The organism is Plantactinospora sp. CA-294935 (assembly GCF_050936445.1).
Classification (GTDB): Bacteria; Actinomycetota; Actinomycetes; order Mycobacteriales; family Micromonosporaceae; genus Plantactinospora.
In genome coordinates, this window is record NZ_JBNJMU010000001.1 from 2375338 (window position 1) to 2606023 (window position 230686).

The window sequence follows — 230686 nt, forward strand, 5'->3', positions numbered from 1 at the left end:
CGGGTGGCTGCGCCAGTATGCGGGCTGTCGGATACGCCTCGCCTGGCGCGTGCACGACTACACCTGGTATCTGCAGCTGGTGACCGGTTGGTCGGCCGATCTCGGCATCGCGCCGGAGGACGTCGAGTACCTCATGTTCGTCGACGCCGCTGAGCAGCAGGCGGCCCGCCGATGGGTTTCCGACGACCGGGTTCGTCTGGCGAAGAGCCCTGTCGTTGCTGAAGCGGCGGCCGTGCTGGAGGCGCTCGATGAGGCGGCAGACGCATTCGCAGCCTTACCGGGGAACAGCGACTCAGCGGACAAGGAGTTCGATCAGGGGATCCGGCGGTTGCGGCTTATCGTGCTCGCCCGCAGCGGGCAACCCGGGGTCGGTCAGGTCGTGGCCGCCGGGGACGACGGGTAGAGGCGCCACCTCGTCGGCCAATCGGTCTGCAGCCACGCCGTTGCGACCTCCTCGACGTTTCTTCACCCAGCCGAACCCTTGAAGGGATGCCGGCGCATTGCCACGCGGGTAGGCGGACGGCGGCTGCTCTGCGGACGTCGGTGGGTACCGGCGGCGAGGCCGTGTTTGCGGCGGTGGGTTCGGCCTTGCCGCTGCAGGTGACGGTACAGCAGCGTCCCTGACTGTGGTCGCATCCACGTCTGGCGCAGGGGATGAGCCTGGGTAGGGGCGAATCGTCCTGCGGATCTATGGCAGCGGCTCGGCGAGGTGGTGAAGCGTGCGTCCGTCCTTGTCACGGAGCCAGCTCTGGGCCCAGACCTGGGCTTTGGGCGGCTGCCCGGTCGCGGTCTCGATGATGTGGCTGATGAGGGCGCTCAGCCGCCAGCGTGCGCCGTCGTGTGCCCATTCGGCGGGCGCGGAGATGTCGTTGTGCCAGCGGACGCGGGCGTGGTCGGGGTGTGCTGCCAGCCAGGTGCGGATGGTGTCGCGGTCCTGGCCGACCTGGTCGGGTACGACGATGGTCAGCTCGGTGCCGTCGGCGATGGTCTTGTGGGCGATGAGCCGCTGCACGGCGGAGGCCCGGCGGGCCTTGGCGGTCTGTGTGGCGACCCGGGTGCCGCTGCTCGAGCGGGGCCGGACCATGTACTCCTCGGCGTCGGGGACCGGTAGCAGCTGCGCCACGGACAGGACGGTCTCTCCTGTGTTGGTGCGGTAGAGCTGGTAGCGGATGAGTCGGATGTCGATGCCGGACTCATACAGGTAGAGGGCGGTGTTGGTGAGGGTGGGGCCGAAGTCGCCGGCCATGAGGATGATCCGTGGCGTGCGTAGTGTCTCGTCGCAAACCCCTTCGGCCCATTCCTTGAGGTGTGCCAGCGCCTCGTCGGTGGGGGTGTCGCCGCCGAGGTGCGCGGCGTGGACCTCGGCGAGGGTGTCGAGGCTGAACAGGCGGGCCATGGCGGCGTAGTTGATCGCCTGCATCGTGACGGTGTCCGGGGCGCGGTCCCGCTTGAGTTCGACGACGACGAGCCGTCCGGTGCGGTCCAGGCCCAGCACGTCGAGCCGGTCAGCCGTCGGCGTACCACCGGCTGCCACCCATCGGCCGTATTCGAAGGTGACGACCTTCATGCCGCTGTCGATGAGTTCGGGGTGGTCGATGACCCATTGCTGGAGGTGTTGGCGCTCCAGTAAGCCGGCCTCGGTCAGCGAGATCCGCTGTGCCGGTAACGCATCGACGCCGTCGACGGTGAACATGATCTCGTCAGGCATCCGCGGTGCCTCCTGGTGAGCTGGTCGGATGGTTGAGCTGCCGGAGGTTCTGGCGTGCGTGCTGACCCGGAGCGGGCACAGCCGGGTCGCGACGGTCGCGATCCGGGTGTGGGGTGCCGGCGAGCCGTGGTTCTGGCAGGCGCCACCTGCGGCCGGGTTTCCGGCGGCGCCTGCGGTCACTGGTCGAGGTCCTGGTCGGTTGTCGCGCCCGGTGTTCGTCGGGTGAGGCGTCGGTCGACCCGGATGTTGCTGAGTCTGCGCCGTAGTGGCGGCCGGCTGGGATGGGCGGCCCGGCCATCGGAGGTGGCGGCGAGGCGATCGCGGATGCGTTGCAGGTCGTCGTCGACGGGCTGGATGGTGGTGAGGGCGATCTCCGGTTCCGAGCCCCGGGATCGCTGCGGTGGGGATGCGGTGCCGACGAACCGTCCGTGGGGTGCGACGATCCGGTTCCACTGCTGTTCCCAGCGGGAGGTGTCCGCGGGGCCACCGCCGCACTCGCGCACGATGGACACCACGAGGGGCAGGGTAGGGGGCCGGCGGCCGGTGAGGACCTCCCACTCGGGAGTGCCGGTGCGGCCGGTGCTCCATGGCCGCCTGCGCTGTGGGCGCCAGCTCTCGATGTCGAGCCGCTTGTCGACGACGAGGTCGACCAGGGAGGCCACGAGGTCGTGCACGGTGCGGGCCTGGGCGAGGCTGGCCGGGCACGCGGGTGTGGGTTCCTCGCGGGTGAAGGTGATGACCTCGGTGTCGGCCTCGCCGCCACGCGGGGCAAGGACGACGGTCTCGGTCAGCGGCGGCAGCGGCGACGGAGGGGTGTCGCCGACGTGCGCCGGGCTTGGGGTGGTGCTGCTCCTCTCGCGGTGGAGTGTTTCGGCGATCTTGTGGTAGGCGCGGCATTGGCTCCGATCCTCGTCGGTGACGGCTCCGCCGCACTTCTGTACGGCGAGGAGGAACTGCTCCACGCTGGGCCAGCCGCGGAAGGTGCCGTCAGCCATGGTGGACAGGGTGTTCGGCTTGACTTGAACGGACTTGGCGAGCCGAGCGTAGGGGATGTCTCCCTTCAGCTCACGCAGTTTCATCGCGAGTTGTCTGGCGGGTTTGCGCTCGGAGATCGGTTTCATGTGGCGCCCCATTGCGCGCGCTCCGATCAGGGACGGGGCGGCTGGGCCGCCGGACCGGACACGGTGTGTCCGGTGTCGGAGGGGAGGACGGACCGTGTGGCCTGTACGGCGAGGGCGGTGATGGCGGCGGTGGTCGCCACGCACACCTCGGGCGCGATCCCGAGGAACAGCATCGCCAGGGTGAGCCCGTAGGTTCCGCCGATGAGGATCACCGCTACACCGGTGTGCGGCCGCCGCGCCGGCGGTTCGAGGTGTGGCAGACAAACCAGAGTCTTCACGGGTTGCTCGCGCCCTTTCAGCATGGGGCGCCCCGGCCGCAGGCGAGCACGGGGCGCCGATCGGGTTCAGGCTGCGCCCGGTCCGGCAAGAGTCCGGGGCCGACTGTCATCAGCCACCGGGCAACCGAGCGCTACGTGAAGCGTAGGCATCCGATGTCACGCGAACGGCCACCTTGCATCGTCCAAATAGGTCAATTATTTTTCAATTGATCAATGTGAAGGGTTGAAGATCGTCGGATTGTTCGAGCAGGCCGGACAGGGGGTCCGCCGTGAGATTTGTCAAACTCGGGCCCGTGCTGTGGCGGTCGGCGGGGTTGACCCGTTGTACTGGTCGTACACATCGAGCAGAGCGACCGATCAACTACGCAGTGTGTTGGAAGTTGATGTGGAAGGTGTCCCGGCTCAGCCCGAATGGGTTCAGGCGAGCGGGGTGGGGTCGCCCGCTGTCACGGGTGACCCCTTGAGTCCGGCGTTCGGCGGCGGGGCCGTCTAGAGTCCCGCCGCCGGACGGCGGACGAGCGCGGGTCTCGTCTGGCTTTGTATCTTTCGTCCACAGTGTCGGACTCTACTTTCCGCGCCTGAGTCGTCGCTAGAGGTAAGTCTCACGTTCTGATCTCAATTGATTACCGAACGATGTCGGGTCGGCTCGGCCTCATCGACGCCTCCTTTGTGGAACGCCCAGGTGGTTGCCCCAGTCGTGGCCGTACCTCCTTCAGCGAGGTCCCATCATCGGCGGACGCGGGTGCGAGCGACCAGGTCGTCGGCGCCGCGACCCCTGCCCTGACCTCGGCCACGCGCCATCACCTGCCGGAACGGCCGGGTCACCTACCACATCGGTGGTAGACGTGCCCGCTTGTCCACAGCAAGGCGAGTTATCCACAGACGTGCCGCACGGGCGTTGCTCGGGGTGGGACGCGAGGGCAGTCTCGGACGCGTAACGCTCCTCTCTCGGCCCTGTTTGACCGTCGGGTCGCGTGACGGCTGGTGAGTGGAGGGTGACTTGTTGCGCATTACAATCGACCCTTGCCCCCGCCGTCGTACCGGAGCCCGCCCGTGACCCGTCGTTACCTGTTCTCCGATGAGAGCGGCGACCTCACCTTCAGCCGCAAGCCGAACGTCTCGACGTACTTCGCCGTCGCCACCCTCGTCATCGACGAGCCGCACCTGCGGACACTGCGCGCCACCCTCGGCGCGCTTCGCGACGACCTGGCCTTCCGCAACCACGGCCTCGACTCGTACTTCCACGCCACCAACGACTCCTACGAGATCCGCCGTGCCGTCTACACCGCGTTGTCGGACCTCGACTTCCAGGTCGACGTCACCCTGCTGGAGAAGGCGAAGGCCCAGCCGCACATCCGGGCGAGCGCGGCGAGGTTCTTCCAGTACGCGTGGTTCTACCACCTGAAATGGGTCGCACCCCGGGTCTTCTCCCCTGATGACGAGGCGCTCATCGTGGCGGCCGAACTCGGCACGAGGCAGACCCGCAAGGCGTTCCGGCAGGGCATCGAGGACGTCATGACCCAGTGCATCAGCTTCCGGGTCAAGCGCAGCCTCGCGTTCTGGCCGTGCTCCAGCGACGTCGCGCTCCAAGCCGCCGACTACTGCCTCTGGGCGGTCACCCGACGGTGGGAGCGGGGCGACGACACCTACTACAAGCTGATCGAGTCGAAGATCCGCTACGAGTACGACCTGTGGGCCAAGGGGGACCGCTACCACTACTGACGGCGTCGTCCCACCAGACACGAACCCCCGCCCAACTAGGCTCTCGCCAGAGCCCAGGGGCTCTTTCGTCGGACGGGGTCGCGTCACCTCCCATGCTACCGGCCGGCGCCGTCCACCTGAACCATCCGTCTCGACCTGTCTCGCCGATCTAGCCGTATGTGACGATGTGGTGGGAAGCAGAAGGCCAGCCTGGCCCGTGCAATGGTGTGGCATCTACCGGATCACGCCGTCTCGCCCTGGTCCCGGCGCCGACGGCGCGACGAGCCGCCCCGGTCTGAACCGGCGTTGTCCGGCCGGTCCGATGACCTGCTGCGCGACGGTGGCCGGCGCTCGGCCTTTTTCCTGACCGAGCCGCCGCGTCCGTTTCGCGGCGGCGTTTCAACGCAGGTCTTGACGCCCCGGCCGCGTCGCTGACGCCGCTGGGTCAGGGTGTTGGCGGCGTCCAGCACCAGCCGGGCGGTCGCCTCGGCCGTCTTCCGTTGCGCGTCGGGCAGCACCGCGGTGTAGACGTCGGCGGTGAACCGCATGCTCGCGTGCCCGAGCTGGTCCTGGACCATCTTCAGGTCGGCGCCGGCGGCGTGGGCCAGGGTCGCGGCGCCGTGTCGCAGGTCGTGCAGCCGGATCGGTGGCAGTCCGGCCCGGTCGACGAGCAACCGAAGGCGCTGGGTGAGATAGCCGGGATGCAGCGGCATCCCGTCCGGGCCGGTGAACACGTAGCCGCTGTCGTGGCAGACCTTTCCGACCACGGCCCGCGTCTTCCGGTGGGTCCGCTGCCGGTGGGCGTGCTGACGTAACACCGCCACGGTGTGCTTGTCCAGGGCGACGGTCCGTCGGCTGGCTGCGGACTTCGGCGGCCCCTCGTACACCTCGTAGCCGGCGGTGGTCCGCTGCCGCACCACCGACAACTCCCGTCCCCGCAGGTCGATTTCCGACCATCGCAGCCCGGCGGCCTCGCCTCGCCGCAGCCCGCGCAGGGCGATCAGCCACCACAGCGGATACAGGCCGTCGTCGCGGACGGAATGCAGGAACTCCGCCAGCTGCGCGGGCGTCCACACCGCCACCACCGGACGCGCACCGGACACCTGCCATTCGGCGACCCGGCCGTCGGTTCACACCCGGGCCGGCACCCGGTCGGGGTGGGGCAACTCCACCCCCCGCGCCGGGTTGTCCCTGATCAGCCCGTCCCGGACCGCGACGCCCAACGCCGCCCGCAGTGTGGTTCTCACATGCTGCAGGGTGCACGGCGTCTGCGGCTGCCCGAGCCGGTTGCGGGTCAGCGCGATCTGGGTGAACGCCGCGTTGAGCTGCCGGATGGTCAGGTCGCCCAGGACGAGCGAGCCGAGATGCGGAATCAGGAACCGTTCCACGTCCCGGGTGTAGTGCATCCGTGTCGTCGGCCGGATCCCGGTCTTGACCGACAGCCAGTACCGCAGCCACCGGGCGACCGTCCACGACCGCCCGGCCTGCTCCTCCTGAGACAGCGCCAGCAAATCGTCCCGCGCCCGCTGCGCCGCGGCGGCGGACTCGAAGCCGCCCCGTCGGACCCGCTCCATCCTGCCCAGCACATTGCGGACCGAACAGTGGAAGTACCAGCTGCCGTGGTTCCGTCGCGTCAGGCGAGGACAGGCGGCGCCGAGCGGCCGCCTCGTCGCCGGATCCAGACAACCGCACCGCCTGGCGATCACACCCTGGTTCTTCATGGCTCTTCCTCTCCACGTGGTGGTTGGTGTTCACACCATGCGGCCGGAGCCTGCACCCGGGGTGTCCACTTACGGGGGAATAAACCTTCTGATGAGTCTTTAGTAAGAAATGGCCTTCTCATGATGTTTCCTGGTGGCTGTGAGTCCCGGTTCCGCCGAGGCGGTCGGCGGGCCGGGTCGGCTGCTCGCCGGACTGTGAACCGGTCCGGCGGCCGGCCTCCGGTACAGGTGGGGTTGGCTCCTCGCCATCGGTAGCGCGGGCAGCGGGGGGCGAGGCGGTGACCGGCGGTCCGGCGGCGCGGGCGGCGTCCACGGACGTCGCGGCGCCGTCCGGGTCGGGGGTGGACCTGCGTGGTCCGTTACCGGAAAGACCGGTTGCGATAGAGATCGCGGCGACCACGCCGGTGGCCGTCGCGGTGGCGCCCAGCGTTGCGCCGGAGCCCAGGAACAAGCCGAAGATGATCGCTGGCGGTACAATCACGCCGGTCCGTGGAACCATCCGGGTCAGCAATTCCGTCGGCAGAAGATCCTGTGCGCCGCGCCATCTCCACAACATCCTGAACGACATTTGACATTCGAAACCTTCACCTTCGTCTTCACCTTCGTCACGTGGCCGGCCTTGGACGTCACCGGCGTGTCCCCTGGCGGTGGGCTGGCTATCCGGATTCGATGGATCAGTCAGATCAACATGATCCGACGGTTCCGGTGGGAGGGGACGATCGGTCACGCCATTACCCTTCTACTGCGCCCCGAGGGCTAGTCCCTCGCGACCATCTCGACAAGATCACTGTGTGTGTCTGCCGCATCACGGACCATACAGCCGCCGGTCGCGGGGGCTGCACCAGGCGGGTCCGTCGGCGAGTTGCTGGATGAAGCGGGCAAATCGGTCGAGTGCTGACGTAGCCTGACGGGATATCTCGATATCCCCAATAAAGATATGAAAGGAGTGGCGGATTGCGAGTGAACGCGAATGAGACTCCGAGTCGACCTCAATGAATCGCATGCCGACCGGCCGGTGAGTATGAAATGCCGGACGGTGTCAAATCCTGACCGGGACAATCGCACAAACTGTCCGTCGTTTCACTTCACAACAGACGAAAGTCATGTTGCCGACAGTGCCAGTCGACAGCCACGGATTAACCTCCTGCGGGCCATCACAACGAATGCTGCGACCACGCACACAGCCATGATCACCGCTCGCACGACGCCGCCCGCGTCGGCGAGACTACATACGGCCACCACTGCCGGAAGGGAACATCGTGATCAAACCGGGAACCGTGCCCCCGCGACCAGAGACCGCACTGGCCCGTGGGACCACATCCCGGGAGCGACGCGAAAGGCCCCGCCCATGACAGACGACCGCGCCGACGCCCCCACCGGACTGACCCCACCACCCGCGATCCCCGCCAGCCGCGACCAACCCGCCGACCCAGCGAACCCGGACCCCGCCGCCGACGCCGGACGCGGCCTGGTCCGGATGACCTTCAACCTCACCCCACGCGGCGCCGACGCCCTCGACAGCGCCTGCGCGAGAACCAAGGACACCAAGACCGACACCATCAACCGGGCCCTCGTCGTATACAACGTCGTACTCGGCCTCATCGATCGCGGCGGCGGGCAACTCAGTTTCCAGCGCCAAGACGGAAACTTCGAAACCGTGCACCTCCTCTGAGCCCGCGCCGAACACGAACCCCGGCGAGGGCCCCACCCACACCCGCCGACCCCGGCCGCAGCCCGTACGACCGTGAACGAGGCGACGCTCGCTCTGCCGCCTCGCCCACCCGACCGTGACGCCCCGCCGCCCGCCAAACTCCGAGCCAAGGCCACCGGCCCGACCGGCCCAGCGCGACTCGCACGTCGAGCCGCCGTAACCTCCGACCAGCGACACCTACGAAGACGTCACCTTCCACCCCGCGCACCGCCCGGACGTCGACGGAGACGAGATCAGGGGGCGTTTTTCTCATCGCCGCCACAGGGACCCACCCTCCGACCGGGCGCGCCGTCAACAAGCTCTCCAGCACCGACTGGCTGACCCACCCCGACGATCACAACGGCGGGGTCGAAGCCGGACCACAGCCGAACGACTGACCAACCACAGAGACACCCCCGGCTCATGGGCAACACCAACGACGCCAGACAGCACCGCCAGCGGCGTACACACCCCCGCCCACCTCACCCTGAGACGTGAAGCCGCCGAGACGTCTACCACCACCAGGCCCGCCTCAACCCCCGAACCCCCGCCGGCACCGACCGCCAGGCACCGGACGGCGGCCCCGACCCGCCGATCCCGCTCCCCGAGAGCGCGCCGCCGAAGCGGGCCGGAACCCTCAGGCCTCGCGCAATTTCCAAAGATCGGGCATCCTGTCACTGTCCTTTCACGAAGAGCTACTCGCGATAGGCCTCCACGCCGCCCAGGTTCTCCAGCCAGACGACGCGGAGGCGGGTGACCCCGCCACCGGCGAGGCAGCGAGAGTCGTAAAGACCTTCGCTGATGACCCGCTTGTCGGGGAAGGTCGATCGACACTCTCCCGACAACGTGTCGGGCGATGGACGAGGACGACACCCATGACCACGGGCCCGGAACCCGAACCAGCCCCACCCCACACCGGCCGGCACCACCGTGCCGTCGACGACAACGAGATCCGCCGCCGCAGCGTCAACACCGCCGCAGCCGACTACACCCTGTACGTCCGACACCTCATCGAGCAGTACCACGGCGTCGGCGGACAGGCCGCCGTGCTGCGCATCGCCAGACGCAAGGGCATCCTGCCCACCGGCTTCACCCGACAGTCACTATCCGAGCAGCTCAACGGCCGCTACAAACACGGCCCCATGTGGTCCACCACCCTCATGGTGATCAACTCGCTGCCCGACGAATGCGACACCGCGAGCATCCTCGCCACCGCCGCCGGCCTCCACGCCCACGCCCGCCGCTCCATCCCGCCCGGCTACGACGGACCCACCAGCTGGCCCCCCGACAGCGAACCCCGACCCGAGATCCCGGAGAGCAACCCCACCATCCCGAAACTCCAGGACACGATCGCCCGCCACCGCCGCCAACACCGCACCGAGATCGAAAACCTCCTCAACACACTCCGCACCGTCCAGGACCGCAGGCGGGAAGCCGACCAGCGCGCCGACCGCGCCGAAGCCCAGTACCTCACCACCCGCGAAGAACTCCTCGCCCTCAAAGCCACCGCCGCCGAAACCGCCACACTCCGCGAGGAATACGCCCGACTCGCCGCCGAGTTCGAACTCCTCGCCGCGCCCGGCCTCCGCACCCACCGGCTCCTCGACCTGCCCGACCTGCCCCACACCCGCCAACGGGTCCGCCTCGGACACCTCGCCCAGGCCATCGACCCGACGGCGCCACCAGCCCGCCGAGCCGTGGCCCGCTACCTCTGCGCCTACACCGAATTCGCCGGAGCCACCACCGCGGAACTGTCCGTCCGCGCCGGACTGCACCCCGCCACCGTCCAGGACATCCTCACCGCCCGCCGCGCACCCACCGACGCCCAAGCCGACGAGATCGCCGCCGTCCTGCACGCCGACCGCACCACCGCCCGACACCTCGCCGCACTCGCCCGCGGCATCTGAAACGACAACCAATCAGCGGGCCCGGCGCTTTGTCGGGTCCCGGACCCGACAAGCCCTCCATGTGTCCCGACAAACATCCGACAACCCGCTTCCGGCCCACCCATCAAACACAGGACGCCCACAGAGCCCGATCCCAGCGGAGGCGACCACAGCAGCCTGCGAACGCGGCACTACCGAAGCGGCCCACCGCGGCAACACCGGTGCGCCTCTTGAAACCGGACGTCGTGGCGACGGCGAGGGTGACGCCGACCTACGAACCAAACAGGCACCTGTTCCGGGAGGCCGCCCATACCGGCGAGAACCACGATCACGCCCGCCACGCTGCGCCGAACCCATCAAGGCTCGGATCGGCTGTTGTCGGCGTACGGACGAACGTGGCTCTGGCAAGATTTTCGTAGTGGAAGATCGTCAGCCAGTCGCGGTGCTGCGCCGTAGGTGTGCGATGAGTACGACTCTTTGGCGTAGGAGTGGGATTTTTGCTCGGCCGGCCATGAGCCGCTTCTGGAGTTTCACGTCGGTGATGCGGCCTTCGTTGACGCCGGAGCTGTAGGGCGAGGTGATGGCCTGCACGACTGCCGGCAGGTCATCGCGGATCACCCTGGCGAAGCTGGGTAGTCCGGGCAGATGGCAGGTTTCGAGTTGGTTGAGCCAGTCTGATAGCGGACCGGGTTCGCCGGTGTCGAACAGGGTGGCGAAGGTCCGGACCAGGCTATGGGTGCGCTCGAGTTCGGGGCAGTGTGCCAGCAGGCGCTGAAGCCGTTCGATGGTGTCGAGGGTTCGGCGTGGTGGGCTGGTGGTGATCCAGCGGGCGGCTTCGCGTGGTGACGGGGCACGCTTGTGCGGCTCGTCGATGGGCAGACCGCGGCGCAGCGGCGCGATCGCCATCTTCACCCGCTGATAGTGGCCGAGGAAGCCCTTGGCTTTCAGCTCCGCATGGAGCACTTTGGCATTGTGTTCGCCCTCATTCCAGCGTTGCTGCAGGTACTGCAGGTAGGGGTCAAGAGCGGACGGGACCCGTGGACGCTGGCGGCGTACGCAGTCCTGCCAGCTGGTCGCGGTCGCGTACTTGCGCACGGTGCGCCAGTTCATTCCCAGCTCGCGGGCGACGGCGTTGTAGGCGCGGCCGGTGTCGGTCAACGCGTGGACGGTTTCGAACAGGTGCCGGGCATGGCTGGCCGATCGGCTGTCGGCTGACCGGGTCGCCTCGGTGTCAGCGGGGGCTGGGCGAGCTGGTTCGGGTTCGGGGTTCGCGGTGGGTAGGCAGCCGCGGTGAACGGTGGTGATCTGTTGCACGCGCCGGGACAAGCCCTGCCACAGGTGAAACCGGTCGCTGACCTGGATGGCCTGGGGGGCGCCGCTGGTGATGCCCTGACGATAGGTCGGTGAGCCGTCCCGGCAGGCGATCTGCACGCCCGGATGTGCCTGCAGCCAGTCACGCAGCGTCTCGGCGTCGCGTCCTTCCCACAAGGTGATCGGCAGCCGGGTGTCGCCGTCGACCAGCAGCGTGCCGTAGACGCGGCCATACAAGGCGAAGTCGTCCACGCCCAGGACTCGTGGGGTGACCGGTGTCGGCAGCGGCATTCTCATCAGATGCGACAGCACGCTGGTCCGGGACAGCCCGGCATGCAGCAGGTGCAGCAGCCGGGCACCGCCGCGGCCGGCGAGCAGAACCCCTGCGATCTGCGTCAGGCGTTGCAACAGCGGCGTGCGGCGCTGATAGCGCACCGTCAGCCCGTCGATCTGTTCGGCGAAGGTCACCTTCGAGCACACCGGATTTTCGCAGTACAGGCGACGGACCCGCAGCTCGATACGAGCCGGCCGCCCGCCAATCGCGGTGTCGGCCAGCCAGCGTGTGTATCGACTGTGGGCCCAGTCGCTCACGCTGCCACAACCCGTGCAGGACGACGCCTCGTCTTCGCGGGTACGGGCACGGATGACCAGCACAGGACCAGAGCCGTCAACCGAGGTGACCACGACCGTGGCCAGATGGGGCAACAGCTCAGACAGCTCGACGTCACATTTGGACAGGATCTCGTAGACGCCATATCCAGTGCTATCACCCGTACAAGTGATCTTCCACTACGAAAATCTTGCCAGAGCCACGAACGTGCACGGTGAGGTACAAATGAACGTACACAGCGTGACGGCGTGTCGGAGTGGCTGCGTCGGTCCAATGAGTCAGACTTCGCCCGTTATATCCGATGGGCGAGGATGGTAGCGCGGCGGTGGTTCTGGACGCTGAACGGTGGTTGGAGCTGCGGCCGTTGCGGGCACTGCTCGACGCTGGCGTTAGCGTTGCGGAGATCGCGCGGCAGACCGGGCTGAACCGTCGGACGGTGAAGAAGTACCTGTCCCAGGAGGCACCGATGTCCGTGCCGCGCCGGGTGGCGCCGGCGGGTCACCGCACGCCGGTGTTGGGACCGTTCGGGCATGTGATCGATGCGTGGCTGCGGGCAGAGTTGTTGTTGAAAGGGACGGTGATCCACGAGCGGCTGGTCGCGCAGTACGGGTTCACCGGCCACTACCAGCGGGTGAAGCTCTACCTGCAGGAAGCCCGGCCGCGGATCGCCGCGGAGATGGGGATCGGTCCGGACGAGTTGGCGGGGCTGCACCGTCGGTTTGAGGTGGTACCCGGCGCACAGGCGCAGGTGGACTGGGGCGACGAGGGCGGCATCCTTGCGCACGTCGGGATCCCGAAGGTCTACTCGTTCCACATGGTTTTGTCGTACTCGCGGGACCCGTTCTGCTGCTTCACGACCAGCCAGGACCTGGCGACGTTCTGGAGGTGTCACCGGCGGGCGTTCGCCCACTTCGGCGGGGTCCCCAAGTCGATCGTCTACGACCGGACCAAAACAGTCGTGCGCCGGCACGTCGCGCCGGGGGTTGCCGTGCCACTGCACCCGGAAGCGGTGGCATTCGCCGGGCACTACGACTTCGACGTCGACGTGCTGGCCGCCTACCGTCCGACTGGCAAGGGCCGCGTCGAACGGCAGGTCACCATCGTGCGCGACCACGTGCTGGCTGGGCGGGGCTTCGCCTCGATCGAGGAACTCGATGCGGCGTTCGCCGCGTGGGTGCCGCTGCGGCGGGCGCGTACCCACCGCACGCATGGTGAGGTGATCGGCGTTCGTGCCGCGCGGGATCACGCTGCCCTGCGCCCGATCCCGCCCCGGCCGTACCGGGTCGCCGAGCGGCATCTGCGCCATGTCGGCAAGGACTGTCTGGTCGCCTTCGCTGGCAACCTGTACTCAGTGCCAGCCCGCCGTGTCCGGCACCGGCAATTGGTCGAGATCCGCGCCACCGCAGGCACCGTCACGCTGCATACGACCATGCCGGGCCCGGGCGGCGAGACGTTGCTGGCCTCCCATCCCCGGGCGGTGGGCCGCGGTGCCCGCATCGTTGACCCCGCCCATTGGGACGGCCTGCCCGACGGACACACTCGCGCGGTCACCACCGGCGACCCACCGGCCCCACCGGCCCGGCCTCGGCCGCCCGCCACGGCTGGCGGCCCGTTGCAGGCGCTGCTGAACCGGGCCGCCGCCGCCCAAGTCACCGTGGACCGCCGTCCGCTGTCGGTCTATGACCAACTCACCGGTACCGCCCCCTTCACCGCACGCTCCGCCTCGAAGGATGCCTGATTCGTGAGCGAACTGGTCAACACCCGTATCCGTGCCACCGCCACCAAGCTCGGCCTGCCTCATCTGGCCGGCTGCCTGGAACAGTTCACCGCCCGCGCAGACAGCGAAATGATGGGCTACCTCGACTTCCTCGACTTGATCCTCGAAGAAGAACTTGCCGTGCGCGACGAGCGACGCTTCCGCAGCGGGCTGCGCCTGTCGAAGCTGCCGCACCACAAGACCCTCGACGAGTACGACTTCGCGTTCCAGCCCGACCTGGATCCACGCAAGGTCCGCGACCTGGCCAGCCTCGCGTTCGTGCAGGCCAAAGCCAACGTTGCACTGCTCGGTCCACCCGGCGTCGGCAAGACCCACATCGCCGTCGCCCTCGCGGTCGCGGCCTGCCGAGCCGGATTCACGGTCTACTTCACCACCCTCGACGACATGGTCCGCCAACTCAAAGCCGCTGACGACATCGGACGCCTGCTCGGCAAGCTACACACCTACCTACGCCCCAACGTCCTGATCATCGACGAGGTTGGCTACCAGCCCCTCGAACGCGCCGAGGCCAACCTTGTCTTCCAGGTCATCTCGAAAAGATACGAAAAGGGTTCGACCCTTCTAACATCGAACAAGAGCTTCGGCGAATGGGGCCAGGTCTTCGGCGACGAAGTCCTCGCTACCGCCATCCTCGACCGGCTCCTGCACCACTGCGACGTCATCGCCATCAACGGCCCCAGCTACCGGCTGAAGAACCGCCTTACCGCTGTCGAAGGCGCCGCAACGACCAACGTCGCCTAACGTCAGATCGCGCTGAGGGTAGCGCGACACCCCGCACGGGCGGATGATCTCGTCGTGGACACCCACGAGCAGCTTCTGCACCTCGCCATGTCTGACAGGTACGCCGAGCGTGTCCGTGCTGGACAACTCCTGAGCCGGTTCGCTGGCGAACCACGCACCGACAACGTCCTCCTGAAGCTGTTGCTCGACTCCACGGACACCGCTGTCACCGACGCCACCGCCGAGACGCTACTCGCCCGTCAGGACACCGCCGGGCTTCGGCTATTCGCCGCCGCCTGGCATCTGGCCCAGCCCGAGACCGGAGAGCACCTCAACAGCGCATGGTCGAGCGCCCTCTATCACCACGCCCGCTACAACCCGGAAGATCAGCAGCGGCTCCAAACCACAATTGCAGCCCTGCGCGACGACCCCAACGAAGCCGCACGCCAAGGCGCGCGGCACCTCCTCAAGACACTTCCCTCCAGCCCTGCCTGACCATCAGAGCTGCCTACCCAACAGGACCAGCCCTGTGCATGTTCATTCGTACCTGGCTGTGCACATCAACAACCCGTACGCCGACAGCTGTGCGGGTAACACACGACCGCGTCGTGGCAGACGCTGCGAGGGTCGAGCCGCCGGCACGGCGGAGGCTCCTGCCGCCGGGGCGCGATCCGGCATGGAGTCCGAGCACTGGGCCGCCGGCCCCTACCTGCCGCTGGCGTCGATGCCTCAACCTGGGGATCGGGGTTGCGGGCGGCGAACCCGGTGGGGCACGCTGGGCCTGCTACTTCGACGGACAGCGATGGCTCGTGCGCTCTGCGCGTACGGCGGGTCCGCCGGGGATGGCGGCATGGAGGCTGAGGGGGACAGCAGGGGTGTTGGGACTGTACGGGGATCCGGACGAACTCGACCGGCTGGCCGGACGTCTACGCACCCGGGCCGGTGAGGTGCGGGAGCAGGCCGCTGATCACGAACGGCGTGGCCAGGCGGCGCGGTGGGTGTCGGTGTCTGCCCAGTCCTTTCGGGACCGGGTCGCGCAGGATCGGGCCCGGGCGGACCGGGTCGCGGACGACCTGGACTGGGTCGCCGAGACTGTGGCCGCCCACGCTCAGGAGGTCCGGGAACTGCTGGCGCTGATCGCCCGGATCGAGGACGAGGTCACCGGCTGGTTCGAGACCGCGGCCCAGCGGCTGCGGGACTACGCGCCGCTGGCGGGCGGACCGCTGCTGAAGGCCGCCGTCGAAGCGCCGTGGGCCGCCTGGCCGTTCCAGCCCGGAAACCTACCCGCCTCCGGAGATCGCAAGTGGCTCGAGGTCGGCGAGTTCATGCGGGGCAAGGGACTCTAGATGGCCACCGCACACACCGTGCTGCCGGCACACCGTCTGCTGCTGTCCGCCCCGGAATGGGCCCTGCTCCTGCACGCGAGCGGACTGCGACCACCACCCGGCTTCGCCCCCGCGGATCCGCCGACGGATCAGCCGCCGGAGACGGCGACCGCGCTGGCCGACCGGGGCATCGTGACGACCGACCCCGACAACCCGACCGGATACCGGCCGGTCGCCCCGGTCGCGACGAACCTGGCAACCCTCGGCGCCGCCCGGGCGATCGTGCAGCTGGAGGTGACCACCGGAAACCGGGGAACACGCGCGGTGATCGCCGTGGCCGGCAATGTGGGCAGCGGCCTGATCGCGCTGGACGACGGCGGTGTCGAGTTGTCGATGTTCGCCTCGGTGACCCTCGCCGCCGAGCTGATCCGCGCCGTGCCGCCCGCACACGAACTCGCCGGCCCCCGGGCGACGCTGCTCGACCAGGCCCTCGGCGGCGCCCGTGGCGGCCGGGAACTGGTGGGGCGGCTGCCGCTGGCCGCGTTGGCCGAATACGGCCAGGCGGGGGACCTGGCTGGGGCGTCCGGACGGCAGCAGGTGGTTTCGGCCCTGGGCCTGACCGCGGCGCAGGCGTGGTTGGCCGAGCAGGTTAACAGCCGCACCGTCGGGGTGCTGCGGGCGGTGGTGACCGGTCGGGTCGGCGACGCGGTGGGGGTGGGTCAGGTGGTGTGGTTGGCCACCGACGACGGCTGGCTCGGCCTGCGCCCCGTCCCCGACGGGTCGGGGCGGCGGATGGTCGTGCTGGAGTCGGTCGGCCGGGAGGACATCGGGGTGTGGCTGGCCCCGTACCTGGCTCAGATCCTGGCAGACGCCGATGAGTGACCCGCAGCTTCAGGTCAGCGGCGGCGCGGGCGGCACGAACGCCCGCTACGAGGACATCGGCCTGCTCGCCCAGCACAGCGACGACCTCGCCGGCGACCTGGCGGCGATCACCGCCCAGGGGCACGGGATGCTGGTCGACCCGGACCTGCTTGCCTCCGCGGTCCTCAACCCCGACGGGTTCGCGAAAATCGAAGCCGGCCTCCTCCAAGCGCTCGACGGCCCGGACGGGCTGACCGCCCTGTCCCTCGACTTCGGCCAACGGGCGATCGCGCTGCGGACCGTCGTCGCCTCCTACCAGGCGGTCGACGAGGCACAGGCCCGAACGATCGACACCCTGCGCTGGAGCCTCGGCTTCGGACTCGGCCTCGGCCTCCAAGGCGCGGTCGCGAACCCCCTGGCGGCGCTGCCATTCGCCTCGACGCTCGGCGCCGCCGGCGCCCTGTTCGGCGACGACCTCGACTGGCAGCAACTACTCACCGACCACCCCGGCATCATCGACACCCTGGTCGGAATGGGACCAGGTCTGGTCAGCAGCCTGCCCGGCGCCCCACTCGTCGGCGACGTGCCCGGCGCGGCGAACCTCCTCGCCGACTGGTACCAGGACGGCACCTTCACCGCCACCGCCCCCGACATCAACGGCACCGGCACCAACATCGACACCTCCGACACGATGGTCCGCCCCCCACAAGGCTTCGCCGACCTGATCGCCGGACTCAACTACCGCAACGGTGAAGCCGACGCCGGCCAGCCCGACCAGATCGACGTCCGCGTCATCACCCATCCGGACGGCAGCACGGCCTACGTCGTCGACATCCCCGGAACCAAGGTCATGAACATGCCGTGGGACCCCGCCAGCCCGTTCCTCAACGACATGGGCACCAACGTCCACGTCCTCGGCGGCGACACCACCTCCCGCCAGCACGCCATCGCCGAAGCACTGAAAATGGCCGGAGCGAGCCCGACCGACCCGGTGATGCTCGTCGGGCACAGCCAGGGCGGAATGGTCGCAGCCCAAGCCGCCCACGACTCCGGCACCAGCGGCTTCCCGTACAACGTCACCCACGTCGTCACCGCCGGCTCCCCGATCGCCAACACCGACATACCTACCGGGGTCCAGGTCCTGGCGATGGAGAACGCGCACGACATCGTGCCCCACCTCGACGCAGGCGACAATCCCGACCGGCCCAACCACACCACCGTCACCTTCGACGACCAGAACGGCAACATCGGCAAGAACCACGCCACCGACCTGGCCTACCTTCCCGCCGCACGCGCGCTGGACCAGAGCACCGACCCGTCGGTGGTGGCGTACCGGGACAGCGCCGGCGCGTTCCTCACCGGCGGCGGGGACGGCACGACGGTGGAGTCGAAGGTGTACGAACTACACAGAGTCCACTGATGCAAGTGAGGGGAGGGGGCGCGGATGCGGTGGCCGAGGAATCGTAGGCTGGTCGGCGCTGGACGGCTGGTTGTCACGGCAGCGGTCGCGCTGATCGCCCTGGCCTCCTGTTCCGTGCTGGCCGAATCGCCGCAGGAGCAGGAATCCTCGGACGCGATCGCCGCGCAGATCCAGACAGCGCTCGCCGCACGGCCGGACGTCGTCACCGTCAAGGTCGGCTACCAGAACAACCTCAGCGCAGCCGAACGAGTCGACGTCACCGCCACCCTGACAGCGGGTACCGACTTCACACCCTTCATCGACGAGGTCACCCGCCTGGTCTGGCAGAGCAAACTCCACCCACTCAGCTCCATCAACATCTCCGTGTCCGACGCCGACGACATTCAGCGCAGCACCAGCCGCCACCTCGCCCCCGCGGACGAAGACAAAACTGAACTAGAACGCAAGTACGGACCTCGGCCACCGAAGTAAGCAGACCGGCTAACCAGATTTGATCCGCGACGCGAAGTCCTACAGCCTATCGCCGTCAAAGCTGCAAGCGAGCTTTCACCGATTGGCCGGGCGGATGAGATATCCCCACTGCGGTTCTTGATCGCACGGTGGCCCGAGATAGGGGAAGCGACGGTCGATGCGCTAGCGATATTGAGCGTACATTGCTATCCATTGCAAGAAGTCTGAGGTGATCATGAGTACCTACTTGGGGCTATATTACCCCTTTATTCACTTCCGCGACGAGGCATGGCTGAAGCTGACCTCGCTGTACTGGGATGGGATGGGTCGGATCGTGCCCGCCGGCTACAGCCTACGTGACAGCGGAACAGTCCGAGAGTTCAAGGATGGCGGCTACATCCGTGATTGGCGCCCTAGCTCACAGGCCGAACCGGCACGTGAGTTCAGGGAAATGCTCGACGCCTGTGGCGAACGCCTAGCTTTGCGCTACGGAGTCAGCCTCTCTGAGTCTTGGCCCGACGACCCCGCGACCGTCAATTCTCACGCTGCCCACTTCGGCAATCCCAAGTTGGCTTACATCTTCGGCCCGAAGATTTCCCCGGAACTCGTTGATGACCTTGAGGTCCTCGGCTTGGCTCAACGGGGAGGGCGTCACGACCCCTACTGGATTGGCATGCATCCAAGGCTGGCAGCGATGTACATGACGGCTCTCGCCAACGCAATGGGCAATAGGCGCAAGGCCCAGCCGGTCAGCGACGACATGTACAGCCACGTCGCAATCGGTGACTTATCCGTACACGAAATGGCCGAGACTCTGCTCGCCGATCGGGAGAGTGATATTCGCCCATCGTCGCCCGAGGGGGCCGAACACCTCATGGTCGGCCTCACTCTCAAAATGGTTGTCCCTTCCCACATCGACAAAATATCCCCACGAAAACTGCTCGATTTCCGGGCCCGCTACCCGAGCGAACGAGCGGCTTTTCAAACACAAATTCAAGACATGGTCGCCACCCTTCAGGCCAACAGCATCGCCGACCCCGATGCTCTGCGCGACCACCTGCAAATTCAGTACGAGAAGGTCCTGCAACCATCCCTGGCTGATCTCAAGCACCGCCTCCGGGACGCGCGTGTCGACACCACGACGGGGTTGACCAATATTAAAGTCAGTCTCCCTGCTGGAACAGCCGGTCTCATGATGCTTGGAGGTGCAAAATCGCTCTTTGTCGCAGGACCTATCGCGCTTAGTGTCTGGGAGATTTGGCGTGGCTACCGACAACAGCGAGAGGCCCTGCTCCGTGAGCGACCCGCAACGTCATACCTGTATAAACTGGGCAACGATCTGCGACCACAGGACCTTGCTAGCCGTATAACTCGGTTGGGTCGACGCACCGTGCCACCGCGATCAGTGACGTGAAGGTGCGGCCGAGGTGATCGACGCCTCGGGCAGCGAGGTTGCCACGCACCGTTTGAGGTATGGCCAGGCGATGGCGGCCCGTCTGGCGGCTCCGCATGAAGTATTGGCTCGGATCGTGGGTGGCATCCCGTCTCCGACGACCGAACAGTCGGTGATGAAGCGGGCAACGCGGACGGTCAGGTGCGGCGAAGACAGCCGAGGCATGCAGGCGTAGCGTCAGGCCTCCTCACAGTCCCTGTGCTGCGGACGTTGGGTGTCACGTGGCTGCTATTGGCACGCCGTTCGTCGTGGCGGCGGGCCAGGCCGGTCGACGTCAGCGGCCCTCACGTCGTGTCCCCGCTACCACAGTCCCGAATGACCCTTTCGCAAATCCCGATATTGACCGAGGTGATGCCGAGTTGCCGGTACAACGCGATGCCCTCGGCGGCAGCGGGAACCGCCTCCCCGAACCGGCCAGCCGAACGCAGCGCTTTGGCGAGGATGGTCAGCCCACCGGCAAGGTAGAGCTGGTGGGCGGTGGCGTCTGCGGCGGCCAGCTCACGCCGGACCGTGACGGATTCGGTGGCAGCGGTGACCGCCTCCTCGACCCGACCAGCACGATTTAGCGCGTTGGCGAGGCTGATCAGCGCGTCGGCGAGGTAGGGCTGGTGGGCGGTGGGGTCGGCGGCGATCAGCTCGCGCCGGATGGTGACGGATTCGGTGGCGGCGGTGACCGCCTCCCCGACCCGTCCAGCGCGATCCAGCGTCCTGGCGAGGCTGGTCAGCGCGTGGGCGAGGTAGGGCTGGTGGGCGGTGGGGTCGGCGGCGGCCAGCTCGCGCCAGACTGTGACGGATTCGGTGGCGGCGGTGACCGCCACCCTGACCCGTCCAGCGCGATCCAGCGTCCTGGCGAGGCTGGCCAGCGCGTGAGCGAGGTAGGGCTGGTGGGCGGTGGGGTCGGCGGCGGCCAGCTCGCGCCAGACTGTAACGGCTTCGGTGGCAGCAGTGACCGCTTCCTTGACCCGGTCAGCCGTATTCAGCGCGTTGGCGAGGGTGGTCAGCGCGACGGCGAGGTAGGGCTGGTGGGCGGTGGGGTCGGCGGCGGCCAGCTCGCGCCGGATGGTGACGGATTCGGTGGCGGCGGTGACCGCCTCCCCGACCCGTCCAGCGCGATCCAGCGTCCTGGCGAGGCTGGCCAGCGCGTGGGCGAGGTCGGGCTGGTGGGCGGTGGGGTCGGCGGCGGCCAGCTCGCGCCGGATGGTGACGGATTCGGTGGCGGCGGTGACCGCCTCCCCGACCCGTCCAGCGCGATCCAGCGTCCTGGCGAGGCTGGCCAGCGCGTGGGCGAGGTAGGGCTGGTGGGCGGTGGGGTCGGCGGCGGCCAGCTCGCGCCGGATGGTGACGGATTCGGTGGCGGCGGTGACCGCCTCCCCGACCCGTCCAGCGCGATCCAGCGTCCTGGCGAGGCCGGTCAGCGCGTGAGCGAGGTAGGGCTGGTGGGCGGTGGGGTCGGCGGCGGCCAGCTCACGCCAGACTGTAACGGCTTCGGTGGCAGCAGTGACCGCCTCCCCGAACCGACTAGCCAGAAGCAGCGCATCGGCGAGGGTGGTCAGCGCGCCGGCCTTGTCGGTCGGTGTAGGGGCGTGGGCGGCTCGGCCGTGGGCGATCGCGATTTGGGTTCGGTTGAGGACGTTGCGGTAGTCGGGGAGGAGTTGTTCGAGGGTTTGGGCGGTCTGCCAGTCGGGGTCGGTGTGGTCGATGCAGGTGGCGGTGGCGGCGTCGATCGGGCCGTGCCCGGCCAGGGCGACGCGGATGGCGATCGGCAACAGCCGGGCCGGATCAGCCCGCAGCAGGGTGATGGTGGCGGTATGGGCCGTGGTGGTGTGGGTGGCTGCGCGGGCCAGGACGGTGACCACGGCCGTGGCGTGTTCCGGGGTGTCGGCGGCGAGGCAGACCGCGGCGGCCAGGTCAATGTTGTCGGTCAGGGCGTCGGCGATGAGGTGCTCGGCGAGGGTCGCCGGTAGCTGGGGTCGGGCCCAGAACCCGATCACCCGCGGATACAGGTGCAACCACGTGCAGAGCCGATCGACCAGCTCGGGTGTGCTGTGACGTAGGCCGGGCAGGAGCGGCAGCAGCTGGTGGGCGTCGGCGCGGGTGCGGGCGCCGGTGAGCATGGTGAACGCCAGCAGATCCCGCAAGGTGTCGACTCTGACCTCGGGATAGGCGTCCAGTCCCTGCTCGCTGGCATGGTCGAGCCAGCGTTGCTGCTCTCGGACCATCAGCCGATTGACCGCGTCGCTAACCTCGACCGGGCCGACTTCGCCCTCGCCGGCGCATAGCACCGCCTCCAACGCCGCTGCCTGCAGCAAGATCAGGGGGGTGCCGGCAGCGATTCCGACCAGTTCGATGCCAACCGGGTCGGTGCCGAGATGGTCGGCGAACGCGGCCAGCGCGTGTTTCGCCGCGACCCGCTGACTGGGCACGTCCGCGCCGATCGTGCCCAACCGGGTCCGCCCGGCGATCTCAACCGCCGCTGGCAGGGGCTGCTGCACGTCGGTCCACCAGTCACTGAACTCCCGGGCCACCAGCAGCACCCGCACCGTCTGCCGGCCACCCGGCCGATGCGCCGCGACCAGTAGAGCGGCGAGGTCGTCACGCCCGTCCGTGTCGTCATCACGCACATCCGCGTCATCGACCACAACCAGGACCGGCTGGTCCCAGCCAGCCGCCACCTCGATAGCTTCCCGGCGATGCCCAGCGCGTACCCAGCCCACCGCCCACGGGCCCGTCTGCTGCGTCCGCAGCGCCTGGCTCACCTGCATGGCCAGTCGGGTCTTGCCCGAACCCGCCCCACCTTCCAGCAACCACACCCGACCCCGCTGATGCTCGACACACCACCGGCGGATCGCCCCGACGTCCCGGTAGCGGCGCGTCGCGAACGGCACCACCGCCTCCCACGGCGCCAACCAGCTCAACACGCTCTCGCCCGACCCGGCTCCGCCAGGTCCCGGAGCCGGACCGGCCGTGAACACCTCTGCCCAGCGTTCCGCACGCGCCAACCGTTCCTGGCGCCGATCCCAGCCCAGCCCGGACGCGAACCCGAGCAACGCACCGCCGGCCGCGACCGGCACACCCACCCAGGGACTATCGACGTATTCCGGCATCGCGGCAGCCCCGCCAGCAATGACGACACCGGCCAGGGCGCCCACCACCCGGCCGGACCACCGTCGCTGCCGCTCCACCATGGGACACATCGTGCCGCGACCGCGCCAGCACCATCAGTCACAACCGGACAGACCCGACTGGTACGAATGACCCAGAACTCTCACCCATCGGTCCGCTTCCATGCATCGAATGGTGATCGCCGTAGCACAGGGACGATCATCACCGACACGATCTTGAGGGAATGGCGCTTTCGTCCATCGGGCCAACGTCCCGGACGCCTAGCCATCCATGCCGGGCGTCCAGAATCCTCAGCTCAAACGCTCTGCATCTGCCGAGCTGTCCGGGACACCATCTTCTACAAGAGTTCCCAGCGCCTCGTCGAATCGCCACCCGATGGGCCACACATCGTGCTGCCGGTCATCGCGAAGGAGAACCACGTTGTTGAACCTGGCGCTAGCGTTGAACGTCGCCGCATCGAACCGGACACGGTCGCTGAATCCCGTTCGGCTGGACCCGGCGCCGCTGCTGAACGTCGCATTATCGAACGCGGCGACACCATTGAATGTCGAATCAACGAATACCGCGCCGCCGTTAAACGTCGCCCCACCAAACCCGGCGACGCCGTTGAACGTCGCGCCATCGAACTGGACGCCGTGCTGGAACGTCGCCCCACCAAACCCCGCGACACCGCAAAACGTTGCGCTGCCGAATATCGCCCCGCCGATGAACGTCGCGCCACCGAACCCAGCGACGGAACTGAATGTGGCTTGGTGAAACTCCGCTTCGCTGTGAAACGTCGCGCCATCAAAATGGGCGCCGCTGCTGAACGTCGCACTGTCGAACGCGACGCGGGCACTGAACGTCGCCCTGCCAAACACGACGCCCCTGACGAACGTCGCCCCGCCAAACTCGGCGACGTCGCTGAACATCACATCGTCGAACCGGGCGCCGCTGCTGAATGTCGCTCCGTGAAACCGGGTAGTGCTGCTGAACGTCGTCTCCTCGAATCGGGCCCGGCCGTTGAACGTCACCTCGTCAAACCCGGCGATGTTGTTGAACGTTGCCTCTTCGAACCGGGCGACGCCACTGAATTTCGCCCTGTCGAATGCGGCGACGCTGTTGAACGTCGCTCCATCGAATCCGGCGCCGCCACTGAATCTCGCCTCGCCAAACCCGGCGACGCCACTGAACGTCGTCCGGTGGAATCCCGCGCCGTCAGTGAACGTCGCCTCGCCGAACCGGGCGCGGCCGTTGAACGTCGCCCCGTTGAATCGGGCACCGCCGCTGAACCTCGCCCTGTCGAACCCGGCGACGCCACCGAAGGTCGCGCCATCGAACTGGACACCGTGGCTGAACGTCGCTCCATCGAACGCAGCGACGCCGCTGAACGTCGCATCACCGAACATCGCGATGCCGTGAAAGTTCGTCCTGCTGAAGTTCACCTGGTGAAGGTCGCAGTCACTCAGGTCGATGCTGATGAGAGTGGCTTCGGTCATGTCCAGGACGCGATTCCCCCAGTACAACGGGTCAGGACCCCCGTCCTCGTTGGTCGGCCTGAGGTGCCGGGCGAGGATGCGCTGCGCCGCGAGGCGAACCTGCCGCTCCTCACGCGGGTCAATCGTCGGCTTGCCTACCTTGTCGGCTCCCCCATGTCGAGGCGCCGACGCCACAGACCCGTCACTGTCATGACTTGTGAGTGCCTCAGCCGGGCTGTCCGAATCCAGGGTGAGCAGATCGTCGGGCGGGCTGTAGGGCATGCGGAGGTAGGCGCAGATGACCTCGACGACGCTCTGCCGGTGCGGCGGAGTGTCCTGGGCGAGACGTTCGAGAGAATAGAGGCCGGCGAGGCGCACGGGCGCCTTGTCCGAGCCGAGCTGATCGGCAGCCTTGACGTACAGTTCGGTGACCCGCCGCTCGCCGGCGTCGTACTCGGTGGCCCGCTGCGCTTGCTCGGCCAACTCGTGGGCCTGCTCGGCCAATTGCTGGCGCCGGAAGGCGAGTAGCAGAGCAAACGCGGCTCCCACCGCAGCGCCGACGGACAGGCCGGTACGAATGCCCTCGATCCGTACCTTTTCCCGCTCGATCGGACTCCCACCGGCCGGAATACCATTCTGTAGCCACCACACCGCGCCCGACGTGAGCAGCGCAACGAGCAGGGCTCCGACCAGGATTATCCACGTGCGGATCGGCAGCAACGATTGGTTGGGTTTCTCCACCTCGGCCGGCGCCGGCCGGCGCCGCACCAACCCCAAGGCCGCGCGCCAAGTGGCAGCACGGCCGGCAACCACGCAAGCCAGGCAGACGACCGCCACGACCACCAGCAGCCAGTTCGCTGCCAAGGCGTTCCACCGCGCTACCCACCACGTTGCCGGCACCCGGGTCAGTAGTACGGTCAGCAGACCCAGGACACCTCCCATGGAGATCACCATTCGGAGATGATTCGTCACAGCGGGCAATCGTGCCGCATGTCGGCAACTTCTGCTTTCCACCCACATGCTCGCTGCACGGGATTCGACCGACGAGCCAGGCCGGACAAGCGCGACCGAGGACTTCAGCGGCTGGTAAGCGGTCCACAGGAAGGACCGGAATGACTGTCGGCTCCGCCTAAAAGCTGACCCCGTGGTTTCGGGCGTTGTTGGCGGAGTTCCCGGACATGCCCCGCCGCACCGGGCCCAGACGGGAGTCAGGCCGTCAAGCGCATCCTCGGCGGGCTGTCCGGTATCGCGCTTGGCCTCGGCGAGCTTACGCAACGAGGGCTGGGGCGCGGGCCACGCCGCCCGCCGCACCGGTCTTCGTGCCCGTCACGGCTACCTTGCGGTCGGAGCGGCACACACCTGGTGCCAGGTCATCCTCGACACGCTCGCCGATCCGACCGCACCGTGGCGCACGCACACTGCTGCCGCGACGGCAGGTTGAGTGGTCACTTCCACTGCCTGATCAGTATCGGTGGGGGCGTGGACGGCCAACGCCGCAGGTAAGTCACGCGTTGACCTCCTCTGTTCGAGGGCCTGACGCTTCGGCAGCACCCATTGCGGGGAACGGTTGGTCAGTGCTTCCTCGGTCGTTGGTACCTTCCGAGCCGTCGGCCAACTGGTTACCTTGGGTACGGCAGCACATCCACATAGGTGACGGAGGGTCGGTGCTCAGCTTCGAGGAGCAGAGCTTCGTCCGAGCCATGCTGCGCCGGCTCCTCGACGAGCGCTTCGGCAAGGCGTTCGAGCGGTTCTTCCAGAACCTGATGTGCGCCCGCTATCCCGACTTCATCGACGTCAGGACCCACGGCAAACTCGGTGACATCGGCGCGGACGGGTTGAGCCTGCATGACGGCAAGCTCTACGCGTGCTACGCGCCCGAAGTGCCGGACGTGAAGGCCGTCCGGACGAAGTTCACCGATGATCTGGAAAAGGCGATCGCGAAGCGGGGAGACCACTTCGACACCTTCGTGTTCGTGCACAACGACCTGCGCGGTGTCCACCCGGAGCTGTCCATCCTCTTGAGCGAGGCACGCACCGCGCACCCGAGCCTGCGGTTCGAGCAGCAGGGCCCGCAGCATTTGAACCGGGAGCTGTGCCGCCTGGAGCGCGACGCGGTTCAGGAACTGCTTGGTTGTGAGATCCCAGTGTCGGAGCGTGTGTACCGGATCGGGTTGGAGGACCTGGAGCCCCTCCTGACGCACCTCATCGCCCAGCGGCGTCAGGCGACATCCCAGGCGCCCGCCCGTGAGGTGCCGCCTGAGAAACTCGCCTACAACCGCGTCGCTGTCGAGGACCGCGACGAGATTATCTCCGCCATGCGGTACACCCCGCTGGTCGACGAGTACTACCAGCAGCGTCAGGACGTCACCGAGCGCGACGAGGTCGCGCAGGGCTTCAACGCCTACTACCAGCAGGTCAAAGCCGACTACGACGACCCGGGGGACGTGTTGTGGAAGCTGCAGGAGTACGTCGCCGGCAACGCACGCGGCCGACGCGATCACGAGCGCGCCGTGATGGTCGTCCTGGCGTACTTCTTCGAAACCTGCGACATCTTCGAAGAGCCGCCCATTAACTGGCGGGCCCCAGCCCTACAGGGAACAGGCTGATGATCACGCCGACGAAAGGCATCGCACCACAGCGAGCGCTGCTGGTCGTCGGGGCACAGATCTTGCGGATCCTCGACCAACCGATGACGATCAGCCAGACGTGGACAAGGCTGCGGGAGTGGCGGACCGCCAACGGGCACCACGCGCCCGTACCGTTCTGGTGGTTCGTCCTATCCCTGGATGTCCTGTTCGCGCTGGGAACGCTGGAGCTGGAGCGGGAACTGCTCACGAGGAGGCAGACGGATGTTGCGTCAGCTCGGAGCCGATGACCCTCGGTTTCGGACGCTGACCTTCCACCCCGGGCTCAACATCCTCGTCGCCGACATCACCCCCGGATCACGGGACACCGACAGCCGCAACGGCGCCGGCAAGTCCAGCATGATCGAACTACTGCACTTCCTCCTCGGGGAACGGGCAGACGGATCCACTCTTGCCGCACGTCCAGAACTGCGCGGCATCGAGTTCACCCTGTCCCTCGACTGGCCGCAGCTCACCACACCGCTGCAGGTGAGACGCACTGGATCACGCCCCGGCTGGATACACCTCGACCCGCTGCCGCCAGCCACCGACCGCGGCCAACTCGAACTGAACACCGGCCACCTCCGGCTCGCGGAGTGGCAGCGCCTCATCGAACGCGACCTCTTCAGCCTGCCCGACGAGCACGCCGGGATCAGCGGCCGAAGCCTGGTGTCCTTCCTTATCCGTCGCACCAGCTCCAACGGCTACAACACGGCGGTGCGTAGTCACGGGCGGCAGTCCGACGCCGACGCGACCACGAACCTCGCCTACCTCTTCGGACTCGACTGGCACCTCGCCGACCGCTACCGGCTACTCAAAGCGCGCGACACCGCACGAACGCAGATGCAGAAGGCCGCCCAGGACCCGCTGCTGGGCCGAATCATCGGCAAGGTCGCCGACCTGCGCAGCGAGATCGCCCTAGCCGAGCGGCGGGTGCGCGACCTAGAACGGCAGGTCTCCGAGTTTCGCGTCGTCCCGCAGTACGAGCGTCTGCGTGAGCAGGCAGACGCGCTTGACCAGCAGATACGACAGCTACGCGCCCGCGACGTCGTGGATCGGCGCAATCTCCAGGACCTGGAACACGCGCTGCAGGAAACGACCGACCCTGACGTCAGCTACCTGGAGCCGGTATACGCCGAGCTCGGCGTGTTACTCAACGACCAGGTGCGGCGACGGTTCGACGAGGTCCAAGCCTTCCACGAGTCCGTCGTACGGAACCGGCGCCGCTACCTCGACGAGGAAGCCGCCACCATCCGGCAACGCCTCGCCCAGAGCGAAACCGACCGTCAACGCCTCGGCGATCAACTCGCCGCCACGCTACGTACCCTGCAGGAAGGTGGCGCGCTAGAAGCGCTGACCACACTCCAACAGGTCCTCGCGCAGCAGCAGGCGCTCCTGTCCGCCCTGCGTCACCGCTACGAGGCCGCCCAGGCCCTCGAAGCGGCGAAACGAGAAATCACCCAGGCCCGCCTGACGCTGCAGCAGGAGATGGACCGCGACATCGAGGACCGGCGGGGCTTCATCGACGAAGCGACCGTGATGTTCTCCGAGTTCGCCAGACGCCTCTACGGCCCCGGCCGCACCGCCCACCTCAAGTTCGAAGCCGGCGACAAGAGCCTACGCATCGATCCGCACATCGACAGCGACAACAGCGCCGGCATCAGCAGCATGGTCATCTTCTGCTTCGACCTCACCCTCAGCGTCCTCGCAACCCGGGCAGGACGCGCCCCCGGCATCCTCGTCCACGACAGCCACCTCTTCGACGGCGTCGACGACCGCCAACTGGCCGCCGCCCTGTCACTGGCCGCAGAGGTAACCAGCCGCGAAGGTCTCCAGTACATCGTCACCCTGAACTCGGATGATCTAGACAAAGCGCGTCGGCGGAGCTTCGATGCTAACGAGTTTTTGCAGTCGCAGCGGCTCACGGACCGGTACGACGACGGTGGCCTCTTCGGTTTCCGATTCTGAATGGCGCGCGCCTACAAAGGTGGCTGGAAACGGCGATGCCGAACTCCTGCTGCTCCGCAAACCCTTCCGTCCGACAGTCCATGCCGGATCACAAGAGGTCGTGCGCAGCGCGGTGGGTGCGGTTTGGGCCTTCGTCGTCGCCGCGTCGCGTCTTCATGGCTAGGATGACTTCCCGCGTCTGGGCTCGCTGGGCGGCGACCTCCAGCACGGCTCCGCTTCCAGCCTTGGTGGTGCCTGCGAACCCGCGACGTACGAGGGCGACGAAGGTCTCTCGGGGAAGGTATCGGGTGTTGCCGTAGGTGACCTCGAACCCGGTGCGGGGACCCGTGCGCAGGCTCCCGTCAGCGATGGCGCGTTGGAGGTAGTCGGCCGGGACGTACATGCCCTTGAGCACAAATGGATCACCGGCGGTGAAGCCTTGGCTGCGAACGAACTTGAACCAGAACGGGCTGGGTACCATGCGCCAGTCCCGTGAGTTGACCGGTTCGTTCAAGCCGATGTCCATCCGCTGCAGTTGTTTCTCGAGCTCCGCCTGGCCGGTGTACGCCCACCGCTCCGTGCCTGCGCCTCGACCGGTTACGCGTAGGGTCATGCGTTTGTACTGCACGAGCGTGAAGATTTGTTCGAGTTCGTCGTTGTCGGCGCTCACCGAATGTTCCTGTCGGAGCCTGATTCGCTCACGTAATTGACCTAGTCGTCGCTCGTCGTGCCTGGTCAGGCGCTCGTGATGTTCGCGGAGGATGTGACGAGCGTTCGGCCGCAGTTCTCAAGATCCTCTCTCTTCCTCGTTCATGATCTCCGCCCGACGGCCCCTGGTGGCTGGGGAGCGGATGGCGAGGAGGACCTTCCACGTGATCGATATAACCGAGATCCTGGCGCACTGGTACGCGGGCCGGTCTCAGTACGACGTCGCGGGCTCGTTGGGTGTGGCTCGCGGAACGATCCGGCGTTACGTTGAGCCGGCGATCGCGGCGGGGTTCGTGCCTGGCGGGACACCGCCGATGAGCCAGGCGGACTGGGAACCGCTGGTCAAGCAGTGGTTCCCGCACCTGACCGATACCCGGCTGCGGCAGGTGACCTGGCCGGACTTCGACAAGCACCGCGAGTACATCGGCGAGATGCTGCGGGCCGGGGTGACCAAGGCGACGATCCACCAGCGGCTGCGTGACGAGCACGGAGTGACCGGTTCGGTGGCCTCGTTCAAGCGGTATGTCGCGGCGAACCTGGCCGAGGACGCGGTGCGGGAGAGGGTGACGGTGCTGCGTGCCGATCCCGAGCCGGGGCTGGAAGGGCAGATCGACTACGGGCTGCTGGGTTCCTGGACGGACCCGCGGACCGGCCGGTCGCAGCGGATTTGGGCCTTCGTCATGGTGCTGTCGCACTCGCGGCACATGTTCGTGCGGCCGGTGGTCAGTATGGATCAGGCGTCGTGGACGGCCAGTCATGTCGAGGCGTTCGCGTTCTTCGGCGGCTGCCCTGCCCGGCTGATCCCGGACAACTTGAAGACCGGGGTGGACAAGCCCGACCTCTACGACCCGAAGCTGAACCGGGCCTACGCCGAACTCGCCGCGCACTACGGCGTGCTGGTCGACCCGGCGCGGGCCCGCAAACCCAAGGACAAGCCCCGGGTCGAGCGGCAGATGCCCTATATCCGGAACTCTTGGTGGAAGGGCCGGGAGTTCACGTCCCTGGTCGAGATGCAGGCCTCCGCGCTGCACTGGTGCCGGGAGGTCGCCGGGCAACGCAAGCACCGCGGCCTGGACGGCCGCACCCCGGCGGAGGTGTTCGACCAGGCCGAGGTGGGGACGCTGACCCCGCTGCCGGCCGCGGCGTTCACCCTGGCGGAGTGGTCGCGGGCCACCGTCGGCTCGGATGTCCACGTCAAGTGCGGCAAGGTCCTCTACTCGGTGCCCTGGCGGTTGATCGGGCAGCTGGTCGACATCCGCGCCACCGCGACGATGGTGCAGATCTTCCACCACGGCGAACTGGTCAAAACCCACGTCCGCAAAGACAAAGGCAAGGTCACCGACGTCGGCGACTACCCGCCGGAGAAGATCGCGTTCCACACACGCACCCCGCAGTGGTGCCGCGACCGGGCCGAGCAGACCGGACCCGCGACCGCAGCAGTGATCGCCGAACTGCTCGACGGTCCCGCTTTGCACCGGCTGCGCTCGGCGCAAGCGATCCTCAACCTGGCCGGCAAGTACTCCGACGCCCGCCTGGAAGCGGCCTGCCGCAAAGCCACCACGGCCGGCGACCCGTCCTACCGCACCATCCGCAACATCCTGGCCGCTGGGCTCGAGGACATCGAGCACGACCGGCCCACCGGCGACGCCGGCGCGCCCGCGTTCCTGCACGGCCCCGCCGGCCTGTTCGCCGACGTCATCCCGTTCCCCACCACCGCGGCCGCGTCCGCCGCGACCACGGCCGGCACGACGAGCGTGACCGACTCCGACCGTCGTGACGACGCCGGTGACGACGAGCCGCAAGACGCCGTGTCATGACCCGCGCCCTGCTCACCCCTGCCACGCCGACGAAGGACCAGACGAACCGATGACGATCCTGCGCCCCGCGCTGGCCGACAGCCTCCGAGCCCTGAAACTGTCCGGGATGCTCGAGACCCTCGACGCCCGCCTCGCCCAGGCACAAGGCGGCGACCTCGGCTACCTCGAGTTCCTGCAGATCCTCTGCGACGACGAGATCACCCGCCGCGAGCAAGTGGCCATGGGACGGCGGCTGCGCCGCGCCCGCTTCGACACCGAAACCACCCTCGAAGGCTTCGACTTCGGCGCCAACTCGAAGCTCCCGGCCGCGCAGATCCGCGACCTCGCCGCGCTGCGCTGGCTACAAGCCGGGGAATCGATCATCCTCTACGGCGCCGTCGGCGTCGGGAAGACCCACGTCGCCCAGGCCATGGGACACCTGGCCCTCCGCGCCGGGGCCGAGGTCCGCTTCCACAAGACCAGTCGAATCCTGGCCGACCTCGCAGGCGGGCACGCCGACCGCACCTTCGACAAACGCCTCGCCGCACACCTCAAAGCCGACCTGCTCATCCTCGACGACTTCGCGATGCGCGAGTTCACCCCCGGCCAGGCCGACGACCTCTACGAACTAATCTCCCAACGCATCGCCGAAGGCCGCTCCATCGCGATCACCGCCAACCGGGCACCCCAGGACTGGTATCCGCTCTTCCCCAACCCCGTCGTCGCCGAATCACTGCTCGACCGGCTCATCAACAACAGCCACCAGGTCTTCATGAACGGCCCCTCCTACCGGCCGAACAAACGGCCCAAAGCCTCGGCCACCACCCAGTAGCCGACCCGACCACGACCTCGACGCCGAGGTTCCCGGCTCGACCGACGCCCGGCCGCCGGCCAGCGCACCCCGGAGAGAACGCAGCATGATCACCCCCATCACCGGCGACCCCGCCATCCCCGACCCCGAAGAGCGCGCGGCCCGTAACGCCGCCCTGTTCGCCGACAACATCGAAACCGGCTTCTGGGACGACCAAGGCCGCGTCGCACCCTGGCCCGACGACATCGACGAATGGACATCTGGAACCTATGAACCCCGAACTCCCGATCCCGGACGGCCACCCTTCTAACCAGCACGACCCGAAGACTTGCCGTTACCACTCCCAGTTCCACTCACCCGCCTCGTGCTCCTCCCGCCGAGCTCACTCAGCCGCTCAGCCAAGCCGGCAGCGACACAAACCAGCTGAGCATTGCTTTGCGTCGTGCTTGAATGGCTGGCCGTGACCAGCCTGGCCTACCCACCCCCGCTTCACGATGGAGTTGTCCGCCTGCGCCCGTGGCGCGACACAGACCTGTCGTGTGTCGAACAAGCCTCCCAAGACCCCAGAATCCCGCAGGGCACGACCGTTCCCGCGCACTACACCACCGAGGCAGGCCTGACCTACATCGCCCGCCAACACGCCCGGCTCACCTCCGGACAAGGCGTCGCGCTGGCGATCACCCACCAGCACACCGACCAGGCAATCGGCCACATCAACCTGATCGCGCGCCCGCAGCAGGGCGTCGCCGGCATCGGCTACTGGATCGTCCCCGACGCTCGGCGCCAAGGAATCGCCTCCCGAGCGATCTCACTGACAACCACCTGGGGCCTGAGCCCCGGCAACTTCGCACGCATCGAGGCCTGGGTGGAGCCGGACAACCACGCGTCGCAACGAGCGCTGGAGATCAACGGCTACCTCCAGGAAGGGCGACTACGCAGCTTCCTCACCTTCGGCACCCGCCGCGCCGACGTGCTCGTCTACTCCCGCATCACAGCAGACACACAACGCTGAATGGCCACCCAGCAACCCCAAACAAGCAGGCCGGTACCCCGACAGCACAACGCAGCCTGGACCAATACCGTGAGCCGACCCCAGATCAATTACGTGAGCGCCCACAGTCCGTAGTAGATGAGGTCGACGCCCAGAGCCTTTTCCAGGGGCTTGCGGTTGACGTTGGTGATGGTTAGCGCGAACTGGTCGTCCGTGAATCGGGCAATGCTGGAACTCAACATCTCTAGTTGACCGTGCGGGTCGAAGCGGCGCAGGTCCTCGGCGAGCAGATCGTCCTCGTTGTCGGCCACAATCAACGGGTTGTCCATGAGGTACATCGGGTTGAACGTAGCGCCGAACGCCTCGCCGGGGTTAAGCCCGTCGCCTGGGGCGTACAGCAGGTCGTCGGGCGGCGACACGCCGGAGAAATCGATCGCCAGCGAGACGGCGTCACGCTCTTCACGCAACCGAGCGGCATGGGGTCCGGTTAGCGGCTCGTCGGCTTCATGCAGTGCTGTGATCCACCGGTCGGCCGTGGGTGAGAGCTGCTGAAGCGCGGCGACAACGGCCGCACCGCCTTGCGGGGGCAGCCGTGCCGGCGCGAGGGGGTGCGGTAGCCGGCTCAGCAGGTTGAGGCGTTGCTTCACGTCCTGCGGTAGCGCCGTCAGCAGGCGCTTGATCGGCACCGGTTCGGGAAGGCGGAGGACCGGCGTGACCGAGGTGCGGTCCTTGCCGGTGGCTATCTGCTGTGAGCGGCGGGCGACGCCAATGAGTACCACGGCATCGACATCCTCAGCGCCGTCGCCGTCGATGCCGAGCATGAGGGCGCCGGGCCTCGGCCGGCTGTGCCGGTAGAACACGTCCGTTATCCGGGTTGACGTGCCCCGTTGGTCCTCGTCAGTTATGGCCTCGTCGAGCGCCCACAAGATCACTTCGCGCGCCGGCATCTGCATAGCCTGCCAGCTATCTCTGCTGAGAGCAGCCTACGGCTCTTGCGGAGGGTCGCTCAGGCGTCATTTCGGGTCCCCGGAAAGCCGAAGCCCGCAGTTATGTGTCTGCGCGCGTCGCTGACGAGATTGTCGGCCCGCGTTGACGTGCCCGACGCGGAGGGGGAACGGTGATCGACATCCGAGGTATCGGGTCGCCCCTCCGCCGACTGCTTGGATGAGGCCGAGCCAGGGCGAGCGGCTGAGGCATTCCGCCGCCTGGCCAATGCTCCTGATTGATCTGGGTGGCGGGTCGGCCGCTGGGGCGTTGGAGCTCACGCGAACGGTCTCGGGGGAGCGACGTGATGTGTGATGTCCGGGATCTCTGGCGCTGCGATCATGGACGTCCTTACTCGTGGGAGCCTTCATGTTCGTTTCTGAGATTACGATCAAGAACTTCCGGTCGTGCCGGCAAGTCCGTGTTCAGCTGCGTCCCGAGGTGACCGTCCTTGCCGGCGCGAACAACGCCGGTAAGACCACGGTGATCGACGGCCTGCGTCAGGTCACCGACGCGTTGGACGGCAGGCGCGGCGCGGCACTCGCGGAGAGCGACGTGTTCGACGGCTGCGCGGCGGACGACCAAGTGCAACTGCAGGTTGTTCTGGCGGGCATCGACCCGGATCAGGCCGGCACCTACCGTGACGCCTTCCTGCCCGGTGCGGCGGTCGACGGTAAGCGGTCGGCCTGCTGGTCGTTGACCTATACCCGCCCCCCGCTGGGACGCCGTCGGGGAACGACGACGTGGCACGTCGGTGAAGGCCGGGAAGCGACTGGCGAGCCCGTCTTGCGCACGGTGATCCGCCACGTTCACCTGCCGGCGCTACGCGACGCGGTCCGTGACCTCGGTGTCGCTGGCGGCGCTCGGATCCGGGTGATGCTCGAGGCCCTGCTGGGCGGCAGGGAGCAGGTAGAGAACTTCGTCGAGCGTGCCAGTCGGCATCTCACGGCACTCGCGCAGGACGAGGCGGTCCAGACAGTCAGCGCTGCGGTCAGTCTCCCGCTCGGGGCGATCACCTCCGGCGCGCACCGCCAGCAGGCTGGCCTGACGGTGACGGACGCCAACCTGGCCGCTATCTCTCGGGCACTGCGGATGCTGCTCGGCGATGCGGAGTTGCCCCTCACCGCCTCCATCGACACTTCGGGCCTGGGGTACGCGAACGCCCTCTACATCGCCACGGTCCTGGCCGAGCTTGAGACCGCGCGCGAGTCCGACCTCACCCTGTTGCTGATCGAGGAACCCGAGGCCCACCTGCATCCGCAGCTGCAGACCCTGTTGCTGCGTTACCTCAAGCGGCGGGCGGCGGCCTCTCGCCAGCGCGTCGTGGACAGCCCCTCACAGCCAGCCGGGCACATTCAGGTCGTGCTGACCACGCACTCACCGGTGTTGTCTGCGGCGGTAAGTGTGGAGGACCTGGTCGTGATGACCCGCGGCCCGCGCTTGGAGACCGCGGGGTGGCATGCCCGGGCGGTGGCGGTTGCCGACTTGGGGCTGGCGCCGAAACAGGTTAAGCAGCTCGACCGGTATCTCGACGTCACCAAGAGCGCGATGCTCTACGGGGCGCGGACCGTGCTGGTGGAAGGACTGTCCGAGGCGTTGCTGTTGCCGGCGATGGCTGATCTGGTGCTCGCGGCGGCGCCGGGGGCCAGCAAGCCGGAGCAGCAGGCGGCGCGGGAGGCCATGGATCGGTTCCACGGCTCGACGCTGATCCTGGTCGACGGTGTGGATTTCGACCCCTACCTGAAGGTGCTGCTGACCGCCGTCGAAGGTGTCCGGGTCGGCCAGCGAATCGCCGTGATCACCGACACTGACACGACCACCGAGGATGAGGAGCCGTCCCGGGTCGAGAAAGCGCGGACGCTCGCCCAGCGACTCGGCGCGGATACCGAGGTCGTCGATCTGTTCCTGGCATCGCACACGTTCGAGCCGACCCTGATGTGCCCAGAGAACGAAAACCTGCTGCACCAGGCGTTCCTGGAGTGCGCGCCACGATCGGAGCACCGGTGGCAGCGGGTGATCGAGGCCGACGTCGCGGAGCGGCCGGAACTATTCCGGCTCCTGTTCGTGCCCAAGAAGAAGGATCCCGCAGCCAGCGGAACCCCGATTTCCAAGGCCGAGTTCGCGCACGCCCTCGCCGATCGGCTGGTCCCCGGATGCGGTTTCGTCGTCCCGGACAACCTTGTCCAAGCCATCCGCTACATCGCCGCCGGGCCACAGCCATCGGCGGAGGCTGCCCGCCGATGAGTTCCCTCGTCGAGCAAGCCATCGCGGCACAGGAACGGGCGATCACGGCGCCGGCGCCATTGTTCGTCCGGGCCTGCCCCGGAGCCGGCAAAACCCATGTCATCGTCTCTCGACACCTGCGCGGCCCAGCCGTCGCGCTGCGCCACGGACGCGCCCTGCTCTCCTTCACCCGGGCAGCGGCAGCGCAGATGCGCCGCCGCTGCCACCGCGAGAGCCGGCCCGAGGCGACTGCGTTTCCGCACTACATCGGAACCCTGGACGCCTTCATCTGGGACGTACTGGTCGAGCCACACCTCCCCGCCAGCGCGCCACTGCAACTGCTCGATAGCTGGGAGCGGGTGCATGCCGAGGTGAAACTCGACCGTCAGGTGCCGCTGGGCGCGTTCACCTTCCAACGCGACCAACAAACCGGGCAGGAGGCGATCCGACAGGACCTGCTGTCACGCGAGCACGAACGCCTCATCAGCGGCAGCACCTACCCGTGGGACACCTGGGCGAAGGCGGCGTTCGCAGCCCGCGCAGCGCAGGTGGAGGCCGGTTACGTGACGGGTCACGAAAGTCGCCTGCTCGCGCTGAAGTACCTGGGCCGTGGTGAGAGCGTCACCGGGCCGCTGCGCTCACGCTTCGCGGAAATCGTCGTTGACGAGGCTCAAGACTGCTCCGTCACCGACCTGGAGATCCTCGACCAGCTGCGCCGCATGGGTATCCCGCTGGTGGTCGTCGCCGATCCCGACCAGATGATCTACGGGTGGCGTGACGCCAACCCGCCACGACTGCGCGCGCTCGAAGCCGAACTCGGGCAGACCGTCGACCTTGACGGCAACTGGCGAAGCTCCGCCACAGTATGTCGGCTCGCCGCCACCCTGCGCGCCGGCAACAGACCGCCCGACTCGGCGGTCCGCTCACCACTGCCCGAGCCACCCGTGATCCTGCTGCCCACCGAGTTCCCGAGAGGCGGCATGGCACGACATGTGCCCAGCCGACGACCGGTCGTCGACGTGTTCCTGGACCACGCAGCGAACCACTCGACTGACGCGGCGGATTGCCTGATCACCGCGTACCGCCGCGGGCACCTGCCGGCCAGGACGCGCCGCCCGGCCGGAAACGCGACCACTATGCTCGCCCACGCCTGGTGGGTGGTGCATTCGGCAACAGCCGACCCGGACCTACTCGACGCCGCCTGCCAGACCAGCGCTCGACTGCTGCTGCGGTACTGGTACCCGGACGCGACCCTCCAGGGAACCATGCAGGCACGGTGCGCGGCGTCAGGCGTGGAGTTTCACAACATCATCCGGCACGCCTACGCCTTCCTGTACGCCTTGCCCGAGCCGCACGCCGATTGGCCCAAGGACGTGAACCCGAGGCTCAAGAGCTGGCCGCGACCCCCGCAGGCGGCCCCGCGAGGCGTGGTCGGCCAACTGCGCGGCAAGCCAGAAAAACTCAACATCGCGGGCGCAACGGCCGGCCTGTACCGCGTCGACAACATCCATCAGGTCAAGGGCGACGAACATCCAGGTGTGCTCCTGCTCGTGCCGGACGAGGACGCGACCACCCGATGGATCAGCGGCGACCCAGCAGAAGACGAACTCCTCCGCAACTGGTACGTGGCCGTCACCCGCGCCCAGAAGCTGATCGCCGTTGGTATCAGACCGGACCAACTCCACGCGCTCGCCGAGCACCTACGCACCAGGCAGATCCCGATGCTGATCGGCTGACCGCGGATCGATCGCCCCCCTCAGGCGGCTCCCCGCCGTGAGACTTCAACGCGCGAAGCGGCGAAGCCAGTACCGGAACAAGGGCATGACCGGTTTGGACGGCCGGGCCCGCCATTGGTCTACGACAGGAGTGAAGTGATCCGGCTGTATAAGACCGCCAGCGAAGCACCGTTGACACTGACGCCCGCCGGCGGAGACGATGGGAACGCTCGCCTTCCAGTCGAACCAGCCTGCTCTCTGGGGACTGAATTGACCGGTCCGGGGTGACACGGCACCCAGTCGCCCCCTTGCGCAAGAGTAGAGCCGACCCACTGATGCTGAAGACTCAGGCGGTGGTGGAAACTGGGTCCTCTGCCCGGGACACGACGTCAGTGTCACGTCCGTCACCGAAGCGAGGACGACCTTGCCTAACGACGAACCCCTCTTCGATGAGCGGCGACTCGCCGAGATAGCCGTCGCCGCGCGCGAGCGACTCCAAGCGCAACAGATCGCCCTCGGCCAGGGCGGGGCGCCTTCGCTCTCCGTCGAGGAGTCGGATGGCAACCAGGAGCCCGCGTCGCAGGCCTATCTGGATTCGGTCTTGGCCACTCTTGATGCTCCTGGCCAGTACCGGCCCGAGCAGGTTATCCGACTGGCGTCCAATGATCCGACCCACTTCTCGCTCAACTTCCGTCAGACATTCCCAGGAGAGAATCGGATCCGCGCACTATTCGAGGCAATCGGAGCCACGTACGGGCGGGCGACGGTCGAAAGCCTCATCCTCGTGCGTGGAGACGAGGACTACAACACCGAGCCCCAAGACCCGGGCGGCGAGTTGTCGAATGACGTGCTCGCTCCACCCGACAAATGGATCTTGACGCTATGGAGGTGGGACCGTCCGTTTGACGTCTTCGACAAGGTGGCCGACGTCCTCGCACAAGCACTGAGTCGTAGCGAACCGGCATGGCCCGAGCAGGAGGAGGAGCTCAGGCTACTGGTACGAGACCGCCGTTATAGCGAGGCTGCGGACGTTGTGAAGTCCTTGATCATCCTTAGCTCGGCGAATGCGCAGAAGCTCTCCGACGAGTTCGGCTTCCTTCGGTGGGAGGACCCAGACCGGGATTTCGTCGCTAGGCTGTGGAGCCTCCTCGCGGATGCGAATCACTTCGGATTGCGGGCGGGTGTCTCCGAAGGGCCGGCGATTCATAGGCAGGGAACCAACCCGCGGCAACGTGTCCCCGCTCCCCAGGCAGGCGGCAGATCCACAGTCGCGGCGAAGGGGCCAGGTAGCGGTCGTGGGATCCGTACGCCGGTTCAATCCGGGCAGGTACTCGAGGAGGCGACGGCCCGGCTGTTCGCCAGGTTCTTTGCCCTGAGCCCGGAGAACCGCAGCGACCTGATCAGCGGCATCCGCCAGCAGTACCCGGGCACGCAGTTCGGGTATGACATTAGGGTGACTTGCGCGGTAGCCGAAAACCCCCGAGTTGTCTGCCACGTGGAATGCAAGAACATGGCAAGGCCGATCAAGCCATCGGACATTACCGACAAGCTCCTGCAGCATCCTCCACCACCTGGACTTTTTCGGATGTGTCCGCTTGGCCCACTTGTAGAGCAGCTTCCACATGTAGTTGTCCAGCGCGGAGAACACCTCGCTGGACACCTGGGTCCGGTAGTAGGCGGCCCACCCGCGGATGATCGGGGTGAGCTTGCGCATCACCGCGGCGGCGTTGCCTCCGAGGAGGGCACGCATCTCGGTGCGCAGCCTGTGCCGGATGCGCCTCACGGCATCCGTGCTGGGTTTGATCAGTGGCAGCTTGCCGTGGTAGCGGCGGATGTTGAACCCGAGGAAGTCGCACCCCTGGTTGACGTGGACGATTCGGGTCTTGTCCTCGTTGAACGCCAGTCCACGAGGTGCCAGCCACGCGGCCAGCTGCTGCTTGACCTGTTCCGCATGCTCTCGGCTGTGGCAGAAGGCCAGCAGGTCGTCGGCATAACGGACCAGCACTGGGGCGTCGGGCGCGGTTTCGATGCCGCCCCGACTGCGCTTGAAATAGCGGACCCCGGCCGCCGTTTCCATCCCGTGCAACACGATGTTCAGTAGCAACGGACTGATCACGCCTCCTTGCGGGGCGCCCTGCTCGGTCGGCGTGAACTGACTCTGCTCGACCACCCCCGCCTTCAGCCAGGCCCGGATCATGCCCCGGCCGGGGAACGAGCCGAGCAGACCGAGGACGAAGTCGTGGTCGATGTGGTCGAACGCGCCGTGCAGGTCGGCGTCGAGAATCCATTGCCGTTTCGGGGCCTTGCCCTTCACGACCTGGTAGATCGCCTCGATCGCGTCGTGACATCCTCGGCCCGGCCGAAACCCGTAACTCTTGGGTTCGAACCGGGCTTCCCACTCCGGCTCCAGCGCATTACGCGCCCGAGCCTGTTGGGCCCGATCCAGGATCACGGGGATGCCCAACGGTCGCCGCTTTCCGTTTGCCTTCGGGATGTACACCCGTCTCACCGGTCGGGCTCGTCGCGGCAACCGCTGGATATCGACCACCACGCGTTCCTTGTCCACCGACGTCAACGCGACATGCCCGTCAACGCCGGGAGTGAGACGACCAGCATTGCGTTCGGTCACCTGCCGCACGCTGATCAGCGTGTTGGACAGGCTACGGAGCATCAACTTCTGCAAGCTGCGGACCTTCTTCAGGTCGCCAGCCCGCGTCGCCGCGAAGATCCGTTGCCGCAGCCGTCGTACGTTGTCCTCGGCGGCACGCCAGTCCACAGCGCCCCACACCAGACTCGCGTCCTCGGGTCCGTTCACCCCAACCCCGCCCGCAGGCGCAGTCACGGTGTCCAACTTGCCCCCAGGTTCCAACGACCCAACATCTTTCTCTTCGCAGACCTACCCGGTCCACGTCAGCCCTCTTTCGAGGCAGGCCACCAGGACCTGTATCCGGCCGGTTGTACGACACGACCGCAGAAGGTGCGATCATCGTGCGTCGCTTTCCCGTCGCCTTTCGGCGCACCGGCATTCGCTTCTTGGACCATCCTGTGCCCGCCGAGGACTTCCGCCTCCCTCACGGTCGGCCTACCAGCCACCACCTGCGGCTGGACCTCGACGGGGTTGCCACGTTGCACACGTATGAGACCCGATCGGGGTGGGCGCCTTCTTGACCCCGGGGCGATGGTGTCCACCCGGCAGGAAGGGAATGTCCCCGCCGGCATCCGCCGCTTCCCAGCGGCCAGCCCTACACCTGCACCACAGCAGCCATCCGCGCAGGCCCGTCAGTCACGAGGCATCAACGAAGGTTCACCCCATTCGCCCGTCCGATCTTCCTCTCGCCCGTGGCCTCCCGTGATGCGCGGGGGCCCTCCGGCTTTCCCCTGGGCTTCGCACCCCGCCGTTACCAGCGACGCACGCCAGGGCGAGGACAGGCCATCATGGACACCGACCTGAGATCACATCCCCGGCATCAACCGGACCTCCATCCAACGCGATCCACTCACCACGTGCGCCTTTCGTGTCGCACCCCCGCCTTGCGGCGTGCCGGTCAGGCTCGCCGCGAAACCACCGTGCTGTTCGACAACCCCGGCGCGCAGGAACGCCCGCACCAGCCGCAGCACCTTCTTATCGATGATGCGCTCGCGCACCAGCCCCATGAGGACCTGGTGGTCGACGTTGTCGAAGCAAGCCTTGATGTCGCCCTCGATGATCCACTCGTAGGTCGACGGCTTGCGGGTGAAGTGGTGAATCTCGGCGATGGCGTCCTGGGCTCGTCGTCCCGGCCGATACCCGTAGCTTGCCGGGTAGAAGTCGACCTCGAAGATCGGTTCCAGGACCAACTTCAGAGCCATCTGCGCGACCCGGTCCCGCAAAGTCGGAATCCCGAGGTAGCGGACCTTGCCGCACTTCTTCGGGATCGTCGTCTGCCGCACCGGCAACGGCGTGAAACTACCGTCGCGCAGCGATGAGCGCAGGTTCTCCAGGAACGGGATCAACCCGTCGTCCCGGACGACGGCGAACCGCCTCACCGCGTCCACCCCAGCGGTCATCGCCCCCTTGTTGCCTGCCACCCGTTCCCAGGCGTGCATCAGCGTCGCCCGGTCGCAGACCAAGTTGAACAGATCAGCGAACCGTCGCAGCGGTTCGGTTCGTGCCCATCGGTGCAGCTTGCGTTGGTGTTCGAGTACCCGCGTCTCGGCCTGGCTGAAAGACGGCCACTCCGGGAGCGGTTCGCTGCCATTCGGCGGCGGCTCCTCCGTCGAGCGCATGCTGCTGATCACGCTGTCGCCCTTTCCCATGTGCCGGGCTTTCCCCGGCTCGGAGTACTACGGCGACTCCGCCACGACCTGATGCCATCAGCGGGCGTCACACCTGCCCACCGGACGGCTGGCCGCCATCCGGAGAGGGCGACATCAGATCGCTTCCCACGTTCACTGAGAACCGTTGTAACGGGGATCGGTGCCCAGCTATACCCCGGTGGCATCGCCACGAACCGCACATCGCAGTCTTGGTCCGGGCCTCCAACCGCGCATCCACAGCACTCGGCCGGAGAGGAGGAGCCATCGGCTAGGGCGTCCTCCAGCACCACAAGGCGACCCATCCACCAGGTTCGACAGGTCGCTGACGACTCACGGGCTGAGAAAATCTACGGCGCGTCGTTGGTCGATAAGCGGCGAGGTCTCCGGTAGATGGTTTATCGACCAAGACAGACCATCAGCACGGAGACCTCGTGGCCACTGTAGCGGTGACGAGGCGGCACGACCTGACCGACGCCCAGTGGGCAGCGCTGAAACCTTTGCTGCCCGTGGGCCGCCGGCCAGGTCGTCCGCCGGCATGGAGTAGACGGCAGCTCATCGACGGGATCCGGTGGCGGATCCAGGTCGGCGCCACGTGGCGGGACGTCCCACCCTGCTACGGGTCCTGGCCGGCGTACGCGCTGTTCCGACGCTGGCAACGCGACGGCACCCGGGCCCGGATCCTCACCGGGTTGCAGACGGTGGCCGACGCGGCGGGACGCATCGTCTGGGACGTGTCCGTCGACTCGACCAACACCCGTGCGCACCAGCACGCCGCCGGGGCGCGGAAAAGGGGGATGAACAAGCCGAACCACCAGGCGGCGCCGATACCGAGCCGGCCGACCACGCCCTGGGCCGGTCCCGGGGCGGCCGGACCACGAAGCTGCACCTGGCATGTGAGCAGGGGCGTAAGCCGTTGGCGATCGTGGCCACGGCCGGCCACCGTGGGGACAGCCCGCGGTTCGCCCCGGTCCTGGCCGGGATCCGGGTACCCCGCCTCGGCGGTGGTCGTCCCCAGACCCGACCGAACCGGGGTCCTCGCGGACAAGGCGTACACGTCCAGGGCCAACCGCGGCTACCTGGGGCGACTTGGGATCAAGACGACCATTCCCAGCAAGGCCGACCAGGACGCCCACCGCCGCAAGCTCGGGTCGAAGGGCGGCCGACCACCGGCATTCGACCTGGAGACTTACAAGCAGCGTCACGCTGTGGAGTACGGGATCACCAGCTCAAGCGCCACTGGGTCGTGGCCGTGGCCACCCGGCCCGACAAGCTCGCCGTCCGCTACCACGCCACGTACAGATCGCCGCGATCAACGAGTGGCTCCAACCGATTTCGATACAGGCCTAGTCGCAAGCGGGCTCTGGATCTACTCCGAGGTACTTAGCCGCTGCACGGCGGGCTCTTCGTACTGCACCGGCTGGCCAGCTGAGCCATTCGATCGGTGCCCGGCGTCGCGTCCGCCGCCGGCGAGCAACCCGGCGGCGGCGGATCCGCGCGGTCGTCCGGTCTATCGGGTCATGTCGAGTCCGGCGTCGGGTCTGGATGCCTGATGGAGGATGTCGGGGGCAAGGTACTGGTCCAGCCAGAGGGTCTGGGCCACGACGGGAATCATTTCCGCTCCGTGCTGTTCGATGACCGCGCGGATCTTCGGGTCACGATAGAGCCGGTGACAGGTCTGGCAGTGGTGGGCGTATTGGCCTTCCCAGCGGATGCTGGGATTCTTCTCGGCCGCCCATTGCAGAATTCGGGCCGGTCCCAGAGTGTGGATCCACAGCTTGAGCAGGTCGGACTCGGAAGCCTCGATCGCTCGGTGCAGGAATCCGGGCTCGGCGACGGTGGTGACGTTGAGTTCGTCGAGTGCAGGTGCCGGGGTGGGGGTGGGGTAAGTCCTCGGCTCGATCCGAGGAGGGGTGTCAAGGACAGCGGCTCGTCGGAGCATCCCTCTACAGTGGAGCCGTGAAATCGCCTCAGCCAGGGGATCTTGGTTCCGGTCCGGATGCGGAGCGGATCGCACTCGAAGTCGCGCGCATTAACAGCGAGGCAATTGTCCGAAGCGCCGAGATTGCCGCCGATGGGAGCGCGAGGGCATCACGCAACGCGTCGGTGGGCGTTGTGGTGGCGGCACTGGTGGGCGCCGCTGCCCTGCTCACTCAAGGACATCTCGCCCCACAGGCAACGCAGCCCAGTCAGCCGCCTGCGACGCAAGAGTCCCCGCGACGGCCGGAGGCGGGTACCAACCCCTCACGGCTGGCGACACCGAAGACCGAGCCTGACGGCAGGCGGGTTGTCTATGCCAATTGCCTGGCAGCCGTGGCTGCGGGCGCTGCTCCGATCCCAGAGGGTGCGCCGGGGTACAGCACTTGGCTAGACCGCGACGGCGACGGCTCGGCTTGCGAGTAAGCCCCCAGGTCGAACCGGTCTCGGGTTCGACAGCCGTCCTTACCCTGGTTCGCGTGCTTGCTGCTGACGCACCGAACTACACCGACATCATGCAGGGCTGGGGCAGCGTCCTCGGCGTACTGGTGTCCGGCCTTGCGGTCCTGATCACCGGTCTGCTGCTGTGGCACGAGATGAAGGCACGTCGGGAGGAGCGGGAGGACCAGGAGGCGGTGCAAGCCCGGCTGATCGTCCTCATGTCGGAGACGATCGACGGCGACGAGGGCATGGTCACGCGATGGAACGTCGTAAACCACAGCGCCGCACCGGTGTACGACGTATATGCCGTCCTTGTCTGGCGTGTCGAGGATCCGGTCATTAAGCAGGGATCAATGACCGTCCGGAGGATGAACGCGGGGATGGTGGGCATCCGACAGACCCTGCCGTATCTAGCCCCGGGCCAGACGACGGTCTTGGAGATACCCCTTCAAGATGCACCCATGAATGCAGACGCTCTTAGCTCGATCAACCTAACGGCCACCTACACCGACGCGGCAGGGATCCGATGGCAGCGAAAGGGCATCGACCAACCCGTGAAGGACCGGCAGCCGCCGGATCGCACGCTCGATCCTCATGGCGATCTGAAATTCGCGCCGCTCCTGTGGCAGTACCTGTGGGTGATCTCGAAGCCAGCACGGTGGTTGCGACGGCGAGCCAAGCGGGTTGTCAACGCGATATATAGACACATGCATGTGCGGGTCATGGGGCGCCTATATTCTGTTCCGCTGCACCATGCTGAGGAGATGACCCCCCGCCGTCGAGTCAAGGGACCGCACTCAGTGGACCTCTTCCCGTAGACCCAGTGTCACTTCGACCATCAGCCTGTACCGGTCGGAGCTGACCTCAACAAGTGTGCGAGCCGTGATCACATTCGGCAGCCGGCTCTACCCTGGTGCGCGTGCTCGCTGCCGAAGAGATCCCGAAGATCACCGACTGGATGCAGGCGTGGACCGGCATCGCCGCTCTGATCATGTCCACCTTCGCCGTCTTGTTCACTGGTCTGCTACTGCGACATGAGATCAAGATCCGGCGAGAGGAGAAGAGGGACCAAGAGGCGGCGCAGGCTCGATTGATTACCCTGACCCGGCCCTACGAGGAGACTGAGGAGGAGTTCGTCACGACGACCCGGTGTCAGTTGATAAATCACAGCGCGGCCCCAATCCACGGCATTCAGCTATATGCGCGCGACAGGCGACAGCCTGCGAAAATCGTGGCAATTAAGATGATCCACCTACTCGCCCCCGGTGACACCACTTACTTCGATGTACCCGTCCCAGACGGACCGGCGCATAAGGACACTCTCAGCTTTCTTCAAATAAGGGTCTCCTTCATTGACTCAAATGGCATGGGCTGGGAACGCTACATGGGCGGACAGCCGACTAGAGATCAAAATTTCGTGGGCCGGCGCGAGGCCGGGGAGCCAGAGAATTTCGGGCTTGTCCTGTGGCGGTACCTGTGGCCGGTATCAGAACCGGTGGGTTGGCTGGGCCGGCGGAGGCGGGACCTTGGAAGAAGAATCCGCCACCACATGTACAAGTCGACTACGCGACATGCCAACAAGCATTACAACCGAATGGTTGTCAAGGAGAAGTCTAGAGCCAGCCAGGATAAGGAATAGGCGGCCAGCGCGCGCTGGGCAGGTGTAGATGTGGGCGCATAACATGCATAACGTTATGCGCCACACTTGCTCGTTCGAGGACCTTCTGCGTCAGCTGGGTCAACAAGCCACCCGGACCGACGAGCTGCCGGCCGGTCGAGTCGGCCTGCGCCAGCAAGCTGGTCGGATGTCGTCGCGGTGGCCGAGTTGCGGGGTTCTCTGGCCGACGAGCGGGCCCGGGCGGCCCGGGCCGTACTGTGGTCGCCATCGGGGGGTGGTGGGCCGGTGACCTGCGGCCTGACAGGCGCCGCGCGGTCACTGGTCGAGGTCCTGGTCGGTTGTCGCGCCCGGTGTTCGTCGGGTCAGGCGTCGCCTGACCCGGATGCTGCTGAGTCTGCGCCATAGTGGCGGCCGGCTGGGATGGGCGGCCCGGCCATCGGAGGTGGCGGCGAGGCGATCGCGGATGCGTTGCAGGTCGTCGTCGACGGGCTGGATGGTGGTGAGGGCGATCTCCGGTTCCGAGCCCCGGGATCGCTGCGGTGGGGATGCGGTGCCGACGAACCGTCCGTGGGGTGCGACGATCCGGTTCCACTGCTGTTCCCAGCGGGAGGTGTCCGCGGGCCCGCCGCCGCACTCGCGCACGATGGACACCACGAGGGGCAGGGTAGGGGGCCGGCGGCCGGTGAGGACCTCCCACTCGGGAGTGCCGGTGCGGCCGGTGTTCCACGGCCGCCTGCGCTGTGGCCGCCAGTTTTCGATGTCGAGCCGCTTGTCGACGACGAGGTCGACCAGGGAGGCCACGAGGTCGTGCACGGTGCGGGCCTGGGCGAGGCTGACCGGGCACGCGGGTGTGGCATCGTATCCGCCATCGGACTCGACCCCGCCACCATGATCTCCTACGGCACGGTCGGCGTGCCCCGCAACACCGCCACTCTCGGAATCCGGCAGGCAGACCACATCCACGTCTCTCCCGACGAGGCGATCGCCTACGGCAGTGTCGTAACCCGCGCCGCCGACGTGGCAGCCGAGCTCGTCGCACGTCTCATTGCTGATCATCAAGCCGCTACGGGTCTGAGCTGACGAGCTGCTGACGTCCAAGAGCGGAGTCAGTCGGCGGTGTGAAGAGGGTGGTGCCGATGTCCGTAAGCGTTACCCGTGGGATGAGCCGTTCGAGCTTGGGGTGGGCGTTCCTGCGGGCTTGGGTCCGCGGGCGCTCAGTCGCTCGGTTAGGAGGTCGAATGACGTGGCCTGCTCGTAAGCGTCGCCGTGGCGTAGCCGTTCACCGAGGAGGTCTTCCAGTCGCTGGGCGGTGGCGTTCTGTTCCGCGATGAGGTCCCGTACGACGGCGGCGAGACTTTCGTTGGTCATCTTGGCCGCGCCGCTGGCGACGGGGTTGTCGACGAGTTTTTCCAGGATCGTCAGCCATTGCCGACTCATGCGATCTACGTGCTGTGCGCGCTTGACATCCACGTCGTATTCGCAGTCGAGTTTGATCAGCTGTTCCCAGTACGGCTTGATTGCTTGCTTTACGCCCTCATCAAGTTCGACCCATACGTATGGCTGGCAGGTCACTCGCGCCCCGTAGCGCTCGTACCGCCAGGGCCCGCTATCGGTGATGGCGCGCTGTAGTTCCACCTCGAGTTCTCTGGCCCGGTGTGCGACGACGTTGCGGGCTCGGGCGGCAGCGACACGTGCCAGGGCTCGGATGGCGTATGGCATGAAGTATTGGGCGGATCCGCTGAGGATTTCCCTCGGTATCCCTTCAGATGACCAGATGAATGTGGCGTGGACGCGGAACGTGAAGACGTAGCCGCGTGCCGGCACGATGATCGGTGTCTGCGCGTCCCGGCGTTCGGTCAGTCGGCCCGGCGGCGGCGGTGGCGGGGGCGGTGGTGGCATGGGGATGGGTTCGGGCCCGCGCAGCGCTTCGACGAGACGGCGCCATAGCCTCAGCAGCCATGATCCGAACCGGCGCCAGGCACCGGGAGAGCTGGTCTTGTTGATGGTGTCTGTCATGTCGTCACTTCCTCATCGCGGCGTCGAGCCATCCCGGTAGCCCGTCCTCGAACTGCGCCATCCGGCCTAGGTGGAACGTCATGCGGCGACAAAGGGTCGGTAGGGCGGTGAGGTCGGTGATCAACGCGACGGTCGCCTTACGCAGGGTGTCGTCGGTGTCAGCCGCGGTCATCCAGTGTTCGAAGGTGGTCCATGCCCTCCGCGACAGGTCGGCTGTCAGCAGCGCCACCTGCCAGAGGCGTACGAGGTCGTGGCTGTCGACCTCATGTGCTGCGGCTCTGACCATGAGATCAGGACTGCCGCTCGGTGAGGTGTCGGCCGGTATGGTGGCCAGCTTGAGTAGCGCGCCGCCGGCGTGCAGTTGTAGCTGTCGGTCGTCCGACCACCTTGCTAGCTCGAATATGATTTGATCCGCTCTGTGTGGGGCGTAGAGCTGGTATACGCCCTCGGCGACCGTGTAGGTGTGCTGCTGCATCGGGTCCTGGGCGATGCGGCGTAGGTCGGCGAGGCTCCAACTGAGGTCGGGCTGTTGTAGTCCACTGGCGTACACGCGAGCGGCTGTGTCTCTTTGAAAGTTCCGATGTCCACCGGCCCAGTCCCGAACCTGACGACGGACGAGATGGCCCACCTGGCCGCCCATGTCGGCCGCGACCATCGCCCAAGCCGCTGCTTGCCGGAGCCGATGTTTGGGTGAAGCCGCCCAGGCGTCGATGAGGTCGGCGCAGACCCGCGTGAAGTCGTGGTGCGCGAGCAGGCCGGCTGCCTCGGCGGCCGCTCGCCGCATCGGCTCGTCATCCTTCGAGACCAGGGTGTCCAGCCACTTGAGCAGGGCTGGCCGGGTGCTGTCGAACTCGTGCCATGCTTCATCGATGATGGCGCCTCGTAGGGCGCCGTCGTGCAGCCGGGCCGAGCGCGACGATTCGCCCCGTGACCGCGTGGCTTCTCGTCCCTCCTGCCAGTCGACGTCGAGCGGTCCGAGTAACTCCGACACGGGGTACTGCAATGCCATTCGGCCCCAGTCCACCCGCTTGGCCTGTCCGTCGATCTCCTCAAGCAGGAGGCCGGCCGCTTCGAAGGCGTAATGCAGTGGTTGCCAGGCGAAGACGGCGTACGCGATCCGGAAGGCCCGTTCGTGTTGGTCGGCCCGCCGGGGCCGCCGGCTAGCGCCGCCGACGTCGGAACGCAGAATTTCCGCGGCGCGGGCCCTGCGCCGCGGTTGGGACCTACGGAGGATCTCGGCCAAGGCACTTTCGTCGGCCGGGTGGCTCTGCCCGACTGCCTCGGCGATCGGCACCACCTCTCGAGGTCCGTAGGAGCCGCGCAGGGCATCGACAAGATCGCTGTGGTGGAGATACCCGCGAGTGAACGTGATGCTTTCCTCGTCGGTCAGCCTCAGCTTGTCTCGTAGATGACGGCCGAGGTGAGCGCGGAAGACGGCCAACGGTGCGGGGCGCTGGTGCTGCACCTCGGCGCTGGGCCGAACACCTGCACGCGAGTCGTCATGCCTGATCAGCAGCAGGCTCGCGGACCGTCGTCGGAAAAGATCTGCCAGCAGGCGCATCACTTGGCCGTGCCTGTTACCCGGCAGCCGGAGCACGTACCCGTGATCTTCCTTGACACTGTCGCCCGCCCGGTGCAGCACTTCCGGCGCGACATCCCCCGGTAGCAGGATCTCGTGTACGCGATCCCGACCGTGGCGCCGCGCCAGCGCCACGCATGCGGTGCTGAACCGCCCGGTGTGCGGCCGACCCGCCAGACAAGCCGTGGACCGCTGGCCGAGCTTCTCCCCGAGCTCCTCGTCTGCGGCCGTCTCCGCGTAAACCGCGAGCAGGTCCGACACTCCCACCAGATCTCTGATGACAGGGTTCGCCGACGGTTGACCCGTGTTGTTCACGACGTGAATCCTGTTGTTGTTGCCGAGAGCGTTCACCCCGCGGGCGTTGATCCGCGAGTAGGCGGCTGAGAACTGGCTGCCATACAGCTCCTCACCCACCCGCGGATCTACCCGCAAGGAATCCGGAACGATCTCCTCCTCCTGCGGATCAGCTTCCGGCTCCGACGTAGCCTTCTCCTCTCGACGAACCGGCTCATCTGTTCGCATGGGCAGGGCCCCCTCGTCCTGCCCAACCTCGCCGGACGATGTACTCGACGGCGACGCAACACGGTCAGGAGCCGCGTCACTCATCGAGGCGACCCCCACGAATCGAGGTCCTCCGGGCGACCTGACACGGAGATCGAATTACCGTTGCCAAACGCACCAATTCCCCGCGATCGGATGTCCTGGAACACCTGCCCACCCCCAGCCGGCTGGGGGTGGGGCCCGCGACCGTGACGATCGACACCCCCACCGCCGCCTCCGTCGTTCGGCTGGTCCGAGGCGGAACCCAGAAGATCCGGACGAACATCGATTGCGAGAACACTCTCGCCCGGAACGTAGATCCAGGCGGCGGCCTCGAAGTTCTTCTCAGGCAGCCGAGCCGTCACCTGCTGGAAGTGCTCAGGCCGAAGATCCTGGTACTGCCGGACGATGTCGTGGTAGAGCCGATCCGACACAATCAACGCGACCGCAGCGCCCGGGAACTGCCGTAACGCGGCCTTGAGCTGGGGCGAGTCCACCAACCGGCAGACTGTCACGACAGCGTCGCCCGGGTAGCCGTTCGCCCCGTCGAGATGAACCGGCCCCTCGTGGACACCGACTCGCAAGCGGATACGCGCCTCACTGCTGAGACCACGGTTGTGTTCACGCAACAACCGATCCAGGACCGGTGTCAGCCGCGTCACGACCGCCCGTTCGCTGGTCTCCGGCGGGAGGATGGCCAGCTCACCATCGCCCCCCTGCTGGATCAACCAGTTGGCGCGATCGAAGCCCAGCTCCCCGCACGCCGCCGCCATGACCTCCCGGAAGGCCAGCTGCGCTCGATGCTGTAGGACGTTGTCTCGACCGCTGTAGGACTCCATGTCCACGGCGACCAGAACACGCCGGTCCGGATCCGTGACGTAAGCCATGCTCTCCATCCCTCACTGGGCGACGAGTCGTTCGAGACTTATCTATACAGACCGACTGTGCTGGGAATCCCATACAAATACGGAATCGGTCCCCACAGTCGAGTGGATGACAAGCAGTACTTCGATCCCATGCCACCCGCTGCCCTGGCATTTACTTCATGCATGGGAAGAAGCCGGACAGCGAACAGTCGCATCGGCCAGGATGCCTGGCTCGATCTCCAGGTCGGCCTGGCCACGGCGGCCTCACTGCAAGCCTCCATCCGACATGCCGACGCGAAGGCGCTGGCGCTGCTGACGGCCGAAGGAGGCACGGCATTGACGGTTGCGGACCAAGTCCTGCCAACGACGCTGGACACCAACCTGACCGTTGCCACCCTCACGGTGCTCCTCGCGGCCAGCATGGTGCTATCCATGGCGGCGGCCGCCTATCAACTCGCGCTGTCGCTTCGGCCCCGTCTGACCGGCGCCGGCCGCGCCAACCGTTTCGGGTTTCCGGATCTCGTTGCAGGTGGCAGGCGGCCATCGATCGCCACGGCCAGACAGCACAGGGACGAGGCATGGGACTTCGTGGTGACACTCGCCCGTATCGCGATGGCGAAGCATCTACGGATCCGCCGGTGTATGCCCTGGTTTCTGGTATCGCTGGGCTCCGCCGCCGTCTTGGTGATCTTCAAAGCCTTGGTCGCCACAACCGCCTGATTGCCATCGCATGGTGTAGCGATCTTGAAGCAGAACGTGAAGGATGATCTCCGGAGCGTGGGGAGGTGCACATGGAGGAAGCGGCCTGGCCGCCCGGAACCCTGCTTGGCCGCCTCCGAGCATCGGCGCGGGAACGGCTCTTGTCGGTGGGAGTCCGGCGCTCGGTGAAAGAGGCCCAGGTGCTTCTCCGTGAGGGAGCGCTGGAATCCCACGTGATCCTGCTCGATGACGCGCTCGTCAAGGTCACGGTCTCGCTCTCCGACGGCCGGCACGCCTTACTGGCGATCCGTGTGTCCGGCGACATCGTTGGAGAGATCTCCGCCCTGAACGGCACGCCGAGGACCGCAACCGTCACCACATGCCGTCCGTCAATCATCCGGATCATCCACCGGAACGCCTTCAGAGCCGTCCTTCACGACAACCCTGAAGCCGCCTTGGAGATGGCCGGGATCGTCGCCGACCGCCTCCGGTGGGCCAACCGGCGTCGGATCGACTTCACCTCCTACCCCGTACGAGTTCGCCTGGCCCGGGTTCTGTGGGAACTCGCAGTCGCCTACGGACGACGGAGTCCCCGTGGTTTGATCATCGATATACGATTAACCCAGGACGAGCTGGCTACCCTCTGCGGCGCCGCAGAGATCAGCCTGCAGAAAGCGCTCGGAGGGCTACGGGCGGACGGCATCGTCGCCACGGGCTATCGGGAGATCGTCGTACGAGACGGCAAGGCGCTGCGGTCGATCGCCGATCTTGACTAGGGCTCGGCTGCTGTGGGCAACCACCCGGGCTGCCTGCGGATCAGAAGGTTTTTTAGGGGTTTCGAATCCCTTCGGGCACGCAGGATCATAAGGCGTCTGAACTGCGGAAGTGTAGGTCAGGTGCCTTCGCTTTTTTGTCCCTTGTGGTCGGTTGGGTGCTCGGTGGGTGCTCGTGCGACGAGGATGGCCTCGCGCCCCGCTCCGTCCGGTTGGACGAGGTCCTGTCCGTCTGCGTTTTGATCATCATCCCGCCGCTGCGGTTGGACGTCCAGATAGTGGGACGGGCGTTGCCGGCCCCTCCGGAGGCCGAGCCTTACTGGCGAGTGCTACGGAGGGTCGTCGTCTAGAGCCCACCGACGCAGGGCTCTACACCGCGCCGGTGTCGACGACCGCCATCAGCGAACGGGCCTGGTCGACTTTCAGTGGATGGCCTAGCGCAACTCCCCGTCCGCCCTTGGGTGAATGACGGGGGATCGCATGTCGGCTGCACCATGTGCTGCCGACCGGTGTTGACCGGCACCAGTTGCGTGTCCAACCGCACCGTCGCACCGCCGTCGGACCCCATTCCGCCGTGGTGCGAGCCCGGCATGGCCACCAGCGTCGGCTTGGTCCGCTCCTGGTGCGACTTCCACAGCTCGACGCCACCCACACCACCGAGCGCCGCCCCGCACGCGAAGGCGGTGATCAGGTACAGCAGCGCCCTCCGCCGACCCCTGCCCGCCGTAAGTCTCACCTCGTCCCGTGGCCCATCCTCAGCCACATCCAAGTCGATGACTCCCCGGCCCACCGTCACAACGGCAGCTTAGGGCCCCCACCACCACCAAACCGCTCCAACGAATCGGCCGCGCCCGTCGCGTCTGTACACGCCGCCGTCCGCGCGCCGCCCCAGCCACAATCGTCACGGTTCGTGACCACCCACCGCGACCCGCGACATCCGGATCTGCCGAGAAGAGTATGCCGCCAATCAGCCGATTCAACTTCATTTCAATCTGTTCATATAAAGACGACTTCCGCGGTGGGCTCGATGAAACGAGTTGCATGATGCATCTCGACAAGCTTGACTGCCGAGCGAATTCACCCTTTGGTAGACCTCGGCAATAGGCCCTCTCCGATCAATTCTTGACCGGCCCGAAGCTGCCAGAAAAGTCCCGCAGCTCTCCTTCCCCGGCGGCCAATACTGCCGCGCGGAATGAGCTTCGAGGACGATCGACGGCGCGCGCATCGACCTGCATGTCAACGGGTTATAGGCCCGTGAGGGTCCCACCCCTGTCAATACAGCCAACGACAATCCGTGTGGCGAATTGGCCGATATCACCGCAGTCAAGGAGAATTCAGCGCCAGCCGGACGCTGCTGGCGATTCTGTCAGCGCACCGTCCTCGCTGTTCCGTGATCCGTGATCTACGGCTGCGCGGCGCAGCAAGTCCACGACGGCGTCCGTGGCCGCCACTCAGTTCGAAGAGTGGCGTCAGCGTCCAGGGTGTCGTGGCCGTCGCCGAGCATCCGACGATCACTTGCATGCCGGTCAGGACCGGCGATGGTCCTGGTAGGACTGTTGGCGTCGGGTGCAGTAGACTTTGATGGGATATCCAACCTGACAGGTCGTGCCGCGCCGGCGCGATCCGCTGACACGGTGGGGTGATCAACCTGGCAGGGTCGTCGAATTATGACATGCAGCGGAGCCAGGGCCTACAGATCGGCGGCGGCCAGCAATTCAACTTCTGGTTCCGGCAGGATACGGCCGAGTGGCCGATACAAATCGGCCGTCCACCGGCTTTGGCCAGGAGCTTTCAGCCACGCACCGAGTTTGCCGAAGACGCGAGAATAACCATTGCGACACACCAACCCCTGATTCTCACGCAAGTTGTTGCCGCGGGCGGCGGTGGCGTGGGCAAGACGCAACTGGCCGCGTCGCTCTTCTCTCGGGCGCGCGATGAGGAAGTGCAAGTGCTTGTCTGGGTGAACGCGTCATCTCGCGAGTCGATAATCTCCACCTATGCGGATGCGGCAACCCAGGTGAGAGCCGGCCCCACGCAAGGCGTCTCGGGAGACCAGGCCGCAGGCAATTTCCTCAACTGGCTCAGCGTCACGGCACATCCATGGATCGTCGTTCTCGACGACTTGGTAGATCCCGTTGACGTGAAGGGGCTCTGGCCGGACGGACGCTCGGGCCGAGTGATCGCGACCACCAGACGACGAGACATCGCACCCAGCGGAGCAGCGCATGTCCTCGTAGACGTCTTCACCCCGAACCTGGCTGCCCGCTATCTGATCGACCGCTTCGAAGGGGAAACGGCGAATGCCGTCCACCCGGAAGTGCTCGACGAGGCCGAAGAACTTGCCCTGGATCTGGGTTGCCTGCCGCTCGCCCTGGCCCAAGCAGCCTCTTTGATCGTCGTCCTCGGGATCACCTGCAAAGAATATCGTCGCCGATTCAAGAACCGCGCCCGCCATCTTGAGGAGTTGTTTCCCTTGGACGCCAACGCCGACGAATACTCCGACACCGTTGCGAGCACGTGGTCCCTGTCGATCGAGCGGGCGAACGCCATGGCCCCGGCCGGCCTCGCCTTGCCAGCGCTGCAGATCGCCGCATTCGCCGACCCCAATGGCGCGCCCGAGGCAATCTGGCACACGCAGCCGGTCAAGAATTATTTGATTGGCGCGATAGGGGTGGCGCAACCGACCAATACCGACATCCATGATGCTCTGCGGAATTTGCATCGCCTCAGCCTCATCGACCACACGCCGCATGACGACAGCGCCACAGTTCGGACCCACGCACTGATCCAGCGTGCGGTCAGAGAGAGCCTGGATCAGGAAAAATTCGATCGCCTTGCGCGCGTATTCGCCGATGCCCTGGCCGAAGTGTGGTCACACGCGAGCAACGACACGCACTCGTCGCGGATCCTGCGGTTGAACGCGACGACCCTCACGCGAGGCTCCGGGGACGCGCTGTGGGAGCCCGAGGCGCACAACATTTTCTTCCGGACCGGCGAGAGCATGGCGGACGTCGGGCTGGTCGGGGAGGCCATCAGATATTGGGACGCGCTGGCCCTCGAGGCTAAGGAGCGCCTCGGTCCCGAGCACCGGCAGACACTCCTCGCCCGGCAGCGCACCGCGGAGGCCATCGGTGCCGCAGGCGATGCCTCGACGGCGGCGCGCCAGCTTGAGGAGCTGTTCGAGGACTGCATCCGGATTCTGGGTACGCGAGACACGCAGACCCTGTCCGCGCAGCACGGGCTGGCCTACTGGCGCGGCGCCTCAGGTAACGCCGCAGGAGCCGCCCGGGCGTTCGAGAAGCTGGTCGCCGACCGCCGCAGCGTTCTGGGCGCCCAGCATCTGGAGACCCTCCTGGCGCGCCACGATCTGATCAGATGGCGGAGCATCTCCGGCGACGCATCCGAGACCATCGAGCAGCTCATCGCATTGGTTCAGGATTGTTCCCGGACACTCGGCCGCGACCACCCCGCGACGTTCATGGCGCGGAACACCCTGCTCACCTGGCGCGGAATTCTCGGGGACCCGGAGGGTGCTGCCGCGGAAATGGCGGAGCTCGTGGTCGACCGGACCAGAGCACATGGACGCAACCATCCCATCACCCTGGCAGCCCGCCACGACGAAATTTTCTGGCGGCAGGCATCCGGTCAGACGGCGGGAGCCGCTGCCCGGCTCGAAGAGGTGCTCAAGGACTACACCCGCGTCCTCGGTCCGAGCCATCCCGACACCTTGACGGTGATCAACGACCTGTCTCAGTGGTATGGCGTCGAGGGTGACGCGGCCAAGGCGGCCAGCTCCTTCGACGTCCTCCTACAGGCTTGCCTGCATATTCTCGGTGAAAACCACCCGGACACCTTGACCACGAAACACAACCTCGGCCTATGGCGCGGTGTCGCGGGAGACCGAACTAGCGCAATTTCACTGCTGACGGAGGCCGTCGCCACTTCGACAACGCATCTCGGCGCGGCTCACCCCGACACGCTGGCCAGCCGGCAGGCGCTCGCTGATTGGCGGGGAGTGAGCCAGGGTGCGGAAGTTGCCATCGATGACTACGGTGTCCTGTTGGAAGATTCGATCCGCTTCCTGGATCCACGGCATCCACATATATTTTCCGCAGCGCACAGCCGGGCGGACTGGATAGGCGTGAGCGGAGGAACGGACGACGCGCTGCGCGCGCTGGGTTCGCTGCTGGAGGAATGCCGGGCCAACTTCGTGCCCGACCATCCGCGGGCGACCATCGTGAAGGCGGCCGTGGAATTTTGGCGCACGCCCGAAACCGAGCGCGACTTCTCCCAATTGATTCCACCAAGCTTGCGAGGATTGTCCGCATCGCCTGCGGACCAGCTCGCCACACGCAACGTGGTTGTCTCCTGGCGCCCTCGCCGGGTGCGCCGGAGACTGTCCCGTTGACACCTAACGGACGTGTGTCAGCCGAGAATGCGCCGGAGCATCTCGGCACCTCGCACAGTATTTCCCTAGCCGTCGTTGTTGAATTAAACGTAAACGTCGCGGTCTTGGGGCCTGCCTCTCACGGATGCGACCGACACACCAAGCCAGGCCGCCCCCGCCACCCGCCACGACGTCCACATTGTCACCAGTACAAAACCGGCCAACACAGCGAAGAAGACGAAGAAGCCGACCAGTCCAAGACCACGCCGCACGGGTTAAAGATCAAGCTAGACCATGAAGCGTTACCGGTTTGGACCGCACCTACGGCGGGCCGTGGTGGCGCCAGGTGGCCTTGGATGCCCACGCGTCCTCGCCTGCCGGCTGCGGGACGGTGCCGACTTGGACCGCCCAGGAGTCGGACGGCTGGCCGGCGAAGTAGTTGCTACGGATACCGTGGTGACCGGCGTGAAATGCATGCGCTCCCCGGGCATCCGCCTCAGTCCGGACTAACCGGGGCGATGGTTCGGGGTCAGGAAAAGTTGTTGTGCTGGGTGTTGTGGTCGCCGACCTGCACACCCTTCGCCTCACGCAGATCAATCTGATACTTACCGGCCGCCGACCCGACCGGATCCGTCAACTGCAGCACCCGTCGCGCTGCCGCCACGACCTGCTCGTCGGCCGCAGCACCGGACTCGGTCAATACCTCACCGAGGCAAGTCTCCCCCCAGACACCGGGCGCGGTCTCGTCAGCGTCCAGCGCCTGAACCACCTCATCACCATGACCGCCCAGATGGGCCTTAAGCAACGCCTTCAACCCTGCGTAGGCGTCCTTGACCGCCGCGGACGCGGTGTCCTTCATCCCTGCGCCCGCACCAGCGGCAAGCGCCGCCATGATCACTTCAACCGCCGACATAATCCACTCCCGCTGATCGATGAAATTCCATTCTTACGGACCGATACCAGTCGGTCACATGCGAAGGTTCCTCGCGCTCGTGTACGCAACGGACATCGCGCATGGGTGCGGGTTTCCACATCGGATGTGATGAGACCACTAGAGCCGCAGCACAGCGGTAGGTCTCCAAGATCAAAGATGTCTCTTCGTTGACGCGGTCTTTGACCGCAAGAACTCGCAAGCGGCGAGCATTTATGCGCGGCTGACCCACTACGCGACCAGCGCGTGCCAGCCGGGGGCTCAGCATCAGCTCACGCTGAGCGGCGACACGCACTCAACTGCCGCAGAGCATGCGCGGCAGCCGGCCGCGCACGGTCACAGAGCGTGACGGTGCATGGTTGGGTGCGCAGCGTCCGCTCGTGCCGATGAGAGTCCATCCGGCGGAGCGTGGGGTGCGGCAACGATGCGAATCAGGCGCTCAGTGAGCGTTTTGGATGTGGGTTAATTGGGTGTGTTGAATGTACGGCGGGGGCGGGTCCGCTGCGGGTGAGGCGGTTGAGCATGCCGGTGATCGCGGCCCAGCGGATCAGGTGTTCAGCGGTGGCGGGATCGGTCTCGTAGTCGCGGGCCAGGCGGCGGTGCAGCATCAACCAGCCCACGGTCCTTTCCACCACCCACCTGCGCGGATGGACGACGAAACTTTCTGATCAGCGGGCTTACGCACGATCTCGACCGTGGTGTTCAAGAGGGTCCGTTGCGTTGTCGGTGGCGAAGGTCGAGGCAAGCTTGGTGTGTGAAGCGATCGAGCGAGCGGGGTCGTTGGTCACCGCCCCGGTCGACCTTCGCCGGGTATCGGTTCCCGGCCGAGGTGATCGTCGTCGCGGTCCGTTGGTACCTGCGTTTCAACCTTTCGTATCGCGACGTGGAGGAGCTGCTGGTCGAGCGTGGCGTCGAGTCGACCATGTCACCGTGTTTCGGTGGGTGCAGCGGTTTACGCCACTGCTGGTCGAGGCCGCCCGCTTTGCCCGCCACTCGCCAGGTGACAGGTGGTTCGTCGACGAGACCTACGTGAAGGTCAACGGCATGTGGCGCTACGTCTACCGGGCCCTCGACCAGTACGGGCAGGTCATCGACGTTCTCGTCTCGACCCGTCGGGACGCCGCGGCAGCTCGACGCTTCTTCCAACGGGCGCTACAGGTCCTGAAGGTAACGCCCAGCGAGGTGGTCACCGATGCCGCCCCGGTCTATCCCGCCGTGCTCGACGACCTTGTCCCATCGGCCTGGCACCACGTCGAGCGGTACGCCAACAACCCGATCGAAGCCGACCACAGTCAACTGAAACACCGATTACGGTCGATGCGTGGGCTACGGAGCGACAGCACGGCACAAGTGATCATCACCGGACACGCCTTCATCCAGAACCTACGACGCGGCCACTACGAAATCGGGCAAGACGCGCCGCCCGGCCTCCGCGTCGCGGAGGCGTTTACTGAGCTCGCCCAAGCGATCTGAGCGTAGGCTCCGATCGGGGTTCAACGCGTCCATCGAATCAAGAACGCAACAGTCCCGCTCCTTCTGCTGTTGCTTTGCTCTACTATCTCAGGGTGATTGAATCGGGCATCCGGGACGATCGGGTAGTTTGCCTGCGGCCGACAACGAGCTGTGGAAGACTATCCATGACGAAAGCGGTCGCGAACTCTACTCCCACGCTGCAGTCGCTGCCTATTGCGCAAGCAAGGCGACGAGTACCAGACCTGGACCAACAGTTCGGCATCCGTGCACATGAGGCTCAGCGAAAGAGCACCGTCAGCGGAACCAATCGCAAGGTATAGGCGCCTACCGGGAGTAGTTTCACATGTCACGGGGATTGCCGTTCAAGAGTTGCTCTTGTCGTGATGAGAACAAGAACAAGATCGGCCCCGCATGTCCGAGGCTCCGTCGTGCCTGTGGTGCGTGGAGCGCCGCCCACGGCACGTGGGCCTACCGGATCGAGCTACCGGTGCAGCCCGATGGCAAACGGTGGCAGCTGCGACGTTTCGGTTTCGCTACCCGTGAAGCGGCACTCGTTGACCGTAGCCGCGCACAGTCGCTACTCGAACTCGCTGGTGACGACACCATAGTCGGCAACGAAATCGCGCGCACGCTCAAGGACACCAAGAGCGGCCGACCGTTTCCCGATCGAGATGCCGTCGCCCGCCGCGTCCGCGCCGGGCTCGTGGCATCCTCTGCGATGACCCTGGGTGACTACCTCTGGCAGTGGCACGCCAGTCGTCGCAAGATCCAACCCACCACGGTGGTCAGTTACGCGACCCATATCCGTGTTCATCTCGTGCCGCACCTTGGTCACATCCCGATCGATCGGCTCCGAGTCGGCCATCTCCAGTCGATGTTCGACAGCATCAGCGACCGCAACCTCCAGATCGACATCGCCCGCTGCAGCGATGACGTCCAGGTCCGGGCGTCGGTCAGAGGTGTCCGTAGGACGGGCCCGGCAACGATGCATCGTATCCGCGCGACCCTGCGTAAGGCCCTCAACGATGCGATACGCACCCATCGACTCATCGAGTTCAACCCCGCCGCATACGTCGAACTGCCATCAGTTCAAACACCGAGGGCGCGGGTCTGGACCTCCGCCGCCGTGCAGGAGTGGAAGGAGACGGGACTACGGCCCAGCAGCGTCATGGTGTGGACACCCGAGCAAGCCGGCGCGTTCCTCGATCATGTCGAGGACCATGACTTCGTCGTCTACCCCATCGTCGCCCTCATCCTGCACCGGGGTCTGCGCCGCGGCGAGGCGCTCGGCCTGCGCGAAAGCGACGTCGACCTGGAGGGGAGGACCGTGACGATCACTCAGCAGCTCACGACTGTCGGCTATCGACCAGTGATCAAGATCGTCAAGAGTTACGCCGGCGACCGCACTATCGCGCTCGACGCCTCCACGACCACGGCGTTACGCATCTACCAGCAGTGGCGGAAACGCTGGCGGGCCGACGCCGCCTGGCCGAAGACCGAGTTGTTTTTCGTGCGACCTGACGGTCGTCAGTGGCATCCCGAGCAGGTCAGCGATCGCTTCGAGCGACTCGTCGCAGATTCCGGGCTGCCGCCGATCCGGTTGCACGATCTGCGGCACTGCGCCGCGACGCTCCTCAAGGCGTCCGGATCCGACCTCAAGGACATCCAGGAGGTACTCGGGCTCTCGAGTATCACCGTCGCTGCGAACACCTACACCTCGGTCATGCACGAACTCGAGTCCGAACGCGCCAAGGCCGAAGCCGCCTCTGCCCTAGTACCACGCCGATCAGGCGCCGCAGTCGGCACATCTGCGAGACGCCCGCAGGAGAACGACTCAGGTGGGCCGCCGGGGACTCGAACCCCGAACCCGCGGATTAAAAGCCCTCACGCTCTCGATATTCCAAACTTGAAGCAACGCTCTGACCTGCACAAACGAGGGCTCCCACTGTCCAGAATGGACTTGAGGCGCCCCGTGGGTGCTCCCATGTTGGCAACATGTCGCTACCTTGGGCGAGAAAGACCTCGAGTTCAGTTACGCAGAGCGACGGCGCAGCTCAGTCGAGACCCCCTGAGCGCGGGGCGGTATCTTGTGTATCGCCACCACGCGCCCACTCCATCTGCTATGCGCAAATGAGGCTTGAGCTGCGGAAACGGCGCGCAGCCTATCCCGCGACGGCAAGGGCGCACCAGCAAGACGGGCGCTCTGCTGCGGTCCGGTATCCTGTCTGACGCGGGCTGTTAGCTCAATTGGCAGAGCAGCGGACTTTTAATCCGCGGGTTCTGGGTTCGAATCCCAGGCGGCCCACCGCAGACGATCTGGCTACCCCTCGGCCGGTGACCGGTACCGTCGAGGTACGGCAACCCCGGGTCCGGAGGTAGTGCGCTGCTGGCGGTCGCGATCGGCGTGGGCCTGAGCTTCGTGGTGGCGGGCCTGGTCGGTTGGCGGGCGCGCCCGGGCAACCGGACCGGTCCGCTGCTGGTCGCCGTCGGCCTGGCGTGGTGGCTCGGCAAACTTCCCGTTCCGCTGTCGCTGCCCGACGGTCTCGCCGTGGTACGCGCCGGACTCTGGGCCGCCGTGCTGGCCCATCTGGTGGTGGCCTTCCCGTCCGGGCGGCTGGCGACGCCGGCACCGCGCCTGGTCGTGGGGTTGACCTATCTGGGCGTCGCCGTGGTCGGTGCGCTGACCGCGCTGCGAACCGGGACCGCGAGCGGCGCGGCCGGGACGACCGGCGGAGCCGAGTTGGCCGGTACGGCCGAGCCGGCCGGCGGAGCGGGCGGGATCGCGATCGTCGGGGTACTGCTGGGCGGCTCGGCGGTGGTCGGCCTGCAACTCCTGCGCTGGCGCCGGAGCAGTACCACCCGGCGCCGCTACCTCAACCCGATGTTCGGCGCCGCAGTGCTGGCCGTGGCGATGTTCGTGGTCGTGAAGCCGGCGACGATCGCCGGCCGGGACGTCGCGGTACTCACCGTCGGGCTGCACCTCGGGCTGCTGGCGGTGCCGCTGGGATACCTGGCCGGGCTGCTGCGTCGCCGCGTCGACCGGGGCGGGGTGGCGGACCTGGTCGTCCGGCTGCACGCCGCACCGCGTACCGGGGGCATCGCGGAGACGCTGTCCCGGGCCCTGCACGATCCGACCCTACGGATCGGCTACTGGGCACCGGAGTCCGGCCGCTACGTCGACATCGAGGGTCGTACGGTGACGCCGCCGGAGGAGGGGGCGACGGACCGGGCGGTGACCCGGATCGACCGTGCCGGGGAGCCGGTCGCGATACTCGTGCACGACCGGGCGTTGGCGGAGGAGCCGGAGTTGATCGAGGCCACCTGTGCGGCGGCGGGGCTGGCGCTGGAGAACGAGCGGCTCACCGCCGACCTGCGGGCCCGGGTCCGGCAGCTCGCCGACTCCCGGCTGGCGCTGCTGCGTGCGGGCGAGGCGGAACGGCGACGGCTGGAGCGGGACCTGCACGACGGCGTACAGCAGCGGTTGCTGGCGATCCCGCTGACGCTGGGGCTGGCCGGGTCGGCGTTGCCCACCGACCCGGAGCGGGCCGCCGGGCTGATCGCCGAGGCGCGGAGCGGGACGCTGGCGATCCTGGCCGAGCTACGGGCGCTGACCCAGGGACTGCATCCGCCGCTGCTGACCGAGCGCGGCCTGGCCGGTGCGGTACGCGAGCTGGCGGCACTCTCTCCGGTACCGCTGCGGCTGCCGGACGACATCCCCGACCGGTTGCCGGCAGAGGTGGAGACGACCGCCTACTACGTGGTCGCCGAGGCGCTGGCGAACATCACCAAGCATGCGGCCGCGGCAACGGCCGAACTGCGGATCGGGCGGCGCGACGGGCGGCTGGTGCTGGAGATCGGGGACGACGGCCGGGGCGGCGCGGATCCGGCGGGCGGGTCCGGGCTGCGCGGGCTGGCCGACCGGGTCGCGGTCGTCGGCGGCTCCTTCGAGCTGGCGAGCCCGGCCGGCGGCGGTACCCGGATCCGGGCGGTGCTGCCGTGCGGGTAGCGCTGGCCGAGGACAACACCCTGTTGCGGGAGGGACTGGTCCGGCTGCTCACCGAGGCGGGTCTCACCGTGGTCTGCGGTGTCGAGGACGCGACCGCGCTGCTGGCCGAGGTGGCGCGGCACCGACCGGAGGTGGCCGTCGTCGACATCCGGCTGCCGCCGACGCGTACCGACGAGGGGTTGCGGGCGGCCCGGGAGATTCGACGCCGGCACCCGGCGACCGGGGTGCTGGTGCTCTCGCAGTACGTCCGGGTCAGCTACACCGTCGAACTGCTCGACGGGGGTGCGCGCGGCGTCGGGTACCTGCTCAAGGACCGGGTCTCCGACCTGGCGGAGTTCGCCGCGGCGGTCCGGCGGGTCGGTGCCGGCGGCACGGCGTTCGACCCGGTCGTCATCGACCAGCTCGTCGGGCGGCGGGACCGCGACGACGACCCGCTGCGCGGGCTGAGCGACCGGGAGCGCGGCGTCCTCGCCCTGATGGCCGAGGGGCGGACCAACCAGGCGATCGCGGAACGGCTCGACATCGCCGAGCGGACCGTGGAGAAGCACTGTACGAACATCTTCGCCAAGCTGGCCCTGCCCGCCTCGCCCGACGACCACCGCCGGGTACTCGCCGTGCTGCGCTATCTCAACGGCTGACCGCGCGTCCGACCCGCCGTCGCGCCCGGCCGAGGTACGGGTAGCCGCACCCGCCGGGTACGGCAGGCCCGGTGCGCGGGGCGTACTGGCTCGCTTCCGCCGGGTGCCGCGCAGACGCAGACTCGTCGCCATCGGTAACGGATTTCGGAGGGGATGACGATGGCTGGTCCGCTTGTCGGAAGGCTGGACACGGTGAGGGTGGCCCGGGGCGCCGCCGCCGCGTTGACGGTGGCGATGGTCTGGTATTTCGCGACCTCGGACGCGCTCCGGTCGGACAACCCGTTCCTGGTACCCGACCTGCTGGTGATGGTCTTCGGGCTGGGGTCGTCGCTGCTGCCCCGCCGGGCGGCCGTACCAGCGATGATCTTCACGTTCGGCTGGGCGGCCGGCGTCTTCACCACGTCGCTGTCGCACTACGTGGTCCGGGGCGAGTTCGCGGTGGACCACATCTTCCTGATCCTGCCCAGCGTGGTGATGGCGGTGCTGCTCGGCCGGGTCGCCGCCGCCGGACCGGTGCCGGTGCCGGAGCGACCCCGCCCGGCCCCCGCCCGGGTCTGATCGGAGTCGGGTCCGACCGGAGCTGCTGCCCGCCCGCCCTGGGCTGGTCGGAGCCGTCCGCCCGGGGTCTGGCCGGGCCCCTGCCCGGGGCCGCCGTTGCTCGCCGGCGCTGTCGTCAGCCGAGGGGCAGCCGGTCCACCAGCTTGTCGAGCTGGATCGGCAGAGTACGCAGCCGCAGCCCGGTCGCGTGGTGGACCGCGTTGGCGACGGCCGCCGCCGAGCCGACGATGCCGATCTCGCCCAGCCCCTTGATGCCGAGCGGGTTCCCCCGGTCCTCGTCCGGCACCCAGTACGCCTCGATCCGCTCCACGTCCGCGCAGGCGGTGACGTGGTAGGTGGCGAGGTCCCGGTTCACCCAGTCACCGAACCGCTGGTCGAGTAGCCCCTCCTCGTGCAGCGCCATGGAGATCCCCATGGTCATCCCGCCGATCAACTGGGACCGGGCGGTGGTGGGGTTCACCACCCGGCCGACGGCGAAGACCCCGAGCATCCGGGGGACCCGGATCTCGCCGGAGTCGACGTTCACCCGGGCCTCGACGAAGTGCGCGCCGAAGGAGTACCGGGGGGCGCGGGGGAGTGCGGCGGTCTCCTCGGCGGTGTGGACCCGTACCGAGAGGCCGTCGGGCGGGGCACTGCCGCCGTACCGCTCGTCGAGCTGCCGGCGCAGGCTCCGGCAGGCCCGGTCCACCGCCAGGCCCCAGCCGGCGGTGCCGGTCGAGCCGCCGGCGACGTACGCCGGGGGAAGGTCACTGTCACCGATGCTGATCGCGACCCGGTCGCCGGGCACCCCGAGGGCGTCCACGGCGATCTGCCACAGCGCGGTCCGGGCGCCGGTACCGATGTCGGTGGCGTTGATCCGCACCTGGTACGTCCCGTCCGGGCCGGCCGCCGCCTCGGCGGACGCGCCCGGGGTCCGGGCCGGATAGATCGCGCTGGCCATGCCGGTGCCGACCAGCCACCGGCCCTGCCGGCGTACGCCCGCAGCGGGATCGCGGTCCGCCCAGCCGAACCGCCGGGCCCCGTCCCGCAGGCAGGCCGCCAGGTTGCGGCTGCTGAACGGGAGACCCTCCTCCGGATCGACCTCGGTGTCGTTGCGCAGCCGCAGCTCGACCGGGTCGACTCCGCAGGCCACCGCCAGCTCGTCCATCGCACACTCCAGCGCGAACGATCCCGGGCACTCGCCGGGGGCGCGCATCCAGGACGGCGTCGGCACGTCCAGCCGGGCCAGCCGGTGCGTCGTCCGGCGGTGCGGTGCCGCGTAGAGCGCCCGGGTGAGTACGGCGGTCTGCTCGGCGAACTCCTCGATGGTGGAACTCTGGCTGATCGCGTCGTGGCAGATCGCCGCGAGCCGGCCGTCGGCGTCGGCACCGAGCCGGATCCGCTGGATGACCGGGGTGCGGTAGCCGACCGGGCCGAAGATCTGCTGCCGGGTCAGCGCCAGCCGCACCGGCCGGCCGACCTGCCGGGCGGCCATCGCGGCCAGCACCGGCGTGCACCGGGGCGAGCCCTTGCCGCCGAAGCCGCCGCCGACGTGCTCGGCGGCGACCCGGATCGTCCCGGCGGGCAGCTCGAAGAGTCGGCCGAGGGCGGCCTGGACGTCCCTGCTGCCCTGGCTGGAGTCGTGCACCAGCAGCCGGCCGTCGGCCCAGGACGCCGTCGCGGCGTGCGGCTCCATCGGGTTGTTGTGGTACGCCGGCGTCCGGTACGTCTGGTCGAGCCGCACCTCGGCCGCCTCGTAGCCGCTGTCGAAGTCGCCCACGCAGGTGTCGGTGGGGTACGCCGGGTTGACGTGCTCCGGCTTGTAGAGGCTCGGATGCCGCTCGGTCAGTACGCTGCTGTGCGGCTCGGTGTCGTAGTCGATCCGGACCAGTTGGGCACCCTCCCGGGCCGCCTCCAGCGACTCGGCCACCACCAGCGCCACGATCTCCCCCCGGTAGCGCACCCGGGGCTGCTGGAGCAGCAGCAGTTCCGGGCTCTGCGCCGGGTTCAGCCGGGGCGCCGTCTCGTGGGTCAGCACCGCCAGCATCCCCGGCTCGCGCATCGCCGCCGTGATGTCGATCCGGATGATCCGCCCCTTCGCCACGCTGGACTGCACCGCCCAGCCGTACGCCAGCCCGTTCGCCGGGTGCTCCACCGCGTACCGGGCGGTGCCGGTGACCTTCTCCCGGCCCTCCAGCCGGGGGTGCGCCCGGCCGACGGCGGCGGTCGGCGCGCTCACCGGTACACCTCGGCGGACCCGCTCGCCGGGTCCGCCGGTTGCTCGACCAGCTCCATCAGGGTCCGCACGGTCAGGTTGCGGATCAGCGGCACCTTGAAGGCGTTGTGCGCCAGCGGCCGGGCAGCGGCAAGTTCCTCCTCGGCGGCGAGCCGGAAGGTCTCCTCGGTCGCCGGCTGCCCGCGCAGCGCCGCCTCGGCCAGCCGGGGCCGCCAGGGCCGGTGCGCGACCGCGCCCCAGCCCAGCCGGACGTCCCGGACCAGCCTCCCGTCCAGGTCGATCGCGGCCGCGACCGAGCCGGCGGCGAAGGCGAACGAGGCCCGGTCCCGTGCCTTCCGGTACGCCGAGCGGCGCGCGAACGGCAGCGCCGGGATCCGTACCGCCGTGACCAGCCCGCCAGGGGCCAGGGTGGTCTCCTGGTCCGGCCGCTCGCCGGGCAGCCGGTGGAACTCGGCCAGCGGGATGTCCCGGGCGCCGCCCGGCTCCAGCACCTCCACCACGGCGTCGAGGGCGACCAGCGCGACCGCCATGTCCGAGGGGTGGGTGGCGACGCACTGCGGTGACCAGCCGAGGATGGCGAGTTCCCGGTTCTGTCCCTCCAGTGCCGAGCAGCCGGCTCCGGGCTCGCGCTTGTTGCACGGCCGGCTGACGTCCTGGAAGTAGTAGCAGCGGGTGCGCTGCAGCAGGTTGCCGCCGACGGTCGCCATGTTGCGTAGCTGTCCGCTCGCCCCGGCCAGCAGCGCCCGGGCCAGCATCGGGAACTCCCGCCGAACCGTCGGGTGCGCGGCCAGGTCGCTGTTGCGGACCGTGGCGCCGATCCGGAGCCCGCCGTCCGGCAGCGACTCGACCGAGCCCAGCGGCAGCCGGGTGACGTCGACCAGCAGTCCGGGCCGGGCCACCCCCAGCTTCATCAGGTCGACCAGGTTGGTGCCCCCGCCGAGGTAGGCCGCGTCCGGCTCGCCGGCCACCAGGGCCACCGCCCGGCCCGGGTCGATGCTCCGCTCGTACCGGAAGCTCCTCATCGGACGCCCTCGGCCGCCGCGGCCTCCCGGATCGCCGAGACGATGTGCGGGTACGCCGCGCAGCGGCAGATGTTGCCGCTCATCCGTTCCCGGATCTCCGGGTCGGTGAGTCCGTCCGGGCCGGCGGCCAGGTCGGCGGTGACCTCGCTCGGCCAGCCCCGGCGTACCTCGTCGAGCATGCCGAGGGCGGAGCAGAGCTGGCCGGAGGTGCAGTAGCCGCACTGGAAGGCGTCGTGCTGGACGAAGCAGCTCTGCAACGGGTGCAGTTGCCCGTCCTCGGCCAGTCCCTCCACGCTGACCACGTCGGCGCCGTCCGCGGCGACGGCGAAGACCAGGCAGCTCTTCACCCGCCGGCCGTCGAGCAGCACTGTGCAGGAGCCGCACTGGCCGTGGTCGCAGCCCTTCTTCGCGCCGATCAGCCCCAGGTGTTCGCGGAGCGTGTCGAGCAGGGTGGTCCGGTTGTCGAGGTCGAGTTGGTGCGGCCTGCCGTTGACGGAGAGCCGTACCGGCGACCGGTGCGGCGGCTCGGGAAGGTCGGTACCCGGACTGGTTTGCACCATATGTCGAGATTACCGAGCGGACCTGCCGGCGCGGGACCAATCCGGCGCTTCCGGTGGCCGCCGCTCACTCCGCCGGAGTCGGCTGCGGCGGGAACCGCCAGACCCGTACGTCGCCGACCTGGGTGCGGCAGGCGAACGCGCCGGTCGTCACCTGGCAGGAGGAGAGCGCGAAGGGCAGCGGGTCCAGCGGGCGGACCGCCGTACCCTCCGGATCGAGCAGGCCCAGCCAGGTGCGGAGGCCGCTGCGGGTCCGGCGCAGCAGCAGCAGCGGATCGGTCGAGGAAAAGCCGTTGGCCTCGGTCCATCCGGTGAGGTCCAGCACGGTACGCCCGGTGCGCGGGTCCACCGCCCGGCGGATGGTGCCGTCCAGGCCGTACTCCACGAGGTGGACGCCGTGCGGGGTCAGCCACACCTGATCGGTGAACCGCCACACGGTGTCGCCGGTGAGTGGATCGAGCCCCTCGACGGCCACCGGGTCGTGGCGGTCCAGGCACAGCATCGGTCCGCACACGTTGACGGACCCCTGGTCCGCCGGCATGGCCCGGATCCATCGACGCTGCCGGAGATCTGCCGAATAGACGGCGACGTGCGACTCGAACCGCACCAGCAGCGAGTCGCCGGTGACCTCCGCGTACCGGGGCGGGCTGGCCGCCGGGTCGATCCGCTGCCGGACCGCTCCGGTGCGAAGGTCCCGCAGCTCGAGCCGGCCGTCCCAGTGCCCGGCCAGCAGGGCGGTGGGCCGCCCGGTGGCGGCCGGCACGGTGGCGATTCCGGCGACCAGCGGCGAGGTCCACAGGTCCCGGCCGGTGTCGAGGTCGATCACCCGGCCGGTCTCCCCGAGCGACGGCGCCGTGTACATGCCGCTACCCCCGGACGCGTGGTAGATCGGGGTGGTCACCGGCGGCGGGTTGTCCGGATCGACCCGCGAGCCCGCTGGGAAGACCTCCTCGACGACCAGCGCGACCCGCTCCTCGGGCAGCACGGTCAGATGGGACTGCACCGACAGGCGCGTCTGCCCGGTGTCGGCGTCCAGGACGAGGGTCTGGAAGGGGCGGTTCTGCTGCCGACCCTCCTCCACCACCATCAGCAGCCCGCCGTGCGGATAGAGCCCCACCTGCTGCTCGATCCGGTACGTGCCGCTCCAGAGCCGCCGCCCCCGCACCAGGTCGTACGCGCCGACCCGGTGTGCGCCGCCGCCGAGCGGCTCGGTGACGAAGAGCCGGTCACCGGTCAGCGTGAAGTCGCCGCCGGCGTCCAGCGGCGCCCGGTACAGCTCGGTCAGCAGCGGCGCCATGGGTGCTGCCGCACCGCCCGCGCCGAGCACCAGCGCACCGGCCAGCGCAAGCGCGGTCGTCCGGAGCCGCCGCCGGCGTACCCGGCGGGGCGGGACCGGGGCGGCTGGCGCGTCGTACCGCTCCTCGCCGAGGTCGATCACGGCCACCGCGCCGCCCCCTCCCGCCCGGGCCGGTCGCCGCCGGCCACGTGATGGGGCAATTATTCAACCTGAACGGTGCGGTACGGGCCCCCCGACTTCCACCCCTGGCCGCGATCGGCCGCGAGGGGAGGTCGAAAGAGGTTCACCCGGCGGTCACGTCCGCCACCACCAGCGTCACGTTGTCCGGGGCACCCGCCTGGTGGGCGAGCTTGACCAACTGTCGCGCGCACTCCTCGCGGTCGGGGAAGCCGGCCAACGTCGCGGCGATGGCGTCGTCGTCGACCACGTCGGAGAGGCCGTCGCTGCACAGCAGCAGTCGGTCGTCCGGCTGGGCGATCAGCGCGACCGTGGCCGGCTCCAGGTTGCCGCCCTGCACCACCCGGGTGACCAGGGACCGCTGCGGATGCCGCCGCGCCTCCTCCGGAGTCAGCCCGCCCTGGTCGACGAGCGCCTGTACGTAGGTGTCGTCCCTGGTGAGCTGCGCCAGCCTGCCGGCCCGCAGCAGATAGCCGCGGGAGTCGCCGATGTGCGCGACCGCGAGCCGGCGGCCGGCGAGCAGCATCGCGGTGACCGTGGTGCCCATCCCCTCGGTGGCCTGGTCGGCGTCGGTCACCGCACGGATCCGGGCGTTGGCCGCACCGATCGCGTCCTGCAGGGCCGTCACCGGTTCCGCGTCGGGCGCGGACCGCTCCACCGGGGCCAGGCTGCTGATCGCGATCTCGCTGGCCACCTCGCCGGCCGGCGCTCCACCCATGCCGTCGGCGACGGCGATCAGGCGGCTCCCGGCGAACGCCACGTCCTCGTTGTTCGGCCGGACCAGGCCAGGGTCGCTGACGGCCAGGCTGCGCAGGACAAAGGTCATACCGTGCAGCTTGCCCCGAGATCCACGGCAAAGTCACTACGCAGTACTGCGTAGGGTTGATGCATGATGCCGGTCTCCATGGTCGGGCGTGCCGGCGAACTGGCCGAGTTTGCCGCCGCCTGGGCCACGGTCGCCGGTGGCCGCCCCCGGGCCGGCTGCGTGGTGGTCACCGGCGCCGCCGGGGTGGGCAAGAGCCTGCTGATCAGCGCCGCCCTCGACGGTCTCTCGCCCCGACCGGTGACCATCCTCACCGGTACCGCCCGGGTGCACACCCCGGCCCCGTACGACTGGCTCGCCGCCGCGCTCAGCGGTCGGGACACCACCGAGCTGCCGTTGCCACCCGACGCGCTGGCCTGGCTGGCCCAGCACCCGAACGCGCCCCGGGAGCGGTACGCCCCGGACGCTCTGTTACGCCTCGCGGTACGCACCGTACGGGCCCTGGTCGGTGCCGGTCCGACGGTACTGGTGGTGGAGGATCTGCACGCGCTCGACCCGGCCAGCCTCAACCTGGTCGGCGAGATGGCCGCCGCACCGGATCTCCCGGCCCTGCTGCTGGTGGGCAGCCGGCCACCGGAGGAGGCGGTGTCGCCCCGACTGGTCGCGGCCACCCTGGCCCGGCTCTCCGGGGCACCGGGTGCGATCCGGCAGCATCTCGGTCCGCTGGGCCGGCCGGACGTGGCCGCCGTGCTCGGTCAGGTCTATCCCGGACTGCCCGTGCCGCCGGCCGTCGTCGAGGCGCTGTGGCGGCGTACCGGCGGCAACCCGTACCGGTTGGTGGAACTGCTGGTCGCGGAGCGGGGGCGGCGACCCGAGGAACTCGTCGCCGAGCCGGTCAACCTGCGGTTGCTCGTCGAGCCGCCACCGGCGCCGACCGCCGAGCTGACCGGCCGGGAGATCGAGGTGCTGTCCTGTCTGGCCGCCGGCATGTCCAACAAGCAGGTGGCCCGGTCGCTCGGCATCTCGGTACGGACGGTCACCGTGCACGTCTCCAATCTGCTCCGCAAGACCGGCTCGGCGTCGCGTACCGAGGCGGCGCTCTGGGCGGTACGCCAGCAGCTCACCGACCCGGCCCGGAACGGCTGAGCCGACCCGCGCGGCGCCCCGGTTCGCCGGACGACGTTCCTGGTGGACGGCTCGCCGGAGTGTTCCGCCCGCCTTGACGCGTACGCCATCATTGATGGATAGGCCCGAGATGCGAAGGGGGTGGCCGCGGTGAAACGTGGCACCACTGTGGAGAGGCCGACCAGTGCGGCGTTGACCAGCGTCTTCCTTTGATTCATGCCCGGTCGTGGAGCCGGGGCTACCGCAGCCGGTCGGTCACGTCTCTATCATCGAGGCACGTGCGGGAGCCGCGAGGTCTTCCCGACGCACAACATGAGTGCCGCTCGACCTAGCCGGTGTTTTTCGCGGATGGTGGTGCACGATAGATGAGGATCCAGCCCCGTCAGGAGCTACTGGAGATCTGGGCGGCCACCGTCCGGTCGAGCTGGCAGGACGGAAAGTGGCAGTGGGGCGGGCGAGACGGGCCGAATTCGATCAGTGACGCCGAGCAGTTGCTCTGCATCCTGCTGCCGGCCACCCAGGCGGACTTCGGACTGGACCGTCCGGACGAGACCGCCGAGGAAATGATCAGGGCGCTGCGCCCGCTCGGCACCGCCACCCAGATTCCCCGGGTGCTGATCCAGGTGCTCACCGAGTATTACCAGCGCTACACCGACAAATCGGGGACGCCGGTCTTCTCCGGCCGGACATATTTCCAGACCGACGGCGGCGAGCCGTCCGAGCAGCAACTCGACCTCGACATCGTCGACTCGTTCGCCATGTCGATCACACTCTCCCTGTCCGCCATCGGTTTCGCCCGGGTCTTCCGCACCGCGGTACGCCGCGAGGAGATCCTCCGGGAGATCGACGAGCTGGAGAACATGGCGAGCGCCCGGCTGACCGCCGCCATGGTGGGTCTGCTGCGCAGTTTCGCGGTGAACGTCTTCGACGTCGACTCCGACGAGGGCCAGGCGCTCGTCCGTACCCTCAACCAGAGCAACCTGCCGCAGCGGCAGATCGTGGCGCAGTTGCGCCGCCGGCTGCGGCAGACCATCGCGAGTTTCCGCGAGGTCATGATCGGTTCCGGCCAGGTGGCCGACCTGGACAGTCCGAACCGGCTCTTCGAGTGCGGCTGGTCCTGGGGAATCGTCCGGGACGCGCCGGAGGTCGAGACGACCGAGCCGGTCGGCCAGCAGCCGTCGGGTGTGGCGCCCGAGGAGCCCTACCTCTACTTCACCGTCATCGCGATCGACGCGATCGAGGAACTCTTCACCGAGCGGACCCGGATCCTCGGCCTGCTCAACGAGGAACAGCAGCGGCTGTCCCGGGCGCTGCAACTGCGGTGGGACCTGACCCGGGGCTACTGGGCCACTGTCGCCACCTTCGGCGACGGCCATCGCTGGCCGCTGGAGGACATCCCCTGGCGGACCACCGACCGGGACGCCACCGACTACTACACCCTGCTGGTGACCTCACTGGCGGTCAAGGGTCTGGTGGTCGAGCGCGGCGCCGACGCCGATCTCAGCCGGGTCGGTGCGGTGCTGGAGGAGTTGGCCAACCGAGCGCGGATCACCCGCCGGCCGTTCGACCAGGACCCGGCGCTCACGCTGCACTCTCCCGGCGTACGGCTGACCCTGCAGAACAGCGACAAGCTCGGCGGGCCGACGCTGCGCTGGGCGGTGACCGAGTTCTCCGCGCTGCTGTTGCAGCGCACCGCGTACATCGCCGGCCTGCTCAGCGATGCCGACCAGCGGGCCAGGATGCTGGAACTGGCCGATCGGGTCTGGGACCATCTGGTGCTCCGGCGCCTCGAACGCGGCGCCGGCCGCAGCCTGTGGGACCAGCCGGCCCGGGTGTTCCAGCAGTTCGACGAATACCACGACGAGCCCTCGTGGTATTACACCGAACGGGTGGTGCAGTCGCTGGTCACCACCGTGCGCGTGCTGCGCCGGCCGCCGCTGCGCAGCGACCGGCTCACCATGCACGCGCTGGACCTGCTCAACGAGGCCGAGCACCTCTACGACGTGGAGCTGCTGGCCGGCGCGGCGGAGGCGGGTCCGAAGATGCAGCAGACCCTCCAGGTGGTCCGGGTCAACCTGCGGCGGGCCCGGGAGATCGTGCACGAGCGGCCCGGCACGGCGGCGGCGCTGACCAGCTCGGTACTGCGCCGGTTGGACGAGTTGAACGCGGCCCGGCGCGACGTCGCGGAGGCTGGCTGAAATGTTGATCTTCGCGGCCTCCGACAAGGGCGGCACCGGGCGCTCGGTCACCAGCAGCAACATGCTCTACCGGAGCGCGTTGCAGGGCAGCGACGTCTGCTATCTCGACTTCGACTTCGGGTCGCCGACGGCCGGCGCGATCTTCAACATCGACTCCGCCGTGCACGGCACCACCCGCGGTGGGCTGCACGACTATCTGGACGGCGCCCTGGCCGAGCCGCAACGGATCGAGGTGTGGACCGAGTCCGACCGGCCCAGCCTGCGCAACCGGCCGCCCGGTGCGGGCCGGCTGGTGCTGCTGCCCGGCGACAGCGGCGGCGGGGAGTTCCCGGCCACCCGGGAGCGGATCGAGCGCTGTGCCCGGCTCTTCCTGCGGCTGGAGGAGGAGTTCGACCTCAGCCTCGTCGATCTGAGCGCCGGCCGGTCGTACGCCACCCAGATGGTGCTGGCCGCCACCGCCATGCCGGAGCTGAAGTCGGTACGGTCGCGCTGGCTGGTCTTCCACCGCTGGACCCGGCAGCACGTCCTCGCCGCCTCGGGGCTGGTCTACGGCACCCGGGGCATCCTGGACGCCGGCACCCGGGCCGGACACGACTACGAGGACCTGATCAACCGGCTCCGGTTCGTGCGTACCGCCGTGGTCGACCCGGACTCGCCCGAGCTGGAGGGGCTGCGGCCGGCGCAGGTGGCCTGGCTCCGGGAGTGCAACCAGGACCTGCTGGAGCTGGCCAGCAACAACCGGGTCGGCCGGACGATGCTGATCGGCTCCGTGCCGCTCGACCCGGTGCTGCAATGGCGCGAGCAGCTCATCTCCGACAACGACGTGTACGCGCGCAAGATCGCAAATCTGGAGACCGTGGAGGCCTTCTCGGCTCTGGCAAAACTCATCGTCGACGACGCGGCCTGGGAGATGCTGTGATGAGACCGGATGTGACCTTCGAGGAGACGGCGGCCAGACGCAGCGTCGAGTCCGTTCCGCTCTCGCACCTCTCCGTCGAGCTGGGCCACCTCTACATCGAGGAGTTCGCCGGCGGTATCGACCAGCTCCGCCGGCACTTCGCCCGGGTCGCGCCCTGGGCGGCGGCGGCCCGGCAGGCCTGCGCCGACCGGCTGCCGAGCGGCCGACCCCGGATCAGCACCTGTTTCCTGATCGACGACTACTTCACCCGGTTCAGCACGCCCCGGGTGGTCATGGAGCAGGTACGCGAGGCGGCGCAGGACACCGGGCTGGTGATCGACTACTTCGCCCGGGAGGCCGGCTGCGCCCAGGCCGACGACATCCCGCTCGCCGAGCTGGTGCTCACCCAGCTCGTCTCCGATCCGGTCCCGGAGACCACCGGGGACCGCCCGCCGACCTCGGAGACCGGCTGGCTCTGCAACGGCAAGCGGTCGCCGGTCTCCGGCCCGGCGCAGGCGATGAGTGCCGGCCGGTCCTGGCAGCCGCCGGTGCAGAACGCGGCGAACCGGCACTCCATCTTCATGGACGTCGAGCTGTGGGACTACGAGGAGAACGGCCAGCGGCGCTGGTCCTGCCCGTTCCTGGCGGCCGTCTGGCAGCTCATGCGGCTGGGCCTGCTCCGGCACGAGGGCGAGGGCGTGACCAATCCCTACCAGCTCGACGACTGGCCGGACGACTGGGACGAGATGCCGGCGGTGGTCAAGCTCAACCCGCACGCCGCGCCGTTCAGCGCGTACCGGACCTTCTCCGTGCTCGGCTCGCGCTTCCTGCCGATCGAGCACGCCGTCCGGACGATCCTGAGCCAGGTCTCGATCAGCCCGGCGGTGCTGGACCAGATACAGACCCGCAGCCGCAACGAGCACATCGACCTGCCCAAGGACCTGGTCGAGCGGACGGAGTACGTCTTCGTCGGCGACTGAACCTTTTTCCACCTCCCCTTGCGGTCGGCAGGACCGCAAGGTTGGACGCGGTGCGAGGGCGCCGCGCGGTTCAGGTTGAAAAAGGTTCACTGACCGCACGCCGCTCACCGCCGTACGTCCGGCAGGTGGTCGGGGTCCGCGTCGGGTAGCCAGGTGAGCACCTGACCGGCCCGGCGCCGGAAACCCGGGTCCGGATCGTCCCGGGCGAGTTCGGTGAGAAGTTCCCGGGTCTGGTGGTCGTCGCCGAAGTGGGTGCCGAGGGCCTGCACCGTGGCGGCACGCACCGACCAGTCCTGGTCGCGCAGCCGCTCCACGAAGAGGGTACGCACCTCCGGATGCTCGGCCAGGCGTTCGCCCAGCACCCGCAGCACCTCCCGGCGCACCTGCACGTCCTTGTCGTGGCCGGCCCGCTCGATCAGCAGCTCGCGTACCGCCCGGTCGGCGCCGTAGTGCTCGCCGAGGATGCGTACCGCCACGGTGCGGATCTGCGGATCCTCTCCGGTGGCCCGGGCCATCAGCACCTCGCACTGCTCCACGTCGGTGCCGAGCCGGGTGGCGAGTTCGACGGCGGCCTCGTGCACGAGTTCGGCGTCGGGGTCGTGCCGGATCCGTTCCAGCAGTGCCTCCCGGACGTCGGCGTCGACGCCGACCCGCTGCACCAGCAGGCGTACGGCGGCGAGCCGGACCCGGGCGTTGCTGTCCCCGTGCACCCGCCCGGCGAGCAGGTCGTGCACGTCGTCCCGGGAGGCGCCCCGCTCCACCACCGCCGTGGCGGCGAGCGCGAAGACGCCAGCGTCCGGATCGTGGTGCGCCCGGTCGACCAGCACCTGGTAGACCTGTTCGGACAGTTGCGGCTCCCGGGTCAGCGCCCGGAGCGCGGCGAGCCGCACCTCCGCGTCGGAGTCGTCCCGGGCCCGGTCGAGCACCACCTCCCGGGTGGCCGGATCCCGGCGTACGGTGTCGGCGAGGGCGTTGACGGCGGCGAGGCGGACGGCCGCGTCGGAGTCGTCCCGGGCGAGCCCGGCGAGCACCTCGGAGACGGCGGAGTCCATCCCGACCCGCTCGATCAGGGCCCGGGCGGCAACCAGCCGGATCCGGGCGTCCCGGTCCCGCAGCGCCAGCTCGCCGAGCGCCGCCCCGACCGAGGCCTCGGCGCCGATCTCGTCGGTCAGCGCCCGGGCGGCGAGCAGCCGTACGTCGGCGTCCCGGTCGTGGCGGGCGGCGGTGACCAGCAGCTCGATCAGTGCGGTGTCCCGCTCGAAGTGCTCGACCAGCATCCGTAGCGCGACCAGCCGGATCGTCTCGTCGGTGTCCCCGCCGGTGCGGCTGACCAGCAGGTCCCGGGTGGCGGTGTCCGGGCCGTGCTGGTCGATCAGGGCGCGGGCGGCGGCCCGGAGCACCCCCGGGTCACGGTCGACCCGGACCCGGTCGATCAGCACCGCCCGGACCTTGGCGTCGCCGGCCAGCCGCTCGCCGAGGACCCGCACGCTGGTGCGCCGGGTCACCGGGTCGGTGTCGTCGCGGGCACGCTCGATCAGCAGGTCCCGGACGTGCCGGGTGGCGGCGAACCGCTCGACCAGGACGTGCGCGGCGGTACGGGTCACCTCGGCGTCGGTGTCGGTGCGTAGGCACTCGACGAGCACGTCCCGGAGTTCGTCGTCGCCGCCGTACCGGTCGCCGAGGGTCTGGATCGCGGTACGCCGTACGCTGGCGTGCTCGTCGGCGTGCGCGCGTTCCCGGAGCAGGTCGCGGACGTTCGGCTCGTCCCGGAACCGCTCGCCGAGCGCCTGCACCGCGGCGAGCCGCACCCCGGCGTACCCGTCGGCCCGGACCCGTTCGATGAGCAGGTCGCGCGCCTCGGGGTCGGTGCCGAACCGCTCCCCGAGAGCCTGCACGGCGGCCAGCCGTACCCCGGCGTGGTTGTCGGCCCGGGCGCGCTTGATCAGCCGGGTCCGGGCCCGGGCGGCGGCGGCCTGGTGGGCGGGGCTGTCCACGGCGTTGGTGGCGAGCTGGGCCAGCTCGGCGAGGCCGGCGACCGAGGCGTAGGAGGCCGGGCTGTCGTCCATGGTGGCGAGCACGTCGTCGAAGAGGTCGTCGATCCGCTCGGCCGGGGTGGAGAGCATCGCGGCCAGCCGGGCGGCGTGGGTGGAGACCGGGTTCCAGACGACCCGGACGCCCCGGCGCCGGTACCAGGAGAGGTAGATCTTGCGGCCGGGCCAGTTCGCCCCGATCGCCTTGGCAGCCGGCAGGATCTCCTCGTCGATCAGCCGGGCGGTCTCCCGGTCGTCGATCGAGACGCAGTGCTCCAGCAGCAGGATGAGCTGCCGCAGCAGCGTCTCCGCCGGCTTGGCGGCGGCGCTGTGCAGGTTGCGCACCTCGGCCAGGCACTGCACGGCCAGCGCCAGGTTCCACGGCGGCGGGGCGAAGTCGGCCGGCGGCCAGGGCTGGTTGACCTCGGTGGTGAGCAACTGGATGAGCTGCGCGGTGTGGTTCTGGTGCAGTGCGCCGGCGAGCAGCCGGAGCACCTCCCGCCAGGACAGGTCGGCCCAGTGCTGCCGGAAGAGCTCCTTGAGCTGCTCGAAGGAGAGCACCTGGTCGTGCTGGAACTTGGCCAGGATGGCATCGGCGCAGAAGAACTCCAGGAAGGTGCGGTGCACGAAGCCGTAGACCTGCGGGCCGTACCGGCTGAGGATGAAGTTCCGCTCCCGGAACTGGTCGATCATCGCCAGTGCGATGGTCCGGGCGGTGGCGGCGTCCCGCCGGTAGCGCTCGACGAGGTATTGCTCGAAGACGTCGCTGAGTTCCGTCCGGTCGATGTAGTTGACCGTCAGCCCACGGTCGGCCGACTGCATCCGGTACGCCAGCCGGCGCAGCAGCTCCTTCTTGTCCTCCGGGTCCAGGAAGCCGGCGGCCGGGGACTCCTCCCGCAGGTGCCGGTCGGTGTCCCACTGCGCCACCAGCACGGTGGCGGCGTGGTCGTAGAGCTTCCACCGCTCCCGGGGCAGCGGCTGGTGCTTGCCGATGATCGCCAGGATGGTCAGCAGCAGCGGGTTGCCGGCGAGTTCCCGGATGGCGTGCGAGTGCCGCATCGCGTCCAGCAGCCGGGCCCGCTGGGCGTGCGCGTCCTCCGGCCGGTCCCGGATCGCCAGCCGGTACCAGCTCGACAGGAAGTCGCCGGTCTGCTCCTCGTCCAGGTCCTGCAACGTGTAGTGCACGAACCCGACGCTGGTCAGGATGCGGCGCGAGTAGCCGATGATCCGGGACGTGACGATCATCCGTACCTGGGGGTGGTTGGCGGCGAACCCGGCGATCTGCCGGGCCACCTCCTCCCGGCGGTGCCGGTCGAAGACCTCGTCCAGGCCGTCCAGGATCATCACCGCCCGGCCGCCGACGCCGAGATGCCGCAGCAGGGCGGCCCGCTCGATGCCGAGCCCGTCGGTGCTGGCCCGGTGGTCGAGGTAGTCGACGAAGTTGTCGCACTTGCCCTCGGCGGCCAGGGTGATGAACGAGCGCAGCTCGATCAGCAGCGGCAGGTGGTCGGCGAGCGCGGTCAGCCGGTCGTCGACGGGCCCGCCGGTGAGGCTGAGCGTGACGTACCGGGCCGCGGTCGACTTGCCCGAGCCGGGGTCGCCGAGCAGCACGATCGCCCGCTGGTCCGGCGCGCCGAGTACGTCGAAGAGCCGCTGCAACGGCTTCGCCCGGTACGACTCGTGCAACTGCACCAGCTCGCGGGGATCGACCTCCTCCGGCACGTCCTCGGTGCCGATCCGCCCCTCGGACTGCATCCGGCGCAGCCACTCCCGGGGCAGCTCGGCCGGGGGCGGGTCCTCGCGTACCCACTGCTCGACGAAGACCGACATCAACTGGATCCGGAGATAGTCCTCGGTCTGCTCCGGGGTCAGCGCGTCCAGGTCCAGCACCCCGTAGTGCTGGCGCAGCCGGAGCATGTACTGCTTGAGGGTGTCCCGGCTCAGCGTGTGCATGCCACCGCCGGCCGGCACCCCGGCGTCGGTGAGGCAGTTCGCCACCGCCGCGGTCACCATCGCGGCCAGGTCGGCCGGGTCGCGGAAGGTGCTGCACATGTGCCGGTCGGCCAGCTCCGCCCGGAGCGCCTCGATCCGCTCCGCGTCCCGGCCCCGGTCGACGAAGCTGCGCGGCCAGGGCGCCTCCTCGTCCAGCAGGAAGATCAGGCAGGGCTTGCCGCCGGTCAGCGCCTCCCGGTATTCGAGTTCCGTGATCGAGCGGTCGTAGCCGGCCGGGATGAAGCCGTACCGCCAGGCGAAGATGCCGACGTAGACGTCACATTCGGCGACGTCGGCCAGGCAGCGTTCGAGCGGGCGCCGGTCCTCGGCCACGTACGACTCCATGGCCATGTCCTCGACCCGTAGCCGGCGCAGCGCCAGTTGGACGGCGGCCCGGCACTCCTGGAGATCCCGGAAAGTGGCCGAGACGTAGACCTTGGTCACGGCGGCTCCTAGGGGGCGGCTGAGCGGCGCGTAACGCAACCGTATCAATAGGACGCAAGGACGTGGTTTCCGCTGGTGGGAGGCGCCGGTCGCCGCCTGCCGGAGGTGGCCGGGCGTACCATGGCGAATTGCCGGTCGCCGATCACCGTTCCCGTCGCGGACATCGGTTACGGTGACGCTGTCACGGCGACGCGGCCCCGGTGATGCCGGTCACGGTGCCCAAGAGGTTGCGGAGGAGCGCAATGCTGACCCTGGGCGAAGTCCACACCGGACTCCTACAGAACTCCAGCTCGCTCTCGCTGGAGAACACCGCCCAACTCCTCGACTTCCTGGTCGGCCAGCGGGTCCGCCGGTCCGAGCGCCCGATCGCGTACGCGGTCTCGCCGGACCAACTCACCGGGGTGGACTGCCGGCTGCCGACCCGCTCCGGAAGCCGTACCCGGGGCGTCGGGACGGTGGTCTCGCACGCGGCGGTGACCGGCGGGCACGTGTTGCAGGGCTCCACCTACACCCGGCTGGACCGGGCCGCCAGCAACCGCCGGCTGATCTGGTCGCACTACCTGTCCCGGCCCGGCTGGGTGGAGACGATCGGCAAGGTCGACATCCGGGACGTGGCCCAGGGTTTCCTCGGGCCCACCTACCAGCCGCAGACGCTCAACCTGGGTGCGATCAGCGCCCGGCTGATCGACGCGGTGCAGAGTTCGTCCCGGCTGGACCGCCGCCCGCCGTTCCGGACCAAGCGCACCCGGCTGCGCTGGGCGGTGCTGCCGGCCGCCGACCCGGGGACCGAGGCGCACGGGAAGTTCCGGATCGAGTCCGACACGCTGCGCACCCTGGAACTGACCGCGCCGCAGGAGACCGTACCGGCGCTGGTGGAGTTCTGCGAGGACCTGGCGCTGCACGACTGGCTGCTCACCACGCTGCTGTCGCTGATCGAGTTCAGCCTCACCGGGCCCGGCACCCGGACGCAGAAGATCGACCGGCTCCGCCCGGCGATCGACTGCCTGCTGCACCTCTGGATGCCGGCCGCCCGGCTGGACGAGTCGGTGCTGCCGGTCTGGCGGGACCTCGAACACCGGCCGGGGTTCACCCGGCAGTGGCAGACCTCGGTGACCCGGATCCGCGACCAGGTCACGCTCAGCACCATCGCCCTGCTGGAGGCGTCACCCCGCTGACCGCCGCCCCGCTGACCGTCACCCCGCTGACCGCCAGCGCCGTCCGGTCGGGCTGCGCCGTCCCGTCGACCTCCGCTGTCCGGTAGAGCCGCGCGGTCCCCCGGATCCCGCACGACCCGTGCCCGATCGCTGCGCACCGTCGCCCGCCTGCCCGCCGCCCGGTCGGTCAGCCGGCGCCGGGCGGGCGGGCGGAGAGTTCCCGCCAGGTGTCCGGCCCGGCCAGCAGGGCCCGGACCACGTCGTACGCCGCGTCCTCGCTGTCGAACTCGTAGTACCGGGAGATCCCCTCGGCCCCGCCGGCGCGCTGCTCCACGTGCCACTGGTCGGCATCCGCCCGGAGGTAGACATCGCGCCGTGCCAGGCGCCCCCACTTGCCGTTCCACCAGTGCTTTCGTTGTTCCATGCCGGGACCTTATCGAACGTACGTTCGAGAAGATCACCGGGTGCCGGACCCGTCACCCGGGCAGGTGACGCCGCGGGCTCAGGGGCGGCGCGGCGCCGGCGGGTACTGCTGGCCGAAGCGCTCGTCCGGGCCCTCGGGGTGCCGGTTCGGCGCCCGGCCGGCGGCGACCAGCGCGTCGCGGATCTCGGTGAGCAGCTTGATCTCCTCGCTCGGTGCGGCCGGCGCCGGCTCCTCACCCCGCTGACGCCGCTCGGCGAGCTTGTTCATCGGGAAGACCACCAGGAAGTAGAGCACGGCGGCGGTCATCAGGAAGGTGATGGTGGCGTTGATGAACGCGGCCCAGTCGACCTTGGCGTCGTTGGGCAGTGTCCAGGTACCGGCCTTCAGACCGTCCTCGCCGCCGAACATCGTGATCAGCGGCTTCAGGAACGAGTTGGTGAACTGGCTGACCAGGCCGGTGAAGGCCGCACCGATGACCACGCCGACGGCGAGGTCGACGACGTTGCCCCGCATGATGAAGTCTTTGAAGCCCTTGAGCATTGGCGTCTCCAGGTTGCCGGATTCGTGTCGGTCGACAACCTAGTGCCCAGTGCGGTGCGGACGAAAAGCGGTGGCCGGCGGCCGGCGGAGGACGCCTCAGTCGGTGCCGGCGGGGCCGCCGGCCACCGCCTCGTCCACCGTGGCGTGCGTCTGGAGCACCTCCACCAGGCCACTGACCTCAAGGATGCGCAGCACCCCCCGGCGCGGCGCGGCCAGCCGGACCATGCCGCCGGCCTCGTCGGCGCTGTTCCGGGCGCGGACGAAGACGGAGAGCCCGGTGGAGTCGCAGAACGTCAGTTCGGCCAGGTTGAAGACCAGCCGGGTGTGCCCCTTCTCCAGCAGGTCCGTGATCTGGTCCTGAAGTTTCGGCGCGGTGGCCATGTCGAGTTCGCCCGCGACCGACACGACGACGACGTCGGCCCGCTCCTCGGTGTGCACCGTCAGGGACATTCGCGACCTCCTGGGATATCGGTCGAACCGTACTCCACAACCGGCCCGGTACGCATGACGGGCGGCGGAAGTCAGCCGTCGGCCCGATGCCCGGGCGGTGGAGACGGTCCGCTCTGCGCGAACAGGGGTTACCGGACGCCCCCGATCCGGGCACCATCGCCAAATGCGAACCCTCGTCCTCGGCGGCACCGTGTTCCTCGGCCGGGCCGTTGCCCGGCAGGCCCTCGCCGCCGGCCACGACGTCACCTGCGCTGCCCGGGGCTCGTCCGGGGACCCGGTGGACGGCGTCCGCTTCGTCCGGGTGGACCGCACCGACCCGGCCGGCCTGGCCGCGCTCACCGGCGACTTCGACGCGGTTGTCGACGTGGCCCGGCACCCCGACCAGGTCCGGCACGCGGCGACCGCGCTCGCCGGTCGGGTGGGGCACTTCACGTTCGTCTCGACCGCCTCGGTGTACGCGGACACCGTCACCGTCGGCCAGCGGGTCGACAGCGCCCCGGTACTGGCACCCGCACCCCGGGACGCGGAGGACCCGGAGCTGTCCGCGGAGTCGTACGGCGCCTGCAAGGTGACCTGTGAACAGCTCGTGACGGAGGCGTTCGCCGGCCGGGTCTTCGTCTGCCGGGCCGGGCTGATCGTCGGGCCGGAGGATCCGGGCGGGCGCTTCGAATACTGGGTCCGGCGGGCGGCCCGGGGTGGCGAGGTCCTCGCGCCCGGCTCGCCGGACGACGCGGTGCAGCTCGTGGACGTACGCGACCTGGCCGCCTGGATCGTCGCGGCCGGTGAACGCGGACTCACCGGCACGTACGACGGCACCGGCGCGCCGATGACCCGGGCCGGTTTCCTGGCCGACGTACTCCCCGAGGGCGCCGCCCTGAGCTGGGTGCCGCAGGAGTTCCTGGCGGAGCAGGGGGTGGAGCCCTGGTCCGGCCCGCGGTCGCTGCCGCTCTGGCTGCCGGTGCCCGAGTACGCCGGCTTCCTGACCCGGGACGTGACTCCCAGCCTGGCGGCCGGGCTGCGGACGCGGCCGCTGGCCGAGACGGCTCGGGACACCGCGGCCTGGCTCGCCACGGCCGGCCCGGAGGCGGGCCGGCGGATCGGCCTCACCGAGGCCGAGGAGGCCGAGGTCCTCGCCGCGTGGCACGCCCGTTGACCCGGCCCGGATCAGTACTCGGGCACGCCCGTTGACCCGGTCGGGCCCGCCACGCCGGTCGCCCCGGCTATCCGGTGCGAACCTGGACTCCGGGTGAGGTGGCGGAGGCACGTAGCCGGAGCCGGACGATCCGGGCGTCGGGCGGGATGTCGTAGACGACCGCCCCGGTGACCCGGTTGCCGGGGTTGATCTCGCTGAGGAAACCGAGCTGGTCGGCGTTGGCGAGCAGTCCGGCCGAACTGTCCACCCCGAACCGCTGCCCCGCCGGCCCGTACGCGATCTGCAAGCTGTCCTGGAACGTCACCGGTCGCAGGCCCAGGTTGCGCACCGCCAGGTCGACCACGCAGAACTGCCCGATCGCGAGTTGGCTGACCAGCGGGTCGCCGACCTCGGTGAGCCCGCAGCGCACCTCCTGCACCTGGAACTCGAGATCGCCGTCCCGGGCCGGCTGGTTGAGGCCGACGACCCGGGGGGCCCGGTCGCGCAGCCCGGTGTAGAAGTCCGGCCCCCAGGTCAGCGCGACCACGGCAGCGGCCACGCAGCAGCAGGAGAGGACCGCGGCGACGAGGCCGAGTAGGAACCACCACCGCCGGTCGGTCGGGCGCACGAACTCGGGAGCCTTTGCGGTGCCGCCCGGCGGTGGTCGGCCCGCCTCCGGCCCGGCCCCGCCCTCCGGGCCGGTCGGTCGGGGCGCCCAGATCGGCGGTTGCGGCGGCGGGTAACCGCTCAGCGGCGGGGTGCTGACCCGCGTCTCCGGCGTGGACCAGTCCGGCGGCGGCTCGGCGGGCGGCGGCTCGGCGGGCGGCGGCTCGGCGGGCGGCGAGGACTGCGCTGCGGCGGGCCGTTCGGGACGCGGTGGGGAGGGTGGGCCCGCGCCGGGCGCGACCGTGTCCGGGAAGCGGCCGGTCAACGGGAGCGGATCCGGTACCTCGTCGATGGTCGGTCCGGCCGCCGGATCCGGGGTCGGCTCCCGGGCCGGCCCCTCCGGCGGCGGTGGGTCGATCGCCCAGTCCCACGACTGGGGAACCGGCTCGGCCGGCCGGTCCCCGCCCGTCGGCGGATCGCCGAAACCGGCGTCGGGCCGGTACGGCTGCTCGCCGGGCGGGTCGGGGCTGGTCATCACGATCCTCATATCATCCGGGGCCTCTGGAAAATAGTAGGCTTTAGCCGTATTCATCCCGGTGGGATCGTCATCTTCGTACCCGACGGCGAGGCGGGGAGGGTCCGGCCGAACCGCTCCGGACCGGCGGGTGAGCGCAGTGGCAGGATGATCCGGTGGATCTCGTTACCGTCGACGACGTACGGGCCGCGGCGGGGGACCTGACCGGTGTGGTGCTGCGTACGCCCCTGCTGCCCTGCCGCTGGGACGACCAGCTCTGGCTGAAACCGGAGAGCCTGCAACCGGTCGGCTCGTTCAAGCTGCGTGGTGCGATGCACGCGGTGGCCCGGCTCGACGCCGACCGGCGGGCCCGAGGCGTGGTCACGCACTCCTCCGGCAACCATGGGCAGGCGCTCGCCTACGCCGCCCGGGCCCGGGGCGTGCCGTGCACGGTGGTGATTCCCGAGGGTGCTCCGGCGGCAAAGGTCGACCAGGTACGCGCTCTCGGCGCCGAGGTACGCATGGTCGCCCCGGCCGATCGGCTGGCGGTCGCCGAGTCGATCGCCGCCGAGCAGGGGCGGACCCTGATCCCGCCCTTCGACGACCGGCGGATCATCGCCGGCCAGGGCACCATCGGGTTGGAGGTGCTCGACGACCTGCCCGAGCTGGACGTGCTGCTGGTGCCGGTCGGCGGGGGCGGGCTCGCCTCCGGAGTCGCCACCGCGGTCAAGGCGCTGCGCCCGGGTGCCCGGGTCGTCGGGGTCGAGCCGGCACTCGCCGCCGACGCCGCCGAGTCGTTGCGCAGCGGCGAGCTGCGCCAGTGGGAACCGGCCCGCACCTATCGGACCAGCGCGGACGGGCTGCGGACCAACCTCTCCGCGCTGACCTTCGCACACCTGCGCGCCCGGCTGGACAGCATCGTGACGGTCAGCGAGGAGGAGATCGCCGCCGCGACGACCCGGTTGGTCCGGGACGCCCGGCTGGTGGTGGAGCCGAGCGGCGCGGTGGCCACCGCCGCCCGGATGTTCCACGCGGCCGAGCTGCCCGCCGGGCGTACGGTGGCGGTGGTCAGCGGCGGCAACGTCGACCCGGCGGTACTGGTGGCCGCCGCCGGCCGCCCCGACGCGGGCTGACGGCGCGGATGCGGCCCGAGCGAGCCGACCGGCGGCATTCCCTACATTGGAACCATGGCTGACCGGACCGGTGCGAGCGCTTCGGACAAGACGTTCGCGGTGTTGGAGGCACTGGTCGAGCACAGCCGGCTGACCGACATCGCGGCGGCGACGAACCTGCCGAAGGCGACCGTGCACCGGATTCTCCAGGTGATGGTCGAGCGCGGGCTGGCCCGGCCCACCGGCAACGGGGACTACTTCACCGGGCCCCGGATGCTCGCGCTGGCCGGTCGGGTGATGCACCGGCTGGACCTGCCCGCCCGGGTACGCCCCGAGTTGGAGGAGCTGCAACGGCGCACCGGCCGTACGGTGCACCTGGCGCTGCTGCACGGTGACGAGGCGGTCTACGTGGCCAAGGTGGAGGCGGGCAAGCCGTACCAGCTCGCTTCCCGGGTCGGGATGAGCCTCGATTTGCACAGTACGTCGATCGGCAAGGCTGTCCTGGCGACCCTGGACGACGACCGGGTGGTGGCGCTCGCCGAGCGGACCGGGCTGCGCCGGCACACGCCGGGCACGATCGTCGAGGTCGGACCGCTGCTCGCCGAGCTTGCCACGGTCCGGTCCCGGGGCTGGGCCGAGGACCACGAGGAGAACGAGCCCGGGGTCTCCGCGACCGGCGCGGCGGTGTACGACCACGCCGGGCACGTGATCGGCGGGGTGAGCGCGGCGACACTCAGCTACGAGGCGGCGGACCAGTCGGCGGACGAGGTGGGCCGGCAGGTGGTCGAGGCCGCCGGACAGGTCTCCCGGGCCCTCGGCGCCCGCACCGTCCCGAGCTGACCGCCATCGGCCGGGCCACTCGCGTCGACGGCCGGAGTAGAGTGCGCGAACGGCTCGAACGCGCTGACGGACATCCTTCGGAGGAGACGTTGAGCGATCATCCAGCGGACCGGTTCGCCGCCCGGCGGGCCAACCGGCGGATGCCCCAGATCGTGGTCATCGCGCTGCTCGGGCTGGCGTCGATCGTCGCGGTGCTCGTCATCTCCGGAAGCTCCGACCTCGACCGCTCCGAGGTGTACTCGGCGGCCCGGAACACCGCGTACGAGTTGGAGCGCACGCCGGTGCACGGTCTGGTCGTCGACGTTCATCGGGCGGCCTCGGCGGGCAACCCTGGCGGCAGCGGCAAGTATTCCCGGAACATCCTCTCCGAACTCCGGATCGAGGATGTCGGGAAGGACTCCCGGGGGGATCTCTACGAGTTCACCAACGCGGACGGTGACCACCCGGTCTGCCTGGCGGTGCGGCTCGACCTCAACTTCTCCGACCGGTCGCCCTCGTTTCCCACCGTCACGGTGACGGAAGGTGCCTGCTGACCCGCACCGCCGCGGCCACTGTCACGGCCGCTGTCTGATCCTCGCGGGGCCGAATTGTTTCCGTCCGGTTGCGCTGCTCGGCGTTACCGGCCAGACTGTGACGAAGGTAACTGTGGAACGCTGTTCCGCGTGACGGAACGGCGTGCTCCGGAGGTGACACCAGATGGCGCGCGGCGGGGACCGGAACCGGATCGACGACAGCGCGGCGGCGCATCGTCCGCCGTCCTGGTCGACCGTGCCGAGCAGCCGCGCGCCGGGCCATCCCGCCCGGCCGGCCGACGACGAGATGCCGCCGGTCGCCGTACCGGCGGACGAACTGGTGGAGATCGCCGCCCGGATCCTCACCACCGCCGGCAGCCCGGAGCCGCCCGCCCGGGCCGTCGCCACCTCGCTGGTCGAGTCCGACCTGGTCGGGCACGACTCGCACGGGGTACGCCGGCTGGTTCCGTACGTCGACGCGGTGCGTGGCCGGATGATCGATCCGTCTGCCGACCCCGTCATCCGCCGCCGGCACCGGGCTACCGCGGTCGTGGACGGCCGGCGCGGGTTCGGCCAGCTCGCCGCCCGGCTGGCCGTGACCGAGGCCCGCGAACTCGCCCGGGAGTACGGCGTCGGCGTGGTGACGATCGGCAACTGCAACCACATCGGCCGGCTCGGCGAGTACGTGCAACTGCTCGCCGAGACGGACGCGATCGGGCTGGCCTTCTGCAACATCGACCCGACCGTCGCCCCGTACGGCGGCCGGGAGCGCCGGCTCGGCACCAACCCGCTCGCCTGGTCGGCGCCCCGGGCCGAGGGACGGCCACCGGTGGTGGTCGACTTCGCCACCTCGGCGATCGCCGAGGGCAAGCTCGCGCTCTCGCTGGTCCGGCAGGAACGGGTCGGCGCCGGCCTGCTGGTCGACGCGGAGGGCCGTGACTCCACCGACCCGTCCGACTTCTACTCCGGAGGCGCGCTGCTGCCGTTCGGCCAGCACAAGGGCTACGGCCTCAGCGTGATGATCGAGATCGTCGGCGGGCTGCTCTCCGGCGCCGGAATCTCCAGTCTGCCCGGCTACGACAACACCAACGGCACCGTACTGATCGCCATCGACATCGGGACCTTCCTGCCGGTGTCCGGGTTCCGGACCCAGTCGGAGGGGTTCTGCCGGCTGCTCGGCGACACCGCGCCCGCCGTCGAGCGCGACCCCGGCCCGGACGGCGTGCTGGTGCCCGGTGAGAAGGAGGCGCGCACCCGCGCCAGCCGGATCTCCGACGGGATCCCCCTCGCCCCGTCCACCTGGCGCGAACTGGCCGAACTGCCGGGCGGGCCCGAGCTGCCCGGCGTACCCGTACCCCACCCCCGAAGCCGCGCGGACCGCGCGGCCCCCTCGCCCGAGGAGGATCGTGATGACATCGCCGGTGGACCCCGCGCCCCCGCCTGAGCCCGAGACCGCCTCCGCGCCGTCCGACCAGGAGACCACCCCACCCGCCGAGCTGCGCCGGGTCGTCTCGGCCTCGCTGGTCGGCACCGCACTGGAGTGGTACGACTTCTTCATCTACGGCACCGCCGCCGCGCTGGTCTTCAACGACATCTTCTTCCCGGACGCCGAGCCGGCGGTCGGCACGCTCGTCGCGTTCGCCACCTTCGGGGTGGCGTTCCTGTTCCGCCCGGTCGGCGGGTTCTTCTTCGGCCGGCTCGGTGACCGGATCGGCCGGCGATCCACACTGATCATCACCACCCTGGTGATGGGCATCGCGACCGGGCTGATCGGCCTGCTGCCGACGTACGACCAGATCGGGGTCTGGGCGCCGATCCTGCTGGTGCTGATGCGGATCTGCCAGGGGCTCGGCGCCGGAGCCGAGTTCGGCGGCGCGTCGACCCTGCTCGCCGAGCACGCCCCACCGGACCGGCGCGGCTACTACGCCTCGTACGCCCAGACCGGGGTGCAGATCGGTCTGGTGCTCGGTACCGTCTCGTTCCTGCTGGTCGGGATGCTCCCCGACGACCAGCTCGAATCCTGGGGCTGGCGGATCCCGTTCCTGGCCAGCTTCCTGATGATCTTCGTAACCATCTACGTACGGCTCCGGGTCACCGAGTCGCCGGTGTTCCGCCGGATGGAGCGCAGCCGGACGGTGGTGCAGACGCCGATCCTGGACACCCTGAAGATGTATCCCCGCAACTTCCTGGTCGGGATCGGCGCGCACATCTGCGACACCGCGATCGTCTACATCTTCGCCACCTTCAGCGTCGCCTACCTGACCAACGAACTCGACCAGCCGCGTTGGGTTGCGCTGACCGGCGTGATCCTGATGGGCCTGGTGGTGATCGCGGTCCAACCGGTCTACGGCGCGCTGTCGGACCGGATCGGCCGCAAGCCGCTGAACGTGTTCAGCGTGGTCTTCACCGCCGCCTTCGCCTTCCCGTACTTCTGGCTGCTCAACTCCGAGGTGACGGTGCTGATCTGGCTGGCCCTGATCATCGCCGGTGGCATCGGCTTCGCACCGATGATCGCCGTACAGCCGGCGTTCTACGCGGAGCTGTTCGGCGCCGGGGTCCGGTACACCGGGTTCGCCGCCTCCCGGGAGATCGGCGCCGCCATCTCCGGCTTCTCCCCGCTGGTCGCGGCGGCACTGCTCAGCACCGCTGACGGCTCGCCCTGGCTGGTCGCGCTCTGGATCATCTTCACGGCGGTCGTCTCGCTGGTGGCGTTCCTGGTCGCCCGGGAGACCCGGACGATGGACATCGGCGCCGTGCACGCGTACCAGGAGGAACCGGGCGGGAAGGCGGCGGACGGGCCGCCGACGGCCTCGACTCCGATGGAGACCGCGCGATGAAGCTGGAGAAGACCGTCGCGGTGGTCACCGGCGGTGGTACCGGGATCGGCCGGGCGGTGAGCCTGGCGCTGGCCCGGGCCGGCGCGGACGCCGTGGTGGTCAACTTCAGCCGGTCGCGGGCGGAGGCCGAGGAGACCGTGGCGCAGGCCCGGGAGTGGGCCGGCCGGTCCTGCGCGGTCGCCGCCGACGTCACCGACGACACCCAGGTACGCACCATGGCCGAGCAGGTGCTCGGCACCTTCGGCCGGGTCGACGTGCTGGTCAACAACGCCGGCGGTACCCGGGCGGTGGAGCACCCCGACCTGGACGGGCTGACCGACGAGGTCTGGCGGGACGTGCTCGACGTCAACCTGCTCGGCGCGTTCCGCTGTGCCCGCGCCTTCGCCCCCGCGCTGCGCTCCTCCGGCGGCGCGATCGTGAACATCTCGTCCATCTCCGGGTACCGGGCCGGCGGCTCCTCGATCGCCTACGGGGTGAGCAAGGCGGCGATGCTCCAGCTCACCCGCAACCTGGCGGTGGCGCTCGCCCCGGAGGTACGGGTCAACGCGGTGGCACCCGGCACCGTGCAGCACACCCGCTGGCAGCCCGGCCTGCACGGCGAACAGGGCTTCGCGCAGCGCAGTGCCCGGGAGCGCGAGACGGTGCCGCTGCGCCGCACCGCCGACCCGGAACACGTGGCGCAGGCGGTGCTCGGGCTGCTCGGCATGGACATGGTCACCGGCGAGACGGTCATCGTCGACGGCGGCAAACACGTCGTCTACTAGGTCGTCGGGCGGGGTGGAGTTAGCTCTACCCCGCCCCGGGATCTGGCGCTCCTGACCGTCCGGTCCGGCGCTGGTGTGCTCGACCGGTGAGCACAGCGACCGCCGCCACGGCCTCCCGGACCCGCATCCCCGACCTCGACGCACTACGTGCCTTCGCGCTGCTCGGCATCCTGGTCGTCAACATCACCTTCGCCGCCACCGGCTACAGCATGACCGTCACCGACCCGGCGTACGACTCGTGGCTGGACGACGCGGTGCGCTGGCTCAACTCCAGCTTCTTCGGAATGAAGTTCTACCTGCTCTTCTCGTTCATGTTCGGCTACAGCTTCGTGCTCCAGACGGAGGCGGCGGCGCGGGCCGGGGCGGCGTTCCGGCCCCGGATGGTACGCCGGCTGCTCGGCCTGCTCGTCCTCGGCGCGATCAACATGGTGTTCCTGATCAGCGGGGACATCCTCACCGTCTACGCCCTGCTCGGCGCGGTCCTGCTGGCGATGCGCGGGATACGGGACCGCACGGCGCTGATCGTCGCCGCCGCGCTCTACGGCTATCTGCTGCTGGGCATGGGGTCGAGCATCCTGTTCCTGAACGCGTCGAGCTACTTCGACCACGCCAGTCAGGTCGCCGCCGCCCAGGAGTCGGCCGCGAACCTGGCCGGCGGATTCGGCTCGGTGGTCCACGAGCACATCGCGACCCTGCCGCTCTACGGCCTCTCCCAGTTGACCGTGCAGGGTCCGACCACTCTGGCGATGTTCCTGCTCGGCATGGTCGCCGCCCGCCGGGGGCTGCTGGTCGGGCTCACCGGCCGGGAGCGGTGGCTGCGGATCGTCCAACTCGTCGGTTTTCCGGTGGGGATCGTGGGTGGCGCGGTCTACGCCTCGCTCGGTGGCAACGGCGACACGCTCGGCGTACTCGTGAGTGCGATGACCGCGCCGCTGCTGGCCGCCGCGTACGCCGCGACGCTGGTCCGGGTGGTGCACAGCGATCGTGGCCGGTGGCTCGGCACGGCGTTGGCCCCGGCCGGCCGGATGGCGCTGTCGAACTACCTCGGCCAGTCCGTCGCCACGCTGCTGATCTTCACCGGTGTCGGCTTCGGCCTGGTGGGTCAGGTGTCACCGCTGGAGATGATGCTCTTCGCGGTCGCCATCTTCGCCGGGCAGGTGTTGGTCAGCCGCTGGTGGCTCGCGCGGCACGGGCAGGGCCCGGCTGAGTGGCTGCTGCGCTGGTTCACCAACGCGGAACGCCCTGCCTGGTCCGTCCGCTGACCTCTATCTGGTACGGGCCAGCCTCGGCCTCGCGGCTGGCCTGTTCCCGTGGGGGCGACACCGGTTGCCGTTGACGGGTCAGATGCGACGGGTCGGGAGGCGGGGGCAGCGTCCGGAGCCGGGCCGGCCGCTGCTCCCGTCCGGAGCCGGACCGGTTGGCGCCGTCCATGCCGCGAATCTGGTGTTGCTGCCCCGGGGCGGGGTACGGGCGGGTGTCGGTCGACCCCCGGCCGTCGGGCCGGACGCGTCGGGGCAGCGCCAGCGGGGTCCGCACCGGCAGTAGCGCCAGAGCCGCCGCCAGTCGGGGCGGTGTCGAGGCGCCAGTGATACCGGTCGAGGTGCGCGTCGTGGCCAGTTCATGGCTCGGTCTCCAATCGCCGCTGCTGTCCTGGCTGGAAGCGGGGACCGTCCCCGAGGCGGGGGAGGCGTTCCGGGGACGGTCCCCGCGCGGTTCCGCCCGAGCCGGGCCAGCATCGAACGGTTCCGCTGCCGACACTCTGGACGGATGGTGCCTACGTTCGGTAGACATTGCGGGACACTGGGCGACCGTCCGACTTGTCGGGTGTGGTCGGGTAGCCCCGAGCCGGATGTGGAGGGAGCGTGGGCAGGTCATGGGCATGCTGGCAGACTTCTTGATCGCGGAGCTTCGGGCGGCTCGGGCGACCCGGAAGATGAACCAGGACGAGTTCGGCAAGATCGCGAACTACTCCGGCCCGCACGTGAGCGCGGTCGAGACCGGTGGCCGGCCACCGACCGAGGACTACGTCGCGGCGATCGACGAGGGGCTCCAGACCGGCGGCATCTACACCCGGCTGCTCGCCAAGGTCACCGCCTTCGACGACGCACCGGTCTGGCTGCGCCCTGGCTGGAGTACGAGCGCGAGGCGGTCGCCCTACGCGCCTGCAACCCGCTGCTCGTCCCCGGCCTGCTCCAGACCGAGGCGTACGCGCGGGCCGTCATGGAGACGGCGTTACATGGCACCGAGGAGATGGAGAAGCGGCTCGCGTTGCGGCTGGAACGCCAGCGTGCAGTCTTCGACCGCGACGATTCGCCGCTGACGACCTTCGTGATCGGTGAGGTGGCGCTTCGGGTCGGTGACCCGAAGATGCTCCGCGAACAGCTCGAACACCTGCTCCGACTAAGCGGGCGTCCCCGGGTCATCATTCACGTAGTCCCCGCGACGGCCGGACTCTGGCTGGGGCAGTCAGGGCCGTTCGTGATCGCGTCGTTCGACGAGAGTCCGGACGTCGCATTCTTGGAAGACCACCTACAGGGGCGGGTCGTGACGGATCCCAGGGCGGTTGCCGCCCTGCAACGGTCGTGGGAAATTGTCAGGGCGGTTGCGCTGCCGCGTGACCTCTCCAGGGACCTGATTCTGAAGCTGGTGAACGAGTCGTGACCACCGAGCAGCGCTGGAAGAAGTCAAGCCGGAGCAACGCCCAAGCCGAATGTGTGGAGGTTGCCGACGATCTGGGCGGGGCGGTCGGCGTACGGGACTCGAAGGATCCGGGCGGACCGGTGCTGGCCTTCGCGCCTGAGGCGTGGCGCGCGTTCGTCGCTCAGGTACCGGACCGGCGGCCCTAGCTCCGTCCCATGCCGGTACCTCGGCCGCGCAGGTGGTGGCTGGCGTCGCCGAGGAAGTCCGTGCTGACCCACCGCTCCACGAAGCGCCATCCGGCGTCGCGCCGCTCGAATCGGTCCCGGCACCGCCCACTCGCCACCGCCTGGAGCGGAAATTCGGGCAGCGCCTGGAAGACGGTGACGTAGCAGCGGGATTCGGCGGTACCGGCCGCCTCGTCGACCTCGACGGCGAGGTTGCTGGTGACATGCCTGGTACGCGGCGTCCCGTCGTCGTACAGCATCAGCATGTCGTGGACCAGCCGCTCGACCGCGTCCCGGCCGTCCAGCGTCGCGCCGCTGTCGAAGGTGATACCAGCGTCGGCGACGAGGTCGGCGAGTCCGGCGAAGTCTCCGGCGTCCAGTAGTTCGTAGTACCGGACGATCAGGTTCTCGATCGCCCGGTGGCTGGGCAGCTCGACGGGCGGGGCGTCGGCGAAACGGTCGGTGTCCATGGCTGCCTCCGGGCAGGTGAAACGCCGGGCGGAGGTGGCCGAGGTCAACTGTACTGTCGCGCGCTGTGCTCGGCGGCCGGTCCGGAGTATGGCTGGCCTACCGGCCACCGGTGGGGGCATAGACCTGACACTGTCGAGCTGCCCCGTCTATGCACCCGCTGATGTCGACGGCACCGCCCCGTCTGTGTACCCAGCTCGACAGTCTCCTGGAACAACTCTGCCAGCTCTCTCGCAAGGAGTGCTGTCAGCTCTTCCGTGCCGGGCGGAGCCAGCCGGCGGTCCGGGTGGGACGGACCGGGCCATGCCTGCGGGCTTGCCATGCCTGCGAGCTGGCAATACCTGTGGATCGGGTCATGCCGGTGGACCGGGCGTACCAGCGACCGGCCCCGCACCGGGTTCGGTGCGGGGCCGGTGTCGCGGCGGGTCGGCGTGCCGCCGCGCGTCCGCCGGGTCAGGCGCGCCGCCACTTCTGGTTCGCGCCGCCCGTGCACTCCCAGAGCTGGAGTTTCGCGCCGTTGGCCGTGCTCCGGTCGCGTACGTCGACGCACTTGTTCGCCTGCGGGTTCACCAGGTCGCCGGCCGCACTCAGCACGAACTGCTGGGCGGGATTGCCGTTGCAGCCGACGATCTGGATGTTGGCGCCGTTGGCCGTCGAGCCGTTCGCCACGTCCATGCACTTGCCCATCGCCCGGACCGTGCCGCCGGTGAAGGCCCAGCTCTGCGCGGCGGTACCGTTGCAGTCCCAGATCTGCAACTGGGTGCCGTCGGCCGGGTTCGCGCCCGGCACGTCGATGCACTTGTTGCCGATCCCGACGATCTGGTTGCCGGTGCCGGGGTTGCCGCCGCCACCGGTGTTCCAACCCCAGACCCGTACGTAGTCGACCAACATCTGCTGCGGGAACGTGGTGCTGGCGTCGGGGTAGCCCGGCCAGTGGCCGCCGACCGCGATGTTCATGATCATGAAGAACGGGTGGTCGTAGACCCAGCGGTTGCCGTTCAGGTCCGCCGGGGTCTTGCGGCCGTACTGGATGCCGTCGACGTACCAGGTGATTGAGTCCGGCGCCCAGTCCACGGCGAAGGTGTGGAAGGCGTCGGCGAACGCCTGACCGCCGGGGAGCGTGTAGCGGGAGCTGATCGCGCTGCCGCCGGAGTAGCCGGGGCCGTGCAGCGTGCCGTACAGGTTGCCGGGCTCGCGGCCGATGTTCTCCATGATGTCGATCTCGCCCATGTCCGGCCAGGGCATGCCGCCGAGCATCCAGAACGCCGGCCAGATGCCCTGGCCGCGCGGCAGCTTCATCCGGGCCTCGAACCGGCCGTACGTCTGGGTGAAGCGGTCCGCGGTGAGCAGCCGGGCCGAGGTGTACTGGCAGCGGCCGTAGTGGCACTGGTAGTTGGCCGGGTTCTCCCGGCGGGCGGTGATCACCAGGTTGCCGTTGCCGTCGTGCGCGGCGTTGCTGGTGCTGTTGGTGTAGTACTGCTGCTCGTTGTTGCCCCAGCCGCCGCCGCCGATGTCGTGCTTCCACTTGGTGCCGTCGGGGGCGGTGCCGGCTGGCGCGTTGAACTCGTCGCTCCAGGTGAGCGCGCCCGGCTCAGCGACGGCCGGGCTGGGTGGGGTGACCACCAGCGTTGCGGCCAGCAGGGCCAGGACGAGGGTGGCTCGGCGTGTACGCATGTCAATGTTTCTACGCCAGAGAGCGCTTTCTTGCAAGGTTGTTAACTAAAAAGAAAGTTGCGGAGCCGCAGTCTGTCGAGAGGATCGCCCCTGGATCGAATCGCCCTGCTGTGCGAGCGGGGTCCGTCGTGGACGGTGGCGCGCTTGTGGGGCATCGGCAAGGGCTAGCCAGGTATCGCCGTCTATGAAAATATCTCTCGGAGTAGTTACGTCGACACCCACAGCTCTCTCGGCTGGAGGCGCCATGACGCAACTGTCCTTCTTCGGCCCCGACGAGGCCGGCCCCGAGCCTAAACCGGACAGCGATGCTCCGGTACGGCTTCGGCTGCTCATCACCGTGAAGGCGGCTCCCAACCCGTCCGCGAAGTACGGCGAGACGGTGTGCGTGGCCGCGCTCAGCGTGGACCCGCTTCGGCGAGGATGGGTGCGGCTCTACCCGATCAATCATCGAGACCTGGTGCGGGAGGACCGGTTCCGGAAGTACGAGATCATCTCGATCGACGCCAAGCCCGCGCGGCAGGACCAACGTCGTGAGAGTTGGAGGCCGATCGTCGACTCGGTCACGCGGGAGCTGTTTGTGCCGCCGTGGGAGAAACGGCGCCAACTGCTCGACCCGTACGTCGAGGACTCGATGTGCCGCGTGCATCGGGCGACGGCCGATCGGTCGGACGCACCGTCACTGGCGCTGGTCCGGCCGGTCCGGGTCGACGGGATCCGGGTCACCCCGCACGAGGGCTGGTCTGCTGACGACCAACGCAAGATCGGAGCGTACGTCAGCCAACTCGACCTGCTCGATAGCCGCGACCGGACGCCACTTGAGGCACCCCGATTTCGAGCAACCTACCACTACCACTGCCACGAACCGGGCTGCGGTGGGCACCGGCAAGGAATCCTGGACTGGGAACTCGTCGCCCTGCAACGCAATCTGCGGGGCCGCTCCGACGACGAGGTGCGGCGAGCCGTGGAACAGAAGTTCCTGCACGAACTCTGCGGGCCTGGTCGCGATGTCGCCTTCTACGTCGGCAACCAGGCCAAGCGGGTCAATACGTTCAGCGTCCTCGGGGTCTACTGGCCGCCCCACCGATAGGACGCCGCTCGTGTGCCGCTTGGAGCACCAGGTCCCGGTGACACTGCCGCTGGTCAGCCTCGAAACAGAGCAGCGCGACGAGTTCCCGCTGGCTCGCGGCGGCGAGCGCGTCGAGTGCGTCGACGGCCTCCGGCCGGGCGAGCAGTCCGGCGTAGATCGCCCGGGCCTGGGCGAGCGTTTCCGGAGAGCCGGTGAATCCAGGCCGGTTGTCCTTCGGATTTCCCAGCTCACGTCGGTGTTCGTAGGCAATCCCCGCGTCGCCGAGCGCCTGCCCGAGCGCTGACTTGCTGAACCCCCGCTTCCGGGAGATCGGGGTGAGTCGTACGTCCACCAGACGTGACACGCCCATCGTGACCAGGTCTGCCACGAAGTCCCCGATGTCCCGGCCCTCGTAACCCACGCCGACCAGTCCGGAGCGGTCGCCCGTCAAGACCGTCATGCGAGTCACCCTTCCACAACCTTGCGCTTTACGCGGCCACGCCCAGCCGGTCGAGGATCCAGGCGGCGACGAACGCCTCCTCCTTCCAGGAGTCGTAGCGCCCGCTCGGGCCGCCGTGCCCGGCACCCATCTCCGTCTTGAGCAGGTACGACCCCTGCGGTGCGACGGCCCGGAGCCGGGCGACCCACTTCGCCGGCTCGTGGTAGAGAACCCGGGTGTCGTTCAGGCTGGTGACGGCGAGGATCGGCGGGTAGTCCTGCGCGCTGACGTTCTCGTACGGCGAGTACGACTTCATGTACGCGTACACCTCGGGGTCGGCCAGCGGGTTGCCCCACTCCTCCCACTCGGTGACGGTGAGCGGCAGCGACGGGTCGAGGATCGAGTTGAGCGGGTCGACGAACGGCACCTGCGCGACGATCCCGGCGAAGGCGTCCGGGGCGATGTTCGCCACCGCGCCCATCAGCAGCCCACCGGCCGAGCCACCCCGGGCGACCAGCCGGTCCGCCGAGGTCCAACCGGCCTTGACCAGGTGCCGGGCGGTGGCCACGAAGTCGGTGAAGGTGTTCTTCTTGCTCAGCAGCTTGCCGGTCTCGTACCACCGGCGGCCCAGTTCACCGCCGCCGCGCACGTGTGCCACGGCGAAGACGACGCCCCGGTCCAGCAGGGAGAGCCGGGGGATGGAGAACCACGGGTCCATGCTGGCCTCGTAGGAGCCGTAGCCGTAGAGCACGCACGGCGCCGAGCCGTCCCGGGGCGTGCCGGCCCGGCAGACCAGCGAGATCGGCACCCGGGTCCCGTCGTCGGCGAACGCCCAGTCCCGGTGCTGCTCGTAGCCGGCCGGGTCGAAGGCGCCGAGCACCGGCTTCCGCTTGCGCAGCACCATCTCCCGGGTGACCAGGTCGTAGTCGTAGACCGAGTCGGGGGTGGTCAGCGAGGCGTAGTGCAGCCGGACGCTGGTGGTCTGGTATTCGGGGTTGCTGTCCAGCCCGACGTTGTAGAGCGGTTCCGGGAAGTCGATGTCGTACGACTCGGTGCTACCCACCGGCAGCACCCGGATCCCGGTCAGCCCGGCCGTACGCAGCGACACCACGAGGTGGTTGGCGAAGGCGTCGACCGCCTCCAGCCGGGTGCCGGGAGTGTGCTCGATCATCGGCACCCAGTCCCCGGGCGCGTCCGCCGAGGTGTAGGCGAGCGCGAAGTCCTCCGCGCCGTCGTTGTGCAGGATCAGGAAGCGGTGCCCGTGGTGCTCGATGGAGTATTCGACGCCCTGCCGTCGGGGCGCGATCACCGCCGGGGCGCCGCTGGGATTGCTGGCCGGGATGACCCGTACCTCGCTGGTCACCTTGCTGTGCGAGTCGATGACGACGAAGTTCTCCGAGCGGGTCAGCCCGACGCCGACCCAGAACCGCTCGTCGTCCTCCTGGTAGACGATCTCGTCGGCGTCCGCCGCCGTGCCGACGGTGTGCCGCCACACCCGGTAGGGCCGCCAGCTCTCGTCCACGGTCAGGTAGAACAGCGTGGAGCCGTCGGCCGACCAGGCGCTGCCGTAAAAGGTGTCCGGTACCTCGTCGGCGAGCACCTCGCCGGTGGAGAGGTCCTTGACCCGCAGGGTGAACCGCTCGTCGCCGGCGAAGTCGGTGGAGTAGGCGAGCCAGCGCCCGTCCGGGCTGACGTCGAAGGTGCCGAGCGAGAAGAAGTCGTGCCCCTGCGCCAGCGCATTGCCGTCGAGCAGGATCTCCTCGCCGTCGAGTGGTGCGCCGTCCTCCGGCATCGGCGGGGCCGTCTCGCCGTCCTGCACCGATCGGCGGCAGTGGATGCCGTACTGCTCGCCTTCGACCGTCCGGGTGTAGTACCAGTGGCCGTTCTTGCGGGTCGGCACCGATAGATCGGTTTCCTTCGTCCGCCGCTTCGTCTCGTTGAACAGCGTCTCCCGCAGCAGGCCGAGCCGGGCCGTGGTCTGCTCGGTGTAGGCGTTCTCGGCGGTCAGGTAGCCGATCGTGTCCGGGTCGTCCTTGTCGGCGAGCCAGGCGTACTCGTCGATCACCGTGTCGCCGTGGTGGGTGCGCTCGGTCGGCACCCGCTTGGCGACGGGAGCGGCGGTCGTCTCAGTGGTCACCCGGTCACGTTACCCGTCCGGCTGGCCGGTGGGCGGCCCGGTGCGGCCCGGGGCGTTGCCGAAAGTTAGTACATGTGTACGATGACCAAGGTGGGGGAGATTTCGATAGAACGACGCGGGGGCGCTGACATCGCACGGCGACTGGCGGGCATCTGCGGTGCCCACTTCGCCCGGGCCGCGGGGGCGGCCGACGGGGTGGCCGGCGCGGCGGCCCGCTGGGTCGCGGCGCCGGGCAGTCCGGAGGCGGTCACCGAGGTGGTCCGGCTCGCCGCCGAGCACGACCTCTCGGTGGTCGCCCGGGGGGCCGGCACCAAACTCGACTGGGGCATGCCCCCGTCGCAGGTCGACATCGTGCTGGACACCGGGCGGCTCGCCGGGGTCTGGCAGCAGCCGGAGGGCGAGCTGGTCGCCGAGATCGGGGCCGGCACACCGGTCCGGGCCGCCGAGGCGATCCTGGAACGGACCGGGCGTCGGCTGCCGATCGACGTGCCCTCGGTCGGCGCCACCGTCGGGGGCGTGGTCGCGGCCGACGAGAGCGGTCCGCTGCGGCACCTGCACGGCCGGCCCTGCGACCAGCTCGTCGGGGTGAGCTACGTGGACGCCTCGGGGGTGCTCGCGCACGCCCGGGCCGGCACGACCGGCCGTCCCGGGGAGCGGCCCGATGCGGTGCCGGCCCATCCCGACGTCGCCCGGCTGCTCTGCGGGTCGCAGGGTGCGCTCGGCGTGCTGGTCTCGGCGACCCTGCGGGTGCAGCCGATTCCGGCGAGCCGGAGTTGGGTGGTCCGTTCGGTCTGGACCCCGCTGGAGGTGCACGACCTGGTCCGTGCCGTCCTCGACGCCGAGCTGCGGCCGACCGCGATCGAGGTCGACCTGCCCGGCGGCCGGGCGCCGACGACCGACCGCGGCGTCCGGCGCCCCGGCTCCGGCGGGCACCTTCCGCCGGACGGACCGGGTGCCACGGGGGCACCCGGCCCGTCCGGCCGGGCCGGCGGGCGAGGCTGGTTCGAGTCACCGGGCCGGCCCGGTGTGCCGAGCCGATCCGCGGGCGCAGGCGGATCCGGTGACCGGGGACACCCCGGGCTCGGCGGTGGGCCCGGGCCGCGCGGCCGGTTCGGCGAACCCGGCTCCGGCAGCCTGGCCGTACTGCTCGAAGGCGGGCCGACCGAGGTGGCGCAACGGGCGGCCCGGTTGACCGCGCTGCTCGGCGGCGACGCCCAGGTGGTCAGAGCGGCGCCGGGGTGGTGGCGCCGCTATCCGTTCCAGCCCGACCAGGTGGCGCTGCGCATCGAGGTGCCGATCGGTGACCTGCACGCCGCCGTCTACGCACTGCGGGACGCCGCCGGGGCGCCGGTGCCGGTACGCGGCTCGGCCGGGCTCGGTGTCGTGCACGCCGCGCTGTCGGCCGACTCGTCACCGGAGCGGGTCGGCGCCATCCTGGACGGCGTACGCGCGGTGCTGCGCGCCCGCTCCGGCCGCTGCGTGGTGGTCGCCGCTCCGGCCCGGATCCGGGAAGCCGTGGACGTCTGGGGTGAACTGCCCGACCTGCCGATGCTGCGCCGGGTCAAGGAGCACTTCGATCCGGCCCGACGACTCGCCCCCGGGCGCTATCCGGGCGGCATCTGACCCGACAGGGGAACCCGCACGTCAACGTTGTGCGGCGCGGACGCCGCCACGAGACGGTAAGTAGCCCTCGGGCCGCGTCCCTTGTGGTTACTATGCGTGCTTATGGGGCGAACGAACCTTTCGGTGACTCATGAGACGTTCTTCGAAAAACAAGCAGATATTCGCCTCAACCTGGGCTGCGGACTACGGGCTCCCGCCGGCTGGGTCAACATCGACAGGTCGCCAAGTTTGACTCTGGCGCGCGTACCGGGTGCCAGATCGCTCCTCCGCCGAGCCGGGGTGCTGAGCAAGGAACACATGGTTCCCTGGCCACGGTCCATCAAGCAGTTCGACGTAACCAAGCCGCTGCCGTATCCGAACAGCTCGGTCTCCGCGATCTACTCGTCGCACACGTTGGAACATCTCTATTACGACCAGGCCCTCCTGCTCCTGCGTGAGTGCCATCGGACGCTGCGTCCAGGCGGGATGATCCGGCTCGCTCTGCCGGACGCCCAGGTACTGGCCCGCCGACTTCTCTCCGCCGCAGGTGACGAAGCCGCCGCTGCCGGCCTGGAATTCACCAAGAACCTACTGATGGGTCCACTCTCCCGACCGACCCGCAGAGAGCGAGTGGTCACCCGGTTCTCCAGCTCGTCCCATCGTTGGCAGCCGACGCCGGCACTGGTGCACGAGATGCTGCGCCAGGCCGGCTTCCCGAACCCACAACCACGCGAGTACCTGGTCGGCGCCCTACCCGGGCTGGCCGAGGTGGAGCATCGACCGGACAGCCTGTTCGTGGAGGCCATCCGCTGATCCCGAAGACCCTAGCCGAGAAGGAACGGGGAAAGGTCCGATCATGATCGTCTTCGTCGTCGAGTGTCCCAGCCCATATCACACGCCTGTGCTCAACCGGCTACAGGAGGAGCTGGGCGACCAGCTCTGCGTGTTCTACCTCTACGGCGCCGACACCTCCCACGGCTGGGGCCATGTCGCGGCGACGCACCGCTACATCGTGCTCGACCACCTCCGCGGCCGGGTCGTACTCGCCAAGGCTCTCCTGTCGCCGAAGCTGCGGGCGGTAGGCGTGTACGGATACCGCGGCCTGGCCAGGCTGGTCTCGGCGAACGTCGCCCGGCTGCGTGGTCTCCCGCTCGTGTTGCGGGGTGCGGCCAACGTCCGCGACGAATCGTCTCGCCCGGCGTTCCGCCGACTACTCAAACGCTGGTACCTAAGGATGCTGGTGGGGCAGCCGGAGGTGTGGACGAACGGATCGGCCAACACCGCATACTGGCGGCTGTTGGGCCTGCGACGGCACCATCTGATCCCGTACGCGCTGCAACAACTGCCGGGGAACGAGTCAGGAGCCGCGGCGCTACGAGCCGGGCTGGGGCTCGCCGAGCGTTTCGTCTTCACCTTCGTGGGCAGGCTTGAACCGATCAAGGGCGTCACCGACCTTCTGCGGGCGTACGACGTCGTACGCCAGGCGGTGCCCGCCGGCACCACCGCTCTCGTCATCGTCGGCAGCGGGTCGCTGGAGCCGCAGGTCCGCCAGTACGTCGACGCCCACGACGACTGCCGCTACCTTGGCGCGATTCCCCAGCAGCGGCTGGGCGCCGTGTACGCCGCGGCAGACGTCTTCGTGGCTCCGTCCCACCGCGAGCCGTGGGGTTGGGTGATCAACGAGGCGTTGGGCTTCGGCACGCGGGTCGTCGCGTCGGTCGAAATGGCCTCCGCGGACGATCTGTGCACCGAGGAGACGGGCCGCCGCTGCCCGGTGGCGGACCCGCCCGCGCTCGCCTCCGCGATGCTCGCCGAATACTGGGCCGGTCCGCGCCGCGCTCGACGGCTGGAGTGCCTGGACACCGCCCGGCTCATGGCGGACCGACTGCGCGAGCTGACCGGACACCGGATCTCCGTACGGTTGCAGCGGCTTCCCGAAAACGGCTCTGCCCCGGACGCCGCCACCGGCCCGGAGATGTCACCACCCCCGCAGGGTGCCCGCCAGCTCTGACCACGGTGGAGTTCGTGGGGGCTGCCCGACGCGCCGGGGGAGGTGGCGGTCAGCCGGTCGAGTCGTTGCGGAGCACCAGGATGGCGATGTCGTCCCGGGGTGACTCGACCGAGAAGTTGATCGCCGCCGCGCGCAGCCGGGCGGCCACCACCTCCGCCGAGTAGCCGGCCAGCGGCGCCGCCGCGTCCCGAAGCCGCTCGATGCCGAAGAGCTCCCGGCCGCGCCGCCGCTCGGTCACCCCGTCGGTGTAGAAGACCAGCGCGTCGCCGGGGCCGAGCCGCACCTCCGCGGCCGGCGAGGTGATCGAGTCGAGCAGGCCGAGCGCCGTACCCCCGGAACCCACGAACGACGCGCGCCCGTCGGCGCGGACCAGTACCGGCCGGTCGTGACCGGCCAGGTAGAGCGAGACGGTGAGCCGGCCCGTCCGGTCCCGGTCCACGGCGGCGAGCGCCAGCGTGCAGTACCGGCCGCCACCCCGTTCCACCAGCGTGCCGTTGAGCCGGGCCAACGCCTCCGGCAGCGGCTTGCCGTCGCCGACCAGGACCCGGATCACGTCCCGGACCAGCCCGGTCACCGCCGCCGCCTGCACGCCCTTGCCGGAGACGTCCCCGACCACCACCAGCCAGCGGTCCTCGGACAGCGGTACGACGTCGTAGAAGTCGCCGCCGACCTCGGCCGCGTCCCCGGTCGGCACGTACTCGGCGGCGAACCCGATCCCCTCCACCACCGGCAGCACGGGCGGCAGCAGCGACTGCTGAAGGGTGTGCGCGACCTTGCGCCGTTCGTCATGGATCCGGGCGTTCTCGATCGCCAGCGCCGCCCGCCGGGCCACGTCCTCCAGTACGGCGACCTCGTCCGGGTCGTGCCGGTGCCGCTGGTGCCGGCCGACCGCCAGGGTGCCGAGCCGCTGCCCCCGGGCGACCAGCGGGATGGCGAAGCCGTCCATCGGGGCGCCGATCGGCACCTGCCCCTGGCTGCGGGACGCCTCGCGCAACCGGGACTGCACCGACTCCGGACCGTCCTCCTTGAGCATCTTGTGCAGTTGCGGCAGCACCGCCTCGTCGGCGTGGGTGGCCGCGGCCAGCTTCAACCGCCCCCACTCGTCGGTGACGTGCACCGCGCACCACTGGCCGAGCCGGGGGACCACGAGTTGCGGGATCAGCGCCATCGTCAGCTCGACGTCGAGCGACTGGGCGAGCAGTTCACTCGCCTCGGCGAGGAAGGTCAGCCAGGTCTGCCGGCGTACGTCGGCCCGGCGCAGCCGGTCGTTCTCCAGGTGCAGGGAGAGCCGCTCGGCGACCAGCGCGGCGAGCGGGCGGGCGTACCCCGACGGCGCGGCGTCGAGTTCCAGCTCCCCGGCGTACGGCCGGTGCACGGTCAACGGCACCCGGAGCAGTTCGTCGCCGGGGCGGGGCTGCCGGCCGTACCGGGCCAGCAGTTGCCAGCCGGCGCCGTCGCCCCGGTCGAGGCGTACCGCCCCGCCGGCCGCGCCGACCATGTCGCCGACCCGGACCAGCAGGTCGGCGGCGAAGGTGGGCAGCGGATCGTCGGCGTACGGATCGGGGGCGGTCTGCATCAGCGCGCTCATCGCCCCGGCGCTCGGCGCGGACGGGCCGGGTGGGCTGCCGGCGCCGCCGACGGACACCGCGTGCCCCGCCTCCAGCGGATGCTGCCCCGAGCCGGCCGGGTCCTTGCGGTCCAGCCGGAACCAGACGCCCTTGCCGGTGGCCTGGTGCGTGGTGCCCCACCGGCTGGCGAAGTGGTCGACCAGGAGCAGTCCCCGGCCCCGCTCGGAAACCTGCGAGATGTCCGTCAGGTCGTTTCTGGGCCGGGCCGTCACGTCGTCGATCGGTCCGGCCGCGAAGTCGGAGACCGTCACGGTCAGGCCCGAGGAGTCCGCGACGACCTCGATGTCCAGTTCGGTGCGGGCGTGCTCGACCGCGTTGGTGGAGAGTTCGGTGGTGAGCAGCAGCGCCTCGTTGAGCAGTTCCTCCAGGCCGACCTCGGCGAGTACCGACCGGACCAGGGCGCGGGCAGCCGCCGGGGTACGACGGTCGGCGGGTAGCCGTACCCGGCGCAGTTGATCGCCCGTGCCCCCGGTGGCCGCTCCGCCGGTGCCCGTGCCGCCCGCCTCCGCTGACACCTTCCGTATCCTCCACCGATCCGAGACCCAGGCCACCCTATCCGGGCCGGGCACGTCTGCGCCGCGCTCGTGCCCGGCAGGCGGTCGGAGCAGGGCCGCGCTACGCTGAACCGTGCCCCACTTGACCGTTCTGCCCGCTTTACCTCCTGGCTGGTCCCGCCGACTGCCACTACCGACTCCGGTGTCCGCCGAGGGTGGCATTGGATGGACGGAAGGCACAATGATGGGTGTGGCCGCCGCTCGCGCGGAACCGCGCGGGCGCGGCAGAGCGGATTCGCCGACCACCTGGCGGCGCGGGCCGGCCGGGCTGGCCCACCTCCTTCGAAACCTGAGCGAGGAACGATGACCACGGCGAAACAGATCTCTGCCGAGGAGCGGTCCGCCGGCGAGGACGCGGTGCTGCTCAGCGAACTCGCCGACGCGTTGCGCCGGGTCCGTCGCGGCGATCTGAAGGTACGGCTGCCCCGCCGGGCCGGCGTCGCGGGCGAGGTGGCCGACGCCTTCAACGAGGTGGTCTCCCTCCAGGAACGGCAGCACCTCGACCTGCGCCGGATCAGCCGGATCGTCGGTCGGGACGGCCGGCTCACCGAGCGGCTGGACGAGGAGGGGCTGGACGGCGCCTGGGCCGAGGGGCAGCGGGCGATCAACCAGCTCATCGACGACCTGGGCCGGCCGACGACCGAGATCGCCCGGGTCATCGTGGCGGTCGCCGACGGCGACCTCTCCCAGCACATGGCGCTGGAGATCGACGGCCGGCCGCTGCGCGGTGAATACCTGCGGATCGGCCGCACCGTCAACACGATGGTCGACCAGCTCTCGTCCTTCTCCAACGAGGTGACCCGGGTGGCCCGGGAGGTGGGCACCGAGGGCGAGCTGGGCGGCCAGGCCGACGTACGCGGCGTCGCCGGCACCTGGAAGGACCTCACCGACTCGGTGAACACCATGGCGTCGAACCTGACCTACCAGGTGCGGTCGATCTCGCAGGTGACCACGGCGATGGCCCGGGGCGACCTGTCGCAGAAGATCACGGTCTCCGCCAAGGGTGAGGTCGCCGAGCTGGCGCACACCATCAACGGGCTGACCGACACGCTGCGGCTCTTCGCCGAGCAGGTGACCCGGGTGGCCCGGGAGGTCGGCACCGAGGGCAAACTCGGCGGTCAGGCCGAGGTACCCAACGTCGCCGGGACCTGGAAGGACCTCACCGACAGCGTCAACTCGATGGCGTCGAACCTGACCGCCCAGGTCCGGAACATCGCCCAGGTGTCGACGGCGGTGGCCCGGGGTGACCTGAGCCAGAAGATCACGGTGGCCGCGCAGGGCGAGATCCTGGAGCTGAAGGACACCGTCAACACGATGGTGGACCAGCTCTCGTCGTTCGCCGACGAGGTGACCCGGGTGGCCCGGGAGGTCGGCATCGAGGGCAAGCTCGGCGGCCAGGCCCAGGTACGCGGCGTCTCGGGCACCTGGCGGGCGCTGACCGAGAACGTCAACCAGCTCGCCGGCAACCTCACCTCGCAGGTGCGGAACATCTCCCAGGTCTCCACCGCGGTGGCGAAGGGCGACCTGTCGCAGAAGATCACGGTCGACGCGCAGGGTGAGATCCTGGAGCTGAAGTCGACGGTGAACACGATGGTGGACCAGCTTTCGTCGTTCGCCGACGAGGTGACCCGGGTGGCCCGGGAGGTGGGTACCGAGGGCAAGCTCGGCGGCCAGGCCGAGGTGAAGGGGGTCTCCGGCACCTGGCGGGATCTCACCGACAACGTGAACTCGATGGCGTCGAACCTGACCGCCCAGGTCCGGAACATCGCCTCGGTCACCACGGCGGTGGCCAAGGGTGACCTGTCGCAGAAGATCACCGTCGACGCCCGGGGCGAGATCCTGGAGCTGAAGTCGACGGTGAACACGATGGTGGACCAGCTTTCGTCGTTCGCCGACGAGGTGACCCGGGTGGCCCGGGAGGTGGGTACCGAGGGCAAGCTCGGCGGCCAGGCCCAGGTGCGTGGCGTCGCCGGCACCTGGCGGGACCTGACCGACAACGTGAACTCGATGGCGTCGAACCTGACCGCCCAGGTCCGGAACATCGCCCAGGTCTCCACGGCGGTCGCCCGGGGTGACCTGAGCCAGAAGATCACCGTCGACGCGCAGGGCGAGATCCTGGAACTCAAGCAGACGGTGAACACGATGGTGGACCAGCTCTCGTCGTTCGCCGACGAGGTGACCCGGGTGGCCCGGGAGGTGGGCACCGAGGGCAAACTCGGCGGCCAGGCCCAGGTGAAGGGAGTCTCCGGCACCTGGCGGGACCTGACCGACAACGTGAACTCGATGGGCTCGAACCTGACCGCCCAGGTCCGGAACATCGCCTCGGTCACCACGGCGGTGGCCCGGGGCGACCTGTCGCAGAAGGTCACTGTGGACGCGCAGGGCGAGATCCTGGAGCTGAAGGGCACCGTCAACACGATGGTGGACCAGCTCTCCTCGTTCGCGCAGGAGCTGACCCGGGTCGGCCGCGAGGTCGGCGTCGAGGGCAAGCTCGGCGGTCAGGCCCAGGTGAAGGGGGTCTCCGGCACCTGGCGGGACATCACCGAGAACGTCAACCAGCTCGCCTCCACGCTGACCACCCAGCTCCGGGCGATCGCCCAGGTCTCCACGGCGGTGACCACCGGCGACCTGACCCAGCGGATCGCCGTACAGGCGCAGGGCGAGGTCGCCGAGCTGAAGGACAACATCAACCAGATGATCGTCACGCTCCGGGAGACCACCAAGAAGAACGCCGAGCAGGGCTGGCTCGACTCCAACCTGGCCCGGATCGGCGGTCTGCTCCAGGGGCAGCGGGACCTCGGCGAGGTCTGCCGCATGATCATGACCGAGGTGACCCCGCTGGTCGACGCGCAACTCGGCGCGTTCTTCCTGGCCGACACCGACGAGGCGGTGATGCGGCTACGGCTCACCGCGTCGTACGGCTACGTGGCCCGGCACCACGACGTCACGTTCGGTCCCGGCGAGGGGCTGGTCGGGCAGGCCGCGTTGTCCCGGCGGACGATCCGGGTCGGCGCCCCGCCGAACGGCAGCCTCACGGTCCGCTCCGGACTCGCCGCCACGCCCCCGGCCGACCTGGTGGTGCTGCCGGTGCTCTTCGAGGGGGAACTGCTCGGCGTCATCGAGTTCGCCAGCGTCTCGCCCTTCTCCGACCTGCACCTGGCCTTCCTGGAGCGGCTGGTCTCGACCATCGGCATCGCGCTGAACACCATCCAGGCCAACCGGCGTACCGAGGAACTGCTCTCCCAGTCCCAGCGGCTCGCCCACGAACTCCAGGAACAGTCCGCCGAACTCCAGCGCACCAACGCCGAGCTGGAGGACAAGGCGCAACTGCTCTCCGAGCAGAAGGGCAACATCGAGACCAAGAACCGGGAGATCGAGCTGGCCCGGATCGGTCTGGAGGACAAGGCGCAACAGTTGGCCCGCGCCTCGGCGTACAAGTCGGAGTTCCTGGCCAACATGAGCCACGAGCTGCGTACGCCGCTCAACTCGCTGCTGCTGCTGGCCCGGTTGCTGGCGGACAACTCGGAGGACAACCTGACCGAGAAGCAGATCGAGTTCGCCCGCACCATCCACAGTGCCGGCTCCGACCTGCTCTCGCTGATCGACGACATCCTCGACCTGTCCAAGATCGAGGCGGGCCGGATGGACGTCGAGCCGACCGAGGTGCGGTTCTCCGAGATCCGCAGCTACGTCGAGCAGGCGTTCGCACCGCAGGCCGAGGAGCAGGGCCTGGACTTCCAGGTACGCATCTCCAAGGAGCTGCCGCCGACCCTGGTTACCGACGCGCAGCGGTTGCAGCAGATCCTCCGCAACCTGCTCTCCAACGCGGTCAAGTTCACCGACAACGGGGCGGTGACGCTGCGGATCGGTCCGGCGCCGGAGGGAGCATTCTTCGACGTACCGGCGCTGGCGACCGCGAACCAGGTGGTGGCGTTCACCGTCATCGACACCGGCATCGGCATCTCGGACGACAAGCTCGGACTTATCTTCGAGGCGTTCCAGCAGGCCGACGGCACCACCAGCCGGCGGTACGGCGGCACCGGGCTCGGGCTGTCGATCAGCCGCGACCTGGCCCGCCTGATCGGCGGCACCATCACGGTGTCGTCGGCGCCGGGCCAGGGCTCGACGTTCACCCTCTTCGTACCGGACGTACTGGCCCCGGACGCGGTGGTCGCCCCGGTGCCGGTGCCGCCGATGCAGACGCCCCGGGGCGGGCTGCCCGCCATGCTGCGTACCCAGAACGAGCCGGACCGGCCGATCACCCCGGCGGCCCGGCAGCTCGACGGCGCCACCGTGCTGATCATCGACGACGACGTCCGCAACGTCTTCGCCCTGACCAGCGCGTTGGAGCTGCACGGCATGACGGTGCTCTACTCGGACAACGGGGTGGACGGGGTGCGCCTGCTCGCCGAACATCCGGAGGTGGACATCGTCCTGATGGACGCGATGATGCCCGACCAGGACGGCTACGAGACAACCCGGGCGATCCGCCGCAACCACCGCTTCACCGACCTGCCGGTGGTGTTCCTGACCGCCAAGGCGATGCCGGGGGACCGCGAGTCGGCACTCGGCGCCGGTGCGAGCGACTACATCACCAAGCCGGTGGACCTGGACGAGTTGATCGAGCTGATGGCCTCCTGGGTCAACGGGGGCGGACGGGAGGTCGAGGGGTGAGCGCGGATGACACGGGCACGATCCGAGGCGGGGGGACGTTCGAGTGAGCGAGCTGGCCAAAGCCCTGCTGGTCGACGACCGGCGGGAGAACCTGATGGCGCTCGAGGCGATCCTCCAGGGGCTGCCCGTCCAGTCGGTCGCGGTGGAGAGCGGCGAGGCGGCGCTGAAGCAGCTCCTGGTGGAGGACTTCGCGGTCATCCTGCTGGACGCCCAGATGCCGGAGATGGACGGTTTCGAGACCGCCAGCCACATCAAGCGGCGGGAGCGTACCCGGCACGTGCCGATCATCTTCCTCACCGCCGCTGACCGGGACGCCCAGCTCGCCCTGCGCGGGTACGCCGTCGGTGCCGTCGACTACCTGACCAAGCCGTTCGACCCGTGGGTGCTCCGGGCCAAGGTCTCGGTCTTCGTCGAACTGTGGGTGAAGACCCGGCAACTCGCCGCACAGTCCGAGCTGGTCCGGGAGCGGGACAACCAGTGGCGGACGATGGCCGAGGCGGTGGACGACGCGGTGGCGCTGCTGCGCTCGGACGACCCGGAGGGGCGGGAGCGGGCTGTCGAGGTGTTGGAGCAGGCGCGCTGGGGTGCGGTGGCCTGAGGGTTCGGGCTCGACGCTGGCTGTCGCGGTCGGGCTGGGGTGCGGTGGCCTGAGGGTTCGGGTTCGACGCTGGCTGTCGCGGTCGGGTTTGACGCTGGGCGAATGGTGATCAGCGCCGGGGGCGGGGTGGGGGAGGCTGCTTTCGCGCGCCGTCGTGCGAGGGGTTGGGGGCCGGATCACCCGCTCTGGGCGGTCAGGCTTGATCCCGACGCGGGCGATCCGGCCCCCAACCCCGACCTGGTCGGGGTGGTCGGGTCGTCGGTGGCGTCAGCCGGTGGCCTGTTCGTTGCGGATCATCAGGGCGGAGCGCAGGCCGGTGATGTCCAGCACCCGGAGCAGGAAGTCGCCGACGTTGGTCAGCATCAGCAGGCTCTGCGCGTGGCTGGCCTTACGACTGAGTACGACCAGGGTGCCGAGGCCCTGCGAGTCGCAGAACGTGACATCGGTGAGATCCAGCACGATTCGGGACGGTGCGTCGCTGAGTACCTCGTTGACGACGCTGGACAGCCTGGCGGCGGTGAGCATGTCGATCTCGCCGGCGAGGATGAGTGTCACCTCGTCGGTGCCGCGCTGCACGCCGATGGTCAGGTCCGCCCGGTTCACCCGTTCAGCCTATCGCGACCTAGCCGAACCGGCCTCTGATGGACGTTCGCCCCGCCGATCGCCGAGGGGACCCGGCCCGGGTGATCGGCTGTCGGCGTGACGTGCGCGACGGCCCGAGGGGTGGGTGCCGGGCGCACAGGTAGCGCTGACAGAATGGCGGCACCGTGAGTGAGACGTACCCCGCCGGCCCCGGTCGCTATCCGGCCGCGGCACCGGCCTCCCAGGCCCTGTTCGACCGCGCCCGCAGCCTCGTGCCGGGCGGGGTGAATTCTCCCGTGCGCGCGTTCCTGGCCGTCGGCGGCACGCCCCGGTTCATGGCCCGGGGCGAGGGCGCGTGGCTCTTCGACGCGGACAGGCGACGTTACGTCGACCTGGTCTGCTCGTGGGGGCCGCTGATCCACGGGCATGCCCATCCCGAGGTGGTGGCGGCGGTGCAGGCAGCGGCCGCCGACGGGACCAGCTTCGGCGCCCCGACCGAGGCCGAGGTCGAGCTGGCTGCCGAGATCGTCGCGCGTACCCCGGTCGAGCAGGTCCGCCTGGTCAACTCCGGGACCGAGGCGACCATGTCGGCGATCCGGCTGGCCCGCGGCTTCACCGGCCGGGGCAGGATCGTCAAGTTCGCCGGCTGCTACCACGGGCACGTCGACGCGCTGCTCGCCTCGGCGGGGTCCGGGGTCGCCACGCTCGGCCTGCCGGACTCGCCCGGGGTCACCGGCGCGGCGGCGAGCGAGACGATCGTGCTGCCGTACAACGACGTGGCGGCGGTGGAGGCGGTCTTCGCGGCCCAGGGGTCGGAGATCGCGGCGGTCATCACCGAGGCCGCTCCGGGGAACATGGGTGTGGTGGCGCCCCGGGACGGCTTCAACCAGGCGCTGGCCCGGATCGCCCACGCACACGGCGCGCTGCTGATCCTCGACGAGGTGATGACCGGGTTCCGGGTCTCGGCAGGCGGCTGGGCCGGGCTCGATCCGGTCGACGCCGACCTCTACACCTTCGGCAAGGTGATGGGCGGCGGGCTGCCGGCGGCGGCGTTCGGCGGCCGGGCCGAGGTGATGGGGCGGCTCGCGCCGGCCGGACCGGTCTACCAGGCCGGCACGCTCTCCGGTAACCCGCTGGCCACGGCGGCCGGGCTGGCCTCGCTGCGGCTGGCCGACGCGGCGACGTACCAGCGGCTCGACGAGGTCGCCGCCACCGTGGGCAAGCTGGCGAGCGACGCGCTGGCCGCCGCCGGGGTGCCGCACCGGCTCTCGTACGCCGGGAACATGTTCTCGGTCTTCTTCACCGACGCGGACGTCTACGACTACGACACCGCGCGGACCCAGGACGTCGCGGCGTTCCGGGCGTTCTTCCACGCGATGCTGGCCGGCGGGGTCTACCTGCCGCCCAGCTCCTTCGAATCGTGGTTCGTGTCGACGGCGCTGGACGACGCCGCGCTGGAGCAGGTCGCGGCCGTGTTGCCGGTCGCGGCGGAGGCCGCGGCGGCGGCCGGTCACGGGGGGTAGGAAACGTGGGCAGCACAACGGTCGTGCACGTGCTCCGGCACGGTGAGGTGTACAACCCGGAGAAGATTCTCTACGGCCGGCTGCCCGGTTACCGCCTCTCCGAGCTGGGTGTGCAGATGGCGAAGGCGGCCGCCCAGGCGCTCGCCGAGCGCAACGTCACGCATGTGGTGGCGAGCCCGCTGGAGCGGGCCCAGCAGACGGCGGAGCCGATCGCGGCGCAGTTCGGGCTGCCGGTCGGGGTCGACGAGCGGCTGATCGAGAGCGCCAACTGGTTCGAGGGGAAGCGGGTCTCACCCGGCGACGGTTCGTTCCGGGACCCGCGCAACTGGTGGGTGCTACGCGACCCGGTCACCCCGTCCTGGGGCGAGGCGTACACGCTGATCGCCGAGCGGATGTTCGCGGCCCTGCACGCGGCCCGGATCGCCGCCGAGGGGCGGGAGGCGGTCTGCGTCTCGCACCAGCTTCCGATCTGGACCCTGCGCCGGTACGTCGAGCACAAGCGGCTCTGGCACGACCCGCGCAAGCGGCAGTGCGGGCTGGCCAGCCTGACCTCGTTCCACTTCGACGGTGCCAAGATTGTCGGGATCGGCTACACCGAACCGGCCGCGCACCTGGTCGCCATGTCGCCGACCGCTCGGACGGCCAAGGGGGCATGAGGTGAGTCGCCCCCGGTGGTCCGCCGGCCTCGGCGCGCTGCTCGCCGTCGCCGTGGCGCTGGCCGTGGCCGGCTGCTCGGGCGGCGACGGGGGCGGGAACGACTGGAAGGACGACTGCGCGACCACGGACGGCATCGTCGAGTGCGCGCCGGAGCACCGCCCGGCGGCTCCGCCGGTCTCCGGTGAACTGCTGACCGGCGGGACGTACGACCTGGCCGGGGAGCGCGGCCGGGTGGTGGTGGTCAACTTCTGGGGTTCCTGGTGCGCGCCGTGCCGGGCCGAGGCCGACGATCTGGAGGCGACCTACCAGGCGACCAAGGACCGGGACGTGCGCTTCCTCGGCATCAACATCCAGGACGGGCGGGACAAGGCGAAGGCGTTCGAGGCGGCCTACAAGGTGAGCTATCCCAGCCTCTTCGACCCGCCGAGCCGGCTGGCGCTGGCCTTCGACATCCCGCCGAACTCGATCCCGGCCACCATCGTGCTCGACCGGGAGAACCGGATCGCGGTGGTGATCCGGGCCGGTACCACCCGGGACAGGCTGGAGCCGATCGTCGCCCGGGTGGCCGACGAGAAACCGTCGGGCGGGCCCAACTGATGGCCGGGCGGGCCGAGTTGATCGCTGGGCGGGCCGAGTTGACGGCCGGGCCGGGTGCGGATCGGCGGCCGGCGCAGACGGGCCGGAGCTGCACGGTGCCGGGCGGGGCGGGCTGATGGGCGAGACCTTCGCCGAGCTGGCCGAGAGCGGGCCGGTGCTCCTGGCGATCGGGGCGGCCGCGCTGGCCGGCCTGGTCAGCTTCCTCTCCCCGTGCGTGCTGCCGCTGGTGCCGGGCTACCTGTCGTACGTGACCGGGCTGGCCGGCAGCGACCTGGAACAGCGCCGCGCCGCGACCGACCGCGCTCCGGACGGGCCGGGCGGGGAGTCGGCCGGCGGCGGAGTGGCGGTGGCCACCCGGCCGGCCCGGACGCCCCGGGCGGTCCGGGGTCGGGTGCTCGCCGGCACGCTGCTCTTCATCGCCGGCTTCACCGTCGTCTTCACCCTGACCGCGGTGCTGGTCACCGCCGTCGGGCAGGCGCTGTTCGCGCAGCGGCGACCGCTGGAGATCGGCATCGGCATCGTGATCATGGTGTTGGGGCTCTCCTACCTCGGGCTGGTCCCCGGGATGCAGCGGGAGTTCCGGATCCGTCGGCTGCCCGCGGCCGGCCTGCTCGGTGCGCCGGTCTTCGGGGCGGTCTTCGCGCTCTCCTGGGTACCCTGCGTCGGGCCGACCCTCGGTGCGGTGGTCGGGATGGGCACGGCGAGCGGTCAGGCGGACCGGGCCGCGCTGCTCGCCGTCGCGTACTGCCTGGGGCTGGGGTTGCCGTTCGTGGTGTTCGGGCTCGGCTTTTCCCGGCTGCTCGGACTGTTCCGGGCGGTGCGCCGGAACAGTCGCTGGGTCACCCGGGTCGGCGGCGCGCTGCTGATCGCGATCGGGCTGGCCCTGGTCACCGGCGGCTGGCAGGACCTGGTCATCTGGTTGCAGACCACGTTCGGGGTCGGCGAGGTGAGCATCTGATGTCGACCGAGGAGCGGGAGGCCGTGACCGGGGCGGGTGCCGCGCCGGCCGGCGTCGCCGAGGCCGAGCCGCCGGCCGCCGGCGGCCCGACCGGGGATGCCCAGCCGCCCCGGGTACGCCGTACCCCGCTGCCGCTGGCCCTGCTGCGCAACTCGTGGCGGCAGCTCACCAGCATGCGTACCGCGCTGATCCTGCTTTTCCTGCTGGCCCTGGCCGCGATCCCCGGCTCGGTGCTCCCGCAGCGCAACATCAACATCGAGAACGTCAACCGGTACGCCGCCGAGCATCCGGACCTCTTCCCGATCCTGGACCGGGTCGGCGGCTTCGACGTGTACGCCTCGCCGTGGTTCTCGGCGATCTACGTACTCCTGTTCACCTCGTTGGTCGGCTGCATCGTGCCCCGGCTGCGCGACCACGTACGGGCGCTGCGCGCCGCCCCGCCGTCTGCGCCGAAGCGGCTGGACCGGCTGCCCCGGCATGCGGTGCTGACCGACTCCGACGGTGACCTGGCCCGGATCGCGGCGGTGCTGCGCAAGCGGCGGTGGCGGGTGGTGGTGCGCGGCGACACCGTGTCGGCGGAGAAGGGCTATCTCAAGGAGACCGGCAACCTGCTCTTCCACTTCTCGCTGATCGGGGTGCTACTCGGCATCGGCCTCGGCTCCTGGTACGGCTGGCACGGCAACCGGCTGCTGGTCGCCGGCCCGGACAACGCGCTCTGCAACACGCTCCAGCAGTACGCGGAGTCCAAGCTCGGGCACCGGGTGGACGGGAGTGATCTGCCGCCGTTCTGCCTGGAGTTGACCGACTTCACGGCGAGCTTCCTGCCGACCGGGCAGCCGTCGTCGTTCCGGGCGACGACACTCGTGGAGCAGGGTGACCGGGCACCGTACCGGGCGAGCTTCTCGGTCAACGACCCGTTGCGGCTGGACGGAGCGAGCGTCTACCTGCTCGGGCACGGATACGCGCCGATCCTGCGCTACACCGACCGCAACGGCGAGTCGCTGGAGAGCGACGAGGCCTTCCTGACCATCGACGGCAACCTGACCAGTGAGGGCGTGGCGGCGTTCCCGGACGTCAACCTCGACCCGGTGACCGGGGCGCGTAACCCCGATCTTCAGGTTGCCTTCGAGGGGCTCTACTTCCCGACCGCGCCGGACGCGCCGCCGTTCGTCCGCTCGACGTACCCGGCGGAGCGGTCCCCGGCGGTGATGCTCTTCGCGTACCGGGGCAACCTCGGGCTGGACGCCGGGATCCCGGGTTCGATCTATCGGCTCGACCAGCGGCAGGTGAGCAGCGGCAAGCTCAAGCAGCTCGGCGACGGGAAGCTGCTGCGCCCGGGTGAGAAGTGGACGCTCGACGACGGCACGTCGGTGGAGTTCGTCGGCACCCGCCCGTATGTCACCATCTCGGTCCGGTACGACCCCGGCGAACGGATCGTGCTGATCAGCTCGGTACTGCTGCTGGTCGGACTGATGTCGTCGCTGTTCGGGCGGCGGCGCCGGGTCTGGTTCCGGCTTTCTCCGGCACCGGCCGACGCGACCACGACAGGTCGTAGTAGTTTGGTGGAGGTCGGTGGTCTGCCGCGTACCGAGTACGCGGGGTTCGCCGACGAGTTCGACCGGCTCGTCGCCGCGACGCGACCCGACGGGGTGCCAGCCGACGACGTGGCGCGACCCGGCGGGGCGCGACCCGACGGGGCGACGGAAGAGGGGACCGACTGATGGCCGCGCTGTCCGACCAACTCCTGGTGGTCGCGATCCTGGGCTACCTGCTGGCGATGATCTGCCACGCCGTCGAGTACGCCTTCGGCACCCGCAGCGTCATCGGCCGGGCGGCGGCGCGACCCGAGCGCGAGCGGGTGCTGGTCGGCGCCGGTGTCGGCGCGGCCGGCGGATCCGGTCCGGTCGACGATCCGGCGCCGGTCGCCGGGACCAAGCTGCCCGGCACCGACGCGCCGGTCCCGTCCGGCGGGGCGCGCTCGCCCCGGGCGGTGCTGGCCGGGCGGGCCGCCGTCGCGCTCACCGTGCTCGCCGCCGTGCTCCACCTCGCCGTGCTGACCACCCGGGGCATCGCCGCCGAGCGCATGCCGTGGGGCAACATGTACGAGTACCTGCTCTCGGTCACCTTCGTCGGGATGGTCGGCTGGCTGGTGCTGCTCTACCGGCGTGCGACGCTGCGGCACCTCGGGCTCTTCGTCACGCTGGCCATGGTGCTGCTGCTGGCCGTGGCCGGGCTGGTGCTCTACGTGCCGATCGTGCCGCTGGTGCCGGCGCTCGACTCGTACTGGTTCGTCGTGCACGTGGCGACGATCGCCACCTCGTCCGGCATCCTGCTGCTCGGTGCGGTGCCGGCGGTGATGTACCTGATCCGGCACGGCTACGACCAGGGCAAGCGCAGCTTCCCGTACAGCCTGGGCGTCCGGGTGCCGGCCGCCGACACGCTGGAGCGGCTGACCTTCCGGCTGCACGCGTTCGCCTTCCCGATCTTCACCTTCGCGGTGATGGCCGGTGCGGTCTGGGCCGAGGCGGCCTGGGGACGGTACTGGGGCTGGGACCCGAAGGAGATCTGGGCCTTCATCTCCTGGGTGGTCTACGCCGGCTATCTGCACGCCCGGGCCACGCCGAGCGTGAAGCGCCCGGTGGCGACCTGGATCGCCGTACTCGGCTTCCTGACCATGCAGATGAACCTGTACGGCGTGAACATCTTCTTCGAGGGCCTGCACTCGTACGGCGGCCTCGACTGATCCTTCCGACTCCTCCGGCGCGCGGCGATCTTTAGCCTTGACTTATATAAGCGGGACGTAGAAGATCGGTTGTGCGTGCGGCCGAACCGCGCGTACCCACCCTGCCGCCCGTGCCGCTAAGGAGTTCCGCGAAGTGTCTGCGATCGCGCCCCAGAAGGTCACCACGTTCCTGATGTTCCAGGACAGCAGGGCGGAGGAGGCGATGACCTTCTACACGTCGCTCTTCGACGACGGCGAGGTGCTCGCCGTCGACCGGTACGGCCCCGGCGAGGACGGCGCCGAGGGGACGGTGCGGCACGCCACCTTCCGGCTCGGCGGCCAGCAGTACATGTGCATCGACAGCAGCGTCACGCACGGGTTCGGCTTCACCCCGGCGGTCTCGCTCTATGTGACCTGCGAGTCGGAGAAGGAGATCGACCACCTCTACGGCGCGCTCGTCGAGGGCGGCCAAGAGCTGATGCCGCTCGGCTCGTACGGCTTCAGCGCCAAGTTCGGCTGGGTCAACGACCGCTTCGGCGTCTCCTGGCAGCTCACCCTGCCGACCGGGGCGGCCGTCGCCCAGTAGCCCCGCACCCGCACGATCGCGACCCGCTAATCCTGACCGCCGGACCGCAGCACCATGATTCTTGGCGAACTGTGGTTAGCAGCGTGCCACAACTCGCCAAGAATCATGGCGACACCCGGGTGGCCGGCTCGGGCCAGCGGCGGCCGTTCTGCCAGTACGCGTGGATCTCGGCCAGGCTGCGGTCCTTGGTCTCCGGTGCGCGCAGATAGAGGAAGATCCAGGTCAGCAGCGTGATCCCGAGCAACGCCCCGAAGGTGGCCACCCCGCCGAGCCCGACCAGCGCGCCGAGGAAGAACTGTGCCAGCAGGAAGTTGGCGGTGAGGTTGGGCAGCAGCAGGGCGGTGGCGCCGGCCCCGCGCAGGTGGTCGCTGTAGCCCTCGGAGGCGTAGACCCAGACCAGTGAGCCCAGTCCGGCGTTGAAGCCGACCGTGAAGAGCAGCAGCCCGACGAAGCCGAGCCCGGTGCCCCAGCCGTCGACGGATTCCAGGGCGAACGCGGCGACCAGCAGGCCGTGCCCGAGCGCCATCACCGCCGTACCGGTCAACAGGGTGGCCCGGCGGCCGAGCCGGTCGACCGCGACGGCGGAGCAGAGCGACGCGACCAGGCCGGCGAGCTGGACCACGGCCGGCAGCACGAGCAGCGCGAACGGGCCCCGGAAGCCCATCCCCTCGAAGATGCGCGGGCTGAAGTTGCCGACCGCGCTGATCCCGGTGAGCTGGACCAGCGTGCCGAGCACGATCACGAAGAGCGTCACCCGGCGGTAGCGCGGGCCGAAGAGCTCGCGCAGCGCGTTGGTCCGGCCGGCCCGCAGCGGTGACGCCATCGGATCGGCCCGCTCGCCGCCGGTCGGGCCGAGTGCCGGGGTCGCGCGCTCGCCGCGCAGGGCCAGCCCGTGCGGCGTCTCCGGCGCCGGGACCAGCAGCACCACCACGAGTACCCCGAACACCGCCGAGAGCCCGAGCATGATCCGCCACTGCCCGCTGTCGGCCAGCAGGTACGCCACCAGGAACGCCCCGACGATGCCGCCCATGGTGGCCACCTGGTGCAGTACGGCGATCCGCCCCCGGCGGGCGGTCGGGGCGGACTCGGCCACGAAGATCGGTACCACCACGCTGGTCACCCCCATCACCAGGCCGAGCAGGAACCGGGTGACGTTCAGCCAGAGCAGCTCGGCGACCAGCGGCGAGGCGGCGGAGAAGACCGTCGCGCAGACCGCCATCCAGAGCAGGGTGCGCTTGCGGCCCAGTACCGTCACCAGCCGGCCGGCCAGTACGGTGCCGAGGATCATGCCGACGACCGGTACCGCGAACAGGCTGCCCTGCGCGGTGGTGTCCAGCCCGAGCCGCGGGGTGAGGAAGAGCTGCGCGCCGGCCATCGCCGCGCCGAAGTAGCCGTAGTTGAGCCCGGTAGCGACGGCGACCGCCGTGGTCCGGGCGACGGTCGCGGCGGGGCGCCCTTCAGACATGCGAACGATCATCCGGCAGGGGCTGCCGGCGGGCCACTCCTTACCGGTCGCCGTCCCCTCCCGCAGCCGGTCATCGTTCACCTGCGCGAAGAACATGCGATCGAACTGGGTGCGCAGGTCCGGCCCGGTTGAGCGCCCACGATCCTCGACGAGAGCGTCGATCCCGGCACCGGATCACATGCACTGAACCTTTTTCAACCTTCCCTTGCGGTCCGGCGGGCCGCAAGGTCGGACGCGGTGCGTGAGCGCCGCGCGGTTCAGGTTGAAAAAGGTTCACTGAGACATATAAGGACGTGCTCCTGCTCACCGAATCCGATCCACCGCAGCTCAGCGCCAGCCAGCACGGATCAGATCGGGTGTGAGTTCACACTCGCCGCCTCGGCGGCGCGGTCGAGGAAGAGCGCGCGTTCCCGGGCGTTCCGGGTCAGCTCGGCGGCCCGGGCGAACTCACGCCCGGCCTCGTCGTGCCGGCCCAACCGGGCCAGCAGGTCGCCCCGGACGGCCGGTAGCTGCGGATATGTCGCCAGGAAGGGCTCGGCGACCAGCGTGTCGACAATGGCCAGACCGTCGGCCGGGCCGGTGGCGTTCCCGACCGCGACCGCCCGGTTCAGCTCGACGATCGGCGACGGCGACACGTGCGCCAGCACCCGGTAGAGCGCGGCGATGCGTACCCAGTCGGTCTCGGCGGCGTTCCGGGCCCGCGCGTGGCAGGCCGCGATCGCCGCTTGCAGGGTGTACGGGCCGATGCCCAGCGACTCGGCCCGGTCCAGAGCGGCCAGCCCGCGCCGGACCAGCAGCCGGTCCCAGCGTCGGCGGTCCTGGTCGGGCAGCAGGATCGGCTCGCCGTCCGGCCCGGTCCGGGCCGGGATCCGGGACGCCTGCAGCTCCAGCAGCGCCACCAGGCCATGCACCTCGGACTGCTCCGGCATCAGCCCGGCCAGGATCCGGCCGAGCCGCAGCGCCTCGGCGCAGAGCGCCGGTCGCGTCCAGTCGTCACCGGCGGTCGCCGAGTAGCCCTCGTTGAAGACGAGGTAGACCACCTCCAGCACCGAGCCGAGCCGGTCGGCCAGCTCGTCCCGGGGCGGCAGCTCGAACGGTACGCGTTTCGCGGCGAGGGTACGTTTCGCCCGGGTGATCCGCTGCCCGACCGTCGGCTCCGACACCAGGAACGCCCGGGCGATCTCGTCGGTACGCAGCCCGCCGAGCAGCCGCAGCGTCAGCGCCACCCGCCCCTCGGTGGGAAGCACCGGATGGCAGGCAGTGAAGACCAACCGGAGCAGGTCGTCGTCGATCCGCTCGGAGTCCAGCACGGCGGCCAGCTCCGCCTCGGTCGGGTCCGGCCGGCTCTCCACCTCCCGCCCCAGTTCCTGGAGCTTCCGCTGGTACGTCGTACGTCGCCGGATCAGGTCGACCGCCCGGTGTTTGGCGGTCGACATCAACCAGCCACCCGGATTCGGCGGTACCCCCTGCCGGGGCCACTGCTCCAGCGCGACGACCAGCGCGTCCTGGGCGAGTTCCTCGGCGAGCCCGATGTCCTGCACCAGCCGGGCGAGCCCGGCGACGATCCGGGCGGACTCGATCCGCCAGACCGCCTCGACCGCCTCCCGGCTCGCCCGCCCCGGTCCTCCCACCCCCATGCCTCCCGATCCAACCACGCCGGGCCGGCGGGCGTCTCAGCTTGTAGATCTTGACGACTTGTCGTCGCCGCAACGACAGTCGCCGCAACGACAACAAGTCGTCAAGATCCGCTGGGAATCGGGTGTGCGGAAGGAGAGTGGGCGGGTCAGGCGGGTGGTGGGAAGTCCTCCGGGCCGAAGACCCGGAGCACCTCACCCTCGCCCTCCCAGCCGGGCCACATGTCGCGGTGCAGCTCCAGGAACCGGGAGACCCACTCGACGGCCTCCTCCTTCGAGCGCACCTCGTACAGTGCGTAGCTGATCGTCTCCTTCGCCTCGGCGAACGGCCCGTCGGTCACGCTGAGCTTGCCGGTGGCGACCTGCATCCGCGCTCCCTCCGCGCTCGGGGCCAGCCCGCCCTGGTCGAGCAGGGCGCCGGCCGCGGTCGCCTCCTCGCCGAGCTGCATGATCGCCTCCATCAGTCCGGGCGGCGGCGGGGTCGTGGTCCGGGTCGCCCGCAACAGTGCCAGGTAACGCATCTCTTCTCCTCCGATTGGTTGTCTGCTCTGCTACGCCGTCTGCTGCCGGTCGGGTCAGTCGGCCCGGGCGGGGGTGGCCCGGCGGTACAGGTGGGCGGCCAGGGCGTACAGGTGGGCGGCCAGGGCCGAGAGCCAGGCCCAGGCCAGCACGATCGCCCCGGTGAAGGCGAGGTTGGACCAGACGGCTCCGGCACCGGCGGCCATCGCCAGGAAGCCGGCGAGGAACAGCACGCCGGTCAGCCGGGAGAAGGCCGCCCAACCCCGCCGTCCCTCGGTGGAGAACCGCCGGCCGAGGACCAGACAGGCCGCGATCAGGCAGCCGAAACCGATGACGCCGGCCACGAAGTGCAGCGTGCCGTGCCACGTTACCGCCGTGCCGGTCTCCGGGGTGCCGATCGGAAAGCCCAGAGCGGGGTCCGCCCGGAACGCCCCGGCGGCGAGGAGGCTGATCCCGTACGCCCCGATCAGTCGCGGCGCCCAGCCGGCGCCGGTGACCGGGGAGGGGCTACGGCGCAGTCCGACCGCGAGTGCGCAGGTCATCAGCCCGGTCAGCACCAGGTTGGTGATCTGGATCCAGCCGAGTGCGCCGTTGGCCAGCAGGCTCCAGGCGTGCCGGGTCAGGTCGAATCCGTCCCGGGTCAGCGCCTGGGCCAGCGACACCAGGACGTAGCACGGCCCGGCGAGCACGCCGTACGCCAGCAGGGTCCTGGTGACGCTGGTCGCCGGGTCGCACGGCTGTCCGGTCGGCCGGGCAGCCGCCCCGGAAACGGTGCTGTGCTGGCTCATCGTCTTCATCGTCGTCCTCCTTCGGTTCCACCGGTCCGGTTCGGTGCTCGGACCGGCCGCTACCCCTGCCTCGAACGGGCGACGACGGATCCGACGGGTGGGCCGAACTTTTTCGGAGAAATTTCCCGCGACTCGGCTGGCGCGGCTCTGACCTGGTCAGATCCGTCCGTCGCGTGCCGCCGTGGGAGAGCGGTCGTAGGCTCGGAACCATGTCCTGGACGACCTATGGCAGCTTTCTGGTCTTCGCGGTGGTGCTGATCGTGGTGCCCGGCCCGGACTTCGCGGTGGTCACCAGGAACACCCTTGCCGCCGGTCGCGGGCGGGGCTGGTGGAGCGCGCTCGGCGTCGCCTGCTCCAACGCCGTACAGGGCAGTGCGGCCGCGGCCGGGCTGGGCGCGGTGATCGTACGGTCCCAGCCGCTCTTCCAGACGATCAAGTGGGTGGGGGTCGGCTATCTCGCCTTCCTCGGCTTCCAGGCGCTGCGCTCGGCCTGGGTCGGCCGGTACGCCCCGATCGGCGGGGACCAGCCCGACCCGCCCGGGCAGGCACTCGCCGGCTGGCGGCAGGGCTTCCTGTCCAACATCACCAACCCCAAGGTGCTGGCCTTCTATCTCGCCGTGCTCCCGCAGTTCGTCGGGGAGCACGCCCCGCTGGCCGTACTGCTGGTCTTCGCGCTGAGTCACGCGGTGCTCTCGCTGCTCTACCTGCTGACGCTGGTCGGGCTGCTGCACCGGGCACGCCGGGTGCTCTCCCGGCGCCGGGTACGCCGGGCGATGGACGCCGGTACCGGTGTCGCGATGCTCGGCTTCAGCGTCCGGCTCGCCACCGAGCGGGCCTGATCCCCGCGCCAGCCCCGGCCCGGACTCGGCCGGCCCCGCCCGGTCGGCGCCGGCCAGCCTGTGTGCGCGTTGGTGCTCTGGGACACCGCGGCCGGCTACGAGGCATCGCGGACGCTGGACAAGCAGTTGTTGCAGCACCTGGGGACCGCGTCGGCCTTCTCCGGGCTGATGCTCGCCGCGCTCACCTCCTGGGGCTACTTCCGGTACTGGTGGGTGTTCGGCAAGTTCGCCATCACCATCGTCCAGCTCAACCTCGGCATCTTCGTGCTCAGCCCGCAGCTCGATGTGGCGACGCCGGGCAGGTCGGGATCGTTGGCCGTCGCGTCGGGGCCGATGGCGTCGGCGGCAGTCTTGCTGTTGACAAGATGCTGTGCCGGGGGGCAATCTTGACGGCGCCAAGTTCGGTCCGCCGTACCGCCTCGGGAGCCCTGTGATGTCGTCCGCCACCCAGAACACCGCCGCCATCCTGCTGATCACCGTCTCGACCATCGCCTTCGGCGGGTTGTCCCTGCTCATGCACCTGGTCCGGCGGATACCCGGCTATCTCGACAACCCCGTCCGGCGGGCGCTCTGGACCGCCGGGCACGCCCACGCGGGCGTACTCGTGCTGTTCGCGCTCGTCGCACTCCTCTACCTGGACCGGGCCGACTACGGCGACGGCATGCGGACGCTGATCCGGGTCCTGCTGGTCGCCGCGCCGATCCTGATGCCGATCGGCTTCTTCCTCTCTGTCGTACGCCCCTCGGACACCCGGCCCAACAAGCTGATCTGGCTGGTGGGAGTCGGTGGGGCGAGCCTGATGGCCGGCACCCTGCTGCTCGGCGTCGGCCTGCTCTGAGGCGCCGGGCTCGGCCTGCTCCGAGCTGTCGGGCTCGGCCTGCTCTGAGGAGGCGCCGGGCTCGGCCTGCTCCGAGCTGTCGGCCGAGGCTGTTCCGGGGCGCCGCACCGGGCCGTGCCGGTGGGACCCATCGACGGGAGCCCGGTCACGGCGGGGGACCCGGCCGTGCCGCCCCGACCGGCGGTGCGACAGACTAGCGGCCATGGCGGCTCGTGGCTTCCCGTACACCGACCTCCGGGAGTTCCTCACCGCGCTGGAGGGCGCCGGCGAGTTGCGCCGGGTCCCGGTGCCCGTCGACCCGACGCTGGAGATCAGCGAGGTGGTCACCCGTACCGTCCGGGCGAACGGGCCGGCCCTGCTCTTCGAGCGCCCCACCCGGGGTGAGATGCCGGTCGCGATCAACCTGTTCGGCACCGAGCGGCGGATGGCGATGGCGCTCGGCGTCGACCGGCTGGACGAGATCGGCGAGCGGATCGGCGCGCTGGTCAAGCCGGAGTTGCCGGTCGGCTGGTCCGGCATCCGCGAGGGCCTGGGCAAGGTGATGCAGCTCAAGTCCGTACCGCCGAAGAAGGTCAAGACCGCCCCCTGCCAGCAGGTGGTCTACCGGGGCGCCGACGTCGACCTGAACCGGCTGCCCGGCCTCCAGGTCTGGCCCGGCGACGGCGGGATCTTCCACAACTACGGGCTGACCCACACCAAGCATCCGGAGACCGGCAAGCGCAACCTCGGGCTCTACCGGTTGCAGCAGCACTCGCACAACACCCTCGGCATGCACTGGCAGATCCACAAGGACTCCACCGCGCACCACGCGGTCGCGGAACGCCTCGGCCAGCGGCTACCGGTGGCGATCGCGATCGGCTGCGACCCGGTGGTCAGCTACGCCGCCTCGGCCCCGCTTCCCGGCGACATCGACGAGTACCTCTTCGCCGGTTTCCTGCGCGGCGAGCGGGTCGAGATGGTCGACTGCCTGACCGTGCCGCTCCAGGTGCCGGCGCATGCCCAGATCGTGCTGGAGGGCTACATCGAGCCCGGCGAACGACTGCCCGAGGGGCCGTTCGGCGACCACACCGGCTTCTACACCCCGGTCGAGCCGTTCCCGGTGCTGCACGTCGAGGCGATGACCACCCAGCGGGAGCCGGTCTACCACTCGATCATCACCTCGAAGCCGCCGCAGGAGGACCACGGGCTCGGCAAGGCCACCGAGCGGATCTTCCAGCCCCTGCTCAAGCTGCTGATCCCGGACATCGTGGACTACGACCTGCCGGCCGCCGGGGTATTCCACAACTGCGCGATCATCTCGATCCGGAAGCGCTATCCGAAGCACGCCCAGAAGGTGATGAACGCGATCTGGGGCGCCCACCTGATGTCGCTGACCAAGCTGATCGTGGTGGTCGACGAGGACTGCGACGTGCACGACTACGCCGAGGTGGCCTGGCGGGCCTTCGGCAACGTCGACTACGCCCGGGACCTGCTGCTCACCGAGGGCCCGGTGGACCACCTGGACCACTCGTCGTACCAGCAGTTCTGGGGTGGCAAGGCAGGGGTGGACGCCACCCGCAAGCTGCCGACCGAGGGCTACACCCGGGGCTGGCCGGAGGAGATGACCATGTCCCCGGAGATCCGGTCCCTGGTGGACAAGCGCTGGAAGGAGTACGGCATCTCGTGAGCGCGAGGAGTGAGCTTGCGAGCCCCGCAGTCGCGAACGGAAGGTGGCGCAGGTGACGGCCGTGGCGGAGTCGCCGGGGCGGGTCAAGTCCTTCCTCCGGCTGGTGGCGATCGAGCACTCGGTCTTCGCGCTGCCGTTCGCGTACCTCTCCGCGCTGACCGCGATGCAGCGGCACGGCGGGCAGGTGCGCTGGCTCGACCTGCTGCTGATCACCATCGCCATGGTCGGGGCGCGGACCTTCGCCATGGCGGCGAACCGGATCATCGACCGGCACATCGACGCGCGCAATCCGCGTACCGCCGGGCGGGAACTGGTGACCGGGGCGATGAGCGTCCGGACGGCCTGGACCGGAGCGGTCGTCGCGCTGCTGGTCTTCCTCGGTGCCGCCGCGGCGCTCAACCCGCTCTGCCTGGCCCTCGCCCCGCTCGCCGCGATCCCGCTGGTGGTCTATCCGTACGGCAAGCGGTTCACCGACTGGCCGCACGCGATCCTGGCTCTGGCCCAGGCGGTCGGCCCGGTCGGCGCCTGGCTCGCGGTGACCGGCACCTTCGACGGTTCCGGCCCGGCCTGGCTGCTCGGTGCGGCGGTCGGGCTCTGGATCGGCGGCTTCGACCTGATCTACGCCTGCCAGGACATCGAGGTCGACCGCCAGATCGGGGTACGCAGCGTCCCCGCCCGCTACGGCCTCCGGTTCGCCCTGTACGCGTCGACCGTCGCCCACGTGGTGACCTTCGGCCTCTTCTTCTGGTACGGCGAACTTATCGGGCTGGGCTGGCTCTGGTGGGTCGGGCTGGCGCTGACCGCGCTCGCCTTCGGCTACCAGCACGTGGTGGTCACCCCGACCGACCTGTCCCGGGTCAACCGGGCCTTCTTCACCGCCAACGGTTTCGTCGGGATCGCCCTGTTCGTCTTCGCCCTGCTCGACCTGGTGATCCGGCTTCACCTCGCCGGCTAGCGGTGAGCGGCTGCGGTCAGCGGGAAGCTGCCCGGGTTGGCGGTGAGCGGCTCCGGTTGGCGGTGAGCGGCCTCGGTTAGCGGAAAGCTGCCCGGTTGGCGGTGAGCGGCCTCGGTTAGCGGAAAGCTGCCCGGCTAGCGGAGCGCGGCCCCGGCTAGCCGGACGGCTCGGCCCGGGCGCCGATGCCGTTCGGCGGCCGGTCGGGGCGGCGGCGCGGCTCGGCCTGGCCGAGCGGTCCCGCCGGGCGTGGGGCGGCCAGGGCGTCCCGGTAACGGGCACTCTCCATGGACCAGTCCATGGTGCCGCGCACCGAGTTGCCGAGCCCGTCCAGGTACTGCCGCAGCGGCCCGTCCATGGCCGCCCCGAACGACGGCACGGCGTCGCGCAGTTCGACGAACCGTCGCATGCTGCGCTGCCAGCGCCGGACCACCGCCTCGATCGCCGCCTCGACCGGGATCCGTTCCTCCCGAGCCACCGCCAGCACCAGGTTGTGCCCGCCCGAGGTGGCCGCGTCCCGCTCCAGGGAGAGCAGGTCGTTGAACCAGCTGAGCAGGTCGTTGGCGGTGTCGGCGACCTCGCGTACCGCCGGGTGGTGGTAGATCGCGTCCGGCACCGGCCGGCCGGTGGCGAACTCGATCAGGGCGTACGAGACGTACGCGGCGGAGGTCGCCCGGCGCAGTGGGATGTACTCGGCGACGCCGGGCAGCCGGCCGCTCGCCTTGTTGGTGGCCTCGGTGACCACGCCGACGAGGTGGTGTGCCACCGCGTCGACGAAGCGGTCCCGCCAGGCCGCCGACATCCGCTGGTACGGGGTACGCCAGGCGTCGGCCAGCATCCGTCGGAGCGGCCCGTCGAACGCCTCCGGCCTCGCCGCCGGCTTGTTGGCCGCCCGGCTCTGCGGCGGGGTGGTGAGCCGGGCCGCCGGCTGGTTGGTCGAACGGGCACCCGTCCCGGCCGCCGGGTGGTGCGCGGGCCGGGACTGCGCCGCCGACGGGTGTCCGGTCCAGGAACCCGGACCCGCGGCGGGGGACGGGCGACCGGGGGTGGCCGCCGGTGCGGGCTGCCCCGGCCGGGGCAGCGATCCGTGTGGCGCCGACCCGTGTGGCGCCGACCCGTGTGGCGGCGGCCCGGGTGGCGGCGGCCCGGGTGGCGGCGGCCCGGGTGGCGGCGGCCCGGGTGGCGGCGGCCCGGGTGGCGGCGGCCCGGGTGGCGCCGACCCGGCCGGGGTGGAGCGGAGCAGCCGCAGCACCCCGTCGCAGAGCGCGGAAACCTCGGCCGGCCGGGGGCGCCGGGTCGCGTCGCAGGCGTCGTCAAGCAGGAAGAACCAGGTGAAGAGGGCGGCGATGACCCGCAGGTCGGCCTCGCTGGCGTCCGGATACAGCCGGCCGGCGTACCGGGCGACACCGCCGCGGGCGAGCCGGTCCCGGGCCGTCGTGTCGAGCGGGCCGATGATCAGGTCTGCCCAGTCGACCAGCCACTCCTGCACCGCGTCGGCGTGCGGGCAGAGGCGTGCCGGTATCGGACAGCTCAGCTCGGTCGCCCACGAGCTGATCCCGTACATGCCCGGCCCCCTTCGTCGTTGCCGCGGGCAGACGTGAGCAGCATTGCAGTTTCCGGCCGGTCTGTGATCGCCGTCGGGTACGTCCTATTTCGCAGTAAGTGATGATCTGGTCACACCCGGGCCGGCGCCGCAGGTTCGCGGCCGGGGCCGGTCGGCGCCGGCTTCGACGCTTGCGGCAGGCTGGTGGGCATGAGAAGGCCGTGGGTGGTCGGCGTCTCCGGGGCATCGGGTACGCCGTATCCGGCCGCCGTGCTCGGCGGGCTGTTCGACGCGGGTGAACCGGTGGACCTGGTCGTCTCCCGGGCGGCCCGGCTGACGATCCTCGACGAGACCGGCCGCCCGTTCCGGGACGCGCACTGGAAGGACGACCTCGCCGCCTGGCTGGGCCGGGACCTGGCCGGTGCCGACGTGGCGTACTGGCCGGCCGGAGATCTCGCGGCCGGGCCCAGCAGCGGGTCGTACCCGACCCGGGGCATGGTGGTGGTGCCGGCGAGTACGGCGGCCTGCGCCGGAATCGCGATCGGCCTCTCCAAGGACCTGCTGCAACGGGCCGCTGAGGTGAACCTCAAGGAGCATCGGCCGGTGGTGGTGGTGCCCCGGGAGACTCCGGTCACCCGCAGCCACCTCGAGCACCTGATCACCCTGCACGACGCCGGAGCGGTGGTGTTGCCGGCGAGCCCCGGCTTCTACGGTGCCGGGGCCGCCGCGTCCGCGCGACAGCTCGTCGACTTCGTGGCCGGAAAGGTGCTCGACGCGCTCGACGTACCGCACTCGCTGTTCCGGCGCTGGTCCGGCGAGCTGGGGGCCGATCGGGGCTGACCGCCCCGGTGTCGACCCCCTGCCCGGTGTCGGTCAGTGAACCTTTTCGACCTCACCGTGCGGTCGTCCGTCGTGGCCGCAGGTGGACGTCGGGGCGCAGGCGCCGCGCTGTCCAGGCCGAAAGAAGGTTCAGTGCAGGCCGACGTTTCCGGCGCCGGCCGGGCCGGGACCACTCGGGGTGGCGGGTCCGGCGTTGCGCGGCCGGTTCGCGAGGCCCTCGTCCACCTCGTCGAGCATGCCCTCACCCTCGAGCAGTGCGCGTACCTCCGACTCGCGGAAGCGGCGATGTCCACCCGGTGTTCGGATGCTGCCGATACGCCCGGCCGCGGCCCAGCGTGTGACGGTCTTCGGATCGACGCGGAAGAGCGCTGCCACCTCGCCCGGCGTCAGCAGACGATCTCCAGTGTCCACAGCCCCCTCCTCGCGTCTACGAAGCCCCCGGACTGGTAGGACCGCCCCCAGAACACATGCTTGCCAGAGCCTTCGTTTAAGGGACGTACGGCAATTACAACACCGCCGGAGTGTCGTGTCCGGCAAACGCGAAAACGTACCGTGTGTGAGGTTAGCCGGAACGATTCACGGCATTTACGCGTTATGTCAGCAACAATGCTGCCGACCCCGGGCGGCCCGTTCACCCACCCGGACTAGGGTCTCAGAACGTGGACGCGATCGACCTGAGCCTCGTCGAGCTGCTGCGCGGCAATGCCCGCCTTTCGTACGCCGAGCTGGCCCGGCAGGTCGGCCTCTCCGCGCCGGCGGTGCACGAGCGGGTGGGCAAACTGGAGTCCGGCGGCGTCATCCGGGGCTACCGGGCGGACGTCGAGCCGGAGGCGATCGGGCTCGGCGTAACGGCGCTGATCGGCATCGTGCAGGACTCCGGCGGTGACACCGACGACGTACTCGAGGCGATCCGGGGCATGCCGGAAATCGAATCCTGTTACTTCATGGCCGGAGTGGAATCCTTCTTGCTCAAGGCGCGAGTCGGCACAATTGCCGAGTTGGAGCAGCTCATCCTGCGGCTGAACCGGACGGCCGGAGTCGCCTCGACCCGGACGGCCGTCGCACTCTCGACGAAATGGGAGAACCGCCCCCAGCCGGTCGGCCCGTCCTGACCCGGCCGGCCGCCGGGGCGGCTTGCTACGTTCCTGGTCATGGAACAGCTCGACCGGTGCGACGACGCCGAACGCACCTGGGTCACCGAGGCGATCGCGGCGGTGGAGGCGGACGCGAACCGATCCGCCGACACCCACCTGCTCTGCTTCCCGCTGCCCCGCCAGTGGGGGATCGACCTCTATCTCAAGGACGAGTCGGTGCACCCGACCGGGTCGTTGAAGCACCGGCTGGCCCGGTCGCTGTTCCTCTACGGGCTCTGCAACGGCTGGATCGGACCGCGTACCACCATCGTGGAGGCGTCGTCGGGCTCGACCGCCGTCTCGGAGGCGTACTTCGCCCGGATGCTGGGGGTGCAGTTCATCGCCGTGATGCCCGCCGCCACCTCGCCGGAGAAGATCGCCCTGATCGAGTTCCAGGGCGGAAAGTGCCATCTGGTGGACGATCCGGCCGCCGTCGTGGTCGAGGCCCGCTGGCTCGCCGAGGACCTGGGCGGGCACTTCATGGACCAGTTCACGTACGCCGAACGCGCCACCGACTGGCGGGGCAACAACAACATCGCCGAGTCGATCTACGCGCAGCTCGCCCTGGAACGGCACCCCGTGCCGGACTGGATCGTGGTCGGCGCCGGTACCGGCGGCACCAGCGCCACCATCGGGCGCTACCTCCGCTATCGGCGGCTGGCGAGCCGGCTCTGCGTGGTCGACCCGGAGAACTCCGCGTTCTATCCCGCGTGGACCTCGGGCGACTGGTCGGCCACCACCGGCGCCGGCTCCCGGATCGAGGGGATCGGCCGGCCCCGGGTCGAGGCGTCCTTCCAGCCGAGCGTCGTCGACCGGATGGTGCGGGTGCCGGACGCGGCCTCGCTGGCCGTCATGCGCGTCGCGTCGACGGTGCTGGGCCGGCGGGTCGGCGGATCGACCGGCACCAACCTGTGGGGCGCGTTCGGTCTGATCGCCGAGATGCGGGCCGGCGGCCGGACCGGGTCGGTCGTCACACTGCTCTGCGACGGCGGTGAACGCTACACCGACACGTACTATTCGGACGAGTGGGTGGCCGACCGGGGCCTCGACCTGGCGCCGCACCGGTCCACGGTGGAACGTTTCCTGATGACCGGCGAGTGGTCCGGATGAGGGACATTGGCCGGCTCGGGTCAGTGCCGGTGCGCCAGCCCTGGATAGTGCAGCACGTAGCCGTCGGCGTCGAGGGTCAGGTCGGCGGTGAAACCCTCGCTGGTGAACCGGACGTTGCCGTCCTCCAGCACCGTGTAGGTCTGCTCAGCCGGCACCACCTGGAGACTGGGCACCAGCACCCAGACCGCGACGACCCGGTGTGAGCTGCCCGGTGCGGCCTCGCGCAGCCGGAGGCGGCGTACCGGAAGGGTGTTGAACAGCGGCGAGGCGCTCAGGTCGACGTCGACCGCCTCGGCGAGCCGCTCCGGCTCCTCGGTGCCGGGCAGCCCGGCCGCCGGCTGGCCGGCGGCGGCCAGCGCCGCGTCCAGGTCGCCCTGCTCGGCCGTGCTCGCCCGCCAGCGGCCGGCCGCCCGCTCCAACCGCAGTGTGCGCAGCCAGCCGGCGCCCTCGCAGCTCACCTCCAGTCCCTCCGTCGCCCAGTGCTCGTCGGTGCGCAGCGCGTAGCGGCAGGTGAAGGCGATCGGGTCGACAGCGAGTGCGGTGCCCCGGGCGGTCAGCCCACGATGGTCGGTGACGAGCGTGTGGTCGGCACCTGGCACGTCGGTGCGGCTCCAGAACAACGTCTTCGGCATGCTCGGCATGTCCATGGACGTTACCGCCGCCAACCGACAGGAGTGCCCGAGCCCGGCAATTCCGTGCCGGCCGCCGGGCCGGCGACCCGACCGGGGCCCGCGCCGTTCGACGGCGGCGGACCCTGGTCGGCGGCCTTGTTACCGGTAAGCGTCCCAATCCGCGACGCGTGCTGGGCGATCTCCGTGCGCCGGACCCGACGGCCGCCCGTCAGGCTCCCGCTGCCCGACCCGACAGCGGAACCGTTCAACGGCCGGCACCGAGCGACGGTGCCGGACCGTTCAGCGGGTCGGGGCCGGGCAACGGTGCCGGACCGTTCAGCGGTTGGCAGCGAGCGGCGACGCGGGACCGTTCAGCGGGTCGGGGTCGGGCGCCGGCCGTCGAACCGGTGGTCGCGGCGGCCCCGCCGGTCGTCCGGCCGGTCCCCGGCGGGCCGGTCCTCGCGCGGGCGCTCGTCCCGGGACCGGTCCCAGACCGGCCGGTCGGTGTGTGGCCGGCCCTCGTGCCGGAAGCCGCCCTGCCGCCCGCCGGAGCGCCACTCGCCGCCCCGCTCGGTACGGCCGCCCTGCTGCGGCGTACCACCGCCGTCGCCGAACCGGCGGTCGCCGTAGCGGCGCTCGGACTGCGGCCGGTCGCCGTAGCGGCGCTCGCCCTGGAAGCGGTCGCCGTAGCGGCGCTCACCCTGCGGACCGTCGCTGTGCCGGCGCTCCTCCTGCGGCCGGTCACCGTACCGGCGGTCAGCCCGGGGCCGGTCGCCGTACCGGCGGTCGGAACGGGGACGGTCCGGGCGCGTACCGGACCCACGGCGCGGTGCCGGCTCGTCCACCACGGGTACGCCACTCGGCTCCCGGGCACCCGTCACCTCGGCCAGCGCGGCGTCGCCGGGGCGTACCCGGGTCTGCTCCGGCTCGACACCGGCCTTCTGCAACATGGCCAGGGTGGACCGGCGCTGCTTCGGCAGTACCAGCGTGGCGACCGCACCCGACTCGCCGGCTCGGGCCGTACGGCCGGCCCGGTGCAGGTAGTCCTTCGGGTCCTTCGGCGGGTCCACGTGCACCACCAGCGAGACGCCGTCGACGTGGATGCCCCGGGCCGCCACGTCGGTGGCGACCAGCACGTTCGTCCGGCCCTCCTTGAACTCGGCCAGGGTGCGGGTGCGTACCCGCTGGGTCTTGCCGCCGTGCAGCGCGCCGGCCCGGACGCCGACCGCCGCCAACTGCTCGACCAGCCGGTCGACGCCCATCTGGGTCCGGGCGAACATCATGGTGCGGCCCTGCCGGGCCGCGATCGAGGCCGCCACCGCGAACTTGTCGTGCGGCGGAATCAGCAGCATGTGATGGTCCATCGTGGACACGGCGGCGGTCGGCGGCGCCGTCGAGTGGGTGACCGGATCGGTCATGAACCGCTTGACCAGCGAGTCGACGTCGTTGTCCAGAGTGGCGGAGAAGAGCAGCCGCTGGGCATCCGCCGGCGTCTTGGCGAGCAGTTCGGTGACGTCCGGCAGGAAGCCCATGTCGGCCATCTGGTCGGCCTCGTCCAGCACGGTGACCTCGATGTCGTCGAGGCGGCAGACGCCCCGCTCGATCAGGTCGGCCAGCCGGCCCGGTGTGGCCACCACGATCTCCACGCCACGGCGCAGCGAGTCGATCTGGCGGTCGTACGGCACACCGCCGACAGCGGTCTTGAGGAACACCCCGACTGCCCGGCCGAGCGGCATCAGCGCATCGTTGACCTGCATCGCGAGTTCCCGGGTCGGCACCAGGATCAGCGCCCTCGGGTGGTGTGCCCGGGCCCGGGGGCCGGCCGCCATCCGGGCCAGTACGGGCAGCCCGAAGGCGAGCGTCTTGCCGGAGCCGGTCTGCCCCCGGCCGAGTACGTCCCGCCCGGCGAGCGCGTCCGGCACGGTGGCCCGCTGGATCTCGAACGGCGTGTCGATGCCCTCCCGGTGCAGCGCCCGGACGAGCTGCCGGGGCAGCCCGAGGGCGGCGAAATCAACCGGCCCGGACTCGGTCGGCTCGGCCTCGACGGGCTCGGAATCGACCGGCTCGGAATCGACCGGCTCGGAAATGGCGTTGTCCTGCCCGGCAATCGCGTCCGGGGCGGCCACGGAGCGCGGGCCGGAATCGTCGGCGGTCACCGTGTCGGCGGAATCAGCGTGCACATCGGCAACAGCCGGCACAATCAAAACGGCTTGCTCATCAGACGCGGACGTCCCTGCGGAAGCGGATCCGGACTGCGCGTCGAATACGGACGGAAACATGCTGTGATCAGCAAAGGTGGTCAAAGATACCTCTCAAGCGGGGCGCATCTTCGCGATGGCCCGCCGCGACGAGGTCGCCGCTGATTCGCCCGCAAGATCGCCCAGAGGCGCGTGGCACGCGCCAGGTCAACAATCCATCCGAGTGTACGGGGGCCAGCCGCCACCGCCACCTCGGCGCGCACGCCAGTGGGCAGGCTCACCACCCGCGCCCGCCGATCCGCCGGGCGCCGGGCGGCCCCGTCAACTACTCAGCAGACCGTCGAAGAGGCTGCTGAACGCGTCTCCGGCCAGCAGCACCACCATCAGTCCGACCGCGAGGAGGATGCCGAGCCCGATCAGCAGTACCAGCACCACCTTGCCGGTGTTCGTCTTCTGCGTGGGGGTGTCCGTCCAGCCCTGAGCCAGGATGTGCCCGGTCAGCGAGCCCGAGTTCTCGAGCTGGTTGGTGGGCATCGAAACGGTGACGTGGCCCTCGGGGCCGCCGTACACGGTGCCCTCCGCCCGCTGGTCCCGGGCCCAGTCGCGGTATCCCGGGGAGTGCGGTGTCGTCGGGCCGGCGCTCGGCTGGTGCGGCGAGGCCGGACCGGCGCCCGACGGGCGGGCACCGGTCGGGGTCCGGCCGGCCGGTTCGGCGGCGACGGCCGGGCCCGGGTCGGCGGTGGGCAGCGAGTAGCCCGGCGTACTGCCGCCGACCAGGTTGGCCGAGGACATCGGGTTGGTCGGTGGTGGCCAGCTCGGCAGGGCGGGCGCCGGAACCACCAGCGGGGCCGGTGGCGGGGGATCCGCCGGTCGGCCAGCCGGCCCACCGGAGACCGGCGTGGCCGGGTACGCCGGCGAGGCCGCCGCCGACGTCGGCGGGTACGGCACCGGGCCCGGCGGCACCGGGCCGGGGTTCGGCCCGGGGCCCGGGGGTACCGGACTGGGGTTCGGCCCGGGGCCCGGGGGTACCGGACTGGGTGGAGTCGGGCCAGGGTTCGGCGGGTACGGCGCGGGGCCCGGCGGCACTGGAGCGGGCCGGGGCGGCGCGGGCGGGTACGGCGACGGAGCCGGTGGCACCGGGGTGGGCATCGGAGGCGCCGGTGCCGGGAACGGCGTGGGTGCCGGGCCCGGGTCCGGCGGTTCGGGTGCCGGTGGTGCCGGCGGATGTGCCGGCTCGGGCGGTCCGGCCGGCTCCGGCGGATGTGCCGGTGCGGGTGGACCGGCCGGCTCCGGTTCGGTACTCCGGTAGACCTTCGCCACTCCCGGCACCGCGGCTACGGCGGCGGCCTCGTTCGGCAGTACCGGAGACAGTCCCGGCACCGAGGCACTGGCCCGGGTCGTACCGGCACTGCTCCGCGGGGCGCTGCGCTGCGGTGGCACTGTGTACGACGGGGTGCCGCCAGCGGGCGACCCGGCGTCCCGGGACGACTGGCCGGGGGTGGCCGGCAGGGCCGATACGCTGGCTGCGGGCGGGGCCGTGAAGTGCACGGCCCCGGGCCGCTCCCGGGTCTGGCGTACCGGCTCGGCCGGGGTCGACCCGGAGAGTCCGGTGGCGACGGGCGAAACCGATGCCGAGCCGACGGGCGGGACGGATGCCGAGCCGACGGGCGAAACCGATGCCGAGCCGACGGGTGGGACGGATGCCGAGCCGGCCGGCGGTCCGACAGCCGATCCGCTCGACGGGGCCGGCGGGGACTTGACGGCGTTGGCGAACGCCGACCACGGGGAGTCGAGCGCCGGAGTCTGCGGACGCCGCCGTTGCAGCGGCGGCACCGGAGTCCCCGGGGGCGCCGGGGCCAGCACCGGTGCCGCTGAAGCGGCGGCCGGTGCGGACGGGTCGGCCGCCGTAGTGCCCGGTGTCGAGGAAGCGGCGACCGGAGCGCTCGGTGTCGAGGCGTCGGCGGCTGTAGCGCCCGGGGCCGAGGAGGCGAGTGCCGGGGACGCGGGTGTCGGGGTGGCGGCCGCCGCGTTGACGGGTTTGGCCAGTTCGCCGGCGCGGTAGGTGCGGCTGCCCGAGGAAGCGGCGGGCATGGCGGCGATTTCGGCTGCGGTAGGAGTGGTGGTCGCCCTACTCACGGCGCGACCGCGGACCGGCTCCGCCGTGGCGCTGTCATCGGCCTGCTCCGGTACGGCGACCGGCTCTGCCGCGGCGCTGTCGCCGACCTGCTCCGGTACGGCGACCGGCGCCGACCCGGGCACGTCGGCGACCTCTGCACCACCGCGAGGATCGGGGCTGACCGGTGGCTCAGGGCCGTCCGGAGACTCGGAGTCGACCGGCGAGCCCAGCCCGGCGTCGTCGTCCCGATCGGTGGCGGGATCTGTCCCAGGGCCGGCGTCGGCGGCGGAGCCGACCTCGTCGGACGGGTCGCCGGAATCGTAAGACGAGTCGCCGGAATCGTCCGACGGGTCGGCAGAACTCGTCTCGGCATCCGGGACGGCATCCGCGTCCGGTTCGACCGACGGTTCGTCGGACGAGGCGGCGGTCGGACTCGCCTCGCCGTCCGGAACAGAGCCGGGATCGTCCCGGATCGAGCTGGAAGCGTCCCGGGCCGAGTCGGAGCCTGTGGAACCGGTCGGGTCCGCTGCGGTCGGATCTGCTGCGGCCGGATCCGGCGGCGCGTCCGCCCAGAGCGCTCCGGCGGCGGGCGGCGGTGGCGGCTGGTAGGCCTCGGGAAGCCCCTCCTCGGCTGGCGGTTCCGGCAGCGCGGTACCGACCGGCGGGGGCGGTGGCAGCGGGGACAGTTCGCTCTCGTCCACGCCGTCCCGTCCGGACCGGGTGGCCGCAGCCCGACCGTCAGTATCCGGGGATGCCTCCCCGACAGCCGGTCTGACCTGCGATTCGTCCATTGTTGCCTCCCGCGCCCACACCCGGGCCGGTAGGCCGGGTCGGAAGTACGTCAACCCTCACCGTGCCACATCTCAGCACGGGCGCACAGCCGGCCGGTGACCGGCACCCTCAGTTGCTGTCGGAGCTACCCTCCGCAGCCGGAGTCGACCGGCTGGCGCTGGACGTACCCCCGGTCGGCTGGCCGCCCGAGGTGCTGACCGGCGGTGTCTGTGGCGTCGAGGTATCCGGCGGGTTCGGGGTCGGTGCCGGCGTCACCGGCGGGGTCGCCGGAGGCGTGGTCGGCGTGCTGGTGGGCGGCTTGGTCGCCGGAGGCGTGGTTGGCGTGCTGGTGGGTGGCTTGGTGGTCGGCGGCGGCGTCGTGGGTGGCTTGGTGGTCGGCGGCGGGGTGGTCGGCGGCGGGGTGGTCGCGTTCGGGGCCGGCACAGCCGGGAAGATCCGGGTCGCGGCGTAGAACCGCGACCACCAGACGGTGGAGACCTTGACCACATCGCCGGTGGTCGGCGCGTGCACCATCTTGCCGCCGCCGATGTACATGCCGACGTGGTGGATGCTGGTCCAACTGCTGCCGGAGGCGAAGAAGACGAGGTCGCCAGGGAGCAGTGCCTCCCGGGCCACGCTCTGGTTGCGGGTGCCGTTGTACTGCTCACGGGAGACCCGCGGGATCCGCTTGCCCACCGAGAGATAGGAGGCGAGCATCAGCCCGGAGCAGTCGAACCGGTTCGGACCCTCGGCGCCCCAGAGGTAGGGGTCGCCCCGCTGGGCGAGCGCGTAACGCATCGCGGCCAGCGCCTTGGGGTGCGCGACCATCCCGGCGACGCTGTCGCTGCCGATCGTCGCGCCGATTTGCTGCTCGGCGGCTTCCCTGGCGCGCTCGATCGCCTTGAGCTGGTCCGCGTTGTCGCGCTTGAGCTTCACCAGGGCGGCGGAGCGTGCCTTGTACCGCGTCTCCGCGGTCGTGAAGGCGGCGACCTTCTGCTGGTAGGTGCTGGACGCGGTCTGGTATGCCGCCTCCGCCTGCTGTTCGGCCTGCTGCGCCCGGGCCACCTCACCGGCGGCCAGTTCGGTGTCGCCGGCCCGCTCCTCACCGCGCTGGATCCGGCCGAGCAGGTCCAGCCCGTGCAGGTCGGAGCCGAACGCACCCGGTGGCAGCCCGGCGGCGTCCTTCAGCGCGCCCGCCGCCGCGTTGTCGGCCGCCGTACGGGCATTGGCCAGCTCCAGCCGAGCCGTCTGCCGTACGCCGTCGGCGGTGGTCAGCTCGGTGGTGGCCTTGTCCCGCTCCTGCCGCAGTTGCAGCAGTTGGTCGCCGAGCTGGGCGACCTCGACCTCCAGCGCCATGATCTGGCTGGCCAGCGGACCGTTCACGCTCGGCGGCAGCGGATAGGGCGTCGTCGGCGCGCCGGTGCTGGTGGGCACGCTGGGCGCTCCGGCCGGCAGCGGGCGTACCCCGGCGTCGGGGACCGTGTTCGGCAGCGGCGGGTCGGCGTAGACCGGGGTCGCCATCGCGCCCGCCACGATCGCACCGACCAGGGCTGACCAGACCAGCGGCCGTAGCACCGGCGAAACCGCGTCGACGGGCCGGTCCGGTCGTCCGCGCCTGCTGTTGGCCATGCCGCTCCCGTCCGTGCACAGCAGCGCGCCCTGCGCTGCTGTGGTATCGCCATTAGTAGTGCATCGCGTCCTACTTTGTCTTACCTCAATGCGCCGGGGATGTCGATGCGACGGGGGTAACGAGACGCTGAGAAGCAGGTTAAAGGTACCTGGGCAAGGTGAACCAGGCCGGCTGCCGCCACCGCCTCCGCCGGCACCTCGGGCGCTCCACGTAGGCTCGTGGCGGAGATCGTGCCTGGAGGGACGTGCTGCGATGGACGCCGGACGCAAGCGTGAGCTGGAAGAGAAGGTCTACGCGGGAGTTCGGCTCAGCCGTGCCGACGGCGAGGCGCTGTACGCCAGCGACGACCTGGTCTGGCTCGGCCGGCTGGCGCACCACCGGCGTACCGGGGCGGGGGGCGACGACCGGGTGCTGTTCGTCGTCGACCGGCAACTGAAGCTGACCGACTTCTGCGCGGCCGGCTGTGCGTACTGCTCTTTCCGCCCGGAACAGGGCGAGAAGGATCCGTACCCGACGCCGGTCGACGAGGCCGTCCGGCAGGCCACCGAGCTGGCCGCCGACGGGCTCACCGAGCTGGGGCTCGTCAACCCGGTGCACCCCGCGCTGCCGTGGCAGCACTACCCGGAGCTGCTGCGCGCGCTGACGGCGGCGTTGCCGGACGTCCGACTGACCGGCTTCGCCGCGACCGAGCTGCGCTGGCTGGAAAGGAACACCGGACTGCCGGCCGACGAGATCCTCGACGAACTCGTCGCGGCCGGGCTCGCGTCGATCAGCGGCGGCGGGGCCGAGATCTTCGACCCGGAGGTACGCCAGCGGCTCGGCCTCGGCGACCGCACCTGGGAGGACTGGTCCCGGATCCACCGGCTCGCCCACGCCAAGGGGCTCGGTACCCCGGCGACGATGCGCTTCGGTCACGTCGAGGAGCACCGGCACCGGGTCGACCACGTGCTGCGGCTGCGCGAGCTGCAGGACGAGACCGGCGGCTTCACCAGCTTCCTGCCGCTGCGCTACGAGCACGACCTCGTGGCCCCGGCCGGCGGCGGGCTCCGGCCGCAAGCGCCGGCCGAGACGGCGTCGCCGGCCGAGTCGCTGAAGACCTTCGCGGTGTCCCGGCTGCTCCTCGACAACGTGCCGCACCTGACGTGCTGCTGGGCGACGCAGGGGCCTTCCGTGGCGCAGCTCGCGCTCCACTTCGGCGTGGACGACCTGGCCGGCGCGGCGGCCGAACACCGGATCGGCCACGCCGCCGACCCGGCCGGTACGCCCGCCGCGCTGTCCCGGGAGGAGTTGCTCCAGCTCATCTGGGACGCCGACCTCCGTCCCGCCGAACGGGACAGCCGGTACGCGGTGCTGCGCGAGTACGACGCCCCGCCGAGCCTGGCCGAACGCCGGGCCGAGCCGCAGCAGGTCTGGGCCTGATCCGGGGCGTTCCGGGCAGTCGGACGAAGGCCAGGTCGGCCCGTACGCCGCCCGCCGCGGCGCTCCGGGCCGGATAGGCCGGCGATCGGCGCTCGGGTACTCCGCTGTCGTCGTGCGTACGGCCCGGCCCGGCAGGGGTGGTTCCGCGCCCGCTCACGTACCCTCGAAAGGTCATGAGCGGGCGGAGCGGGCGCGGATCGGGGTCGACGCCTGCCGGTGGAGCGCAGCGGAGAGGCGGCATGACCGAGCGGAGCGAGCGGGCACCCTTTCCGCGCCGGGACGACCAGGGGCGGATCGTGGTCCTGGCCGACCTGCTCGGCGTCGCCCTGGTCGGGGTGGTCGTCGGGCTGGTGGCGCTGCTCGTCATCGACCTCGGTGCCTCCCTGGTCGGCCTCGGCGAGTTCGGTCGGGCGAGCGGGTGGCTCGCGGTGGTCCTGCCGGCCTGGATCTTCGTCGAGGAGTTCCGGGCCTGGCGGTTCGGCCCCGCCCGGGTCGCGGCGGCGCTGGTGGCCGCGGCCGTCGGGATCGCCGCCGGGCTGCTCGCCGCCGGGCTGGCCGAGTCGACCCCGCCGCTGGTCTCGGGCGGGGTGGCCGCGGCGGTCTTCGCCATGGCGTACGCGTTGGTCTGGTTTGCCGGCGTCCGCTGGCTCGCCGGCCGGACGAACTGATCGGAGATGCGCAGATGAGTCCCGCGGTGAAGTACACGCTGGGCCGGATCGGGCTGTTCGTGGCGGTCGCCCTGGCGCTCTGGCCGGTCGAGATGAACCTCTTCCTCAAGCTCATGCTGGCGGTGGCGTTCTCCGCCGCGCTGGCGTTCTTCCTGCTGCGCGGCTGGCGGGACGAGATGGCCCAGCAGTTGGCCGGGGCGGCGGAGAAGCGCCGGGCCGAGAAGGAGCGGCTGCGCGCCGCGCTGGCCGGGGAGGAGAAGCCGACCGACACGGAGAAGCCGACCGACAGGTCCTGAGCCGTGCCGCGCGGATCCGGCACGGCACCGACCCCGCACCCGGACGCCGTTGGCCGGGCACGGGGCCGGTGATCCTCCCCAGGTGAGCTGGCGTCGGCGCGGCTACCAGTTGGTCGAGCCGGCCAGCTTCGGCCAGGGCCTCCCGCACGGCTTCATCAGGTACGCGATCCCGCCCGACCCGCCGGAGACCCCGCCACTGGCGTTGATCCGCTTGGTCCGCAGCCAGATCTGCTCGAACTGGTCCCGCCGGTAGACGTTGCGTACCGCGTCGTTGGCCAACGACGCCGGGTCGTTGACGACCACGTCGCCGTCGGCGGTGAAGCCGACCACCACGAACAGGTGCCCGGAGGTGCCGTAGTTGGCCCCGTCCAGCTCCTCGGCCAGGAAGGACTGGCTGGTGACCACCGGAATGCCGGCGGCGATGAAGTGCTCCACCTCGTCCAGCGAGTGCAGCCGGGTCACCTTGGCGTCCAACCCGTACGAGGCGGCGTACGCGGTGTTGAACGGCCAGTTGCCACAGCCTTCGTACGCGTAGTCGTAGGTCATCCGGGCGGCGTGGTTGACCGACGGGTCGGGGTAGCTGGGGTCGACCCAGGAGGTCTGCTCGGCGGAGGGCCGCTTGCCCCAGTACTCCAGCACCATCGTGGTGGAGGTCGGCGAGCACCAGGCCTGGCCGCCGCCGTTGTACTCGGGGTAGTGCCCGGCGTGGATGTTCTGCGAGTAGCGGGGCACCGTCAGCTCCCGGCCCCAGGCGATCCGGCCGGCGCTGGCCGGCACGGTGAACCGGTCCGGCACCAGCGAACTCATCGCGCCGAGCAGCCAGACCCGGGGGGAGCGGCGGCTCTCCGGCGCGCGGTAGAGGGTCAGCCGCAGTTGGTACGCCCGCAGCAGCACCCCGGCAGCGACGTCGTCGATCGAGAAGGTGTCGGTCCAGATCGTCGAGTACGGGTCGCCCTGCCGGTTCACGCTGGTACGCCGGATGTCCTGGTCGCCGGCGGCCCACCGACCCATGACGTACCACGGGGTCAGGGCGCCGGTGTTGTAGGTGCCCTGGAGTTCGACCTGGATCCAGGTGCCGGCCGGGGTCTCGGCGTTCCACGAGGCGACCAGTTCGCTGGCGTCGAAGCCGATCGGGGTGACCGGCGAGGTCCAGGTGGCGTACGACCAGGTGCGGGTGGTGCCGGTGTGCGGATCGGCATATTCGGTGGTGCCGGCCGGACGCAGCATCGTGATCCCGGTCCGCGCGCCGGGAAGGGCGACGGTGCCCTGGTGGGTGCCGCGCCGCCAGTCGGCGTAGCTGGAGAAGTCCTGCCAGGTGATCTGCTCGTCGTGCGGTGCCGGGCGGGGGCGGCCGGTCGCGGCGCCGGCCCGGGCCGGCACGCCGGTGCCGAGCAGGGCCAGGCCGGAGAGGCCGGCGAGGGCGAAGGTGCGTCGGCTGATCTGGTTCGGCGAACTGGCCATCGATGCTCCGCAGGGGGACGAAGGTCGGGGTCCTGTCGCCACTATTCCGCTCGGCAGGAAGTTTCGCCAGATGTTCAAGCCAAGAAAATCTTTGCCGAGAGAAGGGTCCAACTGGCATGGGACGTCAAGTGATCAATATTGATATGACCATGGTACGGATGGTGCAGTGTGCACTACCCAGCGGAGTCCTCCCTACCCCCAGGAGGTTTACATGCCCTTCCGCACCTGGATGTCCGGGCCGTCGATCCGGCACCGGGCCCGGGCCGGCACGCTCGCCGGCACCGTCGTACTCGGACTCGTCGTGGCCGGTATCGGCCCGGCGGCCGGCGCCGCCAGCGCCCGACCGGACCGGGCCGACACGGAACCGGCCACCAGCGCCGAATACCGGGTGACCGGCCCACGCACCCTCGCCGACCGCAACGCGGTGGCCGCCACCGGCACCAGCATCGACTACGTCGAGCACGGCACGCTCTACGTCACCGCGACCGCCGCCGAGGTGAAGGCGATCACCGCGCTCGGCTTCGAGGTGGCGGCCGTACCGGCGGCGCCGGACCGGGGCCAGCACGAGCACGGCGATGTCGGGGTGCTCGACTTCCCACCGGCCGACTCGGCGTACCACAACTACGCCGAGCTGAACGCGGTGCTCAACCAGGTCGTCGCCGACCATCCGACGATCGCCCGCCGGTCCAGCATGGGCACCTCCTACGAGGGACGCGACCTGCCGGTCATCAAGATCTCCGACAACGTCGGCACCGACGAGAACGAGCCGGAGATCCTGTTCAACTCGCAGCAGCACGCCCGCGAGCACCTGACCGTCGAGATGGCGATCTACCTGCTCAACCTCTTCACCGACAACTACGGCTCGGACTCCCGGATCACCAACATCGTCAACAGCCGGGAGATCTGGATCGTCCCGACGGTGAACCCGGACGGCAGCGAGTACGACATCGCCACCGGCTCCTACCGGTCCTGGCGGAAGAACCGGCAGCCGAACAGCGGATCGTCGAACGTCGGCACCGACCTGAACCGCAACTGGGGCTACAACTGGGGCTGCTGCGGCGGCTCGTCCGGCTCGACCTCCTCGGAGACCTACCGGGGCCCGTCGGCGTTCTCCGCGCCGGAGACCGCCCGGCTGCGCGACTTCGTCAACAGCCGGGTCGTCGGCGGCACCCAGCAGATCAAGGTGAACATCGACTTCCACACCTACTCGGAGCTGGTGCTCTGGCCGTACGGCTACACCACCGCGAACACCGGTCCGGGGCTGAACGCCGACCAGGAGCGGACCTTCCGGACCCTCGGCCAGCAGATGGCCGCCACCAACGGCTACACCCCGGAACAGTCCAGCGACCTCTACATCACCGACGGGGACAGCCTGGACTGGATGTGGGCGACCCACAACATCTTCGCGTACACCTTCGAGATGTACCCGGGCTCGTCCGGTGGCGGCGGCTTCTACCCGCCCGACGAGGTGATCCCGGCGCAGACCTCCCGCAACCGGGAGGCGGTGCTGATCCTGAGCGAGTACGCGGACTGCCCGTACCGGGTGGTCGGGCTCCAGGCGACGTACTGCGGCACCGGCGGGGGCACCACCTTCTGGTCGGACACCTTCGAGACCGCGACCGGCTGGACCGTCAACCCGGCCGGCACCGACACCGCGACCTCGGGGGCGTGGGAACGGGGCACCGCCCAGGCGACCACCTCCAGCGGCGCCAAGCAACTCGCCCCGTACGCCGGCAGCAACGACCTGGTCACCGGCCGGCTCGCCGGTGCGGCGGCCGGTGACCACGACGTGGACGGCGGGCTGACCAGTGCCCAGTCACCGGCGATCACGCTGCCCGGCAGCGGCACGTTGACGCTCTCCCTGGCCTGGTATCTCGCGCACGGGTCGAACGCCTCGTCCGCGGACTACCTGCGGGTCAGCGTGGTGCACAGTGGCGGGACGACCCAACTGCTCAACCAGGCCGGTGCGGCCAGCAACCGCAACGGCAGTTGGACCACCGCCACCGCCAACCTGTCGGCGTACGCCGGGCAGTCGGTGCGGCTGCTGGTGCAGACCGCCGACGCCTCCGGGGCCAGCCTGGTGGAGGCGGCGGTCGACAACGTGACCATCACCAGTTCGTGACGGTGGCGTAGCGCACCGAGCTGGACACCGGAGGCGTTATGAGGGCCCTCGACGCCTCCGGTGTCCAGGTGAGCACGCGGTCGACGGCTGGACCTGGACCTACTCCGCGAGGGTGTCCAGGATCTGCTGGCCGTACTTGGCGAGCTTGTTCTCCCCGACGCCGTTGACCCGGGCCAGCTCGGCCAGGGTGGCCGGCGGCTCGGCCGCGATCTGCCGCAGGGTCGCGTCGTGGAAGATGACGTACGCCGGCACGCCCTGCTCCTTGGCGGTGGCCGCACGCCAGGCCCGGAGCCGTTCGAAGACCGGTTCGGCGGTCGGCGACAGCGCGACGGCGGCGGCTCCGGCCGCACGCGGCTTCGCGGTCCGGCCACTGGACGCGGCCCGGGGCGCCTCGCGGCGCATCATCACCTCGCGTCGCTTGCCGAGGACGTCCGCGCTGGTCTCGGTGAGCACCAGCGTGCCGTAGTCGCCCTCGACCGCCAGCAGCCCCTGGGCGAGCAGTTGCCGGACCACCCCGCGCCACTCGGACTCGGTCAGCTCGGTGCCGATGCCGAAGACGCTGAGCGTGTCGTGCCGGTGCTGGGTGACCTTCTCGGTCTGCCGGCCGAGCAGGATGTCGATGGACTGGCCGGCGCCGAACCGCTGGTCGCGTTCGCGGTGCAGGCGCAGCACGGTGGAGAGCAGCTTCTGCGCCGCGATGGTGCCGTCCCAGGACTCGGGCGGGGTCAGGCAGGTGTCGCAGTTGCCGCACGGCCCGCTCTGCTGGCCGAAGTATCCGAGCAGTTGGACCCGCCGGCACTGGACCGTCTCGCAGAGCGCCAGCATGGCATCGAGGTGTGCGCCGAGCACCCGGCGCCGGGCCAGGTCGCCGTCGGAACCCTCGATCAGCTTGCGCTGCTGCACCACGTCCTGCAACCCGTACGCCAGCCAGGCGGTGGAGGGCAGGCCGTCCCGACCGGCCCGGCCGGTCTCCTGGTAGTAGCCCTCGATCGACTTCGGCAGGTCGAGATGGGCGACGAAGCGTACGTCGGGCTTGTCGATCCCCATCCCGAAGGCGATCGTCGCGACCATCACCAGCCCGTCCTCGCGGAGGAACCGCTGCTGGTTGGCGGCCCGGATGGGCGCGTCCAGCCCGGCGTGGTAGGGCAGTGCCGGGATGCCGTTCTGCACGAGGAACTCGGCGGTCTTCTCCACCGAGGCCCGGGACAGGCAGTAGACGATGCCGGCGTCACCGGGATGCTCGGTGCGGAGCAGGTCGAGGAGCTGCTTCTTCGGCTCCCGCTTCGACACGATCCGGTACTGGATGTTGGGCCGGTCGAAGCTGGCGACGAAGTGCCGGGCGTCCTTGAGGTTGAGCCGGGCCGCGATCTCGGCGTGGGTCTCCGGGGTGGCGGTGGCGGTCAGCGCGATCCTGGGCACCGCCGGCCACCGCTCGTGCAGCATCGACAGGGCCAGGTAGTCGGGGCGGAAGTCGTGGCCCCACTGGGCGACGCAGTGCGCCTCGTCGATCGCGAAGAGCGCGATGTTGCCGCGGTCGAGCAGCCGGAGCACGTATTCCGAGCGCAGCGCCTCGGGGGCGAGGTAGAGCAGGTCGAGGTCGCCGGCGAGAAAGGCCGTCTCGACCAGCCGGCGGGCCTCGAAGTCCTGGGTGGAGTTGAGGAAGCCGGCGCGTACCCCGAGGGTGGTCAGGGCGTCGACCTGGTCCTGCATCAGCGCGATGAGCGGCGAGATCACCACTCCGACCCCGTCCCGGACGAGCGCGGGGATCTGGTAGCAGAGCGACTTGCCGGCGCCGGTCGGCATCAGCACCAGCGCGTCGCCGCCGCTCACGAGCTGGTCGATGATCTCGTGCTGGTCGCCTCGGAAGCTGTCGTAGCCGAAGATCCGGCACAGCACGTCGAGGGCCTCGCCGGTCCGTTGCTCGGTCTCGCCGGTCCGCTGCCCGGTGTCATCGGTCGCCTGCTCGGTGGGGAGAGCCATTCGGCGGATTCTACGAGGCCCACCCGACGGAAACCCGTCCCCGGCCACGTGCCCCCGGAAAGTCCGCCCGTCCTGAGCCGCCGCCCGGACAGCTTCTGATCAGCGGGAACGGTGTGCGGATGGCGCTATGCCGCTGCCGGGTCACGGAGCGGATGCGCTACCGTTGCCCCGACCACCCCGCAGCGAAGCCGGTGTGAAACCGGCGCTGTCCCGCAACTGTGATGCCTCCCGCACCCGCTCGCCGCCCTCGGGCGGTCCCGAGCCCGGCATGCGGAGGATGAGCCAGGTCGCCTGCGGTGCGGTCGCGGAAAGCGCCTTCGAGGAAGGGCGCCCCGTGGGCGGGGGGCACAGGCACCTGTCGGCGGAGCACCAGACCTCACCCGACAGGAGGACCGATGACCCGACGTACGCCCCGACTGCTGGCCGCGCTGCTGGCCGGCGCGGCGCTGGCCCTGACCGGCTGCGCCGTCGACGACCCCGGGCAGCAGGCGGCGCCGAGCGCCGGCGGTGCCAGTTATCCGGTGACCGTCGGCACCCTCACCCTCGACAAGCGCCCCGAGAAGATCGTCGTACTCGGACCGACCGCCACCGAGATGCTCTTCGCGATCGGCGCGGGCGGCCAGGTCGCCGCCGTCGACGACAACTCGAACTACCCGGCCGAGGCGCCGAAGACCGAGTTGTCGGCGTTCACCCCGAACGCCGAGGCGATCGCGGCGAAGAACCCCGACCTGGTGGTACTCACCAACGACCTGAACAAGATCGTGGATCAGCTCGGCCAGTTGAAGATCCCGCACTACCTGGCACCGGCGGCGAAGACGCTGGACGACACGTACCGGCAGATCACCGACCTCGGCACGCTCACCGGGCATCCGGCCGAGGCGGCCGACCTGGTCGGCCGGATGAAGGGCGACATCGAGAAACTGGTCGCGGACGTGCCGCAGCGGCCGGCGAAGCTGAGCTACTTCTACGAGCTCGGCCCGGAGTACTACTCGCTGACCAGCAAGACCTTCGTCGGTTCGCTCTTCGGGATGGTCGGGTTGGAGAACATCGCCGACCCGGCCGACGCCGACGGCTCCAAGGGCGGCTATCCGCAACTCGGCGAAGAGGCGATCATCAAGGCCGACCCGGACCTGGTCTTCCTGGCCGACACCAAGTGCTGCCAGCAGTCCGCGCAGACGGTCTCGGCCCGCAAGGGCTGGTCCGGGATGACCGCGGTGAAGAACAACCAGATCGTCGGGCTCGACGACGACATCGCGTCCCGGTGGGGCCCCCGGGTGGTCGAGCTGCTCCGGACGATCGTGGACGCGGTCGCCAAGGTACCCGCTTGAGCACAGCCGGCGCCCCGGCCCGCCCCGCCGCCCCGGTCGCCCCCGGCCATGCCGCCCGGGACGGCCGGCCCGCCCGGCCCGCCCGGCCCGCCGGGCTGCGCCGCCGGTGGCTGGTCGCCGGCCTCGCGGCGGTACTGGCCGCAGCGGTGGCCGGCATCGCGTTCGGGCCGGTCAGCCTGCCCCCGGGCGGCGTCGCGATCGAACTGCTCAATCTGGTACCCGGGGTGCACCTGCACAGCGGCCTGAACGAGCGCGAGATCGCCATCGTCACCGAGCTGCGGCTGCCCCGGGTGGTGCTCGGCCTGCTCGTCGGCGGGATGCTGGCCCTGGCCGGCGGCTGCTACCAGGGCGTCTTCCGCAACCCGCTGGCCGACCCGCACCTGCTCGGCGTCGCCGCCGGAGCCGGTCTCGCGGTTACCGCCGTGATCGTGGTTCGCGGGGTCACCGGCGCCGACGTCACGGTCGGGCTGCCGGTCACGGTGCCGCTGGCCGCGTTCGTCGGCGCGCTCGGCGCGGTGCTGCTGACCTACCTGCTCGGCGCGGCCGGCGGCCGGGACCGCTCCCCGGCCACGCTGATCCTGGCCGGAGTGGCGGTCTCCGCCTTCCTCGCCGCCGGCCAGACCTACCTGCTGCAACGCAACGCCGAGAGCATCCAGGAGGTCTACTCCTGGATGCTCGGCCGGCTCGCCACCGCCGGCTGGCACGACGTACTGGTGGTGCTGCCGTACGCGGTGTTCACCACCGCCGTGGTGCTGGTGCACCGGCGCGAACTCGACGTACTGGCGCTCGGCGACGACGAGGCGAGCAGCCTCGGGCTGCACCCGCAGCGCTCCCGGCTGCTGCTGGTCGCCGCCGCCTCGCTGGCCACCGCCGCCGCCGTCTCGGTCTCCGGGCTGATCGGCTTCGTCGGCGTCATCGTCCCGCACGTCGTACGGATGCTGGCCGGGGCGAGCTACCGGGCGGTGCTGCCGCTGTCGGTGCTCTTCGGCGGCGCCTTTCTGACCCTGACCGACCTGGCTGCCCGGACCGTCGCCGCACCGGCCGAGATCCCGATCGGCGTGGTGACCGCGCTGCTCGGTGGCCCGTTCTTCGCGATCGTGCTGCGCACCACCCGGCGGGTGGCGGAATGACCGCCCCGAGCCGGACGACCGCCCCGACCGGCGTCGCCGTCGAGGTGGCCGACCTCGGCGTCACCCTCGGCGGGGCACGCATCCTGACCGGGGTCAGCCTCTCGGTCGGGACCGGGGAGTGGGTCACCGTGATCGGACCCAACGGCGCCGGCAAATCCACCCTGCTCCGCGCGGTCGGCGGGCTGCTGCCGGCCAGCACCGGGTCGGTCTCCCTCTTCGGTACGCCGATCGCCCGGCTCCGCCGCCGGGACCGGGCCCGGGCGGTGGCGACGGTGCCGCAGTCCCCGGTCGTGCCGGCCGGAATGGCGGTACTCGACTACGTGCTGCTCGGCCGTACCCCGTACGTGCCGCCGCTGGGCCGGGAGTCCGCCGCCGACCTGGCGGTCGCGTACGACGTACTGGACCGGCTGGACCTGACCGGGTTCGCCGCCCGGCCGCTGGCGACCCTCTCCGGGGGTGAAAGGCAGCGGGTCTTCCTGGCCCGGGCGCTGGCCCAGGGCGCCCCGCTGCTGCTGCTCGACGAGCCGACCAGCGCGCTGGACATCGGTCACCAGCAGGAGGTGCTGGAACTCGTCGACCAGCTCCGCACCGACCACGGCCTGACGGTGCTGGCCACCATGCACGACCTCTCGGTCGCCGGCGAGTACGCCGACCGGATGGTGCTGGTCGCCGCCGGTGCGGTGGTCGCCGACGGCCCGCCCCGGGCGGTGCTCACCGACGACCTGCTCGGTACGCACTACCGGGCCCGGGTCCGGGTGATCGAGGGGGAACACGGCCCCCTCGTCGTCCCGGTCCGGACCCGCCGCGCCGCCTCCTAGCAGGCCGGGATCCGGCGGTGCCGCAGCCATATGCCCTTCGAGCGTGATACCACGGTGTCATCAGGATGACTGGCGTGGTATCAGCGCGCAGAGGGAAATGCTCGCCCGGCGGGCGACACCGCGACTAGCTGAACCGCCGGCCTTCGTCCCGCCGGTACGCCCAGCCGGCGATCGCGGCCAGCAGCACGACCCAGACGCCGAGCATCACCAGCGAGAGCCGGTCGACCGGGAAGTCGCCGACGGCCGCCCACATCAGCTCGACCGCGCCCCGGGTCGGCAGGTAGGGAGCGATCGCCTCGATGAACCCGGGCGAGTCGCCGGGCGGGAAGAGCAGCCCGCCGCCGAAGGCCAGTGGGAAGAAGACGACCTGGGCGACCACGATCGCCGCCTTGCTCGGCAGCGAGTAGCCGATCGCGAGCCCCATCAGGGTGAACGGCACCGCGACCACCACGACCGTACCGAGCGCGGCCAGGAAGGCCGGGCCGGTCAGCCGGGCCTCGGTGGCCACCGCCGCGATCACCACCACCGGGAGCAGCGAGATCAGGGTCAGGATCAGGCCGGCGAGGATCCGACCGGCGAACCGGGGTGCGGCGCCGGCGGGCAACGTCCGCAGGTACGGGTCCCAGGGCTGCGCCCGGTCCTCGGCCACCCCGATGCCGTACTGGAAGATGTTGGTGCTCATCACCGAGAAGGTGACCATCGAGGCGGTGGCGTAGGTGGCGATCACCGGATCGTCGCCGCTGAACGGGACGACGAAGAAGAGCATCGAGGCGGCCGGGAAGAAGGCGCTGCCGACCAGCGCGATCGGGATCCGGACCGTCTCCAGCAACTGGTATCTGGCGTGCACGAGCGAGAGTCGCACGATCGGTTCCTCCGTCACACGTCGGCGGGCTGGGGGGCGGGCTGTGGCTGCGGCTCGGACTGCGCCCGGCGGTCGGACGGCGCCTCGGTGATGGCCAGGAAGGCGTCCTCCAGGCTGCTCGGCCGGATCTCCAGGTCGGCGAAGGCGACACCGCTGCGCACCAGGTCCCGGACGAGTTGGTCCGCGTCGGTGGTGAGCAGGTGGGTGACGCCGTCGACCTGCTCCACGGCCCGTACTCCGGGCAGTGCCGGCAACTCCGGGGCGACCAGGCTGACCCGGCGTACCCCGACCAGGTCGCGGATCGCGCTGACGCTGTCGTCGGCGAGTACCCGGCCGTGGCCGAGCACCACCACCCGGTGCGCCAGCGCCTCGATCTCCTCCAGGTAGTGGCTGCTCAGCAGCACCGTGCCGCCGTCGGCGTGGAACTGGCGGATGCCGTCCCAGAGTTCGCGGCGGGCGGTCACGTCCAGTCCGGTGGTCGGCTCGTCCAGGAAGACCAGCCGGGGACGGCCGACGAAGGCGAGCGCGACCGCCAGCCGGCGCTTCTGCCCGCCGGAGAGGCCACCGGTCTGCCGCCGTACCAGGTCGTCGATGCCGAACCGGCCGAGCAGTTCGGCCCGGGGGACCGGGTCGGCGTAGTGCGCGGAGACGAAGTCGACCACCTCGCCGACCCGCAGGGTGGGCGGCAGCCCGGTCTCCTGCGGCGTCATCCCGATCTGCCGGCGGCACGCCGGGTCGAGGGGGTCGCCGCCGAAGAGTTCGACCCGGCCGGAGCTGACCCGGCGCAGCCCGACCAGCAGGCTCAGCAGGGTGCTCTTGCCGGCGCCGTTCGGGCCCAGCAGGCCGACCAGTTCGCCGGCCGGGAGTTCGAGGTCGACCCGGTCGAGGGCGGTGACGTCGCCGTACCGGCGGGTGGCCTGGACGGCGCGGGCGAGAATCATGGCTTTTCCTCCGTCTGGGGCGGATCGAGCAGGGCGCGTACCGCCAGGGTGTATTCCTCGAAGGCGAACCGGCCGCGTTGGGTGAGCCCGACGAGCGTGGTCGGGGTGCGGCCCTGGTGGGTCTTGACGATCTCGACGTAGCCGGCCTCTTCGAGCTTGCGCAGGTGCACCGAGAGGTTGCCGGCGGTCATCTGGAGGATGTCCTGGAGCCGGGGGAAGGTGATCCGGTCGCCGCCCCGCAGGGTGGCGAGGGTCGCGGTCACCCGTAGCCGGGCCTGTGCGTGGATCACGGGGTCGAGTTCGGGAAGGCCGGTCACGAGACGCTCCGGGCGCTCCCGCTCGGGGTGCCCGGCATGCCGGCGGCGAGGTTCCGGCTGCGAACCCGGTCGCGGAGCAGGAAGTGGACCCCGGCCACCAGCATCCCGCCGCCGCCGAGGACCGAGATCACCAGGGCGTGCCAGCCGGTGCCGGCGATCAGCCCGGCGATGTTGATGACGCTGATCCAGACGCCGAGCCGGAACAGGTTGCGGTCCAGCCAGATCGCGCCGCCGGCCATGTGCAGCGCGCCGGTGAGCCCGACGGCCACGCCGGCCCAGAGCAGTCCGGCGACGTCCTCGGGCAGGTGGTCGGCGACCCGGCCGAGCACCGTGCTGATGCCGCTGAACCCGAGGCCCCAGGCCAGGCCGTACCACAGGCCGCGCCGGTTGGAGTCGCCGGTGACCTGCCCGTACGTCCGGCCGCCGACGATCCCCGAGATGATCCCGGCGGCGACCAGCAGGGTGAGCAGGGCGAGCAGTGGCAGCCAGGTGGGCAGGTCGACGAAGACCCGGCCGTCCGGCCCGAAGCGCAGGAAGAACAGGCCGAAGCCGATCAGCCAGGCGAGGCCCCAGGGCCAGTAGTACCAGAGCAGGTTGGGGCTCAGCCTGCGGGCCGCCTCGGCCTGCTGCTCGGCGATCAGCCGCAGTGCGGCGGCCGGGTCGGGGGGCGGCAGTTCGTCGCGGTCGTCGGCGGGGCTTCCGGTGCGGTCGTCGTCAAAGTTCCCGGTCACGTAAACGAGTTTACAATACAAAGTCCATGACCGCACCAAGTAGTTTTCGGACGGTCGAAGCGGGCGTCAGCCGGCCGGTCAGAGCGGCGCGGGCAGCGGTTCGCTGTGCAGCACGGCGAGCCGGGAGACCGCCCGGGTCAGCACCACGTAGAGCCGGTGCAGGCCGCGCGGTTCCGCCGCCACGATCCGGGCCGGCTCGACCACGATCACGTGGTCGTACTCCAGGCCCTTGGCCAGGGTGGCCGGCACCACGGTGACCCGGGCCGCCGCCTCGACCTCGTCGGCGCTCGCGGTCGGAATGCCGGCGCCGGCCAGCGCGGCGCGCAGCCCGTCCGTCTCGGCCTCGGCGGCGATCACCGCGATCGAGCCGTCGTGAGCCAGCGCCGCCCGCACCTCGGCCACCGTCGCCGCCGGCAGGTCGGTCACGGTACGGATGTCCAGCGCACCGTCGGAGCGCAGCGACTCGGCCGGCGGTACGTCCACGGCCAGCGCCGGCAGCAGCCGGTTCGCCAGCGCCACCACCACGGCCGGTACCCGGAATCCCATGGTCAGCGGCACCACCGAGGCGTCCGGCTTGCCGAGGTGCCGCAGCGACTCCCGCCAGTCGGTGGCGGCCCACGGGGCGGTGCCCTGGGCGAGGTCGCCGAGGAGCGTGATCGAGCCGTGCTCGCTGCGCCGGGCGATCAGCCGGCACTGCATCGGGGAGAGGTCCTGGGCCTCGTCGACCACCACGTGCCCGAAGCTGGACAGCCGCTCGACCAGCCCCGCCGCCTCGTCGACCAGTACGGCGTCGGCGGCGGTCCACCTCGTCGCCCTCGGGGTGCGGGGCGGCTTCGGCCAGGTCAGCAGGGCCTGCTCGGCCTCGGTGAGCAGGCCGTCGGCGGCGGCCGCCAGCGCACCGGGGTCGGCCAGCAGCCGGTGTACCAGCCCGTCCGGGGTGACCGCCGGCCAGCAGTGGTCGAGGAACTCGGTGACCGGCTTCGACCGGCCCATCCGACGCAGCCAGCTCTCGCCGGGCGAGTCGCCCCGGCGGGCCTCCGACTGTCGTTGCAGCAGGCCGACGACCCGGGCCCGGACCCGTTCCCGGCCGGTGGCGTACGGCAGCCCCTCCCGGCGGGCCTCCTCGACGATCCGACGCAGTGCCTCCGCCGTCACCCGCCACCGGTACGAGCCGTCGGAGACCACGATCGGCTCCTCCGGTGCCCGCAACAGCCCGGCCAGGGCCCGGCGCAGCACCTCGGCCATCCGGGGATCGTGCTTCAGCGCGGCGGTGGCCGGGGGGTCGACGGCACGTACCGGGGTGCCGAGCAGGTCCTCCACGGTCGCCTGGGTCACCTCGACCTCGCCCAGCGCCGGCAGTACCGCCGAGATGTACGACAGGAACGCCCGGTTCGGCCCGACGACGAGTACCCCGGACCGGCGCAGCCGCTCCCGGTGCAGATAGAGCAGGTACGCGGCCCGGTGCAGCCCGACCGCCGTCTTCCCGGTCCCCGGCGCCCCCTGTACGCAGATCGAGTCGGCCAGCTCGGCCCGGACCAGCTCGTCCTGTTCCGGCTGGATGGTGGCGACGATGTCCCGCATCGGCCCGACCCGGGGGCGTTCGATCTCGGCGGTCAGGATCCGGCTGGCGGTGCCGTACTCCTCACCCCGGTCGAGGTGCTCGTCCTCGAAGCTGGTGAGCTGGCCGGCGCCGAAGCCGAACCGCCGCCGGACGCGTACTTCCTGCGGGTCGCGGACGGTGGCCCGGTAGAACGAGCGGGAGATCGGAGCCCGCCAGTCCAGCACCATCGGCTCGCCGGCCGGGTCGGTGACGTGCCGCCGCCCGATGTGGTGGCTGGCGTCGGCGAAGTCGAGGCGGCCGAAGAAGAGCGGGGTGCCCGGGTCGTCGGCGAGTTCGGCGACCCGCCGGGAGAGGGTCCGGCCGAGCGTCTCCGCCGCGTACGCGTCACCGGCGACGTCCTGGCCGGTCCGGAAGAGCGACTCGGCGTGCTCCCGCATCCGCCTCAGGGCGGCCCGGGAGGCGGCCAGGTGTGCGCGTTCGTGGTCCAGGTCGGTGTCGAGGTCCTGTGCGGGCATGCTGGGTTCCCATCGGCGCGTCAGCGCGTCGGCTGCTCGCTCGCGTATCCGGGGGCGGATGGCCGGCACCCGGCGCGGGGACGTCCGCTGCGGTGCTTTCTCACCTCGGCCGTCAAGCGGCCAGCAAGCCTACCTGCGGCTCAGCTCCGGTTCCACCGAATTTCACCCGCCGCGCCGGCCGGACCGCCGGCCGGGTGTGCTCGCCAGCATCTCCGTCGGGGTGAAGGTGCGGACCTCCGGGTGGCCGGCCAGCGTCTCGTCGCCACCGCCGCGCGACCAGAACCCGAAGGTCAGGCCGGTCGGTCCGGGTGACGGCAGGTGACCGGCCCGGCGCCGCAGGTCGGTCAGGTCGCGCAGGGTGAGCGGTCTGGTCTGCCAGCGGGCCTCGCCGACGAGTACGGGGTCGTCGCCGGCCAGGCCGAGCACGTCGATCTCGACGGTCTCGTCCTTCCACCACCGGCCGACCACCGTCTCGGCGGGCAGCGCGCCCGTGGCCACCAGGCGTTGGGCGTGTTCCCGGGCCGCCGCCTCGAACACCCGGGCGAGGTGTGTCTGCCACCGCCCCCAGGTGCGTCGCCGGACCGCGGGTCCCTGCCCGCCGTCGATCAGGTCGGCGTCGTCGCGCAGTACGCCGAACCAGTACGCGAGGTAGTCGTCGGCGATCTCGTACATCGGGTCGGCCGAGCCGCCCGCGCCGACCGGGCGTACCGCCCGGACGTAGCCGGCCCGGCGCAGCCGGTCGAGGGTGTAGTCGATCCGCTGCTGGGCGCGGCCGGCGATCCGGGACCGCCGCCGGGCGCCGCCGGCCATCGCGGTCAGCACCCGCTCGTAGCCGCCTCGCCAGTCGAGGTCCTCGGAGAGGATGTCCGGCGCGTCGCGCAGCAGCAGGCCGCCGGGAGTGAAGGCCAACTCGTCCAGGTTCTCCTCCGTGGAGCGCCGTGCGGACCAGCGGCTCAGGTGCAGCGGGTAGCCGCCGCAGGCCGCGTACGCCTCCAGGAACCGCTCGGGAGCCAGGTCGGGCAGGAAGGCCCGGGCGTCGAGCAGGGGAAACGGGTCCATCCGGCGCTCGACGCCGGCCCGTCGGTGCAGCCCGCCCTGCGGGCCGAGCATCTGCTCCATCACCGCGACCGCCGACCCGGAGAGCACCAGCAGCAGCCGCTGGTCGCGGATGTGGTTCTCCCAGACCGCGGAGACGGTGTCGGCGAAGTCGGCATGCCCGCCGGTCAGCCGGGGCGCCTCGTCGAGCACCACGAGCAGCGGGTCGGTGCGGGCCAGCCGGGCGACGAACCGCAGCGCGGCCTCCCAGTCGGGGAAGGTCACCGGGGCCAGGTCGGCCACCTCGTCGCCGAGCTGCTCGCGCAGCGCCTCGGCGAACCGGCGTAGCTGCCGGTCGTCGGCGTCCTGCCGGGTCGCGGTGAAGTAGACCGCCCGCTTGCCCCGGGCGAAGTGGGTGAGCAGGTAGGTCTTGCCGACCCGGCGGCGGCCCCAGACCACCGCCAGCTCCGGGTTGCCCTCGGCGGCCCGCTGCCAGGCCGAGGTCAGCTCGGCCAGCTCGGCCACCCGTCCCACGATCGGCATGAGGGAAGCCTACTACAAACTGTTTGTAGCGCTGGCTGGTTGTACTACAAACAGTTTGTGCCACCGCTCGCCGGAGCTGCCGTGCCGCCCGGGCCGCTGCCGTCCGGTGGGTCGGAGGCGGAATCATGGGCTCATGACCGAGCAGCCCGTCGAGCAGCGGCAGATGATGATCAGTGACCCGCAGGTGATGCGGGCACTGGCGCATCCGGCCCGGCTGGAGATCATGGAGCACCTCACCACCACCGGGGCGGCGGTCACCGCCACCGAGTGTGCCGAGATCGTCGGGCTCTCGCCGAGCGCGGTCAGCTATCACCTGCGGGAGCTGGCGAAGTACGGGCTGGTCGAGCAGGCGCCGAGCCGGGGCGACGCCCGCGAGCGGCTCTGGCGCAGCAGTGTCGGCTCCTGGGGGGTGGAGGTCGGCCAGGACGCCTCGCCGGAGGCGCGGGCCGCCGAGGAGACCCTGATCGAGGTCTACGCCGCCCGCGACCTGGACCGGATCAGGAACTGGGCCCGGCGGGCCGGCGCGGAGCCGAAGGAGTGGTACGACGCGGCCCGGTACGGCGGCGCGGTGCTGATGCTGACCGCCGAGGAGTTGGTGGAGCTGAACGACCGGATCCGCGAGCTGATGCGGCCGTACCGGCGGCGGGAGCGGGTCGACCCGCCCGACGGCTCCCGGCCGGTGATGGTCCACTACGCGGCGCTGCCGATGGAGTGAGCTGATCGGTTCGGGCCGGGTGCTGGTTGCGTACGGCAGTTGTGAAGGATTACTTTCGAAGTATGTCCTTCACAACTGCCGGTCCCGCCATGCCCGACGACGGCACGCCGGCAGTCTCCCGCTGGCGGGACGTCTACCTGGCCGCCGGTGCCCGGGCGGTGTCGAGCTGCGGCGACTTCCTCGCGGCGACCTCGCTGGCGCTCGCCCTGCAATCCGCCGGCGCCGGTGGGCTGGCGGTGTCCGGGGTGATGCTGGCCGCCACGCTGCCGCTGGTGCTGCTCGCCCCGCTGACCGGTCGACTCGCCGACCGGGTGGACAGCCGCACCCTGCTGGTCTGGGCCGGTGCCGGCCAGGCGGCGGTCTGCGCCGCACTCGCCTTCGCCGGGAACACCGTCCTGATCCTGCTGCTCGCCGCGCTGCTCGCCTGCGGGCTGGCGGTGACCCAGCCGACCCTGGCCGCCCTGCTGCCCGAGATGGTGCGCCGGGACGACCTGTCCCGGGCCAGTGCGATCAACCTGACCGCCGGCTCGGTCGGCATGCTGATCGCGCCGGCCCTGGCCGGGCTGCTGGTCGGCCAGTTCGGTGCCCGGATCCCGCTGCTGCTCGACGCCGGCAGCTACCTCGCGCTGATCGCGGCCGGGCTGCTGCTGCGTACCCGACGGGGTGGACGACGGCCGACCGGAGCGGCCGGCGGGGCGAGCCCGGCACCGACGGCCCCGGCCTGGCGGCTGCGCCGCGACCCGTTGCTCTGGACGATGGTGGCCGCGATCGCCGCGACGGTGGCCGGGGTGGGCGCGGTCAACGTGATCGAGGTCTTCTACGTACGCGAGACCCTGCACTCCTCGACCGCGATGTTCGGCCTGGTCAGCGCGGCCTGGACCGCCGGCATGCTGGTCGGCGCCTGGCTGCTGGCCGGTACCGCCCGGCGGGCCCGGGACGACGGTGACCGGGTCAAGGGCGTGCTGGGCATGCTCGGCGCGGCCTGCCTGCTCGTCGGGCTCGGCGCCACCGTGCCGGCCGCCGGCTGGCTGGTGCCGCTCTGGCTGGTCGGCGGCGTCGCCAACGGCGGGCTGAACGTCTTCAGCAACCTGGTACTGGCCAACCGGGTCCCGCCGGAGGCACGCGGTCGGGCCTTCGCCGCGCAGGGTGCCGCGATCCAGGGCGCCGGGATGTTCGGCTACCTGGCCGGCGGCGTCCTGCTCGCCGGCTTCCCGCCCCGGCCGCTGGTCGCGGTAGCCGGGCTGGCCGGGCTGGCCGTGGTCGCCGCGGTGGCGCCGGTGGTACTGCGGGCCGCCTGGCGCGAGCGGGCCACGATGCGTCCTGGGCCACTTCCGCCCCGGTCGGCCGAGCGGCCGGTCGAGCCGGCGGCTACGGTCGGATCATGACCGAGCTGCGGCGACCCCGGGTAGGCCATATCCAGTTCCTCAACTGCCTGCCGATCTACTGGGGGCTGATGCGCTCGGGCGCGCTCATCGACGTCGAGCTGCACAAGGACTCGCCGGAGCGGCTCAGTGCCGCCCTGGTCGCCGGTGACCTCGACATCGGGCCGATCACGCTGGTCGAATACCTCAAGCACGCCGACGAGCTGCTGCTGCTGCCGGATCTCGCGGTCGGCAGCGACGGCCCGGTGCTCTCGGTCAACATCGTCTCCACCCGGCCGCTGGCCGAGCTGGACGGCGCCAAGGTCGCCCTCGGCTCCACCTCCCGGACCGGGGTGCTGCTCGCCCGGATGCTGCTCGCCCAGCAGTACGGCGTCGACCCGGAGTACTTCACCTGCCCGCCCGACCTGACCACCATGCTGCTGGAGGCCGAGGCCGGGGTGCTGATCGGCGACGTCGCGCTACGCGCCCTCTACGAGGCGCCCGGGCGCGGGCTGGCCGTCACCGACCTCGGCCTGGCCTGGCGGGAGTGGACCGGGTTGCCGATGGTCTTCGCCGTCTGGGCCGTACGCCGGGACTTCGCGGCCAGCCATCCCGGCCAGGTCAAGGACGTGCACCAGGCGTTCCTGCGCTCCCGGGACCTCTGCCTGGCCGAGCTCGACGAGGTGGCCGAGGCGGCGGCCCGGTGGGAGACCTTCGACGCGGCCACCCTGGCGTCGTACTTCCGGACGCTCGACTTCTCGCTGGGCGAGCGACAGGTGGCGGGGCTGCGGGAGTTCGCCCGCCGTGCCGTCGACCTGGCCGGCGTACCGCCGCTGCCGGTGGGCGGGCCGGTCTTCTTCTCCGCCTGACGCTCGGCTGTACCGCCGGACGCCTCCCGGCGGGCCCACACCACCCGGTGGGCGGCCGCCGGGGCTGGCTCAGGTGGCGTCCGAGGCGGCGCGGAGCTGCCGGGCCACGTCCTCGCAGATCTTCGCCCCGTACGTGTAGCCGAGGTCGAGTGCGTACCGGGTCTCCACCGCCATCGTCCAGCCGTCACCGATGGCCAGGCAGTTCACCGTGTACTTCTGCTCGCGTTGCCGGTCCACCCAGCCGTTCTTGACGGCGATGGTCTTCTGCTCGGCGGCCGGGAACGCCTTGCGGATGCCGAAGTTGCCGACCCCCCGTACCGCGCGCATCTCGTCGAGCAGCCACTCGGTCCACTTCGGCCCGGCGGCCCGGCCGTCGGCGATGCAGGCGCCCATCCGGGCGGTGTCCCGGGCCGAGAGCGCGGTACGGCTCCAGCCGCCGTCGGCGGCCGGGCTGCTGTCGGTCAGGTCGCAGATGCTGATCAGCCGCTTGATCGACGCCGTGCCGCCGTTCAGCTCGTAGAGGGTCTGCGCGGCGTTGTTGTCGCTGTCCCGGATCATGATCGAGACCTGGTTCATCCGGGTGTCGCTCGGGGTGTCGCCCTTCTCGGCGGCGCGGCGCAGGAAGTCCGCCCCGATCCACGCCTTGATCATCGAGGCGGTCGGGTTGGTCTCGTCCATGTTGGCCGAACCGGAGATCTTGCCGGTCCGGGTGTCCATCAGCGCCCAGTTCCACCAGCCGGCTTTGTCGATCTTCACATTGGCCGGCGCCACCGGCAGCGGCGGCAGCTCGGGGCTGGGCGTCGGGGTGGGGGTGGCCGGCTTGCCCGGGGTGGTGGCGGTGGGACCGGCCGGGCCGGACGGTTCCCCCCACTTGGCGGCGGCGGTGCTCGCCAGCGGCGAGCCGGGCATCAGTCGGAGCCCGACCAGCACCAGTACCAGCAGCACGCCCGCGATCAGGGTCAGCCGCAGCAGGGTGGACCGGTTGGACCGGACCCGCCGCTCGGCGGCGCGTTCCTCGGCGCCCATCAGGACTGCTTCACGGTGAGCGGCTGCGGCACCCTGAGCACGGCGCCCGGCTGTTCGGTGACCAGTTGGCTGGCGACGCTGGCGCAGACGTCGGCACCGTAGTCGAGCCCCTTGGCACCGGAGTAGCGGGTCATCACGGAGAGCACCCAGTCATCGGTGATCGCAAGGCAGTTCAGGTGCCACTTGCCGTCGGCGTTGATCAGTGTCCAGCCGTTCTTGATGCTGACCGGCCCCTGCTTGACGATGCCCTGCGGCAGGCCGTCGATGATGCCCCAACGACCACCGCCCTGCCGAGCCCGCTGATCCTTGGCGGCGGTCGTACCGCGTACCTTGGTCATCTCACCCAACACCCATTCGGTCCACTTCGGCCCGGCTGCCGTGCCGTCCTTGACGCACTCTCCCATCCGGACCGCGTCCCGAGGGGACATACTGGTGTAACTCCACCAAATGCGGTTCTCGCCGGCAGGAATCTCCTTGGCGGTCTCGGTGAGGTTGCACATCTTGATCAAGCGGTCCAGGGTGCTCGCGCCGCCAACGGCGGCGTACAGGGCGTTCGTGGCGTCGTCGTTGCTGTCCCGGATCGCCGTGCTCGCCATCTTGAGGTACGCCGAGGGAGGCGTCTTGTCGCCGAGCCGGCGGAGGTAGTCCGAGACGATCCAGACCTTGATCATCGACTCGGTCGAGTTGGTCGAGGTCATGTTCTTGGAGCCGGAGATCTTTCCGCTCTCCCGGTCGAGCAGGGCCCAGGAGAAGAAGCCGTCCACCCCCTTCACCGTGACCGGCGCGGCGGCCAGGGTCGGCGGCGGCGGCGCGGACGGCTCGATCCCGACCGGCGCCTCCTCGGTCGAGGACGTGCTTCCGCCGGAGTCGGCCAGCCGGGCGTACGCGGCGGGCACGAGCAGCAGGCCGCCAAGCACGACTGTCGTGATGGCGAGCACCAGGGTCACGCGGGGACGCATGAGGATGGGGCTCCAAGGGTGAAGGCCGGGGGGCCGCTGTGTCCAGGGCGCTGTGCGTCTTGCTGTGTCGGCGGCGCCTCCGCCAGCCCCACACCGGCGGTCTGCTCCGCGCGCCCGAACTGCCGGGGGAGGTGGCAGGTCGGAACGGGGAAAGTTTACGTGGCCGGGTCCAATCCGCCAGATGGCGAAGGCCGCGAGTTCTTCGGTGTCGCCCGGAAATGATCGGTTATGTCGGTATAGATGCTGAATATATGGGTCGGTGTGACCAGCCTCATTCACCCATCAGTGCGGACATTTGGTGCCGGGTAGCCGCCCAGCTCAGGGCCGGGTCTGTGTGGCATTTCTATTACACGTCTTGGTTACTGACTAGTTGAGCTGTAACACTTGCTGCGTGTACGGACATGACTTCCCGGTCCCGGATGACGGACCCGCCGGCGGCCTGCTCGATCAGGTCGAGGCGGCGGAGGCGGCGCTGCGGGCGGCCGCCGACCGTGGCCGTCCCGGGGACGACCCGGCCGTCGAGACCGACCCGCAGGACTACTTCACCGCCCTGATCGACGCGGACCAGAAGATCGAGCCCCGGGACTGGATGCCGGAGGCGTACCGGAAGACCCTGATCCGGCAGATCGCCCAGCACGCCCATTCCGAGATCATCGGCATGCAGCCGGAGGGCAACTGGATCAGCCGGGCACCCTCGCTCAAGCGCAAGGCGATCCTGCTCGCCAAGGTGCAGGACGAGGCAGGGCACGGGCTCTACCTCTACGCCGCCGCCGAGACCCTCGGGGTGACCCGGGACGAACTGGTCGAACTGCTGCTCGCCGGCCGGCAGAAGTACAGCTCGATCTTCAACTACCCGACGCTGACCTGGGCCGACGTCGGCGCCATCGGCTGGCTGGTGGACGGCGCCGCCATCGTCAACCAGGTCCCGCTCTGCCGGTGCTCGTACGGGCCGTACGCCCGGGCGATGATCCGGATCTGCAAGGAGGAGTCCTTCCACCAGCGGCAGGGCTACGAGATCCTGCACACCCTGGCGGGCGGCACCCCGGAGCAGCACGCGATGGCCCAGGACGCGGTGGACCGCTGGTGGTACCCGTCGCTGGCGATGTTCGGCCCGCCGGACGGCGACTCGACGCACTCCCAGCAGTCGATGGCCTGGAAGATCAAGCGGTTCTCCAACGACGAGCTGCGGCAGCGCTTCGTCGACATGTGCGTGCAGCAGGCCGGCGTGCTCGGCCTCACCCTGCCCGATCCCGACCTGCGGTGGAACGAGTCGCGGCAGGCGCACGACTACACCCAGCCCGACTACGCCGAGCTGATGCGGGTGATCGCCGGGGACGGGCCGTGCAACCGGCAACGGATCACGCACCGCCGCCGTGCGGACGCCGACGGTGCCTGGGTACGCGAGGCGGCCGAGGCGTACGCGGCCAAGCGGGCCGGCGCGCGTACGGCGGTGCCGGCGTGACCGCCCCGAGCCAGGGCCGGTCCGGCTGGCCGCTCTGGGAGGTCTTCGTCCGGGCCCGGCGCGGGCTGTCGCACACCCACGTCGGCAGCCTGCACGCCCCCGACGCCGAGCTGGCGCTGCGCAACGCCCGGGACCTCTACACCCGGCGGCAGGAGGGGGTCTCGATCTGGGTCGTACCGGCCCAGGCGATCACCGCCTCCAGCCCCGACGAGAAGGACGCCTTCTTCTCCCCCGCCGCCGACAAGGTCTACCGGCACCCGACGTTCTATCCGGTACCCGACGGGGCGGCGCACCTGTGAACACCGCCGGCGCGCCCGCACACACCACAGTGGAGTACCTGCTCGGACTCGGCGACGACGCCCTGGTCGCCGCGCAGCGGCTCGGCGAGTGGGTCACCGCCGCACCGGAGCTGGAGGAGGACGTCGCGCTGGCCAACATCGCCCTGGACCAGCTCGGCGCCGCCCGCCTGCTGCTGAGCTACGCCGGGGAGCTGGAGGGCGCCGGCCGGGACGAGGACACGCTGGCGTACCTGCGCTCGGACCGGGAGTACCGCAACTGCCTGCTGGTCGAGCTGCCGAACGGCGACTTCGCGATGACCATGGCGAAGCTGCTCTTCCTGTCGGCGTACCAGCTCCCGCTCTACACCGCGCTGAGCGGCTGTGCCGACGAACGGCTCGCCGCCATCGCCGGCAAGGCCCGCAAGGAGGTGGCCTACCACCTCGACCACGCCAGCCTCTGGACGGTACGCCTCGGTGACGGCACCGCGGAGTCGCACCGGCGGATGCGGACGGCGGTGGACGAGCTGTGGCCGTACACCGGCGAGCTGTTCGCGGCCGACCCGGCCGCGCCGGTCGACCCGGCCGGGCTGCGCTCCGCCTTCCTGGCGGGCGTCGAGCCGGTGCTGGAGACCGCCACGCTGGAGCGCCCGACCGACGGCTGGGGGCCGACCGGTGGCCGGGCCGGGTTGCACACCGAGCACCTCTCCTACCTGCTCGCCGAGATGCAGGTGCTGCACCGGGCGCATCCGGGAGCCCGCTGGTGAACACGGTCCGATCCGGGCGGGCGCGCCGGGCCGCGGCGGCGGTGGTCGACCCCGAGCTGCGGGTGCTGACCATCGAGGACCTCGGCGTGCTGCGGGACGTGACCGAGGACCCGGCGACCGGCCGGGTCACCGTGACCATCACCCCGACCTACACCGGCTGCCCGGCGATGGACGTGATCCGGGCCGACATCCGGGCCGCGCTGGCCGCCGCCGGGCATCCGGACGCCGAGGTCGTCACCGTCTTCGCCCCGGCCTGGACCACCGACTGGATCTCCGACGCCGGCCGGGCCAAGCTGGCCGCCGCCGGCATCGCCCCGCCCGGGCCGGCGGGCCGACGCCCCGTCCCGGTCACCCTGAGCGTCCGCTGCCCGCACTGCGGTGCCGCCGACACCGAGCAGATCAGCCGGTTCGGCTCGACCGCCTGCAAATCGCTGTGGCGGTGCCGGGCCTGCCGGGAACCCTTCGACCATCTGAGGGCGTTTTGAGCGTAACCATCAACCGGCCGGTCCGGCGTCGGCCGGTCTTCCACCCGCTGCCGGTCCGGGCGGTCGACCGGCTCACCGAGGACGCGGTCGCGGTCACCTTCGAGGTACCGGACCGGCTGCGGGAGGCCTTCGCGTTCCGGGCCGGGCAGCACCTCACGGTGCGGCGGACCACCGCGGACGGGGCGGAGGTGCGGCGGTCGTACTCGATCTGCTCGACCCCGGCGGAGCTGGCCGCGACCGGACAGCTCCGGATCGGGGTGCGGGAGGTGCCGGGCGGCGCCTTTTCCAGCTTCGCGGTCTCGACGCTGCGGGCCGGCGACACGGTGGAGGTGCTGCCACCGCTGGGCACGTTCGGCACGGCGTTCGCGCCGGACCGGGTCCGGCACTACGCCGGGGTGGTAGCCGGGTCCGGCATCACCCCGGTGCTGTCGCTGGTCGCCACCGCGCTGGCCGTCGAACCGGCCAGCACCTTCACCCTGGTGTACGGCAACCGCCACGGCCGCACCGTGATGTTCGTGGAGGAGCTGGCCGACCTGAAGGACCGCTATCCGGAGCGGCTGCACCTGGTGCACGTGCTGTCCCGGGAGCCGGGTGAGTCGCCGTTGCTCTCCGGCCGGGTCGACGCCGAGCGGCTGGGCCGGCTGCTCGACACCATCGTGCCGACCGGGCGGATCGACGAGTGGTTCCTCTGCGGCCCGTACGGGATGGTGCTGGACGCGCGGCGGGTGCTCGCCGAGCGCGGGGTGCCGGAGCGGGCCGTACACGCCGAGCTGTTCCACGTGGACGCACCGCCCGCGCCGCCGGTCCGGCCGGCCGACACGGCGGCCGACGCCGGCACCGAGGTGACGATCCGGCTGGACGGCCGGGCGTCGAGTTTCCGGATGGGCCGGGACGAGCGGGTGCTCGACGCGGCCCTGCGGGTCCGGGGCGAGCTGCCGTACGCCTGCAAGGGCGGGGTCTGCTCGACCTGCCGGGCGAAGGTGGTCGCCGGCGAGGTGTCGATGGCCCGCAACTACGCCCTGGAGCCGGACGAGGTGGCCGCCGGGTACGTGCTGACCTGCCAGGCCAGCCCGGCCACCGACACGCTGACAGTCGACTACGACGGCTGAGGCGGGGTTGTCCCGGGTCCGTTGTGATGCGGGCGGACATAGATCGCCATCGGTTGGTTCGACGCGTTGCGCGGATGGCGGAAACCTTGCCGCACGCGGCTGCCGAAAGATAGACCGATCTCTATCTTGAGTCGGTAGCGCCTCCGGCGACTCGGCGGCGCCGCGGATCACGAGGAGAACCTATGCGTCGAGTTCGGACTGTCGTGGCGCTCGCCTTCGTCGGCGCGGCATTGCTGGTCGGGGCCGGTGTGCCGGCCCAGGCGGCGGTGTCGGACGACCGCCAGGCCGTGGCCGACAACCCCTCCCCCTACCCCTTCGGTTCCTACTACACCCTCGACGCCTGTCGCTACTACGGGGAAAGCCTCGTCGCGGGTGGCGCGTGGCGGTACTACAACTGCGTCTACGAGTGGCGCAGCGGCCAGCCGCAGGGCTATTACTACCTCTACATGTACAACTGAGGCTGAAAAATTTCTTCTTTGGCCGTTGCTCCATTGAAGGATGTGTACTACCAAGGTATTCATGAGGATGCTCCGTACGCGTCGCGCCCGGGCCGGACTCGCGTCCTTCGCGGCGCTCGGCCTGCTGGCCACCAGCCTGCTCACCCCGCCCGCCGTGGCCGCCGGCCCCACCCCGGCCGACGCCGGTGACGGTGCGGCCACCGCGGCCGACCCGTTCCCGGCGTACACCCGGTTCAACGTCCCGGCCGAGGACGGCACCCGGGACCGGACCATCGAGGACGAGCTGGTCCGGCTGGCCGACGGCGCACCCGCCGGCGGCTACATCCGCGGCATCATGTACAGCTGGAGTTCCCCGGTGGTGGCCGAGGCGCTGAAGCGGGCGGCGGCCCGGGGCGTGATCGTCCGGATCGTGCTGGACGAGACCGGTGGCGGGGTCAACACCGGCGCCGACAACGCCGCGATGGCGGTGCTCAACTCGGCCAACCTCGACGACCTGGTGATCTGCGGCAAGACCTCGTCGACGGTGGCCGGCTCGACGGCGTGCATCGGCAACAAGAGCAACTCGATCAATCACAACAAGGTCTTCACGTTCTCCACCAGCGGCACCATGAAGCGGGTCGTCTTCGTCAGCTCGCAGAACCTCACCTTCAGCCAGAACAACCTCTTCAACAGCGCGCTGATCGTGCACGAGGACTACGACCTGTACGACCACTTCACGGCGTACTTCAACGACATGCGGGCGCAGCGGAAGAACAACGACTACTTCAACGCCGCCAACGGCTACTACAAGTCGCCGAACACCGCCGTCACCGTCTACCACTCGCCCCGGGCCGACAGCGACACCCTGGCGAACCGGCTGGCCGAGGTGAGCGCGTACGAGAGCGGCTGTGCGGTGGACGTGGCGCACGCCCAGTTCACCGACGCCCGCCCGCAGGTCGCCACCCAGCTACGCCGGATCGGCCGGATGGGTTGCCGGGTCCGGGTCGTCTACGGCTTGATGGGCAGCACCGCGTACGCCACCCTGAACGGGCAGCCGAACGTCTCGCTGAAGAAGTACCACGACGCCGAGGCCAGCAACTACGACGGCCGGGTGGTCAGCGTGCACTCCAAGAACATCATCATCAGGGGCACCTTCGCCGGGGTCGCCGGGCGCAGCGTCGTCTTCACCGGCTCGCACAACGTCACCGACCCGGCGCTGACCGACCACGACGAGACCCTGGTGAAGATCGAGCACCCGACGGTCTGGAACGACTTCCACAACAACTTCGAGACGCTCTGGAGCCGGGCCAAGTGCGTCAACCCGGACAACGGTAGCTGCACCACCTGAGCCGTTCCGGCGAGTTCATGATCACGCACGATCGGGGAAGTCGTGGCATCCCTTCCCCCGTCGGGCCCACTACTTCGGCGACGTGGTGGGCCCGATTGTGCGCAGGCCGGGCGGCGTACCCTCGGGATGTGACGGTGAGCCGGGAAATCGACAGCATCCTGCAACGCGGCGCGGACGGCGGGCGGATCACGCCCGAGGAGGCGCTGCTGCTCTACACCGACGCGCCGCTGCACCCGCTGGGTGAGGCGGCCGACGCGGTACGGCGGCGGCGCTATCCGGACAACATCGTGACGTACCTGATCGACCGCAACATCAACTACACCAACGTCTGCGTGACCGCCTGCAAGTTCTGCGCCTTCTACCGGGCGCCGAAGCACAGGGAGGGCTGGACGCACCCGACCGAGGAGATCCTGCGGCGCTGCGCCGAGGCGGTCGAGCTGGGCGCGACCCAGGTGATGCTCCAGGGCGGCCACCACCCCGACTACGGCGTGGAGTACTACGAGGAACTCTTCTCCTCGGTCAAGCGGGCGTACCCGCAGCTCGCCATCCACTCCATCGGGCCGAGCGAGATCCTGCACATGGCGAAGGTCTCCGGGGTCAGCCTGGACGAGGCGATCAGCCGGATCAAGGCGGCCGGACTGGACTCGATCGCCGGTGCCGGCGCGGAGATGCTGCCCGAGCGGCCCCGCAAGGCGATCGCCCCGCTGAAGGAGTCCGGCGCGCGCTGGCTGGAGGTGATGGAACTCGCACACCGGCAGGGCGTCGAGTCCACCGCCACCATGATGATGGGCACCGGGGAGACCAACGCCGAGCGGATCGAGCACATGCGGATGATCCGCGACGTGCAGGACCGCACCCGGGGCTTCCGCTCCTTCATCCCGTGGACCTACCAGCCGGAGAACAACCACCTCAAGGGCCGTACCCAGGCGACCACCCTGGAGTACCTGCGGCTGGTCGCGGTGGCCCGGCTCTTCTTCGACACTGTGCCGCACCTCCAGGCGTCCTGGCTGACCACCGGCAAGGACGCCGGACAGCTCGCCCTGCACATGGGGGTGGACGACCTCGGCTCGATCATGCTGGAGGAGAACGTCATCTCCTCGGCCGGTGCGCGGCACCGCTCCAACCTGCACGAGCTGATCTGGATGATCCGCTCCGCCGGCCGGATCCCCGCGCAGCGGGACACCCTCTACCGGCACCTGGCGGTGCACCGCACCCCGGCCGACGACCCGACGGACGACCGGGTGGTGTCGCACTTCTCCTCCATCGCGCTGCCCGGTGGCGGCGCGGGCCGGAGTCTGCCGCTCGTCGAGGCCCGCTGAACTACCCTCGTCCATTCGGTCACCGCCGGCTGGGCGAGGGGCCGGTCCTTGGCTCCGATTCGGCGGCAAAACGTCCAGCGCGCCGGATAAATGGCCTCTGACCAGGACATTCTTGGAAACCGGGCGGGCTCGGACGGTCATAACGGTTGGATCAAGGGGAGCGCGACCGGGCCGGTCGAACCGATAACGTGCCGGCACACGTACCCGCTGACCGTCGTGGACGGACCGGCCTCCGGGTCGGGACGCGGCGCACCGGGGTCGTCCTCTATCGGTCCATGAGGGCCGTTCACATAACGCACGGCATCGCGGGCGAGGTGGGAGACCACCTCGCCCGCGGTGTGTTCCGGCTCGGGTGCGGCAGGCGCCGGACGGTCGCCCGGAGCCCCGGCCGCGTTCCGGCAGGGTGCCGGCCCGGCCCCGGCCGCGTTCCGGCAGGGTGCCGGCCCGCCCCGGGCCGACCGGCCGGGCCGGTGGCTGGCAGACTGTTCCGGCGTGACCCCTACCCCGTCCGGACGCCGGGCCAGCCTGGACAAGCAGCCGCACGAGGTGGCGGCGATGTTCGACGAGGTGGCGTCCCGGTATGACCTGACCAACACCGTGATCTCGTTCGGGCAGGACCGGCGGTGGCGCCGGGCCACCCTGGCCGCCCTCGACCTGCGTCCCGGTGACCACGTGCTCGACGTGGGCGCCGGCACCGGAGTCTCCACTGCCGAGCTGGCCACCTCAGGGGCGTACGCGGTGGGGTTGGATCTCTCCATCGGGATGCTCCGGGCCGGCCGACGGAGCCGGCCCGAGGTGCCGTTGCTGGCCGGTGACGCGCTCCGGCTGCCGTTCCCGGACGAGACGTTCGACGCGGTCACCATCTCGCTGGCGCTGCGCAACGTGGTGGACACCGGGGCGGCGCTCCGGGAGATGGCCCGGGTCACCCGGCCCGGCGGCCGGCTGGTGGTCTGCGAGTTCAGCACCCCGACCAACCCGGTCTTCCGGACGGTCTACCTCTCCTACCTGATGCGGTCGCTGCCGGCGGTGGCCCGGGCGGTGGCGAGCAACCCGGACGCGTACGTCTATCTGGCCGAGTCGATTCGGGCCTGGCCGGACCAGGCCGGGCTGGCCGGGCAGATCGGCCGGTCCGGATGGCACCGGGTCGGCTGGCGGAACCTGACTGGCGGCATCGTCGCGCTGCACCGCGCGATACGTTCCTGATTTTCCGGCTCATGCTGCTTTAGCCGGTTTTGATCCGCGAGCGGCTTTCCGGCCGTAGGCTGCGCCCATGGCGGGGGCAGACCGGCGGGTCGACGGCGACGAGCAGCCGGCCGAGGAGACGCCGGCGGTCGCGGGCCCGCCGGACGCGCGGCACCGGAGCGACGACGCCCCGAACCGCGACGCCGCCGAGCCGGCGCGCGGCGCTGGCACCGAACCGAATCGCGAGGCCACCGAGCCGGCGCGTGGCGCTGCCACCGAACCGAACCGCGACGCCGCCGAGCCGGTGACGGAGGACGTCGATCCGGAGGCCGAGGCGGCCGAGTTGATCGCGCAGATCCGGGAACTGGCCGGGCCCGACCCGGTCGCGGTCCGGACCGTGGTCGCCGAGGTACTGGCCGCGCTCGACCGGGTCAGCGGCGGCACGCTACGGGAGCAACTGCCGTACGAGCACGAGCGCGCTCCGGACGGCGACCCGGCGCCGCCCGGCAGCCATCCGGGGGAGCGGCCGCCGGAGACCGGCGGCCACCAGGTGGAGGGGATGTCGGAGAACGGCGGTGCGGCGGCGGGCGGTGCTCCGGCCGGGCGGCTGTCGGGAAACGGTGCCGGGCCGGCCGAGGGGCATGCCGCGGCCGACGGGTATCCGGTCGAGCCGCATCCGGTCGAGCCGAACCCGCCGGGGCCGCATCCGGCGCAGCCGCAGCCGGGGCAACCCCAGCCGGGGCGGCCCGGCCCGGCCGACCCGCATCCGCCGGCACCCGGGCCGGGACAGCCGCATCCGGCCGAACCGCACCCCTCCGATCCGCACCCGGTGCGGCCTCCGACCGATCCACATCCGGCCGAACCGGGTCCGGTCACTCCGGGGCCGATCAAGCGCCGTCCGGCGCAACGCAGCGGCGAGGACCGGACCTGAGGTGAGGCAGGTCCCGACCGGCCGGGACGACGGGCCACGACCGGGGCCGGAACGGGCCCGGGAAGGTAGCCAACACGCCTACCTCGGCAACTTAGGGTCGCCTAACCGGTCGCCGGCCACTTCGCGGTTCTAGACTCCTCCCCGGACGAGGCTTGTGAAGCATTTCACGAGCGATCGGGAGGGGAGGCGCGGATGACCACGGTCGACTACGACGCGGACGTCATCGTTGTCGGCGCCGGTCCGGGTGGATCGACAACCGCCTATCACCTGGCCCGACACGGCGTACGCGTGCTGCTGCTGGAGAAGACCGAGTTCCCCCGGGAGAAGGTCTGCGGCGACGGGCTGACGCCACGGGCGGTCAAGCAGCTCGTCAAGCTCGGCGTCGACACCTCGCCCGAGGCGGGCTGGCTGCGCAACCGGGGACTGCGGGTCATCGGCGGCGGCGTACGGCTCGAACTCGACTGGCCCGAGCTGGCCAGCTTCCCCAACTACGGACTGGTGCGGACGCGGCTCGACTTCGACGACCTGCTGGCCAAGCAGGCGGTCGAGGCCGGCGCGGAGCTGCGTACCGGGGTGAACGTCACCGGCCCGGTGCTCGACGAGAGCGGCCGGGTGGTCGGGGTCACCGCCGAGAGCGGCCCGGACAAGGCTGCGGCCCGCTTCTCCGCCCCGCTGGTGATCGCCGCCGACGGCGTCTCCGGGCGGCTTCCGCTCGCGCTGGGCATCAACAAGCGGGAGGACCGGCCGATCGGCGTCGCCGTCCGTCGCTACTACCGCTCACCGGCCAAGCACGACGACAACTACCTGGAGTCGTGGCTGGAGCTGCGCAGCAAGGAGCACCCCGACAAGTTGCTGCCCGGGTACGGCTGGATCTTCGGGATGGGGGACGGCCGGGTCAACGTCGGGCTGGGCGCGCTGAACTCCTCGGCCGCGTTCGGCAAGACCAACTACCGCCGGCTGCTGGTCGACTGGCTCGCCGGCACCCCGGCCGAGTGGGGCATGACCGACGAGACCAACGCGGACGGGCCGATCCTCGGCGCCGCCCTGCCGATGGGCTTCAACCGGGTGCCGCACTACACCCGGGGCGTGCTCCTGGTCGGCGACTCCGGCGGCATGGTCAACCCGTTCAACGGCGAGGGCATCGCGTACGCGATGGAGTCCGGTGAACTCGCCGCCGAGATCGTGGTGCAGGCGCTGGCCCGCCCGGCCGGTGCCGAGCGGGAACGCGCGCTGGCCGGCTACCCCGCCGAGCTGAAGGCCCGGTACGGCGGCTACTACCGGCTCGGCAACATCTTCGTGAAGATGATCGGCAATCCGCACGTGATGCGGATCGCCACCAAGCACGGCATGCCGCATCCGACCCTGATGCGGTTCGTGCTCAAACTGCTGGCGAACCTGACCGATCCGCGCGGCGGGGACGCGATGGACCGGGTCATCAACGCGATGACGAAGGTGGCTCCGGCGGTGTGAACCGCCGCCGGCCCCGGCAGGGGGCGCCAGTGGCACCCCGGGCAGCGTCGCCCGGACGACTGTGAATAGTGTGAATTTGGAAATTGACCGAGGGCCGGGAAGGACGAGCAGGGGAAAACGATGTCGCTCTCGCCGTACGTACCCATCATCGGGCTGTTCGCCCTCGCCGCGGCGTTCGCGCTGTTCTCCGTCGCCGCGGCGCGCTTCGCCGGCCCCCGGCGCTACAACAAAGCCAAGCTCGAGGCGTACGAGTGCGGCATCGAACCGAGCCCGCAGCCGGTCGGCGGCGGCCGGTTCCCGATCAAGTTCTACCTGACGGCGATGCTGTTCATCGTCTTCGACATCGAGATCATCTTCCTGTACCCGTGGGCGGTCAACTTCGACGTCCTCGGGCTGTTCGGCTTCGTGGAGATGGTGCTGTTCATCGTCGCGGTCTTCGTCGCGTACGCCTATGTGTGGCGGCGCGGCGGCCTGGACTGGGACTGAGGGAGGTCGTCAGATGGGTATCGAGGAGAAGCTCCCGTCCGGGATCCTGCTCACCTCGGTCGAGAAGCTGGTCAACTGGTCCCGGAAGTCGTCGTTCTGGGGCGCCACCTTCGGCCTGGCCTGCTGCGCGATCGAGATGATGGCGGCCGGTGGCTCCCACTACGACCTCGGCCGGTGGGGCATGGAGGTGTTCCGCGCCTCGCCGCGACAGGCGGACCTGATGATCGTGGCCGGCCGGGTGAGCCAGAAGATGGCCCCGGTGCTGCGCCAGATCTACGACCAGATGGCCGAGCCGCGCTGGGTGATCTCGATGGGTGTCTGCGCCAGCAGCGGCGGCATGTTCAACAACTACGCGATCGTGCAGGGCGTCGACCACATCGTCCCGGTCGACATGTACCTGCCCGGTTGCCCGCCGCGGCCGGAGATGCTGATCGACGCCATCCTCAAGCTGCGCGAGAAGATCGGCCACGAGCCGCTCGGCCCGAACGGGCGGAAGATGCTGGAGGCGCGTCGGGCCCGGGGCGACATCCCAGTGGTGGCGCCCGGTTCGATGCCTTCGTCCTACCACAACAACAAGGCGCGGCGGGCCGAGTGGACCCGGGCGGTCGCCGAGGGGCGCGAGGAGCAGCTCCGGATCGAGAACTGGATGAAGGCGCAGAACCACCTGGTGGGAAGGGCCGAGCGATGAGCGAGCGAACCAGCCGGCTCAGTGCGAACGTGCCTCATGTCGGCCCGGAGCGCAGCGGAGGGACGGCATGAGCGAGCGGAGCGAGCGAACCAGCCGGCTCAGTGCGAACGTGCCTCATGTCGGCCCGGAGCGCAGCGGAGGGACGGCATGAGCGAACCCAACAAGACCAGCGAGCAGCCGGGCGGCGGCGTGCCGGTGGCCCGGCCGCCGATCGGGGCGACCAGCGGGGCGCCGGCCGAGTACCCGCCGGCCAGCCCGGCCGGGCGCGGCATGTTCGGCATCCACGGCAGCGGCGACACCTCCGGCTTCGGCGGCCTGGTCCGGCAGCGGGTCGGCGTGGTCAGCAGCCCTCGGCCGTACGGCGGCTACTTCGACGAGGTCGCCGACGCGCTGGAGGAGGCGTACCCGGGCTTCGCCGACGCGATCGAGAAGGTCGTGGTCGACCGGGGCGAGCTGACCCTGCACATCCGCCCCGAGCGGATCGCCGAGGTCTGCCAGGTGCTCCGGGACGACCAGGCGCTCCGCTTCGAGCTCTGCTCCTCGGTCTCCGGGGTCGACTACCTCGGTTCCGACGCCCGCCGGCTGCACGTCGTCTACCAGCTCACCTCGATGACCTACCGCCGGCAGCTCCGGCTGGAGGTCGCGGTGACCGCCGAGGAGCCCCGGGTGCCGAGCGTCACCTCGGTCTACCCCACGGCGGACTGGCAGGAGCGGGAGGCGTACGACATGTTCGGCGTCGTCTTCGACGGCCACCCCAGCCTGACCCGGATCCTGATGCCGGACGACTGGGAGGGCCACCCGCAGCGCAAGGACTACCCGCTCGGCGGCGTGCCGGTCGAGTACAAGGGCGCCGAGATCCCACCGCCCGACCAGCGGAGGTCGTACCAGTGAGCACCTCGACCAACCCGAGCTACGCCGAGTCCCGGGAGACCACCGAGGGCCGGGTCTTCACCGTCACCGGTGGCGACTGGGACCAGGTGGTCAGCGGGCACGACCCGATCAACGACGAGCGGCTCATCGTCAACATGGGCCCGCAGCACCCGTCGACGCACGGCGTGCTCCGGCTGATCCTGGAGCTGGAGGGCGAGACCGTCCGGGAGGCCCGGGCGGTGGTCGGCTACCTGCACACCGGGATCGAGAAGAACCTCGAATACCGCAACTGGGTGCAGGGCAGCACGTTCGTCACCCGGATGGACTACCTCTCGCCGCTGTTCAACGAGACGGCGTACAGCCTGGCCGTGGAGAAGCTGCTCGGCATCACCGACGAGGTGACCGAGCGGGCCACCACCATCCGGGTGCTGATGATGGAGCTGAACCGGATCTCCTCGCACCTGGTCTGGATCGCCACCACGGCGATGGAGCTGGGCGCGGTCAACGTGATGCTCTACGGCTTCCGCGAGCGCGAGTACGTGCTGGAGATCTTCGAGCTGATCACCGGCCTGCGGATGAACATGGCGTACGTCCGGCCGGGCGGGGTCGCCCAGGACGTCCCGGACGAGGCGATCGTCAAGATCCGCGAGTTCCTGAAGCTGCTGCCGAAGAAGCTGAAGGAATACGAGGACATCCTCTCCGGCCAGCCGATCTGGACGGAGCGGACCAAGGACGTGGCGGTGCTCGACGTCACCGGCTGCCTGGCGCTCGGCGTCACCGGCCCGGTGCTCCGCTCGGCCGGGCTCGCCTGGGACATCCGCAAGACCATGCCGTACTGCGGCTACGAGAACTACGAGTTCGACGTGCCGACCACCGAGAGCGGCGACGTCTGGGGCCGCTACCTGGTCCGGATGGCCGAGATGCGGGAGTCGCTCAAGATCGTCGAGCAGGCCCTCGACCGGCTTCGCCCCGGCCCGGTCATGGTGGCCGACAAGAAGATCGCCTGGCCCGCGCAGCTCGCCATCGGCGTCGACGGGATGGGCAACTCGCTGGAGCACGTCGCCAAGATCATGGGTCAGTCGATGGAGTCGCTGATCCACCACTTCAAGCTGGTCACCGAGGGCTTCCGGGTGCCACCGGGCCAGGTCTACGTCGGAATCGAGTCGCCCCGCGGCGAGCTGGGCGTGCACGCGGTCTCCGACGGGGGCACCCGGCCGTACCGGGTGCACTACCGCGAGCCCAGCTTCGTCAACCTCCAGGCGCTGCCGGCGATGGCCGAGGGCGGCCTGATCGCGGACGTGATCGCGGGCGGCGCGTCGCTGGACCCGGTGATGGGTGGGTGTGATCGCTAAATGACTCAGTCTCAGTTTGGCAACGCGACGTCCCGGCTCGACGGTCTGGTGACCGGGCCGGGCGAGGTGCCGGCACAGCGCAACGGCGGCGGCTCGCGCAGCGCCGACCTGCACGCGAAGCTCGACGAGCGGGCGCGGGAGATCGTCGCGCGCTACCCGGCCGACCGGTCCCGTTCGGCGCTGCTGCCCCTGCTGCACCTGGTGCAGTCCGAAGAGGGGTACGTCTCCCCGGCCGGCGTGGAGTTCTGTGCCGACGTCCTCGGGCTGAACAAGGCGCAGGTCGGCGCCGTGGCCACCTTCTACACCATGTACAAGCGCCGGCCCACCGGCGACTGGCTGGTCAGCGTCTGCACCAACACCATGTGCAACGTGCTCGGCGGGCAGCAGGTCTACGACGCGCTGACCGAGCACCTCGGGGTCGGGCACGACGAGACCACCCCGGACGGCAAGATCACCCTGGAGCACGCCGAGTGCTTGGCGGCCTGCGACTACGGCCCGGTGATGACCGTCAACTACGACTTCTTCGACCAGGTCGACCCGGACGCGGCGGTCGCGGTCGTCAACGAGCTGCGCGCGGGCGGTCGTCCGCAGCCCAGCCGGGGCGCCCGGCTCTGCACCCTCAAGGAGATGTCGCTGCAACTGGCCGGCTTCGCCGACCCGCGCGAGGAGGCGGTGGCCGACGGGCTGGCCGGCGACCCGACGCTGGCCGGACTGCGGCTGGCACAGCAGCACGGCATCTCGGTGGCCGGCTACGACCCGAACACCCCGATCAAGGGCAGCCAGACCGGTGACAAGCCGGCCCCGGCGACCACCCGGCCGGCCGCCGCCACCGGCAGCACCGCGCCGGACGTGAAGTCGCCGGACGACAAGTCGCCACAGGTGCGTACCGCCGAGACCCGGAACCCGGACGCGAAGACCGCCGTCCCGGATGCGCCCGGGACGACGCCGCCGGTCGACGGCGTACCGGCCGGACCGGCCGACGCGAGGTCCGCCGAGCAGGCCGGCGCGGCCGCCAACAAGCCGGCCAGCGACGCCAAGCCGGCCGGCGACGGTACGGAGGCGCAGGAGCGCTCGCTGAAGTCGGCGACGAGCGAGGAGGAGGCTGAGAAGTGACCACGACGCCTCGGCGGGAGACGCTGGAGAAGCTGACCCCGGTGCTCACCAAGCGCTGGCTGTCGCCGGACGCCTGGCGGCTCGACGTCTACCAGCGGCTGGACGGCTACGCGGCGCTGCGCAAGGCGCTCGCCGCCCACCCGGACGACCTGATCCAACTCGTCAAGGACTCCGGCCTGCGCGGCCGGGGCGGGGCCGGCTTCCCGACCGGGCTCAAGTGGGGCTTCATCCCCCAGGGCGACGGCAAGCCGCACTACCTGGTGGTCAACGCCGACGAGGGCGAGCCGGGCACCTGCAAGGACCTGCCGCTGATGACCCACGACCCGCACTCGCTGGTCGAGGGCGTGATCATCGCCTCGTACGCGATCCGGGCCAACCGCGCCTACATCTACATCCGGGGCGAGGCGGTGCACGCGGCCCGGCGGCTGCGCAACGCCGTGCAGGAGGCGTACCGGGCCGGGTACCTCGGCGAGAACATCCTCGGTACCGGCTTCGACCTGGAGCTGGTGGTGCACAGCGGGGCCGGGGCGTACATCTGCGGCGAGGAGACGGCGCTGCTGGACTCGCTGGAGGGGTTCCGGGGTCAGCCCCGGCTGCGCCCGCCGTTCCCGGCGACCCACGGCCTGTACGCCTGCCCGACCGTGGTCAACAACGTCGGCACCATCGCCAGCGTGCCGTACATCGTGCTCGGTGGGGCGGCCTGGTGGAAGAGCATGGGCACGGAGAAGTCCTCCGGGCCGATGATCTACTCGCTCTCCGGCCGGATCAACAACCCGGGGCAGTACGAAGCGGGGCTCGGCATCACGCTGCGCGAGCTGATCGAGCTGGCCGGCGGCATGCAGCCCGGGCACAACCTGCGGTTCTGGACCCCGGGCGGCTCCTCGACGCCGCTGCTCACCGCCGAGCACCTGGACGTGCCGCTGGACTTCGAGGGGGTGGCGGCGGCCGGCTCGATCCTCGGCACCACCGCGACCCAGATCTTCTCCGACCAGGACTGCCCGGTCTACGCCACCTACCGGTGGCTGGAGTTCTATCACCACGAGTCGTGCGGGAAGTGCACGCCGTGCCGGGAGGGCAACTACTGGATGGTCCGCACCTACCGGCGGATCCTGGCCGGGCAGGGCACCCACGAGGACCTGGACACCCTGCTGGACACCTGCGACAACATCCTCGGCCGCTCGTTCTGCGGTCTCGGTGACGGCGCGACCAGCCCGGTGACCTCCTCGCTGCAGTACTTCAAGCAGGACTACCTCGACTACATCGAGGGCCGGACGGCTCCCAAGCTGTCCGAGAAGACCCTGGTAGGAGCGCACTGATGGTGAGCGCGAGGAGCGGGTGTTCCGGGGCGGCCCGCGTGGGACGCGGTCGCGCCGGAACACGAGTTGAGCTTGCGAGCCCCGCAGTCGCGAACGGAAGGCGGCGCTGATGACGGACGTTGCGAAGCAGACCGAGACCGTCACGCTCACCATCGACGGCATCGAGGTGACGGCGCCGAAGGGTGCGCTGCTGATCCGGGTCGCCGAACAACTGGGCATCGAGATCCCCCGGTTCTGCGACCACCCGCTGCTCGCCCCGGCCGGTGCCTGCCGGCAGTGCCTGGTCGACGTGGAGGGGCAGCGCAAGCCGGTCGCCTCCTGCACCCAGACCGTCGCCGACGGCATGGTGGTACGCACCCAGCTCACCTCTCCGGTCGCCAAGAAGGCGCAGGAGGGGATCATGGAGCTGCTCCTGGTCAACCACCCGCTCGACTGCCCGATGTGCGACAAGGGCGGCGAGTGCCCGCTCCAGAACCAGGCGATGTCCACCGGCCGCACCGAGACCCGCTTCCACGAGCCCAAGCGGGAGTACGAGAAGCCGGTCAACATCTCCACCCAGGTACTGCTGGACCGGGAGCGCTGCGTGCTCTGCCAGCGCTGCACCCGGTTCTCCGAGGAGATCGCCGGGGACAAGTTCATCGACCTGATGGGCCGGTCCAGCGCCGAGGAGATCAACGTCTACCGGGACGAGGTCTACGGCGGCGAGGAGGGCGACGAGGGTGACGTACCGTTCAACTCGTACTTCTCCGGCAACACGGTGCAGATCTGCCCGGTCGGCGCGCTGACCGGCGCGCAGTACCGCTTCCGGGCCCGCCCGTTCGACCTGGTCTCCACCCCGAGCGTCTGCGAGCACTGCTCGGCCGGCTGCGCCCAGCGCACCGACCACCGGCGCGGCAAGGTGATGCGCCGGCTGGCCGGCGACGACCCGGCGGTGAACGAGGAGTGGAACTGCGACAAGGGCCGCTGGGGCTTCCGGTACGCCAGCGCGAACGAGCGGATCACCAAGCCGATGGTCCGGGACGCCAAGAGCGGTGAGCTGCGCGAGGCGTCCTGGAGCGAGGCGTTCGCCGTCGCCGCCGACGGGCTGCGCGAGGCACGCGACTCCGCACGCGGGGTCGGGGTGCTGACCGGCGGCCGGCTCACCGTCGAGGACGCGTACGCGTACGCCAAGTTCGCCCGGGTGGCGCTGCACAGCAACGACATCGACTTCCGGGCCCGGCCGCTCTCCGCCGAGGAGGCCCAGTTCCTGGCCAGCACGGTGGCCGGGACGACCGAGGTGACCTACGCCGACGTCGAGCGGGCGCCGGCCGTGGTGATCGCCGGGCTGGAGCCGGAGGAGGAGTGCCCGATCCTCTTCCTGCGGCTGCGCAAGGCGTACAACAAGCGCGGGCTGAAGGTACTGGCGCTGGCCCCGTTCGTGACCCGGGGACTGGCCAAGATCGGCGCGACGGTGCTGACCGCCGCCCCCGGCGACGAGGCCAAGCTGCTCGCCGGGCACGCCTCGGTCGCCGAGGCGCTGCGCCAGCCCGGCGCGGTGCTGCTGGTCGGCGAGCGACTGGCCACGGTGCCGGGTGGGCTCTCCGCCGCCGCCGAGCTGGCCGAGCGTACCGGTGCCAAGCTGGCCTGGGTGCCTCGCCGGGCGGGCGACCGCGGCGCGGTCGACGCCGGCTGCCTGCCGAACCTGCTGCCCGGCGGACGCCCGGTGACCGACGCGGCCGGCCGGGCCGAGTTGGCCGGCGCCTGGGACCTGGCTGCCGGGGTCATCCCGAGCCAGCCCGGCCGGGACACCGACGGCATCATCGCGGCCGCCGCCGGGGGCTCGCTCGGCGCGCTGGTGGTGGCCGGGGTGGACCCGGCCGACCTGGCCGACCCGAGGCTCGCCGACGCGGCGCTGGAGAAGGTGCCGTTCCTGGTCAGCCTGGAGCTGCGGCACAACGCGGTGACCCGCCGCGCCGACGTGGTCTTCCCGATCGCCCCGGTGGTGGAGAAGGCCGGCAGCTTCCTCGACTGGGAGGGCCGGCTGCGCACCTTCGAGGCGGTGCTGAACACCACCGCGATGACCGACGCCCGGGTGTTGGACGCGATCGCTGCCCAGCTCGACGTGCGGCTCGGCACCGGCGACGTGAACAGCGTCCGCCGCGAGCTGGGTGCGCTGCCGACGACCAAGGCCAACCGGACCGCCGCCCCGGCCGTCGAGCCGGCCGCGCCGGTCCGACCCGGCCCGGGCGAGGCGGTCCTCGCCACCTGGCACCAGCTCATCGACGCCGGCACGCTGACCGAGGGCGATCCGGCACTCGGCGGCACGGCCCGGCCGCCGGTGGTCCGGCTCGGCAAGGCCGCCGCCGAGGCGCTGGGGGTGGCCGAGGGCGACGCGGTCACGGTCGGCACCGACCGGGGCGCGCTGACCCTGCCGGCGGCGATCACCGACCTGCCGGACGACGTCGTCTGGGTGCCCACCAACTCGCCCGGCGCGAGCGTCCGGCGCAGCCTGGGCGCCACGTCCGGCGCGGTCGTCCGGCTCAGCGCCGGCCCGGCCACCCCGGTCGCCGCCGACGCGGCGGGCAAGCCGGGGCCGCTGCTGAACAGCGCTGGAGGTGCGTCGCGGTGAGCGCGAGGAGCGAGTGTTCCGGGGCGGCTCGCGTGGGACGCGGTCGTGCCGGAAGACGAGTTGAGCTTGCGAGCCCCGCAGTCGCGAACGAAAGGCTGGCTCCGGTGAGTGCCGCTGTCGCGTACGAAGGGAGGCCCCGATGGGTGGCCTGACCTACCTGGCCCAGGATCCGACGCTGCAGGACTTCGGCAAGGATCCGTGGTGGCTCGTCCTGATCAAGATCGTGGCGGCGTTCGTCTTCGCGGTGCTGGCCACCCTGCTCGGCGTCTGGTTCGAGCGCCGGGTGGTGGCCCGGATGGCGCAGCGGCCCGGCCTGAACCAGATCGGCCCGTTCGGTCTGCTGCAGACCCTCGCCGACGGTCTCAAGATGGCCTTCAAGGAGGACATCCTGCCGAAGGCGGCCGACAAGGTCGTCTACTTCTTCGCGCCGACCATCTCGACGATCTGCGCGGTGACCGCGCTGTCGGTGGTGCCGTTCGGCCCGATGGTGAGCATCTTCGGCGAGCGGACCCCGCTCCAGGTCACCGACGTCTCGGTGGCCGTACTGGTGCTGCTGGCCTGCTCCTCGATGGGCGTCTACGGCATCGTGCTCGGCGGCTGGGCCTCCGGGTCGACGTACCCGCTGCTCGGCGGTCTGCGCTCCAGCGCCCAGATGATCTCGTACGAGGTGGCGATGGGCCTGTCCATCGTCGCCGTCTTCATGACCGCCGGCACGATGTCGACCAGCGGAATCGTCAGCCAGCAGGCCGACGGTACCCGGCTCAACCTCTTCGGCGTGGTCGACCTGCCCGCTCCCGGCTGGTACGCGATCCTGCTGCTGCCGAGCTTCATCATCTTCTTCATCTCCACCGTCGGTGAGACCAACCGGGCGCCGTTCGACCTGCCCGAGGCCGAGTCGGAGCTGGTCGCCGGCTTCATGACGGAGTACAGCTCGCTGAAGTTCGCGCTCTTCATGCTCAGCGAGTACGTCGCCATGGTGACGATGTCGGCGGTCACCACGACGCTCTTCCTCGGCGGCTGGCGGGCACCCTGGCCGATCACGCTCTGGGAGGGCGCGAACTCCGGCTGGTGGCCGCTGCTCTGGTTCATGGGCAAGGTCATCGGTCTGGTCTTCATCTTCATCTGGCTGCGTGGCACGCTGCCCCGGCTCCGCTACGACCAGTTCATGCGGCTGGGTTGGAAGGTGCTGCTGCCGATCAACCTGGTCTGGATCCTGGTCCTGGCCGGCATCCGCACCCTGCAGAAGGAGGACCTCGGCGACTCCACCCGCTACTCGGTGATCGCCGGTGCGGTGCTGGTGGTCCTGCTGGTGACGCTGCTCTGGCCGAGCAAGAGGCGGCCGCCGCAGCGGACCCTCCAGGAGAAGGTCAACCGGCGGCCGGCCGGGAGCTTCCCGCTGCCACCGATGGATCTACAGGTGCCGCCGAGTCCCCGGATCAAACGGGCGGTCGCCGAGCGGGAGCCGGCGAACGTGGGAGCCGGGCAGCCGGGCGACGCCGGTACCGGACACGACGAGAAGGAGGTGTGACGTGGGCGCGATCACCGGGTCGTTCAAGGGTTTCGGGGTCACCTTCTCGCACATGTTCAAGAAGGTCGTCACCACCGACTACCCGTTCAAGCCGCCGGTCTCCGCCCCGCGTTACCACGGGCGGCACATCCTCAACCGGCACCCGGACGGGCTGGAGAAGTGCATCGGCTGCGAGCTGTGCGCCTGGGCCTGCCCGGCCGACGCGATCTACGTCGAGGGTGGCGACAACACCGATGAGCAGCGCTTCTCGCCGGGCGAGCGGTACGCCAGCACGTACCAGATCAACTATGCCCGGTGCATCTTCTGCGGGCTCTGCATCGAGGCCTGCCCGACCCGTTCGCTGACCATGAGCAACGAGTACGAGCTGGCCCGGGACAACCGGCAGGACCTGATCTTCACCAAGGAGCAGCTACTGGCGCCGCTGCTGCCGGGGATGGAGCAGCCGCCGCACCCGATGCGGCTCGGTGACACCGAGAAGGACTACTACGTCGGCGCGCTGACCAACCCGGGCACCTCGGCCGGCGCGGAGCGGGCGCCCTGGTCCGAGACCGGCACGGTCGACGGCTCGGGCTCGACCGGAGAGAAGACGTCATGAGCGAGCGAATCAGCCAGCTCAGTGCTCAAGGTCATGACGCCGACGAGCGGAGCGAGGAGGGGTCATGACCACATCAGCGGTGCTCGCTGCGGCGGGTGGGGTGACCGGCGGGGAACAGGTGACCTTCTGGATCCTGGCCCCGCTCGCCCTGATCGGGGCGATCGGCACGGTGTGGGCCCGCAACGCGGTGCACTCCGCGCTCTGGCTGGTGCTGACCATGCTCTGCCTGGGCGTCTTCTACGTGATCCAGTCCGGGCCGTTCATCGGCTTGGTGCAGATCATCGTCTACACCGGCGCGATCATGATGCTCTTCCTCTTCGTGCTGATGCTGGTCGGCCGGGACGCGTCGGACTCGCTGATCGAGACGCTGCGCGGGCAGCGGATCGCGGCGATCCTGCTCGGCCTCGGCTTCGGCGCGCTGCTCGCCAGCGGGATGTGGCGGGCGCTCGGCCAGGCGGACGCGGTCGGCCTGGAGCAGGCCAACGCGAACGGCAACGTGCAGGGCATCGCCGCGCTGCTCTTCACCAGGTACGTCTTCGCGTTCGAGGTCACCTCGGCCCTGCTGATCACCGCGGCGGTCGGCGCGATGGTGCTGGCCCACGTCGAGCGGCGCCGCCAGGACCGGATGGACCAGGTCGCCACGATGAAGGCCCGGTTCCGCCCCGGCAACTACCCGGGACCGAAGCCCGGCCCCGGCGTGTACGCCACCTCGTCCTCGGTCGCCACCCCGGCCCGGCTGCCGGACGGCGGGCTGACCGAGCGGAGCGTGCCGCGGATCCTGCCGCAGCGTGAACTCTCCGCGGAGGAGACGGCGCTGAAGGGGACGGAGAAATAAGATGTCGGACTTCCTGTCGGTGTCGCCGAACCACTACCTGATCCTCGCCTGCCTGCTCTTCACGGTCGGTGCGGTCGGGGTGCTGATCCGGCGCAACGCGATCGTCCTCTTCATGTGCATCGAGCTGATGCTCAACGCGGCCAACCTCGCGCTGGTCACGTTCAGCCGGATCAACGGCGACCTGAACGGTCAGATCATGGCGTTCTTCGTCATGGTGGTGGCCGCCGCCGAGGTCGTGGTCGGGCTGGCCATCATCATGACGATCTTCCGGACTCGGCGCTCGGCGAGCGTCGACGACGCCAACCTGTTGAAGTACTAAGAGGGGCCCACCAGTGGAACATTCTGTGGAGTACGCCCACGCCACGGGGTTGCTGGGCAGCGTGTGGCTGCTGGTGGCCATCCCGCTGGTCAGCGCGGCGATCCTCCTGCTGCTCGGCCGGCGTGCCGACCGGTGGGGGCACTGGCTCGGCGTGGCCAGCGTCGGCGCCATCTTCGTGCTCGGCCTGACCTACTTCTTCTCGCTGCGGGGCCTGGAGAACCGCTCGGTCGAGCTGAGCCTCTGGGACTTCATCGCGGTCGGCGACCTGCACGTCGACTTCGGACTGCTCTTCGACCCGCTGGCCGCGGTCTTCGTACTGCTGATCACCGGCGTGGGTTTCCTGATCCACGTGTACGCGGTCGGCTACATGTCGCACGACGCCGGCCGGCGGAAGTTCTTCGGGTTCTTCAACCTGTTCGTCGCGGCGATGCTGCTGCTGGTGCTCGGCAACAACTACGTGATGCTCTACGTCGGCTGGGAGGGCGTCGGTCTGGCGTCGTACCTGCTGATCTCCTTCTGGCAGGACCGGCCGAGCGCGGCCACCGCCGGCAAGAAGGCGTTCCTGATGAACCGGGTCGGCGACGCCGGCCTGGCCATCGCGATCTTCATCATGTTCGCCACCCTGGGCAGCACCCAGTACGCCGACGTCTTCAACGGCGCCAGCCAGCTCGCCGGCGGCACGGTGCTGGCTCTCGGCCTGCTGCTGCTGCTCGGCGCGACCGGCAAGTCCGGCCAGTTCCCGCTCCAGGCCTGGCTACCGGACGCGATGGAGGGCCCGACCCCGGTCTCGGCGCTGATCCACGCCGCCACGATGGTGACCGCCGGCGTCTACCTGATCGCCCGGTCCAACCCGATCTTCTCGCTCGACCCGACGCTGCAGACCATCGTGGTCAGCGTCGGCGCGCTCACCCTGCTGATGGGCTGCATCATCGGCGCGGCCAAGGACGACATCAAGCGGGTGCTCGCCTGGTCGACGGTGAGCCAGATCGGCTACATGTTCCTCGGCGTCGGCCTCGGCGGCGGGGCGTACGCGCTGGCCATCATCCACCTGCTGGCACACGGCTTCTTCAAGGCCAACATGTTCCTCGGGGCCGGCTCGGTGATGCACGGCATGAAGGACCAGGTGGACATCCGCCGGTTCGGCGGGCTGGCGAGGCACATGAAGATCACCTGGATCACCTTCGGGCTGGGCTGGCTGGCGATCATCGGCATGTGGCCGTTCTCCGGCTTCTTCACCAAGGAGCCGATCATCGTCGAGGCGTTCGCCCGCGACGACTGGACCGCCTGGCTGTACGGCGGCGCCGCGCTGCTCGGCGCCGGACTGACCGCCTTCTACATGACCCGGCTCTTCGTGCTCACCTTCCACGGGCCGAAGCGCTGGACCGAGGACATCGAGCACCCGCACGAGTCCCCGGCGGTCATGACCGTGCCGCTGGTCCTGCTCGGCCTCGGCTCGGTGGTCGCCGGTGGGCTGATGGCGACCCCGGTCGCCGACTGGCTGACCCCGGTACTCGGGCACGGCGAGCACCACGAGCCGGTGCTCTCGCACACGGTGATCACCGTGCTCTCGCTCGGCCTGACCGTGCTCGGCGCCGGCCTGGCCTGGCTGCTGTTCCGCAACGGCACCGCGCTGGTGGAGCAGCCGGCCGGCCCGGTGGTCCGGGCGGCCCGGCGCAACCTCTACACCGACGCGATCAACGAGGCGGTCTTCGAGAAGCCGGGCATCTTCCTCACCCGGGCACTGGTCTTCCTGGACAACCGGGGCATCGACGGGCTGGTCAACGCGCTCGCCGCCGCGGTCGGCGGTGGATCGGGCCGGTTGCGCCGGCTCCAGACCGGCTTCGTCCGGTCGTACGCGATGTCCATGCTCACCGGCGCGGTGCTGGTGGTGGCGGCGTTCCTGGCGGTCCAACTGGGGTGGTTGGCGTGACCCACCACAACCCACCGGCCGCGCTGAACCGGCCGGGCGACCTCGACCGGCCGGGCACTGACGACGGAGGTAAGGCCGAATAATGTCCGACTTCCCCTTCCTCTCGGTGCTCACCGTCGCGCCGCTGGTCGGCGCGCTGGTGGTGGTCTTCCTGCCGGCCAGCCGTGCCGAGCTGGCCAAGCGGATCGCGCTCGGCTGGTCGCTGGCCGTGCTGGTGCTCTCCGTCTTCATGTGGATCGCCTTCGAGGCCGGCGGCGACCGGCTCCAGCTCCGCGAGTCGTACTCGTGGATCCCGCGCTGGGGGGTGAACTTCACCTTCGCCGCCGACGGCATCGCGCTGGTCATGCTGATGCTGATCGCCCTGCTGGTGCCGCTGGTGATCCTGGCCTCCTGGCACGACGCCGAGAAGTCCAAGCGCTCCGTGCCGGTCTACTTCGCGCTGCTGCTCTTCCTCGAGTGCACGATGATCGGCGTCTTCGCCGCCGCCGACGTCTTCCTCTTCTACGTGTTCTTCGAGGTCATGCTCGTCCCGATGTACTTCCTGATCGGCAGCTACGGCGGCCACCAGCGGCAGTACGCGGCGGTGAAGTTCTTCCTCTACTCGCTGGTCGGCGGCCTCTTCATGCTGGCCGCGGTGATCGGGCTCTGGGTGGTCGGCGGCAAGACCTTCGACTGGCAGGCGCTGACCCAGATCGACATCTCCACCGGCACCGAGCGCTGGCTCTTCCTCGGCTTCTTCCTCGCCTTCGCGATCAAGGCGCCGTTCTTCCCGTTCCACACCTGGCTGCCGGACGCCGGTGGCGCCGCCCCGGCCGGAGCCGCCGCGCTGCTGGTCGGGGTACTGGACAAGGTCGGCACCTTCGGCATCCTGCGGTACTGCCTGCCGCTCTTCCCCGAGGCGTCGAAGTGGTTCGCCCCGTACGCCATCGCGCTGGCGCTGATCGGCATCATCTACGCCGCCCTGCTGGCGGTCGGGCAGAACGACCTGAAGCGGCTGGTGTCGTACACCTCGATCGCGCACTTCGGCTTCATCGGGGTCGGGCTCTTCGCCTTCACCACCCAGGCCGGCACCGGCGCGGTGCTCTACATGGTCAACCACGGCCTCGCCACCGGGCTGCTCTTCCTGGTGGTCGGCATGCTGGTGGCCCGGCGCGGCTCGGCGCTGATCACCGACTTCGGCGGCGCCGGCAAGCTGGTACCGCTGCTCGCCGGGGTGTTCTTCTTCGCCGGTCTCGCCTCGCTGGCACTGCCCGGCACGGCGCCGTTCATCTCCGAGTTCCTGGTGCTGATCGGCACCTACACGGTGAACAAGCCGGTCGCGATCATCGCCACCGTCGGGATCATCCTGGCCGCCGCGTACGTGCTGTGGATGATCCAGCGAACCACCCAGGGCACGCTGAACCCGGCGCTGTCCGGGGTGGAGGGGATGCGGCGGGACCTGTCGGTGCGGGAGAAGGTCGTGGTCGCCCCGCTGATCGCGTTGCTGCTGCTGCTCGGCTTCTATCCGAAGCCGGTCACCGACGTCATCAACCCCGCCGTCCAGGCCACCATGGAGCAGGACCTCGGCACGCAGGACCCGGCGCCGACGGTGGGCACCGTCCAGGAGGCACACCGGTGAGCCGGCTGCCAGTCGCGTACGTAAGGAAGGTCCGATAATGGATCTCAAGCTGCCGGACATCGACTACGCGGCTCTGGCACCGATCCTGGTGCTCTTCGGAGCCTCCGTGCTCGGCATCCTGGTCGAGGCGTTCGTCCCCCGGAAGAGCCGGCACTACACGCAGCTCGTCCTCGGCCTGCTGGCCGTGACCGGCGCGCTGGTCGCGGTGGTGCTGAACGCGCACGACCGGCTGGTCACCGCCGGCTCCGCGGTCGCGGTCGACGGCCCGACGCTCTTCCTCCAGGGCGCGATCCTGGTGCTCTCCGGAATGGCGCTGCTGCTGATCGGCGAGCGGTCGGTGCAGCGCGGCGGCGCGTTCGTGGCGCACGCCGCGGTCACCGTCGGGTCGCCGGAGGACCAGCGGCAGGCCGCCGACGAGGGCGGGGCGACCGAGGTCTACCCGCTGACCCTGTTCGCCGTCTCCGGCATGCTGCTCTTCGTCGCCGCGAACGACCTGCTGACGATGTTCATCGCGCTGGAGGCGTTCTCGCTGCCGCTCTACCTGCTCTGCGCGCTGGCCCGGCGCCGGCGGCTGCTCAGCCAGGAGTCGGCGCTGAAATACTTCCTGCTCGGCTCGTACGCCTCGGCGTTCTTCCTCTTCGGCATGGCGCTGGTCTACGGCTTCACGGTCGGGGCCGGCGGCACCGGCTCCGGTGGCGGCGTCGACTTCGGCACCATCCGGACCGCGGTCACCGATTCGGCCGCCAGCGAGGTGCTGCTCTTCGCCGGGCTCGCGCTGCTCTCCATCGGCCTGCTCTTCAAGATCGCGGCGGCGCCGTTCCACGTCTGGACCCCGGACGTCTACCAGGGCGCACCGACCCCGATCACCGGCTTCATGGCCGCCTGCACCAAGGTCGCCGCGTTCGGTGGTCTGCTCCGGGTGCTGCACGTCGCGTTCTCCGGGGCGAGCTGGGACTTCACTCCGGTGCTCGGTGCCATCGCGGTACTGACCATGCTGGTCGGGGCGGTGCTCGCGGTCACCCAGACGGACATCAAGCGGCTGCTCGCGTACTCCTCGGTGGCGAACGCCGGTTACCTGCTGGTCGGTGCCCTGGTGCTCTCCAAGGACGGGCTGTCCAGCACGATGTTCTACCTCGTCGCGTACGGCTTCACGGTGCTCGCCGCGTTCGGCGTGGTGACCCTGGTCCGGGACGCGGACGGCGAGGCGACCCACCTGTCCCGGTGGGCCGGGCTGGGCCGGCGTTCGCCGCTCTACGCCGGGCTCTTCACCTTCCTGCTGCTCGCCTTCGCCGGTATCCCGCTGACCAGCGGCTTCACCAGCAAGTTCGCGGTGTTCGGGGCGGCGCTCGACGCCGGTCAGGTCTGGCTGGTGATCGCGGGTGTGCTGACCAGCATGATCCTCGCCTTCCCGTACCTGCGGGTCGTGGTGATGATGTGGCTCTCCGAGCCGGGCGAGTCCACTCCGACGGTGTCGCTGCCGGGTGGGCTGACCGCGGCGGCCCTGATGATCGGGGTCGTCGCCACGCTGGTACTCGGGGTGGCCCCGGCGCCACTGCTGGATCTCGCCAACGGCGCCGCCGAATTCGTCCGATGACGGGCCGCCCCCACGCCCGTTCCGAGGTCAACCGCCCCCGACCAGGGGTTGGCCGGCGGGTGTGGCATGGTTGAAGGCGTGGGGGGAACGGCTGGCGGCATGGCGGCGCTCGGGCTGGACACGATCGGGCTCGAGTTCGCGGATGCCCGCGTGGAAGCATCGGTGGCCAGCGTGCTGGCCAGGGTGGAGACGGAGCTGCGCGACAACGTCGCCAGCGCCGATCCCATGGTGGACGAGGCGGCCCGGCACCTGGTCGATGCCGGCGGCAAGCGGTTCCGGCCACTGCTGGTGGCGCTGGGCGCCCAGTTCGGTGATCCGGCCGCCCCGCAGGTCGTACCGGCGGCGGTGGTGATCGAGCTCACCCACCTCGCCACGCTCTACCACGACGACGTGATGGACGAGGCGCCGGTGCGCCGGGGTGCGCCGAGCGCCAACTCCCGGTGGGGCAACTCGGTGGCGATCCTGGTCGGCGACTACCTCTTCGCCCGGGCCGCCGACATCGCCGCCGACCTCGGGACCGAGGCGGTCCGGTTGCAGGCCCGGACGTTCGCCCGGCTGGTGCACGGGCAGATCGCCGAGACCGTCGGCCCGCGCGACGCCGACCCGGTCGCGCACTACCTGAACGTGATCGCCGAGAAGACCGGTTCCCTGATCGCCACCTCGGCCCGGTTCGGCGGCATGTTCGGCGGCGCCCAGGCCATGCACATCGAGGCGTTGGCCGGGTACGGCGAGACCATCGGGGTCGCCTTCCAGCTCTCCGACGACCTGCTCGACATCTCCTCCGAGTCGGTGCAGTCCGGCAAGACCCCCGGTACCGACCTGCGGGAGGGCGTGCCGACCCTGCCGGTGCTCTACGCGCTCGGCGCCGACGACGGCGACGCGGCCTCGGTACGGCTGCGCGAGATCCTCTCGCTCGGCCCGATCACCGACGACGCGCTGCACGCCGAGGCGCTCGGCCTGCTCCGCGAGTCTCCGGCGCTGAAGCGGGCCCGGGAGACCGTCCGCAGCTACGCCGAGGAGGCCCGGTCCTGCCTCGCCCCGCTGCCCGACACCGGCCCCCGGCAGGCTCTCGAATCGCTCTGCGACTTCATCGCCGACCGCACCGGCTGAGCCGCCCGGCACGCCGGTCGAACCTGTTCGCGACACCGGCTGACGGCGCCGCACGACGCCGTGGCGGCGCTGTCCGGTCGGGGGTGGACGGGGCGGGAGTCACGCCACGGCGGAATCCGTCTCACCGGTCTCGTGGTGTTCGGCCGGCCTACGACGCTGCCGGGGCACCCGGGCCGAACCACCGACCGGCGGGGTGGCGCCGTCGGCCCGGCGCCGGAGCGAGGTCAGCAGCATCCGCCGGCCGACCAGCATCAGCCCGGCGGCGAGCAGCATCGCCGCCGCCGCGACCAGCCACATCGTCGGGTACCCGAGGTGTTCGGCGAGGGTACCGAGGCCGAGCGGGCCGAGGCAGCCGCCCGCGTACACCCCGGTCTGGGTGATCGAGGTGGCGGTGGTCGGTGCCTGCGGATGCAGCCGGACCACGGCGAAGTTGAGCACCCCGGGCCAGGCCCAGCCCAGGCCGAACGCGAGTACCACGCCGACCACCAGGGCCAGCGGGGCGGCCAGGTGCAGCAGGGCCAGCCCGGCGGCACCGACCACCAGCATCGCGGCGACGGTGTTGAGGTGGCCGCCGGAGCGGCGGTCCGCCAGTGCGCCCATCAGGATCCGGGAGAGCAGGCAGACGGCGCCGCCGAGGGTGAGCACCAGCCCGGCGACTCCCGGGGAGAGTCCGCGGGCCGCCGCGGAGTCGACCAGGAAGGTGCCGAGGGCGTTCGCCGATCCGGCCGCCAGGGTGCCGGCCACGCCGAGGGCGACCAGCGCCCCGGTCGCCCGGCCGCCGCGCCGCGCTGCCGGGTCCGCCACCTGCCGCTGACCGGTCGGTACGACCGGCAGGATCGCCAGTGCCAGTACGGCGGCGGCGACGAACGCCCAGCGCCAGCCGACGGTCAGCGCCAGCGCCGGTACGGCGGCCCCGGCGAGCAGGGTGCCGGCCGGAATGGCGGCCTGTTTGATCCCGAAGGAGAGGCCCTGCCGGCCGGGCGGCACCCGGTGCGCCAGGGTGGCGTTGCTGGACATCTGCCCGAGCGGGTTGGCCACGGCGACCGCCGCCAGCAGGGCGAGCAGCACGGGGTAGGAGCGGGCCACGGCGGCGACCGCCAGCATCGCGGCGGCGACCAGCAGCAGGCTGGCCCGGGCGGCGGCGGTCGGGCCGTACCGCTCGACGAGGGCGCCGGACGGGACGGAGGCGAGCGCGCTCACGCCGAAGTAGACCGCGACGGCCAGTCCCAGCCCGGCGGGAGAGAAGTCCAACTCGGCGCCGAGTTGCACGGCGAGTCCGCCGATCAGGAAGACCGGCAGTACCCCGGCCACCGTGATGACCGCAGCGGCGAGCACGGTACGAGTCGGCCGGACAAAGGTTACGGATTCCGGGGTGTCAGCGGTTAGATCGGCCATTTGGGACGAGCCTACGCGAGCTACCCGTATGAACCGATCGTGTCCGTCGCTGTACGCACGGTCGTCGTAGATCTGGCATCCTCAATCCGATCGGGCATTTCGCAGGCGCCCGGTTTTTCATATTCTGTAAGTCCCCGGCGGCGGAGGTGGTTGTGCGCGACCCCTTGGCGGAACCTTCGGACCTGATCCGCAGCGTGTCGCGTGCCTTGCGCGTGCTCGAAGCGGTCGGACGGGCACCGAAGGGCCTGACCGTGAAACAGATTGCCCGGCGTTGCGAGTTGACTGTGGCCACCACGTACCACCTGGTGCGCACGCTCGCCTACGAGGGCTACGTGATCAGGCGCGAAGACGGCACGTACATCGTCGGGTTGGAGGTGGCGGACCGGTACCGCGAACTGGTCACCGCGTTCCGTGGGCCGCCGGCGGTGGGCGAGTCGCTGCGCCGGGCCGCCTCGGACACGGGCTACAGCCACTACCTGGGTCGGTTCGTCGGCGGGCAGGTGGCGATCACCGCGCTCGCCGAGGGGCCCCGGTCGCCGTACCTGGAGGACCTGGTGCCCGGCTTCGACGAGGGCGCCCACGCCACCGCGCTCGGCAAGGCGCTGCTGGCCACCCTCACCCCGGAGCAGCGGTTCCGCTACCTCCGCGAGTACGGCATGCGGCCGTTCACCTCCGCGACCCTGGTCGCCGCCGACGCGTTCGAGGCGGACCTGGCGGCCGGCGACCGGCGCGGGATGCACCTGGAACTGGGCCAGTTCCGGCACGGCGTCGCCTGCGCGGCCGTGCTGGTCACCCCGGACAAGGACATGGAGCGGCGGGTGGTGCTCGCCTGCGCGCTGCCGGCCGCCGAGATGATGACCTCGGCCCGGGTGGTCCGGGCCAAGCTGCTCGCGGTGGCCCGCGCCGTCGCCGACGGCCTCGCCACCGAAACCTGACCCCGAACCGGAACGTGGTCTCCTGCTACCCCCGGAGGGGAAGCAGGAGACCACGGAGGAGGCGTTGCTCAGGTCAGCTTCCGACGACGTCGCCGTCGAGGCGCCAGGTGACCACCACGCCGGGCTTGGCGAAGTCGCCGTCCGGCCAGTTCGACGCCGGGTTTTCCAGCGACGCCCCGGTCAGCTCGCCCGGGTGCTGCACGGCGACGAAGACCGAGCGGTTGTCCGTGGTGATGAACGGCCCGCAGGTCTCCGCGCCGACCGGCACGGTGAGGAACTGCTTGAGGTGCCCGCGCTCCGGTCCCTCGATGGCGGTGGCGAAAAGGCCGTCGTTGCTGCCCAGCGCGTTGCCGTCGGTGGAGATCCAGAGGTTGCCGGAGCCGTCGAACGCCACGTTGTCCGGGCAGGAGATCGGCGACACCTTGGTCTTGTCGTAGCCGGCGAAGTACGTCGACGCGTCGGTCGGGTCGCCGCAGACGATCGGCACCGACCAGGCGAACGTCTCCGAGGTGTTGTCGCCCCGGTCCTCGACCAGCTCCAGCACGTGCCCGTGCTTGTTGTTGGTCCGCGGGTTCGCCTCGTCGGCCTTCGGGTTGGTTCCGACACCCCGGTTGGTGTTGTTGGTCAGCGCCACGTACACCTTGCCGGTGAGCTGGCTCGGCTCGACGTCCTCCGGCCGGTCCATCTTGGTCGCTCCGACCGCGTCACCGGCGAGCCGGGTGAAGGTGAGCACGTCGGCGGCGGTCATGCCGGGGACGTACGACGTGTTGCCCCGGACCAGCTTGATCCACCTACCCCGGCCGTTGAACGCGCCGTCGGCCGGCAGCTTGCCCGAGCCGTCGATCTCGCCCGCGCTGGTCTGGTCGAGCTTCGCGACGTAGAGGGTGCCGGACTCCAGCAGGGTGAGGTTGTGCTCCCGGGCGGTCCAGGAGTCACCCTTCTTGAACTTCTTGTCCGAGACGAACTTGTAGAGGTAGTCGAACCGCTCGTCGTCGCCCATGTACGCCACGACCCGGTCGTCCTTGGCCACGATGACGTTCGCGCCCTCGTGCTTGAACCGGCCCAGCGCGGTGTGCTTGCGCGGCCTCGACTCCGGGTCGAACGGGTCGACCTCGACGACCCAGCCGAACCGGTGCGCCTCGTTGGGGTGCTTCGCCAGGTCGAACCGCTCGTCGGCGCGTTCCCACTTGCGGCTGTCCGAGGGGTAGCGGGCGGTGGTGCTGATGCCGTACCGGGCCAGCTTCGGCTTGAGTGCCTCCGGTGCCCCGTCGGCGCCGACGAAGTACTGGTTGAAGTTCTCCTCGCCGGAGAGCACGGTGCCCCACGGGGTGATCCCGCCGGCGCAGTTGTTCAGGGTGCCGATCGCGGTCCGGCCCTTCGGGTCCGCCCCGGTCTTCAGCCAGGCCGAGCCGGCCGCCGGGCCGGTGAACTCGAACTTCGTGGTGTGCGCGGTGATCCGCCGGTTGTACTTCAGCCTGCCCTTGCGCACCGGCTTCCACTCGCCGGTCTCGCCGACCCGCTCCAACTCCACCACGGAGAGCCCGTGCGCGGCCATCGCCACCCGGATCTGCTCCACGCTCATCGCGTCGAAGGTGGTGAAGTTCGGGAACATCAGGTTCTCGTTGGTGTACTCGTGGTTCACCACCAGCAGCGCCCGCTCGCCCTTGCGGTCCAGCGGGAGTACGCCGACGAAGTCGTTGTTGTAGCCGAACTGCTGGGACTGCCGGGCGGCGGTCTGCTTGTGCACGTCCAGGCCGGATGCGCCGGGTAGCACCGGGTCGCCCCAGCGGATCACCACGGAGTGGTCGTACCCGTTCGGCACCACCAGGTTGTCGAGCTTGTTCGGCGGGATCGGCTTGAAGGTGAGCGCCGCGTTGCCGGGCCGCCGGGCCGGGGTGAAGCTGTCCACCTCGGGCAGGGCCGGGCCGGATCCGTTCCCAGGAGCGGCCATCGCCGGCGATCCGGCGAGTGCGCCGGCCGCCGCGCCGCCGAAGCCGAGCACCAGCGCGCCGACCGCGCCGGCCCGGACGACTCCGCGCCGGCTCACCTCGGCCTGGACCACGTCGCCGAAGTACGGGTTGTCGGACTCGTTGGGCACCGGGTGCGCACAGGCGTTTCCGCAACGGTATATGCAGGTCATGGCGTCGCGCCCGCCGTGGCCCGCCGGGCCGAGCAGGGGGAGCAGCCGGGGTCGCTCGGTCATGGAGATGGAGCCTCCTCGCCAATGTCAGGGATGCGCGCCCATGACGCCTCGGGTAATGCGCACGAGGGCGCGTGCCTGCCGGACGCTAGGAGTACGCCGTGAGCGGCGCCCGGCGGTCCGGTGAACCACGGGTGAACATCCCCAGGAAGCGGGCTGTTCCGGACACTGTCGTCCGTCGGGCCGACGCCGGGATGTCCGGCAGGGTGACCGGGCCCGGCCGGTAGGCCGATGTCGTCCCGCCGTCCCGTCCTGAGTTCACCCCGTCCGAGCATCTCGCCCGCCTTCGGTTGAACCGTCCTGGCGGCGGATGCGTGAAACCGAGAGCCGGGGCTGGTCGGACCTGAGCGGGCGGGAGGCGAGGAGACATCAGCGACCAGGACGCCGAACTGCTGCGCGCCATGCACGACGAGCACGGTGACGCGCTGCTGGCGCATGCCCTGCGACTGACCGGCGGCGACCGGCAGCGGGCCGAGGACCTGGTGCAGGAGACGCTGTTGCGGGCGTGGCGGCATCCGGAGGCGCTCGACCCGCAGCGGGGGCCGGTGCGGGCCTGGCTCTTCACCATCGCCCGCAACCTCGCCATCGACGCCTGGCGGCGGCGCAGCGCCCGGATCGGCGAGGTGATCACCGACGAACTGCCCGAGCCGCCGCAGGTGGTCGACGAGGCGGACCGGGCGGTGGAGGCCTGGACGGTGGCGGAGGCGCTCAACCGGCTCTCGCCGTCGCACCGCGAGGTGCTGGTGGAGTGCTTCTACCAGGGCCGGTCGGTGACCGAGGCGGCCGCCCGGCTGGGCGTACCGCCCGGCACGGTGAAGTCGCGAACGCACTACGCGCTGCGGTCGCTGCGACTGGTACTGGCGGAGATGGGGGTGACCGGGTGACGAATTGCGAGTACGCCCACGACGACGGGGCGTACGTGCTGGGCGCCCTGTCTCCCGCCGAGCGGGCCGCGTACGAGCGGCACCTGGCCGGCTGCCCGGCGTGCCGGGAGGCGGTCGCCGAGATCGCGGTACTGCCGGGACTGCTGGGCCGGCTCGATCCCGCCGGGCTGGCGGAGATCGCCACCGCACCGAGCACCGGTGAACGGCTGCCGAAGCTGCTCGACGAGGCCCGGGCCCGCCGGCACCGGGAGCGCCGACGCGGCCGGCTCCGCACCGGTGGACTGGCCCTGGTCGCCGCCGCGCTGGCCGCCGTGCTCGGGTTCGGGGTCGCCGTACCGGTGGTCGGCGACCGGAACCCCGGCACCGACGTCGAGGTGCGGATGGTCGCCATGCAGCCGGTCCGCGGCAACGTGCCGGTCAGCGCCGAGATCGGCTTCGACGGTACGCGCTGGGGCACCGTGATCACGATGCGCTGCCAGTACGCGAAGACCAGGGACTACACCAAGGCGTACACGTTCCGGCTGGTGGCGCACGGCCCGAACGGCGAGACGGAGCAGATCGGCTCCTGGCTCGCCGCTCCCGGCGACGACGCCACCTTCACCGGCGTCACCCGGTTCACCAGGTCCGAGCTGATCCGCCTGGAACTCCTCCGGTACGACAACACCCCGCTGCTCGCCTACGACGTCCCGTAGGTCGCGGTCGCCGCCTGCGCCAGCCTCGCGAGCGGCGGTGCCGCGAAGATTCTTGGCGAATTACGGTTAGCTGTTAACCACAGTTCGACAAGAATCTTGGTCGCCTACGGACAACCTACCGAGGAAGGGTCGCCAGGCGGTGGGACTGAAGGCCAACACGGCGCCGTCCGGCTCCTTGCTGTCCCGCACCCCGACCAGCCCGCAGAGATTACCGGCCACTTCCACGCAATCACCCTGACCGCTGCGGCTGCTCTTGCGCCAAGACGCACTGGCCACCTCGACGCAGTTCCCTTGGCCACTGCGGCTGCTCTTGCGCCACGTCACACCGGTCAGTTCAGTCATCGACGGCCTCCCCGATGGTGACGGCGAGCAGGTCCTCGGAGTCCTCCTGGCTGAGTGCCAGCTCATCGAGCTGCCGCTATATCTCATCGTAGGCGGCCACCTCTGCCGGCTTGTCGAGATAGATCGCCCCGGTCATGTTCTCGCTGTAGATGGTGGTCTGTTCGGGCGGCCGGGTGCCGACCTGCGGGAACTCGAAGATGCTGAACGGGGCGGCTCCGGCTGCCCAGCTCACCTTCGCCGCTGCCTCCTGCTCGGTGAGGCCCGGCACGCTCCGGAAGTAGGCCGCCGCGTCGTCCGGCGTCTGGAGCAACCCTGGGAGAGAAAGGAATCGTACTTGCGGATTCGGGCGGCGTTTTCCTCCGTGCCGACGAAGTTCGAACCAGGAGGGGACGGCCTCGCCGTAGGCGTGCCACCAGCCCTCGGCCTTGGTCGCCTTCGCGAGACTGACCAGGACGTCGGTCATCTCGGCGGTGACCCGGTAGAGCTGGCACATGGCGGTCACCTCGATGGTCGGAGCGCGACCTCGCCGCGTTCGATGCGGTACATCTTGGCGCGGGAGAACTCCAGGGTGCGGGCGGAGGGTTCCAGGGCCACCCCGGCCTCCTCGCGGGCCAGCTTGAGATAGCGGCCGAGCTGGCGCTTCGGCACCGAAGATCGCTGGTCGGTGGACGGCATGGCGGATCCTCCCCGGACGAGACTGTTTGTCCAGGCACGACCCGTATCGGGATACGGACGGTAGTGTCAAAACTCCGGGCCGAAGCTGCCGGCGGCAGAAAACTCAGCGCGGCCGGCCGACCCGGCCCTCGGTCCAGACCGGCTCGTCGGTCTCCACCACTCGGCCGTCCGCGCCGAACAGCAGATAGCGGTCGGTGTGTGCGGCGAACCAGCGATCGTGGGTGACCGTGAGGACCGTGCCGGCGAAGCCCTCCAGGCCGCGTTGCAGCGCGTCGGCGCTGGCCAGGTCGAGGTTGTCGGTCGGCTCGTCGAGCAGCAGCAGGGTCGCCCCGGCCAGCTCGAGCAGCAGGATCTGCAACCGGGCCTGCTCCCCGCCGGAGAGGCTCTGGAACGGCTGGTCCCAGGCGGGGGCGATCTCGTAGCGGGCCAGTGCCGCCATCGCGTCGTTACGGAGCAGGGCGTGCCCGGTCATCAGGATCTCGGCGGGGGTGCGGCCGTACAGGTCCGGGCGGGCGTGGGTCTGGGCGAAGTGCCCGGGTACGACCCGGGCGCCGAGCCGCACCGTGCCCCGATGCGGGACCTGATCGGCCCCGGCCAGCAGCCGGAGGAACTGCGACTTGCCGGAGCCGTTGGAGCCGAGCACGGCGACCCGTTCGCCGTACCAGATCTCCAGGTCGAACGGGCGCATCAGCCCGGTCAGTTCGAGCTGCTGGCAGAGTAGGGCCTGCTTGCCGGTACGTCCGCCGCGCAGCCGGATCCGCACGTTCTGCTCCTTCGGCGGCCGGGTCGGTGGTCCCGTCTCCTCGAACCGGGCCAGTCGACTCCGCGCCGCCCGGTACGCCGAGGCGAGCGCGTCGTTGCGAGCGGCGCCCTGCCGGGCGGTGTGCACCAGGTGCCGGAGCCGGGCGTGCTCCTCCTCCCATCGGCGGCGCCGGTCGTCTAGCCGGTCGACCCGGTCCCGCCGGGCGGCCGGATAGCTGGTGAAACCGGCGCCGTGCACCCAGACCTGCCGGTCCTCGACGGTGACGATCCGGTCGGCCGCCTCGGCGAGCAGTTGCCGGTCGTGCGAGACCAGCAGCACCGTCTTGGTGCTGGCCCGCAGTTGCCGTTCCAGCCACTGCTTGCCGGGTACGTCGAGGTAGTTGTCGGGCTCGTCGAGCAGCAGCAGTTGGTCGGGGCCGCGCAGCAGCGCCTCCAGTACGAGTCGTTTCTGTTCGCCGCCGGAGAGGGTGTTGACGTCCCGCCAGGCGGCCCGCTCGTACGGCAGCCCGAGCGCCTCGGTGGTCACGGCGTCCCAGACGACTTCGAGGTCGTAGCCGCCGGCCTCGACGTACTCGGTGACGGCGTGCGCGTAGCGGAGCTGGGCCGGCTCGTCGTCGCGTTCGCGCAGGCTGTGCTCGGCGGCGGCAAGTTCGGCGGCGGCCTGGCGGATCCGCTCGGGTGCCACCGAGAGCAGCAGGTCGCCGACGCTGCGGTGGTCGCGGATGGTGCCGATGAACTGGCGCATCACGCCGAGCCCGCCGGAGGTGACGATCTCGCCGGCGGTCGGGGTCAGGTCTCCGGCGACCAGTCGGAGCAGGGTGGTCTTGCCGGCGCCGTTCGGCCCGACCAGCGCGGCGGTGATCCCGTCGCCGACCCGGAACGAGACGTCGTCGAGGAGTGGCCGCCCGTCCGGCAGTCGGTGGTGCAGGTGCCTGATCTCGACGTGTGCCACGGGGACCTCCGGCGAGGCATCTAGACCGACGTTCTAGAGTCTAGAACAACGTTCTAGAGCCGGAACACCGGACTAGAATCCGGGCATGACAGGTGTGTGGTTGCGACCTCCGCGCTCCCCGGGCCGCAGCGGACCGCCGCTGCACCGGGACCGGATCGTCGCCGCAGCGGTCGCGCTGCTCGACCGGGAGGGCGTCGCCGGGCTCACCATGCGCCGGCTCGCCGAGCGGCTGGGTGCCGGGTCGACCACGCTCTACTGGCACGTGACCAACAAGGACGACGTACTCGACCTGGCGCTGGACCAGATCTTCGGCGAGGTGCCCCTACCCGAACCGGATCGGACGACGACGGCGCAGACGACGGATCCGACGACAACGGCGCCGACGACGGATCGGACGACAACGGCGCCGACAACGGATCGAACGACAACGGCGCCGACGACAACGGCGCAGACGACCGAGGAGCCGCCGACCGGGGACTGGCGGAGCGATGTCGAGACGCTGCTGCTCGGCTGGCGGGCGGCGATGCTCCGGCACCCGTGGTCGGCGGCGCTGGTCGGCCGGCCGCTGCTCGGGCCGAACGTGCTGACCCGGACCGAGTTCCTCCAGTCCGCGCTGCGCCGGGCCGGGCTGGTCGAGCCGGACCTGAGCGCCGCCACGCACGCGCTGGCCAACTACGTCATCGGGGCCGCCGTCACGCTCTCGTCGTGGCGACGGCTCGACGATCCCGGGTCGAGGCAGGCCGCCCGGCAGCACCTCGCTGCCCAGCGGGAGCGCTATCCCACGCTGGTCGAGACCGGGCACCTGGACGACCGGGACGAGGACGACACCTTCCGGCGCGGGCTGGCGTACCTGCTCGACGGCCTGCCCGCCGATCGCCGGCCCGGAGCGGTCGGCCGCCGGCCCGGAGCGGTCAGCGGCGGCGGAGCTTCTGGCGCAACCGGGCGGTGACCCGGCCCGGGGTGACCGGCACGACCGAGATCATCAGCCGGCCGGACTCGTCCCGGGTCGGGGTGAGCAGATAGAGCCGGGCGCCACGGCGGCGTACCAGCGGCACCGCCCGGTCCAGCCGGGGCGCCCGCAGCGCCGCCGCGCCACCCGCACCCGCCGCGCTGTTCGCGCCGAGCGCCCGGTCGGGGTCGAAGGGGCCCACCTGGGCCGAGACGATCCGGCGCCGGCCGGTCGCGATGCCACCGTCGAGCAGGTCGGCGGCGCGGAACCTGACCCGTACCGTGCTGCCGGCGTCGCCCCGGGCGATCACCACGGTCTCGGCCGGGATCTCCTCCGCGCTCACGGTGAGCGGGTCGGCACCGGCCCCGGCCAGGTCCGGCAGCGGCGAGTACCCGGTGATCGTCAGCACCCGCTCGCCCCGCTCGTCGTCCTCCCAGCCGAAACCGGTGGCGTCCAGCTTGGCCGGCCACTCCGGCACCGCCGTCACGTCGAAACAGGAGTCCGGCAGGCCGCGCGCCGGATCGCGGAACCCGGGGTACGCCGCGTACCGCCGGGCACCCTCGACCAGCGTCGCCGGCACCCCCACCTCGGCATCCTGCCGGATCACCGCGAGCAGGTCGTCGAGGCTGCCGTCCCGGGTCAGCGCGAGCCGGATCCGGGTCTCGGCACCCAACTGCTCGGCGATCTCCTCGGTCAGGTGCTCCGCCACCAGCCGCCCGACGCCGTCGTGCACCGCCTGCTGGCTTTCCCGGTCGAGCCGGAGCAGGTCGTCCTCGACCAGCTTGGCGACCTCGTGGTCGAACCGGCGCACCATGATGGCGTCGCGCCGCTTGCCCGGCTCGATCAGGTCGGCCACGAATGCCAGGTTCGCCTCGACGGTACGCAGCCGCTCCAGATGCCGGCTCAGATAGGTGATGTTGGTGGCGCTGAACCGGCGTACGGCGTAGTAGAACTCGTAGTCGGCCAGCACCGAGATCCGCCGGGCCCGGTAGCACGCCTCCAGGGTGAACGGCAGGTCGCTGGCGATCCGCAGCTCCTCGCGGTAGCGGATGCCGTGCCGGTCGAGCAGATCCCTGCGGAACAGCTTGGTGTTGGCCAACGACCGGGGCAGGGCTGAGTCGAAGAGGTCCACGTCGACCGCGTTGCGGGCGAAGATGTCCTGGTAGATGTGCCGGCTGTTGACCCCGACCACCTTGCCGAGCACCACGTCGGAGTCCCAGGCGTCGGCGGCGGTGACCAGGCGGTCCAGTGCCTCCGGGCCGAGGTGGTCGTCGGCGCCGACGAAGAAGACGTACCGGCCGGTGGCGGCGTCGAGGCCCCGGTTGCACGGGCCGGCCGGGCCACCCGAGTTCGGCTGGTGGATGACGGTGAAGACCTCGGGATAGCGGGCGGCGTACCGGTCCAGCTCGGCGCCGCTGCGGTCGGTCGAGCCGTCGTCCACCGCGACGACCTGCATCCGGGGCAGGCCGATGGTCTGCCGGACCAGCGAGTCCAGGCACCGGGTCAGATAGGGCATGGTGTTGTAGACCGGCACCACCACGCTGACGTCCGGCGCGCTCATCGGGCGTTGGTCTCCATTCTCCGCAGGTTCACCTGCCCGATTCCTCGAATTCACCTATCCGATTACCCGGGCCCGTACCGAATCGACGGAGAGTGTACGTCAACAACCCGTCCCGGCACTCCAGGGTCGCTGTTCATTTCGTGTTCACCCAATTCGCCGACGCCCCGCCTGGCGGCCCCGACACCGTACGGTCGGCTGCCGCCCGACCAATGTACGCGCATTCTCCGCTTTGAATTAACCTGCGCATCCCGCTCGCCAAATAACGTTCACGTCCGGTATTGCCCGACAGAGATCCTCGACGAGTTAGCGGGTCCCATGTCCTCCACACCTGACGTCAGCGTCGTGATCCCCACCCGCGGTCGGCCGGACCTGGTGACCCGGGCGGTCCGCAGCGTACTGGCGCAGACCGTGACCGATCTCGAGGTCGTCGTCGTGGTGGACGGGCCGGACGACGCGACCCGGGACGCGCTGGCGGGACTCGGCGACGACCGGCTCCGGGTGATCGTGCTGCCCGAGTCGGGTGGGGCGCCGAACGCCCGCAACGTCGGGGTCGGTGCGGCGCGGGCCGGCTGGACGGCCTTGCTCGACGATGACGACGAGTGGCTGCCGACCAAGCTCGCCGTGCAGTTGGAGCTGGCGGAGGGCGCCCGGGTGGCGATGCCGATCGTGGCCTGCCGACTGCTGAACCGGACGCCCCGGGCCGAGTTCGTGATGCCGCGCCGGCTGCCGGCGGTCGGCGAGCCGCTGACCGAGTACCTCACGGTGCGGCGCGGGCTGTTCCACGGCGACGGTTTCATCCAGACCTCGACCATCCTGGCCCCGACCGAGCTGCTGCGCCGGGTGCCATTCACCGTCGGCCTGCGCCGCCTCCAGGAACTCGACTGGACGTTCCGGGCGTTGAGCCACGCCGACGTCGACCTCGTCTACGCCGCCGAGCCGCTGGTGATCTGGCACCAGGACGAGGACCGGCCCCGGATCACCTTCGACACGGTCTGGGAGGAGCAGTTCGAGTGGCTCCAGCGGAGCCGACCGCTGCTCACCCGCCGGGCGTACGCTGCACTCACGATGAGTGTGATCAGCTCGATGGCGGCGCCGACCCGGAGCGCGTCGGCGTTCCGCACCCTGCTGCGCGAGGCGCGTCGGCACGGTCAGCCGGGGATCTTCGACTACCTGGCGTTCGGGCAGATCTGGCTGATCCCGCCGCAGTTGCGGCGTACCCTGCGGGACCGGATCCTGCGCAGGCCGGGCGCCAGCCGCGCGGCGGCCCCGGCGTCCCGGTCCGGCCCGGCCGCCAGCACCGACGCCCCGCAGCCGGTCGGCCCGACCCGGCGGGTCTCCGGCGACTCCGGCAGGCCGAGCGAGATCGGCGCGTGAGCACGCCGTCCCTGCCCGGTACGACCGGCCCGGCGCCGACCGTGGTGATCTGGCGCAGCGGCCTGCTCGCCGGATCCGAGACGTTCATCCGCAACCAGGGCCTCGCGCTGCCCCGCTGGCGGCCGAGGTTCCTCGGCGCCACCCGGGTCGGCTCGCCGCTGGCCGCCGACACCGACGTGATCGCCTTTCCGGACGGTGGACCGGACCGGCGGGCCTTCCTGCGGCTTCGGCTGACCGGCGAGTCACCGAGGCTGCGGCGGCTGCTGGCCGGCCTGCGGCCGGCGGTGGTGCACGCGCACTTCGGCAACGACGGCTGGCTGATCAGCCGCACGGCCGCACAACTCGGGGTGCCGCTGGTGGTGACCGTGCACGGCTACGACGTCACGCGGCAGCCGCACGCGCCGGGCCTGCGCGGCGTGCGCTACCGGCGCAACCTGCGCCAGGCGTTCGACCGGGCCGCGCTGATCCTGGCCGTCAGCGGGTTCATCCGGGAGAAGGCGATCGCGGCCGGTGCGGACCCGGCGAAGGTCCGGGTGCACCACACCGGGGTACCGATCCCGGCCGAGGTGCCGGACGTGCCGAAGCACTGGGACGTGGTCTTCGTCGGCCGGTTCGTCGAGAAGAAGGGCGTCGACGACCTCGTCGAGGCGCTCGGCACGCTGACCGACCGGCGGCCCCGGGTGCTGCTGATCGGCTCCGGCCCGCTGGAGTGGCCGATCCGGGAGCGGGCCGCCGCCCTCGGCCTGGACGCGACGTTCCTGGGTGCACAGGAGCCGTCGGCGGTCGCCCGCCACCTGGCCGAGTCGAAGGTCTTCGTCTCGCCGTCCAAGACGGCCGCGGACGGGGACGCCGAGGGCCTGCCGACGACGATCCTGGAGGCGGCCAGCCTGGGCCTGCCGACGGTCTCGACCTACCACAGTGGAATTCCGGAGGCGGTGCTGCCGGGCGAGACGGGTCTGCTCGGCGCCGAGGGCGACCGGGCGGCGCTGGCCGGCAACATCCGGCAGCTCCTCGCCGACGACGACCTGCGGACCCGGCTCGGCGACCAGGCCCGCCGGTTCGTGACCGAGCATTTCGACCTGCACAAGCAGACCCGGCTGCTCGAAGAGCTGTACGAGTCGGTGGCCGCCGGCCGCCCCGGCAGGCCGGACCGGGTGCGGTTGCCGGCGTAGCCCGCAGCCGGGTCGGCGGGCCCGTAGCCCGCACCGCGTCGCCCGCACCGGGTCGGCGGGCCCGTAGCCCGCAGCCGGGTCGGCGGGCCGTTGCCGGCGTGGCCGCCAGGCAGACCGGGTAGCCGCGGTCAGCGGACGGCGGTGGCCGCCGCGGGCTCCGGGGTGGCGGAGAGCAGCGCGGTACGGGACCGCCGGACGTTGCGGATCCCGTCCACCGTGAAGACCACCAGGGCCAGCCAGACCAGCCCGAAGCCGGCCAGCCGGGCCGGAGGCATCGGCTCGTGGAAGACGAGTACGCCGAAGCCGAGCTGGAGGATCGGCGCCAGGTACTGCAACATGCCGAGCGCGGTCAGCGGGAGCCGGTTCGCCGCACCCGCGAACATCAGCAGCGGGATGGCGGTGGCCGCGCCGGCCAGCATCAGCAGGGCGGTGTGCCCGGCGGAGACCTGACCGAAGCTCGACTCGGCGTGCCAGGTGAGCCAGCCCAGATAGCCGAGCGCCGGCAGGGTGAGCGCCGCGGACTCGATGAACATGCCCTCGGCGGCCGGCAGCCCGAGCCGCTTCTTCACCAGGCTGTACCCGCCGAAGCTCGCCGCCAGGGTGAGCGCCAGATAGGGCAGCCGGCCGTAGTCGACGGTCAGCACCGCGACCGCGATGCCGCCGATGCCGAGCGCCACCCACTGGCCGACGCGCAGCCGCTCGCGCAGCACGGTGACCCCGAGCAGGACGACGACGAGCGGGTTGATGAAGTAGCCCAGCGCGGTCTCGACGACCCGTTCCGAGTTGACGCCGTAGATGTAGGTGCCCCAGTTGACCGCGATCAGCGCGGCGGCTAACCCAATCCCGGCGAGTTTGCCCGGGCGGTGCCGCAGCGCGCGCAGGAAGCCCCAGTTGCGGGCCACCGCGAGCAGCAGCGCGACGAAGACCATCGACCAGACCACCCGGTGGGCCAGGATCTCGATCGGCCCGGCCGGTTTCAGCAGCCGGATGTAGAGCGGAAAGAACCCCCACAGGGTGTACGCGCCGAGCCCGTAGAGGTATCCGCGCCGCACCTGGTTCATCGCTCTACCGTAAGGGGCTGACTCGGACCAGAGTCCTTTCCAGTGAGCGGTCTCACCGGATCGGGGCCGGGACCGCCGACCGACCCGGCACCGGCGCCGTCCGCCTCGGGCGGCAGCGGTCGCAGCATCAGCTCCATCCACTGCGTGGGGTTGGCCAGCGGGGTGAAGCCGACCTCGGCGTACACGCCGTGCGCGTCCCAGGTGGCGAGCAGGATCCGGCGTACGCCCAGCCGGCCCAGATCCTCCCGGACGGTACGCACGATCCAGCGGGCCAGCCCCCGACCCCGGGCGGCCGGGTCGACGTAGACGTCGCAGAGCCAACCGAAGGTCGCCCCGTCGGTCACCACCCGGGCGAACGCCACCTGACGGCCGTCGCCCGGGGCGTACACCCCGTAGACGGTCGAGCCGTCGATCGCCCGGAGCAGGACCTCACGGGGCCGGCCGAGCGCCCAGTACGCGTCGGTGGCGAGCCATTGGTGCACCCGGTCGACCTCCACCCGCCGGGGATCGGTGCAGAGCTCGTACCCGTCGTCTCGTGTCACAGTCAGCACGCCGCGACGCTATCCCCGCCCCGCCCGGTCGGCCCGAGCCAATTCCCGACCAGTGGTCGGCGTCCGCCCCGGGCCGGCCGACGGTCGGCGCCGTCCCGAGGTGGACGGCTCAGTCCCGGTCCATCAGCAGGCCGAGCAGCCAGGTGACCAGGCTCACGAACAGTGCGCCGAGCACCGCCGCCGGCCAGAACCCGTCGACCTCGAACGGCAGGCCGAGCCCGCCGGCGATGGCGCTGGTGAGCAGGAACAGCAGCGCGTTCACCACCAGTGCGATCAGGCCGAGGGTGAGCAGGTAGAGCCCGCAGCCGAGGGTCTTGATGATCGGCTGGAGTACGCCGTTGACCACCCCGAAGATGATCGCCACCAGGACCAGCGTGCTCACCGCCCCGCCGATCGAGTCGGTGTCCAGGGTGATCCCCGGGATGATCAGCGTGGCGAGCCAGAAGGCCAGGGCGGTGCCGGCGAGCCGGACGAGAAGCCCTTTCAGGAAACCCATGCCCGCAGATAGTGCCACGTGATCCCAAATCCGCCCAGATCAAACCCTGGCCGGATCACATCCGGCGGTCCTCGCCCCGAGCGTGGCTACCGGGCCGGCGGACCGATCAGTTGGGCCTCGATCGGGGTGGCCGAGAGCAGCGCCCAGCGCAGCACCCGACGGTTGATCACCCCGACCATGTCGGCCCGGATCCGGGTCAGCCAGTCCGCCGAGTCGCCGAGCCCGAGCGCCACGCCGGCCAGTTGGGCCTCGTGCGGCCGGAGTGGCTGCAACACCACCAGGTCGGCCCGGGAGACGGCGTCGACGTCGACCGGGGCCAGCTCGTCGCGTACGACCAGGCTGGTCTGCCAGCCCGGCCCCGGCTGCGAGTCGGCCGCCACCGGGCCGACGTCGACCACCACCAGCAGCGGGTGCAGTTGGGTGCCGGGCGGGCCGCCCACCGGCCGACCGGGCGGGATCATCGCGATCGGCGCGCCCGGCCCGCTGGCCCCGCGGACGAACGGCTCCCAGGCGCGCGGCCTGGCGGTCTGCACCACGATCCGGGCACCGAGCGCCATCGCCCGCAGCGCGACGAGCTGCGCCGCGCGTACGCCGCCGATCAGCACCACCCGGGTGGTCTCGGCCCGGAACAGCCGGGCGACCACCGCCGCGCCGTGCCGGTTGGCGCCGAGCATCAGCCCGGCCAGACCGATCGGCAGGTCGAGCGAGTCCACAGAGGAGGCCGGCAGGGTGGTGGCCGGTGCCGGGGCGGTCGGGCCGGCACCCAGCACCCCGAGCGGCAGGGTGGCGGCGACGCCGTCGAGCTGCTCGCCGTCCAGCCGCCGGGCCACGGCGTGCTCGGCGGAGAGCAGGCGGCGCAGCGCCTGGACGGCGGTGCCGAGCGCCTGGGGGGTGTCGGCGGCCAGCCGTACGGTGACGTCCACCCGGATGCTGTCGATGCCGCCGCCCGCCCACGGGCCGGCGCTCACCGAGACCGTGGTCGCGGTCGCCGGCAGCGCCAGCAGCCGGGGGATGAAGCGGCGCCCGGTCTCGGTCCGCAGGTCCGGCCAGCGGCGCAGCCGGAAGGTGGTCTGCAACAGCCCGCCCAGGCTGACGCCCTGCCAGTTCTCCCGAGCCGGTTGCGCGCCGTCGTGGTGCACGATCTCCGCGAGTACGCCGAGCGCGGCGCGCTCGCCGAGCACCCGGGTCGGCACCGGGGCGAGCCGGCGGCGCACCTTGCGTACCGCGCTGGAGAGCGCACGGCGCAGGTCCTCGTCGGTCCAGCCGTCGGCGCGCAGCACCCGGACGGCGAGCAGGGCCCGCTCGTGCCCGAGCAGCCGCCCGTCGGTGAGCTGCCGGTACGACGTGGCCGGCGTACCGGTGCCCGCGCCCAGCGTCGGCGCCGGAGCACCGGTCAGCACCAGTTGCACCCGCATCGGCGGGGTCTCCGCGCTCGCCGCCGGCAGCAGACTGGCCGGGGAGAGCAGCGCCTGCGGAGTGTCGGCGAGCATGCCGACCTGGTCACCGAGTTCGAGTACGGCGGTCAGGCCGTAGGCGTCGCTGACCATGCAGGCGGCGTCGCCGGCGAGGTCGACCGGCAGCACCACGGCACCGGGGTTGACCAGGTCGAGCAGGGCCTCCGGCGGCGCGGCCTGCGGCAGCGTCCGCTGCCGGGCGGAGTAGCGCATCCCGATGGCGATCCACTCGAACAGCCAGCGCCGGCGCATCCGGATCCAGGTCAGCAGCACCAGGGCGACGGCGAGCAGCGCCGCCCCGACGAGCAGCAGTGGGCCCTGACTGGCGGCGGCGAGCACGAGCGCCAACGCCACCTGGATGGCCACGATCTGCCCCGCCCGTACGCCGAACAGGCCGGACCGGGTCGGAGTGGACGATGCCGGCAGTGGCGCCGGTGGCGACCGGTCGATCCGGCTGCCCGGGGTGCCGGTGGGCCGGGTCCGGTTGTCTGCCGCAGTTAGCGTCACCGCGATAGCCTCCCCTGGATGGGCGTAGGCCGTGGGCCCGCCCCCCGCAATTCGCTCAGGGGCCTATCGTATGGGCCGGACAACCGGAGAGGGGGCCCGCATGCCGTCGCGGCAGGATCAGTTGCACTCCTACCAGTTCATGGTCCAGCGGGTGGTGGGCGCGCTGGTGATGCGGGAGACCGATCCCGCGCAGTCGCCGTTCCGGCGGGCGGCCGGCGCCACCCTGGCCAGTGTGCTGATCGCGCTGATCGGGATCGGCGGTTCGGTGGTCTACGGGGTCTTCGTCGGCGGCGGTGCCACCAAGTGGAAGGACTCCTCGGTGGTGATCGTCGAGAAGGAGTCCGGCGCGCAGTACGTCTACATCAGCGACACCCAGACCCTGCATCCGGTGCTCAACTACGCCTCGGCGCTGCTCATCGTCGGCCAGCCCGCCCCGAAGACGGTGTCGGTGTCGCGCAAGTCGCTGGAGGGCCAGCCGCGCGGTGTGACGCTGGGCATCCGCGACCTGCCGGAGTCGCTGGCCCCGAGCAACCGGCTGGTCTCCGGCGGCTGGACGATCTGTTCCGAGCCGCGTACGGGTGGCGGTGGCGGGCAGCCGCAGTCGACGCTGCTGATCGGCAGGGCGGCGCCCGGCGGTCAGGAGCTGGGCGACGAGGGACTGCTGGCGGAGCATCCCAACGGCCAGCTCTTCCTGATCTGGCACAACCGCCGGCACCTGATCCAGAATCCCGAGCTGGTGGTCGGCGCCCTGTGGGGCAGCCAGCGGCAGGTGGCGGTGGCACCGGCTCTGCTCAACGCCCTGCCCGCCGGGGCGGACCTGGGCGAGATCCGGATTCCCGACGCGGGCGAGCCGTCCGACGCCGTGGACGGCGCGAAGATCGGTGAGGTCTTCCTGGTCGAGCGGCAGGGCGGCGACGGCCAGTACGCGGTGGCCAGGCGGGACGGCCTCTACAACATCACCGAGGTGCAGGCCAACATCCTGCTGACCAAAGACGCGGTGAAGCAGGGCGACGCCACCCGGCTCTCCCAGGGCCAGTACGGCGCACTGCCGAAGAAGGGCGACCTGGTGCCCGGCAACGACGCGGCGGCACCGGCGGACACGCCCGAGATGGCGACCGCGGAGGGCGGCGTGGTCTGCGGCGACGTGCCGGACGACCGTGGCGTGCAGGGCATCCGGATCGGCGCCGACATGTCCGGGATCCCCGATCCGCCCGCGACCTCGGCACAGTCGGGCCGAGGCGGTGCGCTCGCCGACCAGGTGGTGCTGGAGCCCGGCCGGGGTGTGGTGGTCGAGGCGGCTGCCGCGCCCGGTGCCACCGGCGGTGCCATCTCGGTCGTCACCGACCAGGGACGGCGGCATCCGGTGACCAGCGGCGAGGTGCTGGGCAACCTCGGCTACGCCGCCGCCAAGCGGGTACGGATGCCGAGCATCCTGGTCACGCTCATTCCGGACGGGCCGGCGCTGGATCCCGAGAAGGCCCGCGACCGGGCCGGCGTGCAATAGGCGAGCGGGAAAATGCGCTGGTGGGAGAGAATATCGGTGACCGTGGGTAGCCGCCGGTCCGGTTCATTGCGGTACGGGTTTGTCCACGGGGTGGCCCGAAGGGGTATCCAAGGCTTGCCCCGGCCCGCTACCGTCGGCTACGGAAGTAATTGCCAAGTTGTGCCGTGACCCGTCGGGGGAGCGGACACGAGCCGGGGAGTCCACAGTGGGCGCTCCGGGTTGACGACGAGTTAAGGGAGCGGGGTGACTTCGGGGGTGTCCCAGACGCAGGCAGAAGCCGCGGTGATGGAACAGACCGCCACGAAGTTCGAGTCGGTCGACCAGTCGCTGCAGAGCATGCTGAGCAGCCTGATGGGTCAGCTTGAGGTGCTGCAGAGCGCGTGGCGTGGTGCTGGTGGCCGGTCGTTCGAGCAGGTCAAGCAGCAGTGGTCGCAGAACCAGGAGCAGATCCACCGCGCGCTGCGCGAGACCGCGACTGCGATCCGTACCTCCGGCCAGCAGTACGACGCGTCCGACACCGAGGCGTCGAGCCGGATGAACGCCACCAACGCCGGCGGCATGACGCTGCCGCTCTGATTTGGACCGGGGAGGGAAGATCCGATGAGTGACGGCCTTCTTGTCGTCAATTTTGCCGCGTTGCAGCAGGCCAGCGCGGACATTCAGAAGGCGCTGAACACGCTCGACTCGCAGCTCGACCAGCTCGAGTCGGACGCCGCGCCGCTCGTCAACACCTGGGAGGGTGACGCGCAGCAGGCGTACTTCCAGCGCCAGACCAAGTGGCGTCAGGGTGCGCAGGACATGTCCAACATGCTGCGTGACATCAAGATGGCGCTGGACGAGTCCGCCGCGGACTACCTCAGCACCGAGAAGAAGAACACCGGCCTGTTCCAGTAAGGCCTTCCGTACCACCCAGACTGCCCCGGGCTGCCGCGCGATCCGTGCCGCACCCGGGGCATCTGCTTGCGCTCCAGGACCTCCAGTTCACGCTGCGACAGCGGCTCCGTGGCCGGCTGTACCACCCTCCCGGTGCCGGCGGTACCCCGAGGGCTAGGGCGTCGGGCCGGCGGGGCGCCAGCCGCGGCGGGCACCCCGGGGCAGTACCACGGCGAGCAGCAGCGCCACCAGCGCGACGGTGCCGGCGAGGCCGGCCACCCAGAGGGCCCGCTCCTGGCTCTCCGAGCGCCGCTCGGCCTGGGCCACCTCCGCCGGGTCGACCTGGTGGGGTGGCAGCCCGGCCGCCTCGGGGCGCCGGGCCGGCGCCGCCGTGTCGGTGACCGCCCGGTACGGGTTGAGCATCCCGGCCCCGTAGGCGTTCCGGTCGGAGCCCGGCACCGGATCGGTGGTGGCGATCAGGCGTTGCGCCACCTGCCGCGCGTTCAGATTGGGCCAGTACTGCCGGATCAGCGCCACGGTGGCGGTCACGAACGGGGTGGCGAAACTGGTGCCGTTGTCCAGCACATGCCCACGCTCCGGCACCGCGACCACGACGTTGCCACCGGGGGCGACCAGGTCCACGTAGTCGCCGCGCTGGGAGAAGGGGGAGACCAGCCCGTCCTCGCCGACCGAGCCCACCCCGATCACCCCGTCGTACGACGTCGGGTACGGCTTCGGGTTCTTGTCCGCGTACAGGTTGCCGGCGGCGGCGACGATCACGACGTCCTTCTCCAGGGCGTACTCCACCGCCCGCTTGAGTTCCGGGTTGTCCTGGTAGTACACGACCGAGAGGTTGATCACGTCTGCACCGTTGTCGACCGCCCAGCGGATCGACTGCGCAAATGTCCCGACGGTTACGCTTTCGCCGTTCTCCTTGCCCTCGATCACCTTCTTCTCGCTCACCCGTACCGGAAGGATCTTGGCCTGGGGTGCGAGCCCCCGGAATGGGGTCCCCTCCCGGGGAGTGGCCGCGATGATGCTGGCCACGCCGGTGCCGTGCCGGACGCAGTCCCGCGTCCCGTCGAGGCCCGGGTCGAGGAAGTCCCGCCCCGGCAGTATCCGCCCTCTCATCTGCGGGTGCGTCTTGTCGACGCCGGAATCGATCACGGCGACCGTCACACCGGACCCGGTGGCCAGCGGTGCCAGCCGCTCCGGGGCGTACCGCTGTTGCGCCCACGGCAGGGTGGTGATGGGCTGGGCGGGTGGGGTGTTGTTGTCACAGCCGGGCAGGGTCCGCTGGGCGACCGGCGGGGCGAGCGCCGCCGCCGTGACCGGACCGGCGGCGATCGGCGGGACCGCCAGCACGGTGATGGCGCCAACCAGCGTGAGTCGTATTGTCCGGCCACGCATCGGTCGCCTCCGAAATCGGTTCGGTCCGTCATCGGGCCGGATCAACGGTCCGGCTCCGCCCACCGGATGCTATCGGTGGATCGCCGCGGACGGCATCCACCGCCAGCCAACCATTGTGATCCGGTCCCCACCTTGTAGGTTGTACGCGATGCTTGTGGCCTGTTCGGCGAGAGGGAGGTGGCCGTGACCGAATGGGAGCCAGCCACCGAGACCGAGGCCGCGATGCGGGACGCACTGCGGGCGGGCGACCAGGAACTCTATTTCCGTATTCTCGCCCGCGCCGATCTTCTGTTGCCGGTCTCCGCCGAGGCGCTCGCCGGTCGTGCGCCGATGGGCTGGGGCACCTGGACCACCGGTGGCCGGACGCACGTACTCGCATTCACGTCCACCGCCGCGCTGCGCGCGTGTCTCGCCGAGAACGCCGGATCGACCCGGCGGGCGCCCTATCCCGAACTGGCCACCGGATGGCCCAACCCGGAGTGGTGGCTCGCGGTGAACCCCGGGCTGCCGATCGAGGGTTACCTGCCGGCCTGGTTCGTCTCCCAGCTCTCCCGGGGTGACGTACGGCTGCCCGGCCGCAGCATGGGCGCCCGGGCGCGGCTGGAGCAGGTCGAGCGGGCCGCCCGAGCCCGGGCCACGGCCGCCGTACCGCGTCGCCCGCCGGACGGGCCGAGGGCGGAGCCCGAACCGGCCGGGGCGTTCCGGTCGACCGACCCGGACGGGCTGCCGCACCGGCCGACCGACCCGGACGGGCTGCCCTCGCGCTCGCCTGGGGAGTTGCGGGAGTCCGTCGATGTCTTCCGGCCCACGGATGCCGACGCCTTCCGGGCGGGGGATGCCGAGCCGTTCCGGCCCACGGATGCCGACGCCTTCCGGCCCACGGATGCCGAGCCGTTCCGGCCGACGGGTGCCGATGCCTTCCGGGCGGCGGATGCCGACGTCTTCCGGGCGGCGGATGCCGATCCCTTCCGGGCGGCGGACCCGGACTCACGGGGGCTGCCGCTGCGATCGCCGGGGGCGTCGCGGGAGGCGGCCGAGTCGTTCCGGTCGATGGAGCCGGAGCCACCGGCGCAGCCGTTCCGGCCGGCCGAGCCGTCCTGGGAGGCGGCCGAGTCGTCCCGGTCGGTCGAGTCGTCCCGGTCGGTCGAGTCGTCCGACGAGCAGGCCCCGATGGTGCCGCCGACCGGCGACCGGGCTCCGGCGGTGCCGCCGACCGGCGAACCGACAGCGTTCCCGTCGTCTCCGGAACCGGCCGCGGCCCCGCCTAGCGGCACCCCGGCCACGGTGCCGGTGATCGCGCCGACGCCGGCCCGGGGCGGGCTGGGCGGAGACTTCGGCAGCCAGATCTCGGAGGACACCTCGGCGGGCTGGATGACGCCAGCGGGTCCGACCCGACCCACCTCGGCGAACACGGCGAACGGCAGTTCGGCAGCCGTGCAGGGGTCGGCTGGTCCGGCGTCCTCGGTGTCCGCGCCACCGTCCGGCGGTGCGCCGGGCAACCCGCCACCGGCCTGGCACGGGCCCGCCGGCCAGCAGGTCGACCGACCCGCCGAGCCGGTCGAGACCCGGACGCCGGAGGAGCGGCCCGGCACGCCCGTCGCCCCGTGGACGCCGCCGTCGGAGGTCCCGGCCCCGGAGGCCTGGACGCCACCGGTCGCGCGCTCCGAGCCGTCACTGTTCACCCCGGTTTCTCGACGTCCGGCCGGTGACTCGCCGTCCGAGGCTGGTGGGCCGTGGTCCGAAGCCGGTGAGTCGTCGTCCGAGGCTGGCGAGTCGTGGTCCGGCGCGACCGCCGAGGGTCCGACGACGGCCTACGAGCTGGCCGGTTCCGGACGGCCCGGCACCGATCCGGTTCCCGCCAGCCGGGCATCCGCCGATCCGGAACCCGCCGAGGCTCGTCCCACCGAACAGATCCTCACCGGTACGGGTCTCACCCAATCGTTCTCCGGCCGGTCGTTCGCGACGGAGTCCCTGACGATGGGCTCGCTGCCCACCCAGAGCTTCGGCGCCGCCCCGACACCCACCGAGCAGTTCACCGCCGCCCCGTCCGCCGCCGCCCGGACACCCACCGAGCAGTTCACCGCCGGCCCGTCCGTCACCGAGCAGTTCGCCGGTGGTCGATCCGTCAGCGAGCAGCTCGCCGGTGGTTCCCAGCCGACCGAGCGGTTTGCGAACGATCCGTCGGTCACCGAGCAGTTCGGCCCCGGGGCGGCCCCGACCGAGCCGATTCCGGCCGGTGGCCGGCCGCCGACCGCCGACCGGGGTACGACCGGACCGCTCGCCGCCGAGCCGCAGGCCGGTGCCGATCCGGTGCCCGCCCGCCGGCTGCCGTCGGACTTCGTACCGGCCAACGAGGTCGAGCGGAGCCTGCTCGACGCGGCCGGTGACGGCAGCACCGACACGTTCCTCTCCACGCTGCTGCTCGCCAGGGTGCTGCTGCCGGTGGCGTTCAACTCGGCTCCGGGCGCCCGACCCGGTGACGACGGCTTCGAGTGGCGTACCGAGCTGCTGGACGGGGAGCGCTACGTGGTGGTGTTCACCTCCCCGGAGCGGCTCGGCGACCACCTGCCGGAGACCATCGACACCGTCGAGGTCAAGTTCGCCCAGTTGATCCGGCGGTGGCCGGACGACAACTATTCGTTCGCGGTGAACCCGGGCACGCCGGTCGGCGCCAAACTTCCGGGTGGGCAGATCGTCGCGTTGGCGAACTGGGCCGCCGAGGTGGGCCTCGGCGACGACACCGGTGAGCCGGCGCCGCAGGCGCCCGCCGAGGAGGAGGCGCCCCGGCCGGCGTACGCGCCGGCTCGGGACGATCCGGGGCGGCCGACGATGATGCAGAAGACCATCGCCCCCAGCCAGCTCTCCTACTATCTCGACCGGGGCTACGACCGGGTGTCGGGCTTCGTGCACCGGGCGTCCGAGGTCGCCCACCTGCGTACCCCGGCGAAGTTCTACGCCGCGCTCGGCCTGCACTATCCCGGTTCACCCTTCGACCGGGACGCCGAGGAGATCTACGTGCTCCGCTGGCCGGCGTACCGGCCCAGCCTCTACCGGATCCCGTACGGCGGCCAGAACGAGGCCGCCATGCGGGCGATGGAGGGCTGGGTGATCGAGCGGCCGCCGTTCCGGGGCAACGGGTTCGCGCCGGGCGAGAGCAGTGACGTGGTGGCCGAGTTCAAGGTGGACAGTGTACGGCTGCCGCACGGCGCGCAGCTCCACCGGATCGGTCTCGACGGCACCGAGCGGCTGGTGGCGACGCTGGACTGCGACGTACCCGTCTGGCGCCGGGCCGAGGAGGGCTGATGCGCGACGGTTACGTGGCCCAGTGGCGCGGCCGGGAGTACGAGGCCAGCCCGGCCGGTGACGACGTGCGCCTCTACCAGGCGGAACCGGGCGAGGGCTTCGAGGAGGTCCGGCCCGGCCGGTACGTCCGGGTGGTGGCCGCGGCCGAGGTCGGCGAGCTGGTCTACGTCCGGACCAGGTGTTCGTGGCAGGGCCAGCCGTTTATCGTGCTCGCCCAGCACGACAACTGGCTGCGGGTGGAATACACCGGCGGACGTTGGCCGGTCGCCGAGGCGATGGGGCTGGAGGCGTTCGACTTCGGCGTCTACCAGGGCTGGGCACCGGCGGCCGAGGTCACCGACCTGCGGGAGAACCGCGCCTGACCTGCTCTCGCCGACGGCCGGCCGGCTCCCCGGGCGGGACGGCGGTCACGACTTGGCCCAGCGCAGCACCTCGCCCAGCACCAGGTCGGTCGCCTCGACGTGCGGGAAGTGGCCGACGTTGTCGAGCAGCCGCCACTCGTACGGGGCCACCACGTAGCGGCTGGAGCCCTGGGCGGTACGCGGCAGCGACGCCTGATCCAGCGCGCCGTGCAGTTGCAGGGTCGGGGTGACCAGCGGCTTCTGCATCAGCTTGACGAACCGGTAGCCGTGCAGGCGCAGCACTGACCGGAACGCCCAGCGGTAGCCCTCCATCGCGCAGAACGCGGCCTGCGGAATCCGCATCGCCTGCCGGCAGCGCTCCGCATAGTCGGCGAAGCCGGGGCTCCGCACCCAGTGCGGTCCGCCCCAGCGTTGCAGGAAGTAGCCGACCAGCGCCGCGTCGTCCCGGGTCAGCACGTGCTCGTACCGGGGGATCTGGAACTTCAGCGTCGGGGTGGCCGCCGCGAACTGGCCGCGCGGGTCGGCGAAGATGCCGGCGCGCAGCCGCAGCGGATGCGGTGCCGCGAGCACCACCAGCCGGCGGACCAGGCTGGGGTGGAAGGAGGCGGCGGTCCAGCCGATCATGCCGCCGGCGCCCGAGCCGACCAGCACCGCCGAGCGTTCGCCGAGGGCCCGGATCAGTCCGGCCACGTCGGCGGCGAGGGTGTAGCCGTCGTACCCCCGGGGCGGCTTGTCGCTGGCGCCGTAACCGCGCAGGTCGACCGCGACCGCCCGGTAGCCGGCGTCGGCGACCGCCGGCAACATCTCGTGCCAGGCCCACCAGAACTCGGGGAAGCCGTGCAGGAACAGCACCAGCGGCCCGCTGCCGGCCTCGACGACGTGGAACCGGCTGCCGTTGGCGCCGACGAAGCGGTGCGTCCACGGCCCGTCCACCAGTACGCAGGACTCGTCGACGACGGACCTGCGGCCGCCGCCGCGCTCGCTCATGCGGCCTCCCCCGGTGTGCCGGCGGGCCCGGCGACTTCCCACGACTTCACGGTGCCCCGAGAGTCGGGACACAGCCGGCTGCGCTCGCTTCGCCGCTCCTCGCTGACCTGGCCGGTTCGCTCCCTCATGTCCACAGCCTAGGGCCACCGGCGCGGGACGGATCCGGCGCAACCTACGGATCAGGGGATCGTCCGGGAATTTCCCGGGCCGCCCGGGCCGGTCTGGGGTGGTCATGACTAGGGGATCAGGAACGACTAGGGGATCAGGAACGCCGGTGACGCCGACCGGGTGATCCGGTTAGCGTGCGGGGATGACTTCCGCCCGTCGGCTCGACCATTCCGACCTGCCGGTCCCGCTGATCCGGGTGCAGGGCACACCGGCCGAGTGCGGTGCCGGGTACGGTGCCGCGGCCCGGGACCTGATCACCGCCAACCTGGAGTTCTACCTGCGCCGGTTCCGCGAGGAGGGCGGGTGGGGCGAGGCGGCGGTGACCGTCGCCGGGCGGGCGTTCCGGGAGGCCACCCGGCGGCACCATCCCCGGGTCGCCGAGCTGCTGGACGGGGTGGCCGAGGGGGCCGGGGTCCGGGTCGAGCAGGTCTACGCGCTGAACGCGCGTACCGAGCTGATCTACGGCCGGCACCGGGACGGCGGGTCCGCCGCCCCGCCGGACGCCGATGCCGGCGGCTGTACCGCCGTCGGGGTGCTCGGCACCCACACCGGCAACGGTCACCTGCTGCTCGGGCAGAACTGGGACTGGCACCCCGACCAGCGCGACGTGATGCTGCTGCTGGCCACCCGGGACGAGCGCGGGCTGACCGTGCTGACCCTGACCGAGGCGGGCATGGTCGCCAAGACCGGGCTGAACTCGGCCGGGGTCGGCGTCTGCGTGAACATGCTCGGCTGTGACCGGGACGGGCTGCCCGGCCCCGGGGTCGAGCCCGGCGTGCCCTACCACGTGCTGCTGCGGGCGGCGCTGGAGGCGGAGAGCCTGGCCGAGGCGCTGAAGGCCGCCGTCCGGGGTACCCGGAACAGCTCGATCAACCTGCTGCTCGGCCAGGTCGCGGAGGCCGGCGGCGAGCTGATCGACCTCGAACTGGTGCCCGGCGACGCCGGCTGGCTGCACCCGGTGGACGGGTACCTCACGCACGCCAACCATCTGGAGACGGGGCTGCCGGTCCACGACGCGATGAAGGACTGGGGCGGTTCGTCCCTGTTCCGGTCGGCCCGGGCCAGGCGGCTGCTGGCGCCGAAGGCGGCGGTCGGCAAGGTCGGCGAGGGCGACCTCGCGGCGCTCTTCCGCGACCACGCGAGCTTTCCGCACGGCATCTGCCGGCACGTCGACGAACGGATGCCGTTGGCCGAGCGCTCCGAGACGGTCTACTCGGTGTTGCTGGACCTGGACGACCGGCGGTTCGGCATCGCGGCCGGGCCCCCGTGCGAGCACCGGTACGGCTGGCTCGACCTGGCCGCCGGCTGACCGCCGTCACCGTGGACGCGAGCGGGGCCGGAAGCGCCGACTGCGCTTCCGGCCCCGACCGTGGTACTCCGATCAGTTGGTGATCTTGATGATCGCCAGGTCGCTGATCAGGCGGTTCTCCAGCAGTAGCTCGATCTTGGTGCCGGTGCCGGCGACCTTGACCGAGTTCATCGGGTTCTGCACCGTCCAGTACCGGTTCGGGTCCGAGTCGTTGAAGACCGTCACCGGGTTCAGCTTCGGCACCGTGGTCGCCACCCCGTTGAGGTGGAACGTCTGCGCCGGCTTGGCGAACCGGCTGAACGTGGCGTCGTAGCTGCTGCGCCGGTTGGTGACGTTGCCGACCCCGGGCACCGTGATCGGGCCGGGCCGGACGTCGACCGGCAGGTTCAGGCCGAAGCCCGGGTGGACGATGGTGTCGTTGTCCTCGTACGCGTAGTTCACGTACCAGACGAGCAGGCCCTGCGGGTTCTTGAACCGCTCCACCCAGTCCGGCTTCGAGTTCTGCCAGCCGAAGTTGTACGGACCGGTCTCCAGGGTCTTGTCGTACCCGTAGTAGGTCCGGTACTCGGCGATGTAGAAGCGCGGGCGCAGTTCGGTGACCGAGCCGACGGACCGGGTGAAGCCGCGGGCGGTCCACTCCGGCTGCTCGGTCTCCGCCCCGTCGGTCCAGACCGGCGTGCCGTTCTTGACCAGCGAGATGTTGTCGAAGAACGCACCGGCGAGGTTGGTGCCGTTGTCGCTCTGGTAGCGGTAACGGAACTGCACCGTCTTGCCCAGGTACGCCGAGAGGTCGTAGTTCAGGTCGACCCACTCGTCGTTCGTGGAACCGTCGATGCCACTCTCGCCCGGCTCGATCTGCGGGTTGGTCAGCTTGGCCCAGGTGGCCCCGCCGTCCGTCGACACCTCCGCGAAGAGGTAGTCGAAGTTCTCCTCGATCTCGTACCACGCCTTGGCGTTGACCGCGGCGCTGGTGGCGCCGCTGAGGTCGAGTTCCCGGGTCAGCGTGTTGTTCAGGTTGTCACCGGTGCCGCCCCACCACTCGCGCTCGCCCGCGAACGGAGTGTTGTAGGGGATGGTGACCTCCTGCCCGGGCAGGTTGACCACGATCGCCTGGGCGAGGCCGTCGGTGTCGCCGGCCGCCCCGAGGGTGGCGTACGTGGTGCCGCTGTCCCAGTCCACGGTCGAGTAGTTCAGCCAGCCCAGGTAGAGCTTGGACCAGGGGTCCATGTAACCGGGCGTGGTGCCGATGTCCTGCTTGCCGTGGTTGAGCCAGGAGCCGGAGGCCATCAGGCTCCAGAACCCGACGCCGTTGTCGCCGCCCTGCGTGTCGTACAGGTCGGGCAGGCCGAGGTCGTGGCCGTACTCGTGGGCGAAGACGCCCAGGCCACCGTTCTCCGGCTCCGTGGTGTAGTCGCGGATCCAGAGCCCGGTGTCGCCGATCTGTACGCCACCGGCCTTGTTGAACTCCGGCCCGGCCGAGCCGGCCAGGTCGGTGAAGGCCGACCAGCGGTGCGACCAGATCGCGTCCGCGCCTTGCGCGCCGCCGCCGGCTTCCTCGCCCTCACCGGCGTGCACCGCCTGGAAGTGGTCGACGTAGCCGTCGGCCTCGTTGAAGTCGCCGTCGCCGTCGTGGTCGTACCGGTCCCAGACGTCGAACTGGGCGAGGTACTGCTTGATCTGCTCCTGGGTCTTGCCCGCCGCGACCTGCGACTCGTACCAGGCGGTGGCGGTGTCCTTGACGAAGTTCCAGTAGCCGTCCCGCTCGGCGATCTCGTTGCTGCCGTACCGGGCCTCGTTGAACGGCACCTGGACCCAGTCGCTGACGTCGCCGCCGACGGTGTACCGGCCGCCCGACTGCTTCAGGTAGAAGTCGGCCATCGACTCCTTGCCCTTGGCGTAGAAGAGGTCCAGGTACGACTGGCGGTTGTAGTCGGCCCGCCAGATGGTGCTGTTGTCGTCGGTCGCGCCGCCGTCGTAGACGCGGTCCGGCTGCTTGATCTGGTTGTGCAGCGGGCCGTCCGTACCGCCGGTACGCGGGTCCTTCTGGTTGCCGAACTCGACCAGGATGCTGAAGATCGGGTCCGTCTTCGGGGGCTGCTGGTATTCGACGAACCGGTCAGCCTTGACCTGGATGACCTTCGACCCGTTGCGGGTCTGCAGCTTGGCCTTGCCGGAGAGCAGGGCGGAGATGGCCTCCCTGCGGACCTGCTGGTGCTCCTCGGCGAGCGGGTCGGGCAGGTTGTCGGCCCGGTGGGCCGCACCCTGGGGTTCCCGGTCCGCCGGGGCAGGCGCCGCCGGAGCGGCGTACGCCGGCACGGCGACCGCACCGGCGGCCAACAGCGCGGCCGTGGCACCCGCCAGACCGGCTGTGACTCGTCTCCTCAAAGGTCCTCCTCCTTTGTGGAAGTGTTACAGGACAGGCCGGCTCCTGGCGGGCACTGTCATCAGACGCGACCATCACCATTGCAGATGGACCGAACGCTGTCACGGGTCGGAGACGGCTCGTCGGGGTAGTCAGATCTACGTCTAATCAGGGCGAAAGCATTCCAACGGTCACCTATTTTCGGACATAGGAATGTCACGATTCGGCTACGGCAGGAACCCCGACCGTTCGTGTCACGTCCCGGCGCCGGCAACCGGGTAAATGGCGCCGGAGTCGCGCACCCGCCCGTACCCCCTGACCGGCCCGACCACCTGCGGCGGGCACGACGACGGGCGGACCCGGAGCGGGTCCGCCCGTCGTGCGGGGGTGTGCTGGTTCGGGCCGTGCGGCGGACGTCGCCGGTCCGGGTGACGCGCCTCAGTCCTCGTCGGACTTGCCGGAACGCATCCCGGACGAGATCAGGTCCATCACCGAGGAGTCCTGCAACGTGGTGACGTCACCGAGCGAGCGGTTCTCGGCCACGTCGCGCAGCAGCCGGCGCATGATCTTCCCGGACCGGGTCTTCGGCAGCTCCGCGACCAGCATGATCTGCCGGGGCTTGGCGATCGGGCCGAGGGTCTTCGAGACGTGCTCGCGCAGCTCGGCGATGAGCGCCTCGCCCGCGTTGCCCTCGGTGTCGACCGAGCCGCGCGGGATGGTGAAGGCGACGATCGCCTGCCCGGTGGTCGGGTCGGTGGCGCCGACCACCGCCGCCTCGGCGACCGACGGGTGCGAGACCAGCGCCGACTCCACCTCGGTGGTGGAGATGTTGTGCCCGGACACCAGCATCACGTCGTCGACCCGGCCGAGCAGCCACAGGTCGCCGTCGTCGTCCTTCTTCGCCCCGTCACCGGCGAAGTAGAGGCCCTCGAAGCGGGACCAGTAGGTGTCGACGAAGCGCTCGTCGTCGCCCCAGATGGTGCGCAGCATCGACGGCCACGGCTCGCGCAGCACCAGGAAGCCGCCGCCACCGTCCGGCACCGACTGCGCCTGGTCGTCCACCACGTCGGCGCTGATCCCCGGCAGCGGGCGCATCGCGCTGCCGGGCTTTGCCGAGGTCACCCCGGGCAGCGGGGAGATCATGATGGCCCCGGTCTCGGTCTGCCACCAGGTGTCGACGACCGGGCACGCGCCGCGGCCGATGTTCTCCCGGTACCAGATCCACGCCTCGGGGTTGATCGGCTCGCCGACGCTGCCGAGCAGCCGCAGCGAGGAGAGGTCGTACCCCTTCGGGATGTCGTCGCCCCACTTCATCATGGTCCGGATCAGGGTGGGGGCGGTGTAGAGGATCGTCACCTTGTGCTTCTGCACCAGCTCCCAGAAGCGGCCCTTGTGCGGGGTGTCCGGGGTGCCCTCGTACATGAGCTGGGTGGCGCCGTTGGCCAGCGGGCCGTACACGATGTAGGAGTGCCCGGTCACCCAGCCGATGTCGGCGGTGCACCAGTAGACGTCGCTCTCCGGCTTCAGGTCGAAGACGGCGTGGTGGGTGTAGGCGACCTGGGTCAGGTAGCCGCCGGAGGTGTGCAGGATGCCCTTCGGCTTCGCCGTCGTGCCGCTGGTGTAGAGGATGAACAGCGGGTGCTCGGCGTCGAACGCCTCGGCGGTGTGCTCGGTCGAGGCGGTCTCCACCGTCTCGTGCCACCACACGTCCTTGTCGCTCCAGGCCACGTCCTGCCCGGTACGCCGGACCACCAGCACCCGCTCGATCGTCGGGCACTTGGCGACCGCCTCGTCGACGGTCGGCTTCAACGCCGACGGCTTGCCCCGGCGGAACCCGCCGTCGGCGGTGATCACGACCTTGGCGCTGGCGTCCTGGATCCGGTTGGTGAGCGCGTCGGCGGAGAAGCCGCCGAACACCACGCTGTGGGTGGCGCCGATCCGGGCGCAGGCGAGCATCGCGACCGCCGCCTCCGGGATCATCGGGAGGTAGATCGCCACCCGGTCACCGGCGGTGACCCCGAGGTCGGTCAGCGCGTTCGCCGCCTGGCTGGTCATGGCCAGCAGGTCGGCGTAGGTGATCGTGCGGGTGTCGCCGGGCTCGCCCTCCCAGTGGATCGCCACCCGGTCGCCGTGCCCGGCGGCGACGTGCCGGTCCAGGCAGTTGTAGGCGACGTTGAGCCTGCCGCCGACGAACCACTTCGCGAACGGCGGATTCGACCAGTCGAGGATCTGGTCCCACTCCTTCGACCAGTCCAGCCGGCCCGCCTGGCGTGCCCAGAACGCCAGCCGGTCCCCGGCGGCCTCGTCGTAGGCGTCCGCGGTGACGTTGGCGGCGGCGGCAAGGTCGGCCGGCGGCGGGAACTGCCGGGTCTCCTGCAACAGGTTTGCCAGAGTCTCGCTCATGGTGGATGGCTCCTCAGGCGTCGCGTCAGTGTCGTTCGGTAGGAGGTTAATCGGGCCTGGTAGCTGGGGCGAGGGGTCCGTACCACTCACCCGACCAGACGCGCCGAATGGCGGCGTTCCGGCGCTCGCCGGTCACCGTACGTTCCGGCACCGGCGGATTGTCCGGCTGATTCCGTCCGGAGAGCGCCGAGGCTGTCCGGCTGATTCCGTCCGGAAGGCGTCGAGGCTGCCCGGCTGATTCCGTCCGGAGAGCGCCGAAGCGTTGGACGGGCGTCGGTTCCGGCGCTCGGCGCTGGCCTGCCCGGGCCGGCAACTACGGTGACAGCATGGCCACCGACCCGCTCGCCCCGCTGCTGGACCTCGCCGACGTCGCGCCCGCGGTCGACCGGGCCCGCGAGCGGGTCGACCAGGCGCTGCGGCACCGCGCGTTGCGCCGGCACGGCGGCCAGGTCGCGGCCGAGGTCAGCCTGCGGTCCGCGGTGGCCAGCTCCGCGCTGGAGGGGTACGCGCACGAGCGCGAGGCGGTCCGCGCCGGCACCGTGACCGATCCGGTGCTGCAAGGTGCCCTCCGGGTCGCCGGAGCGCTGCCCGGGCTGGCCGACCTGTGGCCGAAGGCCCCCCGCCAGGTGCTCGCCCGGCTGCACACCCTGGCCGCCCGGGGAACGGTGCCGGAGCAGGCGCTCGGCCGCCCCGTCCCGGAGTACGCCGCCGAAGCGTCTGTCGTGCCGACTGCGCTGGGCGCCCGGTTGGACGGGCTGGCCGGGCTGGTCGCCGGGGGGACGTCGGTGTCGCCGGTGGTGCTGGCTGCCGTCGTACACGGGGAGCTGTTGGCGCTGCGGCCCTTCGCCGGCCCGTCCGGGGTGGTGGCCCGGGCCGCCGCCCGGCTCACGCTGCTCGCCACCGGATTCGACCCGCGCGGCCTGATCGCGGTGGACCTGGGGCACCTGGAACGCGAACCGGAGTACGTCGGCGCGGCCGGCGCCTTCGCCACCGGTACCCCGGACGGGCTCCGCTCCTGGCTCCGGCACTACGCGACGGCGGTGGAGGTCGGCGCGGAGCGGCTGACCGGGATCGGCGAGGAGGTACTGGCGAATCCGGCACCCAGCGGCTCCACGCCGAACGGGTCGGGGATTGCGGGATCGGGTCCCGGCGGCCGGGGACCGATCGACCCCGGCCCTGCCTGATTGCGAGCTGTCAGGCGGTGGTGGTGCGGGTCCGGCGGTGCCGGCCGTACCAGGCGATGCCGATGGCGACCCCGACGCCGACTCCGATGGCCGCCGCCGCGACCGGCACGGCGGGACGCTCCCGCAGCCGGCGACCGAGCGGCACCGGGTGCCGGAACTCCAGCACCGGCCAGCCGTTCTCCACGGCGAGCTTGCGCAGCGCCCGGTCCGGATTGACCGCGCTCGGATGCCCGACACACTCCAGCAGGGGACGGTCGCTGACGGAGTCGGAGTAGGCGTACGAGGCGGTGAGGTCGTAGCCGCGCTCCTTGGCCAGCTCGCCGACCGCGTCGACCTTGCTGGGACCGGCCGCGTAGAACTCCACCTCGCCGCTGTACCGCCCGTCCACCACCGTCATCCGGGTGGCGATCACGTCGGCGACCCCGAGCAGTTCACCGATCGGCCGGACCATCTCCTCGCCGGAGGCGGAGACGAGTACGACGTCCCGGCCGGCCGCCTGGTGCTCCTCGATCAGGGCGGCCGCCTCGGCGTACACGTAGGGGTTGATCAGCTCGTGCAGCGTCTCGGCGACGATCTGCCGGACCTGGTCCACCGGCCAGCCCTTGCACAGCGTCGCCAGATAGTCGCGGGTACGCGCCATCGTCTGCTCGTCGGTGCCGCCCAGCCGGAACATGAGCTGGGCGTACGCGGACTTGACCACGTCGCGGCGTGTGATCAGCCCGTCCCGGTAGAACGGCCGACCGAACGCCAAGGCGCTCGACTTGGCGATGACGGTCTTGTCCAGATCGAAGAAAGCGGCGCTTCGGCCCACGGCGCGAAAGTCTAGCCGGATGGTCTATGGTCAGCGGGTGCGCGGGGTCACCTTTGGCACCTGCCGACCGGTTACCCCCTGATCGGCCGATCAGTCCCAGGGTGATCACGGTCACAGCCTGAGGGCGGACTTTCGCAGGGAGTGGAAGTTAACGCCACTCGACGTATACGGGTCGACTCAGGCATGCTTGTAGTTACGACACACTTTCATATCCTCTGTGCTCGGTAGACCTCGGCGGTCGCACCCCCCGTGACCGCCGAGCGGGTTCGGCTCGACCCCCCCGGAGCCGAACCCCAGACGACCCCCGTCTCCCCCCGACGGGGGTCGTCGCTTTATCCGGTGAAGCGCATTCACGCTGGTCACGGCCGTCCGACTGTCTCCGGGTACGTAGGTCGGAGCGACCTGGTCCGGAGTCGTCGCGCGTTGGGGGCGTGCCGGTCCTCATGGAGTACTGGAGTGACTGACATAGCCCCGGCGGGAGTCCCGGTACTACTCAGGTGATCCCCGGCTGCTACTCAAATTGGGGTACGCATACTGGGCTCGTCAACGTCTCGACGATCGGGCGACGTAACCGGCCCGTGGCGGCTCCTCCGGTTGGGCTCGGGTCGTTGACATCGGCGCCCGCCCAACGGCGAGTGCGGGAAGCGGTACGACGTCCAGCCCCGTCCGTCTGAAGCCGGCCAGTCTGGGCCTACAACCCGACCCACAGGCGGTTACCAGCAGGAGGGCGAGGCGGCTTCGCGGGTCCGGTTGTCGGACTCCGCTGGGTGAGGGGAGCGGTGTGCACCGTCTTGAGTTGGACGTGGCGGGACAGGCCTTCGCCAAGCGGCTGCGTGAGGCGCCGGAGTCTGCGCGTCGAGCCTTCTCGGCGGCTGTCTGTGAGGCCGCGCTCTCTCGGGTTGGTCTCACACATCAGACGTTGCTTGAGGCTGTCGAGATGATCCGGTCTGACGCGGTGCCGGAGTCACGCCACGCCGTCGTCGCCGCCATCGTGCGGGAGTTGGATGTCGCCGCTTGGGATCTGGGGAGCGGTGGTGGGGAGGCGTACTTGGTCGCCTTCCGGCGTGCACGTGCGGCCGCCGCTGTCGAGGAAGCGTGCCGAGAGACAGTCGACGCCGCCTTGGACGCGGCGTACGAGGCACGCCATGCCGGGCTCGGCTTCGCCGAGATCGAGCGGCTGCTGGTCGCCTCGTAGGCGCAGGGGGACGGGCAGCGGCTCATCGGTCGGCGCGGTACGGGGAGAAGAACGATGCGCGCACGAGGATCTGCACCGACTTGCCGGACTGGCCGTCGTGCATCATCTGCACGCCTTCCAGCCAGATCCACTCATCCCGCTCGGGCCGGTTCAGCGCCAAGCGGACGCCGGTCACCCACACCGCTATCGGTCCCATCTCGGGCCGGAACCGATCCCTGGCGTCCAGCCGGATCACCGCGCCGAGCTGCATCCGTACGTCAAGCACGACGACCGCCGACCGGACGCCGCGCCGCCCCCATTGGCCGGACCCGCGCCGGAGGTCGGACGATCTGTAGCCCGGCGGGTTGGACGAAGATGTCTCGCCGGTCTACCGCCTCGCCTGCCTGGTCGAGGACGTAGCCGGTGATCCACGCCCACCCGTGATAGGTGGGCTTCGGATCTACCTTCAGGACCCGGAATATCAGCGCCCGCTTGCCGGCGAACTGGACCGAGGCCCGCCCGGTCACGCGCACGAGGTCTCCTGTCTTCGGCACCACGCCAGATGTCCCCTCATCGAGCGGCGCCGAGGTGGGCGGGTTCTACGGACCGGCCGCCGTCGGGTCGACGGACACGGGTCTCTGCCCAGCACCCACCCCGGGCCTATCTCACCCCGGTCGGCTCCCCGTCCGCGCCGGGAACCCATGAACCGCTCACACCGGTACCGCCGCAGTCGATGCAGTCCCGCCGCTGTACCCGGCCGGCATGTGCCGGAGCACGCAGCGCGCGGCGAGGACTGGCCACCTTCCAGCCGTGGCCCCCGCACCCCCGGCACCACACCGTCGGCCCGGCTCCGAGGTCGATCGGGGACCTCAGCCGGAGCGCGGTCGGGCATCGCAAGCCTGGCTCTCGCAGCCGGATCACGACGTGCACCCGCCAGCCCTCGGAACCGGGCTCGGTGCGGGTTAGCCTCGAATCAGCGGTTGCGCTGTGTGGAGCTGTCACACACCGATCGTGGATTGATCGACGCGGACCGTTCGAGGACCCGTATCGACATCTGTGGAGGACATGCGGCGGACATCCCGAGGACCTGTATTGATGCAAGGACCTGGACGGGTCAGCGTAGGGACAAGCCCATCTAGCGAGAGGCGGAACGGATGGCCCGAGAGCGGCGCGAACCCCGCACCCTGCTGGAGCACCTGATCCAGCAGAGTGACCGCACGTACGAGGAACTGGCCGAGGAGTTCTCCCGGCACGATCCCCGTGCGGCGATCAGCGCCCGCCACCTCGGCCGCCTAGCACGCGGCGAACGGGACCTGTCCGGATCGACACCGGCAACCCGCCGCGCCCTGCAAGCCCTGTTCGGCCGACCGGTCGAAGAGCTGCAACGCCCCTGGGCTCCCGACACCCCCTCCAGCATCCCGGAACAGCGCGGCACCCTCGCCCTGCCCGGGACAGGTCCGGAAAGGACGATCCTCGCCATGGCCGCCCAACGCGCCCGCAACTACGCCATGCTCGCCGCCGAAGCCACCACCCCCGCCGCGATCCAACAACTCGCCGAAGACGTACAGCGGCTCGCCCTTGCCTACCCGCAGCAGCCAGTCACCCAGCTCATCGGCGACCTCGCCGAAACCCAAGACACCCTGTTCACTCTGCTGGAGCGCCGCCAACCGCCGAACCAGTCGAGGGACCTACATTTCCTGGCCGGCATCACCAGCGGCCTACTGGCCAAGGTGTCGCACGACCTAGCCGACCCGCACGCCGCGATGCTACAAACGCGCACCGCCGTACTCTGCGCCGAACAGGCCGGACACCCCGGACTGCAAGCCTGGCTGCGCGGCATGCAATCCCTCGTCGCCTACTGGGCCGGCCGGTACGCCGAAGCCGTCCGCTACGCCGACGCCGGACGCGAACACGCCATCGAAGCCGGCGGAACGACCGCGGTCTGGCTGCCCGCCAACGCCGCCCGCGCCTACGCCGCCCTCGGCAACGCCGAACAAGCCAAAGCAGCGATCACCGAGGCCGAGCAGGCATGGTCCCGGGTACGCCCCGACGACCTCGACGCCATGGGCGGCATCTGCACCTTCAACCAGCCCCGCACCCTCTACTACGCCGCCGACGCCCTAGCCTGGCTCCCCGACCAGGCCGCCGAAGCCGAGGAATACGCTAGCCAGGCCGTCACCGCCTACGCCGACCCCCACGACCCGGCATGGGCCTTCGGCGACCAGGCCGGCTCCCACGCCGACCTTGCCATCGCCCGCATCGCCGGCCGCGACCTCGACGCCGCCACCGACGCCATCACCCCCGTGCTGGACCTGCCCGCCGAACAGCGAATCAACGGCATCGTGCACTCCGTCCGGCGCGTCCACCAGGCCATCACCCGCGCCGGACTCACCGCCGACGCCCGGGACCTGGTCGACGGGATCGAGCACTTCACCCACACCCCCGCCAACGCCCTACCCCGATAAGCCAGGATCAGACTGTGTACCCGATCGACACCATCACCGGCAGCCTGGTCAACCTCCGCGACTTCCGCCCCGACGACGTCACCGACACCCTGGCCATCGTCGGCGACGACCGCGTCACCCGATGGCTCTCCTACGACAGCCGCAACCACGACCAGGCCGTCGCCATGATCGAAGGCGCCATCCAACGCGCCCAGAACGAGCCCCGCATGGAGTACTACCTAGCCATCACCGACAAGCACGACCAGATGATCGGCTTCGGCAGGCTCGGCCTCGGCGGAGTCAAAGCCGCCAAACTCGGCTACGCCATCCACGCCGACCACTGGGGCCACGGCTACGCCACCGACGCAGCCCGCACCCTCATCACCCACGGCTTCACCACGCTCAACCTGCACCGCATCAGCGCCGCCATGGACCCCGACAACGCCGCGTCCATCGCCGTGGCCAAACGCCTCGGCATGCAGTACGAAGGCCACCTACGCGACCACGTCCACACCAACGGCGCCTGGCGAGACTCCCTGCTCTACTCCATCCTCGCCCACGAATGGCCCGCTAGTCAGTCGGAGGCGTAACCCGGGCAGTTGTGATCGCGGCCGGACTCAGCATGCGCGACACACCCATGCCCCCGGACGAGGACCACGACGCACACTTCGGCATCACACCTCAGCGACGGGCAGCCGCCATCCGCGCCGCCGCCGCCGAAGTCCTAGTCCGGGTGCAGGAGTGGCGCGACTCCCCTCACTGGCGAGATGACGATACCAACCGAGACCGCTATCGCCGCACCGCCGACGCGGTAGCCACACTCGACAGAGTGCCCGACCCAAGCACGCCCGAGGCGCTCTCCGCGCTGGTCGAAGCAATCCGCCCCATCCTTCATGTGTGGCGTCCGGGTCGTCCCGGTGCTGAACAAGCCATTCATTCTGCAGTGCAGCGGCTGCAGCGGGTTTCTGCATGACGGGCGGCATGGAGCCGGGGCGGGCGGCTCATCGGGCAATTGTTACGGCGGGGTCATTGGTAGGAATCACGTGCTGGCGTCAAGGAAAACTTAGCGTGCATCCAGGCAACCGCCCACTTCGGACAGTGTTTGTTGACCTCCTGGGTCAGCCGTTGGCCTAGCCTGACGCGTACAAGCTCCTCAGGCACGCTTTCCTCAGTGCGCTCGATTTTGATGCGCTTCCTTATGGCGCGGTACAGGAGGTCGTTTGGGTAGATGTCGCGAACTACCT

At 70.4% G+C, this 230686-nt stretch carries 193 protein-coding genes, 1 tRNA gene, 6 pseudogenes and 1 riboswitch (2 of these 201 running past the window's edge); of the genes and pseudogenes, 125 read left to right on the forward strand and 75 right to left on the reverse strand.

The features are described 5' to 3' along the window. Window positions 1-403: the 3' portion of a hypothetical protein gene (locus tag ACQEVC_RS10680; RefSeq protein WP_432875776.1), read on the forward strand. 413 nt of this gene lie to the left of the window's left edge; 403 of the gene's 816 nt are visible here — the last part of the coding sequence; the start codon falls outside the window, past its left edge; it ends in the stop codon at window positions 401-403. A 285-nt stretch (window positions 404-688) separates the two neighbouring features. Here ACQEVC_RS10680 and ACQEVC_RS10685 read toward each other — a convergent pair whose 3' ends face one another. The 3 genes from ACQEVC_RS10685 to ACQEVC_RS10695 all read right to left on the reverse strand — a co-directional run bounded on the left by ACQEVC_RS10685 (window position 689) and on the right by ACQEVC_RS10695 (window position 3041). Beyond that, a complete protein-coding gene (locus tag ACQEVC_RS10685) occupies window positions 689-1708 on the reverse strand; it encodes an endonuclease NucS domain-containing protein (RefSeq protein ID WP_432875779.1) in 1020 nt (339 codons plus the stop codon). 176 nt (window positions 1709-1884) lie between these two features. Beyond that, the gene (locus ACQEVC_RS10690) at window positions 1885-2829 is read right to left on the reverse strand and encodes a hypothetical protein (RefSeq protein WP_432875782.1); all 945 of its coding nucleotides are present in this window, start codon (window positions 2827-2829) and stop codon (window positions 1885-1887) included. A gap of 26 nt (window positions 2830-2855) precedes the next feature. After that, window positions 2856-3041, reverse strand: a complete 186-nt coding sequence (locus ACQEVC_RS10695) for a hypothetical protein (protein ID WP_432875785.1) — start codon at window positions 3039-3041, stop codon at window positions 2856-2858. 1119 nt (window positions 3042-4160) lie between these two features. Between ACQEVC_RS10695 and ACQEVC_RS10700 the strand changes: the two genes are divergently transcribed. Then, a complete protein-coding gene (locus ACQEVC_RS10700; protein ID WP_432875787.1) occupies window positions 4161-4829 on the forward strand; it encodes a DUF3800 domain-containing protein in 669 nt (222 codons plus the stop codon). A 221-nt stretch (window positions 4830-5050) separates the two neighbouring features. On the opposite strand, the gene ACQEVC_RS10705 is transcribed toward ACQEVC_RS10700, so the two are convergent. The 3 genes from ACQEVC_RS10705 to ACQEVC_RS10715 form a co-directional block, all read right to left on the reverse strand. Then, on the reverse strand, window positions 5051-5911 hold the full coding sequence (locus ACQEVC_RS10705; RefSeq protein ID WP_432875790.1) for a site-specific integrase: 861 nt from the start codon (window positions 5909-5911) through the stop codon (window positions 5051-5053). Window positions 5912-5938: 27 nt separating this feature from the next. Continuing rightward, on the reverse strand, window positions 5939-6382 hold the full coding sequence (locus tag ACQEVC_RS10710) for a hypothetical protein (RefSeq protein WP_432875793.1): 444 nt from the start codon (window positions 6380-6382) through the stop codon (window positions 5939-5941). A gap of 265 nt (window positions 6383-6647) precedes the next feature. After that, on the reverse strand, window positions 6648-7256 hold the full coding sequence (locus tag ACQEVC_RS10715) for a hypothetical protein (protein ID WP_432875795.1): 609 nt from the start codon (window positions 7254-7256) through the stop codon (window positions 6648-6650). Between the two features lie 621 nt (window positions 7257-7877). Between ACQEVC_RS10715 and ACQEVC_RS10720 the strand changes: the two genes are divergently transcribed. Both ACQEVC_RS10720 and ACQEVC_RS10725 read left to right on the forward strand, forming a co-directional pair. Further along, window positions 7878-8201, forward strand: coding sequence for a hypothetical protein (locus ACQEVC_RS10720; RefSeq protein WP_432875798.1), 324 nt, complete (start codon window positions 7878-7880; stop codon window positions 8199-8201). Window positions 8202-9094: 893 nt separating this feature from the next. Next, window positions 9095-10126 carry a hypothetical protein gene (locus ACQEVC_RS10725; RefSeq protein WP_432875801.1) on the forward strand — a complete coding sequence of 344 codons (1032 nt, stop codon included), beginning with the start codon at window positions 9095-9097 and terminating at the stop codon, window positions 10124-10126. 408 nt (window positions 10127-10534) lie between these two features. Here ACQEVC_RS10725 and ACQEVC_RS10730 read toward each other — a convergent pair whose 3' ends face one another. Further along, a complete protein-coding gene (locus tag ACQEVC_RS10730) occupies window positions 10535-12100 on the reverse strand; it encodes an ISL3 family transposase (RefSeq protein WP_432891278.1) in 1566 nt (521 codons plus the stop codon). A 227-nt stretch (window positions 12101-12327) separates the two neighbouring features. Here ACQEVC_RS10730 and istA (ACQEVC_RS10735) point away from each other — a divergent pair, with 227 nt between their 5' ends. The 8 genes from istA (ACQEVC_RS10735) to ACQEVC_RS10770 all read left to right on the forward strand — a co-directional run bounded on the left by istA (ACQEVC_RS10735) (window position 12328) and on the right by ACQEVC_RS10770 (window position 19993). Continuing rightward, the gene (gene istA, locus ACQEVC_RS10735; RefSeq protein WP_432875804.1) at window positions 12328-13764 is read left to right on the forward strand and encodes an IS21 family transposase; all 1437 of its coding nucleotides are present in this window, start codon (window positions 12328-12330) and stop codon (window positions 13762-13764) included. A 3-nt stretch (window positions 13765-13767) separates the two neighbouring features. Continuing rightward, complete coding sequence (gene istB, locus ACQEVC_RS10740) at window positions 13768-14544, forward strand: IS21-like element helper ATPase IstB (RefSeq protein ID WP_432875807.1); 777 nt, start codon at window positions 13768-13770, stop codon at window positions 14542-14544. Window positions 14545-14598: 54 nt separating this feature from the next. Beyond that, entirely contained in the window at window positions 14599-15018 is a 420-nt protein-coding gene (locus tag ACQEVC_RS10745) for a hypothetical protein (protein ID WP_432875810.1), read from the forward strand. A 380-nt stretch (window positions 15019-15398) separates the two neighbouring features. After that, window positions 15399-15869, forward strand: a complete 471-nt coding sequence (locus ACQEVC_RS10750; protein WP_432875813.1) for a WXG100 family type VII secretion target — start codon at window positions 15399-15401, stop codon at window positions 15867-15869. Further along, a complete protein-coding gene (locus ACQEVC_RS10755) occupies window positions 15870-16730 on the forward strand; it encodes a hypothetical protein (protein ID WP_432875815.1) in 861 nt (286 codons plus the stop codon). Next, window positions 16723-18129, forward strand: coding sequence for an esterase/lipase family protein (locus ACQEVC_RS10760; RefSeq protein ID WP_432875818.1), 1407 nt, complete (start codon window positions 16723-16725; stop codon window positions 18127-18129). Before ACQEVC_RS10755 ends, ACQEVC_RS10760 begins: the two co-directional genes overlap by 8 nt. Before the next feature lie 24 nt (window positions 18130-18153). Next, the gene (locus ACQEVC_RS10765; protein WP_432875821.1) at window positions 18154-18600 is read left to right on the forward strand and encodes a hypothetical protein; all 447 of its coding nucleotides are present in this window, start codon (window positions 18154-18156) and stop codon (window positions 18598-18600) included. Window positions 18601-18814: 214 nt separating this feature from the next. Continuing rightward, complete coding sequence (locus ACQEVC_RS10770; RefSeq protein WP_432891281.1) at window positions 18815-19993, forward strand: DUF6236 family protein; 1179 nt, start codon at window positions 18815-18817, stop codon at window positions 19991-19993. A 323-nt stretch (window positions 19994-20316) separates the two neighbouring features. Here ACQEVC_RS10770 and ACQEVC_RS10775 read toward each other — a convergent pair whose 3' ends face one another. Next, a complete protein-coding gene (locus ACQEVC_RS10775; protein ID WP_432875824.1) occupies window positions 20317-23217 on the reverse strand; it encodes a tetratricopeptide repeat protein in 2901 nt (966 codons plus the stop codon). A gap of 228 nt (window positions 23218-23445) precedes the next feature. Further along, window positions 23446-25566 carry a pentapeptide repeat-containing protein gene (locus ACQEVC_RS10780; RefSeq protein WP_432875826.1) on the reverse strand — a complete coding sequence of 707 codons (2121 nt, stop codon included), beginning with the start codon at window positions 25564-25566 and terminating at the stop codon, window positions 23446-23448. A gap of 190 nt (window positions 25567-25756) precedes the next feature. On the opposite strand from ACQEVC_RS10780, the gene ACQEVC_RS10785 reads away from it, so the two are divergent. From ACQEVC_RS10785 to ACQEVC_RS10800, 4 genes are all read left to right on the forward strand, one after another. Beyond that, window positions 25757-26053, forward strand: a complete 297-nt coding sequence (locus tag ACQEVC_RS10785) for an abortive infection family protein (RefSeq protein ID WP_432875829.1) — start codon at window positions 25757-25759, stop codon at window positions 26051-26053. A 223-nt stretch (window positions 26054-26276) separates the two neighbouring features. Beyond that, on the forward strand, window positions 26277-27218 hold the full coding sequence (locus ACQEVC_RS10790; protein ID WP_432875832.1) for an ABC-three component system protein: 942 nt from the start codon (window positions 26277-26279) through the stop codon (window positions 27216-27218). After that, the gene (locus tag ACQEVC_RS10795) at window positions 27218-27487 is read left to right on the forward strand and encodes an ABC-three component system middle component 6 (protein WP_432875835.1); all 270 of its coding nucleotides are present in this window, start codon (window positions 27218-27220) and stop codon (window positions 27485-27487) included. The genes ACQEVC_RS10790 and ACQEVC_RS10795 overlap by 1 nt, the downstream gene beginning before the upstream one ends. Continuing rightward, entirely contained in the window at window positions 27462-29204 is a 1743-nt protein-coding gene (locus ACQEVC_RS10800) for an ABC-three component system protein (RefSeq protein WP_432875837.1), read from the forward strand. The genes ACQEVC_RS10795 and ACQEVC_RS10800 overlap by 26 nt, the downstream gene beginning before the upstream one ends. A gap of 88 nt (window positions 29205-29292) precedes the next feature. Here the strand turns inward: ACQEVC_RS10800 and ACQEVC_RS10805 are convergent, their stop codons facing one another. Continuing rightward, window positions 29293-29853, reverse strand: coding sequence for a hypothetical protein (locus ACQEVC_RS10805; protein ID WP_432875840.1), 561 nt, complete (start codon window positions 29851-29853; stop codon window positions 29293-29295). A 202-nt stretch (window positions 29854-30055) separates the two neighbouring features. Here ACQEVC_RS10805 and istA (ACQEVC_RS10810) point away from each other — a divergent pair. From istA (ACQEVC_RS10810) to ACQEVC_RS10825, 4 genes and pseudogenes are all read left to right on the forward strand, one after another. Further along, window positions 30056-31567 (forward strand): annotated as a pseudogene (gene istA / locus ACQEVC_RS10810) (IS21 family transposase); the annotation flags it as partial. A 190-nt stretch (window positions 31568-31757) separates the two neighbouring features. After that, window positions 31758-32519, forward strand: a complete 762-nt coding sequence (gene istB / locus ACQEVC_RS10815) for an IS21-like element helper ATPase IstB (RefSeq protein ID WP_432875843.1) — start codon at window positions 31758-31760, stop codon at window positions 32517-32519. A gap of 85 nt (window positions 32520-32604) precedes the next feature. Further along, entirely contained in the window at window positions 32605-32808 is a 204-nt protein-coding gene (locus ACQEVC_RS10820) for a hypothetical protein (protein WP_432875845.1), read from the forward strand. A gap of 132 nt (window positions 32809-32940) precedes the next feature. Then, window positions 32941-33510: a GNAT family N-acetyltransferase gene (locus tag ACQEVC_RS10825; RefSeq protein WP_432875848.1), complete on the forward strand. Its 570-nt coding sequence runs from the start codon at window positions 32941-32943 to the stop codon at window positions 33508-33510. Window positions 33511-33599: 89 nt separating this feature from the next. Here the strand turns inward: ACQEVC_RS10825 and ACQEVC_RS10830 are convergent, their stop codons facing one another. Beyond that, window positions 33600-34436, reverse strand: a complete 837-nt coding sequence (locus tag ACQEVC_RS10830) for a hypothetical protein (protein WP_432875851.1) — start codon at window positions 34434-34436, stop codon at window positions 33600-33602. A gap of 406 nt (window positions 34437-34842) precedes the next feature. On the opposite strand from ACQEVC_RS10830, the gene ACQEVC_RS10835 reads away from it, so the two are divergent. Both ACQEVC_RS10835 and ACQEVC_RS10840 read left to right on the forward strand, forming a co-directional pair. Continuing rightward, window positions 34843-36717, forward strand: coding sequence for an AAA family ATPase (locus ACQEVC_RS10835; RefSeq protein WP_432875854.1), 1875 nt, complete (start codon window positions 34843-34845; stop codon window positions 36715-36717). Continuing rightward, window positions 36714-38432: a UvrD-helicase domain-containing protein gene (locus ACQEVC_RS10840; protein ID WP_432875856.1), complete on the forward strand. Its 1719-nt coding sequence runs from the start codon at window positions 36714-36716 to the stop codon at window positions 38430-38432. Before ACQEVC_RS10835 ends, ACQEVC_RS10840 begins: the two co-directional genes overlap by 4 nt. A gap of 970 nt (window positions 38433-39402) precedes the next feature. Here ACQEVC_RS10840 and ltrA read toward each other — a convergent pair. Further along, a complete protein-coding gene (ltrA, locus tag ACQEVC_RS10845) occupies window positions 39403-41226 on the reverse strand; it encodes a group II intron reverse transcriptase/maturase (protein WP_432875859.1) in 1824 nt (607 codons plus the stop codon). Window positions 41227-41864: 638 nt separating this feature from the next. Beyond that, a complete protein-coding gene (locus ACQEVC_RS10850) occupies window positions 41865-42707 on the reverse strand; it encodes a reverse transcriptase domain-containing protein (protein WP_432875862.1) in 843 nt (280 codons plus the stop codon). A gap of 431 nt (window positions 42708-43138) precedes the next feature. Between ACQEVC_RS10850 and ACQEVC_RS10855 the strand changes: the two are divergent. Continuing rightward, window positions 43139-44054: pseudogene (locus ACQEVC_RS10855) on the forward strand (IS5 family transposase). 160 nt (window positions 44055-44214) lie between these two features. Here the strand turns inward: ACQEVC_RS10855 and ACQEVC_RS10860 are convergent. Continuing rightward, complete coding sequence (locus ACQEVC_RS10860; protein ID WP_432875865.1) at window positions 44215-44646, reverse strand: hypothetical protein; 432 nt, start codon at window positions 44644-44646, stop codon at window positions 44215-44217. 188 nt (window positions 44647-44834) lie between these two features. Between ACQEVC_RS10860 and ACQEVC_RS10865 the strand changes: the two genes are divergently transcribed. The 3 genes from ACQEVC_RS10865 (at window position 44835) to ACQEVC_RS10875 (ending at window position 46761) form a co-directional block, all read left to right on the forward strand. Beyond that, window positions 44835-45107, forward strand: coding sequence for an excalibur calcium-binding domain-containing protein (locus ACQEVC_RS10865; protein ID WP_432891284.1), 273 nt, complete (start codon window positions 44835-44837; stop codon window positions 45105-45107). Window positions 45108-45160: 53 nt separating this feature from the next. Continuing rightward, window positions 45161-45940, forward strand: a complete 780-nt coding sequence (locus tag ACQEVC_RS10870; RefSeq protein ID WP_432875868.1) for a hypothetical protein — start codon at window positions 45161-45163, stop codon at window positions 45938-45940. A gap of 101 nt (window positions 45941-46041) precedes the next feature. Next, on the forward strand, window positions 46042-46761 hold the full coding sequence (locus ACQEVC_RS10875; RefSeq protein WP_432875871.1) for a hypothetical protein: 720 nt from the start codon (window positions 46042-46044) through the stop codon (window positions 46759-46761). Window positions 46762-47055: 294 nt separating this feature from the next. Here ACQEVC_RS10875 and ACQEVC_RS10880 read toward each other — a convergent pair whose 3' ends face one another. The 4 genes from ACQEVC_RS10880 to ACQEVC_RS10895 form a co-directional block, all read right to left on the reverse strand. Then, window positions 47056-47796 (reverse strand): hypothetical protein, encoded by a 741-nt coding sequence (locus ACQEVC_RS10880; protein WP_432875874.1) that lies wholly within the window; start codon window positions 47794-47796, stop codon window positions 47056-47058. A 93-nt stretch (window positions 47797-47889) separates the two neighbouring features. Then, window positions 47890-48756, reverse strand: a complete 867-nt coding sequence (locus ACQEVC_RS10885) for a hypothetical protein (RefSeq protein ID WP_432875876.1) — start codon at window positions 48754-48756, stop codon at window positions 47890-47892. A 4-nt stretch (window positions 48757-48760) separates the two neighbouring features. After that, entirely contained in the window at window positions 48761-50857 is a 2097-nt protein-coding gene (locus ACQEVC_RS10890) for a hypothetical protein (protein WP_432875879.1), read from the reverse strand. Between the two features lie 80 nt (window positions 50858-50937). Next, window positions 50938-51762 carry a hypothetical protein gene (locus tag ACQEVC_RS10895; RefSeq protein WP_432875881.1) on the reverse strand — a complete coding sequence of 275 codons (825 nt, stop codon included), beginning with the start codon at window positions 51760-51762 and terminating at the stop codon, window positions 50938-50940. A 102-nt stretch (window positions 51763-51864) separates the two neighbouring features. Here ACQEVC_RS10895 and ACQEVC_RS10900 point away from each other — a divergent pair, with 102 nt between their 5' ends. The 3 genes from ACQEVC_RS10900 to ACQEVC_RS10910 all read left to right on the forward strand — a co-directional run bounded on the left by ACQEVC_RS10900 (window position 51865) and on the right by ACQEVC_RS10910 (window position 57621). Further along, complete coding sequence (locus ACQEVC_RS10900; protein WP_432875883.1) at window positions 51865-52461, forward strand: hypothetical protein; 597 nt, start codon at window positions 51865-51867, stop codon at window positions 52459-52461. Window positions 52462-52532: 71 nt separating this feature from the next. Beyond that, window positions 52533-53216: a Crp/Fnr family transcriptional regulator gene (locus ACQEVC_RS10905; RefSeq protein ID WP_432875885.1), complete on the forward strand. Its 684-nt coding sequence runs from the start codon at window positions 52533-52535 to the stop codon at window positions 53214-53216. 1636 nt (window positions 53217-54852) lie between these two features. Beyond that, window positions 54853-57621: a tetratricopeptide repeat protein gene (locus ACQEVC_RS10910; protein ID WP_432875887.1), complete on the forward strand. Its 2769-nt coding sequence runs from the start codon at window positions 54853-54855 to the stop codon at window positions 57619-57621. A 508-nt stretch (window positions 57622-58129) separates the two neighbouring features. Here the strand turns inward: ACQEVC_RS10910 and ACQEVC_RS10915 are convergent. Both ACQEVC_RS10915 and ACQEVC_RS10920 read right to left on the reverse strand, forming a co-directional pair. Next, window positions 58130-58513, reverse strand: coding sequence for a hypothetical protein (locus ACQEVC_RS10915; protein ID WP_432875889.1), 384 nt, complete (start codon window positions 58511-58513; stop codon window positions 58130-58132). Between the two features lie 449 nt (window positions 58514-58962). Beyond that, a pseudogene (locus ACQEVC_RS10920) lies at window positions 58963-59190 on the reverse strand (hypothetical protein); the annotation flags it as partial. Between the two features lie 95 nt (window positions 59191-59285). Here ACQEVC_RS10920 and ACQEVC_RS10925 point away from each other — a divergent pair. The 6 genes and pseudogenes from ACQEVC_RS10925 (at window position 59286) to ACQEVC_RS10950 (ending at window position 65206) form a co-directional block, all read left to right on the forward strand. Next, window positions 59286-60004: pseudogene (locus ACQEVC_RS10925) on the forward strand (IS6 family transposase). Between the two features lie 487 nt (window positions 60005-60491). Continuing rightward, window positions 60492-62138: a tyrosine-type recombinase/integrase gene (locus ACQEVC_RS10930; protein ID WP_432875891.1), complete on the forward strand. Its 1647-nt coding sequence runs from the start codon at window positions 60492-60494 to the stop codon at window positions 62136-62138. 98 nt (window positions 62139-62236) lie between these two features. Next, window positions 62237-62309 (forward strand) — tRNA-Lys (locus tag ACQEVC_RS10935). 99 nt (window positions 62310-62408) lie between these two features. Then, window positions 62409-64010, forward strand: a complete 1602-nt coding sequence (locus tag ACQEVC_RS10940) for a sensor histidine kinase (protein WP_432875893.1) — start codon at window positions 62409-62411, stop codon at window positions 64008-64010. After that, on the forward strand, window positions 64001-64648 hold the full coding sequence (locus tag ACQEVC_RS10945) for a response regulator transcription factor (protein WP_318402160.1): 648 nt from the start codon (window positions 64001-64003) through the stop codon (window positions 64646-64648). The genes ACQEVC_RS10940 and ACQEVC_RS10945 overlap by 10 nt, the downstream gene beginning before the upstream one ends. Window positions 64649-64807: 159 nt before the next feature. Then, a complete protein-coding gene (locus ACQEVC_RS10950; protein WP_432875896.1) occupies window positions 64808-65206 on the forward strand; it encodes a hypothetical protein in 399 nt (132 codons plus the stop codon). Window positions 65207-65321: 115 nt separating this feature from the next. Here the strand turns inward: ACQEVC_RS10950 and ACQEVC_RS10955 are convergent, their stop codons facing one another. From ACQEVC_RS10955 to ACQEVC_RS10975, 5 genes are all read right to left on the reverse strand, one after another. Beyond that, on the reverse strand, window positions 65322-67424 hold the full coding sequence (locus ACQEVC_RS10955) for a xanthine dehydrogenase family protein molybdopterin-binding subunit (protein WP_432875898.1): 2103 nt from the start codon (window positions 67422-67424) through the stop codon (window positions 65322-65324). Continuing rightward, a complete protein-coding gene (locus ACQEVC_RS10960) occupies window positions 67421-68443 on the reverse strand; it encodes an FAD binding domain-containing protein (RefSeq protein WP_432875900.1) in 1023 nt (340 codons plus the stop codon). Before ACQEVC_RS10960 ends, ACQEVC_RS10955 begins: the two co-directional genes overlap by 4 nt. After that, a complete protein-coding gene (locus ACQEVC_RS10965) occupies window positions 68440-69003 on the reverse strand; it encodes a 2Fe-2S iron-sulfur cluster-binding protein (protein ID WP_432875902.1) in 564 nt (187 codons plus the stop codon). Before ACQEVC_RS10965 ends, ACQEVC_RS10960 begins: the two co-directional genes overlap by 4 nt. A gap of 64 nt (window positions 69004-69067) precedes the next feature. Continuing rightward, window positions 69068-70444, reverse strand: coding sequence for a PQQ-binding-like beta-propeller repeat protein (locus ACQEVC_RS10970; protein ID WP_432875905.1), 1377 nt, complete (start codon window positions 70442-70444; stop codon window positions 69068-69070). 136 nt (window positions 70445-70580) lie between these two features. Next, window positions 70581-71300, reverse strand: a complete 720-nt coding sequence (locus tag ACQEVC_RS10975; RefSeq protein ID WP_432875907.1) for a PP2C family protein-serine/threonine phosphatase — start codon at window positions 71298-71300, stop codon at window positions 70581-70583. Between the two features lie 63 nt (window positions 71301-71363). Between ACQEVC_RS10975 and ACQEVC_RS10980 the strand changes: the two genes are divergently transcribed. The 4 genes from ACQEVC_RS10980 to ACQEVC_RS10995 all read left to right on the forward strand — a co-directional run bounded on the left by ACQEVC_RS10980 (window position 71364) and on the right by ACQEVC_RS10995 (window position 76438). After that, the gene (locus ACQEVC_RS10980) at window positions 71364-72383 is read left to right on the forward strand and encodes an AAA family ATPase (protein ID WP_432875910.1); all 1020 of its coding nucleotides are present in this window, start codon (window positions 71364-71366) and stop codon (window positions 72381-72383) included. Window positions 72384-72727: 344 nt separating this feature from the next. Beyond that, on the forward strand, window positions 72728-74560 hold the full coding sequence (locus ACQEVC_RS10985; protein WP_432875913.1) for an SCO2524 family protein: 1833 nt from the start codon (window positions 72728-72730) through the stop codon (window positions 74558-74560). 1 nt (window position 74561) lies between these two features. Further along, complete coding sequence (locus ACQEVC_RS10990) at window positions 74562-75479, forward strand: SCO2523 family variant P-loop protein (protein WP_318402143.1); 918 nt, start codon at window positions 74562-74564, stop codon at window positions 75477-75479. Beyond that, window positions 75479-76438 (forward strand): SCO2522 family protein, encoded by a 960-nt coding sequence (locus ACQEVC_RS10995; protein ID WP_432875918.1) that lies wholly within the window; start codon window positions 75479-75481, stop codon window positions 76436-76438. The genes ACQEVC_RS10990 and ACQEVC_RS10995 overlap by 1 nt, the downstream gene beginning before the upstream one ends. 104 nt (window positions 76439-76542) lie before the next feature. Here the strand turns inward: ACQEVC_RS10995 and ACQEVC_RS11000 are convergent, their stop codons facing one another. Further along, window positions 76543-80904 carry a HEAT repeat domain-containing protein gene (locus tag ACQEVC_RS11000; protein ID WP_432875920.1) on the reverse strand — a complete coding sequence of 1454 codons (4362 nt, stop codon included), beginning with the start codon at window positions 80902-80904 and terminating at the stop codon, window positions 76543-76545. Window positions 80905-81146: 242 nt separating this feature from the next. Between ACQEVC_RS11000 and ACQEVC_RS11005 the strand changes: the two genes are divergently transcribed. Then, a complete protein-coding gene (locus ACQEVC_RS11005) occupies window positions 81147-82079 on the forward strand; it encodes an SCO2521 family protein (protein WP_346258691.1) in 933 nt (310 codons plus the stop codon). 166 nt (window positions 82080-82245) lie between these two features. Here ACQEVC_RS11005 and ACQEVC_RS11010 read toward each other — a convergent pair whose 3' ends face one another. The 3 genes from ACQEVC_RS11010 to ACQEVC_RS11020 all read right to left on the reverse strand — a co-directional run bounded on the left by ACQEVC_RS11010 (window position 82246) and on the right by ACQEVC_RS11020 (window position 83472). Continuing rightward, entirely contained in the window at window positions 82246-82482 is a 237-nt protein-coding gene (locus tag ACQEVC_RS11010) for a hypothetical protein (protein WP_432875924.1), read from the reverse strand. Window positions 82483-82560: 78 nt separating this feature from the next. Further along, window positions 82561-83022, reverse strand: coding sequence for a large conductance mechanosensitive channel protein MscL (mscL, locus tag ACQEVC_RS11015; protein WP_432875927.1), 462 nt, complete (start codon window positions 83020-83022; stop codon window positions 82561-82563). Between the two features lie 96 nt (window positions 83023-83118). Beyond that, window positions 83119-83472: an STAS domain-containing protein gene (locus ACQEVC_RS11020; protein WP_346258693.1), complete on the reverse strand. Its 354-nt coding sequence runs from the start codon at window positions 83470-83472 to the stop codon at window positions 83119-83121. A gap of 163 nt (window positions 83473-83635) precedes the next feature. Between ACQEVC_RS11020 and ACQEVC_RS11025 the strand changes: the two genes are divergently transcribed. Continuing rightward, window positions 83636-84625 (forward strand): NAD-dependent epimerase/dehydratase family protein, encoded by a 990-nt coding sequence (locus tag ACQEVC_RS11025; protein WP_432875930.1) that lies wholly within the window; start codon window positions 83636-83638, stop codon window positions 84623-84625. Window positions 84626-84692: 67 nt separating this feature from the next. Here the strand turns inward: ACQEVC_RS11025 and ACQEVC_RS11030 are convergent, their stop codons facing one another. After that, on the reverse strand, window positions 84693-85745 hold the full coding sequence (locus tag ACQEVC_RS11030) for a DUF4352 domain-containing protein (protein ID WP_432875932.1): 1053 nt from the start codon (window positions 85743-85745) through the stop codon (window positions 84693-84695). Between the two features lie 155 nt (window positions 85746-85900). On the opposite strand from ACQEVC_RS11030, the gene ACQEVC_RS11035 reads away from it, so the two are divergent. The 10 genes and pseudogenes from ACQEVC_RS11035 (at window position 85901) to ACQEVC_RS11080 (ending at window position 94635) form a co-directional block, all read left to right on the forward strand. Continuing rightward, window positions 85901-86857, forward strand: a complete 957-nt coding sequence (locus ACQEVC_RS11035; RefSeq protein ID WP_432875934.1) for a threonine ammonia-lyase — start codon at window positions 85901-85903, stop codon at window positions 86855-86857. Between the two features lie 54 nt (window positions 86858-86911). Next, a complete protein-coding gene (locus ACQEVC_RS11040; RefSeq protein ID WP_432875937.1) occupies window positions 86912-87676 on the forward strand; it encodes an IclR family transcriptional regulator in 765 nt (254 codons plus the stop codon). Window positions 87677-87765: 89 nt separating this feature from the next. Further along, window positions 87766-88209: a hypothetical protein gene (locus tag ACQEVC_RS11045; protein WP_432875939.1), complete on the forward strand. Its 444-nt coding sequence runs from the start codon at window positions 87766-87768 to the stop codon at window positions 88207-88209. A 163-nt stretch (window positions 88210-88372) separates the two neighbouring features. After that, a complete protein-coding gene (locus ACQEVC_RS11050; RefSeq protein WP_432875942.1) occupies window positions 88373-89632 on the forward strand; it encodes an Ldh family oxidoreductase in 1260 nt (419 codons plus the stop codon). After that, the gene (locus ACQEVC_RS11055; protein ID WP_432875945.1) at window positions 89598-91025 is read left to right on the forward strand and encodes an MFS transporter; all 1428 of its coding nucleotides are present in this window, start codon (window positions 89598-89600) and stop codon (window positions 91023-91025) included. The genes ACQEVC_RS11050 and ACQEVC_RS11055 overlap by 35 nt, the downstream gene beginning before the upstream one ends. Then, entirely contained in the window at window positions 91022-91789 is a 768-nt protein-coding gene (locus ACQEVC_RS11060) for an SDR family NAD(P)-dependent oxidoreductase (RefSeq protein WP_432875948.1), read from the forward strand. The genes ACQEVC_RS11055 and ACQEVC_RS11060 overlap by 4 nt, the downstream gene beginning before the upstream one ends. A gap of 86 nt (window positions 91790-91875) precedes the next feature. Beyond that, complete coding sequence (locus tag ACQEVC_RS11065) at window positions 91876-93051, forward strand: DUF418 domain-containing protein (RefSeq protein ID WP_432875951.1); 1176 nt, start codon at window positions 91876-91878, stop codon at window positions 93049-93051. 617 nt (window positions 93052-93668) lie between these two features. Continuing rightward, a pseudogene (locus ACQEVC_RS11070) lies at window positions 93669-93839 on the forward strand (helix-turn-helix domain-containing protein); the annotation flags it as partial. 77 nt (window positions 93840-93916) lie between these two features. Further along, window positions 93917-94450: a DUF5753 domain-containing protein gene (locus ACQEVC_RS11075; protein ID WP_432891287.1), complete on the forward strand. Its 534-nt coding sequence runs from the start codon at window positions 93917-93919 to the stop codon at window positions 94448-94450. Further along, on the forward strand, window positions 94447-94635 hold the full coding sequence (locus tag ACQEVC_RS11080) for a DUF397 domain-containing protein (protein WP_432875954.1): 189 nt from the start codon (window positions 94447-94449) through the stop codon (window positions 94633-94635). Before ACQEVC_RS11075 ends, ACQEVC_RS11080 begins: the two co-directional genes overlap by 4 nt. On the opposite strand, the gene ACQEVC_RS11085 is transcribed toward ACQEVC_RS11080, so the two are convergent. Both ACQEVC_RS11085 and ACQEVC_RS11090 read right to left on the reverse strand, forming a co-directional pair. Further along, window positions 94632-95123 carry a nuclear transport factor 2 family protein gene (locus ACQEVC_RS11085; RefSeq protein ID WP_432875956.1) on the reverse strand — a complete coding sequence of 164 codons (492 nt, stop codon included), beginning with the start codon at window positions 95121-95123 and terminating at the stop codon, window positions 94632-94634. The two genes, ACQEVC_RS11080 and ACQEVC_RS11085, sit on opposite strands and share 4 nt — an antisense overlap. A gap of 451 nt (window positions 95124-95574) precedes the next feature. Further along, the gene (locus ACQEVC_RS11090; protein WP_318400836.1) at window positions 95575-96795 is read right to left on the reverse strand and encodes a family 16 glycosylhydrolase; all 1221 of its coding nucleotides are present in this window, start codon (window positions 96793-96795) and stop codon (window positions 95575-95577) included. 244 nt (window positions 96796-97039) lie between these two features. On the opposite strand from ACQEVC_RS11090, the gene ACQEVC_RS11095 reads away from it, so the two are divergent. Continuing rightward, window positions 97040-97882, forward strand: a complete 843-nt coding sequence (locus ACQEVC_RS11095) for a hypothetical protein (RefSeq protein WP_432875960.1) — start codon at window positions 97040-97042, stop codon at window positions 97880-97882. On the opposite strand, the gene ACQEVC_RS11100 is transcribed toward ACQEVC_RS11095, so the two are convergent. After that, on the reverse strand, window positions 97845-98321 hold the full coding sequence (locus ACQEVC_RS11100) for a DUF488 domain-containing protein (RefSeq protein WP_432875963.1): 477 nt from the start codon (window positions 98319-98321) through the stop codon (window positions 97845-97847). The two genes, ACQEVC_RS11095 and ACQEVC_RS11100, sit on opposite strands and share 38 nt — an antisense overlap. A gap of 28 nt (window positions 98322-98349) precedes the next feature. After that, window positions 98350-100437, reverse strand: a complete 2088-nt coding sequence (locus tag ACQEVC_RS11105) for a S9 family peptidase (protein WP_432875966.1) — start codon at window positions 100435-100437, stop codon at window positions 98350-98352. Between the two features lie 81 nt (window positions 100438-100518). Between ACQEVC_RS11105 and ACQEVC_RS11110 the strand changes: the two genes are divergently transcribed. From ACQEVC_RS11110 to ACQEVC_RS11120, 3 genes are all read left to right on the forward strand, one after another. Beyond that, window positions 100519-102060, forward strand: a complete 1542-nt coding sequence (locus tag ACQEVC_RS11110) for an FAD-binding oxidoreductase (RefSeq protein WP_432875969.1) — start codon at window positions 100519-100521, stop codon at window positions 102058-102060. 102 nt (window positions 102061-102162) lie between these two features. Beyond that, a complete protein-coding gene (locus tag ACQEVC_RS11115) occupies window positions 102163-102852 on the forward strand; it encodes a class I SAM-dependent methyltransferase (protein ID WP_432875972.1) in 690 nt (229 codons plus the stop codon). Window positions 102853-102895: 43 nt separating this feature from the next. Next, window positions 102896-104050, forward strand: a complete 1155-nt coding sequence (locus ACQEVC_RS11120) for a glycosyltransferase (RefSeq protein ID WP_432875975.1) — start codon at window positions 102896-102898, stop codon at window positions 104048-104050. Window positions 104051-104099: 49 nt separating this feature from the next. Here ACQEVC_RS11120 and ACQEVC_RS11125 read toward each other — a convergent pair whose 3' ends face one another. Further along, complete coding sequence (locus tag ACQEVC_RS11125; RefSeq protein WP_432875978.1) at window positions 104100-106193, reverse strand: SpoIIE family protein phosphatase; 2094 nt, start codon at window positions 106191-106193, stop codon at window positions 104100-104102. Between the two features lie 342 nt (window positions 106194-106535). On the opposite strand from ACQEVC_RS11125, the gene ACQEVC_RS11130 reads away from it, so the two are divergent. Both ACQEVC_RS11130 and ACQEVC_RS11135 read left to right on the forward strand, forming a co-directional pair. After that, window positions 106536-110906 (forward strand): HAMP domain-containing protein, encoded by a 4371-nt coding sequence (locus tag ACQEVC_RS11130; protein WP_432875981.1) that lies wholly within the window; start codon window positions 106536-106538, stop codon window positions 110904-110906. Window positions 110907-110949: 43 nt separating this feature from the next. Then, window positions 110950-111504 carry a response regulator gene (locus ACQEVC_RS11135; protein ID WP_432875984.1) on the forward strand — a complete coding sequence of 185 codons (555 nt, stop codon included), beginning with the start codon at window positions 110950-110952 and terminating at the stop codon, window positions 111502-111504. A gap of 267 nt (window positions 111505-111771) precedes the next feature. On the opposite strand, the gene ACQEVC_RS11140 is transcribed toward ACQEVC_RS11135, so the two are convergent. Then, complete coding sequence (locus ACQEVC_RS11140; RefSeq protein WP_432875987.1) at window positions 111772-112107, reverse strand: STAS domain-containing protein; 336 nt, start codon at window positions 112105-112107, stop codon at window positions 111772-111774. 164 nt (window positions 112108-112271) lie between these two features. Between ACQEVC_RS11140 and hemL the strand changes: the two genes are divergently transcribed. From hemL to ACQEVC_RS11175, 7 genes are all read left to right on the forward strand, one after another. Next, complete coding sequence (hemL, locus tag ACQEVC_RS11145) at window positions 112272-113609, forward strand: glutamate-1-semialdehyde 2,1-aminomutase (protein WP_432875990.1); 1338 nt, start codon at window positions 112272-112274, stop codon at window positions 113607-113609. A 5-nt stretch (window positions 113610-113614) separates the two neighbouring features. Beyond that, window positions 113615-114265 (forward strand): histidine phosphatase family protein, encoded by a 651-nt coding sequence (locus ACQEVC_RS11150; RefSeq protein ID WP_101368544.1) that lies wholly within the window; start codon window positions 113615-113617, stop codon window positions 114263-114265. Window position 114266: 1 nt separating this feature from the next. Further along, complete coding sequence (locus ACQEVC_RS11155) at window positions 114267-114863, forward strand: TlpA family protein disulfide reductase (RefSeq protein ID WP_432875993.1); 597 nt, start codon at window positions 114267-114269, stop codon at window positions 114861-114863. A gap of 115 nt (window positions 114864-114978) precedes the next feature. Next, window positions 114979-115821 (forward strand): cytochrome c biogenesis CcdA family protein, encoded by an 843-nt coding sequence (locus tag ACQEVC_RS11160; RefSeq protein ID WP_432875996.1) that lies wholly within the window; start codon window positions 114979-114981, stop codon window positions 115819-115821. Next, window positions 115821-117542, forward strand: coding sequence for a cytochrome c biogenesis protein ResB (resB, locus tag ACQEVC_RS11165; protein WP_432875999.1), 1722 nt, complete (start codon window positions 115821-115823; stop codon window positions 117540-117542). Before ACQEVC_RS11160 ends, resB begins: the two co-directional genes overlap by 1 nt. Beyond that, on the forward strand, window positions 117542-118564 hold the full coding sequence (gene ccsB / locus ACQEVC_RS11170; protein WP_432876001.1) for a c-type cytochrome biogenesis protein CcsB: 1023 nt from the start codon (window positions 117542-117544) through the stop codon (window positions 118562-118564). The genes resB and ccsB overlap by 1 nt, the downstream gene beginning before the upstream one ends. Window positions 118565-118697: 133 nt before the next feature. Continuing rightward, the gene (locus tag ACQEVC_RS11175) at window positions 118698-119129 is read left to right on the forward strand and encodes a VOC family protein (RefSeq protein WP_432876004.1); all 432 of its coding nucleotides are present in this window, start codon (window positions 118698-118700) and stop codon (window positions 119127-119129) included. A 103-nt stretch (window positions 119130-119232) separates the two neighbouring features. Here ACQEVC_RS11175 and ACQEVC_RS11180 read toward each other — a convergent pair whose 3' ends face one another. The 4 genes from ACQEVC_RS11180 to ACQEVC_RS11195 all read right to left on the reverse strand — a co-directional run bounded on the left by ACQEVC_RS11180 (window position 119233) and on the right by ACQEVC_RS11195 (window position 123544). After that, window positions 119233-120594: an MFS transporter gene (locus tag ACQEVC_RS11180; RefSeq protein ID WP_432876006.1), complete on the reverse strand. Its 1362-nt coding sequence runs from the start codon at window positions 120592-120594 to the stop codon at window positions 119233-119235. 347 nt (window positions 120595-120941) lie between these two features. Then, a complete protein-coding gene (locus ACQEVC_RS11185) occupies window positions 120942-122231 on the reverse strand; it encodes an RNA polymerase sigma factor (RefSeq protein ID WP_432876008.1) in 1290 nt (429 codons plus the stop codon). Between the two features lie 146 nt (window positions 122232-122377). Then, window positions 122378-122749 carry a YciI family protein gene (locus ACQEVC_RS11190; RefSeq protein WP_432876011.1) on the reverse strand — a complete coding sequence of 124 codons (372 nt, stop codon included), beginning with the start codon at window positions 122747-122749 and terminating at the stop codon, window positions 122378-122380. A 54-nt stretch (window positions 122750-122803) separates the two neighbouring features. Then, window positions 122804-123544: a DUF998 domain-containing protein gene (locus ACQEVC_RS11195; protein WP_432876014.1), complete on the reverse strand. Its 741-nt coding sequence runs from the start codon at window positions 123542-123544 to the stop codon at window positions 122804-122806. A gap of 200 nt (window positions 123545-123744) precedes the next feature. Here ACQEVC_RS11195 and ACQEVC_RS11200 point away from each other — a divergent pair, with 200 nt between their 5' ends. The 5 genes from ACQEVC_RS11200 to mqnP all read left to right on the forward strand — a co-directional run bounded on the left by ACQEVC_RS11200 (window position 123745) and on the right by mqnP (window position 127833). Beyond that, window positions 123745-124374: a LysE family translocator gene (locus ACQEVC_RS11200; protein ID WP_432876017.1), complete on the forward strand. Its 630-nt coding sequence runs from the start codon at window positions 123745-123747 to the stop codon at window positions 124372-124374. A gap of 69 nt (window positions 124375-124443) precedes the next feature. Then, a complete protein-coding gene (locus tag ACQEVC_RS11205) occupies window positions 124444-124764 on the forward strand; it encodes a hypothetical protein (protein WP_432876020.1) in 321 nt (106 codons plus the stop codon). A 43-nt stretch (window positions 124765-124807) separates the two neighbouring features. Further along, a complete protein-coding gene (locus ACQEVC_RS11210; protein WP_432876022.1) occupies window positions 124808-125212 on the forward strand; it encodes a hypothetical protein in 405 nt (134 codons plus the stop codon). Between the two features lie 202 nt (window positions 125213-125414). After that, on the forward strand, window positions 125415-126878 hold the full coding sequence (locus ACQEVC_RS11215; RefSeq protein WP_432876025.1) for a menaquinone biosynthesis decarboxylase: 1464 nt from the start codon (window positions 125415-125417) through the stop codon (window positions 126876-126878). 52 nt (window positions 126879-126930) lie between these two features. Next, window positions 126931-127833, forward strand: coding sequence for a menaquinone biosynthesis prenyltransferase MqnP (gene mqnP, locus ACQEVC_RS11220; protein WP_432876028.1), 903 nt, complete (start codon window positions 126931-126933; stop codon window positions 127831-127833). Between the two features lie 154 nt (window positions 127834-127987). Here the strand turns inward: mqnP and ACQEVC_RS11225 are convergent, their stop codons facing one another. Then, the gene (locus tag ACQEVC_RS11225) at window positions 127988-129394 is read right to left on the reverse strand and encodes a terpene synthase family protein (protein WP_432876031.1); all 1407 of its coding nucleotides are present in this window, start codon (window positions 129392-129394) and stop codon (window positions 127988-127990) included. Window positions 129395-129583: 189 nt separating this feature from the next. Here ACQEVC_RS11225 and ACQEVC_RS11230 point away from each other — a divergent pair, with 189 nt between their 5' ends. Continuing rightward, on the forward strand, window positions 129584-130213 hold the full coding sequence (locus ACQEVC_RS11230) for a UbiX family flavin prenyltransferase (RefSeq protein ID WP_432876034.1): 630 nt from the start codon (window positions 129584-129586) through the stop codon (window positions 130211-130213). 129 nt (window positions 130214-130342) lie between these two features. On the opposite strand, the gene ACQEVC_RS11235 is transcribed toward ACQEVC_RS11230, so the two are convergent. After that, a complete protein-coding gene (locus ACQEVC_RS11235) occupies window positions 130343-130624 on the reverse strand; it encodes a BldC family transcriptional regulator (protein ID WP_318400883.1) in 282 nt (93 codons plus the stop codon). A gap of 248 nt (window positions 130625-130872) precedes the next feature. Here ACQEVC_RS11235 and ACQEVC_RS11240 point away from each other — a divergent pair, with 248 nt between their 5' ends. Further along, window positions 130873-131325 (forward strand): Lrp/AsnC family transcriptional regulator, encoded by a 453-nt coding sequence (locus tag ACQEVC_RS11240; protein ID WP_318400885.1) that lies wholly within the window; start codon window positions 130873-130875, stop codon window positions 131323-131325. 39 nt (window positions 131326-131364) lie between these two features. After that, entirely contained in the window at window positions 131365-132456 is a 1092-nt protein-coding gene (locus ACQEVC_RS11245; RefSeq protein ID WP_432876038.1) for a PLP-dependent cysteine synthase family protein, read from the forward strand. Window positions 132457-132476: 20 nt separating this feature from the next. On the opposite strand, the gene ACQEVC_RS11250 is transcribed toward ACQEVC_RS11245, so the two are convergent. From ACQEVC_RS11250 to ACQEVC_RS11265, 4 genes are all read right to left on the reverse strand, one after another. Next, a complete protein-coding gene (locus ACQEVC_RS11250; protein ID WP_432876041.1) occupies window positions 132477-133097 on the reverse strand; it encodes a putative glycolipid-binding domain-containing protein in 621 nt (206 codons plus the stop codon). 341 nt (window positions 133098-133438) lie between these two features. Beyond that, window positions 133439-135346 carry a DEAD/DEAH box helicase gene (locus ACQEVC_RS11255; protein ID WP_432876043.1) on the reverse strand — a complete coding sequence of 636 codons (1908 nt, stop codon included), beginning with the start codon at window positions 135344-135346 and terminating at the stop codon, window positions 133439-133441. 240 nt (window positions 135347-135586) lie between these two features. Next, window positions 135587-138082 (reverse strand): hypothetical protein, encoded by a 2496-nt coding sequence (locus ACQEVC_RS11260; protein WP_432876046.1) that lies wholly within the window; start codon window positions 138080-138082, stop codon window positions 135587-135589. Window positions 138083-138281: 199 nt separating this feature from the next. Continuing rightward, a complete protein-coding gene (locus tag ACQEVC_RS11265; protein ID WP_432876048.1) occupies window positions 138282-139781 on the reverse strand; it encodes an NlpC/P60 family protein in 1500 nt (499 codons plus the stop codon). 253 nt (window positions 139782-140034) lie between these two features. On the opposite strand from ACQEVC_RS11265, the gene ACQEVC_RS11270 reads away from it, so the two are divergent. The 3 genes from ACQEVC_RS11270 (at window position 140035) to ACQEVC_RS11280 (ending at window position 142165) form a co-directional block, all read left to right on the forward strand. Further along, on the forward strand, window positions 140035-141201 hold the full coding sequence (locus ACQEVC_RS11270; RefSeq protein WP_432876050.1) for a radical SAM protein: 1167 nt from the start codon (window positions 140035-140037) through the stop codon (window positions 141199-141201). A gap of 239 nt (window positions 141202-141440) precedes the next feature. Beyond that, entirely contained in the window at window positions 141441-141869 is a 429-nt protein-coding gene (locus ACQEVC_RS11275) for a hypothetical protein (RefSeq protein WP_432876052.1), read from the forward strand. A gap of 14 nt (window positions 141870-141883) precedes the next feature. Then, complete coding sequence (locus tag ACQEVC_RS11280) at window positions 141884-142165, forward strand: DUF4229 domain-containing protein (protein ID WP_432876054.1); 282 nt, start codon at window positions 141884-141886, stop codon at window positions 142163-142165. Between the two features lie 102 nt (window positions 142166-142267). Here the strand turns inward: ACQEVC_RS11280 and ACQEVC_RS11285 are convergent, their stop codons facing one another. After that, complete coding sequence (locus ACQEVC_RS11285) at window positions 142268-143626, reverse strand: C39 family peptidase (protein ID WP_432876056.1); 1359 nt, start codon at window positions 143624-143626, stop codon at window positions 142268-142270. 211 nt (window positions 143627-143837) lie between these two features. Here ACQEVC_RS11285 and ACQEVC_RS11290 point away from each other — a divergent pair, with 211 nt between their 5' ends. After that, entirely contained in the window at window positions 143838-145748 is a 1911-nt protein-coding gene (locus ACQEVC_RS11290; RefSeq protein ID WP_432876058.1) for a M14 family zinc carboxypeptidase, read from the forward strand. Between the two features lie 99 nt (window positions 145749-145847). Here the strand turns inward: ACQEVC_RS11290 and recQ are convergent, their stop codons facing one another. Next, window positions 145848-147728: a DNA helicase RecQ gene (gene recQ, locus ACQEVC_RS11295; protein ID WP_432876060.1), complete on the reverse strand. Its 1881-nt coding sequence runs from the start codon at window positions 147726-147728 to the stop codon at window positions 145848-145850. Between the two features lie 187 nt (window positions 147729-147915). Beyond that, window positions 147916-148015, forward strand: a riboswitch (cobalamin riboswitch). 108 nt (window positions 148016-148123) lie between these two features. On the opposite strand from recQ, the gene ACQEVC_RS11300 reads away from it, so the two are divergent. From ACQEVC_RS11300 to ACQEVC_RS11310, 3 genes are all read left to right on the forward strand, one after another. Continuing rightward, window positions 148124-149056, forward strand: coding sequence for an ABC transporter substrate-binding protein (locus ACQEVC_RS11300; RefSeq protein WP_432876062.1), 933 nt, complete (start codon window positions 148124-148126; stop codon window positions 149054-149056). Between the two features lie 95 nt (window positions 149057-149151). Continuing rightward, entirely contained in the window at window positions 149152-150186 is a 1035-nt protein-coding gene (locus ACQEVC_RS11305; RefSeq protein WP_432891290.1) for a FecCD family ABC transporter permease, read from the forward strand. Continuing rightward, complete coding sequence (locus ACQEVC_RS11310; RefSeq protein WP_432876064.1) at window positions 150183-151004, forward strand: ABC transporter ATP-binding protein; 822 nt, start codon at window positions 150183-150185, stop codon at window positions 151002-151004. Before ACQEVC_RS11305 ends, ACQEVC_RS11310 begins: the two co-directional genes overlap by 4 nt. Before the next feature lie 124 nt (window positions 151005-151128). Here the strand turns inward: ACQEVC_RS11310 and ACQEVC_RS11315 are convergent, their stop codons facing one another. From ACQEVC_RS11315 to ACQEVC_RS11340, 6 genes are all read right to left on the reverse strand, one after another. Continuing rightward, window positions 151129-151866: an ABC transporter permease gene (locus ACQEVC_RS11315; RefSeq protein ID WP_432876066.1), complete on the reverse strand. Its 738-nt coding sequence runs from the start codon at window positions 151864-151866 to the stop codon at window positions 151129-151131. Between the two features lie 14 nt (window positions 151867-151880). Continuing rightward, window positions 151881-152807, reverse strand: a complete 927-nt coding sequence (locus ACQEVC_RS11320) for an ABC transporter ATP-binding protein (RefSeq protein ID WP_432876068.1) — start codon at window positions 152805-152807, stop codon at window positions 151881-151883. Next, entirely contained in the window at window positions 152804-153124 is a 321-nt protein-coding gene (locus ACQEVC_RS11325) for a transcriptional regulator (RefSeq protein WP_318400914.1), read from the reverse strand. Before ACQEVC_RS11325 ends, ACQEVC_RS11320 begins: the two co-directional genes overlap by 4 nt. Then, entirely contained in the window at window positions 153121-153855 is a 735-nt protein-coding gene (locus ACQEVC_RS11330; protein ID WP_432876070.1) for a transporter, read from the reverse strand. Before ACQEVC_RS11330 ends, ACQEVC_RS11325 begins: the two co-directional genes overlap by 4 nt. A 78-nt stretch (window positions 153856-153933) precedes the next feature. After that, window positions 153934-155931, reverse strand: coding sequence for a HelD family protein (locus tag ACQEVC_RS11335; RefSeq protein ID WP_432876072.1), 1998 nt, complete (start codon window positions 155929-155931; stop codon window positions 153934-153936). Window positions 155932-156093: 162 nt separating this feature from the next. After that, entirely contained in the window at window positions 156094-157509 is a 1416-nt protein-coding gene (locus tag ACQEVC_RS11340; protein WP_432876074.1) for an ATP-binding protein, read from the reverse strand. A 133-nt stretch (window positions 157510-157642) separates the two neighbouring features. On the opposite strand from ACQEVC_RS11340, the gene ACQEVC_RS11345 reads away from it, so the two are divergent. The 3 genes from ACQEVC_RS11345 (at window position 157643) to ACQEVC_RS11355 (ending at window position 160454) form a co-directional block, all read left to right on the forward strand. Next, window positions 157643-158224: an ArsR/SmtB family transcription factor gene (locus tag ACQEVC_RS11345; protein WP_432876076.1), complete on the forward strand. Its 582-nt coding sequence runs from the start codon at window positions 157643-157645 to the stop codon at window positions 158222-158224. Between the two features lie 62 nt (window positions 158225-158286). After that, entirely contained in the window at window positions 158287-159609 is a 1323-nt protein-coding gene (locus tag ACQEVC_RS11350) for an MFS transporter (protein ID WP_432876078.1), read from the forward strand. After that, window positions 159606-160454 (forward strand): menaquinone biosynthetic enzyme MqnA/MqnD family protein, encoded by an 849-nt coding sequence (locus tag ACQEVC_RS11355; protein ID WP_432876080.1) that lies wholly within the window; start codon window positions 159606-159608, stop codon window positions 160452-160454. Before ACQEVC_RS11350 ends, ACQEVC_RS11355 begins: the two co-directional genes overlap by 4 nt. Before the next feature lie 69 nt (window positions 160455-160523). On the opposite strand, the gene ACQEVC_RS11360 is transcribed toward ACQEVC_RS11355, so the two are convergent. Continuing rightward, a complete protein-coding gene (locus ACQEVC_RS11360; RefSeq protein ID WP_432876082.1) occupies window positions 160524-161480 on the reverse strand; it encodes a serine hydrolase in 957 nt (318 codons plus the stop codon). After that, window positions 161480-162439 (reverse strand): hypothetical protein, encoded by a 960-nt coding sequence (locus tag ACQEVC_RS11365; protein WP_432876084.1) that lies wholly within the window; start codon window positions 162437-162439, stop codon window positions 161480-161482. Before ACQEVC_RS11365 ends, ACQEVC_RS11360 begins: the two co-directional genes overlap by 1 nt. A 391-nt stretch (window positions 162440-162830) precedes the next feature. On the opposite strand from ACQEVC_RS11365, the gene paaA reads away from it, so the two are divergent. The 26 genes from paaA to ACQEVC_RS11495 all read left to right on the forward strand — a co-directional run bounded on the left by paaA (window position 162831) and on the right by ACQEVC_RS11495 (window position 191186). Next, window positions 162831-163901, forward strand: a complete 1071-nt coding sequence (gene paaA, locus ACQEVC_RS11370; protein ID WP_432876086.1) for a 1,2-phenylacetyl-CoA epoxidase subunit PaaA — start codon at window positions 162831-162833, stop codon at window positions 163899-163901. After that, on the forward strand, window positions 163898-164200 hold the full coding sequence (gene paaB / locus ACQEVC_RS11375) for a 1,2-phenylacetyl-CoA epoxidase subunit PaaB (RefSeq protein ID WP_432876088.1): 303 nt from the start codon (window positions 163898-163900) through the stop codon (window positions 164198-164200). The genes paaA and paaB overlap by 4 nt, the downstream gene beginning before the upstream one ends. Continuing rightward, on the forward strand, window positions 164197-164943 hold the full coding sequence (gene paaC / locus ACQEVC_RS11380) for a 1,2-phenylacetyl-CoA epoxidase subunit PaaC (protein ID WP_432876090.1): 747 nt from the start codon (window positions 164197-164199) through the stop codon (window positions 164941-164943). The genes paaB and paaC overlap by 4 nt, the downstream gene beginning before the upstream one ends. Beyond that, entirely contained in the window at window positions 164940-165428 is a 489-nt protein-coding gene (paaD, locus tag ACQEVC_RS11385) for a 1,2-phenylacetyl-CoA epoxidase subunit PaaD (RefSeq protein WP_432876092.1), read from the forward strand. Before paaC ends, paaD begins: the two co-directional genes overlap by 4 nt. Next, a complete protein-coding gene (gene paaE, locus ACQEVC_RS11390) occupies window positions 165425-166537 on the forward strand; it encodes a 1,2-phenylacetyl-CoA epoxidase subunit PaaE (RefSeq protein WP_432876094.1) in 1113 nt (370 codons plus the stop codon). The genes paaD and paaE overlap by 4 nt, the downstream gene beginning before the upstream one ends. 182 nt (window positions 166538-166719) lie before the next feature. Then, window positions 166720-166995, forward strand: coding sequence for a hypothetical protein (locus ACQEVC_RS11395; protein ID WP_432876096.1), 276 nt, complete (start codon window positions 166720-166722; stop codon window positions 166993-166995). A 61-nt stretch (window positions 166996-167056) separates the two neighbouring features. After that, window positions 167057-168322, forward strand: a complete 1266-nt coding sequence (locus ACQEVC_RS11400; protein ID WP_432876098.1) for a phospholipase D-like domain-containing protein — start codon at window positions 167057-167059, stop codon at window positions 168320-168322. Between the two features lie 128 nt (window positions 168323-168450). After that, the gene (mqnC, locus tag ACQEVC_RS11405) at window positions 168451-169641 is read left to right on the forward strand and encodes a cyclic dehypoxanthinyl futalosine synthase (protein WP_318400935.1); all 1191 of its coding nucleotides are present in this window, start codon (window positions 168451-168453) and stop codon (window positions 169639-169641) included. 492 nt (window positions 169642-170133) lie between these two features. Further along, a complete protein-coding gene (locus ACQEVC_RS11410) occupies window positions 170134-170844 on the forward strand; it encodes a demethylmenaquinone methyltransferase (protein ID WP_432876101.1) in 711 nt (236 codons plus the stop codon). A 67-nt stretch (window positions 170845-170911) separates the two neighbouring features. Then, complete coding sequence (locus ACQEVC_RS11415) at window positions 170912-171754, forward strand: hypothetical protein (RefSeq protein ID WP_432876103.1); 843 nt, start codon at window positions 170912-170914, stop codon at window positions 171752-171754. 192 nt (window positions 171755-171946) lie between these two features. Continuing rightward, the gene (locus ACQEVC_RS11420) at window positions 171947-173224 is read left to right on the forward strand and encodes a geranylgeranyl reductase family protein (RefSeq protein WP_432876105.1); all 1278 of its coding nucleotides are present in this window, start codon (window positions 171947-171949) and stop codon (window positions 173222-173224) included. Between the two features lie 120 nt (window positions 173225-173344). After that, complete coding sequence (locus ACQEVC_RS11425; protein WP_432876107.1) at window positions 173345-173710, forward strand: NADH-quinone oxidoreductase subunit A; 366 nt, start codon at window positions 173345-173347, stop codon at window positions 173708-173710. A gap of 13 nt (window positions 173711-173723) precedes the next feature. Continuing rightward, complete coding sequence (locus ACQEVC_RS11430; protein ID WP_432876109.1) at window positions 173724-174398, forward strand: NuoB/complex I 20 kDa subunit family protein; 675 nt, start codon at window positions 173724-173726, stop codon at window positions 174396-174398. A gap of 147 nt (window positions 174399-174545) precedes the next feature. Then, complete coding sequence (locus ACQEVC_RS11435; RefSeq protein ID WP_432876111.1) at window positions 174546-175289, forward strand: NADH-quinone oxidoreductase subunit C; 744 nt, start codon at window positions 174546-174548, stop codon at window positions 175287-175289. Then, complete coding sequence (locus ACQEVC_RS11440; protein WP_432876113.1) at window positions 175286-176620, forward strand: NADH-quinone oxidoreductase subunit D; 1335 nt, start codon at window positions 175286-175288, stop codon at window positions 176618-176620. Before ACQEVC_RS11435 ends, ACQEVC_RS11440 begins: the two co-directional genes overlap by 4 nt. After that, window positions 176621-177733: an NADH-quinone oxidoreductase subunit NuoE gene (nuoE, locus tag ACQEVC_RS11445; RefSeq protein ID WP_432876115.1), complete on the forward strand. Its 1113-nt coding sequence runs from the start codon at window positions 176621-176623 to the stop codon at window positions 177731-177733. Further along, entirely contained in the window at window positions 177730-179049 is a 1320-nt protein-coding gene (gene nuoF / locus ACQEVC_RS11450; protein WP_432876117.1) for an NADH-quinone oxidoreductase subunit NuoF, read from the forward strand. Before nuoE ends, nuoF begins: the two co-directional genes overlap by 4 nt. Window positions 179050-179158: 109 nt before the next feature. Beyond that, complete coding sequence (locus tag ACQEVC_RS11455) at window positions 179159-181657, forward strand: NADH-quinone oxidoreductase subunit G (protein WP_432876119.1); 2499 nt, start codon at window positions 179159-179161, stop codon at window positions 181655-181657. Between the two features lie 148 nt (window positions 181658-181805). Then, on the forward strand, window positions 181806-183185 hold the full coding sequence (gene nuoH, locus ACQEVC_RS11460) for an NADH-quinone oxidoreductase subunit NuoH (RefSeq protein ID WP_432891293.1): 1380 nt from the start codon (window positions 181806-181808) through the stop codon (window positions 183183-183185). 1 nt (window position 183186) lies between these two features. Then, entirely contained in the window at window positions 183187-183780 is a 594-nt protein-coding gene (gene nuoI / locus ACQEVC_RS11465; protein WP_432876121.1) for an NADH-quinone oxidoreductase subunit NuoI, read from the forward strand. A gap of 64 nt (window positions 183781-183844) precedes the next feature. After that, window positions 183845-184615: an NADH-quinone oxidoreductase subunit J gene (locus ACQEVC_RS11470; protein WP_432876123.1), complete on the forward strand. Its 771-nt coding sequence runs from the start codon at window positions 183845-183847 to the stop codon at window positions 184613-184615. A gap of 1 nt (window position 184616) precedes the next feature. Further along, window positions 184617-184934, forward strand: a complete 318-nt coding sequence (gene nuoK, locus ACQEVC_RS11475; RefSeq protein WP_199187664.1) for an NADH-quinone oxidoreductase subunit NuoK — start codon at window positions 184617-184619, stop codon at window positions 184932-184934. A 13-nt stretch (window positions 184935-184947) separates the two neighbouring features. After that, the gene (gene nuoL, locus ACQEVC_RS11480; RefSeq protein WP_432876126.1) at window positions 184948-186864 is read left to right on the forward strand and encodes an NADH-quinone oxidoreductase subunit L; all 1917 of its coding nucleotides are present in this window, start codon (window positions 184948-184950) and stop codon (window positions 186862-186864) included. An 82-nt stretch (window positions 186865-186946) separates the two neighbouring features. Further along, window positions 186947-188482 carry an NADH-quinone oxidoreductase subunit M gene (locus ACQEVC_RS11485; protein WP_432876128.1) on the forward strand — a complete coding sequence of 512 codons (1536 nt, stop codon included), beginning with the start codon at window positions 186947-186949 and terminating at the stop codon, window positions 188480-188482. Between the two features lie 34 nt (window positions 188483-188516). Then, window positions 188517-190076 carry an NADH-quinone oxidoreductase subunit NuoN gene (nuoN, locus tag ACQEVC_RS11490; RefSeq protein WP_432891296.1) on the forward strand — a complete coding sequence of 520 codons (1560 nt, stop codon included), beginning with the start codon at window positions 188517-188519 and terminating at the stop codon, window positions 190074-190076. 66 nt (window positions 190077-190142) lie between these two features. Beyond that, complete coding sequence (locus tag ACQEVC_RS11495) at window positions 190143-191186, forward strand: polyprenyl synthetase family protein (RefSeq protein WP_432876130.1); 1044 nt, start codon at window positions 190143-190145, stop codon at window positions 191184-191186. A 99-nt stretch (window positions 191187-191285) separates the two neighbouring features. Here the strand turns inward: ACQEVC_RS11495 and ACQEVC_RS11500 are convergent, their stop codons facing one another. Next, window positions 191286-192581: an MFS transporter gene (locus tag ACQEVC_RS11500; protein ID WP_432876132.1), complete on the reverse strand. Its 1296-nt coding sequence runs from the start codon at window positions 192579-192581 to the stop codon at window positions 191286-191288. A gap of 152 nt (window positions 192582-192733) precedes the next feature. Between ACQEVC_RS11500 and ACQEVC_RS11505 the strand changes: the two genes are divergently transcribed. Beyond that, the gene (locus ACQEVC_RS11505) at window positions 192734-193516 is read left to right on the forward strand and encodes an IclR family transcriptional regulator (protein WP_107262179.1); all 783 of its coding nucleotides are present in this window, start codon (window positions 192734-192736) and stop codon (window positions 193514-193516) included. A gap of 73 nt (window positions 193517-193589) precedes the next feature. Here the strand turns inward: ACQEVC_RS11505 and ACQEVC_RS11510 are convergent, their stop codons facing one another. Beyond that, window positions 193590-195719: a PhoX family protein gene (locus ACQEVC_RS11510; RefSeq protein ID WP_432876134.1), complete on the reverse strand. Its 2130-nt coding sequence runs from the start codon at window positions 195717-195719 to the stop codon at window positions 193590-193592. A 365-nt stretch (window positions 195720-196084) separates the two neighbouring features. On the opposite strand from ACQEVC_RS11510, the gene ACQEVC_RS11515 reads away from it, so the two are divergent. Continuing rightward, window positions 196085-196600 carry a sigma-70 family RNA polymerase sigma factor gene (locus tag ACQEVC_RS11515; RefSeq protein ID WP_432891299.1) on the forward strand — a complete coding sequence of 172 codons (516 nt, stop codon included), beginning with the start codon at window positions 196085-196087 and terminating at the stop codon, window positions 196598-196600. Then, complete coding sequence (locus tag ACQEVC_RS11520; protein ID WP_432876136.1) at window positions 196597-197292, forward strand: anti-sigma factor family protein; 696 nt, start codon at window positions 196597-196599, stop codon at window positions 197290-197292. The genes ACQEVC_RS11515 and ACQEVC_RS11520 overlap by 4 nt, the downstream gene beginning before the upstream one ends. A gap of 66 nt (window positions 197293-197358) precedes the next feature. Here ACQEVC_RS11520 and ACQEVC_RS11525 read toward each other — a convergent pair whose 3' ends face one another. The 4 genes from ACQEVC_RS11525 to ACQEVC_RS11540 all read right to left on the reverse strand — a co-directional run bounded on the left by ACQEVC_RS11525 (window position 197359) and on the right by ACQEVC_RS11540 (window position 200023). Next, window positions 197359-197634: a DUF397 domain-containing protein gene (locus ACQEVC_RS11525; RefSeq protein ID WP_432876138.1), complete on the reverse strand. Its 276-nt coding sequence runs from the start codon at window positions 197632-197634 to the stop codon at window positions 197359-197361. A 76-nt stretch (window positions 197635-197710) separates the two neighbouring features. Continuing rightward, window positions 197711-198136 (reverse strand): hypothetical protein, encoded by a 426-nt coding sequence (locus ACQEVC_RS11530; protein ID WP_432876140.1) that lies wholly within the window; start codon window positions 198134-198136, stop codon window positions 197711-197713. Next, entirely contained in the window at window positions 198133-198309 is a 177-nt protein-coding gene (locus ACQEVC_RS11535; protein WP_432876142.1) for a helix-turn-helix domain-containing protein, read from the reverse strand. Before ACQEVC_RS11535 ends, ACQEVC_RS11530 begins: the two co-directional genes overlap by 4 nt. Before the next feature lie 103 nt (window positions 198310-198412). Further along, window positions 198413-200023 (reverse strand): ABC-F family ATP-binding cassette domain-containing protein, encoded by a 1611-nt coding sequence (locus tag ACQEVC_RS11540; RefSeq protein WP_432876144.1) that lies wholly within the window; start codon window positions 200021-200023, stop codon window positions 198413-198415. Window positions 200024-200108: 85 nt separating this feature from the next. Between ACQEVC_RS11540 and ACQEVC_RS11545 the strand changes: the two genes are divergently transcribed. Further along, complete coding sequence (locus ACQEVC_RS11545) at window positions 200109-200972, forward strand: TetR/AcrR family transcriptional regulator (RefSeq protein WP_432876146.1); 864 nt, start codon at window positions 200109-200111, stop codon at window positions 200970-200972. Here the strand turns inward: ACQEVC_RS11545 and ACQEVC_RS11550 are convergent. Further along, window positions 200935-202533: a glycosyltransferase family 2 protein gene (locus ACQEVC_RS11550; RefSeq protein WP_432876148.1), complete on the reverse strand. Its 1599-nt coding sequence runs from the start codon at window positions 202531-202533 to the stop codon at window positions 200935-200937. The two genes, ACQEVC_RS11545 and ACQEVC_RS11550, sit on opposite strands and share 38 nt — an antisense overlap. Window positions 202534-202848: 315 nt before the next feature. On the opposite strand from ACQEVC_RS11550, the gene ACQEVC_RS11555 reads away from it, so the two are divergent. Next, window positions 202849-203907 (forward strand): glycosyltransferase family 2 protein, encoded by a 1059-nt coding sequence (locus tag ACQEVC_RS11555; RefSeq protein ID WP_432876150.1) that lies wholly within the window; start codon window positions 202849-202851, stop codon window positions 203905-203907. Then, complete coding sequence (locus tag ACQEVC_RS11560; RefSeq protein ID WP_432876152.1) at window positions 203904-205079, forward strand: glycosyltransferase; 1176 nt, start codon at window positions 203904-203906, stop codon at window positions 205077-205079. Before ACQEVC_RS11555 ends, ACQEVC_RS11560 begins: the two co-directional genes overlap by 4 nt. A gap of 128 nt (window positions 205080-205207) precedes the next feature. Here the strand turns inward: ACQEVC_RS11560 and rarD are convergent, their stop codons facing one another. The 4 genes from rarD to eccE all read right to left on the reverse strand — a co-directional run bounded on the left by rarD (window position 205208) and on the right by eccE (window position 209148). Further along, complete coding sequence (rarD, locus tag ACQEVC_RS11565) at window positions 205208-206140, reverse strand: EamA family transporter RarD (RefSeq protein WP_432876154.1); 933 nt, start codon at window positions 206138-206140, stop codon at window positions 205208-205210. Then, a complete protein-coding gene (locus tag ACQEVC_RS11570) occupies window positions 206137-206691 on the reverse strand; it encodes a GNAT family N-acetyltransferase (RefSeq protein ID WP_432876156.1) in 555 nt (184 codons plus the stop codon). The genes rarD and ACQEVC_RS11570 overlap by 4 nt, the downstream gene beginning before the upstream one ends. A gap of 109 nt (window positions 206692-206800) precedes the next feature. Next, on the reverse strand, window positions 206801-207187 hold the full coding sequence (locus ACQEVC_RS11575; protein WP_432876158.1) for a phage holin family protein: 387 nt from the start codon (window positions 207185-207187) through the stop codon (window positions 206801-206803). An 86-nt stretch (window positions 207188-207273) separates the two neighbouring features. Continuing rightward, a complete protein-coding gene (gene eccE, locus ACQEVC_RS11580; protein ID WP_432876160.1) occupies window positions 207274-209148 on the reverse strand; it encodes a type VII secretion protein EccE in 1875 nt (624 codons plus the stop codon). 100 nt (window positions 209149-209248) lie between these two features. On the opposite strand from eccE, the gene eccB reads away from it, so the two are divergent. The 3 genes from eccB to ACQEVC_RS11595 all read left to right on the forward strand — a co-directional run bounded on the left by eccB (window position 209249) and on the right by ACQEVC_RS11595 (window position 211546). Beyond that, complete coding sequence (eccB, locus tag ACQEVC_RS11585) at window positions 209249-210652, forward strand: type VII secretion protein EccB (protein WP_432876162.1); 1404 nt, start codon at window positions 209249-209251, stop codon at window positions 210650-210652. Window positions 210653-210907: 255 nt separating this feature from the next. After that, window positions 210908-211228: a WXG100 family type VII secretion target gene (locus tag ACQEVC_RS11590; protein ID WP_318398876.1), complete on the forward strand. Its 321-nt coding sequence runs from the start codon at window positions 210908-210910 to the stop codon at window positions 211226-211228. A gap of 24 nt (window positions 211229-211252) precedes the next feature. Continuing rightward, entirely contained in the window at window positions 211253-211546 is a 294-nt protein-coding gene (locus tag ACQEVC_RS11595) for a WXG100 family type VII secretion target (protein ID WP_318398875.1), read from the forward strand. Window positions 211547-211699: 153 nt separating this feature from the next. Here ACQEVC_RS11595 and mycP read toward each other — a convergent pair whose 3' ends face one another. Next, window positions 211700-212935, reverse strand: a complete 1236-nt coding sequence (mycP, locus tag ACQEVC_RS11600) for a type VII secretion-associated serine protease mycosin (protein ID WP_432876165.1) — start codon at window positions 212933-212935, stop codon at window positions 211700-211702. A gap of 183 nt (window positions 212936-213118) precedes the next feature. Here mycP and ACQEVC_RS11605 point away from each other — a divergent pair, with 183 nt between their 5' ends. After that, window positions 213119-216238: an SseB family protein gene (locus ACQEVC_RS11605; protein ID WP_432876167.1), complete on the forward strand. Its 3120-nt coding sequence runs from the start codon at window positions 213119-213121 to the stop codon at window positions 216236-216238. Continuing rightward, window positions 216235-216600 carry a hypothetical protein gene (locus ACQEVC_RS11610; RefSeq protein WP_101368460.1) on the forward strand — a complete coding sequence of 122 codons (366 nt, stop codon included), beginning with the start codon at window positions 216235-216237 and terminating at the stop codon, window positions 216598-216600. The genes ACQEVC_RS11605 and ACQEVC_RS11610 overlap by 4 nt, the downstream gene beginning before the upstream one ends. Window positions 216601-216645: 45 nt before the next feature. Here the strand turns inward: ACQEVC_RS11610 and ACQEVC_RS11615 are convergent, their stop codons facing one another. Further along, window positions 216646-217587, reverse strand: coding sequence for an alpha/beta fold hydrolase (locus ACQEVC_RS11615; RefSeq protein ID WP_432876169.1), 942 nt, complete (start codon window positions 217585-217587; stop codon window positions 216646-216648). Between the two features lie 310 nt (window positions 217588-217897). Here ACQEVC_RS11615 and ACQEVC_RS11620 point away from each other — a divergent pair, with 310 nt between their 5' ends. Further along, complete coding sequence (locus ACQEVC_RS11620; RefSeq protein ID WP_432876171.1) at window positions 217898-219064, forward strand: C45 family autoproteolytic acyltransferase/hydolase; 1167 nt, start codon at window positions 217898-217900, stop codon at window positions 219062-219064. A gap of 72 nt (window positions 219065-219136) precedes the next feature. On the opposite strand, the gene ACQEVC_RS11625 is transcribed toward ACQEVC_RS11620, so the two are convergent. Together ACQEVC_RS11625 and acs are read right to left on the reverse strand one after the other, a co-directional pair. Continuing rightward, window positions 219137-221449: an immune inhibitor A domain-containing protein gene (locus ACQEVC_RS11625; RefSeq protein WP_432876173.1), complete on the reverse strand. Its 2313-nt coding sequence runs from the start codon at window positions 221447-221449 to the stop codon at window positions 219137-219139. Between the two features lie 415 nt (window positions 221450-221864). Then, on the reverse strand, window positions 221865-223829 hold the full coding sequence (acs, locus tag ACQEVC_RS11630; RefSeq protein ID WP_432876175.1) for an acetate--CoA ligase: 1965 nt from the start codon (window positions 223827-223829) through the stop codon (window positions 221865-221867). Window positions 223830-224155: 326 nt separating this feature from the next. On the opposite strand from acs, the pseudogene ACQEVC_RS11635 reads away from it, so the two are divergent. Next, window positions 224156-224920, forward strand: a pseudogene (locus ACQEVC_RS11635) (hypothetical protein); the annotation flags it as partial. Window positions 224921-225023: 103 nt separating this feature from the next. Here the strand turns inward: ACQEVC_RS11635 and ACQEVC_RS11640 are convergent. After that, the gene (locus tag ACQEVC_RS11640) at window positions 225024-225824 is read right to left on the reverse strand and encodes an HAD family hydrolase (RefSeq protein WP_346258809.1); all 801 of its coding nucleotides are present in this window, start codon (window positions 225822-225824) and stop codon (window positions 225024-225026) included. A gap of 796 nt (window positions 225825-226620) precedes the next feature. Here ACQEVC_RS11640 and ACQEVC_RS11645 point away from each other — a divergent pair. Next, window positions 226621-227019: a hypothetical protein gene (locus ACQEVC_RS11645; protein WP_432876178.1), complete on the forward strand. Its 399-nt coding sequence runs from the start codon at window positions 226621-226623 to the stop codon at window positions 227017-227019. A 22-nt stretch (window positions 227020-227041) separates the two neighbouring features. Here the strand turns inward: ACQEVC_RS11645 and ACQEVC_RS11650 are convergent, their stop codons facing one another. Both ACQEVC_RS11650 and ACQEVC_RS11655 read right to left on the reverse strand, forming a co-directional pair. Continuing rightward, window positions 227042-227269: a hypothetical protein gene (locus tag ACQEVC_RS11650; protein ID WP_432876180.1), complete on the reverse strand. Its 228-nt coding sequence runs from the start codon at window positions 227267-227269 to the stop codon at window positions 227042-227044. 7 nt (window positions 227270-227276) lie between these two features. Next, window positions 227277-227555: a hypothetical protein gene (locus ACQEVC_RS11655; protein ID WP_432876182.1), complete on the reverse strand. Its 279-nt coding sequence runs from the start codon at window positions 227553-227555 to the stop codon at window positions 227277-227279. 597 nt (window positions 227556-228152) lie between these two features. Between ACQEVC_RS11655 and ACQEVC_RS11660 the strand changes: the two genes are divergently transcribed. The 3 genes from ACQEVC_RS11660 to ACQEVC_RS11670 are packed head-to-tail and all read left to right on the forward strand — an operon-like array spanning window position 228153 to window position 230415. Continuing rightward, window positions 228153-229463, forward strand: a complete 1311-nt coding sequence (locus ACQEVC_RS11660; protein WP_432876184.1) for a hypothetical protein — start codon at window positions 228153-228155, stop codon at window positions 229461-229463. A 14-nt stretch (window positions 229464-229477) separates the two neighbouring features. Beyond that, the gene (locus tag ACQEVC_RS11665; RefSeq protein WP_432876186.1) at window positions 229478-230032 is read left to right on the forward strand and encodes a GNAT family N-acetyltransferase; all 555 of its coding nucleotides are present in this window, start codon (window positions 229478-229480) and stop codon (window positions 230030-230032) included. A gap of 32 nt (window positions 230033-230064) precedes the next feature. Then, on the forward strand, window positions 230065-230415 hold the full coding sequence (locus ACQEVC_RS11670) for a hypothetical protein (RefSeq protein ID WP_432876188.1): 351 nt from the start codon (window positions 230065-230067) through the stop codon (window positions 230413-230415). A 53-nt stretch (window positions 230416-230468) separates the two neighbouring features. Here the strand turns inward: ACQEVC_RS11670 and ACQEVC_RS11675 are convergent, their stop codons facing one another. Continuing rightward, window positions 230469-230686 carry the 3' portion of a hypothetical protein gene (locus ACQEVC_RS11675; RefSeq protein WP_432876190.1) on the reverse strand. 214 nt of this gene lie beyond the right edge of the window, so the window shows 218 of its 432 coding nt (coding positions 215-432); its start codon lies off the right edge, out of view — the gene reads right to left on this strand; its stop codon occupies window positions 230469-230471.

What these genes read in the sequence shown, in the direction of transcription:
- ACQEVC_RS10835 (WP_432875854.1), top strand. Translation starts at nt 34,843, where the DNA reads ATGTTCGTTTCTGAGATTACGATCAAGAACTTCCGGTCGTGCCGGCAA.
- ACQEVC_RS10965 (WP_432875902.1), bottom strand. Translation starts at nt 69,003, where the DNA reads ATGGTGCAAACCAGTCCGGGTACCGACCTTCCCGAGCCGCCGCACCGG.
- ACQEVC_RS11270 (WP_432876050.1), top strand. Translation starts at nt 140,035, where the DNA reads ATGGACGCCGGACGCAAGCGTGAGCTGGAAGAGAAGGTCTACGCGGGA.
- ACQEVC_RS10800 (WP_432875837.1), top strand. Translation starts at nt 27,462, where the DNA reads ATGTTGCGTCAGCTCGGAGCCGATGACCCTCGGTTTCGGACGCTGACC.
- ACQEVC_RS10860 (WP_432875865.1), bottom strand. Translation starts at nt 44,646, where the DNA reads ATGCTCCGACGAGCCGCTGTCCTTGACACCCCTCCTCGGATCGAGCCG.
- ACQEVC_RS10915 (WP_432875889.1), bottom strand. Translation starts at nt 58,513, where the DNA reads ATGTCGGCGGTTGAAGTGATCATGGCGGCGCTTGCCGCTGGTGCGGGC.
- ACQEVC_RS10840 (WP_432875856.1), top strand. Translation starts at nt 36,714, where the DNA reads ATGAGTTCCCTCGTCGAGCAAGCCATCGCGGCACAGGAACGGGCGATC.
- ACQEVC_RS10885 (WP_432875876.1), bottom strand. Translation starts at nt 48,756, where the DNA reads ATGACAGACACCATCAACAAGACCAGCTCTCCCGGTGCCTGGCGCCGG.
- ACQEVC_RS11615 (WP_432876169.1), bottom strand. Translation starts at nt 217,587, where the DNA reads ATGAGCGAGCGCGGCGGCGGCCGCAGGTCCGTCGTCGACGAGTCCTGC.
- ACQEVC_RS11360 (WP_432876082.1), bottom strand. Translation starts at nt 161,480, where the DNA reads ATGGGCGCCGAGGAACGCGCCGCCGAGCGGCGGGTCCGGTCCAACCGG.
- ACQEVC_RS11510 (WP_432876134.1), bottom strand. Translation starts at nt 195,719, where the DNA reads ATGACCGAGCGACCCCGGCTGCTCCCCCTGCTCGGCCCGGCGGGCCAC.
- resB (WP_432875999.1), top strand. Translation starts at nt 115,821, where the DNA reads ATGTCGACCGAGGAGCGGGAGGCCGTGACCGGGGCGGGTGCCGCGCCG.
- ACQEVC_RS11300 (WP_432876062.1), top strand. Translation starts at nt 148,124, where the DNA reads ATGACCCGACGTACGCCCCGACTGCTGGCCGCGCTGCTGGCCGGCGCG.
- ACQEVC_RS11250 (WP_432876041.1), bottom strand. Translation starts at nt 133,097, where the DNA reads ATGCCGAGCATGCCGAAGACGTTGTTCTGGAGCCGCACCGACGTGCCA.
- ACQEVC_RS10765 (WP_432875821.1), top strand. Translation starts at nt 18,154, where the DNA reads ATGCGGTGGCCGAGGAATCGTAGGCTGGTCGGCGCTGGACGGCTGGTT.
- ACQEVC_RS11230 (WP_432876034.1), top strand. Translation starts at nt 129,584, where the DNA reads ATGAGAAGGCCGTGGGTGGTCGGCGTCTCCGGGGCATCGGGTACGCCG.
- ACQEVC_RS11215 (WP_432876025.1), top strand. Translation starts at nt 125,415, where the DNA reads ATGGCGGCTCGTGGCTTCCCGTACACCGACCTCCGGGAGTTCCTCACC.
- ACQEVC_RS11200 (WP_432876017.1), top strand. Translation starts at nt 123,745, where the DNA reads ATGTCCTGGACGACCTATGGCAGCTTTCTGGTCTTCGCGGTGGTGCTG.
- ACQEVC_RS11525 (WP_432876138.1), bottom strand. Translation starts at nt 197,634, where the DNA reads ATGACTGAACTGACCGGTGTGACGTGGCGCAAGAGCAGCCGCAGTGGC.
- ACQEVC_RS10905 (WP_432875885.1), top strand. Translation starts at nt 52,533, where the DNA reads ATGGAGGAAGCGGCCTGGCCGCCCGGAACCCTGCTTGGCCGCCTCCGA.
- ACQEVC_RS11090 (WP_318400836.1), bottom strand. Translation starts at nt 96,795, where the DNA reads ATGCGTACACGCCGAGCCACCCTCGTCCTGGCCCTGCTGGCCGCAACG.
- ACQEVC_RS11110 (WP_432875969.1), top strand. Translation starts at nt 100,519, where the DNA reads ATGACCAAGGTGGGGGAGATTTCGATAGAACGACGCGGGGGCGCTGAC.
- ACQEVC_RS11040 (WP_432875937.1), top strand. Translation starts at nt 86,912, where the DNA reads ATGGCTGACCGGACCGGTGCGAGCGCTTCGGACAAGACGTTCGCGGTG.
- rarD (WP_432876154.1), bottom strand. Translation starts at nt 206,140, where the DNA reads ATGAACCAGGTGCGGCGCGGATACCTCTACGGGCTCGGCGCGTACACC.
- ACQEVC_RS10755 (WP_432875815.1), top strand. Translation starts at nt 15,870, where the DNA reads ATGGCCACCGCACACACCGTGCTGCCGGCACACCGTCTGCTGCTGTCC.
- ACQEVC_RS11620 (WP_432876171.1), top strand. Translation starts at nt 217,898, where the DNA reads ATGACTTCCGCCCGTCGGCTCGACCATTCCGACCTGCCGGTCCCGCTG.
- nuoE (WP_432876115.1), top strand. Translation starts at nt 176,621, where the DNA reads ATGACTCAGTCTCAGTTTGGCAACGCGACGTCCCGGCTCGACGGTCTG.
- ACQEVC_RS11195 (WP_432876014.1), bottom strand. Translation starts at nt 123,544, where the DNA reads ATGAAGACGATGAGCCAGCACAGCACCGTTTCCGGGGCGGCTGCCCGG.
- ACQEVC_RS11275 (WP_432876052.1), top strand. Translation starts at nt 141,441, where the DNA reads ATGACCGAGCGGAGCGAGCGGGCACCCTTTCCGCGCCGGGACGACCAG.
- ACQEVC_RS11415 (WP_432876103.1), top strand. Translation starts at nt 170,912, where the DNA reads ATGGCGGGGGCAGACCGGCGGGTCGACGGCGACGAGCAGCCGGCCGAG.
- ACQEVC_RS11400 (WP_432876098.1), top strand. Translation starts at nt 167,057, where the DNA reads ATGAGGATGCTCCGTACGCGTCGCGCCCGGGCCGGACTCGCGTCCTTC.
- ACQEVC_RS11470 (WP_432876123.1), top strand. Translation starts at nt 183,845, where the DNA reads ATGACCACATCAGCGGTGCTCGCTGCGGCGGGTGGGGTGACCGGCGGG.
- ACQEVC_RS11020 (WP_346258693.1), bottom strand. Translation starts at nt 83,472, where the DNA reads ATGTCCCTGACGGTGCACACCGAGGAGCGGGCCGACGTCGTCGTCGTG.
- ACQEVC_RS11210 (WP_432876022.1), top strand. Translation starts at nt 124,808, where the DNA reads ATGTCGTCCGCCACCCAGAACACCGCCGCCATCCTGCTGATCACCGTC.
- ACQEVC_RS11280 (WP_432876054.1), top strand. Translation starts at nt 141,884, where the DNA reads ATGAGTCCCGCGGTGAAGTACACGCTGGGCCGGATCGGGCTGTTCGTG.
- ACQEVC_RS11670 (WP_432876188.1), top strand. Translation starts at nt 230,065, where the DNA reads ATGCGCGACACACCCATGCCCCCGGACGAGGACCACGACGCACACTTC.
- ACQEVC_RS11115 (WP_432875972.1), top strand. Translation starts at nt 102,163, where the DNA reads ATGGGGCGAACGAACCTTTCGGTGACTCATGAGACGTTCTTCGAAAAA.
- ACQEVC_RS11420 (WP_432876105.1), top strand. Translation starts at nt 171,947, where the DNA reads ATGACCACGGTCGACTACGACGCGGACGTCATCGTTGTCGGCGCCGGT.
- ACQEVC_RS11255 (WP_432876043.1), bottom strand. Translation starts at nt 135,346, where the DNA reads ATGTTTCCGTCCGTATTCGACGCGCAGTCCGGATCCGCTTCCGCAGGG.
- ACQEVC_RS11085 (WP_432875956.1), bottom strand. Translation starts at nt 95,123, where the DNA reads ATGGACACCGACCGTTTCGCCGACGCCCCGCCCGTCGAGCTGCCCAGC.
- ACQEVC_RS11100 (WP_432875963.1), bottom strand. Translation starts at nt 98,321, where the DNA reads ATGACGGTCTTGACGGGCGACCGCTCCGGACTGGTCGGCGTGGGTTAC.
- ACQEVC_RS11650 (WP_432876180.1), bottom strand. Translation starts at nt 227,269, where the DNA reads ATGCAGCTCGGCGCGGTGATCCGGCTGGACGCCAGGGATCGGTTCCGG.
- ACQEVC_RS10990 (WP_318402143.1), top strand. Translation starts at nt 74,562, where the DNA reads ATGTTGATCTTCGCGGCCTCCGACAAGGGCGGCACCGGGCGCTCGGTC.
- ACQEVC_RS11545 (WP_432876146.1), top strand. Translation starts at nt 200,109, where the DNA reads ATGACAGGTGTGTGGTTGCGACCTCCGCGCTCCCCGGGCCGCAGCGGA.
- mycP (WP_432876165.1), bottom strand. Translation starts at nt 212,935, where the DNA reads ATGCGTGGCCGGACAATACGACTCACGCTGGTTGGCGCCATCACCGTG.
- ACQEVC_RS11055 (WP_432875945.1), top strand. Translation starts at nt 89,598, where the DNA reads ATGACATCGCCGGTGGACCCCGCGCCCCCGCCTGAGCCCGAGACCGCC.
- ACQEVC_RS11290 (WP_432876058.1), top strand. Translation starts at nt 143,838, where the DNA reads ATGCCCTTCCGCACCTGGATGTCCGGGCCGTCGATCCGGCACCGGGCC.
- ACQEVC_RS11120 (WP_432875975.1), top strand. Translation starts at nt 102,896, where the DNA reads ATGATCGTCTTCGTCGTCGAGTGTCCCAGCCCATATCACACGCCTGTG.
- ccsB (WP_432876001.1), top strand. Translation starts at nt 117,542, where the DNA reads ATGGCCGCGCTGTCCGACCAACTCCTGGTGGTCGCGATCCTGGGCTAC.
- ACQEVC_RS10830 (WP_432875851.1), bottom strand. Translation starts at nt 34,436, where the DNA reads ATGCCGGCGCGCGAAGTGATCTTGTGGGCGCTCGACGAGGCCATAACT.
- ACQEVC_RS11575 (WP_432876158.1), bottom strand. Translation starts at nt 207,187, where the DNA reads ATGGGTTTCCTGAAAGGGCTTCTCGTCCGGCTCGCCGGCACCGCCCTG.
- ACQEVC_RS10725 (WP_432875801.1), top strand. Translation starts at nt 9,095, where the DNA reads ATGACCACGGGCCCGGAACCCGAACCAGCCCCACCCCACACCGGCCGG.
- ACQEVC_RS11425 (WP_432876107.1), top strand. Translation starts at nt 173,345, where the DNA reads ATGTCGCTCTCGCCGTACGTACCCATCATCGGGCTGTTCGCCCTCGCC.
- ACQEVC_RS11660 (WP_432876184.1), top strand. Translation starts at nt 228,153, where the DNA reads ATGGCCCGAGAGCGGCGCGAACCCCGCACCCTGCTGGAGCACCTGATC.
- nuoK (WP_199187664.1), top strand. Translation starts at nt 184,617, where the DNA reads ATGTCGGACTTCCTGTCGGTGTCGCCGAACCACTACCTGATCCTCGCC.
- ACQEVC_RS11130 (WP_432875981.1), top strand. Translation starts at nt 106,536, where the DNA reads ATGACCACGGCGAAACAGATCTCTGCCGAGGAGCGGTCCGCCGGCGAG.
- ACQEVC_RS11030 (WP_432875932.1), bottom strand. Translation starts at nt 85,745, where the DNA reads ATGACCAGCCCCGACCCGCCCGGCGAGCAGCCGTACCGGCCCGACGCC.
- ACQEVC_RS10960 (WP_432875900.1), bottom strand. Translation starts at nt 68,443, where the DNA reads ATGAGGAGCTTCCGGTACGAGCGGAGCATCGACCCGGGCCGGGCGGTG.
- ACQEVC_RS11310 (WP_432876064.1), top strand. Translation starts at nt 150,183, where the DNA reads ATGACCGCCCCGAGCCGGACGACCGCCCCGACCGGCGTCGCCGTCGAG.
- ACQEVC_RS10690 (WP_432875782.1), bottom strand. Translation starts at nt 2,829, where the DNA reads ATGAAACCGATCTCCGAGCGCAAACCCGCCAGACAACTCGCGATGAAA.
- ACQEVC_RS11495 (WP_432876130.1), top strand. Translation starts at nt 190,143, where the DNA reads ATGGTTGAAGGCGTGGGGGGAACGGCTGGCGGCATGGCGGCGCTCGGG.
- istB (WP_432875843.1), top strand. Translation starts at nt 31,758, where the DNA reads ATGACGATCCTGCGCCCCGCGCTGGCCGACAGCCTCCGAGCCCTGAAA.
- ACQEVC_RS10975 (WP_432875907.1), bottom strand. Translation starts at nt 71,300, where the DNA reads ATGACCTTTGTCCTGCGCAGCCTGGCCGTCAGCGACCCTGGCCTGGTC.
- ACQEVC_RS11180 (WP_432876006.1), bottom strand. Translation starts at nt 120,594, where the DNA reads ATGTCTGAAGGGCGCCCCGCCGCGACCGTCGCCCGGACCACGGCGGTC.
- ACQEVC_RS10890 (WP_432875879.1), bottom strand. Translation starts at nt 50,857, where the DNA reads ATGCGAACAGATGAGCCGGTTCGTCGAGAGGAGAAGGCTACGTCGGAG.
- ACQEVC_RS10995 (WP_432875918.1), top strand. Translation starts at nt 75,479, where the DNA reads ATGAGACCGGATGTGACCTTCGAGGAGACGGCGGCCAGACGCAGCGTC.
- ACQEVC_RS10710 (WP_432875793.1), bottom strand. Translation starts at nt 6,382, where the DNA reads ATGGAGCGGGTCCGACGGGGCGGCTTCGAGTCCGCCGCCGCGGCGCAG.
- ACQEVC_RS11340 (WP_432876074.1), bottom strand. Translation starts at nt 157,509, where the DNA reads ATGCCGATCGTGGGACGGGTGGCCGAGCTGGCCGAGCTGACCTCGGCC.
- ACQEVC_RS11455 (WP_432876119.1), top strand. Translation starts at nt 179,159, where the DNA reads ATGACGGACGTTGCGAAGCAGACCGAGACCGTCACGCTCACCATCGAC.
- ACQEVC_RS10760 (WP_432875818.1), top strand. Translation starts at nt 16,723, where the DNA reads ATGAGTGACCCGCAGCTTCAGGTCAGCGGCGGCGCGGGCGGCACGAAC.
- ACQEVC_RS11010 (WP_432875924.1), bottom strand. Translation starts at nt 82,482, where the DNA reads ATGGAACAACGAAAGCACTGGTGGAACGGCAAGTGGGGGCGCCTGGCA.
- ACQEVC_RS11345 (WP_432876076.1), top strand. Translation starts at nt 157,643, where the DNA reads ATGACCGAGCAGCCCGTCGAGCAGCGGCAGATGATGATCAGTGACCCG.
- ACQEVC_RS11435 (WP_432876111.1), top strand. Translation starts at nt 174,546, where the DNA reads ATGAGCGAACCCAACAAGACCAGCGAGCAGCCGGGCGGCGGCGTGCCG.
- ACQEVC_RS10685 (WP_432875779.1), bottom strand. Translation starts at nt 1,708, where the DNA reads ATGCCTGACGAGATCATGTTCACCGTCGACGGCGTCGATGCGTTACCG.
- ACQEVC_RS11535 (WP_432876142.1), bottom strand. Translation starts at nt 198,309, where the DNA reads ATGCCGTCCACCGACCAGCGATCTTCGGTGCCGAAGCGCCAGCTCGGC.
- ACQEVC_RS11095 (WP_432875960.1), top strand. Translation starts at nt 97,040, where the DNA reads ATGACGCAACTGTCCTTCTTCGGCCCCGACGAGGCCGGCCCCGAGCCT.
- ACQEVC_RS11265 (WP_432876048.1), bottom strand. Translation starts at nt 139,781, where the DNA reads ATGGCCAACAGCAGGCGCGGACGACCGGACCGGCCCGTCGACGCGGTT.
- ACQEVC_RS10950 (WP_432875896.1), top strand. Translation starts at nt 64,808, where the DNA reads ATGGCTGGTCCGCTTGTCGGAAGGCTGGACACGGTGAGGGTGGCCCGG.
- ACQEVC_RS11395 (WP_432876096.1), top strand. Translation starts at nt 166,720, where the DNA reads ATGCGTCGAGTTCGGACTGTCGTGGCGCTCGCCTTCGTCGGCGCGGCA.
- ACQEVC_RS10780 (WP_432875826.1), bottom strand. Translation starts at nt 25,566, where the DNA reads ATGGTGATCTCCATGGGAGGTGTCCTGGGTCTGCTGACCGTACTACTG.
- ACQEVC_RS11005 (WP_346258691.1), top strand. Translation starts at nt 81,147, where the DNA reads ATGCTGACCCTGGGCGAAGTCCACACCGGACTCCTACAGAACTCCAGC.
- ACQEVC_RS11190 (WP_432876011.1), bottom strand. Translation starts at nt 122,749, where the DNA reads ATGCGTTACCTGGCACTGTTGCGGGCGACCCGGACCACGACCCCGCCG.
- ACQEVC_RS11595 (WP_318398875.1), top strand. Translation starts at nt 211,253, where the DNA reads ATGAGTGACGGCCTTCTTGTCGTCAATTTTGCCGCGTTGCAGCAGGCC.
- ACQEVC_RS11500 (WP_432876132.1), bottom strand. Translation starts at nt 192,581, where the DNA reads ATGGCCGATCTAACCGCTGACACCCCGGAATCCGTAACCTTTGTCCGG.
- ACQEVC_RS10795 (WP_432875835.1), top strand. Translation starts at nt 27,218, where the DNA reads ATGATCACGCCGACGAAAGGCATCGCACCACAGCGAGCGCTGCTGGTC.
- ACQEVC_RS10880 (WP_432875874.1), bottom strand. Translation starts at nt 47,796, where the DNA reads ATGATCAGCAATGAGACGTGCGACGAGCTCGGCTGCCACGTCGGCGGC.
- ACQEVC_RS11430 (WP_432876109.1), top strand. Translation starts at nt 173,724, where the DNA reads ATGGGTATCGAGGAGAAGCTCCCGTCCGGGATCCTGCTCACCTCGGTC.
- ACQEVC_RS10985 (WP_432875913.1), top strand. Translation starts at nt 72,728, where the DNA reads ATGAGGATCCAGCCCCGTCAGGAGCTACTGGAGATCTGGGCGGCCACC.
- ACQEVC_RS10770 (WP_432891281.1), top strand. Translation starts at nt 18,815, where the DNA reads ATGAGTACCTACTTGGGGCTATATTACCCCTTTATTCACTTCCGCGAC.
- ACQEVC_RS11245 (WP_432876038.1), top strand. Translation starts at nt 131,365, where the DNA reads ATGGAACAGCTCGACCGGTGCGACGACGCCGAACGCACCTGGGTCACC.
- eccB (WP_432876162.1), top strand. Translation starts at nt 209,249, where the DNA reads ATGCCGTCGCGGCAGGATCAGTTGCACTCCTACCAGTTCATGGTCCAG.
- ACQEVC_RS11350 (WP_432876078.1), top strand. Translation starts at nt 158,287, where the DNA reads ATGTCCTTCACAACTGCCGGTCCCGCCATGCCCGACGACGGCACGCCG.
- ACQEVC_RS11365 (WP_432876084.1), bottom strand. Translation starts at nt 162,439, where the DNA reads ATGCGTCCCCGCGTGACCCTGGTGCTCGCCATCACGACAGTCGTGCTT.
- ACQEVC_RS10895 (WP_432875881.1), bottom strand. Translation starts at nt 51,762, where the DNA reads ATGGCTTACGTCACGGATCCGGACCGGCGTGTTCTGGTCGCCGTGGAC.
- ACQEVC_RS10820 (WP_432875845.1), top strand. Translation starts at nt 32,605, where the DNA reads ATGATCACCCCCATCACCGGCGACCCCGCCATCCCCGACCCCGAAGAG.
- ACQEVC_RS11335 (WP_432876072.1), bottom strand. Translation starts at nt 155,931, where the DNA reads ATGCCCGCACAGGACCTCGACACCGACCTGGACCACGAACGCGCACAC.
- ACQEVC_RS11485 (WP_432876128.1), top strand. Translation starts at nt 186,947, where the DNA reads ATGTCCGACTTCCCCTTCCTCTCGGTGCTCACCGTCGCGCCGCTGGTC.
- ACQEVC_RS11550 (WP_432876148.1), bottom strand. Translation starts at nt 202,533, where the DNA reads ATGAGCGCGCCGGACGTCAGCGTGGTGGTGCCGGTCTACAACACCATG.
- acs (WP_432876175.1), bottom strand. Translation starts at nt 223,829, where the DNA reads ATGAGCGAGACTCTGGCAAACCTGTTGCAGGAGACCCGGCAGTTCCCG.
- ACQEVC_RS10980 (WP_432875910.1), top strand. Translation starts at nt 71,364, where the DNA reads ATGATGCCGGTCTCCATGGTCGGGCGTGCCGGCGAACTGGCCGAGTTT.
- ACQEVC_RS11060 (WP_432875948.1), top strand. Translation starts at nt 91,022, where the DNA reads ATGAAGCTGGAGAAGACCGTCGCGGTGGTCACCGGCGGTGGTACCGGG.
- recQ (WP_432876060.1), bottom strand. Translation starts at nt 147,728, where the DNA reads ATGGCTCTCCCCACCGAGCAGGCGACCGATGACACCGGGCAGCGGACC.
- ACQEVC_RS11025 (WP_432875930.1), top strand. Translation starts at nt 83,636, where the DNA reads ATGCGAACCCTCGTCCTCGGCGGCACCGTGTTCCTCGGCCGGGCCGTT.
- istA (WP_432875804.1), top strand. Translation starts at nt 12,328, where the DNA reads ATGGGCGAGGATGGTAGCGCGGCGGTGGTTCTGGACGCTGAACGGTGG.
- mscL (WP_432875927.1), bottom strand. Translation starts at nt 83,022, where the DNA reads ATGCTCAAGGGCTTCAAAGACTTCATCATGCGGGGCAACGTCGTCGAC.
- ACQEVC_RS11225 (WP_432876031.1), bottom strand. Translation starts at nt 129,394, where the DNA reads ATGTACGGGATCAGCTCGTGGGCGACCGAGCTGAGCTGTCCGATACCG.
- ACQEVC_RS11185 (WP_432876008.1), bottom strand. Translation starts at nt 122,231, where the DNA reads ATGGGGGTGGGAGGACCGGGGCGGGCGAGCCGGGAGGCGGTCGAGGCG.
- ACQEVC_RS10775 (WP_432875824.1), bottom strand. Translation starts at nt 23,217, where the DNA reads ATGGTGGAGCGGCAGCGACGGTGGTCCGGCCGGGTGGTGGGCGCCCTG.
- ACQEVC_RS11050 (WP_432875942.1), top strand. Translation starts at nt 88,373, where the DNA reads ATGGCGCGCGGCGGGGACCGGAACCGGATCGACGACAGCGCGGCGGCG.
- ACQEVC_RS11160 (WP_432875996.1), top strand. Translation starts at nt 114,979, where the DNA reads ATGGGCGAGACCTTCGCCGAGCTGGCCGAGAGCGGGCCGGTGCTCCTG.
- ACQEVC_RS11555 (WP_432876150.1), top strand. Translation starts at nt 202,849, where the DNA reads ATGTCCTCCACACCTGACGTCAGCGTCGTGATCCCCACCCGCGGTCGG.
- ACQEVC_RS11285 (WP_432876056.1), bottom strand. Translation starts at nt 143,626, where the DNA reads ATGGCCAGTTCGCCGAACCAGATCAGCCGACGCACCTTCGCCCTCGCC.
- ACQEVC_RS10850 (WP_432875862.1), bottom strand. Translation starts at nt 42,707, where the DNA reads ATGGGAAAGGGCGACAGCGTGATCAGCAGCATGCGCTCGACGGAGGAG.
- ACQEVC_RS10720 (WP_432875798.1), top strand. Translation starts at nt 7,878, where the DNA reads ATGACAGACGACCGCGCCGACGCCCCCACCGGACTGACCCCACCACCC.
- ACQEVC_RS11320 (WP_432876068.1), bottom strand. Translation starts at nt 152,807, where the DNA reads ATGATTCTCGCCCGCGCCGTCCAGGCCACCCGCCGGTACGGCGACGTC.
- ACQEVC_RS11355 (WP_432876080.1), top strand. Translation starts at nt 159,606, where the DNA reads ATGACCGAGCTGCGGCGACCCCGGGTAGGCCATATCCAGTTCCTCAAC.